At 67.7% G+C, this 226,183-nt stretch carries 200 protein-coding genes and 3 tRNA genes (2 of these 203 running past the window's edge); 81 read left to right on the top strand and 122 right to left on the bottom strand.

What is annotated here, in order from left to right:
* A protein-coding gene (locus tag AC0IZS_RS21755) for a mechanosensitive ion channel family protein (protein ID WP_471637530.1) crosses the window boundary here: on the bottom strand, positions 1-2,145 show its 5' portion. 432 nt of this gene lie to the left of the window's left edge; only the first 2,145 of its 2,577 coding nucleotides appear in the window; its start codon is at positions 2,143-2,145; the stop codon falls past the left edge of the window.
* A 226-nt stretch (positions 2,146-2,371) separates the two neighbouring features.
* Positions 2,372-3,010 carry a TetR/AcrR family transcriptional regulator gene (locus tag AC0IZS_RS21750; RefSeq protein WP_471637529.1) on the bottom strand — a complete coding sequence of 213 codons (639 nt, stop codon included), beginning with the start codon at positions 3,008-3,010 and terminating at the stop codon, positions 2,372-2,374.
* Positions 3,011-3,095: 85 nt separating this feature from the next.
* Between AC0IZS_RS21750 and AC0IZS_RS21745 the strand changes: the two genes are divergently transcribed.
* The gene (locus AC0IZS_RS21745) at positions 3,096-4,331 is read left to right on the top strand and encodes an MFS transporter (RefSeq protein WP_471637528.1); all 1,236 of its coding nucleotides are present in this window, start codon (positions 3,096-3,098) and stop codon (positions 4,329-4,331) included.
* Between the two features lie 549 nt (positions 4,332-4,880).
* Entirely contained in the window at positions 4,881-5,027 is a 147-nt protein-coding gene (locus AC0IZS_RS21740; RefSeq protein WP_471637527.1) for a hypothetical protein, read from the top strand.
* A 204-nt stretch (positions 5,028-5,231) separates the two neighbouring features.
* Here the strand turns inward: AC0IZS_RS21740 and AC0IZS_RS21735 are convergent, their stop codons facing one another.
* Genes AC0IZS_RS21735 through AC0IZS_RS21715 form a run of 5 tightly spaced genes read right to left on the bottom strand, consistent with a single transcriptional unit; the run spans position 5,232 to position 11,478 of the window.
* Positions 5,232-6,389 (bottom strand): acyl-CoA dehydrogenase family protein, encoded by a 1,158-nt coding sequence (locus tag AC0IZS_RS21735; protein ID WP_471637526.1) that lies wholly within the window; start codon positions 6,387-6,389, stop codon positions 5,232-5,234.
* Positions 6,389-7,546, bottom strand: coding sequence for an acyl-CoA dehydrogenase family protein (locus AC0IZS_RS21730; RefSeq protein ID WP_471637525.1), 1,158 nt, complete (start codon positions 7,544-7,546; stop codon positions 6,389-6,391). The genes AC0IZS_RS21735 and AC0IZS_RS21730 overlap by 1 nt, the downstream gene beginning before the upstream one ends.
* A gap of 4 nt (positions 7,547-7,550) precedes the next feature.
* Positions 7,551-8,531 carry a tripartite tricarboxylate transporter substrate binding protein gene (locus AC0IZS_RS21725; RefSeq protein WP_471637524.1) on the bottom strand — a complete coding sequence of 327 codons (981 nt, stop codon included), beginning with the start codon at positions 8,529-8,531 and terminating at the stop codon, positions 7,551-7,553.
* 29 nt (positions 8,532-8,560) lie between these two features.
* Positions 8,561-10,681, bottom strand: coding sequence for an acetate--CoA ligase family protein (locus tag AC0IZS_RS21720; protein ID WP_471637523.1), 2,121 nt, complete (start codon positions 10,679-10,681; stop codon positions 8,561-8,563).
* Positions 10,678-11,478, bottom strand: coding sequence for an enoyl-CoA hydratase (locus AC0IZS_RS21715; protein ID WP_471637522.1), 801 nt, complete (start codon positions 11,476-11,478; stop codon positions 10,678-10,680). Before AC0IZS_RS21715 ends, AC0IZS_RS21720 begins: the two co-directional genes overlap by 4 nt.
* Before the next feature lie 88 nt (positions 11,479-11,566).
* Here AC0IZS_RS21715 and AC0IZS_RS21710 point away from each other — a divergent pair, with 88 nt between their 5' ends.
* The 3 genes from AC0IZS_RS21710 to AC0IZS_RS21700 all read left to right on the top strand — a co-directional run bounded on the left by AC0IZS_RS21710 (position 11,567) and on the right by AC0IZS_RS21700 (position 13,782).
* On the top strand, positions 11,567-12,343 hold the full coding sequence (locus AC0IZS_RS21710) for an IclR family transcriptional regulator (protein ID WP_235514327.1): 777 nt from the start codon (positions 11,567-11,569) through the stop codon (positions 12,341-12,343).
* A 129-nt stretch (positions 12,344-12,472) separates the two neighbouring features.
* Positions 12,473-13,084, top strand: a complete 612-nt coding sequence (locus AC0IZS_RS21705; protein WP_471637521.1) for a hypothetical protein — start codon at positions 12,473-12,475, stop codon at positions 13,082-13,084.
* Between the two features lie 65 nt (positions 13,085-13,149).
* Positions 13,150-13,782 carry a hypothetical protein gene (locus AC0IZS_RS21700; protein WP_471637520.1) on the top strand — a complete coding sequence of 211 codons (633 nt, stop codon included), beginning with the start codon at positions 13,150-13,152 and terminating at the stop codon, positions 13,780-13,782.
* A gap of 25 nt (positions 13,783-13,807) precedes the next feature.
* Here AC0IZS_RS21700 and AC0IZS_RS21695 read toward each other — a convergent pair whose 3' ends face one another.
* Positions 13,808-14,245: a hypothetical protein gene (locus AC0IZS_RS21695; RefSeq protein ID WP_471637519.1), complete on the bottom strand. Its 438-nt coding sequence runs from the start codon at positions 14,243-14,245 to the stop codon at positions 13,808-13,810.
* Between the two features lie 528 nt (positions 14,246-14,773).
* On the opposite strand from AC0IZS_RS21695, the gene AC0IZS_RS21690 reads away from it, so the two are divergent.
* The 4 genes from AC0IZS_RS21690 (at position 14,774) to AC0IZS_RS21675 (ending at position 19,953) form a co-directional block, all read left to right on the top strand.
* Positions 14,774-15,163 (top strand): hypothetical protein, encoded by a 390-nt coding sequence (locus AC0IZS_RS21690; RefSeq protein WP_471637518.1) that lies wholly within the window; start codon positions 14,774-14,776, stop codon positions 15,161-15,163.
* The gene (locus tag AC0IZS_RS21685; protein WP_471637517.1) at positions 15,163-15,477 is read left to right on the top strand and encodes a hypothetical protein; all 315 of its coding nucleotides are present in this window, start codon (positions 15,163-15,165) and stop codon (positions 15,475-15,477) included. Before AC0IZS_RS21690 ends, AC0IZS_RS21685 begins: the two co-directional genes overlap by 1 nt.
* A 1,220-nt stretch (positions 15,478-16,697) precedes the next feature.
* Positions 16,698-18,128: an RCC1 domain-containing protein gene (locus AC0IZS_RS21680; protein WP_471637516.1), complete on the top strand. Its 1,431-nt coding sequence runs from the start codon at positions 16,698-16,700 to the stop codon at positions 18,126-18,128.
* Between the two features lie 346 nt (positions 18,129-18,474).
* Positions 18,475-19,953, top strand: coding sequence for an RCC1 domain-containing protein (locus AC0IZS_RS21675; RefSeq protein WP_471637515.1), 1,479 nt, complete (start codon positions 18,475-18,477; stop codon positions 19,951-19,953).
* Positions 19,954-21,070: 1,117 nt separating this feature from the next.
* Here AC0IZS_RS21675 and AC0IZS_RS21670 read toward each other — a convergent pair.
* The 6 genes from AC0IZS_RS21670 to AC0IZS_RS21645 form a co-directional block, all read right to left on the bottom strand.
* On the bottom strand, positions 21,071-22,147 hold the full coding sequence (locus AC0IZS_RS21670) for a metallophosphoesterase (RefSeq protein WP_471637514.1): 1,077 nt from the start codon (positions 22,145-22,147) through the stop codon (positions 21,071-21,073).
* Positions 22,148-22,266: 119 nt separating this feature from the next.
* A complete protein-coding gene (locus tag AC0IZS_RS21665) occupies positions 22,267-24,249 on the bottom strand; it encodes a J domain-containing protein (RefSeq protein ID WP_471637513.1) in 1,983 nt (660 codons plus the stop codon).
* Positions 24,249-25,949 carry an Hsp70 family protein gene (locus AC0IZS_RS21660; protein WP_471637512.1) on the bottom strand — a complete coding sequence of 567 codons (1,701 nt, stop codon included), beginning with the start codon at positions 25,947-25,949 and terminating at the stop codon, positions 24,249-24,251. The genes AC0IZS_RS21665 and AC0IZS_RS21660 overlap by 1 nt, the downstream gene beginning before the upstream one ends.
* A gap of 404 nt (positions 25,950-26,353) precedes the next feature.
* Complete coding sequence (locus tag AC0IZS_RS21655; RefSeq protein ID WP_471637511.1) at positions 26,354-27,352, bottom strand: PDR/VanB family oxidoreductase; 999 nt, start codon at positions 27,350-27,352, stop codon at positions 26,354-26,356.
* A complete protein-coding gene (locus tag AC0IZS_RS21650) occupies positions 27,333-28,556 on the bottom strand; it encodes a Rieske 2Fe-2S domain-containing protein (RefSeq protein WP_471637510.1) in 1,224 nt (407 codons plus the stop codon). The genes AC0IZS_RS21655 and AC0IZS_RS21650 overlap by 20 nt, the downstream gene beginning before the upstream one ends.
* A gap of 23 nt (positions 28,557-28,579) precedes the next feature.
* Positions 28,580-29,596: a Bug family tripartite tricarboxylate transporter substrate binding protein gene (locus AC0IZS_RS21645; protein ID WP_471637509.1), complete on the bottom strand. Its 1,017-nt coding sequence runs from the start codon at positions 29,594-29,596 to the stop codon at positions 28,580-28,582.
* 107 nt (positions 29,597-29,703) lie between these two features.
* Here AC0IZS_RS21645 and AC0IZS_RS21640 point away from each other — a divergent pair, with 107 nt between their 5' ends.
* On the top strand, positions 29,704-30,633 hold the full coding sequence (locus AC0IZS_RS21640; RefSeq protein WP_471637508.1) for a LysR family transcriptional regulator: 930 nt from the start codon (positions 29,704-29,706) through the stop codon (positions 30,631-30,633).
* Between the two features lie 50 nt (positions 30,634-30,683).
* Here the strand turns inward: AC0IZS_RS21640 and AC0IZS_RS21635 are convergent, their stop codons facing one another.
* Genes AC0IZS_RS21635 through AC0IZS_RS21625 form a run of 3 tightly spaced genes read right to left on the bottom strand, consistent with a single transcriptional unit; the run spans position 30,684 to position 33,791 of the window.
* On the bottom strand, positions 30,684-31,670 hold the full coding sequence (locus AC0IZS_RS21635; protein ID WP_471637507.1) for a Bug family tripartite tricarboxylate transporter substrate binding protein: 987 nt from the start codon (positions 31,668-31,670) through the stop codon (positions 30,684-30,686).
* A gap of 49 nt (positions 31,671-31,719) precedes the next feature.
* Positions 31,720-32,658 carry a dihydrodipicolinate synthase family protein gene (locus tag AC0IZS_RS21630; protein ID WP_471637506.1) on the bottom strand — a complete coding sequence of 313 codons (939 nt, stop codon included), beginning with the start codon at positions 32,656-32,658 and terminating at the stop codon, positions 31,720-31,722.
* Positions 32,655-33,791 carry a mandelate racemase/muconate lactonizing enzyme family protein gene (locus AC0IZS_RS21625; RefSeq protein WP_471637505.1) on the bottom strand — a complete coding sequence of 379 codons (1,137 nt, stop codon included), beginning with the start codon at positions 33,789-33,791 and terminating at the stop codon, positions 32,655-32,657. The genes AC0IZS_RS21630 and AC0IZS_RS21625 overlap by 4 nt, the downstream gene beginning before the upstream one ends.
* A 125-nt stretch (positions 33,792-33,916) precedes the next feature.
* Here AC0IZS_RS21625 and AC0IZS_RS21620 point away from each other — a divergent pair, with 125 nt between their 5' ends.
* A complete protein-coding gene (locus tag AC0IZS_RS21620) occupies positions 33,917-34,792 on the top strand; it encodes a LysR family transcriptional regulator (protein ID WP_471637504.1) in 876 nt (291 codons plus the stop codon).
* 1,003 nt (positions 34,793-35,795) lie between these two features.
* On the opposite strand, the gene AC0IZS_RS21615 is transcribed toward AC0IZS_RS21620, so the two are convergent.
* From AC0IZS_RS21615 to AC0IZS_RS21600, 4 genes are all read right to left on the bottom strand, one after another.
* Entirely contained in the window at positions 35,796-36,590 is a 795-nt protein-coding gene (locus AC0IZS_RS21615; RefSeq protein ID WP_471637503.1) for a hypothetical protein, read from the bottom strand.
* A gap of 426 nt (positions 36,591-37,016) precedes the next feature.
* A complete protein-coding gene (locus AC0IZS_RS21610) occupies positions 37,017-37,847 on the bottom strand; it encodes a hypothetical protein (protein WP_471637502.1) in 831 nt (276 codons plus the stop codon).
* A 95-nt stretch (positions 37,848-37,942) separates the two neighbouring features.
* The gene (locus tag AC0IZS_RS21605; RefSeq protein WP_471637501.1) at positions 37,943-39,475 is read right to left on the bottom strand and encodes an NYN domain-containing protein; all 1,533 of its coding nucleotides are present in this window, start codon (positions 39,473-39,475) and stop codon (positions 37,943-37,945) included.
* 110 nt (positions 39,476-39,585) lie between these two features.
* Complete coding sequence (locus tag AC0IZS_RS21600; protein WP_471637500.1) at positions 39,586-41,037, bottom strand: RCC1 domain-containing protein; 1,452 nt, start codon at positions 41,035-41,037, stop codon at positions 39,586-39,588.
* 418 nt (positions 41,038-41,455) lie between these two features.
* On the opposite strand from AC0IZS_RS21600, the gene AC0IZS_RS21595 reads away from it, so the two are divergent.
* The gene (locus tag AC0IZS_RS21595) at positions 41,456-42,388 is read left to right on the top strand and encodes a hypothetical protein (RefSeq protein WP_471637499.1); all 933 of its coding nucleotides are present in this window, start codon (positions 41,456-41,458) and stop codon (positions 42,386-42,388) included.
* Between the two features lie 51 nt (positions 42,389-42,439).
* Here AC0IZS_RS21595 and AC0IZS_RS21590 read toward each other — a convergent pair whose 3' ends face one another.
* The 4 genes from AC0IZS_RS21590 to AC0IZS_RS21575 all read right to left on the bottom strand — a co-directional run bounded on the left by AC0IZS_RS21590 (position 42,440) and on the right by AC0IZS_RS21575 (position 45,181).
* Positions 42,440-43,021: a YcxB family protein gene (locus AC0IZS_RS21590; protein WP_471637498.1), complete on the bottom strand. Its 582-nt coding sequence runs from the start codon at positions 43,019-43,021 to the stop codon at positions 42,440-42,442.
* Between the two features lie 363 nt (positions 43,022-43,384).
* Complete coding sequence (locus AC0IZS_RS21585; protein WP_471637497.1) at positions 43,385-43,975, bottom strand: hypothetical protein; 591 nt, start codon at positions 43,973-43,975, stop codon at positions 43,385-43,387.
* 140 nt (positions 43,976-44,115) lie between these two features.
* Positions 44,116-44,403 (bottom strand): hypothetical protein, encoded by a 288-nt coding sequence (locus AC0IZS_RS21580; RefSeq protein WP_471637496.1) that lies wholly within the window; start codon positions 44,401-44,403, stop codon positions 44,116-44,118.
* 16 nt (positions 44,404-44,419) lie between these two features.
* Entirely contained in the window at positions 44,420-45,181 is a 762-nt protein-coding gene (locus AC0IZS_RS21575; protein WP_471637495.1) for a hypothetical protein, read from the bottom strand.
* Positions 45,182-45,340: 159 nt separating this feature from the next.
* Between AC0IZS_RS21575 and AC0IZS_RS21570 the strand changes: the two genes are divergently transcribed.
* Entirely contained in the window at positions 45,341-46,843 is a 1,503-nt protein-coding gene (locus tag AC0IZS_RS21570) for an MATE family efflux transporter (RefSeq protein ID WP_471637494.1), read from the top strand.
* Positions 46,844-46,901: 58 nt separating this feature from the next.
* Here the strand turns inward: AC0IZS_RS21570 and AC0IZS_RS21565 are convergent, their stop codons facing one another.
* The 5 genes from AC0IZS_RS21565 to AC0IZS_RS21545 all read right to left on the bottom strand — a co-directional run bounded on the left by AC0IZS_RS21565 (position 46,902) and on the right by AC0IZS_RS21545 (position 50,172).
* The gene (locus AC0IZS_RS21565) at positions 46,902-47,450 is read right to left on the bottom strand and encodes a hypothetical protein (RefSeq protein WP_471637493.1); all 549 of its coding nucleotides are present in this window, start codon (positions 47,448-47,450) and stop codon (positions 46,902-46,904) included.
* Positions 47,451-47,454: 4 nt separating this feature from the next.
* A complete protein-coding gene (locus AC0IZS_RS21560) occupies positions 47,455-48,450 on the bottom strand; it encodes an aldo/keto reductase (protein WP_471637492.1) in 996 nt (331 codons plus the stop codon).
* A 101-nt stretch (positions 48,451-48,551) separates the two neighbouring features.
* Positions 48,552-49,169 (bottom strand): TetR/AcrR family transcriptional regulator, encoded by a 618-nt coding sequence (locus tag AC0IZS_RS21555; protein ID WP_471637491.1) that lies wholly within the window; start codon positions 49,167-49,169, stop codon positions 48,552-48,554.
* A gap of 14 nt (positions 49,170-49,183) precedes the next feature.
* Entirely contained in the window at positions 49,184-49,792 is a 609-nt protein-coding gene (locus AC0IZS_RS21550) for an NAD(P)H-dependent oxidoreductase (protein ID WP_471637490.1), read from the bottom strand.
* Between the two features lie 116 nt (positions 49,793-49,908).
* Positions 49,909-50,172, bottom strand: coding sequence for a DUF2024 family protein (locus AC0IZS_RS21545; RefSeq protein ID WP_471637489.1), 264 nt, complete (start codon positions 50,170-50,172; stop codon positions 49,909-49,911).
* Positions 50,173-50,382: 210 nt separating this feature from the next.
* Between AC0IZS_RS21545 and AC0IZS_RS21540 the strand changes: the two genes are divergently transcribed.
* A complete protein-coding gene (locus tag AC0IZS_RS21540; protein ID WP_471637488.1) occupies positions 50,383-50,739 on the top strand; it encodes a hypothetical protein in 357 nt (118 codons plus the stop codon).
* Between the two features lie 73 nt (positions 50,740-50,812).
* A complete protein-coding gene (locus AC0IZS_RS21535; protein WP_471637487.1) occupies positions 50,813-51,124 on the top strand; it encodes a hypothetical protein in 312 nt (103 codons plus the stop codon).
* A 9-nt stretch (positions 51,125-51,133) separates the two neighbouring features.
* On the opposite strand, the gene AC0IZS_RS21530 is transcribed toward AC0IZS_RS21535, so the two are convergent.
* From AC0IZS_RS21530 to uvrC, 8 genes are all read right to left on the bottom strand, one after another.
* Entirely contained in the window at positions 51,134-51,352 is a 219-nt protein-coding gene (locus tag AC0IZS_RS21530; protein ID WP_471637486.1) for a hypothetical protein, read from the bottom strand.
* A 249-nt stretch (positions 51,353-51,601) separates the two neighbouring features.
* Positions 51,602-51,958, bottom strand: a complete 357-nt coding sequence (locus AC0IZS_RS21525) for a hypothetical protein (protein WP_471637485.1) — start codon at positions 51,956-51,958, stop codon at positions 51,602-51,604.
* 158 nt (positions 51,959-52,116) lie between these two features.
* Positions 52,117-52,192: transfer RNA gene (locus AC0IZS_RS21520), tRNA-His, on the bottom strand.
* Positions 52,193-52,243: 51 nt separating this feature from the next.
* Positions 52,244-54,175: a SurA N-terminal domain-containing protein gene (locus tag AC0IZS_RS21515; RefSeq protein ID WP_471637484.1), complete on the bottom strand. Its 1,932-nt coding sequence runs from the start codon at positions 54,173-54,175 to the stop codon at positions 52,244-52,246.
* A 62-nt stretch (positions 54,176-54,237) separates the two neighbouring features.
* Positions 54,238-54,313 (bottom strand) — tRNA-Val (locus AC0IZS_RS21510).
* Between the two features lie 22 nt (positions 54,314-54,335).
* Positions 54,336-54,608: an HU family DNA-binding protein gene (locus tag AC0IZS_RS21505; protein WP_007858657.1), complete on the bottom strand. Its 273-nt coding sequence runs from the start codon at positions 54,606-54,608 to the stop codon at positions 54,336-54,338.
* A gap of 392 nt (positions 54,609-55,000) precedes the next feature.
* Positions 55,001-55,567, bottom strand: a complete 567-nt coding sequence (pgsA, locus tag AC0IZS_RS21500) for a CDP-diacylglycerol--glycerol-3-phosphate 3-phosphatidyltransferase (protein ID WP_471637483.1) — start codon at positions 55,565-55,567, stop codon at positions 55,001-55,003.
* Positions 55,568-55,649: 82 nt separating this feature from the next.
* Positions 55,650-57,686, bottom strand: coding sequence for an excinuclease ABC subunit UvrC (gene uvrC / locus AC0IZS_RS21495; protein ID WP_471637482.1), 2,037 nt, complete (start codon positions 57,684-57,686; stop codon positions 55,650-55,652).
* A 189-nt stretch (positions 57,687-57,875) separates the two neighbouring features.
* Between uvrC and AC0IZS_RS21490 the strand changes: the two genes are divergently transcribed.
* Positions 57,876-58,697, top strand: coding sequence for an NADPH-dependent oxidoreductase (locus tag AC0IZS_RS21490; RefSeq protein WP_471637481.1), 822 nt, complete (start codon positions 57,876-57,878; stop codon positions 58,695-58,697).
* 27 nt (positions 58,698-58,724) lie between these two features.
* Here the strand turns inward: AC0IZS_RS21490 and AC0IZS_RS21485 are convergent, their stop codons facing one another.
* Positions 58,725-59,690 (bottom strand): LysR family transcriptional regulator, encoded by a 966-nt coding sequence (locus AC0IZS_RS21485; RefSeq protein WP_471637480.1) that lies wholly within the window; start codon positions 59,688-59,690, stop codon positions 58,725-58,727.
* A gap of 125 nt (positions 59,691-59,815) precedes the next feature.
* On the opposite strand from AC0IZS_RS21485, the gene wrbA reads away from it, so the two are divergent.
* On the top strand, positions 59,816-60,442 hold the full coding sequence (wrbA, locus tag AC0IZS_RS21480; protein WP_471637479.1) for an NAD(P)H:quinone oxidoreductase: 627 nt from the start codon (positions 59,816-59,818) through the stop codon (positions 60,440-60,442).
* Positions 60,442-61,644, top strand: a complete 1,203-nt coding sequence (locus tag AC0IZS_RS21475) for an MFS transporter (RefSeq protein ID WP_471637478.1) — start codon at positions 60,442-60,444, stop codon at positions 61,642-61,644. Before wrbA ends, AC0IZS_RS21475 begins: the two co-directional genes overlap by 1 nt.
* 7 nt (positions 61,645-61,651) lie before the next feature.
* Here the strand turns inward: AC0IZS_RS21475 and AC0IZS_RS21470 are convergent, their stop codons facing one another.
* Positions 61,652-62,362 (bottom strand): alpha/beta hydrolase, encoded by a 711-nt coding sequence (locus AC0IZS_RS21470; RefSeq protein WP_471637477.1) that lies wholly within the window; start codon positions 62,360-62,362, stop codon positions 61,652-61,654.
* Between the two features lie 79 nt (positions 62,363-62,441).
* Between AC0IZS_RS21470 and AC0IZS_RS21465 the strand changes: the two genes are divergently transcribed.
* The 7 genes from AC0IZS_RS21465 to AC0IZS_RS21435 all read left to right on the top strand — a co-directional run bounded on the left by AC0IZS_RS21465 (position 62,442) and on the right by AC0IZS_RS21435 (position 69,456).
* Positions 62,442-62,888 carry a GNAT family N-acetyltransferase gene (locus AC0IZS_RS21465; RefSeq protein WP_471637476.1) on the top strand — a complete coding sequence of 149 codons (447 nt, stop codon included), beginning with the start codon at positions 62,442-62,444 and terminating at the stop codon, positions 62,886-62,888.
* 179 nt (positions 62,889-63,067) lie between these two features.
* Positions 63,068-63,943, top strand: a complete 876-nt coding sequence (locus tag AC0IZS_RS21460; protein ID WP_471637475.1) for an IclR family transcriptional regulator — start codon at positions 63,068-63,070, stop codon at positions 63,941-63,943.
* Positions 63,940-65,100, top strand: a complete 1,161-nt coding sequence (locus tag AC0IZS_RS21455) for a thiolase family protein (protein WP_471637474.1) — start codon at positions 63,940-63,942, stop codon at positions 65,098-65,100. Before AC0IZS_RS21460 ends, AC0IZS_RS21455 begins: the two co-directional genes overlap by 4 nt.
* 8 nt (positions 65,101-65,108) lie before the next feature.
* Positions 65,109-65,480, top strand: coding sequence for a Zn-ribbon domain-containing OB-fold protein (locus AC0IZS_RS21450; RefSeq protein ID WP_471637473.1), 372 nt, complete (start codon positions 65,109-65,111; stop codon positions 65,478-65,480).
* 67 nt (positions 65,481-65,547) lie between these two features.
* Entirely contained in the window at positions 65,548-66,549 is a 1,002-nt protein-coding gene (locus AC0IZS_RS21445) for a tripartite tricarboxylate transporter substrate binding protein (RefSeq protein ID WP_471637472.1), read from the top strand.
* 173 nt (positions 66,550-66,722) lie between these two features.
* Positions 66,723-68,855 (top strand): acetate--CoA ligase family protein, encoded by a 2,133-nt coding sequence (locus tag AC0IZS_RS21440; protein ID WP_471637471.1) that lies wholly within the window; start codon positions 66,723-66,725, stop codon positions 68,853-68,855.
* Between the two features lie 82 nt (positions 68,856-68,937).
* Positions 68,938-69,456 (top strand): tetratricopeptide repeat protein, encoded by a 519-nt coding sequence (locus tag AC0IZS_RS21435; protein ID WP_471637470.1) that lies wholly within the window; start codon positions 68,938-68,940, stop codon positions 69,454-69,456.
* A 69-nt stretch (positions 69,457-69,525) separates the two neighbouring features.
* Here the strand turns inward: AC0IZS_RS21435 and AC0IZS_RS21430 are convergent, their stop codons facing one another.
* The gene (locus tag AC0IZS_RS21430; protein WP_471637469.1) at positions 69,526-70,344 is read right to left on the bottom strand and encodes an RNA polymerase sigma factor; all 819 of its coding nucleotides are present in this window, start codon (positions 70,342-70,344) and stop codon (positions 69,526-69,528) included.
* Positions 70,345-70,478: 134 nt separating this feature from the next.
* Here AC0IZS_RS21430 and AC0IZS_RS21425 point away from each other — a divergent pair, with 134 nt between their 5' ends.
* From AC0IZS_RS21425 to AC0IZS_RS21415, 3 genes are all read left to right on the top strand, one after another.
* On the top strand, positions 70,479-71,084 hold the full coding sequence (locus AC0IZS_RS21425; protein WP_471637468.1) for an ATP-dependent Clp protease proteolytic subunit: 606 nt from the start codon (positions 70,479-70,481) through the stop codon (positions 71,082-71,084).
* A 92-nt stretch (positions 71,085-71,176) separates the two neighbouring features.
* Positions 71,177-72,715 (top strand): serine hydrolase domain-containing protein, encoded by a 1,539-nt coding sequence (locus AC0IZS_RS21420; RefSeq protein ID WP_471637467.1) that lies wholly within the window; start codon positions 71,177-71,179, stop codon positions 72,713-72,715.
* Positions 72,716-72,805: 90 nt separating this feature from the next.
* Positions 72,806-73,441, top strand: coding sequence for a hypothetical protein (locus AC0IZS_RS21415; RefSeq protein ID WP_471637466.1), 636 nt, complete (start codon positions 72,806-72,808; stop codon positions 73,439-73,441).
* A 121-nt stretch (positions 73,442-73,562) separates the two neighbouring features.
* On the opposite strand, the gene AC0IZS_RS21410 is transcribed toward AC0IZS_RS21415, so the two are convergent.
* Positions 73,563-73,973, bottom strand: coding sequence for a VOC family protein (locus AC0IZS_RS21410; RefSeq protein WP_471637465.1), 411 nt, complete (start codon positions 73,971-73,973; stop codon positions 73,563-73,565).
* A 739-nt stretch (positions 73,974-74,712) separates the two neighbouring features.
* On the opposite strand from AC0IZS_RS21410, the gene AC0IZS_RS21405 reads away from it, so the two are divergent.
* From AC0IZS_RS21405 to AC0IZS_RS21375, 7 genes are all read left to right on the top strand, one after another.
* Positions 74,713-75,375, top strand: a complete 663-nt coding sequence (locus tag AC0IZS_RS21405) for an NMCC_0638 family (lipo)protein (RefSeq protein ID WP_471637464.1) — start codon at positions 74,713-74,715, stop codon at positions 75,373-75,375.
* An 11-nt stretch (positions 75,376-75,386) separates the two neighbouring features.
* The gene (locus tag AC0IZS_RS21400) at positions 75,387-75,530 is read left to right on the top strand and encodes a hypothetical protein (RefSeq protein WP_471637463.1); all 144 of its coding nucleotides are present in this window, start codon (positions 75,387-75,389) and stop codon (positions 75,528-75,530) included.
* Positions 75,527-76,204 carry a hypothetical protein gene (locus tag AC0IZS_RS21395; RefSeq protein WP_471637462.1) on the top strand — a complete coding sequence of 226 codons (678 nt, stop codon included), beginning with the start codon at positions 75,527-75,529 and terminating at the stop codon, positions 76,202-76,204. Before AC0IZS_RS21400 ends, AC0IZS_RS21395 begins: the two co-directional genes overlap by 4 nt.
* A gap of 94 nt (positions 76,205-76,298) precedes the next feature.
* Positions 76,299-76,925 carry a hypothetical protein gene (locus tag AC0IZS_RS21390; protein ID WP_471637461.1) on the top strand — a complete coding sequence of 209 codons (627 nt, stop codon included), beginning with the start codon at positions 76,299-76,301 and terminating at the stop codon, positions 76,923-76,925.
* A 32-nt stretch (positions 76,926-76,957) separates the two neighbouring features.
* Complete coding sequence (locus AC0IZS_RS21385; RefSeq protein WP_471637460.1) at positions 76,958-77,845, top strand: DUF3626 domain-containing protein; 888 nt, start codon at positions 76,958-76,960, stop codon at positions 77,843-77,845.
* A gap of 214 nt (positions 77,846-78,059) precedes the next feature.
* The gene (locus AC0IZS_RS21380) at positions 78,060-78,380 is read left to right on the top strand and encodes a hypothetical protein (RefSeq protein ID WP_471637459.1); all 321 of its coding nucleotides are present in this window, start codon (positions 78,060-78,062) and stop codon (positions 78,378-78,380) included.
* Between the two features lie 38 nt (positions 78,381-78,418).
* Positions 78,419-79,045 (top strand): type VI secretion system-associated protein TagO, encoded by a 627-nt coding sequence (locus tag AC0IZS_RS21375; protein ID WP_471637458.1) that lies wholly within the window; start codon positions 78,419-78,421, stop codon positions 79,043-79,045.
* Positions 79,046-79,121: 76 nt separating this feature from the next.
* Here AC0IZS_RS21375 and AC0IZS_RS21370 read toward each other — a convergent pair whose 3' ends face one another.
* From AC0IZS_RS21370 to AC0IZS_RS21330, 9 genes are all read right to left on the bottom strand, one after another.
* Positions 79,122-79,427, bottom strand: a complete 306-nt coding sequence (locus tag AC0IZS_RS21370; RefSeq protein WP_471637457.1) for a DUF2845 domain-containing protein — start codon at positions 79,425-79,427, stop codon at positions 79,122-79,124.
* Positions 79,428-79,915: 488 nt separating this feature from the next.
* A complete protein-coding gene (locus AC0IZS_RS21365) occupies positions 79,916-84,028 on the bottom strand; it encodes an RCC1 domain-containing protein (protein WP_471637456.1) in 4,113 nt (1,370 codons plus the stop codon).
* A gap of 267 nt (positions 84,029-84,295) precedes the next feature.
* Positions 84,296-86,209 (bottom strand): sensor histidine kinase, encoded by a 1,914-nt coding sequence (locus AC0IZS_RS21360; protein ID WP_471637455.1) that lies wholly within the window; start codon positions 86,207-86,209, stop codon positions 84,296-84,298.
* Between the two features lie 23 nt (positions 86,210-86,232).
* A complete protein-coding gene (locus AC0IZS_RS21355) occupies positions 86,233-86,922 on the bottom strand; it encodes a response regulator (RefSeq protein WP_471637454.1) in 690 nt (229 codons plus the stop codon).
* A gap of 242 nt (positions 86,923-87,164) precedes the next feature.
* The gene (locus tag AC0IZS_RS21350) at positions 87,165-87,554 is read right to left on the bottom strand and encodes a DUF2845 domain-containing protein (RefSeq protein ID WP_471637453.1); all 390 of its coding nucleotides are present in this window, start codon (positions 87,552-87,554) and stop codon (positions 87,165-87,167) included.
* A 179-nt stretch (positions 87,555-87,733) separates the two neighbouring features.
* The gene (locus tag AC0IZS_RS21345; protein ID WP_471637452.1) at positions 87,734-88,720 is read right to left on the bottom strand and encodes a Bug family tripartite tricarboxylate transporter substrate binding protein; all 987 of its coding nucleotides are present in this window, start codon (positions 88,718-88,720) and stop codon (positions 87,734-87,736) included.
* A 56-nt stretch (positions 88,721-88,776) separates the two neighbouring features.
* Entirely contained in the window at positions 88,777-89,772 is a 996-nt protein-coding gene (locus AC0IZS_RS21340; protein WP_471637451.1) for a Bug family tripartite tricarboxylate transporter substrate binding protein, read from the bottom strand.
* 66 nt (positions 89,773-89,838) lie between these two features.
* Positions 89,839-90,852, bottom strand: a complete 1,014-nt coding sequence (locus tag AC0IZS_RS21335) for a hydroxymethylglutaryl-CoA lyase (protein ID WP_471637450.1) — start codon at positions 90,850-90,852, stop codon at positions 89,839-89,841.
* 8 nt (positions 90,853-90,860) lie between these two features.
* Positions 90,861-92,066, bottom strand: a complete 1,206-nt coding sequence (locus tag AC0IZS_RS21330) for a CaiB/BaiF CoA transferase family protein (protein WP_471637449.1) — start codon at positions 92,064-92,066, stop codon at positions 90,861-90,863.
* 141 nt (positions 92,067-92,207) lie between these two features.
* On the opposite strand from AC0IZS_RS21330, the gene AC0IZS_RS21325 reads away from it, so the two are divergent.
* The 6 genes from AC0IZS_RS21325 to AC0IZS_RS21300 all read left to right on the top strand — a co-directional run bounded on the left by AC0IZS_RS21325 (position 92,208) and on the right by AC0IZS_RS21300 (position 108,405).
* Positions 92,208-93,110: a LysR family transcriptional regulator gene (locus AC0IZS_RS21325; protein ID WP_471637448.1), complete on the top strand. Its 903-nt coding sequence runs from the start codon at positions 92,208-92,210 to the stop codon at positions 93,108-93,110.
* Entirely contained in the window at positions 93,107-94,207 is a 1,101-nt protein-coding gene (earP, locus tag AC0IZS_RS21320) for an elongation factor P maturation arginine rhamnosyltransferase EarP (protein ID WP_471637447.1), read from the top strand. Before AC0IZS_RS21325 ends, earP begins: the two co-directional genes overlap by 4 nt.
* 151 nt (positions 94,208-94,358) lie before the next feature.
* The gene (efp, locus tag AC0IZS_RS21315) at positions 94,359-94,913 is read left to right on the top strand and encodes an elongation factor P (RefSeq protein ID WP_057200931.1); all 555 of its coding nucleotides are present in this window, start codon (positions 94,359-94,361) and stop codon (positions 94,911-94,913) included.
* 135 nt (positions 94,914-95,048) lie between these two features.
* On the top strand, positions 95,049-95,495 hold the full coding sequence (locus AC0IZS_RS21310) for a hypothetical protein (RefSeq protein ID WP_471637446.1): 447 nt from the start codon (positions 95,049-95,051) through the stop codon (positions 95,493-95,495).
* Between the two features lie 342 nt (positions 95,496-95,837).
* On the top strand, positions 95,838-102,290 hold the full coding sequence (locus AC0IZS_RS21305; RefSeq protein ID WP_471637445.1) for a DUF4347 domain-containing protein: 6,453 nt from the start codon (positions 95,838-95,840) through the stop codon (positions 102,288-102,290).
* A gap of 457 nt (positions 102,291-102,747) precedes the next feature.
* Positions 102,748-108,405, top strand: a complete 5,658-nt coding sequence (locus AC0IZS_RS21300) for a DUF4347 domain-containing protein (protein WP_471637444.1) — start codon at positions 102,748-102,750, stop codon at positions 108,403-108,405.
* Between the two features lie 28 nt (positions 108,406-108,433).
* On the opposite strand, the gene AC0IZS_RS21295 is transcribed toward AC0IZS_RS21300, so the two are convergent.
* From AC0IZS_RS21295 to AC0IZS_RS21255, 9 genes are all read right to left on the bottom strand, one after another.
* Positions 108,434-108,925, bottom strand: a complete 492-nt coding sequence (locus AC0IZS_RS21295; protein ID WP_471637443.1) for a hypothetical protein — start codon at positions 108,923-108,925, stop codon at positions 108,434-108,436.
* A gap of 104 nt (positions 108,926-109,029) precedes the next feature.
* Positions 109,030-110,961, bottom strand: a complete 1,932-nt coding sequence (locus AC0IZS_RS21290) for a YhgE/Pip family protein (RefSeq protein ID WP_471637442.1) — start codon at positions 110,959-110,961, stop codon at positions 109,030-109,032.
* A 176-nt stretch (positions 110,962-111,137) separates the two neighbouring features.
* Positions 111,138-112,157 (bottom strand): MerR family transcriptional regulator, encoded by a 1,020-nt coding sequence (locus AC0IZS_RS21285; protein WP_471637441.1) that lies wholly within the window; start codon positions 112,155-112,157, stop codon positions 111,138-111,140.
* Positions 112,158-112,278: 121 nt separating this feature from the next.
* A complete protein-coding gene (locus AC0IZS_RS21280) occupies positions 112,279-112,680 on the bottom strand; it encodes a DUF5329 family protein (RefSeq protein WP_471637440.1) in 402 nt (133 codons plus the stop codon).
* A gap of 32 nt (positions 112,681-112,712) precedes the next feature.
* The gene (locus AC0IZS_RS21275) at positions 112,713-113,150 is read right to left on the bottom strand and encodes a hypothetical protein (RefSeq protein ID WP_471637439.1); all 438 of its coding nucleotides are present in this window, start codon (positions 113,148-113,150) and stop codon (positions 112,713-112,715) included.
* A 7-nt stretch (positions 113,151-113,157) separates the two neighbouring features.
* Complete coding sequence (gene rimO, locus AC0IZS_RS21270) at positions 113,158-114,549, bottom strand: 30S ribosomal protein S12 methylthiotransferase RimO (RefSeq protein ID WP_471637438.1); 1,392 nt, start codon at positions 114,547-114,549, stop codon at positions 113,158-113,160.
* Positions 114,550-114,667: 118 nt separating this feature from the next.
* Positions 114,668-115,126, bottom strand: a complete 459-nt coding sequence (locus AC0IZS_RS21265) for a hypothetical protein (protein WP_471637437.1) — start codon at positions 115,124-115,126, stop codon at positions 114,668-114,670.
* Between the two features lie 210 nt (positions 115,127-115,336).
* Positions 115,337-115,912 (bottom strand): polyhydroxyalkanoate synthesis repressor PhaR, encoded by a 576-nt coding sequence (gene phaR / locus AC0IZS_RS21260; protein ID WP_471637436.1) that lies wholly within the window; start codon positions 115,910-115,912, stop codon positions 115,337-115,339.
* Positions 115,913-116,145: 233 nt separating this feature from the next.
* Positions 116,146-116,784, bottom strand: a complete 639-nt coding sequence (locus AC0IZS_RS21255) for a hypothetical protein (protein WP_471637435.1) — start codon at positions 116,782-116,784, stop codon at positions 116,146-116,148.
* Between the two features lie 395 nt (positions 116,785-117,179).
* On the opposite strand from AC0IZS_RS21255, the gene AC0IZS_RS21250 reads away from it, so the two are divergent.
* Positions 117,180-117,332 (top strand): hypothetical protein, encoded by a 153-nt coding sequence (locus AC0IZS_RS21250; protein WP_322592450.1) that lies wholly within the window; start codon positions 117,180-117,182, stop codon positions 117,330-117,332.
* Positions 117,333-117,462: 130 nt separating this feature from the next.
* Here the strand turns inward: AC0IZS_RS21250 and AC0IZS_RS21245 are convergent, their stop codons facing one another.
* The gene (locus AC0IZS_RS21245; RefSeq protein ID WP_007858227.1) at positions 117,463-117,666 is read right to left on the bottom strand and encodes a hypothetical protein; all 204 of its coding nucleotides are present in this window, start codon (positions 117,664-117,666) and stop codon (positions 117,463-117,465) included.
* Between the two features lie 152 nt (positions 117,667-117,818).
* On the opposite strand from AC0IZS_RS21245, the gene AC0IZS_RS21240 reads away from it, so the two are divergent.
* Entirely contained in the window at positions 117,819-120,182 is a 2,364-nt protein-coding gene (locus AC0IZS_RS21240) for a sensor domain-containing diguanylate cyclase (protein ID WP_471637434.1), read from the top strand.
* Here AC0IZS_RS21240 and AC0IZS_RS21235 read toward each other — a convergent pair whose 3' ends face one another.
* Both AC0IZS_RS21235 and AC0IZS_RS21230 read right to left on the bottom strand, forming a co-directional pair.
* Positions 120,183-122,384: a response regulator gene (locus AC0IZS_RS21235; RefSeq protein ID WP_471637433.1), complete on the bottom strand. Its 2,202-nt coding sequence runs from the start codon at positions 122,382-122,384 to the stop codon at positions 120,183-120,185.
* A 160-nt stretch (positions 122,385-122,544) separates the two neighbouring features.
* Positions 122,545-122,928, bottom strand: coding sequence for a response regulator (locus tag AC0IZS_RS21230; RefSeq protein WP_471637432.1), 384 nt, complete (start codon positions 122,926-122,928; stop codon positions 122,545-122,547).
* A gap of 142 nt (positions 122,929-123,070) precedes the next feature.
* On the opposite strand from AC0IZS_RS21230, the gene AC0IZS_RS21225 reads away from it, so the two are divergent.
* Together AC0IZS_RS21225 and AC0IZS_RS21220 are read left to right on the top strand one after the other, a co-directional pair.
* Positions 123,071-123,379 carry a hypothetical protein gene (locus AC0IZS_RS21225; protein ID WP_471637431.1) on the top strand — a complete coding sequence of 103 codons (309 nt, stop codon included), beginning with the start codon at positions 123,071-123,073 and terminating at the stop codon, positions 123,377-123,379.
* Between the two features lie 89 nt (positions 123,380-123,468).
* Positions 123,469-123,681: a hypothetical protein gene (locus tag AC0IZS_RS21220; RefSeq protein WP_471637430.1), complete on the top strand. Its 213-nt coding sequence runs from the start codon at positions 123,469-123,471 to the stop codon at positions 123,679-123,681.
* 51 nt (positions 123,682-123,732) lie between these two features.
* Here AC0IZS_RS21220 and AC0IZS_RS21215 read toward each other — a convergent pair whose 3' ends face one another.
* From AC0IZS_RS21215 to AC0IZS_RS21185, 7 genes are all read right to left on the bottom strand, one after another.
* Positions 123,733-123,942 (bottom strand): hypothetical protein, encoded by a 210-nt coding sequence (locus tag AC0IZS_RS21215; protein ID WP_471637429.1) that lies wholly within the window; start codon positions 123,940-123,942, stop codon positions 123,733-123,735.
* Between the two features lie 133 nt (positions 123,943-124,075).
* Positions 124,076-124,336 (bottom strand): hypothetical protein, encoded by a 261-nt coding sequence (locus AC0IZS_RS21210; RefSeq protein ID WP_471637428.1) that lies wholly within the window; start codon positions 124,334-124,336, stop codon positions 124,076-124,078.
* 200 nt (positions 124,337-124,536) lie between these two features.
* Positions 124,537-125,121: a hypothetical protein gene (locus AC0IZS_RS21205; RefSeq protein WP_471637427.1), complete on the bottom strand. Its 585-nt coding sequence runs from the start codon at positions 125,119-125,121 to the stop codon at positions 124,537-124,539.
* A 144-nt stretch (positions 125,122-125,265) separates the two neighbouring features.
* Entirely contained in the window at positions 125,266-125,427 is a 162-nt protein-coding gene (locus AC0IZS_RS21200) for a hypothetical protein (RefSeq protein ID WP_471637426.1), read from the bottom strand.
* A 258-nt stretch (positions 125,428-125,685) separates the two neighbouring features.
* Positions 125,686-125,904, bottom strand: a complete 219-nt coding sequence (locus tag AC0IZS_RS21195; RefSeq protein WP_471637425.1) for a hypothetical protein — start codon at positions 125,902-125,904, stop codon at positions 125,686-125,688.
* 177 nt (positions 125,905-126,081) lie between these two features.
* Positions 126,082-126,297 carry a hypothetical protein gene (locus AC0IZS_RS21190; protein ID WP_471637424.1) on the bottom strand — a complete coding sequence of 72 codons (216 nt, stop codon included), beginning with the start codon at positions 126,295-126,297 and terminating at the stop codon, positions 126,082-126,084.
* 74 nt (positions 126,298-126,371) lie between these two features.
* A complete protein-coding gene (locus tag AC0IZS_RS21185) occupies positions 126,372-126,608 on the bottom strand; it encodes a hypothetical protein (protein ID WP_471637423.1) in 237 nt (78 codons plus the stop codon).
* A 319-nt stretch (positions 126,609-126,927) separates the two neighbouring features.
* Here AC0IZS_RS21185 and AC0IZS_RS21180 point away from each other — a divergent pair, with 319 nt between their 5' ends.
* On the top strand, positions 126,928-128,046 hold the full coding sequence (locus tag AC0IZS_RS21180; protein ID WP_471637422.1) for an IS110 family RNA-guided transposase: 1,119 nt from the start codon (positions 126,928-126,930) through the stop codon (positions 128,044-128,046).
* Positions 128,047-128,555: 509 nt separating this feature from the next.
* Here the strand turns inward: AC0IZS_RS21180 and AC0IZS_RS21175 are convergent.
* Positions 128,556-129,095: a hypothetical protein gene (locus AC0IZS_RS21175; RefSeq protein WP_471637421.1), complete on the bottom strand. Its 540-nt coding sequence runs from the start codon at positions 129,093-129,095 to the stop codon at positions 128,556-128,558.
* Positions 129,096-129,305: 210 nt separating this feature from the next.
* On the opposite strand from AC0IZS_RS21175, the gene AC0IZS_RS21170 reads away from it, so the two are divergent.
* Positions 129,306-129,647: a hypothetical protein gene (locus AC0IZS_RS21170; RefSeq protein ID WP_471637420.1), complete on the top strand. Its 342-nt coding sequence runs from the start codon at positions 129,306-129,308 to the stop codon at positions 129,645-129,647.
* Between the two features lie 23 nt (positions 129,648-129,670).
* Here the strand turns inward: AC0IZS_RS21170 and AC0IZS_RS21165 are convergent, their stop codons facing one another.
* Positions 129,671-129,916, bottom strand: coding sequence for a zinc-binding dehydrogenase (locus tag AC0IZS_RS21165; RefSeq protein ID WP_471637419.1), 246 nt, complete (start codon positions 129,914-129,916; stop codon positions 129,671-129,673).
* A gap of 194 nt (positions 129,917-130,110) precedes the next feature.
* Here AC0IZS_RS21165 and AC0IZS_RS21160 point away from each other — a divergent pair, with 194 nt between their 5' ends.
* Together AC0IZS_RS21160 and AC0IZS_RS21155 are read left to right on the top strand one after the other, a co-directional pair.
* The gene (locus AC0IZS_RS21160) at positions 130,111-130,443 is read left to right on the top strand and encodes a transcriptional regulator (protein ID WP_471637418.1); all 333 of its coding nucleotides are present in this window, start codon (positions 130,111-130,113) and stop codon (positions 130,441-130,443) included.
* Positions 130,415-130,714, top strand: a complete 300-nt coding sequence (locus tag AC0IZS_RS21155) for a BrnA antitoxin family protein (RefSeq protein ID WP_471637417.1) — start codon at positions 130,415-130,417, stop codon at positions 130,712-130,714. Before AC0IZS_RS21160 ends, AC0IZS_RS21155 begins: the two co-directional genes overlap by 29 nt.
* 39 nt (positions 130,715-130,753) lie before the next feature.
* Here AC0IZS_RS21155 and AC0IZS_RS21150 read toward each other — a convergent pair whose 3' ends face one another.
* Entirely contained in the window at positions 130,754-131,629 is an 876-nt protein-coding gene (locus AC0IZS_RS21150; RefSeq protein ID WP_471637416.1) for a LysR family transcriptional regulator, read from the bottom strand.
* Between the two features lie 104 nt (positions 131,630-131,733).
* Here AC0IZS_RS21150 and AC0IZS_RS21145 point away from each other — a divergent pair, with 104 nt between their 5' ends.
* A complete protein-coding gene (locus AC0IZS_RS21145) occupies positions 131,734-132,738 on the top strand; it encodes an NAD(P)H-quinone oxidoreductase (protein ID WP_471637415.1) in 1,005 nt (334 codons plus the stop codon).
* Positions 132,739-132,755: 17 nt separating this feature from the next.
* Here AC0IZS_RS21145 and AC0IZS_RS21140 read toward each other — a convergent pair whose 3' ends face one another.
* The 8 genes from AC0IZS_RS21140 to AC0IZS_RS21105 all read right to left on the bottom strand — a co-directional run bounded on the left by AC0IZS_RS21140 (position 132,756) and on the right by AC0IZS_RS21105 (position 139,497).
* Positions 132,756-133,244: a GNAT family N-acetyltransferase gene (locus tag AC0IZS_RS21140; protein WP_471637414.1), complete on the bottom strand. Its 489-nt coding sequence runs from the start codon at positions 133,242-133,244 to the stop codon at positions 132,756-132,758.
* The gene (locus AC0IZS_RS21135; protein ID WP_471637413.1) at positions 133,237-133,509 is read right to left on the bottom strand and encodes a type II toxin-antitoxin system TacA family antitoxin; all 273 of its coding nucleotides are present in this window, start codon (positions 133,507-133,509) and stop codon (positions 133,237-133,239) included. The genes AC0IZS_RS21140 and AC0IZS_RS21135 overlap by 8 nt, the downstream gene beginning before the upstream one ends.
* Positions 133,510-133,589: 80 nt before the next feature.
* The gene (locus AC0IZS_RS21130) at positions 133,590-134,357 is read right to left on the bottom strand and encodes an SDR family oxidoreductase (protein WP_471637412.1); all 768 of its coding nucleotides are present in this window, start codon (positions 134,355-134,357) and stop codon (positions 133,590-133,592) included.
* Between the two features lie 10 nt (positions 134,358-134,367).
* A complete protein-coding gene (locus AC0IZS_RS21125; protein WP_471637411.1) occupies positions 134,368-135,378 on the bottom strand; it encodes an ABC transporter substrate-binding protein in 1,011 nt (336 codons plus the stop codon).
* Between the two features lie 5 nt (positions 135,379-135,383).
* Positions 135,384-136,151 (bottom strand): ABC transporter permease, encoded by a 768-nt coding sequence (locus AC0IZS_RS21120; protein WP_471637410.1) that lies wholly within the window; start codon positions 136,149-136,151, stop codon positions 135,384-135,386.
* The gene (locus tag AC0IZS_RS21115; protein ID WP_471637409.1) at positions 136,148-136,894 is read right to left on the bottom strand and encodes an ABC transporter ATP-binding protein; all 747 of its coding nucleotides are present in this window, start codon (positions 136,892-136,894) and stop codon (positions 136,148-136,150) included. Before AC0IZS_RS21115 ends, AC0IZS_RS21120 begins: the two co-directional genes overlap by 4 nt.
* A 9-nt stretch (positions 136,895-136,903) precedes the next feature.
* Positions 136,904-138,412, bottom strand: coding sequence for an acyl-CoA reductase (locus AC0IZS_RS21110; RefSeq protein WP_471637408.1), 1,509 nt, complete (start codon positions 138,410-138,412; stop codon positions 136,904-136,906).
* On the bottom strand, positions 138,409-139,497 hold the full coding sequence (locus AC0IZS_RS21105; RefSeq protein ID WP_471637407.1) for a LuxE/PaaK family acyltransferase: 1,089 nt from the start codon (positions 139,495-139,497) through the stop codon (positions 138,409-138,411). The genes AC0IZS_RS21110 and AC0IZS_RS21105 overlap by 4 nt, the downstream gene beginning before the upstream one ends.
* A 425-nt stretch (positions 139,498-139,922) precedes the next feature.
* On the opposite strand from AC0IZS_RS21105, the gene AC0IZS_RS21100 reads away from it, so the two are divergent.
* From AC0IZS_RS21100 to AC0IZS_RS21090, 3 genes are all read left to right on the top strand, one after another.
* Positions 139,923-140,354 (top strand): hypothetical protein, encoded by a 432-nt coding sequence (locus tag AC0IZS_RS21100; RefSeq protein WP_471637406.1) that lies wholly within the window; start codon positions 139,923-139,925, stop codon positions 140,352-140,354.
* A 191-nt stretch (positions 140,355-140,545) separates the two neighbouring features.
* Complete coding sequence (locus AC0IZS_RS21095) at positions 140,546-140,920, top strand: YciI family protein (RefSeq protein WP_471637405.1); 375 nt, start codon at positions 140,546-140,548, stop codon at positions 140,918-140,920.
* A gap of 161 nt (positions 140,921-141,081) precedes the next feature.
* Positions 141,082-143,475 (top strand): putative bifunctional diguanylate cyclase/phosphodiesterase, encoded by a 2,394-nt coding sequence (locus AC0IZS_RS21090; protein WP_471637404.1) that lies wholly within the window; start codon positions 141,082-141,084, stop codon positions 143,473-143,475.
* 24 nt (positions 143,476-143,499) lie between these two features.
* Here AC0IZS_RS21090 and AC0IZS_RS21085 read toward each other — a convergent pair whose 3' ends face one another.
* The 6 genes from AC0IZS_RS21085 to AC0IZS_RS21060 all read right to left on the bottom strand — a co-directional run bounded on the left by AC0IZS_RS21085 (position 143,500) and on the right by AC0IZS_RS21060 (position 147,848).
* A complete protein-coding gene (locus AC0IZS_RS21085) occupies positions 143,500-144,696 on the bottom strand; it encodes a metallophosphoesterase (RefSeq protein WP_471637403.1) in 1,197 nt (398 codons plus the stop codon).
* A gap of 404 nt (positions 144,697-145,100) precedes the next feature.
* Positions 145,101-145,514, bottom strand: coding sequence for a hypothetical protein (locus AC0IZS_RS21080; protein WP_471637402.1), 414 nt, complete (start codon positions 145,512-145,514; stop codon positions 145,101-145,103).
* Positions 145,515-145,597: 83 nt separating this feature from the next.
* Entirely contained in the window at positions 145,598-145,741 is a 144-nt protein-coding gene (locus AC0IZS_RS21075; protein WP_471637401.1) for a hypothetical protein, read from the bottom strand.
* Between the two features lie 242 nt (positions 145,742-145,983).
* Positions 145,984-146,442 (bottom strand): DUF2442 domain-containing protein, encoded by a 459-nt coding sequence (locus AC0IZS_RS21070; RefSeq protein WP_471637400.1) that lies wholly within the window; start codon positions 146,440-146,442, stop codon positions 145,984-145,986.
* Positions 146,439-146,630, bottom strand: coding sequence for a DUF4160 domain-containing protein (locus tag AC0IZS_RS21065; RefSeq protein ID WP_471637399.1), 192 nt, complete (start codon positions 146,628-146,630; stop codon positions 146,439-146,441). The genes AC0IZS_RS21070 and AC0IZS_RS21065 overlap by 4 nt, the downstream gene beginning before the upstream one ends.
* A gap of 288 nt (positions 146,631-146,918) precedes the next feature.
* Complete coding sequence (locus tag AC0IZS_RS21060) at positions 146,919-147,848, bottom strand: LysR family transcriptional regulator (RefSeq protein WP_471637398.1); 930 nt, start codon at positions 147,846-147,848, stop codon at positions 146,919-146,921.
* A 102-nt stretch (positions 147,849-147,950) separates the two neighbouring features.
* On the opposite strand from AC0IZS_RS21060, the gene AC0IZS_RS21055 reads away from it, so the two are divergent.
* Positions 147,951-148,277, top strand: a complete 327-nt coding sequence (locus AC0IZS_RS21055) for a nuclear transport factor 2 family protein (protein ID WP_471637397.1) — start codon at positions 147,951-147,953, stop codon at positions 148,275-148,277.
* On the top strand, positions 148,274-149,056 hold the full coding sequence (locus AC0IZS_RS21050) for an SDR family oxidoreductase (RefSeq protein WP_471637396.1): 783 nt from the start codon (positions 148,274-148,276) through the stop codon (positions 149,054-149,056). Before AC0IZS_RS21055 ends, AC0IZS_RS21050 begins: the two co-directional genes overlap by 4 nt.
* Before the next feature lie 326 nt (positions 149,057-149,382).
* On the opposite strand, the gene AC0IZS_RS21045 is transcribed toward AC0IZS_RS21050, so the two are convergent.
* The 5 genes from AC0IZS_RS21045 to AC0IZS_RS21025 form a co-directional block, all read right to left on the bottom strand.
* Positions 149,383-149,961, bottom strand: a complete 579-nt coding sequence (locus AC0IZS_RS21045; protein WP_471637395.1) for a hypothetical protein — start codon at positions 149,959-149,961, stop codon at positions 149,383-149,385.
* A gap of 71 nt (positions 149,962-150,032) precedes the next feature.
* Positions 150,033-150,473, bottom strand: coding sequence for a hypothetical protein (locus AC0IZS_RS21040; RefSeq protein ID WP_471637394.1), 441 nt, complete (start codon positions 150,471-150,473; stop codon positions 150,033-150,035).
* Positions 150,474-150,974: 501 nt separating this feature from the next.
* Positions 150,975-151,051, bottom strand: a tRNA-Val gene (locus AC0IZS_RS21035).
* Positions 151,052-151,156: 105 nt separating this feature from the next.
* On the bottom strand, positions 151,157-153,385 hold the full coding sequence (locus AC0IZS_RS21030) for a RelA/SpoT family protein (protein ID WP_471637393.1): 2,229 nt from the start codon (positions 153,383-153,385) through the stop codon (positions 151,157-151,159).
* On the bottom strand, positions 153,382-154,356 hold the full coding sequence (locus AC0IZS_RS21025) for an alpha/beta fold hydrolase (protein WP_471637392.1): 975 nt from the start codon (positions 154,354-154,356) through the stop codon (positions 153,382-153,384). The genes AC0IZS_RS21030 and AC0IZS_RS21025 overlap by 4 nt, the downstream gene beginning before the upstream one ends.
* A 121-nt stretch (positions 154,357-154,477) precedes the next feature.
* Here AC0IZS_RS21025 and AC0IZS_RS21020 point away from each other — a divergent pair, with 121 nt between their 5' ends.
* Positions 154,478-155,260, top strand: a complete 783-nt coding sequence (locus AC0IZS_RS21020) for a 3-hydroxybutyrate dehydrogenase (RefSeq protein ID WP_471637391.1) — start codon at positions 154,478-154,480, stop codon at positions 155,258-155,260.
* 47 nt (positions 155,261-155,307) lie between these two features.
* Here the strand turns inward: AC0IZS_RS21020 and AC0IZS_RS21015 are convergent, their stop codons facing one another.
* Positions 155,308-155,820, bottom strand: a complete 513-nt coding sequence (locus AC0IZS_RS21015) for a hypothetical protein (RefSeq protein WP_471637390.1) — start codon at positions 155,818-155,820, stop codon at positions 155,308-155,310.
* 250 nt (positions 155,821-156,070) lie between these two features.
* Between AC0IZS_RS21015 and AC0IZS_RS21010 the strand changes: the two genes are divergently transcribed.
* Complete coding sequence (locus AC0IZS_RS21010; protein WP_471637389.1) at positions 156,071-159,265, top strand: WD40 repeat domain-containing protein; 3,195 nt, start codon at positions 156,071-156,073, stop codon at positions 159,263-159,265.
* 49 nt (positions 159,266-159,314) lie between these two features.
* Here the strand turns inward: AC0IZS_RS21010 and AC0IZS_RS21005 are convergent, their stop codons facing one another.
* The 3 genes from AC0IZS_RS21005 to AC0IZS_RS20995 all read right to left on the bottom strand — a co-directional run bounded on the left by AC0IZS_RS21005 (position 159,315) and on the right by AC0IZS_RS20995 (position 162,482).
* On the bottom strand, positions 159,315-159,695 hold the full coding sequence (locus AC0IZS_RS21005) for a response regulator (RefSeq protein WP_471637388.1): 381 nt from the start codon (positions 159,693-159,695) through the stop codon (positions 159,315-159,317).
* 155 nt (positions 159,696-159,850) lie between these two features.
* Entirely contained in the window at positions 159,851-160,681 is an 831-nt protein-coding gene (locus AC0IZS_RS21000) for a transglutaminase-like domain-containing protein (protein ID WP_471637387.1), read from the bottom strand.
* Positions 160,682-160,772: 91 nt separating this feature from the next.
* A complete protein-coding gene (locus AC0IZS_RS20995; protein WP_471637386.1) occupies positions 160,773-162,482 on the bottom strand; it encodes a RecQ family ATP-dependent DNA helicase in 1,710 nt (569 codons plus the stop codon).
* Positions 162,483-163,579: 1,097 nt separating this feature from the next.
* Between AC0IZS_RS20995 and AC0IZS_RS20990 the strand changes: the two genes are divergently transcribed.
* Positions 163,580-164,218: a LysE family translocator gene (locus AC0IZS_RS20990; protein WP_471637385.1), complete on the top strand. Its 639-nt coding sequence runs from the start codon at positions 163,580-163,582 to the stop codon at positions 164,216-164,218.
* An 18-nt stretch (positions 164,219-164,236) separates the two neighbouring features.
* On the opposite strand, the gene AC0IZS_RS20985 is transcribed toward AC0IZS_RS20990, so the two are convergent.
* From AC0IZS_RS20985 to AC0IZS_RS20975, 3 genes are all read right to left on the bottom strand, one after another.
* The gene (locus AC0IZS_RS20985) at positions 164,237-165,178 is read right to left on the bottom strand and encodes a sensor histidine kinase (RefSeq protein WP_471637384.1); all 942 of its coding nucleotides are present in this window, start codon (positions 165,176-165,178) and stop codon (positions 164,237-164,239) included.
* The gene (locus tag AC0IZS_RS20980) at positions 165,112-166,095 is read right to left on the bottom strand and encodes a hypothetical protein (RefSeq protein WP_471637383.1); all 984 of its coding nucleotides are present in this window, start codon (positions 166,093-166,095) and stop codon (positions 165,112-165,114) included. Before AC0IZS_RS20980 ends, AC0IZS_RS20985 begins: the two co-directional genes overlap by 67 nt.
* Before the next feature lie 76 nt (positions 166,096-166,171).
* Positions 166,172-166,864 carry a response regulator gene (locus AC0IZS_RS20975; protein ID WP_471637382.1) on the bottom strand — a complete coding sequence of 231 codons (693 nt, stop codon included), beginning with the start codon at positions 166,862-166,864 and terminating at the stop codon, positions 166,172-166,174.
* A gap of 344 nt (positions 166,865-167,208) precedes the next feature.
* Here AC0IZS_RS20975 and AC0IZS_RS20970 point away from each other — a divergent pair, with 344 nt between their 5' ends.
* Positions 167,209-167,637, top strand: coding sequence for a hypothetical protein (locus AC0IZS_RS20970; protein ID WP_145696349.1), 429 nt, complete (start codon positions 167,209-167,211; stop codon positions 167,635-167,637).
* A gap of 18 nt (positions 167,638-167,655) precedes the next feature.
* Entirely contained in the window at positions 167,656-168,276 is a 621-nt protein-coding gene (locus AC0IZS_RS20965; RefSeq protein ID WP_471637381.1) for a YdeI/OmpD-associated family protein, read from the top strand.
* A 260-nt stretch (positions 168,277-168,536) separates the two neighbouring features.
* Here the strand turns inward: AC0IZS_RS20965 and trxB are convergent, their stop codons facing one another.
* From trxB to AC0IZS_RS20950, 3 genes are all read right to left on the bottom strand, one after another.
* On the bottom strand, positions 168,537-169,547 hold the full coding sequence (trxB, locus tag AC0IZS_RS20960) for a thioredoxin-disulfide reductase (RefSeq protein ID WP_471637380.1): 1,011 nt from the start codon (positions 169,545-169,547) through the stop codon (positions 168,537-168,539).
* 229 nt (positions 169,548-169,776) lie between these two features.
* Positions 169,777-170,103, bottom strand: a complete 327-nt coding sequence (locus AC0IZS_RS20955; protein ID WP_145696346.1) for a thioredoxin family protein — start codon at positions 170,101-170,103, stop codon at positions 169,777-169,779.
* A 17-nt stretch (positions 170,104-170,120) separates the two neighbouring features.
* Positions 170,121-170,714, bottom strand: a complete 594-nt coding sequence (locus AC0IZS_RS20950; protein WP_145696345.1) for a carboxymuconolactone decarboxylase family protein — start codon at positions 170,712-170,714, stop codon at positions 170,121-170,123.
* 239 nt (positions 170,715-170,953) lie between these two features.
* Here AC0IZS_RS20950 and AC0IZS_RS20945 point away from each other — a divergent pair, with 239 nt between their 5' ends.
* Positions 170,954-171,538 carry a TetR/AcrR family transcriptional regulator gene (locus tag AC0IZS_RS20945; RefSeq protein WP_436218627.1) on the top strand — a complete coding sequence of 195 codons (585 nt, stop codon included), beginning with the start codon at positions 170,954-170,956 and terminating at the stop codon, positions 171,536-171,538.
* A 58-nt stretch (positions 171,539-171,596) separates the two neighbouring features.
* Here the strand turns inward: AC0IZS_RS20945 and AC0IZS_RS20940 are convergent, their stop codons facing one another.
* Positions 171,597-172,493, bottom strand: a complete 897-nt coding sequence (locus AC0IZS_RS20940) for an AraC family transcriptional regulator (RefSeq protein ID WP_471637379.1) — start codon at positions 172,491-172,493, stop codon at positions 171,597-171,599.
* A 133-nt stretch (positions 172,494-172,626) separates the two neighbouring features.
* On the opposite strand from AC0IZS_RS20940, the gene AC0IZS_RS20935 reads away from it, so the two are divergent.
* On the top strand, positions 172,627-173,403 hold the full coding sequence (locus AC0IZS_RS20935) for an SDR family oxidoreductase (protein WP_471637378.1): 777 nt from the start codon (positions 172,627-172,629) through the stop codon (positions 173,401-173,403).
* 12 nt (positions 173,404-173,415) lie between these two features.
* Here AC0IZS_RS20935 and AC0IZS_RS20930 read toward each other — a convergent pair whose 3' ends face one another.
* Positions 173,416-174,132 carry an SIMPL domain-containing protein gene (locus tag AC0IZS_RS20930; protein ID WP_471637377.1) on the bottom strand — a complete coding sequence of 239 codons (717 nt, stop codon included), beginning with the start codon at positions 174,130-174,132 and terminating at the stop codon, positions 173,416-173,418.
* A gap of 217 nt (positions 174,133-174,349) precedes the next feature.
* On the opposite strand from AC0IZS_RS20930, the gene ompR reads away from it, so the two are divergent.
* Both ompR and AC0IZS_RS20920 read left to right on the top strand, forming a co-directional pair.
* Positions 174,350-175,081, top strand: a complete 732-nt coding sequence (ompR, locus tag AC0IZS_RS20925) for an osmolarity response regulator transcription factor OmpR (RefSeq protein WP_007859588.1) — start codon at positions 174,350-174,352, stop codon at positions 175,079-175,081.
* A gap of 12 nt (positions 175,082-175,093) precedes the next feature.
* Complete coding sequence (locus AC0IZS_RS20920; protein WP_471637376.1) at positions 175,094-176,626, top strand: sensor histidine kinase; 1,533 nt, start codon at positions 175,094-175,096, stop codon at positions 176,624-176,626.
* 181 nt (positions 176,627-176,807) lie between these two features.
* Here the strand turns inward: AC0IZS_RS20920 and AC0IZS_RS20915 are convergent, their stop codons facing one another.
* The 4 genes from AC0IZS_RS20915 to AC0IZS_RS20900 are packed head-to-tail and all read right to left on the bottom strand — an operon-like array spanning position 176,808 to position 182,319.
* Positions 176,808-178,061 carry a GIY-YIG nuclease family protein gene (locus AC0IZS_RS20915; protein ID WP_471637375.1) on the bottom strand — a complete coding sequence of 418 codons (1,254 nt, stop codon included), beginning with the start codon at positions 178,059-178,061 and terminating at the stop codon, positions 176,808-176,810.
* Between the two features lie 20 nt (positions 178,062-178,081).
* On the bottom strand, positions 178,082-179,785 hold the full coding sequence (locus tag AC0IZS_RS20910) for an AMP-binding protein (protein WP_471637374.1): 1,704 nt from the start codon (positions 179,783-179,785) through the stop codon (positions 178,082-178,084).
* A gap of 39 nt (positions 179,786-179,824) precedes the next feature.
* Entirely contained in the window at positions 179,825-180,265 is a 441-nt protein-coding gene (locus tag AC0IZS_RS20905) for a nuclear transport factor 2 family protein (RefSeq protein WP_471637373.1), read from the bottom strand.
* Positions 180,266-180,294: 29 nt separating this feature from the next.
* Entirely contained in the window at positions 180,295-182,319 is a 2,025-nt protein-coding gene (locus tag AC0IZS_RS20900) for an oxidoreductase (RefSeq protein WP_471639560.1), read from the bottom strand.
* Between the two features lie 182 nt (positions 182,320-182,501).
* On the opposite strand from AC0IZS_RS20900, the gene AC0IZS_RS20895 reads away from it, so the two are divergent.
* A complete protein-coding gene (locus AC0IZS_RS20895; RefSeq protein ID WP_471637372.1) occupies positions 182,502-183,053 on the top strand; it encodes a PadR family transcriptional regulator in 552 nt (183 codons plus the stop codon).
* Positions 183,054-183,084: 31 nt separating this feature from the next.
* Here the strand turns inward: AC0IZS_RS20895 and AC0IZS_RS20890 are convergent, their stop codons facing one another.
* Genes AC0IZS_RS20890 through AC0IZS_RS20880 form a run of 3 tightly spaced genes read right to left on the bottom strand, consistent with a single transcriptional unit; the run spans position 183,085 to position 186,521 of the window.
* The gene (locus AC0IZS_RS20890) at positions 183,085-184,137 is read right to left on the bottom strand and encodes a LysR family transcriptional regulator (protein WP_471637371.1); all 1,053 of its coding nucleotides are present in this window, start codon (positions 184,135-184,137) and stop codon (positions 183,085-183,087) included.
* A gap of 28 nt (positions 184,138-184,165) precedes the next feature.
* Positions 184,166-184,996: an oxidoreductase gene (locus AC0IZS_RS20885; RefSeq protein WP_471637370.1), complete on the bottom strand. Its 831-nt coding sequence runs from the start codon at positions 184,994-184,996 to the stop codon at positions 184,166-184,168.
* A 58-nt stretch (positions 184,997-185,054) separates the two neighbouring features.
* Positions 185,055-186,521, bottom strand: coding sequence for an efflux transporter outer membrane subunit (locus AC0IZS_RS20880; protein ID WP_471637369.1), 1,467 nt, complete (start codon positions 186,519-186,521; stop codon positions 185,055-185,057).
* Positions 186,522-186,634: 113 nt separating this feature from the next.
* Here AC0IZS_RS20880 and AC0IZS_RS20875 point away from each other — a divergent pair, with 113 nt between their 5' ends.
* The 8 genes from AC0IZS_RS20875 (at position 186,635) to AC0IZS_RS20840 (ending at position 198,221) form a co-directional block, all read left to right on the top strand.
* The gene (locus AC0IZS_RS20875) at positions 186,635-187,252 is read left to right on the top strand and encodes a TetR/AcrR family transcriptional regulator (RefSeq protein ID WP_471637368.1); all 618 of its coding nucleotides are present in this window, start codon (positions 186,635-186,637) and stop codon (positions 187,250-187,252) included.
* Between the two features lie 87 nt (positions 187,253-187,339).
* Positions 187,340-188,455, top strand: coding sequence for an efflux RND transporter periplasmic adaptor subunit (locus AC0IZS_RS20870; RefSeq protein WP_471637367.1), 1,116 nt, complete (start codon positions 187,340-187,342; stop codon positions 188,453-188,455).
* Complete coding sequence (locus tag AC0IZS_RS20865) at positions 188,452-191,541, top strand: efflux RND transporter permease subunit (protein ID WP_471637366.1); 3,090 nt, start codon at positions 188,452-188,454, stop codon at positions 191,539-191,541. The genes AC0IZS_RS20870 and AC0IZS_RS20865 overlap by 4 nt, the downstream gene beginning before the upstream one ends.
* A gap of 243 nt (positions 191,542-191,784) precedes the next feature.
* Positions 191,785-193,338 carry a DUF4331 domain-containing protein gene (locus AC0IZS_RS20860; RefSeq protein ID WP_471637365.1) on the top strand — a complete coding sequence of 518 codons (1,554 nt, stop codon included), beginning with the start codon at positions 191,785-191,787 and terminating at the stop codon, positions 193,336-193,338.
* 17 nt (positions 193,339-193,355) lie between these two features.
* Positions 193,356-193,595 carry a hypothetical protein gene (locus AC0IZS_RS20855; protein WP_471637364.1) on the top strand — a complete coding sequence of 80 codons (240 nt, stop codon included), beginning with the start codon at positions 193,356-193,358 and terminating at the stop codon, positions 193,593-193,595.
* A gap of 164 nt (positions 193,596-193,759) precedes the next feature.
* Positions 193,760-194,836: a hypothetical protein gene (locus AC0IZS_RS20850; RefSeq protein WP_471637363.1), complete on the top strand. Its 1,077-nt coding sequence runs from the start codon at positions 193,760-193,762 to the stop codon at positions 194,834-194,836.
* The gene (locus tag AC0IZS_RS20845; protein ID WP_471637362.1) at positions 194,836-196,056 is read left to right on the top strand and encodes a HupE/UreJ family protein; all 1,221 of its coding nucleotides are present in this window, start codon (positions 194,836-194,838) and stop codon (positions 196,054-196,056) included. The genes AC0IZS_RS20850 and AC0IZS_RS20845 overlap by 1 nt, the downstream gene beginning before the upstream one ends.
* A 53-nt stretch (positions 196,057-196,109) precedes the next feature.
* Positions 196,110-198,221, top strand: coding sequence for a TonB-dependent receptor (locus AC0IZS_RS20840; RefSeq protein WP_471637361.1), 2,112 nt, complete (start codon positions 196,110-196,112; stop codon positions 198,219-198,221).
* A gap of 15 nt (positions 198,222-198,236) precedes the next feature.
* Here the strand turns inward: AC0IZS_RS20840 and AC0IZS_RS20835 are convergent, their stop codons facing one another.
* The 4 genes from AC0IZS_RS20835 to AC0IZS_RS20820 all read right to left on the bottom strand — a co-directional run bounded on the left by AC0IZS_RS20835 (position 198,237) and on the right by AC0IZS_RS20820 (position 207,844).
* A complete protein-coding gene (locus AC0IZS_RS20835; protein WP_471637360.1) occupies positions 198,237-199,844 on the bottom strand; it encodes an ATP-binding response regulator in 1,608 nt (535 codons plus the stop codon).
* Entirely contained in the window at positions 199,841-201,373 is a 1,533-nt protein-coding gene (locus tag AC0IZS_RS20830; RefSeq protein WP_471637359.1) for a GAF domain-containing protein, read from the bottom strand. Before AC0IZS_RS20830 ends, AC0IZS_RS20835 begins: the two co-directional genes overlap by 4 nt.
* A gap of 21 nt (positions 201,374-201,394) precedes the next feature.
* A complete protein-coding gene (locus AC0IZS_RS20825; RefSeq protein ID WP_471637358.1) occupies positions 201,395-206,581 on the bottom strand; it encodes a PAS domain S-box protein in 5,187 nt (1,728 codons plus the stop codon).
* Between the two features lie 90 nt (positions 206,582-206,671).
* The gene (locus tag AC0IZS_RS20820; protein ID WP_471637357.1) at positions 206,672-207,844 is read right to left on the bottom strand and encodes an HD-GYP domain-containing protein; all 1,173 of its coding nucleotides are present in this window, start codon (positions 207,842-207,844) and stop codon (positions 206,672-206,674) included.
* A 256-nt stretch (positions 207,845-208,100) separates the two neighbouring features.
* On the opposite strand from AC0IZS_RS20820, the gene AC0IZS_RS20815 reads away from it, so the two are divergent.
* Positions 208,101-208,895, top strand: coding sequence for a phosphodiesterase (locus AC0IZS_RS20815; protein WP_471637356.1), 795 nt, complete (start codon positions 208,101-208,103; stop codon positions 208,893-208,895).
* A 3-nt stretch (positions 208,896-208,898) separates the two neighbouring features.
* Here AC0IZS_RS20815 and gudD read toward each other — a convergent pair whose 3' ends face one another.
* The 4 genes from gudD to AC0IZS_RS20795 form a co-directional block, all read right to left on the bottom strand.
* Complete coding sequence (gudD, locus tag AC0IZS_RS20810; RefSeq protein WP_471637355.1) at positions 208,899-210,254, bottom strand: glucarate dehydratase; 1,356 nt, start codon at positions 210,252-210,254, stop codon at positions 208,899-208,901.
* 158 nt (positions 210,255-210,412) lie between these two features.
* Positions 210,413-211,384 (bottom strand): Bug family tripartite tricarboxylate transporter substrate binding protein, encoded by a 972-nt coding sequence (locus tag AC0IZS_RS20805; RefSeq protein WP_471637354.1) that lies wholly within the window; start codon positions 211,382-211,384, stop codon positions 210,413-210,415.
* An 85-nt stretch (positions 211,385-211,469) separates the two neighbouring features.
* Positions 211,470-212,381 carry a 5-dehydro-4-deoxyglucarate dehydratase gene (gene kdgD, locus AC0IZS_RS20800; protein WP_471637353.1) on the bottom strand — a complete coding sequence of 304 codons (912 nt, stop codon included), beginning with the start codon at positions 212,379-212,381 and terminating at the stop codon, positions 211,470-211,472.
* 330 nt (positions 212,382-212,711) lie between these two features.
* Positions 212,712-213,707: a molybdopterin-binding oxidoreductase gene (locus AC0IZS_RS20795; RefSeq protein WP_471637352.1), complete on the bottom strand. Its 996-nt coding sequence runs from the start codon at positions 213,705-213,707 to the stop codon at positions 212,712-212,714.
* A 191-nt stretch (positions 213,708-213,898) separates the two neighbouring features.
* Between AC0IZS_RS20795 and AC0IZS_RS20790 the strand changes: the two genes are divergently transcribed.
* Together AC0IZS_RS20790 and AC0IZS_RS20785 are read left to right on the top strand one after the other, a co-directional pair.
* Positions 213,899-215,296, top strand: a complete 1,398-nt coding sequence (locus tag AC0IZS_RS20790; protein ID WP_471637351.1) for a chloride channel protein — start codon at positions 213,899-213,901, stop codon at positions 215,294-215,296.
* Positions 215,297-215,460: 164 nt separating this feature from the next.
* The gene (locus AC0IZS_RS20785) at positions 215,461-216,147 is read left to right on the top strand and encodes a Crp/Fnr family transcriptional regulator (RefSeq protein WP_235516000.1); all 687 of its coding nucleotides are present in this window, start codon (positions 215,461-215,463) and stop codon (positions 216,145-216,147) included.
* A 4-nt stretch (positions 216,148-216,151) separates the two neighbouring features.
* On the opposite strand, the gene AC0IZS_RS20780 is transcribed toward AC0IZS_RS20785, so the two are convergent.
* The 3 genes from AC0IZS_RS20780 to AC0IZS_RS20770 all read right to left on the bottom strand — a co-directional run bounded on the left by AC0IZS_RS20780 (position 216,152) and on the right by AC0IZS_RS20770 (position 219,921).
* Positions 216,152-217,840, bottom strand: a complete 1,689-nt coding sequence (locus AC0IZS_RS20780) for an acyl-CoA synthetase (RefSeq protein WP_471637350.1) — start codon at positions 217,838-217,840, stop codon at positions 216,152-216,154.
* A gap of 25 nt (positions 217,841-217,865) precedes the next feature.
* Positions 217,866-218,639, bottom strand: a complete 774-nt coding sequence (locus tag AC0IZS_RS20775) for a nitroreductase (RefSeq protein ID WP_471637349.1) — start codon at positions 218,637-218,639, stop codon at positions 217,866-217,868.
* A 76-nt stretch (positions 218,640-218,715) separates the two neighbouring features.
* Entirely contained in the window at positions 218,716-219,921 is a 1,206-nt protein-coding gene (locus tag AC0IZS_RS20770; protein WP_471637348.1) for a calcium:cation antiporter, read from the bottom strand.
* Between the two features lie 269 nt (positions 219,922-220,190).
* Here AC0IZS_RS20770 and AC0IZS_RS20765 point away from each other — a divergent pair, with 269 nt between their 5' ends.
* From AC0IZS_RS20765 to AC0IZS_RS20745, 5 genes are all read left to right on the top strand, one after another.
* Positions 220,191-223,469, top strand: a complete 3,279-nt coding sequence (locus tag AC0IZS_RS20765) for a diguanylate cyclase domain-containing protein (RefSeq protein WP_471637347.1) — start codon at positions 220,191-220,193, stop codon at positions 223,467-223,469.
* Positions 223,470-223,508: 39 nt separating this feature from the next.
* On the top strand, positions 223,509-224,339 hold the full coding sequence (locus AC0IZS_RS20760) for a hypothetical protein (protein ID WP_471637346.1): 831 nt from the start codon (positions 223,509-223,511) through the stop codon (positions 224,337-224,339).
* A 36-nt stretch (positions 224,340-224,375) separates the two neighbouring features.
* Entirely contained in the window at positions 224,376-224,783 is a 408-nt protein-coding gene (locus AC0IZS_RS20755) for a hypothetical protein (RefSeq protein ID WP_471637345.1), read from the top strand.
* A gap of 34 nt (positions 224,784-224,817) precedes the next feature.
* Positions 224,818-225,459: a VOC family protein gene (locus tag AC0IZS_RS20750; protein WP_471637344.1), complete on the top strand. Its 642-nt coding sequence runs from the start codon at positions 224,818-224,820 to the stop codon at positions 225,457-225,459.
* Between the two features lie 352 nt (positions 225,460-225,811).
* Positions 225,812-226,183, top strand: partial view of a hypothetical protein gene (locus AC0IZS_RS20745; protein WP_471637343.1) — the 5' portion only. 39 nt of this gene lie beyond the right edge of the window; 372 of the gene's 411 nt are visible here — the first part of the coding sequence; the start codon lies at positions 225,812-225,814; the stop codon falls past the right edge of the window.

The following is a 226,183-nucleotide window of genomic DNA, read 5'->3' as shown; positions in this document are numbered from 1 at the left end:
GCGGATGATGGTGGCGCGCAGGCCGATCTCGCGCACGGTGCCCGAGCTGCCTGCAGCGTCCACCACGTCACCGGGCTGGATCGGCCGCTCGACCATCAGCACCAGGCCCGAGACGAAGTTGTTGACCACGTTCTGCAGCCCGAAACCGATGCCCACGCCCAGCGCGCCGAACACCAGCGCCAGCTGGCTGACCTTGAAGCCGGCGGCCGACAGCGCCACCAGCAGGCCGACCACCAGCACGCCGTAGTAGCTCAGCGAGGCGATGCTGTTGCCCACGCCGCGCGGCAGCCCGGCGTGGCCGGGCAGCTCCTCGCGCAGCAGGCGCCGCACGCCGCCGGCCACCCAGAACGCGAGCCACGCCGAGAACGCAAACACCAGCACGTCGCCCACCTGGATGGACACCTCCCCCACCTCGATGCCCACCCCCAGCACGGCCGCGCCCGCGCCGTGCAGCGGCCGCAGCACGCGAAAGCGGTCCATGCTGTAGAGCAGCCAGCCGGCGCACGCGCCCAGCACCATCAGGCGCGTGCCGGCCGTCCTGAGCAGCGGCGCATACTCGCGCACCACCCGGCGGCTGGCCAGTTCGGGCTGGCCCAGCAGGGCACGCAGCAGGCCGATGCCGGCCGACACGCCGGCGTACACCAGCAGGGCCATGCAGCCGCTGTCGATGACGCCGCTGGTCAGCGTCTCGGCCAACGACACATTGCCGCCCACGTTGGCGGCAACGGCCAGTGCCAGCAATGCCAGCACCGCCCAGGCAAAGCCACGCAGGGTGCGCTGCAGGCGCCGCACCCGTTGCAGCGCTAGCGAGGGCGGTGCCAGGCCGGCCGCAGGAGCCACCGCCGGCACCACCCCACCCGCCCGCCCCATGCGGCGCAGCAGCCAGACCGTGAGCCACAGTGCCAGCAGGCCCAGGGCCAGCAGAAACAGGCGGTAGCGGCCCGCATCGGCCAGCACCGCCAGCCCCAGGCGGTCCAGCGCATACAGCGCCACGGCCACATACGGCCACGCGCCCAGCGCGCCCAGGGTGCCGGCGGGCAGCAGGCGCAGCGCCGGCAGCAGGGCCACCAGCATCACGACCTCCTGCACCAGCAGGGGCGCGTCGGGCTCGAACACCAGCACCGCGAGCATGGACAGCAGCAGCCAGGCCGACACCGGGCGGCGCAGGGCCTGCGCGCCTTCCTGCGGTGCGGCGGCTTCGTCCCTGCGGTTGCGCGCAGAGCGCCGGCTGCGCAGCACCAGCCAGACGATAAGCGGCAGCAGCAGCACCTGCACCACGCGCAGCGCGCGCTGGTTGCCGGTCTCGTTGGTGCTGTAGTCGATGGCGAACTGCTGCTCGATGTCCAGCCCCCGGTCCATGGCGGCCAGCGTCGCCTGCGTGTTGTCACCGCCGCCCAGGCCCAGCCCCCGCCACAGGGGGGCTACGTCGACGCGCAGCAGCCTGCGGTCGATATCGTCGATGGCAGCCGCCACCTCGGCGCTGCCGGCCTGGATGCGGGCCTTGAGTTCGCTGGCGCGCTGCATCAACTCGAACTGCCGCGCCAGCGCCGTGCCCAGCGCGGTCTCGGCGCTGTCGATGCGGGTGAGCATGCCATCCACGCGCTCGGCCAGCGCCGGTGGCAGGCCGTCCAGCAAACCCTCGGCACGGGTGGCCGACCAGGCCGCGCGGCGCTGCGCCAACTGCAGGGCGCTGTCGCCATAGGGGGCCAGCGTGCGCCGGGCCTGGGCTTCCCAGCGCTCGTAGCGCCGCACGTCGAACTGCCAGTGCCGCTCCAGGCTTTCCAGCCGCATCACCGGCAGCTCGCGCAGGCCCCCGCCCGCCGTGGTGTGCAGCTTGGCGTCCACCGGGCCGGCAATGCCGTCGAGCGCGCGGCGCAGCGCATCGACCGGGTCCGCTGTCGCCAGCAGGCGCTGGGCCCGGTCCACACGCTGCAGGTCTTCCTCAGCGCGGGCGAGGATGTCCGGCACCGCAATCGGCCGGGCTGCCGTGGTGGCCATGGCAACCGTCGTGGCCGTCTGTGCCGCCGCTGGGGGCACCACAGGGGCAGGCTGCGCATGGCCAGCGCCCATGCACGCCAGCAAGAGGCAGGCAGCCACGGCAAAGCGCATGAGCACCCCATCGTATCGCCGCCCGGGGCCTGCCATGGCACGGGAGCTGGGGGGTGGCAAGACAGGCAGGCGAAAGGGTGACATCACAGTTTCGGGTTTCCATGCATCCCTTCCCGCAGCCGGGAAGAACAACGACCGCGAGGGACAGGGCGGCGCCACAGCGCAAGCACAGCGCAACTGCAGCGCAACTGCAGCGCAGTATGGCGCAAGCCATCGCCTGCCGGCACAGGCCACTCCATGGCCGTGCCCGCTGCGTCTCCTGCTACTCCATGAAAGAGGCCGGCCCTGCAGCACCTGCAGCACCGGCGAGCGCCAGGGCCGCATCGCTCGCACGGCTTGCGCCCCGCATGCACCCGCCCACCAGCTCCCGCACCAGCGCATGGCTGGCGCGGGCGGGCCCGAACAGGGTGCGGTAGATGATGGGGGCGACCACGCCGTCCATGATGGCGTCCACCGTGGGCACGGCCTCGCCGCGCTGCAGGCCGCGGGTGATGACGATCTCGATCTGGCTGGCCGTGTAGGCCGCGCACTGGCTGGGCACCGCCATGCTGCCCTGGATACGGCCGGCCAGCACGTCGCGCAGCATGGTCTGCCCGACCTCGGAACCCATCTCCTCGAAGAACTGCTCGGCCCAGGCCTGCAGGTCACCCTCCACGCTGCCGGTGTCAGCAGGCTCGGCATCCGCACGAAAGCGGTCCAGCGCCACGTCGGCCAGCAGCTCGGCCAGGTCGCCCCAGCGGCGGTAGATGGTGGAAGGCGTCACGCCCGCCTGCGCCGCGATCAGCGGCACGGTGAGCTGCGCGCGGCCGATCTGCTCGGCCAGCTCATGGGTGGCGCGGTGGACGGCGGCCTGCACGCGGGCGCTGCGTCCCCCGGGGCGGGGGGCTGGTCTGGGGTTCATGGCCCGATGCTAAAGCAAAAAGATTGCTTTAGTGGTTTAATACGCAAAAGCAAATTCTTTGCTTTTGTATTGCACTGGAGTTTCCATGGCCATGAACCCTGCCGCCACCGCCGCCACGCCGCACGCCGCCATGGCCCCACCCTCGGCCCCCGTCCGCAGGATGGGCCATGCCCAGGCCCTGTGGCTGCTGGCCTCCATCCTGGTGGGGTTTCTGGCTGCATCGAGCGCGCCCTCGCCGCTGTATGCGCTGTACCGCGACAGCTGGGGCTTTTCGGCGCTCACGCTGACCCTGGTGTTCGCCAGCTACGCCTTTGCGCTGCTGGGCACAGCGCTGCTGTTCGGCACCTTCTCGGACCACCGGGGCCGGCGCGAGGTGGTGCTGCTGGCGCTGGTGCTGGAGATCGCCTCCACCGTGCTCTTTTGGCAGGCCGATTCGGTGGCCTGGCTGTTTGCCGCGCGCATCGTGCAGGGCCTGGCCACGGGCATTGCCACCAGCGTGCTCAGCGCCGCGCTGATCGACCTGCACCCCGAGCGCGGCGCCCTGGTGAACACCGTGGCGCCCATGCTGGGCATGTCCATCGGGGCCCTGGGCACCAGTGCGCTGGTGCAGTTTGCGCCCACGCACACGGCGCTGGTGTTCGAGCTGCTGCTGGTGCTGTTCGTGCTGCAGACGCTGGCCGCCGTCTTTTTGCCCGAAACCGTGGTGCGCCGTCCGGGCGCCTGGCGCTCGCTGCGCCCGCGCATCGCCATACCGGCCAGCTCGCGCAGCACGCTGGTGCGCATCCTGCCGCTGAACACGGCGCTGTGGGCACTGGGCGGGTTTTACCTATCGCTCGGGCCCACGCTGGCGCGGGTCATCACCGGCAGCCATGCGCCGGTGGTGGGTGGCGCCCTCATCTGCGCACTGGTGCTCACCAGCGCCGTGGCGATTGTGTTCGTGCGCGCCCGGCCGCCGCGGCAGGTGCTGCTGCTGGGCACGGTGGCGCTGGTGCTGGGGCTGGCCATCACGCTGGCGGGCGTGGCCCTGCATTCGAGCGTGGCCTTCTTCGCGGGCACGGTGGTGGCAGGGGTGGGGTTTGGCTCGGGCTTCAACGGCTCGCTGCGCAGCCTGGTGGGCACCGCCACGGCGGCAGAGCGCGGCGGGCTGATGTCGGGCTTTTTCGTGCTGAGCTACCTGGCGTTCAGCCTGCCGGCCATCGTGGCCGGGCTGGCCGCCGGCATCTTCGGGCTGCATGCCACGGCGCTCGGGTTCGGGCTGGCGCTGCTGGCGCTGGGGCTCACGGCGCTGGGGCTGATGCTGCTGCGGCGTGAGGTCAACTGAACGGGGTTGGCTGGCCGGCCGCCCGACGAGATCCAGATCAGGAGTAGATGGCCAGGCTCAGCGACAGTGCGGCGACGATGGCGATGGCCTGGATGCCAAAGACGATTCCCAAGATAGGCATGTGGTCCTCCGTGAACAAGACGCCAGCTTAGAACGCACTGCAACATTTGCATGCAGTCTTTTGCAAACTCGGCGGGTCAGACAATTCCTACAGGCGTTCAGCGCCTTGCCACAGGAAGCCCGCCCGCCTGGCCAGGCAGGGCTTTCCGCTTTTGGACACATACCAATGGGGCGCCGTCCTACAAAAAAGGGGCGGCACCGTATTTAGTATTGCTTCTGTCGATACCGCATCGACACCCACCCCTCCCTTGCTGAACAGCAAGTTACAGCCCGCCCACCGCGGGCTGTTTTTTTGGTGGGCGTGTCGGCAGGGCCTTGCACGCGCCCTCGGCGGCGGCCGATGCCCTGCATCGAATCCGTCCGACAGCCACGGGGCGCAGTCAGCGCGCCAATGGAGGCACCAGACCACCCCACGAGGAGGTAGCCACCATGTCCCGCACCCACCGAACCCAGCCCGAGAAGCTCCGCCCCCGCGACATCAAGCGCCGCCGCCAGTGGGAGGCCATGCAGCGGCCGGCGCGCGAGGCGCTGCTGTACCCGGAGCCCGAAGCGCCGCAGTGGAAGCCATTGGGGTGAATGTGTGGGCTGGGTGTTTGGCCCGGCCAAAAGGTCTATCAGGTCAATCAATAGACAGCGGTGGTGAGCAAAAAGCACTTCAAGCAGCCGTCCTTGCCCTGCTTTGGCCTGATGCCCACCTGGTGGCGATGCAGGGCATTGCTCAGCGCGTAACGCTTGCCTCTGGCCCTCAACATCCCATTCCCTTCGCCAGCGACTTGGCAACTACAAAGCCCGTGCAATGAGCCCCAGCTGAATTTCCGCCGCGCCGCCAAAGATGGTGAAGGCCCGGCTGTTGCAGTACTCGGGCACCAGCGTGCTGCATTGGGGGCTTGTAGCACCGGCCAGCACAGACTCGCTGTGCCAGCGCAGGCCGCTGCGCCCCAGGGCCTGGGCGCCCAGGGCACCAATGGCCTGCTTGAGGCGGCTGGCGCGCAATTTCAGGATGGACGCCACTGGCCCGGGGCTGGCCCCCGGCGCCAGCGACGCCATGCTGCGCACCTCCAGCCACTCGAAGGCATCGAGGTCGGCATTGAGTTCGCCGAAGGCCTGGCACAGCGGGCCCTCTTCTTGTGCCGCCGGCAGCACGCTGGCCACGCGCTTGAGCTGAGCGCGCAGCCGGGGGCTGAAGATGCCCGCCCCACGTTCGAATTCGAGCAGGTACTTGGCGCATTCCCAGCCCGCGTTTTCCTCGCCCACGCGCTGGGCCACGGGCACGCGGACGCTGTCGAAGTGCACCTCGTTCACATCGTGGTCGCCGCCGATGGTGGCAATGGGCCGCACGCTGATGCCCGCAGCGGCCATGTCGATCAGCAGGAATGAAATGCCTTCCTGCCGCCGCCCCTCTCGGCTGGTGCGCACGAGCGCGAACATGCGGTTGGCATGGTGAGCGTGGGTGGTCCAAATCTTGGTGCCGTTAAGAACGTAGTCCTCGCCGTCGCGGTCCGCGCGCAGTTGCAGCGCAGCCAGGTCAGAGCCCGCGCCGGGCTCCGAGAAGCCCTGGCACCAGTAGTCCTGACCTGAGAGGATGCGCGGCAGGTGCTCGCGCTTTTGCGCCTCGGTGCCAAAGCGCAGCAGCACCGGACCCACCAGACGCACGCCCATGGGGTGCACCAGCGGGGCGCCGGCCAGCGCGCACTCGGTCTCGAAGATGAAGCGCTGCAGCGCCGACCAACCCGTTCCGCCCCATTCCACCGGCCACAGGGGCACCAGCCAACCGCGCGCCTGCAGCAGCTTCTGCCAGGGGCCGGAGATGTGCGGCTCGGGGTACATGGCCGTGGTACGCGCCTGCCCCAGGCGCAGTTCGGGCGTGAGGTGTGTGGCCAGAAAGTCGCGCACCTCCTGGCGGAATGCCCGGTCCAGTGGGTCCAGTGCCAAATCCATCAATGCTCTCCCAGTGTCTGGCTGTGGGTATGGCGCTGGGAATCCAGGGCGTGGCGACCCAGCCAGCGGGCGTGGGTGTCGGCGCTGCCGTCCTCGGCCTCGAAGGCGAGCAGGCAGCGGAAGCTGGCCGCAATCGGCAACTCCTCGCACACGCCCATGGCACCGTGCAGTTGCACGCACTCGCGCGCCACAAAGCCTGCCGCGCGCACCACCTTGCTGCGCACGGCGGCAGCCACGGCGTGCAGGGCCTCGCCGCGGGCCGATTCCAGGCGCATGGCGGCCAGCTCGCAAGCTGCCTGTGCCTCTGTGCAGAGCACCGCCATCTCGGCGATGCGGTGCTGCACCACCTGGAACTGCGCCAGCGCCTGGCCGAACTGCTGGCGATCGGCCGTGTAGCGCCGGGTCTGCGCCAGCGCCGCCTGCATGGTGCCCGTGGCCTGCCAGCAGGCTGCCACCATGCCGAACGCCAGCACCTCGTCGAGCGCGGCGCTGGCGCCCCGTTCACCGACCAGGCATTCTGTCGGCACCCATGCGGTATCGAAGTACAGGTCGGCCGCCAGCGCGCCGTCGCTGGTCTCATAGGCATCCACGCGCACACCGGGCAGACCGGCGGGCACGCGCAACAGCAGCGGCCCGCCATCACCGCCACTGGCGGACACAAGCCAGTGCGCGGCGCCACCGGCCCCGCGCACGGCCTGCTTCGTGCCGCGCAGCATCCAGCCCTCGCCTTGGCGCAGCGCAGTGCAGGCGCGCGGCGCAAACGGTGTGGCGTCGCCCGGCTCGGCATGGGCCCAGGCCAGGCGCTCATGCCCGGCCACCAGGGCCGGCAGCCAGGCAGCACGCTGCGCCGGTGTAGCGCAGCGGTCCAGCGCCCGCAGTGCCAGCGCCACCTGGGCCACGTAGGGCTCCACCACGAGGTGTGCGCCCAGGGCCTGGGCCAGCAGACCCACCGTGAGGGCTTCACCCTCCAGGCCGCCCACGTCCTCTGCCAGGGGCAGGGCCAGCCAGCCCAGCTCGGCAAAGGCCTGCCACGCCTGCGGGTGTCCCCCCTCGCGGTGCACGCCCGACGCGCGCTGGTGAAAGCCGTAGTTCTCGCGCAGCCAGTGCAGGGCACTGTCCTGCACCAGCTGCTGCTGTTCGGTGATCGCAAAGCGCATGGGATCAGTCCGCCTTGATGCTGGCTTTCTTGATCACGCGCGCCCACTGGTCCACATCGCGGCGGATGAAGCTGGCGAACTCGGCCGGCGTGTTGCCGATGATGTCCAGCCCCCAGCCCTTGAAGCGCTCGCGGACATCAGGCTCCTTGAGGATGGCGGCGATCTCGCGGTGCAGCCGGTCCACTACGGGCGCGGGCGTTCCGGCCGGCGCCACCAGGCCGAGCCAGGGCATGGCCTCGTAGCCCGGCAGGCCTGATTCGGCCACCGTGGGCAGCTCGGGGATGGATTCGGAGCGCTTGGCGGTGGTCACGGCCAGCACGCGCAGCTTGTCGGCCTTGATGAAGGGGCCGGAGGAACCCAGCGCGTCGAACATCACGTTCACCTCCCCGGCCACCAGGTCGGTCAGCGCCGGCCCGCTGCCTTTGTACGGGATGTGCACCATGTAGACATTGGCCATGCTCTTGAACAGCTCGCCCTCCAGGTGGGTGGAGGTGCCGGCCCCGGTGGAGCTGTAGTTGAGCTTGCCCGGGTGGGCGCGTGCGTACTCGACCAGGTCCTTGACCGACTTCACGGGCAGGGATGGGTTGACCACCAGCACATGCACCACCGATGCGACCTGGGTCACGGGCGTGAAGCTCTTGATCGCGTCGTAGTTGACCTTGCTGAAGATCAGCGGCGCTGTGCCCAGCGAGGACGCGGCCAGCAGCACGGTGTAGCCGTCGGCCGGCGCCTTGGCCACCAGATCGGACGCCAGCACCGTGCCCGCGCCCGGCTTGTTGTCCACGATCACCGGCTGCCCCAGGCGCGGCCCGAGCTTGTCGGCCAGCGCCCGCGCCAGCAGGTCGGTGACGCCTCCCGGCGGGAACGGCAGCACCATGCGGATGGGCTTGTTCGGGTAGCCGTCCTGCGCCAGGGCCGGGGCGGTCGCCGCAAGCGCGGCGGTTGCTGCCAGCGCGCAAGCGATCTTGGTGAAGAGGGATGCCATGCTTGTCTCCTTGTGAAATGCCTGTCCGGTCAGTCCTGGACGACGACCAGCGCGTCCAGCGCGAAAGCGCCCTGTCCCTGCGCGCGCACCTGCAGGGGGTTGATCTCGATCTCCCTCACCTGTGGGCCCAGGGCTGCCTGGGCGCGCGATAGCGCCGCAATGCCTTCGCATGCACCGGCCACATCGGCCAGGGGACGGCCACGAAAGCCGTCCAGCAGCGGCCAGGCGCGCAGCTCGCGCAGCATGGTTTGCACCATGGCAGCGTCCACGGGCAGCAGCCGATGGCTGGCGTCGCGGTACAGCTCGGTCAGCACGCCGCCCAGGCCGACAGTGAGCGCGGGGCCGAACACCGGGTCGTGCGTGATGCCTGCGATCAGCTCGGCCACGCCGCCACTGGCCATGGGCTGCACGAGGAAGCCGTCGATGCGCGCTGCGGGGCTGTGTCGCTGCACATTGGCGAGCATGTCCGCGCAGTGCCTGCGCAACGCCTGCGCGTCGGCCACGTTCAGGCGCACGCCGCCGACCTCGGTCTTGTGGGCGATGTCGGCGCTCAGGATCTTCAGGGCCACGGGGTAGCCCAGTTGCCCTGCCGCGTGCACCGCCTCGTCGGCATCCCGGGCCGGCAGGCCCTGCAGCGACGGCACACCGTAGCCCGCCAGCAGCAGCTTGGTGGCATGCTCGTTGAGCGCCGCGGGCAGCACCGGTGCCGTGCCCGACTCCACCGCCTGCGCCTGGCGCAGCGCCGCCCAGTGGGCCACCGCCTCATGGCGCGCCAGCCATTGGCAAAATGGTGCCAGCGCCTGCGTGGCGCGGCCGATGTCGTCGAAAACCGGCACGCCCGCCTGTGCGAGCTGGTCCCGGCATCTGGCGGCACCGGTGTCAATGGCCACGACGAGCTTGTTCCACTGGCCACAGACCTCCACCAGCGGCTCGGCCATGCGGTCGAGCAGGTAGCCCGGCGCATAGACCACGACGGTATCGACCTGATCCGACTGCGCCAGCGCCCCCAGGATGGTGCGCACGAACTGCGGCGAGTTGACCACGTTGCCCGTCACGTCCACCGGGTTGGAGACCATGCCGTAGTCCGGGATGCCCTCGCGCAGGGTACGCTGCAGGTCGTCGCTGAGCGTGGGCACCTCCAGCCCCGCACCGATGAACTTGTCGGCCAGGATGGCCCCGAGCGCCCCCGACATGGTGACGATGGCCACGCGCGGCCCGCCCTGGCGTGCGCGAAAGCCGCTGAGGTAGGCCAGGTCGGCCATCTGGGCGAAGTCCGTGCCGCGAATCACGTTGAGCTGTTCGAAGGCCGCCTTGTACAGCGCCAGATCGCCAGCCAGCGCGCTGGTGTGCGAGCGCACGGCCTCGGAGCCCTTGTCCGTCTCGCCCGCCTTGTACAGGATGAGCGGCTTGCGCTTGCGCGCGAAGGCCAGCGCGGCGTCGATGAAGCGAGGCCCGTTGCGCAACTGCTCCACATAGCCGACCACGCACTCGGTGGCCTCGTCCTGCGCCAGGTACTCCAGGTATTCGGAAAACTCCACGCAGGCCTCGTTGCCGGTGTTGATGAAGTGGCTGACCGGAACCCCCAGGCGGCGCGCCAGCGCGAACACGGCCGAGCAGACATTGCCGCTTTGCGTGACGATGCTGGCCCGCCCGGGCCCCGTCTGCAGCGGCACGTTCTTGAACACCGAGGCGAACGCCGTGTACGCATGCAGGTTCAGGTTGGCAAAGCCCATGCAGTTGGGGCCGGCCACCACCATGCCGCTGCGCTGCGCGAAGGCCTCCAGCGTGCGCTGCAGGTCCAGGCCCTCGCCGCCCGCCTCGGCAAAGCCGGCGGCGTAGACGATGGCAGCGGGTATGCCCCGGGCGTGGCAGCGCTCCAGCATGGCCGTGACCTCGGGGGCGGCGATGGCCAGCACCACCAGGTCGCAGGCCTCGGGCAGGGATTCGATGTCCGGGTAGCAGCGATAGCCGAACACCTCTTCATACTTGGGATTGACGGGGTAGACCGCACCCGCAAAGGCGAAGTGGCGCAGCAGATCGAGCGGCATGCCGCCTATGCGGCCCGGGTTGTCGCTGGCGCCGACCAGGGCGATGGAGCGCGGTGCCAGCAGGGGTTGCAGGCGATGTGGCAGGTGCGGGCCCGTCGTCATGCGCGGGCCCCCTTGGCGATGGCGCTGGCAAGGCCCGCCTCCTTGGTCTGGCGGTACTCTTCGCTCACATGGCTGAGCTGGTGCAGGTCAAAGTGGGCTGACAACGCCTCGCGCATGCCGCGCACGTCGACCGAGCGGTTGAGCGATTTCTTGAGCACGCGCAGTGCAAATGGCGGCGCCTGGGCGATACGCTGCGCCAGCGCCAGGGTCTGCGCCTCCAGCTCTGCCGTGGGCACCACGCGGTTCACAAAGCCCGCTTCGCGTGCCTGCTGCGCGCTCCAGCGCGCGCCGGTGAACAGAAATTCCTTGGCCTGGCGCAGCCCCATCACCCAAGGGTGGATCAGCACCTCGGTGGCCGCAGCGCCCATGGTGTGCGTGACGGGGTCGGAGAAGAAGGCGTCTTCGGCCGCCACCACCAGGTCGCACATGTTGGCAAGCATGAAGCCCGCCGCCACGCAGGCGCCCTGCACCTGCACCACCGTGGGCTTGGGAAAGTCCCAGATGCGCATGCAGTAGCCGTAGTAATGCTTTTCCTCGTAGGCCCAGCGCTGCTCCACGGTGAACTCGGCGCGTTCAGCCTGGGCCTGCTTGAGGTCATGACCAGCGGAGAAATGCGCTCCCCGGGCGGCCAGAACCACCACGCGGACGTCGGGGTCGTTCTCGGCCTGGGTGAAGGCCTGGTCCAGGGCCTCCAGCATCTGCTGGCTCTGCGCGTTTCGCGCCTCGGGCCGATTCAGCCAGATGCGGCGCACGGCGCCCAGGGTTTCGGTGGTGATGGGCTCGGGCGATGGGTTCATGGTGTGTGCGGGTGTGTCCTTGGCAATGAAGCAATGGTCCGGCAACAATGTCCACATGACAAACAGCAACCGAGAAAAATCCCACATCGTGAGCAAACCTGTGGAAACCCCGGGGGCGCAGAACATGCGCCGCGCCCTGCAGATCCTGCGGGTGCTGGGCGAGCACCACGAGCAAGGCATGGCAGTGAGCGAGGTGGTGGCGGCCACGGGGCTTGAGCGCTCCACCGCGCACCGCCTCATGACCTGCTTGGTAGAGGAGCACTTCGCCGACCGCAACCCACTCACGCGCCGCTACAGCCTGGGCCTGGAGGTGATGCGCCTGGGTTTTGCCTCGCTGAGCCGGGCGCCGCTGGTGGCCACCTACGGCGGCCTGATGCGCCGGCTGGCCCGCATTTCGGAAGACACCGTGTTCCTGCTGGTGCGCCAGGGCGACTACACGGTCTGCCTGCAGCGTGAGGATGGGGCTTTTCCGGTCAAGATCTTCAGCACGCGCGTGGGCGACATCCGGCCCCTGGGCATCGGCGTGGGCGGCATGGCCTTGTTGGCCAGCGCGGGTGCGCAAGACATCGCGCGCATCCGCAGCCAGCACGCTCCTGCTTTCGATGCGGCGGGTCTCACCTCGGAGCGCTTTGGCAAGGTGGTGGCCAAGACCCAGAAACAGGGCTATGCCGAGATGGTGGACACCGTGACGCAGGGAGTGGCAGGCGTGGGCGCCACCATCCCAGACCCGGGCGGCGTGCCGTTTGCGGCCATTTCCATCGCGGCCATCAAGCCGCGGATGACGCCTTCTCGTCGTAACGAACTGGGGCAGATGCTTGTCCAGATGTTGAACGAGACGGCCCAAATGGGTAACAAGGGACCATAAATGCGATCTCGCCGGTTGCGACTGCCGCAGCGCTGGCATGCATCGCCCCCCCGACGACAGCCCACCCACGAATGCGAGAATCCCCCAGCCCCCACCAAGCCCCCCGCTCCCGGCAAACCCCACATCCCCATGCACTCCCCCACCCTGCACCCGCCCACCAAAACCCTGCTGCGCGCCCTGACCCTGCTCCTGGCTGCCGCCCTGGCCTGGCTGGCCCTGCCCGCCCAGGCCGCGCCGCCCAAGTCCTACAGCAAGAACGGCATCAGCTTCCAGTACCCCACCACCTGGAAGGTGATGAGCGACGAGACCGAGAAAGACGGCGCCGGCATGCGCAGCATCGACCTCGAAGGCCCGGGTGATGCCATCATCAGCCTCATGTTCATCCCCTTCCTGTCGGGCCAGAACATCGAGACCCTGGCCACCCGCGCCGCCGAGCACCGCGCGCAGATGGACAAGGGCGCTGCTGCCAAGGAGGGCCCGGACAAGATCACCCCCACGGGCCTGGCCTCCAGCGCCATCACCCGGCGCGTGGGCGGCAAGGAAATCAAGGGCGTGCTGCAGCGCTTCGGCTACACCTCCGGGGGCGAAACCGTGCAGCTCGAAGCGCGCTTTTTCTCCATGGACTTCGGCGATGCCAGCAGCGCCAACCTCATGACCCAGTCCATGGCCGAAGATGCCAGGCAGGTGGACACAGCCCTGGGCCTGGTGATGGACACGCTGCGCTACCGCGCCAAGCGGTAGGTAGTTGGTATCAAGCCCGCCCCCGTCCCGACCTCCCCTCCTCTCCCTGACCCATGCACCGCACCATGTCCCTTTCCGCAACCCCGCTCCCCACCATCCGCGCAGCCACACGCCGCAGCGTCACCTCCGCAGCCCTCGGCCTCATGATGATGATGCTGCTGCTGGCCGGCTTGGCCCAGCCCGCCCTGGCCGCGCCCAACACCACCTACAGCAAGGACGGTGTGAGCTTCGAGCACCCCGCCGGGTGGAAGGTGACCGAGGACTCGGTCGCCCAGGACGAAACCCGCCTGCGCAGCATCGACCTCGAAGGGCCCGACGAGGCCGTCGTCACCTTCATGTTCAGCCCCTTCCTGAAGGACCAGAACATCGAGGCCTTCGCAGCCAACACGGCGAAGAACCGCGCCGAGTCCGCAAAAAATGCCAGCGCAGTCGCGCAGCAACTGCGCTTTGGCCCCGTGGCCTCGGCCCCCCTCACCCGCAAAGTGGCAGGCCAGGAGAACAAAGGCGTCTCGCAGCGCTTCGAGATCAGCCTGCTGGGCCAGAAACTGCCGCACGAGGCGCGCTTCTTCAAGGCCCACCTGGGCGAGACCACCGCCATCATCATGACCCAGGTGGCCGACGAATCCGCCAAGGCCGTGGAGCCCGGCTTCGCGCTGGCGCTCGATACGCTGCGCTACCGCAACACTGGCAAGCGCTGACCGCCCACTGCAGCCCTGCAGGTCGTCACGGTAGGCGCTCCACGAGCGTGATGCCATTGTCGGCCGCCCATTCGCGCAAGGCCTGCTCCGTGGCAGCGGCCTCGAAGTCGTACCAGGCCTGCAGCAGGCCATGGTCCTCCAGCAGGCCCTTGAACCGGCCATAGGCACCCGCCCGCTCAAAACAGCGGTACACCCGCTCGGCCAGTTGCGGCGCCTGCTCCTCGGCGAAGCGCCAGGCCAGGCGCCGTCCCAGCCCCAACTCTGCCGGGTCCGGCACGGCAAGGTACAGCGACCCATCCTCCAGGTCGTCGGGCACCGGGTCGTCCTCGTCCTCCCAGTCGCCGCCGACGCACCAGATCCTTCCGCTCTTGCGGTCGACAAATGCGGCATGCTCGAACGGCCCCGTGGCACTGGTCCACTGGAAGGCGTCGATGAGTTCAGAGAGCTGCACCAGGGTGGTCATGGCAATCTCCAAGGTGGTCACAGGCCAGGCGGCGCTCAGGCCCTGTCGTGCAAGCAGGTGCGCCCGGCAAAGGTCCGCTGCAGGGCTGGCGTTCCGTCCCGCAAACAGATGCCGAAATCGTCCTCCACGGCAGCAAATGCATCTGCGACAAAGCCTGCGGGCATGCGCACCCCTTCCATTGTTCAGCCCGACACCCCGGCGGCCACAGGGGGCCAGGCGCCAGATTTTTGCAGGCGCCCACTATAGCCGCCACCGCCCCTCCACCGCCAGCAGCAGGTGCGGCTTGCAGGCGAGCAGTCAAGAAATCTCTAAACACGAGTTTAATTTTATCTTGACAGTGTTTAGACAAAGCTAAACAATAGGACCCATGGCAGCCCCTGCGCACCGCGGCGCCAACCGATACCACCCATCCACCGTCCGCACGCGCCAGGGGTTGCCGCCCCCTTGCCCTTCCCCTTCCACCCCGCCTTCGCCATGCCGGCCTGTCGCTGACATGATGGGTGGGCCCCTTGCCAGGAGCACCGCACCATGCAAACCGCACCGTCCCCTGCCACTGCGACCGCCGCCACGTACCGCCCCCCTTTCGCCACCCTGGCACCCACCGGCATGGCCAGGGACAGGGCCCTGTTCTGCCGCAGCGCCAACGACCCGGTGCGCGACGCCGCCCACCACCACGCAGCGCGCGCTGCAGCGTCCGATGCGCAGTACGCCGCCGAAGACGCCGCCCACCGCGACACCCTGGCCCTGGCGCGCGGCGGCGACTATGCGCGCCTGCTGTCCGCCATGGACTACCGCGACAACGACACCCGCGCCATGCACGCCCTGGTCACTTGCGCCCAGCAAGGCCATGCGCTCGCGCGCGAGGCCGTCGAGGTGCTGGCCCGCACCTGGGCCGAAACGCATACCGAGGCGCTGTGATGGAAGGGCCGGAAATGCAAGGCGCCGGGCGCGCCGCCGTCACGCCTGCCAGCGCCGTTGTTCTCGTGCTCGGCGCACTGGCCATCGTGGGCACGTTGTTGTGGGCGATGCACGAGGACGCGCGGCACGAACAGCAGCGCGTGCGCATGGCGCAGCAGCAGCCACAGGCCAGCGCAGAGCAGCGCCGGCATGGGGCGGCGCAGTTCGTGTGCGGGCATGGGGTGGCTTACCAGCGGGTGAATGCGAATACGGTGGAGTGCTTGCGCGAAGTGCTTGCCGACAGGCCGGTTGCTGTCACCTCCAGCGGGCGCTGAAGGGTGGTGTGCTTGGGCGTTTAGAGAGCAGGGGTGGTGGTTGTGACTTGCCTTTGCTGAGGGCGGAGGCCGGGGTGTGCGCCCGGCGGCGCAGTAACTTTCTCTTGCGTCGCCAAGAGAAAGTCACCAAAGAGAAGGCGACCCCGCTGCCCGTGTCCCCACTCGCCTGGCGGCGAGTGGGGCAGCCTGCGATGCTCGGGCCTGGGGTGCACCGCGGAACTCGCTGCGTTCCCCCTTCGGGCGAACTCCGCTCGGACAGCCGCGGTGAGTCAGTTCACGAGGCGCGTGTCCTTCGGCACGCGCTCACCCCAGGCCCTGCGCTTCTCGGCACGGTCAGAAGGGGGTGGGAGCGGGCTCCATACGGGCCATTGCTTCGCTCGGCCCAAACTGCCTCGCTGCGCTTGGCTCGCCAGGGCGATCGCGCCCAACACGTCGGCAGCGCGCAGCGCGAACCGACCCCAGGCGCAGCTGCGAAGCAGCAGCCGTCTTTGTCCCCGCTCCCCACCCCTGCTGGCTGCGCCGAGAAGCGCAGGGGCTGGGGTGGGTGCGTGTGCCGCAGGACACACGCACTTCGTCATCTAGCTTGCCGATGCTGTTTGAGCGGAGTTCGAAGAACGCAGCGAGTTCATCGGCACCACCCCAGATCCGAGCATCGCAGGTTGCCCCCATCGCCCGACAGGGCGATGGGGGACGCAGACTGGGGGTCGCCTTCTCTTTGGTGACTTTCTCTTGGCGACGCAAGAGAAAGTTACTGCGCCGCCGGGCGCACATCCCGGCCTCCGCCCTCAAACAAAAAACAGAACCAACCACACGAACGCTGACGCGAGATGGCAACGCGGCATCATCGCAAGACATCGATCTCAGTGGCCTGGGTCTGGACTGCCAAGGCACGGATGCGGCTGAAACAAATGGCTTCCCTGAACTGATTTCGTAACGCTTTGTTTGGCTGACAAGGTGTGGTGATGCGAATCACCGCTTTTCGCAAGGCACCGCAACTACCATGGCACTTGAGAGGCACCCCTGCTGATCGTAAAAAAACATTCGCCAGATTTCAGGGAGGGGAGGCTGCACCGCGGCGCGTCCATCGTTCGCTCGTTCGTTGCGCACCGACTTTCTGAAGAGGCCAATGTGGGCTTCGGCAGGTTTCACCAATACTTCCAAAGATGGGTCTTCTGATGAGTTTCTATTCGAATTTTGCGAGCCACCGCTTGCGCTCCGCCGTGTCCCGTCACCTGGCACCCCTGGCACCCCTGGCATTCAAATTCTGGCTGATGCTCGCCCTGGTGACGGGCATGGGCAGCGTGCAGGCGGCCACGGTGGTGCACATGGCCACGGGCGTTGTCAACTCCGCAGCGGTACTCAGCGACGGCACGCTATGGACCTGGGGAGACAACCAGTATGGGCAATTGGGCAATGGCTCCACGGTCAGTGCGGACAGACCCGTGCAGATCGGCAGCGGCTTCGCGAAGGTTGCCGTGGGCGGTAGTTACATGGTGGGCCTCAAGACCGATGGCAGCTTGTGGATGTGGGGGGCGGTGCAGTTGAGAAACAAGATCCTGAACGAAGCCCGGCCGGTGCAGGTGGGCAGTGGCTTTGCGCAGCTGATGACCTCGGACACCGCCAGCAAGGCGGATGGCGCTGTCTGGTACTGGGGCCATATGAAAAGACTCATCAAAGCGAGTGTCGGTGGCGACGACATGCTGGACCGGCTGCCACCCGGTTACCTGCAGATGCTCAATAACCGCTACAACGTGTTGTTCGTGCTGGGAGACGGTGCCATACAGTTTCTTTTTGTGCCCTGGGACCCCTCGGCCATGATCGGCATGGGCAGCTGGATGAGCGGCTACGGCAGCGCCGGCCCGGTGGACCGTGGTTTTGTGCAGGTGGCCTTGGGCTCCTACTCGGCCGCAGGCGTGAAGGAGGATGGAACCCTCTGGCAATGGAGCGGGCTCGACGCCCCCGTGCTGGTGGGCGGCGGTTACCGCCAGGTCGCCAAAGGTTCCGGCCACACGCTGGCGCTGAAGGCCGATGGGACGGCCTGGGCCTGGGGCTCCAGCAACTACTGGGGCGAGTTGGGCAATGCCACCCGCACGGAGAGCGCAAGCCCGCAGTTCCTTGGAAGCGGGTACGCACAGGTGGCGGCATCCGCCGAGCACTCCCTGGCACTCACCACCGATGGCACGCTCCTGGCCTGGGGTCGCAACAACTATGGGCAATTGGGTGTTGGGCCGGTGGGACAGGATCAACTGTCGCCGCTCCCCGTGGTGTTCGAAGGCGCGGGTACACCGGGGCTGGGCACCATGGTGGCCACCGGGACCCTGACCCGCCTGACGCTGTCCGCGCACGTACAGATCAAACCCGAACACCTTGCCAGTGGCGCCAAGGGGCATCCCTACCTCGTGGCGATCACGCCCGACGGAACCATGTTCACCTACTCGGCGCCCGTTTTTGACCGCCTGAATCCGGCCAACCCGCTGGCCTGGGCCGACCGCCTGCAAAACACATCCTCCCTTCTGTTTGTGAACCAGGACATGAGCCACCTGTCTGGCACCGCCTTTTTCATCGGCTATGGACTGGGGGCGACCACCGCCGAGAGCCTCGGTGAAATGCTCAACAGCTATCGCTACCAACGGGTCTACGACATGCAATAGCCGGTATGTGCAGGTAGATCCCAAGGCAACGCCCGCCCTTACCGGTGGGCGTTTTCGTTGGCAGTCGTCTAGTGTGCTGAGAAAAAATGGATCCCCAGAACTGACTTCGTAACGCTTTGTTTGGCCGACCGTGTGTGGTGATGCGAGTCACCGTCTTTTTTGCGAGTCTCGGCAATACCATGGCACTCGAGAGGCACCCCTGCGGATCGTAAAAAAACATTCGCCAGATTTCAGGGAGGGGAGGCTGCACCGTGGCGCGTCCATCGTTCGCTCGTTCGTTCGTTGCGCACCGACTTTCTGAAGAGGCCAATGTGGGCTTCGGCAGGTTTCACCAATACTTCCAAAGATGGGTCTTCTGATGAGTTTCTATTCGAATTTTGCGAGCCATCGCCTGCGGTCCGCCGTGTCCCGTCACCTGGTGCATCTGGCCTTCAAATTCTGGCTGATGCTCGCCCTGGTGGCGGGCATGGGCAGCGTGCACGCCGCCACGGTGGTGCACATGGCCACGGGCTCAAATAACTCCGCAGCGGTGCTCAGCGACGGGACGCTGTGGACCTGGGGCGACAACCGGAACGGGCAGTTGGGCAATGGCTCCACGGTCAGTGCAGACAAGCCCGTGCAGATCGGCAGCGGTTTCGCCCAGGTTGCTGTGGGCAGTATTCACATGGTGGGCCTCAAGACCGATGGCACCTTGTGGATGTGGGGCAAAGTGGAGACGTCGAGAACCCAGGACCTGAACGAAACCCGGCCGGTGCAGGTGGGCAGTGGCTTTGCGCAGTTGATGACCTCGAACGCCGCCAGCAAGACAGATGGATCCATCTGGTACTGGGGCCATATGAAAAATCTCTTCAACGGGAATGCCGGTAGCGACGGCATGCTGGACCGGATGCCACCCGGCTACCGGCAAATGGTCAATGGCCGCAACAACGCGTTGTTCGTGCTGGGAGACGGCGCCATACGGTCTGTTTATTTGGACGTGTACCCCGGGGACCTGTTCATTAACCCGGGCTGGGAGGGCGGCTACGGCAGCGCCGGCCCGGTGGACCGTGGTTTCGTGCAGGTGGCCTTGGGCTCCTACTCAGCTGCAGGCGTGAAGGAGGATGGAACCCTCTGGCAATGGAGCGGGCGCGATGCCCCCGTGCTGGTGGGTGGCGGCTATCGCCAGGTCGCCAAAGGTTCCGACCACACGGTGGCGCTGAAAGCCGATGGCACGGCCTGGGCCTGGGGCTCCAGCTACTGGGGCCAGTTGGGCAATGCCACCCGCACGGATAGCGAAAGCCCGCAGCCCCTTGGAACCGGGTATGCACAGGTAGCGGCATCTGCCCAGCACTCCCTGGCACTCACCACCGATGGCACGCTCCTGGCCTGGGGTCGCAACAACTATGGGCAACTGGGTGTGGGGCCGGTGGGACACGATCAACTGTCGCCGCTGCCCGTGGTGTTCGACGGCGCGGGTACACCGGGGCTGGGCACCATGGTGGCCACCGGCACCCTGACCCGCCTGACCCTGTCCGCACACGTACAGATCCAACCCGAGCACCTCGCCAGTGGGGCCAAAGGCAATCCTTTCCTCATAGCGATCACTCCCGACGGAACCATGTTCACCTACTCGGCGCCCGTTTTCGACCGCCTGAATCCCCTCAATCCGCTGGCCTGGGCCGACCGCCTGCAAAACACATCCTCCCTTCTGTTTGTGAACCAGGACATGACCCACCTGTCTGGCACCGCCTTTTTCATCGGCTATGGACTGGGGGCGAGCACCACCGAGAGCCTGGGTGAAATGCTCAACAGCTATCGCTACAAGCGGGTCTACGACATTCAATAGCCGGTACATCCCAAGCAAGGCCAACGTGGGAGTGCTGTTCTGGGCGATGCATGGGGACGCCCGGCACGAGCAGCAGGGCGCGCGCATGGTGCAGCAGGCCCGGCTTGCTGTGGGGATTGGTTCTCCGTGGCAGCTCCATGCCTATGTTGAGGGCGGAGGCCGGGATGTGCGCCCGGCGGCGCAGTAACTTTCCGGGTCTCTGCCTGGCGGGCTGAGCGTGGTGGTGCTGCGGCTTGGTGGCTGTGGTTGCTTCTGTTCTTTTACCGAGGGCGGGGGCCGGGGTGTGCGCCCGGCAGCGCACCTACCTTCTTTTGCTTCGCCAAAAGAACGTAGGCCAAGAAAAGGCGACCCCGCTGCCCGTGTCCCCACTCGCCCGGTGGGCGAGTGGGGCAGCCTGCGATGCTCGGTCCTGGGGTGACGCCGAAGAACTCCCTGCGCTGCCTCTGCGAGGCAGCTCCGGTCAAACAGCTTCGGCGAGCCAGACAACGATGCGCGTGTCCTTCGGCACGCGCTCACCCCAGGCCCTGCGCTTCTCGGCACGGTCAGAAGGGGGTGGGAGCGGGCTCCACACGGGCCATTGCTTCGCTCGGCCCGGTGCGCCGTCGCTGCGCTCGGCCTGGGCACAGCGCTCGCGCCCAACATGTCGGCAGCGCGCACCGCGCGCGTCCCCGACCCCAGGCGCAGCTGCGCAGCAGCAGCCGTCTTTGTCCCCGCTCCCCACCCCTGCTGGCTGCGCCGAGAAGCGCAGGGGCTGGGGTGGGCGTGTGTGCCGCAGGACACACACGCTTCGTGAACTGACTTGCCGCAGCTGTTTGAACGGAGTTTGGCCAAAGGCCAAACGCAGTGAGTTCTGCGGCACCACCCCAGGCCCGAGCATCGCAGGTTGCCCCCGTTCGCCCGACAGGGCGAACGGGGGTCGCAGACTGGGGGTCGCCTTTTCTTGGCCCACCTTCTTTTGGCGACGCAAAAGAAGGTGGGTGCGCCGCCGGGCGCACATCCCGGCCTCCGCCCTCAGAAAAAGAACAGAAGCCACCACAACAACAGCCCCAAAGCGCCACCAGAGATCAGATATCCCGGCAAGAACGAACAACAAGCACTGTGCTGATCGGTCAGCCCATCAGCCCGCCCGCGATATCCCAAACCCCTGCGTCTCCTGCCCCGCCCCATCATCAAACTGCAACACCCGCTCCGGCCAGCGCAGCGCCGCCAGCTTGAAGTCGTGCCCCACCACCTTCCCGGCCTTGCGCTCCGTCCAGCGCCCGCCCACCGAAAAATCCACGCAGAACACATTGCCGCGCTGGCCGTGCCAAGCCAGCGGGTGGGTGTCGGCAAACAGGTCCGCATCGCCCTTGCCCACCACGCTGCGGTCGATGGGGCGCAGGCGGCGCCAGTAGTGGCCCACCACCACGGGCACGTCGTCGGCGTAGGCGTCCCACCAGGCCTGGCGCTCGGTAAAGCGCCAGCGCCCGCCCGCGAAGAAGGGCGAGCGCCCCGTGTTCTCCACGCCCGAGGTCAGCACCTTGAGGGGGTTGAGCATCTGCTTGTTGGCCTCGTTTTCGGCATGCGCATGCAGAAACGGCGGCTGGTGCAGGTTGTTCTCCAGGCCATGCAGCCAGTGCTCCATCTCCTGCGCCATACGCTGCTCCAGCGCGGTCTCGCGCGCCTGGCGGCTGGCGGCCTGCTCCCAGTGGTCGTACTCGCTGCGCACCGAGCCCAGGGGCAGCAGGCGCGCAGCCTCGATCTGTGGGTCCTGCCAGGCAGCGTGTACCACGCGCAGGTCATCGCGCTCCAGCGCAATCGGCAGCACCGACAAAAACTCCACGATGGAGCGCCGCTGCGCCGGCGTGGGCCGTGCCGTGGGGGCGTACTTGTCGTGGTCGCGCACCATGCGCGCGTCAAAGAACCAGCCCGAGCCGTCCTTGGCATCCTCGCGCAGCAGGTTGATCTCGTGGTTGCCCAGCACCGCCACCGCCCTGCCCGCCTGCACCAGGCGCTGCGCCAGCGCCAGCACCGCCGGGCTGTCCGGCCCCCGGTCGCAGAAGTCACCCACGAAGACCAGGGTGCGGCCGTCGGCATGCCGGCCCTCGGCGTCATAGCCCAGGTGGCCGAGCAACTGCACCAGCGCCTGGTACTCGCCGTGGATGTCGCCCACGATGTCGAGCGGGCCGGGGGGCAGGGGTTGGATCAGGCTCATGGACTTCTACAAAACAAGGGCGGAGCAGATTGCGCACCCGAAGACGGCGCGGGCCAAACCTGCAGCATAACCTCGCGCTAACGCAGCGCCGGCGGTACCAGCCGCCGTCGCCCAGGCGATCAGCCTGGTTTTACAGGCTCTGGCCAGATCTTGTCAGTCAGCTTGTTCACGAAAGCGAGCAGCCACCACGGCAGACAGACCATCAGCAGGAACTGGAGGATCCACAACCCCAACGTTGATCCCTCGCTTTCGCCGGTGTCCATCCAGGCCCCGTGGGTCAGGCATGCCAGTGCCCAGAGGATCCATGCGGTGAGAGTGACCAAACCCCGCCAGCCTCGCCAGGCACTGTGGCGTTGGTCCGGCACCAGCGCCAGGATGCCGTTTTTCAGGTACAGGCCGCACAGCCACTGCACGAGCAGCGCCATGAACCAGGTGAAGGGCGCTTGCCATGCCCGGTAGTCCGCGGGCAGCGCGACGACGGAAAGAAGCAATACGGCGGCGACAAACCGTGGCGACTGCTCGGCGGCCATTGCCATCAGCCGGTAGGGCATGGCCAGTGTGGCATCGAGAACGCCCAGCGATAGGAACAGCATGTTTCGGATGGTGGACGGACCATTGCGCTGCGCCAGCTGGCGACGTCTGTCCTGGAGCCACCGCCACGCGCTTTCGATGACATCGCCATAGACGGTGTGCGCCAGGCAACAGGCCATGAACCAGGTGGCCCCGGCACAAACCGCCGTGACGGACAACCCATCGAACCAGGGCAACGCCCTGGCAATCAGCACGCACAGCAGCAAGATGGCGGGAAACACCGCAGAGGCGGGCGTGGCGGGAAGCACCGGCAGGTAGGCTGCGATCAGCACCAGCCCATACACCGCAACCACCAGCACCTGCTCCGAAGCACCGCCGCTGAACACGACGGGCCAGTACTTCGTCTCGGCGGCGGCACACAACAAGGTAGCCGCCAGCATGCAGGCAAAGGCCAGCGCCGCCAGGGTGTGGGCGCGCGACCACGCAGCGCCCCTTGGCATGGGCTGGCCCGGAACTGGCCAGCGTGGCCCCCCCAGCGAATGGAGCATCTGCTTGAAGGAGAAGAACACCTGGTACACAAGGCGCAGCAGCGGCATGCCCAAGAACACGACGGCTCCAGCCAGTATCAGCCGCAGCGGCCAGACCAGTGTGGACGCTTTGCCACCAGAGACCAGAACCACCGCCAGCACGGTCACGACCAGGGAGCGCACGAACCAGCCCGCCTCCATCGCGCGGTCGGCCAGCGTGTGCAAGGGTGGCTTGGGCACGCCCAGCGCATAGCGCTGGCCCGGCTCCAGCTCGCTCCACAGGCGCGCGATGCGGCTCGGGGCCAGGATGGCGAACAGATACAGCCGCCACTTCGCCAGCACGCTCACCAGTTGCCCGTAGTACTCAATCTCGAAATAGTGCCTGCGCAAGGACTCTTCCACCGGGGGGGCCTGCCCCAGGTTCACGAGCTGATCGCGCAGGGCCTCGGCCCGCTGCGGGCCCATCCACTGGGCAGCCCGGAAATCGGTTTCCCACCCGAAGTAGCCGGACAAGGCCTTGGCGTACGCCAGGGGCATATCGGGCGTGTCGATCACCAGTTGTGCAAACCAGTTGCAGGCCTCGGCGCGTTCGGACAAGGGGAGCTTGTCGAGCTCGCCGCGCAGGATGGGCCAGCCGGCCATCAGCGCCTGGGGCCCCGCGGAGCGCAGATAGCGCAAGGTGGAATGGGCCAGCTCCCCCGGCGCAATGTGGTCGGGCGCCACCGCCACCTCCTGCGGACTGCCCTGTGGTGGCGGCACTTGGCGGTCTGACGCACCCAAGGGCTCGGCAGTTGCAGGCACAGCCAGCGGTGCATCCACCTCGGGCAGCGGCGCCTTGGCTTGCGGCGTTGGGGCCTGGGATGCAGGCTGCGGCACCGCAACCCGCCGCGCATGCTGCTGCGCCCACTCATAGGCATCGCGCAGCGCCTGGTAGGCGGCCGCATCGTCCTCCGGTCGGGTGCGCTTGAGCCGGGCCGCATACGCCTTCTTGATGGCCACCAGGTCCTCTGTGGGCGCGATGCCCAGCACCGTCCAGGCGCCCATCACAGAACAAACCCCTTGTCGATGCTGTCCAGGTAGTCGCGGAACTCGCTGCGCACCTGGCGGATGGTTCGCTCGTCCTGCCCGTCCAGGATGGCCTCGAAACGCACCAGCGCGTGGGCCACGTCCAGCCGCGCCTGGCCCAGGCGGTCCTCGTACAGGCGCTTGGCCCGGGCCACCAGGTAGGCGTTCTCCTGCTGCTCCCGGGGGTGGATCTTCAGGGCCCGCAGCCTGGCCAGCGCCGCCGCGATCTGCTCCGGGGTCATCACCTTGGAGTCGCGCTGGATCAGGGTGTCCACCGTCTTGCCGATGGCGGGCACGTCGGCCTGCACCTCCAGCAGGCCGTTCACGTCGTAGGTGAAGCGCACGTTGACGGAAATCTCGCCCCGCGCCCGCGGCGGCACCTCCACGCTCAGGCTGCCCAGGCGCAGGTTCTCGCTGGCAATGGGCGATTCGCCCTGGCACACGACGATGTCGATCTGCGTCTGCCCGTCCTGCGTGGTGCCGTAGCTCTGCACCCGCGACACCGGCACCGGCGTGTTGCGCTCGATGATGGGCGAGAAGCGGTCGGCGTAGCGGCGACCCCCGACCTCCTCCGACACCACGATGCCCAGCGAATACGGCATAACGTCGGTCAGCACCACCTCGTCGAGCGCGGCATCGCGCGCCTTCAGCGCCGCCTGCACCGCGGCGCCATGGGCAATGGTCTCGTCGGGGTTGATGGTGCGCAGCGGCAGCCGGCCGAACAGGCGCGTGACCATCTGCCGCACCATGGGCATGCGGCTGGCGCCGCCCACCAGCACCACCTCGCTCAGGCTGCCGGCGTCCAGCCGGGCATCCATCAGCGCCCGCTCCACCGGGCGGCGCAGGCGCTGCAGCAGATCGGCGCAGCGGCGTTCATACTCCGCACGCGTCACGTCCAGCACATGCAACGCGCCCTCCCGGTGAAAACTGATCTGGGCCGAATCGCCCTCGCTCAGGTCGCGCTTGGCCTGCTCGGCCGCGCGCCACAGCGCACCTTCGGAGACGATCACATCGCGGTGCAGGCTGCCCAGGGCCGGCGTCTTCTCCAGAAACCAGTCCACCAGCACCTGCACGAAGTCCTCGCCCCCCAGCCGCGTATCGCCCGCGCTGGCGCGCACCTCCACCACGCCCTCGAAGTATTCGAGCACCGACACATCGAAGGTGCCGCCGCCCAGGTCTAACACCAGAAAGGTCGAGTGGTCGGGCCGCTCCTGCAGGCCATAGGCCAGGCCCGCGGCGGTGGGCTCGTTGAGCAGCCGCTCCACCTTGATGCCGGCCAGCGTGCCCGCCGCCTGCGTGGCCTTGCGCTGCACATCGTTGAAGTAGGCCGGCACGGTGATCACCGCCTCGGTCACCGGCCCACCCAGGTAGGCCCGGGCGTCGGCCAGCAGTGCGCCGATCACCAGAGCGCTGAGCTCCTCGGCGCGCATGCGCCGGGTGCCCAGCGCAACGGCATGCTCCGTACCCATCCAGCGCTTGAAGGCCTGCGCCGTCTGGCGCGGGTGCGTGCTGGCACGCTCGCGCGCCGCCAGCCCCACCAGAAAGGCCCCGTCATCCCCCACGCTCACCGCCGACGGAGTGAGCACATGGCCCAGCGAATTCGGTATGAGTTCGGTCTTTCCGTTGCGAAACACGCTGATCAGACTGTTGGTCGTGCCCAGATCGATTCCTACGAGCATTGCGCTCCCTCCCAGATTTTTTTGTTGGGCAGCATTCTGTCGCATATGGATTGCAGTACCCAGCACAACGTTGCAGGCAGACAACCCGGCGCTCGTCGAATACGGGCTGCGCAGGGATGCGCGCAAGACCCTGTACTGATGGCGGCCCCGCCTCGCTGGCGAAGGCAGGGATAATCCCCGCCCATGCCCCTGGACCACTGGATCGACCAAGCCCTCCTCCTCGCCTACCGCTGGGCCGACTACGCGCTGCTGAACCTCATGGACGACCCCGCCCTGCTGGCGCTGGTGTTCTGCTGAGGGCGCCTGCAGCGCAGTGCAATAGTCGTCAGCTGTCCGGCGTGATCTTCGCCTCACGGACCGGCTTGGCCCAGCGCGCCTGCGGCAACGCCTTGCCCGCCAGGGGGCTACAGGTCCACTACCAGCTTTTCCGTCAGTGCGCGCGAGCAGCACGGCAGGAACTGGTCGTTGCGCTGCTGCTCCTGCGGCGAGAGGTACAGGTCCCGGTGGTCGGGCAGGCCCGACACCACGCCCACCAGGCAGGTGCCGCACACCCCCTGCCCGCACGAGCTGGGAACGGCCACGCCAGCCGCGGCCAGGGCCTCGGCGGCGCTGCAGTCTGCAGGCACATTCACCACGCGGCCCGAGCGCGCCAGCACCAGGTCGAACGCGGCGTCGCCATCGCTGCGCACCACCTGGGGCGCAGCGAACAGCTCCACATGCACGCGCTCGCCCGCCCAGCCCTGCGCGGTGGCGGCCGACTGCACGGCCTGCACGAAGCGCGCGGGCCCGCAGGCGTACACGTGGGTGCCCGGCGCGGCCTGCGCCAGCAGCCGGGCGATGTCCATGCGCGCCGGGCCGCTGTCGTCGCCACCGCCGCTGCTGCTGCAGTACAGCTGCACATGCTCTGCAATGCCGGGCGCGGCCAGACGATCGAGTAGCGCGGCCCGCTCGCGGTGCTGCACGGCGTAGTGCAGCGCAAAGCGGGCCCCTGCGCGCTGCAGTTGCTGTGCCATGCTCAGGATCGGCGTGATGCCGATGCCACCGGCCAGCAGCAGGTGGTGGCTGGCACCATCGGCCAGCGCAAACAGATTGCGCGGGCGGCCGATGCGCAGCACGTCGCCCTCCTGCACGGCATCGTGCAGTGCGCATGATCCGCCGCGCGAGGCCGGCTCGCGCAGCACGCACAGCACATAGTGCGAGCGCTCGTGCGGCGCGCTGCAGATCGAGTACGGCCGCACGATGGCGCCGGGCAGGTACACGTCCACATGCGCGCCCGCGCTGAACGGCGGCAGCGCCTCGCCCTCGGTATGCACCAGCTCGAAGCTGGCGATGCCCTGCGCCTCCTGCCGCCTGCGGGCAACCCGCACGGCAATGGTGTCCTCGTCAACAGCAGCCAGGCTCATGCGTCTTCGAGGTAGTTGCCGGCGTCGAAGACGACCGGGGGGCATCGGGGTCGAAACCGACGCCCGCCGGATCCTCGCCTCGCTGCACCTTGTCCACCTGCTGCTGCAGCAGGCGGCGCAGCATGACGACGCCACGGTCGCTGGTGGCCAGGTGCTCCTCGGAATGGTGGGCGATGGCGCCCTGGCTCACCATGGCCTCGAAGTCCCCAGGCATGGCGCGGTGCTCTTGCTCGGTCAGTTCCTCCCACAGCTTGCCGTTCATGCGCGAGCGCATGCGCGCCAGCTCGCCCACCTCGGCCACGCGGCCCACCACGTAGATGCGAAAGTGGTGGTCGTCGATGGGCAGCACCCAGCCCAGCGACTCCACGCGCCCGTAGCGCCCCAGCCGGGGGCTCGGTATCACGCGCAGCGTGGGCAGGCCGGCCTGGCTGATGCGCCTGAAGACCCGGCCGTCCGGCAGGGTGCGCAGCGAGGTGGTGCGCACGCCCAGGGGCACGGTGTCCCAGGTCACTCTGGGCATCTCGGCCATCTGCTCGACGAACTGCGTGCCGCTGAAGGTCGAGTGCAGCACCACCACGTGAAAGGGGTCCACCAGGTTTTCGTAGTGCTGCAGCCAGTTGCACGGCACGATGGCCGGGCCACCACCGCCGATGCTGGCGTCGTTGGCCTCCAGCAGCTCGCCCTCGTCAAGCCGCTCCAACGCCTCGTAGCGCGGCAGCACGGGCTTCTTGTCGGGCGGGCCCATGTAGGCCCAGACCAGGCCGTACTGCTCCTGCACGGGGTACCAGGGCTGGCGCACCTTGCCGCGCGCGCGGCCCATCTCGGGCTCGCAGGGCTGCTCCACGCAGTGTCCCTCCACGTCGAACAGCCAGCCGTGGTAGCAGCAGCGGATGCCGCGCTCCTCCACCTTGCCGTAGTACAGCGAGGTGCCCCGGTGCGCGCAATGCGGGTACACCAGGCCAGGCCGGCCGGTCTTGTCGCGAAACAGGATCAGGTCCTCGCCCAGCACGCGCACCTGGCGCGGCGTGTCGGTGGCGTCTGCCGCCAGGCCGATGGGGTGCCAGTAGCGGCGCAGCAGCTCGCCCATGGGCGTGCCCGCGCCCACCTGGGCCAGCGTGAGGTTGGAGGTCGGCGCAGGCAGGCCGTAGGCCGTGCCGGTGTCGACGGCAATGGGGATCACCTTGTGTGCGGTGCCGGTGTTCATGCAATAGGTCCTTGTCGTCTGAATCAATCGAGGGTCACGCCGGCCGCCTTGATCAGTTCGGCCACACGCGGGTAGTCGGCCGCATAGCTGGCCTTGAACTGCGCCGCCGTGTTGCCCAGGGGCTCGAAGCCGAAGCTCGCCAGCTTCTCGCGCACGTCGGGCATCTTCGTGATCTCGCGCAGCGCGTCGTTCCACTTCTGCAGCACGGCGGGCGGCGTCTTCGCGGGGGCGTACACGCCGATCCAGCTGTCCAGGTCAAAGCCTGCGAAACCCTGCTCCGCAAAGGTCTTCACATCGGGCAGCGACGACACGCGAGCGCTGGCCGCGATGCCCAGCACCTTCATGCGCCCGCCCTGCACCTGGGCGCGCGCTGTGGCCGGGTTGGCCCAGGCAAAGTCGAGCTGGCCGCCGAACAGGTCGTTGTGTGCGGCAGCTTCGGCCTTGTAAGGCACATGGATCAGCGCCACGCCCGTCTGGCGCTTGAGCAGCTCGCCCATCAGGTGCGCGGCCGAGCCATTGCCCCAGGTGCCGTAGGTCAGGTTCTTCTTCTGCTTCGCGAACGCCACGAACTCCGGCAGCGTGCTGTAGGGTGCATCGGCGCGCGCCACCAGCATGGGCCCGCCCAGTGCCAGCTGCGAGATGGGCTCGAAATCCTTCACCGGGTCGTACGGCAGCTTGGGCTGCAGGATGGCGTTGTTGATGTGCGTGAGCGGCAGCGTCAGCATCACCGTGTGCCCGTCGGGTGCGGCCTTGGCCACCGCATCGGCGGCGATGATGCCGCTGGCGCCCGGCTTGGCATCCACGATGATGCTCTGCCCCCAGCGCTGCTGCAGCTTGTCGGCATACACGCGCGCAATCGCATCGATGGGCCCGCCCGCCGTGCCGAAGGGCACGATTCGGACCACCCGCGCGGGGAAGGCGGCTGGCGCGGCCTGTGCCCATGCCGACCCGCCAGGCAGTGCCAGGGCCGCGCCCAGTGCCACCATGGTTCTTCTGCGCACGCGCAGTCCGTCCGCGCCGTTGCCAGCATGCTTGGTCATGTCTTGTCTCCGTTGTTCATCGTTGGTGCCAGATCCAGTCACACTGGCGTGCCGCTACGATAGGAGACAAGCTGATATGGATCAATTCAAACGTTTGGATAGCTGATATGGGCCAGTCTGATATCCGGGGCCTGGACCTGCCCATGCTGCGCACCTTCGATGCGCTGCTGCGCGAGGGCAGCGTGTCGCGCGCGGCCGCGCGCCTCTTCCTGAGCCAGCCGGCGGTGAGCGCATCGCTCAAGCGCCTGCGCGAGGTCTTCGATGACCCGCTGTTCACGCGCACCAGCCACGGCATCGTGCCCACGCCGCGCGCACTCGCGCTGGCGCCGCGCGTGGAGGCCGTGCTCAGCGAGATGCACAAGCTCATGACCCTGGAGCAGACGTTCGACCCCGCCACGTCGGACCGCATCCTGCGCATCACCGGCAGCGACCACACCTGCCGCGTGATGCTGCCGCTGTTGTGCGCCGAGCTCTCGCAGCGCGGCTCGCGCATGCGCCTGTCGTGGGAGCTGGCCGACTACAGCCGACTCACCGAACGCCTGCGCAAGGGCGACGTGGACGTGGGCCTGCACCCGCGCCTGTCGCCAGCCAGCGGCGTCGAATCGACCCTGCTCTACGAAGACAGCTACGTCGCCGTGGCGCGCCACGGCCACCCTGCCCTGGCCGCGCCGCTTTCGCTCGACGCCTTCTGCGCCGCACCGCACGTGGTGCTGGGCCAGACCCGCTCGGTGCTCGACGACACCGTGGACCAGTCCCTCTCGCGCAAGGGCCGCGCACGCCTGGTGCAGGCCGCCGTGGCCACCTTCAGCCAGATGGTGGACCTGATGTGCGGCGACGAACACAGCGCCCTCATTGCCGTGTTCCCGCAGCGCGTGGCCCGGCACTACGCCGCCCAGCTCGCCAGCGCCGCCCTGCCCGTCGAGCTGCCCGACTACCGCCTCTACGTCTGCTGGGCCGAGCGCGCAAGCGCCGACCCCGCCGTGCTCTGGCTCAAGGACGAGATCCTGCGCCACGGACGGGCCATGGGCGCGGCCTGACACACACCGGCGCTGCTGTGCCAGTGCGAGGCCGATACCGGCGACACGGGTCAACTGTCCGGCGTGATCTTCGCCTCGCGGATCAGCCGGGCCCAGCGCGCCTGCTCGGCCCGCATGAAGGACCCCAGGCGCTCGGGCGTGCCGCCACTGTCCTCGGCGCCAAACTCACTGAGCTTGGCCTGCAGGTCGGCCGACGCCAGGACCTGGTTCACGTCCGCATTCATGCGCTGCACCAGCGGTGCCGGCATGGCCACCGGCGCCGCCAGCGCAAACCAGATGCTCGCGTCATAGCCGGCAAAGCCCTTCTCGGCAACCGTGGGGATGTCCGGGAAGCCCTTGGCCCGGTGCAGTCGGGTGGTGGCCAGCCCTTGCAGGCGCCCCGATTTGAGGTAGGGCGTGGCCGTGGTCATGCCCTCGAAGCAGCCATCGATCTGCCCACCCAGCAGGTCCGTGATCATCGGGGCCGATCCCTTGTAGGGCACGTGCAGCACGTCGATGCCCGCGCGCCGGCGCAGCTCCTCCAGGGCCAGGTGCTGGGCCGAGCCCGTGCCGGCCGAGCCGAAGGTCACCCGCCCGGGCCGCTGGCGGCAGGCCTCGACCAGGGCCTCGAAGCTGCGCAGGCCCTTGTCGGGCCGGCACAGCACCACCATGGGCGTGGCACCGATCATGGTGATGGGCGCAAAGTCCTTTTCTGCGGAATAGCCGAGCTTGGGGAACAGCCCCGGCGCGATGCCATTGCTGCTGATGTGGGCCAGCAGCAAGGTGTTGCCATCGCCGGGCTGCTTGGCCACGTAGTCGGCGGCCAGGGTTCCGGACACGCCGGCGCGGTTTTCCACGATCACCGTGCGGCCCCACAGCACCTGCAGCCTCTGCGCCAGCAGCCGCGCCAGGATGTCGGTGCCGCCCCCCGGCGGAAAGCCCACCACCAGCTTGATGGGCCCGGACGGCAGTGCGGCCGAGGCGAAGGCCCCCGCTGCGGGGAGGGCCGCTGCGGCGACGGATGCCGCACGCAGCCATTGGCGACGGTTCCAGTTCATGTTGTTTGTCTCCATGGTTCTCTCTGTTCTTGTTGCGGACGGTGGCCGCCTAGGCGGCAGCCGCCAGTGTCTCGATCTGCGGCATGCGAAAGCCCAGCCGGTCGAGACTTTGCCTGAGCTCGCCCCCCTGCTCCCGGGTCAGCGCCACCAGGGGCGGGCGCACCTGCGCCCACTGCGCATCGCCAGTGTGCCAAGCCAGGGCCCATTTCATGGCGGCAATGATGGGAAACGCCTGGAAGGCAGCGCGCAGCGCGTTCAAGCGTTCCTGCTGCGCGTCGGCATCCGGCGCCTGCCAGTTGCGGTACAGCTGCGCAATGGCCGCAGGGTTGACGTTGCCCGTGGCCGTGATGCACCCCGCACCGCCCGCGCGCAGGGTGGACAAGAGCAGCGTCTCGTTGCCCGCGAACACGTCGAACCCCGCCGGCTGGAACTCGCGCAGCAGCAGCGCGGTGTTGTTGGCGTCGCCCGAACTGTCCTTGATGCCCGCCACCACGCCCGGATAGGCCTTGAGCAGGCGTTCGATCAGCGCCGGGCTGGTGCCCACCTGCGCCACCGGCGGTATGTGGTACAGGTACACGCGCAGCCGCGCATCGGCCACTTCGTCGATCACGCGGGCGAAGTAGGCAAACAGCCCCTCGTCGCCCATGCCCTTGTAGTAGAAGGGCGGCAGCATCAGCACCCCGGCGCAGCCCAGTTGCACAGCGTGGCGGCTCAGCTCCACGGTTTCGGGGATCGCGCAGGTGCCCGTGCCCGGCATCAGCCGGTGGGCCGGCACCCCACCCTCGGCCAGGTGGTCGAGCAGCTGGCGTTTTTCCACGAGCGACAGCGAATTGCCTTCCGAATTGGTGCCAAAGACCGCCAGGCCCACGTCCTGCGACAGCAGCCAGCGGCAGTGGCTCAGCAAGCGCTCGGGCGATGGTGCGCCGTCGGCCCCGAAGGGCGTGACCACGGGCGACAGCACGCCGTGCAGGCGCGGCGCGCCGCTCACAGCGCGCTCCCGTCAATGCGCGTCCAGCGGGCATGGCGCGCGATCTCCTGCTCGTCGAAATCGAAGCCCAGGCCCGGGCCGGTGTGCAGCGTGATCTGGCCGTTGCGCTGCCCGAGCTGGCGGTCGATCAGGCGGCGGAAGTTCAGCACCTGGTCGTCCCAGAAGAACTCGACATAGCGCGCATTGGGCGTGGCCGCCACCAGCGGCGCGTGCACGTCGTGGAACCAGTGCGGGCACATCACCACCCCATGGCTGGCGGCATTGGCTGCGATGCGGCGCCATTCGGTGATGCCACCGCAGACCACGGCGTCCGTCTGCAGGATGGCGGCGGCCTGCTTTTCCAGCAGCGCCTGGTGGTACCAGCGGCCATAGCCGATCTCCGCCGTCGCCACCGGCACGCGCGTGGCGCGCGCCAGGCGGGCATGGTTGTCGATGTCGTCGGGCGAGAACGGCTCCTCGATGAAGTACGGGCGGTATTGCTCGAAGCGCTGCATGTACTGCAGCGCCTGGGTCACATCGGTCCAGCCGTTGTTGCAGTCCATCATCAGCTCCACGTCCGGCCCCACGGCCTCGCGGGCCGCACGCAGGCGCGCCTCCTCCTCGGCCGGGGACAGCCGCCCGGTCTTCATCTTCACCGCCTGGAAGCCCATGGCCACATAGCTGGCCATTTCCTCGCCCAGGTGCTGCGGTGTCTTGCCATCGAGGTAATAGCCGCCGCTGGCATAGCCCGGCACGGTATCGAGCGCATTGGCCCCCAGGTAGCGGTGCAGGGGCAGGCCCACGCTGCGCGCGTTCAGGTCCCACAGCGCGGTGTCCAGGGCACTGATGGCGCGCATCACCGTGCCGGCGCGGCCGTGCAGCAGCGCCTCCTGGTACATCTGTGCCCACAGCGCCTCCACCTCGTGCGAGTCGCGGCCGATCAGCACCTTGGCCAGCAGGTCCTCCACGGCCACGGTGAACAGGCGGCCCGCAGCGCTGCCGACATAGCAAAAGCCGATGCCATACAGCCCCTCGTCGGAACGGACACGGACCAGGCCGTAGTGGCGCGCGCTCACGCTGCGGCGCGCAAAGGAGGTGACACGGTCCAGCGGCAGGGCCACGGCGCAGACTTCGATGGATTGGATACGGGGCATGGGAATGGAATGGATTGAAAGCCAAGGGAGTCTTCATTCTGGGCATCCAACACCATGGCTTCAAGTACGCTCAGGCATAATCAAAAGATGCAAAAAACATCTTCCCGATGTGCTTGCGAATCCCCATGGACACCCAGTTTCTGCATACCTTCAGCCGTGTCGTCGAACTGGGTTCGATGGCCGCCGCAGCGCGCGAACTGAACCTGACGCCCGCCACGGTGGCGCAACGCGTACACGCGCTGGAAACCGACCTGGGCAGCCGCCTCATCGGGCGCACCGGGCGCACCGTCAAGCCCACCGCCGCCGGCCTGCGCGTGATGGAGCGCGCGCCCGCCGTGCTGCGCGAGGTGCGCGACCTGCGCTCCGTGGCCTCGGCCACCCGCCTGCCTGCCGGTCCGCTCAAGCTGGGCACCACCCCCACCGGCATGACCGGCATGCTCCCGCCCATCCTGCGCACCTGGACGCAGCGCCACGAGGCCATCGAGATCTACATCGACCCGGCGCCAACCACGCAGCTGTACACCAGGGTGCTCAATGGCGAGCTCGACGTGGCACTGCTGGTACACCCCTTGTTCGAGCTGCCCAAGGTATGCGAGTGGCGCCGGCTGCGGCGCGAGCAGTTGGTGCTTGTGACCTCCCGCGACGTGAAGGTCAAGGACGTGCTGCAGACCCTGGCGGCCGAGCCCTTCATCCTGTACGACCGCAAGGTGGTGGGCGGGCGCCTGGCCGACGGCTACCTGCGCGCCCAGGGCATCCGACCGCGGGTGCGCTTCGAGCTCGACGGCATCGAGGCCATCGCCAAGCTGGTGGCCGAAGGCCTGGGCATCTCCGTGCTGCCGGACTGGGCGGTCATCGGGCCGGCCGACCCGCGCCTGCGGCGCTACCCGCTGCCCGGCCCGGCGCCACAGCGCGAGGTGGGCCTGCTGTGGCTGCGCGGGGCCGTGCGCGCAGCGCTGGCGCAGGAGTTCCATCGGATCGCGCAGGAGCACTTCACGGCCTGAGCGGGGCGAGGCATCCACCACCCGTTGCCAGCCACGCTACCTACCTACCCTACCTGCGCCCCGCACCCAGCCATGCGGCGCCTGCCCCAGGCATCGACATGCCGCATGCCAGTGGGCCGATCCCGCGCACCATGCAGGCCTATGGCCTTGCTCGTTGCTCGTTGCTGTCGTTTCGTGGTCGATGGGGGCTGCTGTTTTTGTGCTGAGGGCGGGGGCCGGGATGTGCGCCCGGCGGCGCAGTAACTTTCTCTTGGCCGCCAAGAGAAAGTCACCAAAGAGAAGGCGGCCCCCAGTCTGCGTCCCCCATCGCCCGGTGGGCGATGGGGGCAACCTGCGATGCTCGGGGCTGGGGTGGACGTCGCTGAACTCGCGCCGTTCCCCCTGCGGGTGAACTCTGCTCAAACAGCAGCGACGAGCCAGATGACGAAGTGCGTGTGTCCTTCGGCACACGCACCCACCCCAGCCCCTGCGCTTCTCGGCGCAGCCAGCAGGGGTGGGGAGCGGGGTCCACACGGCTGCTGCTGCGCAGCTGCGCCTGGGGTCGGTTCGCGCTGCGCGCTGCCAACATGTTGGGCGCGATTGCCCTGCCCAGGCCAAGCGCAGCGAGGCAGTTGGGGCCGAGCGAAGCAATGGCCCGTATGGAGCCCGCGCCCACCCCCTTCTGACCGTGCCGAGAAGCGCAGGGCCTGGGGTGAGCGCGTGCCGAAGGACACGCGCCTCGTCATCTGGCTCGCCGAAGCTGTTTGACCGGAGCTGTCTCGCAGAGGCAGCGCAGGGAGTTCTTCGGCGTCACCCCAGGACCGAGCATCGCAGGCTGCCCCCTCGCCCACCGGGCGAGGGGGACACGGGCAGCGGGGTCGCCTTCTCTTTGGTGACTTTCTCTTGGCGACTCAAGAGAAAGTTACTGCGCCGCCGGGCGCACATCCCGGCTCCCGCACCACACACTGGCACGCCATCACCAAAGCCCCAGCCCGTCGAATGGCCCTCGGCCGCCGGGCCGTCATCAACGAGGCGTAAGACACTGCCCCGCAACCATCGCAGCCCCCACAGCAGTCTCCAAGCTGGCCACATTCGGAAAGACCGACGGCACCGCCGTGTCCTCCAGCAGGCACAGGTAGTTGGCCTTGCGCACCAGCACCACGGGGGTAAAGACTGCGGGATTCAACAGGCCACCCGGAAAGGTCTGGCGTTGGCCCCAGAAGGCCGCCAGGCCCGCGCCGGTCTCGGTGCGTTGCTGCTCGAACCAGAACGTGCCGCTCAGCGGGCCCGCGACCGCGATGCCCACGCCATCGCATTGCGCGTTGCGGTAGTTGACCGAGCCCACGCCGACCGTCAACGGGCCGTTGGCCGGGGTCGTGAAGCTCCATTGCGTGCGCACGCCGCCATCGGCCGAGGGCCGGCACCGGTCCTGCTCCCACGCGCCGTCCGCCAAGGCGGCCAGCGGCGCACAGCGCACCGCCACCGTGTCCACCGCCGCCGCTGCCACGGTGCCGGCGCCATTGCGCACCACGCAGCCCGCGCCGGCGGGGGCCGTCTTCACCGCCACCGCGTACGCGCTGCCATCCGCCAGAGGCCTGGCGAACGTGAAGCCCCCATTGGCAGCCACGGCCACCTCTTCGCCGCCGCTGTGGGCCAGGACCACGGACTGGCCGCTGGCCAGGCCTCCCACGCTGCCACCCAGCGTGTAGCTGGCACGGTCGTCGCCGCCGCCGCCCCCGCAGGCCGCCAGGCCGGTGAGGGCCATCAAGGCCCCGAGGTGCTTGAGCCCTGGGGTTCTTCTTGTGATTGTCGAATGCATGCGATCTTCTCCTGGTGTATGTTGTATTTCGCAATAGGGTCGGGCCTCGGGACCCTCTGCATAAACCTCGCGGATCGGTGGCAGTGCGGATCGGGATGGGCCGCAAGGCGTCTTCTTGCAGCCAATAGCAGGGCTATTGGCAAGAGAAGCAACGCAGCGGACCGCCCGAGTCCGCGCTGCCAACGGCCGCAGGGATTTGTGCAGAGGGTCCCCAGTCAATGATGGCCCAAGGCCTGTTGGACAGGCGGGCCACAAGGCCGCAAAACAGCGGCCATTGACCTTTGCTTACGAAAAACCCAGCCACACCACGCCACGCCAGCGCCGCAGCCCCATCGCGTGCGGGGCAGCCTGGCGGGCGCTGCAGGGGGTGGTGGCGTGGCGGCCCCCACCACCGCCGGCTGCAGTGGCGGCTGCCGGGTGGCAGGTTCAGGACTTGGGGGTTGCCGCAGGCGCTGGCGCAGATGCAGGTGCGGCAGAGGTCTCGGGCACCGCATCGCACACCGGCCCTCCGTTGGCCTTGAATGCGTCCTCGATGGCGCCGATGAAGGCCAGGGCATTGCCGGCATCCTCGACGAACTGCTTCGTGAGCGATGGGTCCACCGTGACATGGCCCTTGTCCCCGGTGATGCGGATGATGCGGCTTTTGGCAGCGATGAAGGCCCTGATCGCGTCACGCTCAGCGGGCTTGGCAATGAAACTGGCCCGCTCGTGGATGAAATTCCCCCGGGCATCCCGCTCCACCTTGGCTCTGGAGAAATCGCGTTCCATCACGACCTCTCCATCGGCCATGAGCGCCACCTTCTGCATGAACAGCCATCCGCTGCGCCGGTTCACTGCCGGCGAGACCAGGAGCGAGGGCGCCTCACACTCCAGCGCAGCGACGTAGATGCCAAGGTAGTTCTGCCCAAGGAGCGTTTCGTTGAGGTGGGTGGATGCGGGCGTCAGGTGGTCGATCTTGCGGAAGGCATCCCGGGCACCAAAGGCAAAGTGGCCGCAGGTGCCACCAGGCCCCTTGTCCCTGCACGCCATGTACTCGGTAATGCCCTCGCTGTTGGTCTTTGCGTCCCGCTCTTCAAAAGCGGAGCGAAACGCCTCCTGCCACTGCACCTTGGTATAGGGCGGCTTGGGCGGTGGCGCGGGCTCCGGGGCCGGCGCGGCAGCAGCCGCTGCAGCCTTCTGCTCTGGGGGCTTTTCGCCACAACCGGCCAACGCCCAGGTGGACCCGATGATGCAGGCCATCACCAGCGCACGGTTCATTCCCCTCTCCATTCCTCTCTCCTTCTTGTGAATCGCCTGTGGCCGGCACCGGGAGCGAAAGACCGCCACCGCAGCGCCGACAGACTTGCTGCAGCCTACTCGGCAGCCTTGCCCGTGCCGCGCGGCTTGCGCGCGCGCGGGGCCGCCGCTTTGGTGGGTGCGGGTGCCGCAGCCTCAGGCTCTGCTGCGGCCGACTGGGCAGCGGGTGCGCCAGCGGCCTTGCGGCTGCTCGGGCTCTTCTTGCGCGGGGCTGCCGGGGCCGCACGGCGGCTGCGCGGCGCAGGGCTGGCGGCATCCACCCCATCGCCCTCCTCCACAGGCTCCGCCACGGTGGCTGGTGGGGCATCGGCGGGCTCTGCGTCGGCTTCAAAGGCAGGCAGCGCGGCCAGATCTTCCGGCTCATCGGGTTGGTAAGAGGGTGCAGGCGCAGGCGCCTGCTGGCGGAAGTAGCGGCTCACCACAGGCTCGGCCTGCGGCGGCGCATCGTCGTGCGCGTCGCCAGCGCCTGGCGCTGCATGGGCATCCGCCGAGAGAAGGTCCTGCTGGCCATCCACCGGCTGCGGCACCCCGCCGCGTGCCGACCCCTCCCCCCTGCCGCGCCCACGGCCGCGGCCACCCCGGCCACCACCGCCCTCGGGGGCATCCGGCAGCGCCGCCACGGCATGGAAATCATGGCGCTGGCTGGTGTTGTTGTTGCTGTTGCTGTTGTTGCTGTTGTTGCTGTTGTTGCTGCCCTGCCGCTCGGCGGGCGCCGCTTCGGCCGGCACCTGGCCACCGGTCGCAACGCCCAGGCCGCGGAACACATAGGCGCCCGAGCGCTCGTCGCGGCCAAACTCCAGCAGCCCCCGTGCCTGCGCCTCTTCGAGCAGGTTGCCGAAGGTGCGGAAGCCGAAATAGCTCTCGCTGAAATCGGGCCGGCGGCGCTTGATCGCCTCCTTGAGCACCGAGGCCCAGATCTTGCCGCTGTCGCCGCGCTCGGAGGTCAGGTCCTCGAAGGTCTCCACCGCCAGCTCCACGCCCTGGGTGCGGCGGGCGTCCTGCTTTTCCTTGCGCTGGCGCTCTTCCTCGGGGCTGCGGCGCGGTGCCGCCGGTGCGGCTGCCGAGCCGCCAGGGCCCGCGCCCTGGCGCCGGGCCAGCGTGCGCTGCTTCTCGCGCACCAGGTCGTCGTAGAAGATGAACTCGTCGCAGTTGGCGATGAGCAGGTCCGAGGTGGACTGCTTCACACCCACGCCGATCACTTGCTTGTTGTTCTCGCGCAGCTTGGAGACCAGGGGCGAAAAGTCCGAATCGCCGCTGATGATGACGAAGGTGTCCACGTGCGACTTGGTGTAGCACAGGTCCAGCGCATCCACCACCAGGCGGATGTCGGCCGAGTTCTTGCCCGACTGGCGCACGTGCGGAATCTCGATCAGCTCGAAGTTCGCCTCGTGCATCGCGGCCTTGAAGCCCTTGTAGCGCTCCCAGTCGCAATAGGCCTTCTTGACCACGATGGAGCCCTTGAGCAGCAGGCGCTCCAGCACCGGCTTGATGTCGAATTTTTCATACTGCGCATCGCGCACGCCCAGGGCGACGTTTTCAAAGTCGCAAAACAGGGCCATGCTGATGCTGTTGTCGGAAGGGGATGCCATGGAAGTGTGTCCGTTCTAGTGCAGGCGTGATCATCACATGGAACGAAGCCCGCCCCCAAAAAAGGCAAAGCCCGCGTGCGCGGGCCCTGCCTGCATCACAGCACCACCAGCTACGGGATCACATACCCCAGCTGGTAGCGCTTGCTCGTGAGCATTTCGCCCAGGGCTTCCGAAGGCGTCACGCCCAGCCCATAGCCGACGAAGAACGCGCTGCCGGCCAGGGCCGTGAGGTCCTGGTCGGTGGCCAGGGCCGTGGTCGTGTTCTGCAGGCTGCTGGTCCATGCGGCGGGAATGCTGAGCGCATTGGCGGCCACGAAGGTGGATCCGTTGTAGGCATAGATCGCACCGCTGGCGGTGATGGCCACGACAAAGGCATTGCCCTTGACGCCGTTGGCCAGGTGGTCGCTGGCGATCTGCACCTTGGCCGTGAGCGTCATGCGCGTGGTGGGCCCGCTGGCAGTCACCGTGCCGGGCTGCGGGGAGTAGCTGGCATCGAACACCACGGGGGCCGGCTTCTGCGACAGCGTCCCGGCCAGCCCCGAGCCCAGTTGCCCGGCGCTGTTGCTGCCCCAGGCCACCAGGGTGCCGTCGGACTTCAGGGCCAGGGTGTGCTGGCTCGCCGCCGCGATCTGGGTGTAGCCGTTGCCCAGGAGCTGGGGGCTGTCCACATCGGCCGGCGAATCCACGCCCAGCTGGCCGTTGGCATTGGAGCCCCAGACCCACACGGAGCCATCGGTCTTCAGCGCCAGCGTGTGGGCAATCCCCTTGGCCACCTGGCTGTAGCCGGTGCCGAGCGAGGCCGGCTGCTCCTCGCCTTTCCACTGCCAGAGCGTTCCATCCGTCTTCACGCCCACGGCGGTGGTGGCGTTCAACGCCACCTGCGCATAGCCGCTGCCCGCCGGGCCGGTGCTGCCGTAGGCGGTGCGCCAGGTGTTGAGGACATTGTTGTTCGACACGTAGCGCAGTGCGCCGCCGTCGAGCACGAACAGCGCGTTGTAGGGGCCTGTGGCCATCTGTTGGTAGCCGGCGGGCAACGCGTCCAGCGAGCCACTGCCCCCGGCGGGCGCGCTGTAGACGAGCTTGGACTCGCCCCAGAACCAGACACTGCCATCGGCCTTGGCGGCGGTGTCGGACGTGAGCAGCTTGTCAAAGCCGCTGCCGATCTGCACCGGCGCGGTTTCGTAGAACTCCCGGTCCTTGAGCACCGCATGGCCCCACATCCACAGGCTGCCATCGGCCTTGAGGGCCACCATGTAGCGGCTGCCCACCTGCACCTGGGTGAAGCCGGTGCCCACCCGGACCGGCTTCTCTGCACTGACGGAAGTGCCGTTGCCCAGTTGCCCGGCCATGTTGTTGCCCCAGGTCCACAGCGTGCCATCGCTCAGGATGGCGGCCGAATTCGATGCGCCGGTGGCGAACTTCACGACCGTTGCCGCGTGGGCCCCGGCCGCTGCCGCAACAAGGGTGCACGCGATACCGGCTTTCACCGCCAGGCCGCGAAGCGAGGCCAACGGCCTGGACGGCAAGCGGCGCTTGGTTGTCAACACTGCCAGGAAAGTCATGGGGATACGCCTTTCAAAAAATGAACAGATACAGCGGACCAAAGGAAAGAAAAAAAAAGAACTCCGTCGCGCAAACGGGCGCAGGCCCCGCGCACAGGGGCCTGAGGGGCCTGCGACGAAGTGGTGCAGCATGCCCCGCCCCGGGCTGCGCGTCCATCCCCCATTTTTCGCAGCGCGGCGCTGCACCTGTCACAAAAAGTTGCTGCGGCGGCCTGTGGGCAAGCACGCGGGGGGCATCCATGGACCATGGGCGATGCGGCGGGTGACCCTGCGAACCGAGGGGAAATTCCCCCTGGCTCTGCCCCCCAACCGACGCTGGCTCAGGTACGCTGCGCCGCTTCAACGCCCCGACGTTGCCTTTTGCAACGGGAACAGGGGCGGACAGCGTTTGCCGAGCGTCATTTCTGGAGTGTTTTCAATGAGGTCCCTGTTTCTGGTATTCCTGGCGGTGTTCAGCACGTTTGCACAGGCTGCAAACTTTTTATCGGTTCACCAGCTCCCCCACAAAATCGCGCGCCCGCCCGCAGCCGGCAGCGTCGCCTACCCGTTTGACACCAAAATCGGCTTCAAGGAGCAGTACGCCCCGACCGGCGTGGCGGGCTGCGCGATCGGTTTCGGCACGGGTGGCTGCGCCTTCCCGGGCGGCGGCTCCCTGTCGCTGCCCGAGTTCACGGGTTCCCAACTGCAAGAGCACAAGGAGTTCAAGATCTTCATTCCCGCAGGCACGCGCTCGCTCCTGCTCTCGGGGTATGCCCCCCTGGCAACCCAATCGGCCTTCGTGCTGCGCTACGGCAAGGAGCCGGTCCGCCTGGCCCCGCTGAGCGATGCCGAGTACCAGGCCGCCAGGACCGGCCAGCACGTCGAGGCCTTGTTCTCGCGCCTGGTCAAGGAAGGTGCCGAGCAGCTCGTCGTGCACGATGGCAGCGGCAGCCTGCGCTTCATGGGCGGCCAGCTCGATGCCAACCGCGGCAGCACCGACCAGGGCCAGTGGCTCTACGTGCGCCAGTTGAGCGGCGCCCCGCTCATGACCTACCAGGGCGCCATCGACGTCGACATGCCCAAGTACGCCGCCGGCTATGCCGCGATCACCTGGAACAGCCGCAGCGCCCCCGATCCCGTCGACCCCGTCAGCGGTGACGGCCCTGCCGCCCCGCCGCCGGTGGCAACGACCACAGCAACAACCACCACAACCCCCACCGCCACCGCAACCCGGGCCCCCACAGCCATCATGTCCGCCGCCGGCTTGCCCGTGCTGCTGGGCCACCACGATGCAGCGGCCTGCAGTGCAAGCCCGCAGGCGGGTGGCGGCGCGAATTCCTGCCAGGCGGCTGTTCTTCAGGCGGGCAACTAACTGGCCCGGGCCAAGAAACTGTTTGCGATTTCGCAGGGGATCGTCACCGGCCTAAGGCGCCGCAGGAGGGCTGGTTTCGCTGTTCTCTGGCGCCGCTTGTCCCGCGGCAGGCTTTGCGGGCACATGCCGGCGGATGAGCGCATGCGCCTCTGGCTGCAAGGCGGCCTTCGGCAGAAGCACGCACTGCCCCGGCTCGATGAACAGGTAGTGCATGGTGCTGCTCTCCTGCCGTGCCATGAACGCCGACCATTCCCACTGCATGCACCCTCCCTTGACCTGCTGCAGCACGCCGGCCTCCGACAACTCCACGCTCTGGGGAGAAAGAAACCAGCCACCATCGGCAATCGCACGCTGTGCCAGCAAAGGCGCACAAGCTGCCGCGAGCACAAAGGCCAGCACGGCGCCGAAGGCGCCACAGGCGATGTAACGCGGCACCAACGAGGGCGAGTCGAACACCTTGAACATGCTGAACAGCACGGTGGCAATCACCAGCCACACCAGCAGCCTGGCAGCCATCAGCCGCAGGCCCCCGAGCTTGCGCCCCCCTCGGACCGGCCCCTTTCCAAGGGCAGCGGCGCGCTGCTGCAACGCGGCAAAATCGGCGCGGGTCAGGGTGAAGGGTACAGGTGCCATGGGAATTCAACGAAAGGGCGATGCTGCAGAAATGTAGCGTGCCCCAGCCCATCCAAAAGCCCCACGCTTGTGCCAGGCGATCAGACACGCGATGGGGGCGGCGCTGGAAAAATTGGACAGCCCGCCAGGCAAGCTCCAGTGTCTCGGCGATGCGCGACGCCGGCAGACCCGCTGCGGGGACTGTTGCCTTTGACAAGTACCTGCGCAGCACGATGGACGAGGGGTATCCGGTGCCCAGACCCACCCTCTGCTTGCGCTTGCCATCGCGCTCCTCCCCCACCACACCGGGCCTGGTGCCATCCATCACACGGCCTCGGCATTGGTTTGAGGGCATTCCAGGTAGCCGCTCATGCCCGCATGGGGTCAGAACGCCCTGGCCAATTCCAGGCCGCTGAACTTCTGCGACGACATCGCCTTGGCCACCGGCGCTGCACAGAGAAACATGGGGCGCACTCCCAGGATCGACTCGGACCAGACTGCGGGCGAAAAAATGGCCCGTTCATCCGGCGGCTTCTCGATGCTCTCGCACAGGGGCCCGACCGTGGTCTCCCGCCACCTTGCGCACAGAACACAGCGCTCGCCATGGGTCACCATGCCCGCCGTCGGCTCGTCCACGCTTGCACGAGCGGTTGGCAGCACGACGAAGTAGCCCTGTGGCGAATCCAAAGGAAGATACATGAGACCGGTAATGCCCGCGGCCTCGAGCCCATCGATGAATCGCTGGTTGCACAGCTTGAAGTCGTCCGAAGTGGAGACGACATGCCTGCCCGAGCTGAACTTCATCTGCGGCACCCCGGCCTGCGCCAGCGCATGCAGCTCATCGACTTTTCCACACCTCGGACAGACGAATGGCCTGTACTGCTGGCGCACCACGCGCCTGCCACGAGGGTCGTCCTCGGAGAACAGGGCGCAGCTCAACTGAGGATCTCTGGCGATGAGTTCGTAATAGACCATTTGCGATTGTCTTCACAGGGAATGGACGGGGACTGTGCGGCGATCCCATCGGATTGCTGCATCGATCAACATGGCTGCAGGCACCAGGCGACCAGGCAGCGCAGCCCCCCTGTCGGAATGGCGGCAAGCTGTGGATTGCCTCACGTAGATGGAGGAGCCTCTTGAGCCCACTTGCTTGCCTCGAGCCGATGGCTTGCACCATCCGCGATGACGAACCGGGCCAGGCAGGATTTGCAGCGATGGATGCTGAAGGCTTCCTCCGCATGCAGACGGCCGTAGCGAAGGAACTGCGACCTCCGGCTGTGACAGACAGGGCAGCGCTTGAACTGGAAGCCGGACCAGAAAGTGATCGCGATGGTGGCACAGAAGCCCAGCGCGAGCAGAGCGGCTGCAGCCAGTGTCCAGAGGAGCCATTGCATGGAAAGCATCGCAAACCACTGCGCACTAGGTGCGGCGTACCTGGACATCAACGGCCCCGGCCCTGGCACGGGCGATCGCATCTCGTCTGGCTTCGCCCAGCATGCGCCGGATCGCCTTGGCTGCTTCGGCTGCCGGCCGTGCGACCTGGCCATGGCCGTCCTCGGCCAGGCGGCTGGCCAGGGCTTCGTATGCAGGACGGGCGTGGCGCCTGAGGAACAGGGCCGCGTACTCGCGGATGTAGAAATCGGTGTCCGAGGCGAGCGCTTGCAGCACAGGCAGGTTGTCAGGATTGAGCTGGGGCAGCAGCAGCTCCACCGTGGCGGCTGCGTCGGCGTACGCCTCCTGGTCCGCGCGGGGCGCCATTGCGCCCAGCAGGCGCGCCACGACTTCGGCCTGCCGCGCCGAAGGCGCAATGGTGGCCGGCGCCAGGTCTTCGATGTGCGTGCCGTCTGCCAATGCCGCCCGCAGGGCCGATGCAAAGGCGGCAAGGCTCGGGTAGCGCAGTGACTGCCCGTCCACGCGATTGAACTGCAGCACCATGCCGGCCGCAGGGCCGCGCACCACGTAGCAGTGCGGCATGGAGTTGTTGGCGTCGTCCAACGCGACCAGGCCCAGGGCTTCGCCCCACGCCGTGCCGCGCACGGCCCGCGAGTATTCACGGCAGGCGTCGCGGCCCAGCACCGCAATGCCCAGCGGTTGGGACTGCAGGCTGGCCGCCTGGTCCAGAAACGCCAACAGCTCCGCTGGCGCATCGGCCAGCGGGTCATCCAGGTTCGTTGGGGCCATGGGCTGCATCTCCTCCTCCTGGGCGCAATCTACCTCAGCCCGCGCGCGCCACCAAGATGCCCCTGGGGCAGAAGCTGGCCTGGGAGCCATGGCGGCGCCGTCCTACCCACGGCGGCGCGCCAGCACGTAGACTGCCCGAACGCCACACCACGCCCCGCCATGAACACCCCACCTCCCCGCCGAGCCCCGCAACGCGACCTGACCCAGGGCCCCATCGCCCGCACGCTGATCGCCTTTGCGCTGCCGGTGCTGGGCTCCAACGTGCTGCAGTCGCTCAACGGCTCGGTCAACGCGATCTGGATCGGCAACCTGCTGGGGGAGGAGGCGCTCACGGCCACCTCCAACGCCAACCTGGTGCTCTTTTTGCTGCTGGGTGCGGTGTTCGGCGTGTCCATGGCGGCCACCATCCTCATCGGGCAGGCCTATGGCGCGCGCGACATCGAGCGCGCCAAGTGCGTGGTGGGCACGGGCGCCACGTTCTTCCTGGCCGTATCGGCGCTGATCGCGGCGGCGGGTTGGGTCTGGACGCCCGAGATCCTGGGCCTGCTCAAGACGCCCGAGGCCGCCCTGCCTTCGGCGGTCGCCTACCTGCGCGTGATCTTCGTGGCCGTGCCGATCATGAACTCGTTCGCCTTCGCCATGGCCGTGCTGCGCGGCTCGGGCGACTCGCGCACGCCGTTCTGGTTCATGGCCCTGTCGGTAGCGATCGACGTGGCGCTCAACCCGCTGCTGATCCGCGGCGCGGGGCCGCTGCCGGCCATGGGCATCGCGGGCTCGGCCCTGGCCACGCTGCTGGCGCAGGGCATCAGCTTTGCCGGCCTGCTGGTGCTGCTGGCGCGGCGCCAGCACCCGCTGCTGCCGGGCCGGCACGAGCTTGCGCACTTTCGGCCCCGGCCGCAGCTGTTGCGCACCATCGTGGTCAAGGGCGTGCCCATGGGGCTGCAGATGATCGTGATCTCGTCGGCGGCCCTCGTCATGATGGGCCTGGTCAACGGCTACGGCGTGCACACCGCGGCGGCCTATGGCGTGGCCGCGCAGCTGTGGACCTATGTGCAGATGCCGGCCCTGGCCACAGGGGCGGCCGTGTCATCCATGGCCGCGCAGAACGTGGGCGCGGGCCGCTGGGACCGGGTGGAGCAGATCGCGCGCGTGGGCGTGCTGTTCAACCTGCTGCTCACGGGTGCGCTGGTGCTGGCGCTCTACGCGGCCGACCGCGCCGCGCTGGGCCTGTTCCTGCCGGGCGACAGCGGCGCCGTGGCCGTGGCGGTGCACATCAACAATGTGGCGGCCTGGTCCTTCGTGCTGTTCGGCGTGACCATCGTGCTCTTCGGCGTGGTGCGGGCCACGGGCGCGGTGCTGCCGCCGCTCATCATCTTGTTCATCTCCATGCTGCTGGTGCGTGTGCCGTTCGCCAGCGCACTGCAGGGCACCTGGGGCGCCGAGGCGATCTGGTGGAGCTTTCCGCTGGGCTCCATCACCTCGGTGCTGCTGGCGGTGCTGTACTACCGCTACGGCGGCTGGCGCAAGGCCTCGCTGGCAGCGCGCAAGGAGCCACCGGAAGAACCCGCCACCGGCACCGCGGCCGACACCGGCGTGGCCGTGCCGGCCATGGACCGTGAGGCGAACTACGACGGGCCGGCCGCTGTGGCCACCAAACCCTAGAGCTCAGAACCTGTTCAAGATCTTTTTGCAGCCGCTACAAAAGATTTTGAACAGGTTCTCAGAGCCCGCCCAGGCAGGCCTTCAGCGCCTGCGCATGCTCTGCCTTGCCCTCGGCGGGCGTCCTGTCCACCACCGGCAGGCCGGGGCGGTCGTGTTCGCCCGTGACCAGCACGGCAGACACCCCGCGGAACACCCAGCGCCGGCCCTGCCAGGCAAAGTCCAACGTCTCGACGATGCGCGTGCCGAACTCGGCCTCATCGGCCTGCGCCTGCGCATCCGCAGGCGGCTCCTTGAGCACCAGGGCGTAGCGCAAACTCACCCGGCCCACGTAGGGCCGCACCGGGTGCGAGGTCATCAGCAGGTCGTGCGCCATGCCCGCCAGCGCGTAGGTGGCGGGCTTGTCGTCCCCCTCCAGCAGCATCACCCGCCGCAGCGGCCGCAAGGGCTGTGTGTAGATGAACCGGCAGCGCGCCACGATGCGCTCGAACCCGGCGTTCACCACGGGGTCGATCCAGGGCCGCAACGGCTCGGCCGGCACGCCCCCGTCGGCAGCGTACGCGCCGCCGGTCACCATGGCCAGCGCCAGCAGGACGGCATGGCTGCGCACGGCATCAGCCTTCGATGCCGACAAAGCCGGCATCCGGGTAGCGCGCGCCGGCCACCTTGGCGGGGTAGAACAAGCGGTCCAGCTCGGCCACCTCGTCGGGGCTGAGTGCCACCTCGGCCGCATGGGCATTGCTCTCCAGCCAGGTGATGCGCCGCGTGCCCGGAATCGGCAGCACATGCGGCTGCCTGGCCAGCAGCCACGCCAGCGCCACCTGCGAGCTGGCCAGCCCGCGCGCGGCGGCAAACGCATCGAGCGACTGCACCAGCTGCCGGTTGGCGGCCTCGGCATCGCCCACAAAGCGCGGGTTGTTCTTGCGAAAATCGTTGTCCGCCAACGCCTTCACATCCACCGTGCCGGTGAGGAAGGCGCGGCCCAGCGGGCTGTAGGCCACGAATGCGGTCCCCAGTTCCGCGCACAGCGCCAGCATGCCGTCCTCGGGCCCGCGGCTCCACAGCGAATACTCGCTCTGCAGGGCTGCAATGGGGTGCACGGCATGGGCGCGGCGCAGGCTGTCGGCCGATACTTCCGACAGGCCGATGGCGGCCACCTTGCCGGCCGCGACCAGCCCGGCCATGGCGCCCACCACATCCTCGATGGGCACATCGGGGTTGCGCCGGTGGCAGTAGTACAGGTCGATGCGTTCCACGCCCAAGCGCTTGAGCGATGCCTCGCACGCGGCGCGGATGTAGGCCGGCGAGTTGTCGATGCGCCGCTCGTACTGCCCGGCCTGGCGCACGATGCCGAACTTGGTCGCAATCTGCATGCGCTGGCGCGCAGCAGGCCCCGCACCGGCGATGAAGCGGCCCAGCAGCAATTCGTTGTGCCCCAGGCCATAGGTGTCAGCGGTGTCGAAGTGCGTCACGCCGATCTCCAGCGCCCGCGCCAGGGTGCGCAGCGAGCTGTCGTCGTCGCTCGCGCCGTAGAACTCGCTCATGCCCATGCAGCCCAGGCCGATGGCAGAGGTCAGGGGCCCATGGGCTCCCAGTTGGCGTTGTTGCATTGGAATGGCTCCCCTTGGTGTGGATGCCGCAGCCCCGGGCCCCAGCGGCAACGCATGGTAGCGGGCCGCGCAGATTCGTGCAGCGCGCCACCTGCGCGCCCTTACCGGTTGCGCCGGACCATCGCCACGATGGTCTCGAACAGCTCGGCCTGCGCCGCCTCTGCGCTGATGTCACCGCCCACCGCGGCGTCCGACAGCGCATCGGCCGCGCCCAGCACGGCCCACATGCCGGCGCGGGCAACGCCCTTGTCCCCCGCGAACGGGGCCAGGATGGCCAGGCACTTGGCGATGAAGACCTCCTGGTACTGGCGCTTGACGGCCGCCATCTCGGGCGAGCCCTGCAGCGCGGCCAGCACCTGCGGTATCTCGCGCCCCTGGGTCAGCACGCACTGCACATAGGCCGCGGCAATGGCGCCAGCCTTGTCCTTGAGCGTGGGGCGTGCGGCGGCGATGGCGGCGTCCACCACCGCCGTCTGGCGCACATCGAAATCCTGGTACAGCGCGGCCAGCAGCCCCTCGCGCGTGCCGAAGTGGTCGTACACCACGGGCTTGGTCACGCCCGCCTCCTCGGCCAGGCGCCCGAGCGTGAGGGCATCGGCGCCCTCGGCGCGCAGCAGCGTCCACCCCACATCGAGCAACTGGCGCGCGCGCTCGTGCCGCGCCATGCGGCGGCGGGGCGCGGGCTGTGGTGGCGGGGCGGCAAGTAGCGTGCGGGGCATGGCCTTGGAAGTGTCTACGGCGAGGACGGGGCAAACAGGCTGCGGCCCAGCGCGCGTGCAGCGCCGAGATGCGACGCCACGACGTCCTGCGTGGACGACTGTAGCAGCAGCCTGGAGCTAGCCACCTGCGCACCGCAGTAGCCGAAGATGCCGTGGTCGATCTGCGTCTTCATGGCGCCCAGGTAGCCATGCCGCTCGTAGGTGCCGCCATCGGCCCCGCCCATGCCCAGCAGGTGTACCTGCAGGTGGCCGAGCTTCTTCGCCAGCTTGCCGTCGGCCCCTTCTTCGTAGGCATAGCCCTGGGTGAACACCCGGTCGATCCAGCCCTTGAGCAAGGCCGGGAAGGACCACCAGTACACGGGGTACACCAGCACCAGGGCATTGGCCCGGTCCAGCCGCGCATGCTCGGCCGCCACGTCGGCGGGCGCCGGGGCCTGCTTGAGGTGCAGCGCCAGGTCGGCCCCGGTGAAGCGCGGATCGAACCCCTCGGCCGCCAGGTCGGCGATCTCCGTGGTGTGCAGGCCCGCCAGGCCGGCCTGGGCTGCGCCCTGCGCCACCTGGGCGGCCACGGCATGGGTCAGGGAATCGCGGTCAGGGTGCGCAACGACGATGAGTGCGTGCATGGGAAAAACTCCACTGTGAATGCTATATACCCATGGTAACTTACCATTGGTATATCAAAAATCCAGCGGAATTTCGCCCCAGCGCCGCCTGGGGTATCGCAAGGGGCGGCAGCAGATCAGCCGCAGTGCTCCAGCTCCAGGATCGCAAAGCCGATGGATGCGATTTCCTGCTCGACAGCAGGGCTGGCAGATTGCATATGGCAAAAGCTGCACTTCTCGGCCTTGAGGTCGCTGGCCGCCAAGCCTTTTGCCGCCAGGTAGCGCCGTCCGTACTGCAGCACCTGCTCATGGTCGCCGACGGTGGCGGGAACGAGGATGTCGAAATGCATGCGCAGCCCGTCGGGGCGCTGTACATAGGTGTCGTAAACGGAGATCTGCATGGTGCGATGGTGTGCGTGTTCAGAGAACGCCAGTGTCTCCAGCCAGCCGCCACCCGGGTGCGCAAACCGTCCACAACAGATGCCCAATCGTCCACCGCAGCGATGCCGGGCAAGATGTGTAACCGACGTGTCCGTTCGCCACAAACGCCGCCCGAACGGCCGTTTGCGCCCGCACCGCTGCTACATTGCGCCGAGGAGACCCCCCCATCCATGCGCAGCAAGCCCGCAGCCGCCACCCAGGCCATCGCCAGCCCCCATGCCCCCGCCCCCACCGTCGTGACCAGCTACCTGCGCCACCCCGCCGTGCAGATCGCCTGCCTCATGGTCTTCGCCCTGGCGCACCCAGCCATCTTCGACGACCGCCAGCCGGTGCTGGCCTGGGTGTCGGCCTGGGCCCTCCCCATGGCGTTTGCGCTGTCCGCCTGCGCGCTGCACGCCGCCCTGCGGCAAGGGCGCTCGCCCGCCGCGTGGCCCGGGCGCTTCGCCGCCGTGGCCTGGGTGATGATGGTGCTGTCCATGGCCGCGCCGTGGACGCAGCAGTGGGGGCAGCGGCTGCAGGGCGCGTAGCCTTTGAAGCCGCCCCGCTGCCTGCCATAAGCTCGGCCTGAACCGCCCCGTCGGGCGGCACAGACATGCAGCGATGACAAGCCCCAGGCACACCGTGGTGGACCGCGAACTGTTCACCCAGGCCCTGCGCCACATGGGCGAAGAAGACCTGCTCTACCTCAACCGCATGGTGATCGAACGCCTGAACCTGCTGGCCCAGGCCAAGAGCACCGTGGCGCTGGCCCAGTTTGCCGAAGGTGACCGGGTCCAGTTCACCACCACCGATGGCAGCACCAGGCAGGGCATCGTGCAGCGCCTGAACAAGAAGACCGCCAGCGTGCGCACCGACGAAGGCCAGGGCTGGAAGGTTTCGCCGGGCTTGCTGCGCAAGGTGGGGGCTGGGTGAGCCTCTTGGTCAGGCGGTTATAGACGTGCGGGCGCTGGCGCACCTGCCCATGGTGATCGCCACCGCCCCCTGGTCTTGGTCGGCGTGGTGCCGCTTGATGCGCAGCCCAGTTGTCTTCGGTCGCCCCGCGCAGTCCGCCATGTTCATGACATCGACATGTATTCTGAATGTGTCGATTTTCTGTTCAAAAATCGACACATCCACTCCACGCGTCGATTCGTTCGTCATTTCGCTCTCTCCGCACAATTCGCGCCCCAGGGATCAGGCGCGCCCCCTTTGGGCGGACCCCCGCGCGAAACTGGCATGCGCATAGAAAATCGCGCTTTCTATGCATGTGAAGCGCCACCTGCATCGAAACAGGCGTTTTGTATGCAAGAGCAGAGAATCACCAGAGAGCAGTGGCCCACAGGTGCCGCGACCGGAGAGGCGATCAAGGAGCTGTCGGCACCAGTCCTGGGGGGGTGGGTGCGGGCCGCCCTACAACCCAATCTTCGCCTCATTGAAGCACTGCACCTCGCCGCGCTCATGCTGGCGGCCCACGGCGCTGGCCATGTCTTGCGGCAGTTCACAGCCTGCGCCCTGCCCCAGCTTCTGGCAGTGCTCGGCCCGGGCGGCCCGGGTGCCTGAGCCCACGGCGCCCAGGCAGCGCGCGTAGTTGACGGTGCGGTCCACATCCCGGGCGTGGACCTCGGCGAGCTGGTGGGCTTCCAGGGCCTGCTGGTCGGCCTGCTCGCCCGGGAGGACCACGGCATGGCGGTAGAGCGCGCCGCCCCCGGCCGCCAACAACAGGCAGCCCAGCGCCAGTGCTGTGCCGACGATGATCATCCGGTTCACGTCCATCACCCCCTGGGGAGGTTCACCCTCCCCTTGTGAAATGAACTCTAGCACCCGGCCCGCACCAGCGCCATGACCCGAAAAGGTGGCTGCAGGGGCCCGCAAAAGACAAAACCCGCCAGCGCTTCACAGCACTGGCGGGTTTGTTTTTTTTAATCTGGGGTGGCTGATGGGGCTCGAACCCACGACAACAGGAATCACAATCCTGGACTCTACCAACTGAGCTACAGCCACCGTTTGAGATTCAAATTATAACCCGGGTTTTTACCCCGGGTGCCAAATTCTTCAATTTTCTGTCTGGGTGATGGTGAACTCCGAGGGACGGGGCACCTTCATCTCGACCTTGAAGCGCTCCTTGAGCATTTCGTAATAGGCCACGCCCTCGGCCGTGCTCCACCACTGCATGAGCTGCATGCGCTCCTGCTGGGCGCGCTGCGCCTCGGGCTTGTCACGCGGCACGATGCGGTTGACCTTGACCACCGCAAAGCCCTGGCCTGCGCCCAGGTCCACGCTGGTCCAGGCGGGCAGCTTCTCGGCGTTGGCGCGCAGGGCGGCGTCGATCAGGGGGCGCGGGTAGTTCATGGGCGTGTCGCGGGCGATCACGGCGGGGGCTGTCAGGCCGCTGGCCGTGTCAGGCTTGGCGGTGTACTCGGCCAGCTTGGCCTCGCCTTCCTTGCGGGCCAACTCGGCGGCCTTCTCGGCCACGTACAGCGTGCGCACCTTGTCGCGCACCTTGTCCAGCGGCAGGGTCTCGGCCGGGGTGTACGAGGTAATGCGGCCCGATGCCATCTGGCTGGGGCCCACTTCCACGGCTTCGGTGTTGCGCTTGTTCTGCACCGAATCCGACGAGAACAATGCTTCGAGGAACTTGGCGTTGGCAAACGCGCCGGTGGCGCCGGGCACGGGGGTGCGGGTCACGCCATTGGCGGTCTGCACCTTGAGCTTGAGCTTCTCGGCCACGGGGGCCAGGCTGTCGGCCTGCTCGTACACGCCGTTGGCGAACGATTCGGCGACTTCGGCGTACTTGCGCTGGGCCTGTTGGGCCTTGAGGTCCTTTTCGATGGCGGGGCGCATTTCTTCGAACGGCGGCACGCGCGAGGGCTTGATGTCGGTGACCTGGATGACGTGGTAGCCGAAGTCGGACTCGACCACATCGCTGATCTCACCCTTCTTGAGGCCGAACGCCGCATCTTCGAAGGGCTTGACCATGGCACCGCGGCCAAAGAAGTTCAGGTCGCCGCCCAGCGCTGCCGAGCCCGTGTCCTGCGAGTTCTTCTTGGCCACGTCGGCAAACGTGGCGGGTGCCTTGCGCACCTGGGCCAGCAGTTCGGTGGCACGCTCCCTGGCCTTCTCACGCTCGGCGGCGGGCATGTCCTTGCCACCCTTGATCAGGATGTGGCTGGCGCGGCGCTCTTCCTTGGTGCCCAGGGTCGCGGCGTTTTCCTTGTAGTAGGTGCGCAGGTCGTCTTCGTTCAGCGTGATGCTGTCGCGCACGGTGTCCAGGCTCAGCACCAGATACTCGACGTTGGCCGATTCGAGCTGCTTGAATTGGTTGGGGTGGGCCTTGTAATAGGCTTCCAGATCCGCATCGGTGGGTGTGACCTTGGCAGCGAAGTCGGCGGCGTTAAAGCGGGCGACCTGGATCTCGCGGCGCTGGTAGAGCGCGTCGAGCGACTGGCCAACCTGTGCATCGGTCACGAAGGCCGAGCCGACCACACCGCCCAGGATCTGGTTGACCGACAGGTCGTTGCGCACGCGTGCCTCGAAACCGGCGGGCGTGAGGCCCTGGCTGGCGACGAGGGTGCGGTAGCCTTCGGTGTCCATGGTGCCGTCGGGGCGCTTGAGCGCGGCGATCTGCGGGATCTCGGCCAGGCTGCGCGCCAGGCGGGCATCGCTGGTGATCATGTGCATCTTCTGGGCGGCAGCGGCCAGCACGCGCTCGCGCACCATGCGCTCGAGCGTGGCATAGCGGGCGCCGGCCGAATCGAGCATCTTCGGGTCCATGGTGGGCTGCTGCGCGCGGATGCGGTCGCTCTCGGCGCGGTGCGCGTTGTCCCATTCGGTTTGCGTGATCTTGTTGCCATCCACACGGGCAACCACGGTGCTCTTTTCAGAGAAGTAGTTGCTGTCGATGCCTACCAGCACAAACGAGGGAATGACCAGCAAGAACAACAAGAGCATCATGATCTTGGAGTGCTTGCGGATGGATTCAAACATGATCGAACTTTCAGTGACAAAAAACAAAAAGGCGAACTTGCGTTCGCCTTCGTGTTCGGTGGTGGTGGGTCCTGACGGTCTCGAACCGCCGACCTACTCCGTGTAAAGGAGCCGCTCTACCAACTGAGCTAAGGACCCCGCCTCAACAACAAACGTGTCTTCAGTTCAAGGCGTCTTTCAGAGCCTTGCCTGGACGAAACTTCGGCACTTTAGCAGCTTTGATCTTGATCGTATCGCCCGTACGGGGATTACGGCCCGTGCGCGCTGCACGCTTGCCCACGGCAAAGGTGCCAAAACCGACGAGCGAAACGGTACCACCCTTTTTCAGGGTCTTCTTGACGGCCTCGATCGTGGATTCCAGGGCACGCGCTGCAGCGGCCTTGGAGATGTCGGCGTTGTTAGCGATGTGCTCGATCAGTTCGGTTTTGTTCACAAGAAGCCTCTCGGGAAAAGCGTTGATGAATGAAGTGTGTCTTGGGTCTATCTGGTCTTCACACGTCAGAAGGCTCAACCGAGAGAGGCTGGATGTCTGCAGACGGGGGAATGACTGGCGTACACAGCAGGGGCTGCTGCATCAGATTAAAGCCATCGACTTTCAAGGTGTCAATACAACACGCCGTATTGCAACAGCGTTGGGATGAATTCTAGTCGTATTTCACACCCTGCCCGGGCTTGCGGCGCGCTTTTGTCTCAAACGCGCCGTATGCGCGCGATTCCCGATTGACAGCCGCGGCCCCTGTGATCAGGGCCCGATCTGTGCCCCGAAAAGGGGCATGCACCACACGCGCAGGCATGCCGATTTGCGATTTCGGATAGACGAAAAACTCACTTCACACGGGCTCGGATTTCGGGCAATGCCTTTTGCAGGTAGTACACCATGGACCACACGGTGAGCACCGCCGAGGCCCAGATCAGCCAGGTGCCCCACACGCCCGTATCGATCACCCCGAGGATGCGCCCGTCGTACAGCAGGAAGGGGATGGCCACCATCTGCACCGTGGTCTTGACCTTGCCGATCATGTGCACGGCCACGCTCTTGCTGGCCCCGATCTGGGCCATCCACTCGCGCAGGGCCGAGATCGCGATCTCGCGCCCGATGATGATCAGCGCCACGAACACGTCGGCGCGCTGCAGGTGCACCAGCACCAGAAGCGACGCGCACACCAGGAACTTGTCGGCCACCGGGTCGAGGAAGGCGCCGAAGGACGAGGTCTGGTTGAGCTTGCGCGCCAGGTAGCCGTCGAGCCAGTCGGTGGCGGCGAACACCACGAACATCACCGTGGCGATCAGGTTGCGCATGGCCGGGTCGAGCGGCGCATAGAACACCCCCACGATCAAAGGTATCGCGACAATGCGCGTCCACGTCATCAGGGTGGGGATGGTCCAGAACATATGAGCGCGATTGTGCATCACTGGTGATATCCCCCCGCCCCGAAATGATGCGCGCGCGAAAAGCCGCCCGGCACCCGCGCCTTCAGCGCAGCGCGCGGTAGATCTCTTCCGCCAGCTCGTGCGAGATGCCGTCCACCGTCGCCAGGTCTTCCACGCTCGCGCTGGCCACGCCGCGCACGCCGCCAAAGCGCTGCAGCAGGCGGGCGCGCTTCTTGGGGCCCACGCCGGGGATCTCTTCGAGCTGGCCACCGCCCACGCGCACCTTGGCGCGCGCGGCGCGCATGCCGGTGATGGCGAAGCGGTGGGCCTCGTCGCGGATCTGCGCCACCAGCATCAGCGCGGCCGAGTCCTTGCCCAGGTAGACCTTCTCGCGGCCATCGGCAAACACCAGTTCCTCAAGACCGACCTTGCGGCCCTCGCCCTTTTCCACGCCGACGATGCGGGTCAGATCCAGCCCCAGCGCGGTGAACACCTCGCGCGCCACGCCCACCTGGCCCTTGCCGCCGTCGATGAGCACCAGGTCGGGCAGGCGCGCCACGCCTTTGGGCTTGACCGCCCCCTCGGCGTTGCCGGTATCCGGCGGCGGCGCGGCCGCAAAGTCGATGCCACCGGCCTCGCGCGCGGCCTCCACCACCTTGCTGTAGCGGCGCGTGAGCACCTGGCGCATGGCGGCGTAGTCGTCGCCGCCGGTGATGCCCTCGATCTTGTAGCGGCGGTACTCGCTGCTCTGCATCTTGTGGTGGTGGAACACCACGCACGAGGCCTGGGTCGATTCGCCCGCCGTGTGCGAGATGTCGAAGCACTCGATGGTCAACTGGTCCAGGTCTTCGGGCGGCAGGTCCAGCGCCTCGGCCAGCGCGCGGGTGCGCGCCTGCTGCGAGCCCTCTTCGGCCAGCAGGCGGGCCAACTGCAGGTCGGCGTTCTTTTGCGCCATGTCCAGCCAGGCACGGCGCTGCTCGCGCGGCTGGTGGATGGCATTCACGCGCACGCCGGTCTGCTCCGACAGGGCCTCCATCAGCGCCTTGTCCACCGGTTCGCTGCACACCAGCACCGGCGGCACGGGCACCCCGATGTAGTGCTGGGCGATGAAGGCTTCGAGCACCAGCGCCTCGACGCGGCGCGTGCGTACAGCAGGGGCAATGCCGCCCTCGCCGGCCCCGGCGTCTTCTTCCTCCGCATGGATGGCCGCGGCGTCCTCCACATGCACCGGAAAGTACGGCCGGTCGCCCAGGTGCCGCCCGCCGCGCACCATGGCCAGGTTCACGCAGGCACGCCCGCCCTGCACGCGCACGGCCAGAATGTCCACGTCCTTGTCGTCCGTGGTCTCGATGGACTGCTGGTGCAACACGCGCGACAGCGCCTGCATCTGGTTGCGCACGTCGGCCGCCTGCTCGAACTCGAGCTTGTCCGAGTGCGCCATCATGCGCACCTCCATGGCGCGCAGCACCTCCTGCGTCTCGCCGCGCAGCAGCGCCTCGGCATGCTGCACGTCGGCCGCATAGGCCTCGGGCGAGACCAGGTCCACGCAGGGGCCCGAGCAGCGCTTGATCTGGAACAGCAGGCAGGGCCGCGTGCGGTTGGCAAACACCGTGTCCTCGCAGGTGCGCAGGCGAAACACTTTTTGCAGCAGCTGGATCGACTCCTTCACCGCCCAGGCGCTCGGGTACGGCCCGAAGTAGCGGTGCTTCTTGTCCACCGACCCCCGGTAATAGGCCATGCGCGGAAACACCTGCGAGGGCGAGCCCTGCCCCACCGCCGTGCCCGGCGCCCCGGTGATCTTGAGGTAGGGGTAGCTCTTGTCGTCGCGGAACAGGATGTTGAACTTGGGGTTCTGCGTCTTGATCAGGTTGTTTTCAAGCAGCAGCGCCTCGGCCTCGGAGCGCACCACCGTGGTCTCCATGCGCGCGATCTTGCTGACCATGTGGCCGATGCGCGTGCCGCCATGGTTCTTGGTGAAATAGCTCGACACCCGGCGCTTGAGGTGCCGCGCCTTGCCCACGTAGAGCAGCGCGCCCTGCGCGTCAAAATAGCGGTACACGCCCGGCAGCGGCGGCAGCGCGGCCACCTGGGCCAGCAGTTCTTCGGAATGGACTCGCAGTGCTTCTTCGTCTTCGGACATGGGGGCTATTGTCATGGCAATGCGGAGCACTTGCCCGGCACAGCGCATCGCCACGTCGGGTGCCCCGGCACGGGGGGGCCCGGGCCGCCCCCGCCGCCCTGCGCATAGCCATATGCGGTTTTCATGCTTGGCGGCAGGCCGCGCGGTGCTACCTTGGCGGCCAGTTTCCACACGAACGCCCGCGCGCCCATGACCTACACCCCCACCTACCTGCACGCCCGCTACGGCGCCCAGGCGGCCGCCTGGCCCGTGCCCCGCCACCCCGTGGTCGAGCACATCCTGTCGCACCGCTCGGTGCGCAACTTCCTGCCCGACGCGCTGCCGCCCGACACCGTGCAGACGCTGGTCGCAGCCGCCCAGTCCGCCCCCAGCTCATCGAACCTGCAGACCTGGAGCGTGGTCGCCGTGCACAGCCAGGACAGCCGCAACCGCCTGGCCGAGCTGGCGGGCAACCAGGGCCACATCCGCACCGCGCCGCTCATCCTGGTGTGGCTGGCCGACCTGTCTCGCATCGCCCGCATCGCGCAGTACAAGGACCAGCCCGCCGACGGCCTGCCCTACCTCGATACCTACCTCATGGCCGTGATCGACGCCGCCCTGGCCGCGCAGAACGCCGTGGTCGCTGCCGAGGCCCTGGGCCTGGGTACCGTCTACATCGGCGCCCTGCGCAACCAGCCCGAGGCCGTGGCCCAAGTGGTGGGCACGCCCGCAGGCGTGTTCCCCGTGTTCGGCCTGGTGGTGGGCCACCCCGACCCGGCCCGCCCCGCCGCCATCAAGCCCCGCCTGCCCCAAGCCAGCGTGCTGCACCACGAGCGCTACACCGCCCCCGCCAGCCTGGCCGCAGAGATCGGCGACTACGACGCCCAGTTGCGCGACTTCCAGGCCAGCGAAGGTCTGCCCGAAATCAATTGGAGCGACCTGGTGCTGCAGCGCCTGGCCAATGCCGACTCGCTCAAGGGCCGGCACCGGCTGGTGGAGGCGCTCAAGGGCGCGGGGTTTGCGCTGCGTTGAAGCATCGCGCGTTGGCCCGCGCCGCAATCACGCTGCCTTGCGCCTGACCTTGGTAGCCCGGCCATCGGCCTGTCCTTGCGAAGCAGCCCCCGCCAGCCGATGCAGCACACCGCGCAGCGCCAGCGCCGCCACGCCCAGGGCCCGGTCCGTGCGCCAGGCCAGGTAGGTCGGCATCTGCGCCACGCCCAGCGGGCCCAGGGCGGTGGCGGGCAGGGGTAGCAGCTGCCCTTCGGCCAGCTCGCGCTCCACCGCCCATTGCGGCAGGCGGCCCCAGCCCACGCCGGCGAGGATCAGGGCGCGCTTGGCGTCCTGGGTGCCAACGCGCAGCGTCTGGGGCGATAGCACGCCGAAGTCGCGCCCTTGGGACAGCTCGCTCGGGTCCTCCAGCACGATCTGCAGGTGGTCGGCCAGGTCCGCACCTGCCAGAGCCAACCTGCCGCCCCGCCGCTGGGCCAGCGGGTGGGCGCGTGCAGCCACGGCCACGATGGGCACGGCCTGCAGCGCCTCGGTCTCGATGCGCGGGTCGCGGAAATCCTCGCCCGCCATGATGGCCAGGTCGCAGGCCTCGTCGCGCAGCGCCTGCAGCGTGCCGCCCAGCGGCGCGGTGGCCAGGCGCAGCCGCACCGACGGCAGTGCTGCGCGCAGCTCGCCCAGCGCTGCGGCCGCCAGGGGCAGCGGGTAGAGCGTGTCCACCATCAGCGCCAGCTCGGTCTCCACACCCTCGCCGAGGCCGCGGGCACGCGCGCGCAGAAAGTCCACCTTGAGCAGCACGGCGCGCGCGTCCTCCAGCAGGGCGGCGCCCGCCGCCGTGAGCGTGGGGCGGTGGCCACTGCGGTCGAACACGGCCACGCCCAGCTGGTTCTCGAGGTTGGCGATGGCATGGCTCACGGCCGATTGCGCACGCAGCAGCCGCGCAGCCCCGGCGCGAAAGCTGCCGGCCTCGGCCACGGTGACGAACATGCGGATCTGGTCGAGGGTGAGGGCGTCGAGCATGGAGGGCCTTGTTGTTGATCTGTTTCATCGATCAAGATGGCCTGAATTTTATGGCTTCCGTAGATCAACCCATGTGCCGATACTTGGCTCCATCCCGACCCCAGAAGAAAGACGTTGGCGCCACCATGACCCAGGTTCTCGTTCTCTACTATTCCTCCTACGGCCACATCGCATCCATGGCCGCCGCCGTGGCCGAGGGCGCGCGCAGCCTGGGCAGCGGCGTCGATGCAGTCGTCAAGCGCGTCCCTGAACTGGTGCCCGAGCATGTGGCGGCCAAGGCCGGCTACCAGACAGCGCCGGATGTGCCCATTGCCACCGTGACGGAGTTGGCCGACTACGACGCCATCGTGCTGGGCACGCCCACCCGCTTTGGCAGCATGGCGGCGCAGATGAAAAACTTCCTCGACCAGGCCGGCGGCCTGTGGGCGCGCGATGCATTGGTCGGCAAGGTGGGCAGCGTGTTCACGTCCACCGGCAGCCAGCATGGCGGGCAGGAGTCGACCATCCTCTCCACGCACACCGTGTTGCTGCACCTGGGCATGGTGATCGTGGGCCTGCCCTACAGCTTCAAGGGCCAGTTGCGCATGGACGAGGTCACCGGCGGCTCGCCCTATGGCGCCAGCACCCTGGCCGACGATGGCCACGGCGGCGACCGCCAGCCCAGCGCCAACGAGCTCGACGCCGCCCGCTACCAGGGCATGCACGTGGCGCGCATCGCCAGGGCGCTGGGGTTTGCGCAGGGGGTGGCGTGATGCGGGGGAGTACACCGCCACCCGCCTCACCATCCGCCTCAACGCCCACCGACTGGCGCGCCGTGGCGGTGGTGGTGGCCGCCGGCGTGGCCGCCTCCTTCCACCTGGGCAAGGTGGCCATTGCGGCACCGCAGCTGCAGGCCGGCCTGGGGCTCAGCCTGTCCATGCTGGGCGCCCTGGGCGGCACCTTTGCCATGCTGGGTGCCATCGGCGGCGTGCTCGCAGGGTCGGTGGTGGCACGTGCAGGAGCACGCCGCATGCTCGTGCTGGGCCTGGCGGCCACGGTGCTGGGCACCCTGCTCGCCGTGCTGTCCGCCAGCTATACGGTGCTGCTCGCCTCGCGCGTGGTCGAGGGGCTGGGCTTTGTGCTCATCACCGTGGCCGGGCCCACCGTGCTCGCGCGCCAAGTGCAGGCCGCCGACCGCAGCCGCGCCATGGCGCTGTGGAGCTGCTTCATGCCCACCGGCATCGCACTGGCCATGCTCACCGGGCCGTGGTTCGGCGGTTGGCGCAGCCTGTGGATGGCGGCGGCGCTGGCCTCGGGCCTCATCGCGGCGCTGGTGCTCTGGGCCGTGCCGCGCGATACACCCGCCCACCACGAGGCCCACGGCACCGCACCATCCGCACGCCTGGCCCAGGTGTGGAGCGGCCCCGCACTGGCGCTGGCCACCAGCTTCCTGCTCTACAGCCTGATGTTCTTTGCCCTGTTCAGCTTTCTGCCCGTGCTGCTGCAGCAGCGCATGCAGGTCGGCGCCACGGCGGTCGGCCTGCTCGCGGCGCTGGCCAGCGCGGCCAACATCGCGGGCAACCTGGCTGCCGGCGCGCTGCTGCCCCGGCTGGGCCGCACGGTGCTGGGCACGGCCGGGGCAGCAGCGATGGGGCTGTGCGCCCTGGGCATCTTCGTGCCGGTGCTGCCCCCGTGGGCCGCCTTTGCGCTGTGCCTGGTGTTCTCGGCCATGGGCGGGCTGGTGCCGGCCAGCCTGCTGTCGTCGGTGCCGCAGGTCACCTCGACCCCCGCCCAGGGAGCGCTGGCCGTGGGCCTGCTCATGCAGGGCAGCAACCTGGGTCAGGCCCTGGGCCCGCTGCTGGTGGGCAACGCGGTGGACCGCCATGGCTGGCCGGCGGCGGCGGTGTGCGTGGTGGTGGCGGCGCTGGCGATGGGATGCACCGTGCGGTGGCGGGCCGGCGCCGGGGCCTCATAGGCGCCCATCAGCCCGTCCCTTCCAGGGTGGCCAGCACCCGCTGCGCCACGCGGGCAAACTCCACCGGCCGGTCCTTGAGCCAGGCATGCAGATGGTGGCCCGCACCTTCGAGCCGAATCACCTCCACATGGCTGGCCTTGCAGGCGCGCCGGGTGTACTGGTCCTCCACCTGCGCGGGGATCACCGCATCCTCGGCGCCCAGCACCAGCAGCAAGCGCCCCTCGAAGCGTTCGAGCGCATCGAAGGCAGGTGAGGCCGCAAAGTCGCTCGTCGCGCGGATCACCTGCTGGAACGCCGGCCCGAAGGGCACCTCCAGTGCCGCAGCCTCATACGCGGCCGGGCAGTAAAGCACCAGTGCGGGCGGAGCCAGGGCCTCGATCAAGGAGCAGGCAATGTGCCCGCCCATGCTCGACGCAATCAGCGACACGGGCCGGGGCATCTGGAGGAAGTCCACCACCGCCAGGGCCTGCTGCGCCCGGTCGCGCAGGCCCGAATCGGCCATGCTGCCCGTGCTCTCGCCCTGCCCCATGAAGTCGAAGGCCACACCGGAATGGCCCTGCCCGGCCAGGAAGTCGAGCAAGGGCTGGTACCCCCGGCGCGACGAGGCGCCGCCGCCGTGCAGGGCCAGGATGCGCGGCGTGCTGGGGGACGGGCTTTGGGTGGTGGTTCCGTGCAGTTGCACGTTGCGGAACGGGAGCTGGAAATGGGAGTGCGCCATGGCTTGATTTCTGGGGACGCTGGGATGATGGCACGCCCCAGCCGCTAGGTCGGGCAGCCAGCCCCACAGGAGACCCACGATGATCGCCCGCCGCGCTGTCGCATCCGACATGGACGCCGTGCTCGCCCTGTACCGCGAGCTGCGACCGCACGACCCGCCGCTGGCCCCTGACCGCGCCACGGCGCTGTGGAACAGCGTTCACGGCAGTCCCAACTCCCTCATCGCCGTGTGCGAGCACGAAGGCGTGGTGGCCGCCACCTGCATGCTGGCCCTGGTCGCCAACCTGGCCAGCGATGGCCGCCCCATCGGCTTCATCGAGCACGTGGTCACCGCATCGGCCGCGCGGCGCCTGGGCCTGGCCGAGGCTTGCCTGGCGTTTGCCGTGGACGAAGCCTGGCGGCTGGGCTGCTGCAAGGTGGTGCTGCTCTCGGGTGCGCAGCGTCCGCAAGCCCACCGCCTCTACGAGAAGCTGGGCTTCAACGGGGATACGGAGCGCGGCTTTGTCATCAAGCGGCCGGCGGCGTGATGCATCCATGCCCTGAAAGCCGCACTCCCGGCCCCACACCACCGGGTTAACCCGCGATCGCGCACGCAAAAGTTTCGCCCACCAAAACTTCGACAGAAGGCTTTGACGGGAGTAACCGCAATCCCTAGATTGCAGGCAGTCCAGTGGTTTCACCCCAAGAAACACCGAGAAGAAATGCCATGCCCCCTGCCGCCCTGCGCCCCAGATCCGTCGTCACCCGCACCCAGGACGGCGCCAGCACCTCCTCGGTGGAGCGCGCCATGCGCGTGCTGCGCGTCATGTCCGAGGGTGGCAGCACGCGGCTGACCGACATTGCCGCCGCAGCCGGCCTGGACAAGGCCACCGCGCTGCGCCTGCTCGACGTGATGGTGCGCGACGGCTTTGTCGCCCGCGACGCGCAGAGCAAGCAGTTCTCGCTCGGCCCCGAGCTCATGGTGCTGGGCGCGGCTGCGCTGCGCCGCTTCGACCCGCGCCTGTTGGCCCAGCCCAGCCTGCTGCGGCTGACCGGCATGTTCGAGGACAGCGCGGTGCTCTCCATCCCCAGCGGCGTGGAGTCGCTGTGCATTGCGGTGGAAGAAGGCACCTACCCCATCCGCGCCAACTACCTGCGCGTAGGCAGCCGCCGCCCGCTGGGGGCCGGCGCGGGCAGTCTGGCGCTGCTGGCCTTCATGCCCGATGCCGAGCGCGAGGCGGCGCTGGAGATACTGGCCACGCAGTTGCCCGCACGCTACCCGCGCATCAGCATGGCCCTGCTGCACGAGCGCATTGCCGCGGCGCGCGAATGCGGCTACGTGGTGCTGCTCGATATGGTGGTGGAGCGCATGGGCGGCATTGCAACCCCCATCCTCGACCCCGACGGGCGGCCCGTGGCGGCACTGAGCATCGCCGCGCTGAGCGACCGCATCCTGGCGCGCGAAGCCGCCCTGGCCCAGGCCCTGCGCCACGAATCCACGGTGTGCCAGGTGCGCTGGGCCGAGGCCACGCGGCCCGACCGCGCGCCACAGGCACTCGTGGCGGCAAGCACCACCCGCCGCACCAAGGCCGCTGCAGCATGACCACGCCACACACCACAACCGCCTACATCCGCGCCGTGGGCAACACGCCCTTTGGCCGGCACGAGGGCCAGAGCGCCCTGGACCTGATGGCCCGCGCCGCCACCCAGGCGCTCGATGGCGCGCAACTGCGCCGCAGCGACATCGACGGCGTGCTCTGCGGCTATGCCACCACCGTGCCGCACCTGATGCTCTCCACCCTGTTCTGCGAGCGCTTTGCCCTGCAGCCCCGGTACGCGCACAGTCTGCAGCTGGGCGGCGCATCGGGCGCGGCCATGCTGGTGCTGGCACGCGAGCTGGTGCGCGCGGGCCGCTGCCGCCACGTGCTGGTGGTGGCGGGCGAGAACCGGCTCAGCGGCCAGTCGCGCGACAGCGCCATCCAGACCCTGGCCCAGGTGGGCGATGCGGACTACGAGGTGCCCAACGGCGCATCGGTGCCCGCCTACTACGGCCTGCTGGCATCGGAATACATGCACCGCACCGCCACCACGCAGGCCGACCTGGCCGAGCTGGCCGTGCTGATGCGCGCCAACGCCGCGCGCCACCCCGACGCCCACCTGCGCGCCCCCATCACCGTGGGGGATGTACTGGCCGCCAAACCCATTGCCGCGCCGCTGGGCCTGCTGGACTGCTGCCCCATCTCCGACGGTGCCATGGCCGTGGTGGTGTCGGCAGAGCCGGGCGAGCATGCCCGCATTGCCATCACCGGCGGCGGCCAGGCGCACCGCCACCAGCACCTGACGGCCATGTCCGACGTGATGCAGTGCGGCGCGAGCCAGGCCGCGCAACAAGCGTTCGCCGAGGCCGGCCTGGCGCTGGCCGACGTGGACTACCTGGGAATCTACGACTCGTTCACCATCACCCTGGCCATGCTGCTCGAAGAGATCGGCTTTGCCCCGCGCGGCGGCGCGGCGGCGCGGGCGCGCGCGGGCGACTTCGCACCCACCGGCGTGCTGCCACTCAACACGCATGGTGGGCTGCTCTCGTTCGGCCACTGCGGCGTGGCCGGCGGCATGGCCCATGTGGCCGAGGCCTGGCGCCAGATGGCGGGCCAGGCCGGCGCGCGGCAACTGGCCCCGCCGCGCCACGCCTTCGTGCATGCCGACGGGGGCGTGATGTCCTCGCACGTCAGCCTGGTCCTGTCGCGGGAGGCCGCATGAGCGACACCATGACCACCCACCACGGGCTCGCAGCCCCCTTCACCGAGGGACTGGCCCAGGGCCTCATCCGCTACCAGCGCTGCAACGCCTGCAGCAGCGCGCAGACCCTGGCGCGCTACGCCTGCCAGCACTGCGGCCATGACACGCTGCAATGGCACGACGCTGCGGGCACGGGCACGGTGCGCGCCGCCACGGTGGTGGCGCGCGCCCCGTCCGACGAGTTCCGCCCGCTGGCGCCCTACACCCTGGTGCTGGTGCAGCTCGACGAAGGCCCGCGCCTCATGGCGCATGCAGCGCCCGGCGTGTGCATCGGCGATGCGGTGCGCGCGGGCTTCTTTCAGCACAACGAACGCACGCTGGTGCGTTTTGCACCGCCCTGAATCCCCCCTCCCCCTCTCGCGCTTCCCGTTCTCGCATTGCCAAGCAAACACCATAAGGAGACAAGCAATGAAAGCAGCGACCACCACCGCCACCCGGCGCCGCCACTGGGCCGGCCTGGCCCTTGCCCTGCTGTGCAGCGCCAGCGCACCGGCAGCCTGGGCCCAGGCATCGCCCTACCCCGACAAGCCCGTCAAGCTCGTCGTGCCTTACCCGCCCGGCGGCCCCACCGACATCGTGGCCCGCGTGGTGGCGCAAAAGCTGCAGGACGCGCTGGGCCAGCCCTTCGTGGTCGAGAACCGCCCCGGCGCGGGCGGCAACCCAGGGGCCGAGGCCGTGGCCCGCAGCACGCCCGACGGCTACACCCTGGTGGTGGCCACCACCGCGCATGCCATCAACCCCTCGCTGTTCAGCAAGCTCAACTACCAGCTGATGAAGGACTTCGCGCCCATCTCGCAGCTCACCGCCGGCCCCCTGGTCATCGTGGTCCCCCCAGCGCTGCCGGCCAGCAACGTCAAGGAGCTGATCGCGCTGGCCAAGTCCAAAAGCGGCGGGCTCAACTACGGCTCGTCGGGCAACGGCCAGTCCACCCACCTGTCGGCCGAGCTGTTCAGCGCCATGGCGGGCGTAAAGATGTCGCACGTGCCCTACAAGGGCAGCGCCCCCGCGCTCACCGACGTGATGGCCGGGCAGACGGACCTGATGTTCGACACCATGCTCTCGGCCCTGCCGCATGTGAAGGCCGGCAAGCTCAAGGCCCTGGCCGTCACCAGCGCCCAGCGCTCGCCCGTGGCGCCCGATGTACCCACCGTCGTGGAAAGCGGCCTGCCCGGCTACGAGGCCATCGCCTGGAACGGCCTGCTCGCCCCCGCCGGCACGCCGGCACCCGTGGTCGCCAGGCTCAATGCCGAGCTGAAAAAAGTGCTGGAGAGCCCCGAGGTGAAGCAGCGCTTCGAAGCCCAGGGCTTCACCCCCATGTGGAACACCCCCACCGACTACCGCGCCTTCATGCAGGCCGAGGTGGACAAGTGGGCCAAGGTCGTCAAAACCTCAGGCGCGACAGTGGACTAGTTAGCGACTCACAAAGCTCTTCTGGCGTCGTTGCTGCGTCTTGTCGTACTGCTCGTATTGCCTGCGCCGCAGCGCCTGGCCAGAACCGCTGCGCTGAGCTTTGTGAGCCGCTCTGGACCGGCGTTGCAAAGCCAGGCCCATTCCCCCTCCGATTACTCGTCATCCAGCACGCCATGTCTCCATCCCTGCTCTCCTGCGCCCTCAACCCCCAATCCGTGGCCATCATCGGTGCCTCCGACAACATCCACAAGATCGGCGGGCGGCCCATCCACTACATGCAGCGCCATGGCTTCCAAGGGCGCATCTACCCCATCAACCCGCAGCGCGAGACCATCCAGGGCCTGGCCAGCTACAGCAGCCTCGCGGCACTGCCCGAGGTGCCCGATCTGGCTCTGGTGGTGGTGGCCGGCGACACGGCCGTGGCCGCGGTAGCGGAATGCGCGGCGCGCGGCGTGAAGGCCGCCGTGGTCATCGCCTCGGGCTTTGGCGAGACGGGGCCCGAGGGCGCGGCCGTGCAGCAGCAGATGGTGGCCACGGCGCGTGCGGCGGGCATGCGGCTGTTTGGCCCCAACACGCAGGGGCTGGCCAACTTCGGCACCGGGGCCATCGCGGGCTTTTCCACCATGTTCATCGAGGTGCCGCCGCTGGACGGCCCCGTGGGCATCGTCAGCCAGAGTGGCGGCATGAGCGCCATGGCCTACGGCCTGCTGCGCGGGCGCGGCCTGGGTGTGCGCCACGTACATGCCACCGGCAACGAGGCCGACGTCACCGTGGGCGAGCTGGCCTGGGCCGTGGCCCACGACCCCAACGTGCGCCTGCTGCTGCTGTACCTGGAGAACATCGCCCAGCCCGAACTGCTGGCCGCCACCGCCGCCTACGCCCGCGAGCGCGACCTGCCCATCATCGCCGTGAAGGCCGGCCGCACGGCAGGCGGGCAAAAGGCCGCGTCCTCGCACACCGGCTCGCTCGCCAACGAGGACCGCACGGTGGACGCCTTCTTCAGGCACCACGGCATCTGGCGCGTGCGCGACCCGCATGCCCAGGCCCTGGCGGCCGAGGCGTACCTCAAGGGCTGGCGACCCACCGGGCGGCGCCTGGTGGTCATCAGCAACTCCGGCGCCAGCTGCGTCATGGGGGCCGACACCGCCGACGATGCAGGCCTGCCCCTGGCACAGCTTGCGCCCGCCACCCAGGCCGCCGTGGCCGCAAAGTTGCCCGGCTTTGCCACCACCACCAACCCCATCGACATCACGGCCGCGCTGCTCAGCAACAGCGGCCTCTTCGGCGACGTGCTGCCCGCCGTGGCGCAGGACCCTGCGGCCGACCTGTTCTTCATCAACATTCCGGTGGCGGGCGCGGGCTACGACGTAGAGGCCTTCGCGCGCGACACCGCCGCCTTCGAGGCCGCCACCGGCAAGCCCGTGGCCGTGGCCGCCTGGCAGGACAGCGTGGCCGCGCCGTTTCGCGCCCGGGGCATCGCCACCTATGCCAACGAGGCGCAGGCCTTGGGCGTGCTGGCCCAGCTGGCCGACCACACGGCGCTGATGCGCAAGCCCCCCGCGCCCGCGCTGCCGCCCCTGCAGGTGCAGCTGCCCGCAGGCCCCGTCGGCTTTCTCAACGAGGTGGACAGCCTGGCCCTGCTGGCACGCCACGGCGTGCCCACCGGGCCGCTGCGGCTGGTGACCACGGCGCAGCAGGCGCGCGAGGCGTTCGAGGCCATCGGCGCCCCCGTGGTCGCCAAGGCCTGCTCGCCCGACGTGCCGCACAAGTCCGAGCACGGCCTGGTGGCACTGAACCTGGCCAGCGCCGACGAGGCCGCCGCCGTGTTCGAGCGCTTCTGGCAGAAGATGGCCACCATGGGCGTGGCAAGCGACGGCGTCATCATCGCCGCCATGCGCCGCGGCCGGCACGAGTTCATGGTCGGCGCAAGGCACGACCCCGTCTTCGGCCCCGTGGTGGTGGTCGGCGACGGCGGCAAGAACGTCGAGGCCCTGCAGGACTGCGCCGTGCTGCTGCCCCCTTTCAGCACACAGGACGTACACGACGCCCTGCGCACCCTGCGCATGGCCCCCTTGCTGGCCGGCGTGCGCGGTGACCCGCCGCTGGACGTGGCCGCACTGGCCGAGGTGGCGGTGGCCGTGGGCACGGTGATGGCGAATGCGAACGGACGCATCGCCTCGATGGACCTCAACCCCGTGCTGGTGGGCGCCGTGGGCGAAGGGGCGGTGGTGGTGGATGCGCTGGTGGAGCGGGGCGAACAAGCCGACGCGGATCGCACCCCGCCAGCACCGGCACATCCGGCCTGACAGGGGCGGGCAAGACCCGCCGTGCGGGCGCGCACTGGTAGCATGGCGGCACCTTCCCCCGTGCAGACCCTGGAGCGCCGCGATGATCGATCAAGCACGTGCATCACGCCTCGCAAGCGAGGCGTTCGACCTATGGCAGTCCGGCAAGGGAGCAGAGGCCGTCCCACTCTACGAGCAGAGCCTCGCCCTGGCAGACCCCAGCCACTACCGTTTGCCGGACTACCACGGTGAGCTTGCGTCCGTGCTGTCGGAGCTGGGCCGCTTCCCGCAAGCCCGCAGTCAGTTGGAGCAGTCTTTGCGCGTTACGCAGGACCAGGGTGCCGCAGAGGGCAGCATCGGTGTGGTCATCGCGCGGTATTTCCTGGCCGATCACCTGCTGGGCCAGCAGCAGCCGCAAGAGGCGCTGCAAGTGATCGAACCCTCCCTGGTCGAGGGGATGAAGTCCGAATGGCTGCTGCGCCTTGCCAAGGCGACAGCGCTGCATGCACTGGGTCGCATCGATGAAGCCCGCCCGGAAGCAGCCATTGCACTGGAGACCACTCCGTCCAGCCAGAAACGGGAAGAACTCGCCAAGTTGCTGGCCACTCTCCAGTTGCCGTAGTTGCGGCAACGGCGGCCGCCTGCCCAACGTCTTCGAGAGGACAGGTGATCGACGTCTCTGCCGGGGCGGCTACACCGCCACGGATTCCAGATCCAACTCGCCCACCGAGCGCACACCCAACGGCAACACACACAGCCTGACCCCGTCGAGCGTGAGCACCAGGCCCAGTTGCCCGCCCACCTGCACGACACCACAGGTGGTGGTGGCCGCAGCAGTGGCCGCATGCGCCACAGCCGGGGCCACGCCCGATGCCGACAGGGCCCGCACCACCGCACGCACCGGCGGCTGGCCCAGCATGGCCCACAGCGCCTGCGGGTCGCGCAGTTGCAGCGACTGCAGGTAGACGCGGAAAGTGGCCTCCTCGCGCTCGCCCGGCTCCGGCTGGGACAAGGGCCCGGCAGTGCCATCGGCTTTGGCCTGCCGCAGCCGCAGCAGCGCGCGCCGCAGCTGCTGGCGGCTGCCGGCCTCGGTCCTGCCGCCGGCCTGGGCCAGCTCCGCATGGCTGGCCTCGAACACCTCGTACAGCAGCACCGCTGCCCCATCGGCGGGCGCCAGCCGGGCTGCCAGCAGTCGCAGGGCGCGCTCGGCCTGCTGCGCCATTGCCACATCCTCTTCGGCCGAGGGGGACGCGCGCACCGTGTCGCTGGCGCCCATGCCGGCCAGCCACTGCTGCATCCACTGCCGGCGCCGAAGCCGGTCGATGGCCAGGTTGCGCACCACGGTGTGCAGCCAGGCCTGCGCGGCATCGCGTTCGTACAAAGTGGCCGTGTGGGCCTCCAGCACGCGCACATAGGCATCCTGCACGGCATCCTCGGCCTCGGCCGGGCCCAGCAGGCGCGCGGCGGCACGCACCAGGCTGCGGCGGTAGGATGGGTCTGTCAGGGGCATGTGGTGGCGGTCATCGAGCATCCACAAATCTTGCCATAGCACCGCGCACTCTGCTGGCGCGGTCACACGGGCCATGTCACGAAACCGCAGGCTCGTTCGTCAAGGCAGTTCATCTCCACCGAAAGACCCATTCCATGTACAACGCCGCAGACGACACCCCTCCCCCACCCTCCAGCGCCACCGAGCCGCGCACCTCCTACCTGGAGGAAAAGGCCTTCAAGGCGCGCACCCTGCTGATCTTCGGCACCGTGACCGACGTGACCGCCGCCGACGTCACGCGCCGCCTCATCGCGCTGGATGCCGAAGGCCCCGAGCCCATCGACATCATCGTCAGCTCGCCCGGCGGCCACCTCGAATCGGGCGACGCCATCCACGACATCGTGCGCTTCATCGCCGCGCCGGTGAACATGATCGGCACCGGCTGGGTCGGCAGCGCCGCCACCCACCTGTACCTGGCGGCCCCGCGCGAGCGGCGCTACTGTCTGCCCAACACGCGCTTTCTGATCCACCAACCGAGCGGCGGCGCCGGCGGCCAGGCCACCGACATCGCCGTGCAGGCGCGCGAGATCGTCAAGGCCCGCGAGCGCATCGCCCGCACCATCGCCCGCGAGACCGGCAAGCCCATCGAAGTGGTGCTGGCCGACATCGAGCGCGACCACTGGCTCTCGGCCGAGGAAGCCGTGGAGTACGGCCTGGTGTCGCGGGTCATTGAGCGCAAGACCGAGCTGCGGAGGGTCTGAATTTCAGTCGCTGTCCTCGTAAGCGAATGAAACGGCGCCACCGTGAATCGCACGGTTCAGGGACACTGGCATCCACCATCCAAGGACCGCCCATGAAGAGCTTGCCCCCGGTTTCCCTTCTGACAACAGCCGCTGCACTGGCCCTCACGGGCCTGTTGACGGCCTGCGGTGGAGGGGGCGGGGGCAGCGACACCGGCGCAGGCACCGGCGGCGCAGAGCTGCCGGCGCGCGAGGCCCTGATCGCCCGCGCCAAGGCGCTGGAGCTCAATACGCCTTACGTGCCGCCACCGGGCGACGTGCTGGAGCACCAGACGGCTGGCTATGCCAAAACCATGTGCTCCGCCGTGTTCATCACCGGGCTCGACCCCGATGTGGCGGCCGAAAGCGTGGGCTACTTCACCGGCCCGTACGAGCAGCGCAAGCGCGTGGCCAAGCCGGTGGTGGACCGCGAGCGCAAGGAAGTACGCATTGCCATCCCGGGCGGCCCCACAGTGACCGCGCGCCAGTTTGGATCGCAGGGCTGCGTGGCGCTGCCGCCAGGGCAGGACAACGTATTCTTCACCCCCAGGGCCGTGCGCAGCACGCTGCCCGACGCAGCCACCCTGCCCTGGCCCATGGGCGACCTGCTGCCCACCGATGCGCCATCCGGCTACGACACGGGCCGCGCAGCCCAGGCGGTGGAGGCGGCCTTCTCGCTGCCCGATGCGTACACCACGGCCTTCGTGGTGACCTACAAGGGCCGCATCATCGGCGAACGCTACATGCCCGGCGTCACACGCACCACGCCGCTCGAATCCTGGTCCATGGGCAAGAGCGTGGTCGCCACGCTGATGGGCGTGCTGGTGCGCCAGGGCGAGTACAGGCTCGATCAACCGGCGCCCATCCCCGAATGGCAGGCCGCGGGCGACCCGCGCCAGCAGATCAAGATCGCCGACATCCTGCACATGTCCAGCGGGCTGCGCATCAAAGCTCCGGACGACCCGGACTTCGACCCCGCTGGCACCTACCCCGACCACACCTACCTGTACACCGGGCGCGTCAACTCGTTCAACTACGCCGCCACCCGGCCGCAGCAGTGGCCGCCCAACACGGTGGGGCGCTACCGCAACACCGACCCGGTGCTGGCCAGCTACCTGGTGCGGCTGGCCGTCGAAAAGCGTGGCGAGGATTACCTTGCCTTCCCGCAGCGGCATCTGTTCGACAAGATCGGCATCCGCTCCATGGTGATGGAGACCGACCCCTACGGCAACTTCCTCACCCAGGGCTACGAGTTCATGGCGGCGCGCGACTGGGCACGCCTGGCCAACCTGTACCTGCAGGACGGCGTCTGGGCCGGCGAGCGCATCCTGCCCGAGGGCTACGTGAACTTCGTGAGCACGGTGGCGCCGGCCTGGGCCGCCGACAAGCGCCCCATCTACGGTGGCTTCTTCTGGCTCAACGGCACTGGCACCTTCCCCGTGCCCACCTCGGCGTACTACATGCTGGGGGCCGGCGGGCAGCTCGTGCTCATCGTGCCTTCGCACGACCTGGTCGTCGTGCGCATGGGCTTCGACAAGGGCGAGCGCCTGGCCGGCGCGGGTTTGCAGCGGGCCCTTGCCCTGCTCATGGAAGGGCTGCCGCGCACGCGGTGAACAGGGTCGGCCCACGGGCCCGCAGGGGCGCCTGCGGCATAAGCGGTATGCTTGCTGCGTCCACCCCCCCAACCTTCCATCCAGGCCCGCATGTCAACAGCGCTTATTGTGGTTCTCCTGATCTTCGCGACCATCGCGGCCTGCAGCGCACTCGCCTGGAAGCTGTACGAGCTCAACGAGGCGTCGGCCTTCACGCGGCTGCGCTACGAACAGCATGTGAAGCAACTGAGCGCCGCGCTGCAGGCCTCCGAGGCCAAGCTGGCCCAGTTGCGTGAGGTTTTCGAAGCCCCCACGGGGGTCGCCGCCCGGGTGGGCGCCCAGCGCGAGCTGGCGACGGCCATCCAGACCTACGCGCCGCACCTGCCCAACAGGTACCGGCACACCCTGAGCACCCTGCAGGCGAACGAGAAATTCTTTCTCAGCATCCACAAGGCGCTGCCCGATTTCTTTTCTGACGCGATCAAAACGCGCCTGGCCAAGCACAAGCCCATCAGCGACAGCTTTTTTGCAGTGGACAAGAGTGATCTGATTGCCGAGGCCGGTGTGCTGCTGCTGCGCGCGAGGGATGTTCTCAACTCCACGGACGCGCCCCCCAGCCTGGACCTGGGGGCCAAGCACATCGTGGCAGCGATCACGCAAGGCATCCAGATCGGCGCCAAGCGCAGCCCCAAGCTGGCAGAAATCGTGGACGCCTGGAACGTGCCGCTCGAAGCCGACGCGGCCTGACCGGATCCGGCACAGGGATGGTGGTGGGCTGTTTTCGACGTGGAGTGAGCTTGCCCTGGGCCCCGGGTGGCCAGCGGACGCAGGGGCCTTGCCGTGTGACCGTGGCCTGCATGGCGCAGAACTAGCCCTGAACCGCTTCATTGCAGAAAAGCGCAATCTTGTTCCCCACCGGATCCCGGACATAGGCGACAAAGAAATTCGTGCTGTACGCGGCGCGAAAGCCGGGCGGGCCTTCATCGGTGCCGCCAGCGGCAATCGCCGCTGCGTGGACCTGCCGCACGCTGTCGTGCGAGCCGGCGCGAAACGCCGCCATCGATCCGTTGCCCACCGTTGCGGGCTGGCCATCGAACGGCGGCTTGACATAGACCACGCAGGGACCGCCACCGCCGGCCTGGCCGGCCACGCCCGGCAGCGCGAACGTCAGGCCCTCGCTATCGACCTGTTTGCGGTAGCCGAGCGGCGAAAGCAGGGCCGTGTAAAAGCGCTCGGACGCATGCATGTCGTTGGCGCCCAGGGTGATGTAGCTCAGCATGGCGGCAGGGATCCAAAGTGTGTCAAGGTGATCGGTCGGGTGTACAGGCCGCGGACGCGCGCATTGTCGGTTCAGCAGAAACGAAACCGCTCGCGCCAGGACGCCTGCAGCCGCGCCCATTGTCCACCCTGCGCACCACGGGCGCCATGCGCGGGGCCCCTGGTAGCAGCGATCTCGCCAGGGGCCGAAGCGGCACGCCATGGCGACACACAGGTCCAGCACCGAGGGTTGGTCGCCCAGCAGGCTGAGCGCAGCCTCGACCCTGATCGAGCCGCGCCATACAGGATTCAAAACGGTTTCGGTGATGCCATGGCGGATTCATGGCACAAAGCACACATCACCCATTTGGGGGCTCTTCGGCAGCGCGCCACACTCCTAGAATCGTAAGCAAAAGAAAGAGCGGGAAACCTGGGAGAAGAAGCGCAGGCGTCCACGGGCTGGCAGGCAACTGCCGGCCCGTTGGCCGCAGTAACGTGACAGCAATGGCACGGCACCGGGCGCAGCAACAAAAAAACACATCCAATCCATCGGCAGCAATGCCGGTGGATTTTTTGTTGGGGATGCGGCCACCAGCCTCCTCGTCCCATCGTGCGGTAGTGGGGGTGCCACCTGCCCCCGCCGGCAGGGCCGGCCTGCGTGCTTTGGCACAATGGCGGGTTCTGAGCCGGCCCTGCGGCAACCCGCCGCCGCGCTCCTGCTGTCCCCTCCCCTGCACGCAAGATCCCGGATCCAGCCACCCATGATGAAAAAGCACGCCGTCTTCCCAGCGTTCCCAGCCTTCCCAGCCCGCCCCCTGCTTGCGGCAACTGCCGCTGTGCTCGCGCTGTCTGCCCAGGCCTACGCGCAGAGCCCGGCCAAGCCCGCTGCGCCAACCATCCCCACCGCCAACGCCGCAGGCAGCGCACCCACCGCAGGCGCCAGCACGCCGGCCCAGCAGGCCGAAGCGTTTGCCAACATCTTCGCCACCACCTGCGCGAAGTACGCATCCAACCTGGGTGCGCTGCGCACCAAGCTGGGGCCGCTGCCCACCATGCCGGCCGACAAGGCCGCGTACTTCCTGCAGGGCCAGCCCGGCAAGGTCTGGCCGGTGCCGGACCCGCATGGCAGCTTCGTGGTCGCCATCCCCGATGGCCAGAACCTGTGCGCCGTGTATGCGCGTCGGGTGGGCGTGCCACAGACCCTGGCCTGGTTCAAGAAGCTGGCGACCGAGGCCCCTGTGCCCATGGTGGCCCGCCAGGTACAGGACTCGAAATCCGCCAGCCCCCAGAACGGCACGGCCCACACCATCGCCTATGAATGGGCGGCGCCCGATGCCACCAAACGCGTGCTGTACAGCCTGACCACCTCAGACTCGCCCACGGCCGACCTGCAGGGCTTGGCCAGCGTGACCTTCGCACCCTGATGCCTGCCGCCATGCAAGGACGGCCACCCGCAGGGACCGACGACCTGGAACACCACCGGGCCGCCGCCGTGCACAGTGCCGCCGTGCGCCACTGGCTGACCCCCTGCGCCGACACCCTGGGCACCCTCTACCGGGCAGCGCAGGCCAGCGCATGACGACACCCTGCCCGCACTGCGGCGCCACGACCATCGCCTTCACCCCGGCCGAGGCCCAGTTCGAAGCCGTGGTGCGCGCGCTTGCCAATGGATCCAAAACCCTGGCCGCAGGCGAGTACCAATGGTTTGCGCAATGCACCGACGCCGAGGCCACGGCCTGGGTGGCGCACCTGCTGCACTGCGCCCACGCCTGGCCCCAGGCCCAGGCAGATGAAGCCGTTCTTGCGCTGGTGGAAGCCGCCTTTGCCGGCGTGGACAAGCCCGAGCACTTCACCGACCGCAGCCACTGCGACGAGTGCCGCGAGCACGACGACACGCTGCGTGCCCGCACGCGCGACACTTTACGCCGCAGTGATCTGGGCAACGCGGGCTGGGATCCGATCACGTTTTCCAGCGCTGATGGAATCGGCTACTTCTTCCCTGCCCTGGCGCGTTTTGCGTTGCTGCCCGATGTGTGGCCGGACCACAGCTGGTATGCGGACCAGTTGGTATTGCACCTGGCCTGGGACGGCAGCGACAACCGCTTGCTGGCCTGGTGCAACCCGGCGCAGCGCAGTGCCGTGCATGTGCTGCTGGCGCACCTGGCGGGCACGCGTGGGCAGGCGGCGGTACATCACCAGTTCAACGAGGAACTGCAGGCCGCGTTGGCGGCGTGGCAGCCGCCCTTGGCATGACGCCCGGCAGGCTTGCTGCACCGGCGATAGGGTTGCGGCGGAGAACCCGGGCGGGCGGACACAATATGCTTTCCATTGTTGACAAGGATTTCCGATGACTGGTGTGGTGCTGGGCAAACCGAACTTCGAGGCCATGGGTGCGGCCGAATTCACGAAGCTGCTGAACGCGCTGATCAGCGCCGGCTACGTGTCACTCGACACCCTGCGCCCCGAAATCGATGCCTTCTTCAAGAGCGACCTGACAAACAGCCCTCGCACCCCCGAAGAAGATGCCCAGGTGGACCCCGACATCGTCGGCGACCACTTCTACGACCTGTTCCAGACCATCACCTTCCGCACGGTGGACGAGGTCGTCACGCACTACCAGACTTACCAGAACCGCTCATTGCCTTTTTCGACGAGTCTGTACGACTGGTCCACCATCGAAGGCGACTACGGCTACAAGCTGGCCCTGCCCGCGGAGCACCCCGTGCGCAACCTGATGGAGCTGGTCATCGACGCGGCCCGCGAAGGCAATGCCCTGCTGAAATGGGAGAACGCGCCCATGCCCGAGGTGTCGTTCATGTGCCTGTGCCAGTTCGGCATCTTCATCAACCTGCGGCCCTGCCCGCCGCGGATGGTGGAACTCATTCCCCGGCTGCCCCGCTATGCGCAGGTGCGCGAGCTGCTGGCGGGCGTATTCGGCGTGGCGCCGCAGATCTATGCGCAGGATGAGCAGTGAGACGCCTGCTTTGATGCCACGGTAGGTACGTTGTGCCGATCTCCCCGCCGCATGGTGCGATAGACCCTGGATCGCGGCAGGACCTCGCCCTGCGGCATGTCGGTGCACACAGCAGCAACAGCGACGGTCAGCCGCTCGATGACGCCGCACGCATCACCCTGCAGTTCCACCCCGACCGCTGGCACCAGGGCCGGCCATTGCTCCAGGCCCTGCGCGAGGACGGCTGCTACAAATCCCAGTTCGAAACCCGCAGCAGCAACGGCGGACTGACCGCGCACGAAGGCGGCGACCGGTGGCAGTGGGAGAGCCGCATCTTCGGCGGTGCCTACGATGGTGCGGCACCGGCAGAGCGCCCCAAGTACGGTGCGCTCGACTTGCGCGCGCGGCCCACAGGCGCGGCGCCGCGGTTCGGTTCGTCGTACCTGCGGCTTCAGCCTCACGTGCTGCAGCGCGCCACCTTCTGCTACCCCGACAGTGTGTTCGAGCCGCAGCATTTCGGCACGGCAGCCCAGGCCGCGCAACTCCTTGCACTGGCCGAAGCAGACAGCCAACCCGATCCGCTCGACCACTACATCGAAGCCCATGTCCACGGCCCCGTGCTGCTGGCGCGTGATGTGGAGGCCCTGGTGCTGGACCCGTGCTTTCGCGGCAGTCCTCTAGAGGAGTTGGCGCACCAACTGCCCTGCCCCATTGAATGGCATGCAGGGTTTCGGCTGGATGTGGAGACCTTGCTGCGGCACCCGGACTACCGGGGCGCCGCCATTGCCACGCTGGGCGTGCAGATCGCGCGGAACGGCGTGCTGACGCCGGCCACCATCGGCGATGCAGTGGCGTCAGGGCGGCACGATCCGCAGGCGCTCAAGAAGGTGTGGCACTGCGTGGCGTGTTTCGGGGATCGGTCCCCCGCTACCGTCCCTTGAGGGGTTGGGCGGATCCGGCCATCGACGCCCATCCCCCATTTGGGTGCATACAAGCATCCACTCGAATTTTACAATTAGCAACACAAGGACGCACAGGGGAAGGCCCGCCTGAGCCCATGTGATGGGTGCCAACCATGCGTGCCACTGCCACGGTGCTCCCATCGCCCTGTGCGCCCCCGGCGCAGCATGCCGACCTGAAAGAAATGGACCGACCATGAAGACCAAACACACCGTCGCCCTGCTGGTCGCTGCGGCCATTTTCCTGGTGGTGGCCTGGACGCAGATCACCATCTTCGTGATTCCACCCATCGGCGCGCTTCCCGAGGGTAAAACGGTCATCATCACCCGACTGAACAAAACCCACTTCGTGGACAGCCCCGATGCGATGTGCGAGCGGCTCCAGGGCGGCGTCAGCCTGCTTTGCCGCGGCATGGCCATGGGTGCGGTCATCGAGAAGTCCACGATCCTGCTGCGCCTGCCCTACAGCGACTGGCTCTACAGCATCTCTACCGGTGGCAAGCGGTACGACCGTTGAGCCTGCGACGCAAGACACCGCCAACCGCCAACCAACCCATGAAACAACTTCCTCCTCTGCTTCTGGCCATGGCCTTCGGCGCTAGCGGCGCCCTGGCTCAGGATGTCGCGCCGGCCCTTGCTGCGTGCGCCAAGGACAAGAGCCCGGCCACGCGGCTTGCATGCTTTGACGCACTGGCAGCAAAGCACGCGGCCCCGGTGGCCAGCACGGTGACAGCAGCCGGCTCCAAGTGGAAGGTATCGACCGAGACCTCGCCCATAGACGACTCCAAGACCGTGACCCTGCAGGTGTCGGCCGACAACTCCATCAATGGGTGGCCGCGCAAGACCTACACCCCGGAGCTGATCATCCGATGCAAGGAGCGCAAGACGGAGGTTTACGTCACGACCGGAATGCCCCCGACCGTGGAATACGGCAACAGCAACGGTGCCACCGTGACCTTGCGAGTAGACAAAGCCCCGGCCTACAAACTCAACGCCACCAAGTCCACCGATGGTGAAGCACTGTTTCTCCCGTCGAGCGTGGCCCAGATCAAGAAGCTCCTGGAGGGCTCGTCGCTCCTGTTCGAGTTCGTGCCCTTCAATGCATCGCCGCAGATGACCACCTTCCAGATCACAGGCTTGGCCGGGGCCATCAAGCCTTTGCGTGAAGCTTGCAAGTGGTAGCTGTCAAGCGCAGCGTTCTCGTCGCGGCTGTTTGAAAAAACACTCCTGGGACCTGGGCCACTTCAGGTGCGCCGCCTCAAGGCACCCGATCCCCATCCCGTATCTGCGCCACCACCCCGTTCTGCAGCCGCACCACCGACATGAAGTTGCCCGGGCCGCGGTGGTAGGTCCACTCGTCCACATACTCGCATGTCTCCGTCACGTACTGTCGCGGCGCCTCGCGCGGGTGCAGGGGCACGGACCACACCACGCGCGGGATGCGGATGCATACCGTGTCGGTGGCAAACGGCTGGCCGCACTTCATTACCAGGCTGGCGCGCGAATCGCCCACGCCCACCAGCAGGCCGCCGCAGCCAAGGCCCTGGGCGCGGACGTATGCCACCGGGACAAAAGTACCAGCAATCGCAATGGCCGCCAGAGCGAGGAGTCCAGCCGCGCGAGCCAGAAGGCGCCGCGGAGAGGCATTGGCATGACCTACGGGTGATGACATGGATTGCTGCATGGTCGTTTTGGATGCAGAACAGAGTGGAAATCGGGCCACACCCATAGCAAAGGCCCGCACACAGCGGGCCCTTCTGGCGCTTGCGGCCTGCATGCTCAACGGCTGAGCGCGCAGGCCGGTTGACCCTTCAGAGGCTGGGAGTTTTTTGGCCGTGTCCGAATGGCGCGTCAAAACGCGCTGGATCCAGGCGCAAAGCGCAGCCATAGCCCGGCTATGGCGAGCATTTGCTTTCGACGAGCCGGGGTGTTTTGGCGTGCAAGGCGGGCATGGACGAAAGATTCTCAGCCTCTCAGTTCACCAACCTGCAAGCCGGCTCATGAGGGCACGAAGCGCGGCGATTTCCAGGCCGTTCACCCCGCGCATGCACTTCAATCCACAATGCTCACGCCCTGCACCTGGTTGCCCAGTTTGAAGTACAGCACGCCATCGGCGCCCAGCGTCCAGGGCGCCGTCTGCCTCGCGGCACCGCCTTCGGGCAGCACCCACTGCGGCACCAGGCGCCAATGGGCGCCGCCAAATGCCAGCGCCATCGCGCCATCACGCGCCCCGGGCTGCACGGCCAGCACGGCGCCCGGCAGGGCGCTGGCCAGGATTGCCTGGGCCTGCATTGGGCTCAGCAGCGCCGGCAGCAGCAACTGCCGCGCGCCCTGCCCTGTCTGCAGGTAGATGCGGCCCTGTTCGTCCAACCCGATCTGCGGGGTGCCGGTGGCCGTGCCTGTGCCCATCCAGTCGGGCCGCAGCACATAGGTCTGCCCTCCGGCACGCAGCTGCAGCACGCCTTCGGCGCCAAGCCGGGTGCGTGCATCGGGCAGCACGGCGGTCACGGCGTTGGCCAGGCCCGCCAGGTCGGCCACGGCCGGCGCAAACTGCACCACCACCCCGCCGCGCACCCAGCGCAGCAGGCCCAGCGGGGTGAAGGCGACGCCATCGGGCAGGCGGGCATCGATGGTGATGGGTTGCACGGGCAGCAGTTGGATGGTCTGTGTGCCATCACGCACCAGCACCACGCCCGACGGGGTGATCTCCAGGCCCACGGCAAGGTTCGCGCCCGAGAGGCGGGTGACCGGGCCAGCCAGGCGCGCATAGGCCGCGCCGTCCACGGTGATGCTGGCGGGCAGGTTGGCAAACGCCATGGCATCGCCCACCTGCAGTGCATCGCCCTTGAGCGAGCCGAGCGCAATGGACACCAGCTTGCCCTGTGCGTCCACCTGCAGGCGCTCGCCCGCCAGCAGGCCCTGGCTGCCCACCTGCGGCAGGCTGCCTTGCGGAGGCACCAGCGAACCGCTGACCACGGCCACCGTCAATGGCTGCGCCTCGATGCGCGTGCCTGCAGCCCCCGAACTGAGCAGCACCTCACCCGCCAGCGCCATGGGCTGGCCGGGGGCGCTGCTGGTCATGCTTGCCCAGCCCTGCAGCACCACCAGCACCAGCACGGTCTGGCCATTGACCTGGGCCACCTGCAGTTGGGTGCCGGGCAGGGCCTGCACCATGAGCGGCTGGCCGTTGACCGTGACCTGCAGCGTGACCGGCGTGGTGCCCGTGCCGGGCAGAACGATGGTGCCGCCGACTGCCCCTGGGCCCACGATGATCGGCAGGCTGGGGTCGGTGATGGTGGTGACGCCCGTGCTGTTGACGCTGACCGTGGTGGGTGCGCCACCGCCGGCGGGCGAGGCCGTCGTGACCGGGGCGCTGGCGGCCGATGCCACGCTGTCGCCCGCGCCATTGGTCGCCTTGACCGTGAAGGTGTAGGCCGTGCCACTGGCAAGCCCCGTCACCGTGCAGGTGGTGGGCAGCGGGCTGCCGGTGGTGACCGTGCAGGTCTTGGTGGGGTCGGCCACTGCTGCCGCGGTGTAAGCGGTGATGGCGCTGCCACCATTGCTGGCGGGGGCCGTCCACGCCACGGTTGCCTGGGCAGTGCCGGCCGTGGCGGTCACTGCGGTGGGGGCGCCAGGGACATCGGGCACCAGCATCAGGCGAGAGCGCGTGGGTGCCGCAGCAAAGTAGGCGGCATCGGCGCCCGTGCCGCCGGCTTGGAGGGCCAGCACGCCGCACAGGTACCCGGTCTTGCCGGGCAGCACGGTCAGCGTGGTGCCGGCAACGGTGCAGACATCGGGGGTGAAGGTGTCGAATGCCACGGCCAGGCCGCTGCTGGCGGTGGCCAACAGGGTGGTCGAGGTGCCCGAGGCAGGCGAGCCAGCCGCCACAGGAAAGTCGATGGCCTGCGCTGCGGCGATGCGCGTTGGCAGGTTGCGGTTGGCCGTGCCCCCGTTGCCCAGTTGGCCGGTGCCGTTGTTCCCCCAGCACTGCACAGCCCCGGAGGTGGTCAGCGTGCAGGTGTGATCGCTCCCTACCGCAACAGACGCCACCCCGCTGGCCAGGCCCGTGACGGTTTGGGGCGTGGTTTTGTTGGTGGTGCTGCCATCGCCGTTGTTCCCCCAGCACTGCACGGCCCCGGCCGTGGTCAGCGCGCAGGTGTGCGCGCTCCCTGCCGCAATGGCCGCCATCCCGCTGGTCAAGCCCGTGACGGGGTGGGGTGTAGTTTTGCCGGTGAAGCTGCCATCGCCCAGTTGGCCAACGGCGTTGCTCCCCCAGCACTGCACGGCCCCGGCCGTGGTCAGCGCGCAGGTGTGGGAGCCCGCTGCCGCAATGGCCGCCACTCCGCTGGCCAGGCCCGTGACGGGCTGGGGCGCGCTCTGGTTGGTGGTGCTGCCATCGCCCAGTTGGCGACTACTGTTCCAGCCCCAGCACTGCACGGCCCCGGCAGTGGTCAGCGCGCAGGTGTGGTAATCCCCTGCCGCAATAGACGCCACCCCGCTGGCCAGGCCCGAGACGGGCTGGGGCGTGGTTTTGCTGGTGGTGCTGCCATCGCCCAGTTGGCCGAAAACGTTATGGCCCCAGCACTGCACGGCCCCGGTCGTGGTCAGCGCGCAGGTGTGAAACTGCCCTGCTGCAATGGTAGCCACCCCGCTGGCCAGGCCTGTAACCGGCTGGGGCGTGCTCCTGTTGGTGGCGCTGCCATCGCCCAACTGGCCGAGGTTGTTTTGGCCCCAGCAGTGCACAGCCCCGGCCGTGGTCACGGCGCAGGTGTGGGCAACTCCTGCCGCAATGGCCGCCACTCCGCTGGCCAGGCCTGTGACGGGCTGGGGCGTGGTTTTGTTGGTGGTGCTGCCATCGCCCAGTTGGCCGTCTGAGTTGTAGCCCCAGCACTGCACGGCCCCGGCCGTGGTCAGCGCGCAGGTGTAGAACTGCCCTGCCGCAATGGCCGCCACCCCGCTGGCCAGGATCGTGACGGACTGGGGCGTATTCTTGTTCGTGGTGCTGCCATCGCCCAGTTCACCGTCATCGTTGTAGCCCCAGCACTGCAGGGCCCCGGCCGTGGTCAGCGCGCAGGTGTGCGCGCTCCCTGCCGCCATGGCCGCCACCCCGCTGGCCAGGCCCGGCACAAGCTGGGGCGTGGTTTTGTCGGTGGCGCTGCCATCGCCCAGTTGGCCGTATGCATTATTGCCCCAGCACTGCGCGGCCCCGGCCGTGGTCAGCGCGCAGGTGTGGTCATCCCCTGGCGCGATGGCCGCCACCCCGCTGGCCAGGCCCGTGACGGGCTGGGGCGTGCTTTGGTTGGTGGTGCTGCCATCGCCCAGCTGGCCGAAAGCGTTCTTGCCCCAGCACTGCATGGCGCCGGCCGTGGTCAGCGCGCAGGTGTGGTTGAATCCCGCGGCAATGGCCGCCACCCCGCTGGCCAGGCCTGTGACGGGCTGGGGCGTGCCTTTGTCGGCAGTGCTGCCATCGCCCAATTGGCCAGAAGCGTTGTAGCCCCAGCATTGCACGGCCCCGGCACTGGTCAGCGCGCAGGTGTGGTTGCCTCCCGCCGAAATGGCCACCACCCCGCTGGCCAGGCCCGGCACGGGCTGGGGCGTGGTTTTGTCGGTGGTGCTGCCCTCGCCCAACTGGCCGTATGCGTTTTTGCCCCAGCACTGCACGGCCCCCGCCGTGGTCAGCGCGCAGGTGTGGCTGTATCCCACCGCAATGGCCGCCACTCCGCTGCCCAGGCCGGTGACGGACTGGGGCGCGGTTTTGGCGGTGGTGCCGCCATCGCCCAGTTGGCCGTAAGAGTTAAAGCCCCAGCACTGCACGGCCCCGGCCGTGGTCAACGCGCAGGTGTGCTCCAATCCCCCAGCAACGGCCGCCACCCCGCTGGCCAGGCCGGTGACGGGCTGGGGCGTGCTCTTGTTGGCGCCGCTGCCATCGCCCAGTTGGCCTTGGCCGTTGTAGCCCCAGCACTGCACGCCCCCGGCCGTGGTCAGCGCGCAGGTGTGGATGGTGCCCGCAGCCACCTGCTGCACAGGCTGGCCCAGCACCGATGCTGGTACGGCCCCTTGGGCCCGCGCGGGCGTGGCGCCGCACAACAGCAGCCAGGCCATCAGCAGCCACAGCAGCCATGCCAGCGGGGTGGCGGCAAGCCGCCGGGCCAGGGGCCCATCCATGGCGGGTGTGCTTGAGAGGGGGTTCGGGCGGGTTGGCATGGGGGCTGCTTTCGTGGTGGAAACGCCGGTGCAGGCAGCGCACAGGCGATAGCCCTGCAATCTATCGGCTTGCCGCCGACTTGTATGTCCCTAGAACTAGCTACAAGCGAGGCGGCGCCACCACGGCGCAGCGGCAAGGCGCCACCAGTTGGGAGGACTGCCCCCGAGTACATTGGGCAGGCATGCAGCGCGGGAAGGGAGTGCTGGCTGGGGCGGCAGGGCCGGCTACTACGCAGGTGGGTGGCCGGGCGCCTGCAGCGGCAGCCACAGCACGCAGCGCGTGCCGGCCGCCGTGCTGGCCCAGGACACGCTGGCGCCGATGGCGTCGGCCCGGCGCAGCTGGTTCTTCAGGCCGCGCCCGCGCGCCTGCAGTGCGGCGTCGACATCGAAGCCGTGGCCGTCGTCCAGCACGCGCACCTCGATGCCGCCGGCGCTTTCCTCGCACTCGACGCGGATGCAGGAGGCCTGCGCGTGCTTGACCACGTTGGCAAAGCATTCCTGCAGGATGCGCAGCAGGTTCAGCGCGCTGCCGGCATCAAGCCACGCCAGGGGCGGCACGTCCTGCACCTCCCAGCGCAGCTCCATGCCCATGCCCTCCAGGCGCGGTGCGAGCCGAAAGCGCAAGGTCGCCAGCAGCAGCAGCAAGTCCGCGTCCACGGGCTCCATGGAGTCGATGGCGAGCTTGAGGTCGTCCATGCACTCGGCCAGCACCTGGGCCAGCTCTTCGCTGCCGGCCTTGCCGTGGCGCACCAGGTGCAGCGCGCTGGTGAGGGAGGAGCCCAGGCCGTCGTGCATGTCCTGCATCAGGCGCTGGCGCTCTTGCGCCAGGGTGGCCCGGTGCTCGGTCTCGCGCAGGCGCTCGTAGCTCAGGGCCAGCTCGCCTTCGCGCTCGCGCAGGCGGTGTTCCAGGTTGGCGTTCACGCGCTCCATGCCGTCCAGCGCCGCCAGGTAGCGGCGCAGCATGATGTACGAGAAGATGAAGAACACGCCGATGTTGCTGTAGGGCCCCAGGTAGATGCCTTCCACGCTGACCAGCAGGTTGCTCTGCAGCAGCCAGTCGTAGCCGCCCGACATCAGGCTGATGAGCCCCCAGCCGCCGAGCAGGCCGGCCTCTTTGGAGCCGACGCGCCAGGCATCGCGGCAGGCGACGCCCAGCAGCGTGGTGCCCAGCACCAGCAGCAGCGCGTACAGCAGTGGCGAAATGATCGCCGCGTTGGGCGGCGCCGGTAGCAGTGGCAGCGTCAGCATGCTCACCAGCGCCGTGACCACGCAGGCCGTGATGGTGAGCCGGCGGTGGTGCACCCCATGCAAGTAGCTCAAAAACAGGTACGAGATCAGCACCTGCCAAAACAGCGCGCTCACGGTAAGCCCGCTGAACCATGCGTCGCTGATCGGCAGCCGCTGGCGGCTCACGAAGTAGTGCAGTGTCCTCACAAATGCCACCACGGACGTGGCGAAGAACAGCAGGTACAGCGGCTCGTGCCGCCGCAGCAGCCACACGCCCAGCGCGAAGATGCCTGCGGCCACGAAGGCGGCGCTGCTCATGGCCGGAAAGTCGGACTGCAGCCAGTGGCGCGCCTGGTAGCGCCAGCCGATGGCCGCACTGGGCCCAACCCAGGCGCTGGAGATGGCAGCACCGGTGTGCCGCAGGCGCTGGCCGCGGATCTGCACCTCGCGCACGGCGGGCGCGCCGGCCGTGCCCTGCAGGGGAATCCACAAGGGCAGGTTCACCGCGTTCCACAAAAATTTTGCATCCGTCTGGTAGAGCAGCCGCCCATCGGCGTACACGGCGATCTGGCCGTCCGACTTCCAGCGCGGCAGGTACAGGTACAGGGGGCCGGCCTCAGGCGCCAGCGCGGGCACCGCCAGGCGGTACCAGACCTCGGTGGTCAGCGGCTGGCCCTGCTGCTGCTGCTGAGGCACCTTGACCTGCGGCGACTGGGCAAACGGCAGCGCCACTGCCTCCCACCCGCCGCGCGGCATGTCGTCCCCTTGCAGCACGTACGGCGGGGGTGTAAAGCCCACGCTGGGGCGCTCCAGCCGCTGCGCCTGCACGATGTGCGCCGCACCCTGATCGACAGGCGATGGCCCGGGGTCAGCCGCCTGCAGCGCGCCGCTGCACAGCAGGCACCATGCCAGCACAAAGGCGCGCGCCAGAGCGGTCTTCAGATCAGCCCCCGCGCACGTGCCTCGTAGATCGCCTCGGCCTTGGAGCGCACCTTGAGCTTGGCGTAGGTGCGCCGCACGAAGGTGAGCACGGTGTGGTGCGATACATCCAGCGCCCGCGCAATCTCTTCTGCCGTGAAACCCTTGGTGATGTACTGCAGCACCTCGCGCTCGCGGGCGGACAGGGTGGCGGGGGCATCGGCTTGCGCGGCCGCCTCTGGCGCCGGCACGCCGGCCTGCTTGAAGCGCATCAGCACCTGCCTGGCGATCAGCGGGCTGATCGGGCTGCCGCCCGCGTGCAGGCTGCGGATCTCGCCCACGATGCGCTCGGGCATGCTGTCCTTGAGCAGGTAGCCGCTGGCTCCCGCCTCGATGGACTGCAGCACATGCGCCTCGTCGCCAAAGGCCGTGCTCACCATCACCGCGCAGCCAGGCCACCGCCGCGCAGCCGCCGCGATGGCTTCGATGCCCGAGCCATCGGGCAGGCCCAGGTCCACCAACAGCACATCGGCAGCAGGGCCGCCACCGTTCAGTGCGCGCAGCGCCTGCGCCAGCGTGTCGGCCACCCACAGCAGCTGCATGTCATCCGTCTGGCGGATCGCCGAAGCCACGGCCGCCTGGAAACGAGGGTCGTCCTCCACGAGTGCGATCTGGATGCTTGCGGGGCTGTTGGCAATGGCTGGCGGCATGGTGATGGGGCGTGGGCTCTCTGCGCTCGTGGCGGTTTCTGCAGTGTCCCACAGCAGCAACTCGGGCGCTGTCCCCAGTTCTAGTGACAGACATGGGTGAGCCGGCGATCACCAGGCGCGCGGCGTGGACACCAGGGCACGCCAGACAACCTCTACACCACCGCCAGGCCGCTTGCAGAACAGGGCAGACGCGTTGCGTCGATAGCGTCATGTCGTTGAGATGACGCAGGAGGGGATGCGCCTTACGGCACCCGGTTCCCATCCCGTATCTGCGACACCACCCCATTCTGCAGCCGCACCACCGACATGAAGTTGCCCGGGCCACGGTGGTAGGTCCACTCATCGACGTACTCGCATGTCTCCGTCACATACTGGCGCGGCGCTTCGCGTGGGTGCAGGGGCACGGACCACACCACGCGCGGGATGCGGATGCACACGGTATCCGTGGCAAAGGGTTGCCCGCATTTCATGACCAGGCTGGCGCGCGAGTCGCCCACACCCACCAGAAGGCCGCCGCAGCCCAGGCCCTGGGCACGGGCCTCCTTCACAGGAGCAACAGCGCAGGCCACGGCAGTGGCCACCAGGGCAAGGAGCCCGGCGCCACGCGCCAGAAGACGCGATGGAAACGCCATGGCATGGCCTGTCGATGGTGCTGAGGATAGCTGCATGGTCGTTTGGATGCGAAACAGGTTCGGAAGTTTTACGCGGACAGACCACGCCAATGACAAAGGCCCGCACGCGGCGGGCCCTTCTGGCGCTTGCGGCCTGCCTGCTCAACGGGTGAGCCTGCGGGCGCGTTGACCAAGCCTTCTTACTCGGCCTCGATCTTCGAAGTCTTCACCACCGTCGCCCAGTTCGCCAGCTCCACCTTGGCCTTCTCACCCAGCTGCTGGGGCGTCTGGTAGTCGGCGGTGGCGCCCTGCTCCTGGGCCTTCTGCTTGAAGGCGGGGCTCTGCACCACGGTGCGGATGTCGGCGGCGAGCTTGTCGATCACGGGCTTGGGCACGGCAGCGGGGGCGAACACGGCGAACCAGGAGGTGGCGTCCACCTTGGGGTAGCCGGCCTCGGCCGTGGTGGGCGCATCGGGCAGGCTGGGCAGGCGCTCCTTGCCGGTCACGGCCAGCACGCGCAGCTTGCCGGCGGCGATGTGGGGCATGAAGGGTGGTGCGGTGCCGAAGGTCAGGTCCACCTGGCCGCCCAGCAGGTCCTGCAGCGCGGGGCCGGTGCCCTTGTAGGGCACGTGCACCATCTTCACGCCGCCCTGCTGCTCCAGCATGGCGCCGGTCACGTGCTGCAAGGATCCATTGCCCGACGAGGCGTAGTTGAGCTTGCCGGGGTTGGCCTTGGCGTAGGCAATCAGCTCGGCCAGGGTCTTCACCGGCAGGTCGTTGCGCACCACGATGATCTGGGGGGCCGAGATCACGTTGGCCACGGGCTGGAAGTCGCTCTGCTCCCACTGCTTTTGCTTGGTGAGGTGGGGCGAGATGACGTGGTAGCCCGAGTACTGCATGAGCAGGGTGTAGCCATCGGGCTCGGCGCGCTTGACGGCGCTGGCTGCGATGGCGCCGTTGCCGCCGCCCTTGTTGTCCGCCACCACCGACTGGCCCAGCACCGGGCCCAGCGCTTGCGCCAGCATGCGCGCCGACAGGTCGGTGGTGCCGCCTGCGGCCGTGGGCACGACCAGGGTGACGGGCTTGGCGGGGTAGGCGCTGCCGCCCTGGGCAAAGGCGCTGCCGCCCAGGCTGGCGGCCAGTGCGGCCACGGCCAGAAGGGTGAATTGTTTGCGGGTCGTTGTCATGAAGGATGTGTCTCCGTTGTTGTCAATGAATCTCGAATCTCGATCACGGGTGGGTGTCAATCCACCTTTGCGCCTGTGTCCTGAACTACTTTGTGCCAGCGCGCCAGGTCGTCCTTGACCAGCGTGCCCAGTTGCGCCGATGTACCCTTGAAGGGCTCGCAGCCCACGGCCGCCAGCTTGTCGACCACGGCCTTGCTGTCCAGCGCCTTGGCCACTTCGGCCTGCAGCAGGGCGACCACGGCGGGTGGGGTGCCGGCGGGCGCGAACATGCCGTACCACGGCGTTTGCCCAAAGCCCTTGAGCGTTTCGCCCATGGTGGGCGCATCGGGCAGCGCGGCCACGCGCTTTTCGTTGACAACGCCCAGCACCTTGAGCTTGCCGGCCTGGATGAAGGCGATGGACGACGGCAGGCTCTGCACCGACAGCGGCACCTGCCCGCCCACCACGTCGGTGGCGGCTGCCGCCGAGCCCTTGTAGGGAATGTGCTGCAGCTCGATGCCAGCGGCCTTTTGCAGCATCTCGCCGATCAGGTGGTTGAGCGTGCCGTTGCCGGCCGAGGCGATCGAATACTTGCCCGGGCTGGCCTTGGCCACGGCGATCAGCTCGGCCATGTTCTTGGCGGGGAAGGACGGGTGCGCCACCAGCACGTAGCCCGCCGTGGCCAGGGGCGCCACGGGCTCGAAGTCCTTCACCGGGTCGAACCCGGTGCTCTTGTACAGCCAGGGGTTGATGACCTGGGCGCTGTCGGCCGTCACCAGCAGGGTGTAGCCGTCGGCCTTGGTTTTGGCGGTGTAGGCCGTGCCCACATTGCCGCCCGCGCCGGGACGGTTCTCCACCACCACGGGCTGGCCGAGTTGCTCGCTGAGCTTTTGCGCCAGCACGCGCGCAATCGCATCGTTGGCGCCGCCCGCGGCCTGGGGCACGACCACGGTGATGGGCTTGCCGGGGAACTTGCCCGCATCCTGCGCGGTGGCGGTGAATGCCGCCCCGCACAGCAGCGCGGCGAGCACCAGCCTGCGCGGCGTGCGGAAATGGGGTCTCGAATCGCTCATGGTCTTGTCTCCTGTCTATCGTCTTCTTGGAATGGATGAACCAGGCAATGGGGGGAAGTGGCGCAACTATGCGGCGGCACGCCCTCCCCCGGCCAGTTCGCGCTCACGCAACAGGGCCCGCTCGCGTATCGCCTCGAAATCCCCCGGCACCGGGTGCAGCGCCAGGCGCGGCCCGGCCTTGGCGATCTGGCTGGGGATGTCGTGGCCGATCAGCGCGGGCAGGCGCTGCGCGGCGGCCAGCAGGCGCGGCAAATCCACGCCGGTGGCGTAGCCCATGCATTCGAGCGCGTGCACGATCTCTTCGCTGCACACATTGCCGCTGGCGCCGGGCGCATAGGGGCAGCCGCCCAGGCCGCCCAGCGATGCGTCGAAGCGGTCGGCCCCGGCGCCGATGCCCGCCAGCACATTGGCCAGGCCCATGCCGCGCGTGTTGTGAAAGTGCAAAGTGAATTCCACACCCGGCCAGCGCGCGCGCGCCGCCGCAGTGAGGGCCGCCACCTGCGTGGGGTAGGCCATGCCCGTGGTGTCGCACAGCGTGACGCCGCCCACGCCCAGGTCGACGAAGCGCTGCACCCAGCCGAACACGGCCTCGGGGGCGACCTCGCCCTCCATGGGGCAGCCAAACACGCACGACAGCGACACGTTGACCGCCACGCGCGCGGCCTGCGCCGTGGCCACCACCTGGGCCAGCGCGGCGAACGAGTGCTCTTGCGTCATGCGCAGGTTGGCGATGTTGTGCGTGGCGCTGGCCGACATGACCAGGTTGAGCTCGTCGGCCCGCGACTCGATGGCCCGCTCGGCCCCGCGCACATTGGGCACCAGGGCCGTGTACACGGTGCCGGGGCGGCGCGTGATCTCGCGCATCACCACCTCGGCATCGCGCAGCGCAGGGATGGCCGTGGGCGAGGTGAACGAGGTCACCTCGATCTTGGAGAGGCCCGCATCCGACAGCGCATTGGCCAGCGCAATCTTGTCCTCGGTGGGCACAAAGGCGGCCTCCATCTGCAGGCCGTCGCGCAGGCCCACCTCCTGCATGTGGATGCGCCGGCCCGCGCCGGCCCACACGCTGGCTTCTTGCATTGCGGCACTCATTGGATCACCCCCTTGCTGCGCAACAGCGCAATCTGCTCGGCGGTCAGGCCCGCCTCGGCCAGCACCGCATCGGTGTCGTCGCCCAGGTGCGGCGCGCTGCTGCGTATGCTGCCCGGCGTGGCCGAGAGCTTGGGCACGATGCCCGGCACCTGCACGCTGTAGCCGTCGCGTGTCTGCTGCGTGAGCAGCATGTCGCGGGCGCGGTAGTGCGGGTCTTCGGCGATGTCGCGCGCGGTGTAGACCTTGCCGGCCGGCACGCGGGCCGTGCCCAGGGCATCGAGCACCTGCTGCACGGTGAGCGGTGCGCTCCAGGCGCCGATGGCGGCGTCGATCTCGTCCACGCGGGCCACGCGGCCGGCGTTGTCGGCCAGGTCGGGCGCGGCGCCCAGGTCGGGCCGGCCGATGGCCTGCATCAGCCGCTTGAAAATGCTGTCGCCATTGCCCGCCACCAGCACCCAGCCGTCGGTGCAGGGGTAGGCGTTGGAAGGCGCAATGCCCGGCAGCGCGCTGCCCGCCGCCTCGCGCACCGCGCCAAAGGCGCTGTACTCGGGGATCAGGCTTTCCATCACGTTGAACACGGCCTCGTGCAGCGCCACGTCGATCACCTGGCCCTGGCCGCCGTTGACCTTGCGGTGGTACAGCGCCGTGAGCACGCCGATGGCGCCGTGCAGCGCGGCCAGCGTGTCGCCAATCGACACGCCCACACGCACCGGCACCCGGCCCGGCTCGCCCGTCAGGTGGCGCAGCCCGCCCATGGCCTCGCCAATGGCGCCAAAACCCGGCAGATCGCGGTAGGGCCCGGTCTGCCCGTAGCCCGAGATGCGCAGCATCACCAGCCCGGGGTTGATGCGGTGCAGTTCTTCGGGCGACATGCCCCAGCCCTCCAGCGTGCCGGGGCGAAAGTTCTCGATCAGCACGTCGGCCTCGGCAATCAGTTGGCGGGCGATGTCCTGGCCCTCCTTCTGGCGCAGGTCCAGCGCCACCGAGCGCTTGTTGCGCGACTGCACCTGCCACCAGACGGAGGTGCCCTCCTTGATCAGGCGCCAGTTGCGCAGCGGGTCGCCCGATTCTGGCGCTTCGATCTTGATGACCTCGGCGCCGAAGTCGCCCAGCGTCTTGCCGCAGAAGGGGCCGGCTATGAGCTGGCCCATCTCGATCACGCGCACGCCCTGCAGGGCGGCAGCGGTAGGTGTTGCACCCATCGTGTTCTTGTCTCCAATGTCGCAGCCTGCGGATCAGGCCTGCCTGTGTTGCCCCGCATGATGCGCAAAGAAGCCCTGTGGGCAAAACGCTCTTATGACAGCCCACCATCGCAATCCAGCATGGCAGGTAATATCAAACCCATGAAGCTCGACCCCGTCTCCCTGCGCCTGTTCGTTGCCGTGATGGAAGAGAGCACCATCGCCGCCGCCGCCGCGCGCGAGCACCTGGCCGCGTCGGCCGTGAGCCGGCGCCTGGCCGACCTGGAAGATGCCCTGCACGTGGTGCTGTTCACCCGCAGCAACAAGGGCACCGAGCCCACGGCTGCGGCCTATGCGTTGTTGAACCTGGCGCGCGGCGTGCTCAACGACCTCGATGGCATCGCCACGCAGATGCGCGACTACGGCGCCGGCCTGCGCGGCCATGTGCGCGTGGTGGCCAACATCTCGGCCATCAGCCAGTTCTTGCCGGCGCAGTTGCAAAGCTTCATGGCCCTGCACCCGCAGGTGGACGTGCGGCTGCAGGAGCAGATCAGCACCGCCATCGCCCAGTCGGTGGCCGAGAACGCGGCCGACATCGGCATCCTCAACCACGGCCACTATGGCGACCGCGTGGTGCAACTGCCCTACCGCACCGACGAGCTGGCCCTGGTGGTGCCGCGCGACCACGCCCTGGCACGGCGCAAGTCCGTGCGCCTGGTGGATGCCCTGCCCTACGACTTCGTGGGCGCCCACCCCGGCAGCGCCATCAACAACCAGCTCACCAAGGCCGCTGCCGAAACCGGGCTGCCGCTGCGCCTGCGCATGCAGGTCACCAGCTACGACGCACTGTGCCTCATGGTCGCGGCCGGCCTGGGCGTGGGCGTCATGCCGCGGGGCAGTGCTGCGCTGTACAAGGGCAGCCAGCCCATCCGCGTGGTCACCTTGAACGAGCCCTGGGCGCACCGCCAGCTGGTGCTGTGCGTGCGCTCGGAAGAGTCGCTATCGAGCGTGGCGCGCCTGCTGGTGGACCACCTGCGCGCCCCCGCCGAAGGGCCCGCCGCATGACGGCGCCGGCGCTGCCCCCGCTGCAGTGGGATGTGTTCTGCCAGGTCATCGACAACTACGGCGACATCGGCGTGTGCTGGCGCCTGGCCAGCCAGTTGGCCGCGCGCGGCCAGCGCGTGCGCCTGTGGGTGGACGATGCCTCGGCCCTGGCCTGGATGGCGCCTGCGGGATGCCCCGGCGTGGAGCTGCGCCCTTGGGGCGGCGAGCTGCCCGCCGCGCACGAGGCCGCGCCCGATGTGGTGGTCGAGGCCTTTGGCTGCGAAATCCCCGAGCCCTTCCTGGCCTGGGCCGTGCAGCGTGCGCCGGCGCGGCAACCCGCGTGGATCAACCTCGAATACCTCTCGGCCGAGGGCTATGTGGAGCGCAACCACCGCCTGCCCTCGCTCATCATGTCGGGCCCGGCAGCGGGCTGGACGCGCTGGTTCTTCTACCCCGGCTTCACCCCCGCCACGGGCGGCCTGCTGCGCGAACCCGGCCTGCTGGACCAGCGCCCGCCCGGCTTTGCCGCCGCCTGGCGCGCGGGCCAGCCTGCGGCCACCATCACGCCACAGCGCTGGATGTCGCTGTTCTGCTACGAGCCCGCTGCCCTGCCCGCCCTGCTGGCCCAGGCCATGCAGCCATGTGCCGTGCCAACACGCCTGCTGGTCACGCCAGGGCGCGCCACGCTGGCGGTGCAGGCCGCGCTCGCCACCTTGCCGGCGGACCACGGCCCGCTGCAACTGCAGTTTCTGGCCCCCACCGACCAGCCCGGTTTCGACGACCTGCTCTGGGCCAGCGACTTCAACGCCGTGCGCGGCGAAGACTCGCTGGTGCGCGCACTGTGGGCCGGCCGCCCCCTGGTCTGGCACATCTACCCGCAGGACGACGGCGCCCACCATGCCAAGCTGGCCGCGTTTCTCGACTGGCTGCAGGCCCCGGCCTCGCTGCGTGGCTTTCACGCGGCGTGGAACGGCATCCCCGGCCACGGCGCGCTGACCATTCCGGATGATGAAACCCTGGCCGAGTGGACCGCCTGCATGCAGGCGGCGCGCGCACGGCTGGCGCAACAAACCGACCTGGTGGGCCAGTTGGTAGGATTTATCCAGGAAAAAAGGTAAAATCCGAGGCTTTGCGCAAATTGAGGCGCGGCACCATGGTGCCCGTACCCCGCGCAATCCCGCCGCGGAACATGCGCCGGCCAGTTGCACAGCCCACCGGGGCTTGCGGCCAGCGCGTTGAGCGGCCCCCAACCCAAGCAACCAAACTGCTATGAAAATCGCTCAAGAAATCCGCGCCGGCAACGTCATCATGCACGGCAAGGACCCCATGGTCGTCCTCAAGACCGAATACGCCCGTGGCGGCCGCGGTGCAGCCACCGTGCGCATGAAGCTCAAGAGCCTGATCGGCAACTTCGGCACCGAAAACGTGTTCAAGGCCGACGACAAGATCGACAACGTGATCCTGGACAAGAAGGACTGCACGTACTCCTACTTCGCTGACCCCATGTATGTCTGCATGGACACCGACTACAACCAGTACGAAGTCGAAGCCGAAAACATGGGCGACGCACTGAACTACCTGGAAGACGGCATGACGCTGGAAGTGGTGTTCTACGACGGCAAGGCCATCTCGGTCGAACTGCCCACCAGCGTCGAGCGCGAAATCACCTGGACGGAACCCGCCGTCAAGGGCGACACCTCCGGCAAGGTCCTGAAGCCCGCCAAGATCGCCACCGGCTTCGAAGTGCCCGTGCCCCTGTTCGTCTCGCAAGGCGACAAGATCGAAATCGACACCCGCACCGGCGAATACCGCAAGCGCGTTTAAGGTTCTGCAGGCCCACCTGCAAGACCTCCGAAAAAGGCTTCCCTCGGGAAGCCTTTTTCGTTGGCGCAGACCGCGCATGCTCCTGTCCACAGCGATTTCTTGCGAGCGTCACAGGCCTCGCGCACAATCATTGCCATGGACCCCACCGCCGACCTCGCCACCGACCTCACCGCACTCCTCCCCCGCTGGCGCATCGATGGGGTCGACATGCTGCCGCCCGGCGATCCTGCGCAGGTCCAGGCGCTGTTTGCCCAACTGGGCCAGCCCGCCACCCCCGAAGTGCTCACCCTGTACACCACCCTGGGCGGCATGGCCACCATGGACGGCGAGTTCTGGCGCATGTGGTCGCTGGACGAAGTCAGCCGCGCCAACCAGGGCCCGCCCTCCGAATGGGGCGTGCAGTTCGCAGACTTCCTGACCCACAGCCAGGTATTTCGCCTGCGCACTGCGGCGGACGGCCGCTCGGAAGTCCTCGCCGGGCCCCTCAGCGCCGACAGCCCACCCGTGCGGGTAGCGGCCTCGCTCAACGAATTCTTTGCGCTGTACCGCAGCAACCCGGACCAGGTGCTGCAGCCGCGCTGAGCCGGCGCCAGGCGCGACGGAGTCGGCGCATCGGGGTATCTACCAGCACGGGCACCCAACGCAGAGTATTCGTTTGTAAATGACTTGCTTTCTGGTAAAAACCGGTTTCACAGCGAGCAACCCGCAGCGGAGAGGCCCAGCCTAAAGGCGGGCAGGTGCCTCTCATCCCCACGCCCAGATACCCGCTGTGACCGCCCATGGTCCGCGAGGCCGGGCACCATGCGGCGGCGCCGCCACAGGCCCTGCAAGGCCTGTGCCGTGCGCGCCCCCGTCAATCCAGAACACATGGCGACCGCCCCCCTCCGGCGGGCAGCAGGTCCGCCACATCCCCGAGGAAACGCCATGACCGGCCACCACCATACCGACCACCCCATGCCCCTGGGCGCGCGCGACCCCGTTGAGCTGGTCTTCGTGTTCGATGACCTGCACGACTGGCAGACCCTGGCCGCCGCCGCCCCCGAAGGTGCCGAGGTGGTGGTGCTCGACGGCTGGAGCAACGGCCTGGCGCAGATGGCCGCGCACCTGCAGGGGCGCAGCGGCATCGCGGCCTTGCACATCCTGAGCCACGGCACACCGGGCTGCCTGCTGCTGGGCAGCCTGCCATTGACCACCGCCCTGGTGGCCGAACATGCGCAAGTACTGGCCGACATTGGTTTGGCACTGGCCGAAGATGGCGATATTTTGGTCTATGGTTGCCGCGCTGGCGCAGGCAATGTGGGCGGCGACTTTGTGCAGGCCCTGGCCCTGGCCACGGGTGCCCATGTGGCAGCGGCCACCGGCCTGGTGGGCGCTGCGCACCTGGGCGGCAATTGGCGGTTGGACCGGAAGCACGGCACCGTGGGCACCGCACCGCTCTCCGGACTGGCGCACTACCAAGAGGTCCTGGCGCCGCCTGTGGATCAGGACTTTGCTGTCACGGCCGGACAGATTGGCGGCGTCACCTCGACGCTGGACTACAACGGGGTCAGGTACACGCTCACCGGAGGATCGGGGTACGAACACATGGTTCAGAACCCAGGTGCCTTTTCACCGACGGGCAGCACCTACCTGATGCTGGATACGGCCGGAATCGGGGCTGCCACCGTCACTGTCAGCGCAACCGATGGCAGCGCCTTCCGCCTGAAGGGACTGAGTTTCCTTGTCGAGGAAAACGTTACGTCGGGGGCGCCTTTTGTTGCCTACACCCTTACTCCGCAGGGTGGCACCGCGCTGCCATTCACCACCGATACCAAGTACCCGCTGTACGACTTCTCCAGCAATACCGACTTCTACAACATCACGAGCTTCACCTTCACTGCCACGGCTCCAGGCTACCCCCAGATCTTCGTCTCGCTCGACGACATCGACTTCGACACGCCCATCATCCTGCCCACCCTCACCAGCGCCACCTACGATGCCGCCACCGGCATCCTGTCCGTTACCGGTGTCAACCTCACCAACGGCGGTGCCGTCGTCGTGGGCAACCTCACCCTGACCGGCCAAAGCGGCGCCACCTACACGCTGACCACCGGCAACACCACGGCCAGCAGCACCACCGGCTTTTCGGTCACGCTCAACACCACCGACAAGCTCAACGTCAACGGTCTGCTCAACAACAACGGCTCCACCGCCGCAGGGGGCACCACCTTCAACCTGGCTGCGGCCGCAGGCTGGCAGTCGGGTGCGGCCGCCGACCTCACCGGCAACGGCGTGACAGTCTCCAACGTCACCGCCCCGACCATCACCTCGGCCAGCTACGACGCTGCCACCGGGATACTGACTGTCACCGGCGCCGGTCTGGTCAAGGTCGTTGGCGCGACCAATGACATCACCGTGAGCGCACTGCGGATCGTCGGCGAGGGCGGCACGGGCCGCACCCTGGTCTTGTCGAGCAATGTCGAAGTGACGGATGCCACCAGTTTTTCGGTGCTCCTGACTGGCAACGACAGGAGCATTGTCAACAGCCTGATCAACAAGGATGGCACGGCATCCACCAGTGGCTCAACCTACAACCTGGTCGCATTCGACAACTGGAACAGCCCGATCACGGGCGGCGACATCGCCGACGCCACCAACCCGCTGACTGCCGTGAATGTGCCCGCGCCAACGATCGTGTCGGCCACCTACGATGCGTCGTCCGGGACGCTGGATTTCATTGGCACCGGCCTCACGCAGCTGGCGGGCGCCACCAATGACATCGTGGCCAACAAGTTCACCCTGCGCGGCGAGGGCAACAACAGCTACACCCTGACCGACACCTCCGATGTCGAGATCACCTCCGGCACCTCGTTCACACTGACCCTGAGCGCCACCGACCGGGCCGCCGCCAGCCTGGTCATCAACAAGGACGGCACCACCTCCACCGGCGGCACCACCTACAACGTGGATGCCGCCGAGGACTGGGCGGCCGGTGCCGCTGCCGCCGCCACGGTGGCCGACAGCACCAACGGCATCATGGTGAGCAGTGTGCCGGCGCCCGCCATCACCAGCGCCACCTACGACGCCGCCACCGGCGCCCTGGTGGTCACGGGCACCGGGTTTCTCAAGCGCGACTCCGCCAGCGACATCGTCGCCAACAAGTTCACCTTCACCGGCCAGGGCGGCACCTACATGCTGACCGATACCGCCGGTGTGGAGATCAGCTCGGGCACCAGCTTCACCCTGAACCTCTCGGCCACCGACCAGAGCGGCCTGCGCACCCTGCTCACGGCCAACGGCACGCAATCGTCGGGCGGCACCATCTACAACCTGGGCGCTGCCGAGGACTGGGCCAGTGGCGCCGATGCCGCCGTGGTGGTTGCGGACACCACGGGCAACGGCATCACCGTCGCCAACGTGGTCTCGCCCACCCTCGCCTCCGCCACCTACGATGCCGCCACCGGCACCCTGTCCGTCACCGCCACCGGCATGGAGGCAGGCGACACCATCGACGCCACCAAGCTGTCCCTCACGGGTCAGGCAGGCAGCTACACGCTGACCGCCGCCACCGCCAACCCCAGCGCCAGCAGTGCCACGGCCTTCACGGTCACGCTCGGCGCCGCAGACAAGCTGGCCATCAACGGCATCCTGAACAACGACGGCACGGCGGCGGTGGACACCACCCCCTTCAACCTGGCAGGGGCCACGGGCTGGAACTCCACCGTCGGCGCAGCGGCAGACCTCACCGGCAACGCCGTCACCGCCAGCAACGTCACCACCCCCACCATCACCAGCGCCACGTATGACGGCACCACCAACACCCTGGTGGTCACCGGCACCGGCCTGGTCCAGACCATCGGTGCCACCAACGACATCACCGTCAGCGCCCTGACCATCACCGGCGAGGGCGGCACCACGCGCACCCTGACCACCACCGGCAATGTCGAAGTCACCTCGGACACCAGCTTCACGCTCATGCTGGCCGGCGCCGACGCGGCGGCCGTGGCCTCGCTGCTCAACAAGAACGGTACTTCCTCGGCCAGCAGCGCCACCACTTACAACATCGCCGCTGCCGAAGACTGGAACAGCGTGGTCACGGGCGGAAATATCGCCGACCTCACGGGCAACGGCATCACCGTCAGCAACGCCGCGCCCAGCATCCTCTCGGCCACCTACGATGCCGCCACTGGCGTGCTCACCGCCACCGGTGTCAACATGGCCAGCGGCGGCAATGTCGTCGTCGGCAACCTCACCCTCACCGGCCAGGGCGGCGCCACCTACACCCTGACCACGGGCAACGTCACCGCCAGCAGCACCACCGACTTCTCGGTCACGCTCAACGCCGCCGACCATCTCAGCGTCAACGGCCTGCTCAACAACAACGGGATCTCCTCGGCCACGGGACCCACCCCGTTCAACCTGGCAGCCGCCGCCAACTGGCAGGCAGGAGCAGGCGCCGACCTCACCGGCAACGGCGTCACGGTCAGCAACGTCACCGCTCCCACCATCACCAGCGCCACCTACGACGTCACCACCCACATCCTCACCGTGACCGGCACCAACCTGGTCAAGACGCTGGGGGCGACCAACGACGTCACGGTCTCGGCCCTGTCCATCAGCGGCGAAGGCGGCGTTGCCCGCACCCTGTCCACCACGGGCAATGTGGAGGTCACCTCGGACACCAGCTTTGCCGTGACCCTGGCCGGTGCCGATGTCGCTGCCGTCGAGGCCCTGTTCAACAAGAACGGCACCACCTCCACCGGTGGCACCGCCTACAACCTGGCCGCCGCCGACGACTGGAACAGCGTGGTCACCGGGGGCAGCATCGCCGACACCACGTCGGCCATCACGGTCTCGAACGTACCCGTGCCCGCCATCACCAGTGCCACCTACGACGCGGCCGCCGGCGCATTGGTGGTCACGGGCACCGGGTTCTCGGGGGCATCCGGGGCCACCAATGACATCGTGGCCAACAAGTTCAGCCTGCAGGGCGAAGGCGGCGCCAGCCACACGCTGACCACCACCGGCAATGTGGAGATCACCAGCACCACGTCGTTCACGCTGACCCTGAGCGCTGCGGACAAGGCCGCCGTCAATGTCCTGGCCAACAAGAACGGCAGCACCTCCACCGGCGGCACCACCTACAACCTGGCTGCCGCCGAGGACTGGGCCGACGGGGCGGATGCCGCCGTGGTGCTGGCCGACCTCACCGGCAACGGGATCACGGTGGCCAATGTGGCCGCACCCACCGTCACCAGCGCCACCTACAACGTGGGCACCGGCGTGCTGGTGGTCACCGGCACCGGGCTGCTGGGAGCCAATGACGCTGCCAACGACGTCGTCGCCAACCGGCTGACCTTTACCGGCAAGGCGGCTGGCACCTACACGCTGACCGATACCGCCAATGCAGATGTCACCAGCGCCACGACCTTCACCCTCACCCTGAGCGCCACCGACAAGGCCGGTGTGAACCTGCTGCTGGACAAGGCCGGCACCAATTCGGTGGACAACACCACCTACAACATCGCCCTGGCCGAGGACTGGAACGCCGGGGCCGACGCGGCCGTGGTGATCGCCGATCTCACGGGCAATGCGGTCACCGCTGCGGGCTTTCCTTCGGACGGCGACGGCGGTACCCCCACCCCACCCACCGGCACCCCCATCGACGGCGTGCCCGTCATTACCGAACCCGGCCCCGGCGGCTCGACCATCATCACCATCCCGGTGGTCGTGCCCACCCGGCCCGATACCCCCGGCACGCCTTCTCCGCTGGCGGATATCCCCCTGGTCACCTCGCCCAGCGGTACGCCCATCGTCTCGGTGGGTGTGCCCACCGGGGTTGGCTTACAGGCCGAGGGGCTGACCACCACAACCACGGGCTCTGCCGCCCTGGCCGAACTGGGCTTCCGCATCGAGCGCATTGCCGGCGACAGCCCCGAGCTGACCAATGCCGGACAGGTGTTCTATGCCACGCTGGCGCCCAATGAACCGCTGTCGGTGCAGATCATCAAGCCCACGGCAGGCGCGGGGTTCAACCCCAACGTGCCGTTGGTCATCACCGGCAGTTCCAACCCTGCCGATGGCAAGCAGGCGGTGATCGTGGATGCCCGAAGCCTGCCTTCGGGCACGGTGATCCAGGTGGACGGCATCGAGTTCCTGGCGGTCGTAGGGGCCGTGCGCATCATCGGTGGCTCGGGCCAGAATGCGGCCAGCGGAGACAGCGCAAACCAGTGGATCGTGCTGGGCCCGGACGACGACATCATTCACGGCGGTGGTGGCAACGACGCCGTGGGCAGCGAAGGCGGCGACGACCAGGTGTTCGGCGATGCCGGCGATGACATCGTGTTTGGTGGGGCGGGCAATGACCTGCTCTCGGGCGGCACGGGCAGCGACAAACTCAATGGCGGCACGGGATTTGACGTGGCGATCCAGGAAGGCCAGAAGACGGACTACACCGTGACTCTGGAAGGGGCCGGCATCAAGCTGACCCATACCGCCAGTGGCGTCTCCGACTGGCTGGTCGATGTGGAGCAGGTGCGCTTTGCGACGGGCCCGAGCCTCACAGTGGCGCACAGTGCAGCCGAAGAAGCCGGGGCCTACCTGTTCCAGAAGTGGATTGGCCGCGATCTGAACCAGGGCGAGGGAGCGATCATCCAGACGCTCACAGGCAAGACCGCGCTAGAGGTGGCGACCTTGTTCGCCCAGGTGTTCCCCGAGCAGAGTGCGGGCAGGACACCTGCGCAACTGCTGGAGGGCATGGCCGCAGCGGGAGCCATTCGCGTGGATGCCGTGCGCGACGTAACCGTGACCGGCGATGCCGGCAACAACACCATCAGCCCGACCTTGGGTCTGGCGCGGTATGTGGATGGCGGGGCGGGCACCGACACGGTGGTGATCCCCGCGACCTTGGGCCAGACCCATGTGCAGGCCAACGGCAATGGCAACTTCACGCTGCAGCGCCTGACCGATGGGGCGATGCTGGACACCACCCGGGTGGAGCGGGTCACCTTCAGCGACACCAAGCTGGCACTGGACCTCGATGGCAATGCCGGCCAGGCGGCCAAGCTGCTCGGTGCCCTGGGCGGCCCGGCGCTGCTGGGCAACAAGGGCGTGGTTGGCGAGGTGATCCGCCTCCTGGATGCCGGGGTCACCAGCCAGACCATCGCGGGCCTGGGGCTGCAGTTGCTGGGGGCGAGCACGCCCACGCAGATCGCGCAGACGCTGTGGACCAACGTGGTGGGCCGTGCGGGCACGGATGGTGAGCTCAAGCTGCTCACCGACCTGATGGCCGGTGGTGTCTCGGCCTCCGATCTGGTGGTGATGGCGGGCAACCTGGAGGCCACGGCCGTTCGCATTGACCTGGTGGGGCTGACGGCCAAGGGCATCGAGTTCGCGTGATCTCCCATGCGCCCTGAAAGGCTTCCCTCGGGAAGCCTTTCTTGTTTTTGGTGACCCCCTGCGTTTTTCATCAGCCTGCGACGATATGGATTTTTCCGCCGGCCTCGCCACACCTGATCCCCCACATGGGTCCATTTCTCCCCTGCCCGGCCGATGGAAACACTGCTGCACGCACTGCATTGCATACAGCCAACAGCACCGACAAGAAAAAGTAGTAAGCCCACATACTTTCTGTTAGAACCGGTGCTCCGGCCGTTGGCGCACCCAGCGAGTGTCATCAGTTCTGGGGACAGACACGGCAGGCGCAACCGCCTACCCTCATCCTTTGCATTGGCATTTGCCGAACGCATCAGTCCCCTTGGCGCCGTAGCCACACGCGCGACTCCCGCGCTCCTTGCAACTTGCCCGCTGCATCGCGCTACGGCGCCAGCGGCCCCCATCATCGGTAACGACATCCATGATCAGCAGCATTCCTACCGCCAATCCATCCAGCACGTCCGCAACCCGTGAAGTGGTTTTTCTCGATAGCCGTGTCGAAGACGTCGGCAGCCTGCTCGACCACCTGGGCCCTGGCGTAGAAGTCGTGCGCATTGATCCCACGCAGGACGGCCTCGCGCAAATGGCCGCAGCACTGGGCGAAAGCGGCGACGTGGCCTCCGTCCACGTGCTGGCCCATGGCAGCGCGGGGTCGCTGTTGCTGGGCAATACGGTGCTGGACAGCAATCTGGCTGCGCACAGCGCGCCGCTGGCTGCCATTGGCCGCGCCATGGCGCCCGATGGCGACCTGTTGGTATATGCCTGCGAACTGGGTGCAGGTGAGGTGGGCGCGCAGTTCGTCTCGACCCTGGCTCGGTTGACGGGTGCCGACGTGGCCGCCTCGACCGACCTGACGGGCGCTGCCTCCCAGGGCGGCAACTGGACTCTGGAGATGAGCACCGGCGGCATCGAGACCTACCCGCTCGCGCTGACGACCTACCACGGTGTGCTGACGGTAGTGCCCTTTATCTATCGCAGTGACGGCGACGATTTCACGCCGGTCACCACCATCAGCAAGACCGTGTCGGGCCAACCCATCCTGTTCACCGGTGCGGAGATGTACATCTACAGCAACGGGTTGCCAGACGATGGCCTGTACTCCTATGCGTCCGACGGCAGCAACGGCGTGAGCCTGACCATCAAGAACGTCACTGGCTACAGCTTTGACATCAGCTCGTTCGGCGTGCAAAGCTCCTCGGGCACCATCAGCTTCAGCATCACCTGGGCCAATGGGTCCACTTCCAGCTTCGTCCAGGGGGGCATCAACGACAGTGGCGTCGTCTCCACGGTATCCACCTTCAACACACCGCTCAACGACGTCAAGAGCGTCACCATCACAGCGACCGACTACACCACGTTCCAGAACTTCGACATCACCGACGTCAAGCCGCCGCCCGCCTATGTCAACACTGCGTCGCTGTCTGCCGACACGGGCACCAGCGGCAGTGATTTCATCACCAATACCGCCGCCCAGACCATCAGCGGCACACTGTCCGCCAATCTGGCAGCGGACGAACGGGTGGAGGTGTCTTACGACAGTGGCGCCAACTGGGCCGACGCCACCACCTTCACGGTCGGCAGCAATACCTGGAGTACCAGCACGGTCTTGGCGGGCAGCAATACCTTCCAGGTGCGCGTGACGAACAGCGTGGGCACCAGCGGCCCCCTTTATACGCACACCTACAAGCTGGACACCGTGGCGCCCACCACCAGCTTCACCGGCATCGCGCTATCGGCCGACACCGGCGCGAGCAGCACCGACCTCATCACCAAGACCGCCGCCCAGACCATCTCCGCCACATTGAGCGGCGCACCGACCGTCGGCGACGTGGTCTATGGCTCGGTCGATGGCGGCGGCAGCTGGACCAACATCACCAGCAAGGTCTCCGGCACCACGCTGAGCTGGAACGGTGCGACGCTGGCCGGCAGCAGCTCCATCATGCTCAAGGTCGCGGATGCGGCAGGCAATGAAAGCACCCTCAGCTTCCAGAACTACACGCTCGACACCACCGCGCCCGCCACCACCATTGCAAGCTTCAGCTTCTCCAACGACAGCGGCACATCCAGCAGCGACTTCATCACCAACATGGCGTCGCAGACCGTCAGCGGCACTCTGTCGAGCAACCTGGCTTCTGGCGAAACCGTCTACGTATCGCTCGACAACGGCGCCAGCTGGTCAGCCGCCACCGCCGCCGTCGGACAGAACACCTGGTCGCTGAGTGGCCGCACGCTCAGCGCCAGCAACACGCTCAAGGTCAAGGTCAGCGACACGGCCGGCAACGATGGCACCGAGCTGTCGAAGGCCTACGTCTACGACACGACTGCGCCAACCACCACCTTCAGCGGGCTGACGCTGTCGGCGGATACGGGCGCCAGCGCCACCGACTTCGTCACCAAAACCGCAGCCCAGACCATCGGCGCGACACTGAGCGGTGCGCTGGCCGGGGGCGATATCCTCTACGGATCGCTGGACAGCGGCGGCAGCTGGACCGACATCACCAGCAAGGTATCAGGCACCACGCTGAGCTGGAATGGTGTCACGCTGACCGGTACCGACACGTTGCAGTTGAAGGTGGTCGATGCCGCCGGCAACCAGGGCGGCGTTCACACCAAAGCCTATGTGCTCGACACCATTGCCCCATCCACGCCCGCAACACCGGTGCTGGCGCCAGCCAGCGACACCGGGGCATCCAACTCGGACGGCATTACGGCAGACAGCACGCCAACGCTGAGTGGCAGTGCGGAAAACGGCAGCACCGTCACGCTCTACGACGGCGTTACGCTGCTGGGCACTGTTGTCGCCGGTGCCGGTGGCTGGAGCTACACCACCGGCGCGCTGGGTGACAGCAGCCATACCTTCACGGTAGTGTCCGTCGACACCGCCGGCAATGTCTCGGCCGCCTCCACTGCGCTGACCGTTACCGTGGACACCACCGCGCCCACCGTCACATCAGTGGCTGTGCCGGCCAACGCCACCTACTACACCGGCGGTGCGCTGGATTTCACGGTCAATTTCGACGAAGCGGTCACGGTCGACACGACCGGCGGCGTGCCGCGCATCGCCCTGACGGTAGGCGCCACCGCCCGCCATGCAGACTACGTTTCGGGCTCGGGTACCAGCGCGCTGTTGTTCCGCTACACCGTGCCAAACGGCGACGCCGACGCCAATGGCATCGCCGTTGGTGTGATGTCCTTGAATGGCGGCAGCGCCAAGGACACGGCCGGCAACAATGCGTCGCTGACCCTCAACAGCGTTGGCAGCACTGCAAGCGTCAACGTCGATGGCTCACAGCCCAGCATTACCGGCGTTGGTGCCAGCACCGCCAACGGCGCCTACGGCGCCGGCCAGACCGTCACCATCACCGTCGATTTTTCGGGCGCTGTCAATGTCGATACCACGGGTGGCACTCCCACGCTGGCGCTTGCCGGCGGCGGCAGCGCCACCTACACCGGTGGCTCGGGCAGCAGCACACTGACCTTCAGCTACCTCGTCGCCGCCGGCCAGAACAGCGCCGACCTGGACTACAGCTCCACCTCTGCGCTGGCCCTCAACGGCGCCACCATCATCGAGGCCGGTGGAGCGCACCAGAACGCATCGCTCACGCTGGCCACTCCGGGCACGGCTGGATCGCTCGGCGCCAGCAAGGACATCGTCATCGACACCGCCGCACCGACGAACACGGTGGCCGGCGCCGCCTTCTCGACCGACACCGGAGCGTCCGGCAGCGACTTCATCACCAAAACCGCAGCGCAGACTGTCAGCGGCACGCTGACATCCAACCTGGCGGCAGGAGAGAATGTTTATGTCTCGCTCAACAATGGCGGCACCTGGGCCCTGGCCGCAAGTGCAGCCGGCACCAGCACCTGGTCGCTGGTGAGCCAGACGCTGACCGGCAGCAGCACGCTGAGGGTACTCGTCGCGGACGACGCAGGCAACAATGGCACGGCCTACTCGCAGACCTATGTGCTGGACGCCACGGCCCCAGCTCCCAACGGGCCAGCGGGAAGCCCGACGGACAACTCCACCACGGCCCCGACCAGCGGCGCCATCGTGCTGCCCTTCCTGGAGGCACTGGATGCAAGCAGCGACCTCAGCAAGGTCTACCTCAGGAAGGTGGGCACGCCCGGCAACATCGCAGCCACCGTCACCCTCAACGGCAGCGGCCATCTGGTCATCACGCCTGCGGCGGCCCTGGCCGAGGGCACAGCCTACTGCGTGAACTGGGATGCCGGTGCGCTCAAGGATGCCGCAGGCAACCTGGCATCGGCTGTCACCGACGGCACCACCTACAACTTCACCACGGCATCTGCCGCCGATCCCGTGACACCACCGCCCACCAACGTGGACGGCGTGCCCGTCGTCACCGAACCCGGCCCCGGTGGCTCGACCATCATCACCATCCCGGTGGTGGTGCCCACCCGGCCCGATACCCCCGGCACGCCTTCTCCGCTGGCGGATATCCCCCTGGTCACTTCGCCCAGCGGCACCCCCATCGTCTCGGTGGGTGTGCCCACCGGGGTTGGCTTGCAGGCCGAGGGCCTGACCACCACGACCACGGGCTCTGCTGCACTAGCGGAACTCGGGTTCCGCATCGAGCGCATTGCCGGCGACAGCCCCGAGCTGACCAATGCGGGCCAGGTGTTCTATGCCACGCTGGCGCCCAATGAGCCCTTGAGCGTGCAGATCTTGAAGCCCACCATCGGTGCCGGCTATGACGGATCGCAGCCCCTGGTCATCACGGGCAGCAACAACCCGGCCGACGGCAAGCAGGCGGTGATCGTGGATGCCCGAAGCCTGCCTTCGGGCACGGTGATCCAGGTGGACGACATCGAGTTCCTGGCGGTCGTGGGGGCCGTGCGCATCATTGGTGGCGCGGGCCAGAATGCGGCCAGCGGCGACAGCGCCGGCCAGTGGATCGTGCTCGGGCCGGACGATGACATCATCCATGGGGGTGGTGGTAACGATGTCGTGGGCAGCGAGGGGGGAGACGACCAGGTCTATGGCGATGCGGGCGATGACATCGTCTTTGGTGGTGCAGGCAATGACCTGCTCTCGGGTGGCACGGGCAGCGACAAACTCAATGGCGGTACCGGCTTTGACGTCGCCATCCAGGAAGGTACACGCAGCGACTACACCGTGACTCTGGAAGGCGCAGGCATCAAGCTCACGCACACCGCTTCGGGTGTCTCCGACTGGCTGGTCGATGTGGAGCAGGTGCGCTTTGCGACCGGGCCGAGCCTGACGGTGGCGCACAGTGCCGCCGAAGAAGCCGGGGCCTACCTGTTCCAGAAGTGGCTGGGCCGCGATCTGAACCAGGGCGAGGGGGCGATCATCCAGACGCTGACGGGCAAGACGGCCTTGGAAGCGGCGACCTTGTTCGCCCAGGTGTTCCCCGAGCAGAGTGCAGGCAAGACACCTTCCCAGTTGCTGGAAGGCATGGCCAGCGCGGGAGCCGTGCGCGTGGATGCGGTTCGGGATGTGACCGTGACCGGCGATGCCGGCAACAACACCATCAGCCCGACCTTGGGCCTGGCCCGGTATGTGGATGGGGGTGCAGGCATCGACACGGTGGTGATCTCCGCGACCTTGGGCCAGACCCATGTGCAGGCCAACGGCAATGGCAACTTCACGCTGCAGCGCCTGACCGATGGGGCGATGCTGGACACCACCCGGGTCGAGCGGGTCACCTTCAATGACACCAAGCTAGCGCTGGACCTCAACGGCCATGCGGGCGACGCAGCCAAGCTGCTGGGGGCCCTGGGTGGCCCGGCCCTGCTGGCCAACAAGGGCGTGGTGGGCGAGGTGATCCGCCTGCTCGATGCCGGGGCCACGAGCCAGACCATCGCGGGCCTGGGGCTGCAGCTCTTGGGGGCGAGCACGCCCACGCAGATCGCGCAGACGCTGTGGACCAACGTGGTGGGCCGTGCGGGCACGGAGGGCGAGCTCAAGCTGCTCACCGACATCATGGCGGGTGGAGTCTCGGCCGCAGATCTGGTGGTGATGGCGGCGAACCTGGAGCTGAATGCCACGCGGATTGACCTGGTGGGGCTGACGGCCAAGGGGATCGAGTTCGCGTGAGGGTGGGGGTGCGGGCATGCCCGCGCCCTCATACCGTACCGGCGGTGGTGAGCAACTGGCGCACCAGGCCCGGTTTCAGGCTGCACTCCCCCCGCCCGAACCAGGGTCCCCAGCCCTGCAGTATCTTGCGCGAGAACCAGCCTCCTTCGGTGCTGTAGGCCTTGATCGATGCGGCCACCGCACCCGTCCTGCGGTCCAGGTAGTCCGTCTGCTGCACGCCGATGGGGATCAGCCGGCCCGCCACCGTGCCGTGCCCCTTGTGAACCTCGCGCAGGTCGCGCGGATGGTTCACCTTGAAGTGGACCTGGACGGCGTTCTCTGGCCGGCACAGCGCCTCGAACTGCCGCGCCCCCGCGATCTCGTCGGCCATGGGCACCACGAAAAGCAGTGGCGCAACCACCAGCCCGAGCGCCACCCTGGCGGCCACGGCGATGGGAATCCGCCTGACCAGCTTGAACGCCAGTGCCGACACAACGGCCGCCCAGAACAGGACGACCAGCAGAAACAGGATGGCGGACATGGGCGCTTGCGGCAAGGAAATGGGGGGCTGGACGAATCTACCACCCGCCACCAGGGCCCCACCGCCCTTCTGTCACCCCACCCGGCCCGGCCGGCAGTGCCGGCTCAGATATCCATCGCCGGCCGGTGCTCTTCCGGCGGCACAAACTTCCACTGCCCCACCAGCAGCGAGAACACGAAGGCCCCGACCGCAAACAGCCCCAGCACGGCCAGCGCCATGCCCCACTCGCCGCCCAGCGCCCCGAAGGCGCTGGCACGCACCGCCTTGATGGACCAGGTGAAGGGCAGCCAGGGGCTGATGTCGCGGTAGAAGGCGCTGGTCAGCTCCACCGGCAGCACGCCGCCGGCCGATGACAGCTGCAGCACCATGAGGATCAGCGCGATGGCCTTGCCCACGTCGCCAAAGGCACGCACCAGCGCCAGGATGACGAGCATGAAGGTCAGCGACGTGACCGCCATGGTGAGCGCCAGGCCCAGCGTGTTGACGGCCTGTATGCCCAACATGAACCAGACCATGAGCAGCACGCAGGCGGCCTGCAGCAGGTTCACGCTCCACAGCACCGCGAGCTTGCCCAGCAGCAGCGACACGCGCGAGTAGCCTGCGGCCTCGTCGGGCAGGCGGCGCAGGTGGAAGATGAAGGCCGTCATCACCGCGCCCAGCCACAGCGCGATGGGAATGAAGTTGGGCGCCAGGCCCATGCCGTTGTTCTTGACCGGCGCATCGATCTCGATCTGCGGCTGGACCGAGATCGCCAGGCCGCTGGCCGTGCCCTCCATGCCCGGGCCGCCCGAGGGCAGCGAGGCTTCGAGCGTGTCGAGCCCCAGCACCAGCTGCGAAGACCCATCCTTGACCTTCACCAGGCCTGCGCGCAGCTCGCTGGCGGCGCCTGCCAGCGCCTTGCTGCCGTCCACCAGCTGGTCCACCTTGGCGTCGGCCGGCACCTTGGCAGCCAGCGTGGATGCACCGGCCGAATAGGCGGCAAAGCCGTCAGCCATCTGGGCCACGCCTTGCGACAGGGCCTGCGCGCCCTCGGCCAGTTGGGCCTCACCCTGGCCGGCCTGCTGCAGGCCGCCACGCAATTGGGTGGCGCCGTCGGCCAGTTGCCCGGCCGCGCCAGACACCTTGTCGCCGCCGAACAGCAATGATTTGGACTCGTCGCGCAACTGCCCTGCCCCATCGGCCAGGCGCTGCGCACCGTCTTCGAGCTGCGGCAGGGCCTGCTTGAGCTCGCCGTGCCCGCTGGCCAGTTGCGCGGCACCGGTCTTGAGGGTCTGCAGGTCGGCAGGCTCGGGCTTCTTCGCATCGAGCGTGCGCGCGCCCGCGCCCAGTTGCTTCATGCCATCGCCCAACTGCGCCACGCCGGTGGAGAGGTCGGTGGCGCCCTTGGCCAGTTGCAGCGATCCCCCCTCGGCCTTGCCCATGCCAGTGTGCAGCGCCGCCGCCCCTTCGCGCAGGCGGGCCACGCCCTCGTGCAGGCGCTGCAGGCTGTCGGCCGCCGAAGAGCTGGCGCCCAGCACCACCTCCCAGCGCTTTTCGTTGAGCGATTCGTTGACCTGGTGCCCCAGTTCTTCGGCAAAGCGCTTGGCAAAGCCCGCGCCCGCATAGTTGTTGCCCTCCGAGGCAAACACCACCAGCTTGCCCGCCCCCGGTGAGCCCGCCGCCATGGCCCCGGCGCTGAAGTCGGCCGGTATGACCAGCGCAAACAGGCTCTTGCCCTGGCGCACGGCACGCCGGGCCGCATCGGCGTCGCCCTCTTCGTAGAAGCCGAACTGCTGCTTGTCCTTGAGCGTCTGCGCCAGGTCCATGCCCAGATTCACCGCCTGGCCATTGGCCATGGCGCCGCGGTCGAGGTTGACGATGGCGGCCGGCAGGTTGCCGGTGTGGCTGACGGGGTCCCACACCGACTCCAGGTAGATGAAGGCATAGAACGCCGGTATCACCACCACGCCCAGCAGTGACCAGCGCAGCTTGGGAAAGCTGCGCAGCAGCCGCGCCTCGAGCATCGAGACGCGCAATGCGTTGCTAAACAGGCGCATGGGCAGCGGGTCGGCTTTGGTGGTGTTGTGTTTGGCACGGAAAGGCGAAACAGGCCTTTGCGGCGTTGCGCTGCAGGCGTCTGGCGTACCTTGCCGTTATGCCCCGGAGTGTGCCTTGAACTGCGCGGATTCGCAGATGCTGCGCCGTAGGTGCTACAGCGCAAATGTGTAAAGATTTATGTAGCGAGCGGCCCTGCGGCCAGGCGCGCCCGCGCAGCCGGCGTGGCCAGGCAACTGGCCAGGGCTTCGTACCCGGCTGCACCACCGTAGGGCGCGACCACCTGGGGCACGGTGTGGTTGGCCGGGCACAGCACGATGGTCTCGTGCGGCCCCACCAGCGCCAAGTCGAGGATGGCCGAGGAGCGCGTCATGATGAACACCGGCGCGCCCTCCCCCAGCGCGCCCTGGGGCCTCGCACGCCGGCGCAGCCAGTGCATCAGGGCCTCCTGCGTGGCATGGTCGAGCCCGTTCTCGGGCATCTCCACCACCAGTGGCGCGTGCGCTCCATCGGCCGCCACGGCCTGCACCAGCGCCCGCAGGGCCGGCGAGTCCGTGGCGCCCTCCTCGCGCAGCCAGGCCAGTTCGGCGCCAACGATGCCATCGGGTGCATCGCGCGGCGCTTCGCACCCCTGCCGGTCTTCACCCAAGTAGACGCAGCCCGGCAGCGCCGCTGCAATGCAGCGCATCAGCCGCGTCTTGCCGCTGCCCAGCGGCCCCACGACGAAATTGAGCCGCCGCACCTCGGCCAGCTCGAACCACTCGCCGTTCCACGGCCAGGGCAGTGCGAACGCCAGCGGGGGCGCCAGGGGCGGTTGCAGGGCATCGGCCCAGTTCCCGGTGGGCAGCGGCTGGGCGGCAGCCATGCCCGCACGCAAGGTCTTCAATTGGTCAATGGAGCGGCGGGTCTGCTCGAACAACCCCTCCAGCTCGGCCTGCCTGGCCGCCAGGGCCAGTTCCATGGCATGGGCATCGCCCCGCAGCGCCGCAGCCACCTGGACCAGCGGGAGGCCCAGCGCGCGCAGTCGCACCACCGTGCGCGCACGCTCCAGATCGGCTTCGGCGTAGAGGCGGTAACCGGCCTCGGACCGCTCTGGCCGCAGCAGGCCATGGTCTTCATAAATGCGCAGCGCCTTGGCCGAGACACCCAGCACCCGGCTGGCCTGCGCGGCGCCCCAGCGCCTGTGAGAAGTCGACATGCCCGTCATCCTTTGTTCCATTGTCAAGGATGCCCATGCTCGGGCCGGCCCCTGGGGCAGGGTCAAGGCCTGGAGGCTGTAAGACCCTGGCGGCCCCTGCGTGCCCGCGGGCCCGGTGCACTCACCTGGTGCTGGATGGGGCGCCCGCACCACCGGGGGCACGGATCTTTTGCAGCTGCTTGCCAAACCACTGGGCGCTGGGCTGAACGGCGCCGTTGCAACGCACCTCGTAGGCCCGGCCCGAGGCGCTGCTCGACGAGGCGGCCATCTCGATGAATTTTTCTGCGCTGGGCAACGTGCTTCGCTTTTCGATGTATTCCAGCTTGCGCAGCAGGTGGGTCTTGGCCTCCGCGGCACCGTGCCAGGAACCGTTGCGCTGGAACTCGCAGCCCGAGGACTGGAGCGCGGCCAGCAGGGCGTCGATCTCGCCGCGCACCGACGCGGCTGCGGGCGCCGCGCCCGAAATGCCCGTAACCAGACAGAACCAAAGAATGATGAAAGTGCGCAGCATAGGTTTCGCCATGGTCGAAGAGGATACCTTGGGGCGCCAGCGCCTCAGCACTCGTAGGGCTCGATCCTGAACACCCGCGGCGTGCCTGGCTGGCTGCAGCCCTTGACACACTGGTACACCGGCCAGCGGGGGTCGCCACAGACCTTCTTGGTACCAGGCACCCGGCGGTAGGTGGCGCCGGCCAGCACCGTGCTGCCGTCGGCGCGGCAGGCAAAGCTGGAGACGAGGTCCGGGGCCAGCTGGCACTGGCTGTCGAAGGCAATCATGCCCGGCGCCGAGGCCTGGGCTGCGCCAGGCGGCAGCTTCGCGGGCTTGCGGCTGTTCACCCCGATCATCAGCTTGCCGTATTCACAATCCCCATCGGAGACGGTAACTTCGTGGGTGCTGGAGCGCCCGGACCAGACTTCGGAGCAGGCGGCATGCCCTGCCCCGCTCAGCAGCAAGGCAGCCGACAGGGCCAGGTATGCGCGCAGTGCCCGCATGGGCCGATCAGATCGGCTGCGCGATCAAATCGTGCCCGCGCACGCCCACGATGCGGGCGCGCGTGAACTCGCCCACCTTCATGGTTTTGCTGATCTTTTCGGGCGGCAGCAGTTGCACCGTGCCGTCGATCTCGGGCGCATCGGCATAGGTGCGGCCCACACCGCCCTTGCGGCCCAGGCCGGGAGCGGAGTCGACCAGCACCTGCATGGTGGCGCCCACGCGGCGCTGCAGGCGGGCAATAGAGACCTCCTCGGCCACGGCCATGAAGCGGGCGCGGCGTTCTTCGCGCACTTCCATGGGCAGCATGCCGGGCAGCTCGTTGGCGGCGGCGCCGTTCACGTCGCTGTAGGCAAAGCAACCGGCACGGTCGATCTGCGCCTCGCGCACAAAGTCCAGCAGGTGGGCAAATTCTTCTTCGGTCTCGCCCGGGAACCCGGCGATGAAGGTACTGCGGATCACCAGCTCGGGGCAGACCTCGCGCCAGCGCTGGATGCGCTCCAGGTTGCGCTCGCCGCTGGCGGGGCGCTTCATGCGCTTGAGCACATCGGGGTGGCTGTGCTGCAGCGGCACGTCCAGGTAGGGCAGCACGCGGCCCGTGGCCATGAGGGGCAGCACGTCGTCCACGCTCGGGTAAGGGTACACGTAGTGCAGGCGCACCCAGGCGCCGTAGGGCTCGGCAATCTCGCCCAGGGTCTGCACCAGTTCGAGCATGCGCGTCTTGACGGGCTTGCCGTCCCAGAAGCCGGTGCGGTACTTCACGTCCACGCCATAGGCAGACGTGTCCTGGCTGATCACCAGCAGCTCCTTCACGCCGCCTTCGAACAAGGCCTTGGCCTCGCTCAGCACGTCGCCGATGGGGCGCGACACCAGGTCGCCGCGCATCGAGGGGATGATGCAGAAGGTGCAGCGGTGGTTGCAGCCCTCGCTGATCTTGAGGTAGGCGTAGTGCTTGGGCGTGAGCTTGATGCCCGCGACGCCGAAGTTGCCCGGCACCAGGTCGATGAAGGGGTCGTGCGGCTTGGGCAGGTTCAGGTGGACGGCATCCATCACCTCCTGCGTGGCATGCGGGCCGGTCACGGCCAGCACGCTGGGGTGCATCTGGCGCACCATGTTGCCGCCGTCCGCGCCTTCGCGTGCGCCCAGGCAGCCGGTGACGATGACCCGACCGTTCTCGGCCAGCGCCTCGCCAATCGTGTCCAGGCTTTCCTTGACGGCATCGTCGATGAAGCCGCAGGTGTTGACGATGACAAGGTCGGCCCCGTGGAAGGTCTTGGAGGTCTCGTAACCCTCGGCGCTTAGCTGCGTCAGGATCAGCTCGGAATCGGTCAAGGCCTTGGGGCAGCCCAGGCTGACAAATCCGACTTTGGGTGTTTTCGTGGGGGACAGTGCTTCGCTCATATCCCCGTATTGTCCCAGTTCCGGGGGGAAAGGGGTATGGAGGGGGCTCTCCAGGGGCTGTTAAACACCTTTCTACAGAGGCCAAGGGGCTGCCAGCTTGACCAAAAGGCCAGCACCGCTACCCGCTCACCTCCACCCGCACCACATGCCCCCGCTCGATATAGCAGGTGAAATGGCGCCGCGCCGCCACACCCTCCAGGCACTCGAACGACAGGTCCCAGGGCTTGTGTTCATCGCCATCGGCCGGAATCGACAGAGCCACCCAGGCGAACACCTCCCGCCAGTCGGTTGGAAACGGCTTGCGCAGCCACTGTTCATACTCGCCGATCAGCAGGTCCTCCCCTTTGTGGAAGGCCAGGTCGGGGTCCTGTGTGTAGCGCTCGAAAAACGCCACCTGCCCCGGCACGGGCTCGGCCTCGCCCGGGGCCTCGATCGCCAGGGTGAGGGGGCGGCCTGCCAGCTGGGTCTCGCCCTCCCAGTAGGCACCGTGTTTGGCGCGGATGAGCAGCAGGCCGCCGAAGACGGGGTGGTCGAGCCTGCGGCCCCCTCCCCCCAAAAGGCGTTGCAGAAAGCCCATGGCGACCTCCGGTTGTTTCAGATCAGCTATCCAACAGCGCTGCGCTCCACCCACATCGTACAAAACGGGCGCGGCCAAGGCCAGCGCCGCCGTGCAAGGGCCGCCAAGCCGCGGATGCGGCGCTTCGCTTGCGTGCGCTGGCGGTGTCCCCCTTCCCGAATTGCAACGCAATTCGAGAGAAGGGGGAAGGCGCGAAGCGACTCAGGGGGATCACCTTTTCAAGCCGAAGGCCCCCAGCATCTGCTCCGTCTGCTTTTGCATCTGCTCCTGCATCTGCGTGAGCATGGATTGGGACTGCTCGACGTAGTTGCCCATCATGCCCTTGAGCATGGGCGACTGCAGGTTCATGAACTGGGCCCACATCTCGGGCGTGACGCTCTGGCTCTGCTCGGCCAGCTGGGCCTGCACGTCGGTGAAGGCCTGCACGTTCTTTTCGAGGTAGGCGCCCATGAAGCCCTGCATGGCATGGCCGTAGAAGCGGATGATGTTGGCCAGCACGGCCTCGGTGAACATGGGGGCGCCGCCGGCCTCTTCTTCCAGGATGATCTGCAAGAGGATGCTGCGTGTGAGGTCTTCACCCGTCTTGGCGTCGCGCACCACCACGGTGTGGTGCGCCATTACCAGCTCGCGCACCTCGGACAGCGTGATGTAGGTGGAGGTGTCGGTGTCGTACAGGCGGCGATTGGGGTACTTCTTGATCACGCGCTGTGCAGACTTGCCGCCAGCGGCGGGGGCTGCAGTTGCGGTTGCGGCTCCAGCGGGGGCGCTGCTCTTCTTGTCGGGCACTACGAACTCCTCGGGCGCTCGGGCCCATGTGTGACAGGTCTATTGCTATTGCAGTGCAACAGATTCTAGGCAGTGCCAGCCCCCGCCGCGGCAAAGGAATACCCTGATTTGGCGGAGTCGCGCATTTGACAGCAGGGCCCTGACGGTAGCGTGCCACAAACGCCCCAGAAACGCCAAAGGGGCGCGCACTGCCATGTGCCGCCCCTTTGGGTGCTGAATGCGCAATGCGCCGGTCAGTGGTAGACGTAGGTCGCGCTGTAGGGTATGCCTGCGCCAGCGACGCTCAGCGTCATCTTGATGGTGCCCGTGCCCGCGATGACATCGAAGGTGCAGACATTGAGCGTCCAGTTGTTGGCCAGCGCGCTTTGCTGGCTCTGGGTGATAGGCAGGCGCAGCGATGCGTCGCTGCAGAACGCCTGCTGGCTCATGGGGCGCGCGACATTGACCAGGGTGATGGGAGTCTGCGCCGTGGCGAACGCGGTCACGCTCACGTCCAGCAGGTGGCCGGCGGAGCCGGTGAAGGGCGGATTCGTCACCACGCCGCCATAGCTCACCAGGGTGAAGACAGGATTGCCCAGGCTGACCTGGGTGAAGATGTCTTTGCCCAGGGCCAGCTTGGGCAGGTGCAGCAGGTTGCCGGTGCTGATGAATTGGTTGTCCTCACCAACCACGGCCGGATCGCCGGCCTTGAGCAAGCCGGTATCCAGCAGCTTGATCACCACATTGAAGTATTTGGCGTTGTCGATCTGCAGCATGGGCATGCTCAGCGTACCGGTGGTGCCATTGAACACCGCCGGATCGGCTGCCTGGGCCCCTGCCATGGCGCTCACGAGAAACGCCGCAACCGCGAGGTTTTTGGGGTTCGGTTTCACGTCTGATCTCTCCTGGAAGGCCCTTGCCGGACCTGTAACCGTTAACGTACATCGTAACCAACCGAGTCGGCCAACTATCTGTGGTACCTGGCTGGGGGCGTAGCGCATGCACCACACCTCAATGGGTGTATTGTCCGCCACGGTGTCCCTGCCTGCTGGTGACCAAGGACACATCCGCATGCAGAACGCGCCTCATTTTTCAGCAACAACGGCCACCATTCGCATCACAGAAAAGGACAATGAGCGCCAGCAAGGGACATAAGGCACTACGCCATTGTCAATAACGTGCAGACCGGTGGCCCAACCCGCCCCAGGTATAGGCATTGGCTGGCATACGTGGCCCGGCGATGGAGGTACGGTGGTTTCCAGACCAACAACCCTCCAAAGGAGCTGCCATGCCCGCACCCGCCCCCCAACCCTTGCCGCCCATCGACACCCCGCCGCTCGAACAGCCGCCCCAGCCTGCCTGGGCGCCCGAGCCGCCCCAGGGCGACCCCCCGCCCGGTCCGGCCGAGTCGCCGGTGCAGGACCCGCCGCCCCATTTTTGAGCCAATGCAGGAGGGCGCAGCTCCCCAGCGCCGTCTACGCAGACGCGCTGGCGCCCGCCCGCCCGACCGTGCGGTGGGCCTGGCGCAAGGGCCGGTGAAGGGCCGGGATACCGTGGGTTGTTTTGGCCCCTTACCGATTGGGCTGCGGCACGGCTGCGTAGTTGGAAGCGATGGCCTGTAGCACGGCACCGATCAGCGCGGCATCCCCCGCTTGGGTGGGAAGCACATCCTTGACAATCTGCACCGCGTATTGGAGCTGCTCCTTGGCCAGCGCCGCAGACATGGCGTTGCCGCGCTTTTCATTCGGGGCAGCATCGCGGATGGTGAGGGACATGGAGCGCTTTCGCAGAGGGAAAGCGCTGAGTATGGACTCCCCCCAATAGCCCTATCGGTCGTATATTGCGCAGGTGATGCGTCCCCCGTGAACCCGCGCCGCCGCTGCTGCCCAGACAGCCGGTGCGCGGGCCCCTTGTTCAACAGGGATGGATGAAAGGCAAGGCCCGGCAGGTGTTTTCCACGCGAACCAACTCCCCCGGGTCTGCCCAGGACCGCTCCGCGCTGCGGCTCGAACCGTGGCGGGTGTTCTTGTTCGTGTTCGCCCTGACCGGGGTGGCCATCGCCTTGCAGCTGTTCACGGTGCGCCATGCCATCCGCGAGGTCGAGGTGGCCCGCCTGCAGGACGTGAGCCACTATGTGTCGGAAAACCTCACGCGCCAGCTCAAGGGCCTGAACGAGGCGCTCACGCGCATCAGCCGCGACTACCGCGCCTCGGCGCTCGCAGCGTCGAGCGCCGACTCCTCGCGGCAGCTGCACCTGCTCACCGACGTGATCCAGGCCGTGCGCGGCCTGGCGGTGTACGACGCCAACGGCATAGCCGTGGCGTCCGACCGGGCCATCGACGTGGGCCGCGATTTCTTTGCCAAGGAGTTCTTTCGCACCGTGCGGGGCCGGCCAGACCCGCATGTGCTCTACCTCTCGCGCCCCTCAGCCTCTGACGACGAGGGCGTGGCACTGCACCTGTCGCGCGCGGTGTTCGACGCCGCCGGGCAGTTCACGGGCGTGGTCACCGCCACGCTGGACGACGAGTTCTTTGCCTTCACCCTGCGCGCGGCGCTGTTTGCGCCCGACATGCGGGCCACCATGGCGCATGCCGACGGCGAGGTTTTCGTGACCGTGCCCAGCACGGGCACCGAGCGCATGGCCAACCTCTCGAGGCCGGGCTCCGCGTTCGAGGCCCATGTCCAGAGCCAGCGGCAGAACACGGTGTTCGAAGGCATGGTGCCGGCCACCGGCCGCGAGCGGCTGGTGGCGCTGGCCAGCGTGAAGCCACAGGGCCTGGGGCTGGACAACACCGTGGTGCTGGCCGTGAGCCGCGAGCGCTCGGAGGTCTACGCGCCCTGGTACGCCCAGGTGCGCCTGTATGCCACGCTGTATGCCACCGTGCTGGTGCTGGCCACGGGCCTGCGCCTGTTCGAGCGCCGGCGCCTGCGCCGGCTCATGGCGCAGGAAGAGGCCTCGCAGGCCGCGCTGCAGCTGACGGCGACCCGCCTGGAACGCGCCCTGGACGGCGCGCAGCTGGGCCTTTGGGAGCTGCAGGTGGATGCGCGCCAGCTGCGCATCGACGCCCGGGGCGCGCGCATGCTGGGCTACGGCGATGCCGAGGTGGTCCGCTCGGTCGATGAATGGACCGCCACGCTGCACCCGGCCGACCGGGAGGGCAACGCCACCGCCTTCGCCAGCCACCTGCGCGGGGCGAGCCCCGCCTACGAAAACGAGTTCCGCGTGGGCGTGGGCGGCGGCGGGCAGTTCGTGTGGCTGTTCAGCCGCGGCAAGGTGACCGAGCGTGCCGAGGGCGGCGCCCCCCTGCGCATGATCGGCACCTTCATGGACATCACCGCGCGCAAGGCCAACGAGGCGGCCCTGGCGGATGCCGTGCTGCTGCAAAAGAAGTCCGGCGAGATCGCCCGGATCGGCGGCTGGACGCGGGACCTGACCACCGGCCTGTCGCAATGGACCGACGAGGTCTGGCGCATCCACGACCTCGAGCCCGGCGATGCGCCCGACCAGCGGCATACGCTGGACTTCTACACCCCGACATCGCGGCCCCTGATCGAGGCTGCGGTGGAAAAGTGCATCCAGGACGGCACGCCCTGGGACCTGGAACTGCAGATCGTCTCCGCCAAAGGGCGCCTGCTGTGGGTGCGAACGCAGGGCGAGGCCATCCGCCGCGACGGGGCCATCGTGCGCCTGGCGGGGGCTTTCCAGGACATCACGGCGCGCAAGCAGGCCGCGCTGGAGCTCGAGCGCCTGAACGCCACCCTGTCCGAGCTGTCCTACCAGGACGCACTCACCAGCCTGGGCAACCGCCGCCTGTTCGACGACACGCTGCAGGCCGAGTGGGCGCGCAACGCGCGCCAGGGCTCGGCGCTGTCGCTGCTGATGGTGGATGTGGACTACTTCAAGCGCTTCAACGACCTGCACGGCCACCAGGGCGGCGACGAATGCCTCAAGCGCGTGGCCAGCGTGCTGCGCGAGGCGCTGTGGCGCTCGCACGAGCGCGCCATGCGCTACGGCGGCGAGGAGTTCGCCATCCTGCTGCCCGAGACCACGATGGAGGGCGCGCGCCTGGTGGCGCAGCGGCTGCTGGACGCGATGGCCGCCGCCCGCATCGCGCACGGGGCCTCGCCCCTGGGGCCCTGGGTCACGCTGAGCATTGGCGTGGCCTCTATTGCGCCCGCGGCAGACGGCAGGCCCGCCACCCTCACACGGCGTGCGGACATGGCCCTCTACCAGGCCAAGGGCCAGGGCCGCGCGGGCTTTGCCATCGACGAAACGCCGGCCACCGCGTGACTACCCGCTCGCGCCACCGTCCAGCAGGGCACGCACCCGGCGCGTCATGTCGTCCACCTCGAAGGGCTTGGTGAGGATCTCCATGCCGGGCGAGGCAAAGGGCTGCGAGGCCGAGACCTTCTCGGCATAGCCCGTCATGAACAGGATCTTGAGGTCCGGCCGCTCGGCGCTGGCCGCCTCGGCCACCTGGCGGCCGTTGAGCCCCGGCAGGCCGACGTCGGTGATGAGCAGGTCGATGCGGCGGTGGGGCACCCGCAGCTGGTCCAGCCCCGAGAGGCCGTCGTGCGCCTCCAGCACCTGGTAGCCCAGGTCGCGCAGGACCTCGGCCACCATCTCGCGCACCAGCGCCTCGTCCTCCACCACCAGGATCACCTCGCCCCGGGCCGCCGCCGTGGCGGCAGCGGGCGCTGGCAGCGCGTGCGCCTGGCCATCCTCGGCGTTGAAATGGGCCGGCAGGTAGATACGCACCGTAGTGCCCTGCCCATACTCGCTGAAGATGCGCGCGTGGCCTTCGGACTGGCGGGTGAAGCCGTAGATCATCGACAGCCCCAGGCCCGAGCCCTCGCCCACCGCCTTGGTGGTGAAGAAGGGCTCGAAGGCATGGGCCAGGGTCTCGGCCGTCATGCCCGTGCCCGTGTCGGTCACGCTGATGCACACGTACGGGCCCGGCTGCACGCCGTGCAGTGCCGCGGCATAGGCCGGGTCGAGTTCGACGTTCTGGGTTTCGATGACGAGCCGGCCACCGCCCGGCATGGCATCGCGGGCGTTGATGGCCAGGTTGAGGATGGCGCTTTCGAGCTGGTTCTCGTCGCACAGCGTGGTCCACAGCCCGGGCGCGAGCTGCAGCGACAGCTCCACTTTTTCGCCGATGGTCTGGCGCAGCAGGTCCTGCATGGACAGCACCAGCGGATTGGCCCGCACGGCCTTGGGGCTGAGCGGCTGGCGCCGCGAGAACGCCAGCAGCCGGTGGGTGAGCCCCGCCGCGCGCGAGGTGGAGGCCAGGGCCCGCGTGACGTAGGTGTCCAGGTCGGCTGCCGTGCCCTGCACACCCTGCCCGATGCGCTTGCGCAGCAGTTGCAGGTTGCCCATGATGCCCTGCAGCAGGTTGTTGAAGTCGTGCGCGATGCCGCCGGTGAGCTGGCCCACCGCTTCCATCTTCTGCGCCTGGCGCAGCGCTTCCTCGTGCAGGCGCAGCTGCTCGGTGCGCTCGGCCACCTGCGACTCCAGCGTGGCATTGAGCGTCTGCAGCGCGGCCTCGGCCTTGCGGCGCTCTTCGATCTCGCGCTGGGCCGCCTCGAACAGGCGCGCATTGTCGATGGCAATCGCCGCCTCGGCCGCCAGCAGGGCCACCGAGCGCTCCGAGCGTTCGGTGAAGACCCCTGCCTGCGCGTGGCCGAAGAACAGGCCGCCAATCACATGGCGGGCCCGGTCGACCACCGGCACCGCCAGGTAGCTGGTCACGGCCAGGTGGCCCTGGGGCATGCCGTGATACGGGGCGCTCTGGCCGTAGCGCGGGTCCTGCGTGATGTCGTCCGAGCGCACGATGCCCTCGCCCGCAAAGGTGGGGCCGAAGATGGCCGTGTTGCGCGGCATGGGAAAGTTCTCGAACGCCGCGCGCGGCGCGCCGGACAGGGTGTACAGCGTGTAGCTCTCGCCAGCCTCGTTCACCAGGTTGTAGAAGAAGGCACCGAACTGCGCGCCAGTGACCTCCACGCCCGCGTCGGTCACGGCCTGCACCACCTGGGCCAGGTCGTTCTCGCGCGCCAGCGTCGCGCCCACGCGGTTGAGGATCTCGAGCGTGCGCTTTTCCTCACGCAGCGCATCCTCGGACACCTTCCACTGCGTGCGGTCGCGCAGCACCTTGACGAAGGCCACGGGCGCAGCGGCAGGGTCCGTCACCGGCGTGAGCTCGCCCACGGCCCAGAAGCGCGAGCCATCGGCGCGCATGCGCCAGCCCTCGTGGCCGCCGCGCCCCTTGGCCAGGGCATCGGCCATTTCCTCGCTCACGCGTGCCTGGGGGTTGGTCTCTTCGGGAAAGATGCGCAGCAGGGTCTGGCCGCGCATCTCCTCCTCGAACCAGCCCAGCAGCCGCACGGCACCGGGGTTCCAGGTGAGCACGGCGCCACGGCTGTCCAGCGCGATGATGGCCGTGTCGGTGGCGCTGTTGATGACGGTGGATAACGCGGCTGCGCTCAGTTGCATGGGCTGTGGCTTGTTGAACACGTTCTGGTGGGCAGATGGCTCCCGGCCACCGGCCCGGGCCCGCAAAGATCGGGGGGCGCGCGGCATCGGGAATGGCCACTTTACCTTTTCACACCGGTTTGAACCACCGGGTGTTCATGGGGGCGGCGGCCCCGCATTCTTAGCCAGGCTCGGCATCGGGCAGGCCCATGCAGTGCTCGAAGAAGGCATCGAGCTCGGTGGACTTGTCGAACACGCCATCGGCGCCCAGCGCCTGGCAGCGGCGGCGCATGTCGGGCGTGGCGTAGTTGGACAGCACAAAGACATGCTGGCCCGGGCTGCGCTCGCGCACGGCCTGCAGCACCTCCAGGCCAGAGCCTGCGGCAAGAAACAGGTCCACCACCATCAGCTGCCACTGGCCGCGCCAGCGCTCCATCGCCTGCCGGGCGCCGGTGGCAGTGGCGGCAATGGCAACAACGCGTGCATTGGCCAGCTCCTCCAATGCCGGGACCAGGGTCTCACTGATCATTTTGTTGTCTTCGACAAGGATGGTGATGAAAGGCATCGTGGACCGTGCCGGTTACACCGGGTTATGGGGAAGCTGCCTACAATCTAAGCGCGCAGCCAAACCCCGCGTGTAGGCATTTGCCCCGCATGTAGGGCGTGCTACACGATTGTGTGATTTTTTCCACCACAGAGCCTGAAATATGTCCCGCGACACGAAAACGCCCCAGGCAGCTGAAATCGCCGATGTGCTGAACCAGAACGTCGAGGCGGCCGAGCAGATCAAGGCCACGGCCAGCGAACTGAACGTGGTGCATGCCGTGCTGTCCACGCAAATTCCGCCCAAGGCGCTGGAGGGCGACCTGCAGGCCGCCGTGGAACGCACGGACGAGCTGGAGCAGCAGCTCAGCGAGACCGCCGAGGCGCTCGAAAAATCCAACGACCTGCTGCGCGAGATCGATGCCCAGCAAACCGCTGCAGCTGCTGCAGCCGCCGCTGCTGCAAAAAAATAGCCGGATTGCCACCCCATGGGACGGCGGCATCGTCCTACAGCCGTGCCGCCACCTGGTGCGCACACTGGGCTTTTTGCAGCGGAGGCCCCATGGCCACACAGCCCCCATCACCCGACGGCAAGCCCCGCAAGGACCCCGACCGCCCTACCCCGGCCTTCACGGAAACCGATGGCTCGTCCGGCCAGCGCAAACCTGCGGACACGGCGCCCGAACGCGGGGATACGACCCCCACGGCCCCGGCACCCCACCCGCCCGAGTCGGATGTGAACCCGGAAACCCCGGCAAGCATCAATTCGCCATGACGGGGAACTTGGCCCCTGCCCCGGGCAGGCAGACGCCCCAGCGACGGGAACTCACAGCGGCGTCAGCGCCTCGGGCAGGCACGACTCCTCATGCCCCACGAGGCGGATCCACATGCCGGTTTTGCGGATGATGATGTAGTCGACAGTGACGACGCGGCCTTTGTAGAGGAATTGGGAGCCGGGTTTGTAAAGGACCATGGAGCAAGGCGAAGAAGGCAGATTGCAGACAAAAAAGGCGTCTGCAAGAAACAGGCCTTGCATGGTGCCTGCAGCGGTGCCCTTCGGTTGTGACCGCCGCAAAAAACCCGGTGCTGCGGTGGGCTGTTACTTGACGCCTTGCGGCCCGCAACCCCGTGGGTGCCGGCGGGCGCAAGAAGTGCCAGGCCCTGGCCTGTCAGTGCTCGCCAATGGCCAGGCCATGTGCGGACGTGTCCGCCCGCGGTGAGGGGGCCGATGCCGATTGCGCCGACATGGATTGGGCGGCCACGGGCAGGTGGCTCAGCACGGTGGCCTTGATCTCAGGACCGGCCATCTTGAAGGCCACCACGGCCGTGACCAGGAGCACTGCGATGGTGGCGGCCACGCCGAACACCCGCGAATCCCCCGCACCGTCAGCGCCCTGCAGCATGCCGTAGTGGCCCGATGTGTTGCTCATGCTTTTCATGTGGTTGCTCCTGGCTTGTGTGGTGCAGTGAAGTTAACGGCCAGCGGGCAACCGGGCTGTCGGACAAATGCCATTCCTGGCAGCGGAAAACCCGCAATCCCCCACGCCCCCTCCGCCAGCCTGTCGGCACCACGAAAAAGCCGCCCTGGAAGGCGGCTTGGCAGCATGCAAGTGGCAGAAAAAAGAGGCTGTTACATGCGATTCCACGGCCATTCGCCACACTTGGACCGCGATACCGTCACGTTCGCCAGGCGGCGCATGGCCGTGTCGTCGTAGATGTAGCTCAGTCGCACACCCGCCTGCAGGTCGGGCACCACATGCGGGTCGCGGCACAGCGTGCCCATCAGCTCGCGCTCCACCACGGCCTCGAAATCCGGCCGCACACCGGCTGGGCTGACGAGGAACTTCACCGTCACGTGCCGGCCCGCATGCGTGGCCGAGGTGGACAGAATGCGCTCGTCGCGCCGTTCGCGCGCGTCGGAGTTGTACTCCTCGGCCAGGCGCTTGGCCCGGGCCTCGGCGCTCAGGCGCGGCATGCGCTCTGCGGGCACGCGGGCCATGAGGAAGTTCTCGTCGCACACGCGCAGCGCGATCTGGATGCCGGTGGGCGTGGGCTTGTTGGTGGCGTTGTCCACGCAGCGGTCGTACTGCGCGCGCGCCCTGGGTCCCAGGTCATCGCGCGAGCGCAGGGGATAGTCCTGCGCCATAGCGGCGCAGGAAAACAGCAGCGCAGCGCCAAGAGCGGCGCCGCGTGCCAGTGGATGCATGGTCCTCATGGTGGATTTCCCCCGGGTTCTTGTTGGTTGGTGTGTTCGTGCCGGGTGCGTTCGTTCACCTCGGCGAGCCTGCAGTGTGCTCGCGCACCGCCCCTGCGACAAGCTGTGTTGCCTGCGGTAACCCGCCCGGGCTGCGCCCTGCCTTCACCCTGCGGCAAACGTCACCACGGCCACCAGCAGCAGCACCGCTGCGGCCGCCAGCCACATCACGCGGGGGCTGTACTGGCCAAACTCCAGTTCAGCGTCGTCCGCCAGGCCGGCATCGGCAAAGGACATCTGGCGCTGGAATGGTTTGCTGGTGTTCATGGTGCTCTCCCGGTGTAGATGTATGCAAAGGTAGCTGGCCAGCCCAGCCGTCCGTGTCAGACAAGTTCCCATCCTCGCAGCAGACGGGGCCGGTGGCGTTTTTGAAATGGGTGCGGATGTGACATACCGCACGAAGAGCGCACGAAAAGGGAAGGCCCCGGACAGGAACCCATAGAGCGCGCACGCGCGCCCGCGCGCCCGCCCCGACCGGCCGACGGCACGGGCCAACAGGGAAAGAGCCGGGCCTGACGCTGCCGGCTACTCGAACACCTTGCCGCTGTGCCCGCACACCCAGCTTCGGGCATGGGCCAGGGCGTCGTCCTCGGTATCGAACGTGTCCTCGGAAGCCACGTTGAGCACCTCACCCCCCGTCAGCTCCACCGACACGACCGACCACTTCTCACCCCGCACCAGGGTCACCCAGCAGCTGTCCGCATCGCTGCACCGCAAACGGTGCTCCGTTGTCACCATGGCCATCGGCATGTCCTTTGTCCACGCTGGCAGCACAGGAGGGATCCGGGGTTCCATGGTCAGCCACCTGCGCGCCAGCACATCGATGGACCACTGTACGGCGGGTGCGCCACCGCCCACGTCAGCCAACGCCTACAAAACCACTGTGCCGGGGCTTTGCGCTGGCGCAGGGCAGCCTGGATGCTACGGACGCACCCGCTTCCACTCGCGGTGCATTTCCTGCAGCAGCAACCGCGCCAGAAAGTCCGGGTTGTCCTGGACCAGCGCGCTCTTGGGCGCCAGTCCCATGGTGAGGCAGGTGACGGTGAGGGTTCCGTCCTTCACCTTCCAGGTGCCGACATGCCCCTTATGCTCCAGCTGCCCGCTGTCAACAGACCCGTTCTGAGCGCTATCGTTCATGGTGTCACCTTGGCGTGAAAGAGGGAGGAAACCAGGCCCCGGGCGCACCGGGGCGCACCGGCATGCACCAGAGGCTACGCCGATGAAGTGACAGCGTGGCTGCGAATGATGTCTGCCACCTTCGCGAATTCGTCCAGTGCGCGCGGAACGAAGTCGATCACGGGGTTGCTCGCGTTCCAGGCAATCCGGTTGAAGGTCTGCGCGGTCTTGCTGGCAATGCGCTCCGCCGCTTCCGCAGCCTCTTCGCGGATCTCTACCGCCAGCGCACGCACCTGTGCCGTGGCCAGCAGGCGCTGTTCAAAATCATTCATGTCGGTTCACTTTCGCAGGGAAACAAAGGCCAGCCCTGCGGAAGTCGCACAGGTCCAGGCCATTGTGCGCCACAAGCCCCGGGCACCGGGGCACTAGCTGCCCTTTCGGCGTGGCGGGTCTTGGCGCCCGATGTTCGCGCGGCCCTCGCGTGAAGGACGTGGCTTTAGAGCGGATAACACAACTCAGCGAAGCGGTTCTGGCTAGACATCATGGTCGCCGCCCCCTGGATAGGCGGCCGGTCTCCGACATCGTAGATTGCGTCCAAGGACGTAGCGCTACATGCTGTGACTTGCGTCGTCAGCAACAAGGAGACCGACCATGCAAGAGAGTAGCAAGATTCACGTGGGCCTGGACGTCCACAAAGACAGCATCAGCATCGCAGCGGCCGAGCCTGGCCGAGTGCCCGGGCGCCTGATAGGCAAGGTCACGCACGATGTGAGCAAGCTGCTCAAGGTGCTGGCCAAGGTCGGCAACGCCGATCAGCTGCACATCGTGTACGAGGCCGGCCCCACCGGCTTTGGCCTTCAGCGTGCTCTGCACAGCAGGGGCTACCTGTGCGAGATCATTGCCCCCTCGCAGATCCCGCGCCGCCCTGGAGATCGGATCAAGACCGACGGGCGCGACTGCGTTCAACTGGCCGAATGCTCTCGCGCTGGCCAGTTGACTGCCGTGTGGATCCCCGACCCAGAGGACGACGCGATCCGTGACCTGTCACGGGCACGCGAAGATGCAGTCAACAGTCGCGTGCAGGCCCGCCACCAACTCAAGGGATTCTTGCTGCGTCACGACGTGCGATACACCGGCAAGACCTCATGGTGTGGGGCCTACTACCGCTGGCTGGGGACACTGAACTTCGGGGTGGGGGCCGCACAGACAGCGTTCACCGAATACTGGCAAGCCGTGACGGCTGCAGATGATCGCGTTGACCGGCTGACGAAGGCGCTGCAGGCTTCGATCACTGGCTGGCGCTTTGAGGCGGTGGTTGGTGCGCTGCAGGCACTGCGTGGTGTCGCCGCGATCACGGCGATTGGCTTGGCAGCGGAGATTGGAGATCTGGGACGCTTTGCCCATCCACGCAAACTCATGGGCTACCTCGGTCTGGTGCCCTCGGAGCACTCCAGTGGTCAGCGCACGAGCCGGGGCAGCATCACCAAGACCGGCAACGCGCACGCCCGGCGGCTGCTGACTGAAGCCGCCTGGAACTACCGCTTCAAGGCGCGCATCGGCAAACAAGCGCAGATCCGACAACAGGATCTGTCCGAGCCGATACGAAGGATGGCATGGACAGCGCAGTTGCGGCTGACACAGCGCTTCGCGGCGTTGAGTGCACGTGGCTTGCAGGCCAACAAAGCCTGCATCGCCGTCGCAAGGGAGCTGGCAGGCTTCGTCTGGGCCATCGGCATGCAGGCGCAGCGCGAGCAGGGCCAGCCAAACTGAAAGGGCATAACACGCAACAGGATCGATCTGGCGATGCGATACGAGCAACGATAGGGCAACCCTCGACGCTCCTACCAGGGCACCGCAAGGCAGATCCCCGATCCTAGAGCGAGGCAGGCCCGCGACGAATCGATGAAGTGCTGGTAACCAATCCGCGGATATGAGTCTGATTCATCGTCGCTGCAAACGCTCGTGTCGCATCACCCGATCGATCCTAAGAGAACGCACACCAAATGAGGCACTGACAGTATTGACAATGGCGACCATATGAGGAGCGTGCGCGGCAGAAGGCATCGAAGCGAAACGCTCGAAAACCGAGGATCGTTGGGTAGTACCGACAAGCCCAGGGTGGCCCCTGGGCGCCAGAGGTGATACCCGGCGAGACCGGTTTATCGGGCGTTGCAGCCGATGCTCCTTCTGCCGCGCACGCTCCTAGGCGCTGCGTCGCAGGCAGTACGTTAGTACGACAAGACGCGGCAACGACGCCAGAAGAGTTTTGTTAGCCGCTCTTAGCGCCGCACCTTGCACAGCGATTCCCACAGCGCGGTGGCCGCGGTCGGCTGCGCACCGCACTCGAAGGCCAGTTTCAGGAATTCCTCGGCAGACAGCGCGATTTCCTGCGGCAGTGCCCTCACCACCTGCATGGCGCCGGGCTTGAGCCGTTCGATCTCCCAGCTGGAGAGCCGGCCATCCGACAGCGCGGCCTGCCGGAACGCGGCGACGATATCGGCCGGCAGGTTGGGCCCATGCAGGTAGTACTCGAGCCTGGGCAGAAAGCTGGCTTCCAGGTGCGCCCCACCGACGGGGCTGCCATTGGCCTCGTACCACGCCTCGCGCGAGCGCCCTTGCCCTCCAGGGTAGCGGTCCGCCAGCGTGTAGTAGCGGATGCGCTCTGCAGGGATGCCCCCGCGCGCCAGCAGCGACTGGTACAGCGCCGCCATGGGCTCCAGCGAACGCACCGTGGCGTCGTCGTGCCTGCGGCTGAAATCGATCTGGCCCAGCCATGCGTGTTCCTGATCGGTAAGGTCAATGTCCGGGGTGCGTGTCATGTACCCCATTCTGCCCTCAGGCACGGCCCGGGCGCCAAGATAAAAGTTTGGCTTGTCGGAATCCCGATACTCGAAAACCATGGCAAACCTGCTACACCCTGCCCGGGCGCTGGGGCGCCGCGCCCAGTGACAGTCCGCCAGGCAATTTTCCGTTGGAGGCACACACGCATCGGGCCCACAATGCGACGCCAGCTCCTCCCCCCTTCCCAAGTGCCCAACTTCTACGTTCTCTTTGGCGTCATCGCAGTGGCCGCCGCGATCATCTGGGCCTCTCGCCAAGGCAAGGAGCCCGCTGCGCCCGCCAATGCCGCCGAAGAGAAGCCGCCCCATCCGATGGCCTGGCTCGGCTTTTCCCTGCTTGGCATCGGTCTCCTCGCTGCAGGGATGGTGATGTGTTTCCACCCCGGAGAGCCGTCCATGGATGCCAAATGGATCTCCGTAGCAATGTACATCGCCTACTGGCTGATGGGTGACTACGGCCCGGCCATTGCCTTCATGGGCCTGGGGGTGGTGTGCCTGTACAAGGCCTATCCCCTTGTGCGGGACGCCTGAGCTGTGGCCCGCTGACCGTTGCCTCAGCGCACCGTGAGCACGATCTTTCCGCGAATGTGCCCACGTGCCGCCCGCTCGTGTGCGCTGCGCGCATCGGCCAGCGCAAACCTGCTGTCGATGGCCACGCGCACCGTGCCCGCGCCGAGCAAGCCCGCCAGTTGCGCGAGCTGGGCGCCGCTGGAGCGCACCTGCGTCGCGGCCCACAAGCCGACCATCACCGCAGTCTGGCCCGAAAGCCGGCGCGCGAGCCCCAGCGTCAAAGCGTTCATAGCGTTTTTTCTGGAGGAGCTGTTTCCGTCGCCCGCGCCGTGGGATGCGGTGATCGCACAGAGCGCCTTGTTGCACAGCCACGTTTCGCCGACGCGCAAACGGCCAGCAGCGCAACAGCACCAAGTGTGATCACAAAGCTGGTTCGAACTACTTTGGTGCCTGCGGTTATTTAATTGGCACTACAATTAAAACGATGTTCACAGTCATCGAGACACCTGAATTCATCGGTTGGGCGGCCAAAGTCTGGACCGATGCGGAGCGTGCGGACTTCATCAGCTGGATCTCTGTGAACACCGAAGCCGGCGATGTGATCCCCGGATCGGGCGGCCTGCGCAAGGTGCGCTGGAGCCGTTCCGGCATGGGCACGCGCGGGGGAGCCCGGGTGATCTATTTCACCCGCAACGAAAAGGGCGATGTGGTGCTGATTCTGGTGTACGCCAAGGCCAAGTTCGACAACATCAGCACCCAGGTGCTCAAGGCCATCAAGGAGAAGTTCGATGCCCAGTCCCAAAAAAATGGATCCTGAAATCGCCGAGTTCGAAGCCGCACTTCTGCGCAGCGTGGACCAGGCCCTGGCTGGCGAGGTGGGGGCCGCGCACACCGCCGAACAGATTGCGGCGCGCAAGCGGGGCCGGCCTGCAGGCACGACGAAAGCAGACTCCAAGCAGCGTGTGACCCTGCGGGTGGACCCTGACGTGCTTGAAGCCATCAAGGCGACAGGCACGGGCTGGCAGACGCGCATCAATGACCTGCTGCGGGCTGACATTCAAGCGGGACGGCATCTGTCCAAGGCGTGAGCAGGCTCTACCCGAGCCACTGCGCAGCCGCCCGCCATCTCATACCGGAGCGGCCCCCAGCGCCTCTGACAAAAACTCCGCCGTCGCCCGCACCCGCGCCGTGCGCTGCAGGTCGGGGTGCATCACCAGCCAGACCTCATGGTCGCTGGCGCGCCGCCGCCCGGGCCAGATGCGCACCAGCCCCTCCCGTTCACCCAGATGCACCGGCATCTCGCCCAGGCCGATGCCGGCCGCCACCGCCTTGCGCACCAGCAGGCCGGAGTTGACCGCCATGGCGATGCGGGCCTGGCGCGCCGGCACCTGGGCCGCCGTGGGGAACGGCCGCTGCTCCAGGGTGGGGCCGTAGGCCACCAGGTGGTGGCCGCGCAGTTCGTCGTCAGGCACGGGCATGCCAAAGCGGTCCAGATACGCCGCGCTGGCAAACAGCCCCACCGGCCACGAGGCCACGCGCCGCACCACCAGCTCGGGCGCATCGGGCCGCACGTTGCGAAAAGCGATGTCGGCCTGCCGGCGGCTGAGGCTGAGCACCTGGGTGGACACCTCCAGGTCCACGCGAATGCCGGGCCAGTGCTGCTGCAGCCGCTCGATGGCGGGCAGCAAGAAGTCCATGGCAATCGAATCCGAACTCGTGACGCGCACCAGGCCGGCATGGCTCTCGTCCTGCCCCTCGATGCGGGTGCGCAGGTCCAGCGCCGCCGCCTCCATGCGCCGCGCAGCGCCCAGCGCCGCCTCGCCCGCTGCGGTGAGAAGGTAGCCGCCCTTGGCGCGCAGAAAGAGCGTGGCGCCCAGTTCGGCCTCCAGCGCCTGCAGGCGACGGCCCACCGTGGCCTGATCCACGCCCAGGCTGCGCGCCGCAGCACGCAGCGAGGGTGCGCGGGTCAGGGCGAGAAAGATGCGCGTGTCGTCCCAGTTCATGCGATGCAATTTTGCATCACTAGACAGCAAAAACGCTGCATTTCACAAGCACCTTTCCGGCCTAAGCTGTGCGCCATCACTGAACCGATAGAAGGAAACCCTCCATGCAAGCCATCGTCTTCGACGAATTCGGCGGCCCCGAAGTCCTCGTGGCCCGCGAAGTTGCCCGCCCCGAAGTGCGCCCGCACGACCTGCTGGTGCACAACGCCGCCATCGGCGTGAACCGCGCCGACCTCTCGCACCGCAAGGGCGCCTACGGCCGCGCGTACTTCGGCGACTCGGACCTGATGGGCCTGGAGGTCGCCGGCACCGTGGCCGAGGTGGGCCCCGAGGTGCAGGGCTTTGCCGTGGGCGACCGCGTGATGGGCATCGTGGGCGGAGGAGCCTATGCCGAGTATTCGCGCATCGACCACCGCATGGCCATGCATGTGCCGCAGAACCTGTCGCTGCTCCAGGCCGGTGCCGTGGCCGAAGTGTTCGTCACCGCGCACGAAGCCATGTTCCATCTGGCGCGGCTGCAGGCCGGCGAGGCGGTGCTGATCCACGCGGCGGCGGGCGGCGTGGGCTCGGCCGCCGTGCAACTGGCCCATGCTGCCGGGGCGCGCGTGTTCGCCACCGCCAGCGCCGACAAGCGCGACGCCGTGCGGGGCTTCGGCGCCGATGTGTTCATCGACTACCGCAGCGAAGACTTCCAGGCCGTGGTGGCCGACAAGACCGAAGGCAAGGGCGTGGACGTGGTGATCGACTTCATCGGCGGCCCCTACCTGGAACGCAACGTGCGCTCGCTCGCCGTGGGCGGGCGCATGGCGGTGGTGGGGCTGCTGGGCGGCGCCACAGAGGGCGCACAGCTGCCCATCGACGTGCTGCTCTACCGCCACCTGCAGATCTACGGCACGGTGATGAAATCACGCCCGCCCGAGGTCAAGCAGGCCATGACGCAGCGCTTTGCCCAGCGCTGGCTGGGCGCGCTGGCCGACGGCACGCTGCGCCCGGTGATCGACAGCACGTATCCGCTGGCGGATGCGGCCGGGGCGCACCGGCGCATGGAGACGGGGCTGAGTGTGGGGAAAATTCTGCTGGTGCCAGAGCAGGCTGCGCAAGGAGCGTGAACCGGGTTGCGTTCACGTCACACGCGCCCCAAAGGCAGATACAGCGTGAGCGGTTGCCCGGCAAAGGCCGTGAACCCATAGTGTTCGTAGAAGCTCCTGGCCTGCGCATCTTTGGCATCCACGATCAGCGCGTAGGCGGCAACCTGCTCGCGCACCTTCAGGCAACGGTCCACGGCACACCCCATCAGCAGCCGCCCGATGCCCTGCCTGCGGCGGTCGGTGGCCGTTGCCATGCGCCCCATGCGAAAACAGGGCACCGGGTAGCGCGGCAGGCGTTTGCGATCGGCATCGCCCAAATCCGCGACATCCACTTCGGCAGCACTCAGGGTGTAGTAACCCAGGATCTTCGCAGGCTCCTCGGAGTCGACGAGCACAAACACCGAGGTGATGCCGCGCCGCCGGTGCTGATCGGCAAAGCGCTGCAAGTAGCCATTGAGTGCGGGAACACCGCAGTCGAATCCGGCCCGGTCATGAACGATCGGGTCCAGCGCAGCCTCTTCAAGCACGCCTCACCTTGCCCCTGGCCTGCGCAACAGCGTCTTGCAACGCAACGTTGGGCGTGAACGCGCCTTCCAGCGCATTGGCAAATGCCGCGAAGTCCTGCCGAGACAGGGTGATGCGCGACTCGCGCTCGAGCAGTTGCTGGGCCTTTTCCTTGGCCGCAGCGCGCACGAAGCCGGCCATGGTCGTGCCCATCAAGGCGGCCGCCTTGGCGATGACATCCTTCTCATCGGCGTCCATCTTGAGATCGAAACGGGCGGCAGTGGTCATGGCAGCGCTCTCCAAAAATACGGTATTTTACCGTATCTACTGGAGTTCTGGGAATGCAAGCGCACCCCGCCCCCCAGTGCCTACCGCATCACCAACCCGCCATCCACAAACAGCACCTGCCCCGTCATGAACCCGCTCCAGTCCGACGCCAGAAAGAGCACGGGCCCTGCCACGTCTTCGGGCCGGGCGATGCGCCGCAGCGGCGTGGCCGCCATCAGCGATTCGCGAAACGACTCCTGGGTGGACTGGCTGGCCTGCGTGGGGTAGACCAGCCCGGGAGCCACGCAGTTCACGCGGATGCCCAGGGGCCCGAGCTCGGTGGCCAGGTTGCGACTGAAGGCCACCAGCGATGCCTTGGCCGTGGTGTAGTCGTGGTAGGGCACGACAGGGTGCTCCACCAGGTTGCTGGCGATGTTCACGATGGCGCCCTGCGCCCGCTGCTTGAACAGCGGCAGCACCGCACGGCACACGTTGAAGGCGCCACCCACCGCACCGTCGAACTGCGCCTGGTAGTCGCTCCAGAGCAGGTCGTCGAACAGCGTGCGGCGCTGGGGGTCGAAGGCGTAGGGCCGAAAGGCGTTGTTCACCACGATGTCGATGGGGCCGAGCTCGCGCACCACCGCATCGACCATGGCCTGCACCGCAGGCGCTGACCCCACATCGGCCTTCACCGCCCAGGCTTCGCCGCCGCCGGCCTGGCATGCCGCCACGGTGTCGGCGGCAGCGGCGTGGTTGGAGAGGTGGTTGATGGCCACCGTCGCCCCCTCCTGCGCAAACGCCGTTGCGATCGCGGCGCCGATGCCCCGGCTGGCCCCGGTGACCAGCACCACCTTGCCCTGGAACTTCATGGGCAAGCCCTCACGCCGTTGGGAGCAGGCTGGTGTCCACCACGTCCGTTACCTTGATCTGGCGCTGCACCAGGCCCAGCGCGCGGTAGGCGTCGGCGCCCTTCTGCAGGGAGTCGAGGTTGAAGGCGCCCAGCTTGGCGCCGGCTGCGGACGGCAGCGACGAGGCATTGCGCAGGCGGATCACCTCCAGGTTGATGTCGCGCTGGGTGCCGTCGATGGCGTACTTGACGGCCAGGGTCGCGGCCTCCTCGGGGTTGGCGATCATCCAGGCGGCACTGTCGCGGTAGCCCTTGAGGAAGGCGCGCAGCAGCTCCTTCTTTTGCGGCAGGGTCTCGTCGCGCACCACGAAGAGGTCGCTCGATACGTTCAGGTAGTCACGCACCTGCATCACGTTGACCTCGCCGATGCCTTTGCGCTGCCCCACCACCAGGCCGGTGTCGGTGGCGGCCGTGGCATCCACCTGGCCCTGCAGCAGCGGCGCGAAGTTGAGCAGGCCGGTGACGACGATGGTCACGTCCGACTCCTTGAGCCCCGCCTGGTGCAGCATCACCAGCAGGTTCTGGCGCGTGCCGCTGGCCAGGCTGTACACGCCGATCTTCTTGCCCTTGAGGTCTGCCGGCTTGTGGATGTTGGCGGACTTGAGCGAGACCACGTTGAACACGTTCTGCGGATAGATGTCGTAGATGGCGGTGAGCTTTTCGCCCTTGTCCAGCGCCGTGAAGAAGGAGCCGGGGTCGGTGAACGCCACATCGGCCTGGCCGCTGAGCATGTTGCGGATGGCATCGCCACCGCCGGCCCCGGGCGCGTAGCCCAGCTCGACGCCCTGGGCCTTGAAGAAGCCCTTTTCGGGCTCGGCAAGCAGGTTGGTGATTTCGCTGATGGGCTTGCTCCAGCCGCCGACGGTGATCTTGCCCTTGGACTGCGCGGTGGCCAAGCCCGCGAATGGCAAGGCGGCAAAGCCCGCGGATGCGCCCAGCAGGGTGCGGCGGGAAATGGGCAGGGAGTAGGTGGAGGTGTTCATGGCAATCAAGGGTTGTCGAGGTAAGGGGTCAAAAGCCGGCGCTCCAGCAGCAGCGTGGCCTGGTAGAGCACCAGCCCGATGAGGGCGATGAGAAAGAGCGCGGCGAACATCAGGGCGGTGTCCATCATTCCCTGCGAGGCGATGACCACGGCGCCCAGCCCCTGGCTGGCGCCGATGAATTCGCCCACGACAGCGCCGACCAGCGCCAGCACCACGGCCATGCGCAGGCCGGCCAGGATGGAGGGCAGCCCTACGGGCAGCTTGAGGCGCAGCAGCGTCTGCCAGCGCGTGGCGCCCAGCATGCGAAAGAGTTGCAGCCGCTGCGGGTCCACGTGCTTCAGGCCCGTCAGCGTGTTCTCCATCAGCGGAAAAAAGCAGATCAGTCCCGTGATCAGCGCCGTGGGCGCGATGCCAAAGCCGAACCACAGCACGAACAAGGGCGCCAGCGCCAGCTTGGGCACCACCTGGCTGACCACCACGTAGGGCCTGAACACGCGTTCGAGCAGGGTCGATTCGGCCAGGGCCATGCCCATCAGCAGGCCGGCCACACCGCCACCCACCAGCCCCAGCACAAGCGCCGACACCGTGGCCCGGATGTGGGGCCAGAAGTAACCGGTGGCCACCCCGTTCCATAGCGCGGCGCCCACGGACGAAGGCGCGGGCAGCACCAGCGCCGACAGGCCGGAACGGCGCACAGCCAACTCCCACGCTGCCAGCAGCACCAGCAGCAGCGCAGCGGAGAGGAGCCGGGCTTGCAAGGTGCTCAGCTTCATGCGGCCACCCTATCCATGCTTTTGCGCACCTGCGCGCAGTAGCCGTTGAACGGTGCCTCGTCGCGCATGGCCTGCACATGCGGGCCCGGCAGGTCGATGCGGATGTCGTCCACGATGCGGCCGGCATGCATCACGGCGATGCGGTCGCCCAGGTACACCGCCTCGTTGATGTCGTGCGTGACGAACAGCACCGTGGTGCCGCGCTGGCGGCAGGTGTGCAGCAGGTCGTCCTGCAGCTCGGCACGGGTGATGGCGTCGAGCGCGGCAAAGGGCTCGTCGAGCAGCAGCAGCGCGGGCTCCAGCACCAGCGCACGCGCCAGCGCCACGCGGCTTTGCTGCCCGCCGGACAAATGCCGCGGGTAGTGCTGCGCATGCGCGGCCAGGCCCAGCTGGTCCAGCAGCGCCTTGGCGCGCTCCACATCGCCCGCCCCCGGGCCGCGCTGCAGGGACACGGGCAGCAGCACGTTGTCGATGGCGCTTTTCCAGTCGAGCAGGGTTGGCGCCTGGAACATGAAGCCCAGCTGCGGCCCGGGCGCCAGCAGTTCCTGCCCCTGCAGCAACACGCGGCCCGCCTGCGGCCGCAGCAGGCCCGCAGCCAGTTGCAGCAGCGTGGTCTTGCCGCAGCCACTGCGCCCCACCAGGCAGTGGATCTCACCGGCCTGCATGCGCCAGTCGATGCCATCCACCACCGGCGGCCGGCCGGGGTAGGTGAAGACCAGCTGCTCCATCGCAAGAAAGCTCATGACCGGACTTCAGTCTGCATAGGGCGCAAACGGCTCGGCCGCCAATTCGGCGGATTGCTCGATCTCGGTCATGCGCACCAGGTCGAGCAGGTTGAAGCGGCCATCGTGGTGCCAGCCAGCCTCGGGCGCGCTCATCGAGCCAATGGCGCTGATGCGCGTGACTCCCACCGCGCCCAGCAGCCCGGCCAGCCGGTACAGCTCGGCCGGCGCAGCGGCGATGCCGGCGGTCTGCAGAAAGCGGCTGTGCGGCGCCACCAGGGGCACCACATCGTCGAGCGCATCCACGCCCACCACCTGGATGGTGCGCTGCGTCGCGGTGGGCGCCAGGGGCTGCAGCGTGTCGCTGTAGGCCACGCTCCAGGCGGCAGAAGAGGCACCGATCAGTTGGTCTGCGGGCCCTTCGGCGCTGGCAGACAGTGCCTTCCATTCCACGCCCTGCTGCCATCTGGCCACGGCGGCTAAATCCTCCACCTCCAGCGGCCGGCGTGGAAAGCGCCGGTGCAGATTGGCCAGCTCGCCCGCCAGGTAGCCGGCAAAGGCGCGTGGTGACACCGCCCCGCCGCGCTGCACATAGAAGACATGCGGCGAATAGCAGCCCTGCTGGTCGTAGCGCATCACGTCCCACGCAGCCAGCCGCGCGATGGCTGGCGCCTTGAGCGTATCGAGCGCCGTGGCGCTGATCACGCCAAAGCCAAGCTTGTGCCCATGGGGCAAAAACCGCGTGGTCACCGGCAGGCGCCGGCGGATCGCGTCCAGCGCCTCATTGCCGCCATAGGCCAGCACCGTGTCGGCCTGGGCATAGAGGGCCGAGGCGCCGCCCGATGCACCGTCCTCCCCCGCGCCGCGCCACCAGACGACGGCAAAGCAATCGGCAATGGGCGGATGCACCTCGGCCAGCAGGCGCGCGAACCAGCCCGCGAACAAGGGCTCGGCACTGGGCAGCTTGCCGATGTTGCCGGCCTTGACCAGCAGGCCGCAGACCATGCTCCACAGCGCCAGCGCGGGCACGTTGCCGGCCCAGTTGTGTACCAGCAGGTCGGGGCCGAAGGCGCGCACCGCGCCGCCCTTGGGCGTGGGCTGAAACCCGTCGAGCACCTTGGGGTTGGCAAAGTCCTCTGCCACAAAGCGGTGCAGCTGCGCTGCGCGAAAGGTCTTGAAGAAGCCCGTGAGCCCCAGGCGCACCATGTCGCTGTCATAGCCGCTGACCACGGGCAGATACGCCTCGGCCTGCCGGCGGTAGGGGTCGCTGCGGTCCAGCAGGCGGGCGATGGCCTGGTCGATGACGGCAATGATCTCCGACACCGCCATGGTCTTGAGGCGCCGGGCGCTGGCCTGGCGCACGCGCGCTGCCAGCGCATCCATCTGCGCGGCGGACAGCACCGGCACTGACACCTCCAGCACGTGCCGCCCCTCCTGCCCCTCCCCGCCCTGCGCAAACGACAGCACCTGCCAATCGACCTCGGCAGCATCGAGCCCCGGCAGGTAGCCCGCATGGATGCGGTGGGGCTGCACAGTCATGCCGCCATGGCCCCCACGAACTCCTCGACCGCCAGCGAGCAGCCCTTGGCCTCGACGCCCTCGGCCCGGCCCAGCAGCAAAAAGCCGCCCTCGGCCTCCAGGCCCACGTCTTCCGTGAGGATGGTGGTGACCGAATTGAAGTTGGCCAGGTCGCAGTGCACCAGGATGCCGCGCTCGCCCGCAGGCACCGTGCGCCCCGTGACCGGATCGACCAGGCGCGAACGGATCCAGTGCGGCCCCGACTTGACCGACGGCACCGATGCATTGCCATCGTCATAGAACTGCGTGCTCAGCTCCGTCATGCCATACATGTTGGTGCAGTGCGTGCGCGGCACGCCCAGCGCCTGCGACAGCTCGTCATAGAAAGCATCCAGCGGCAGCTCGCGCGACTGCCCCTTGTAGCCGCCGGTGTCCAGGATGCGGCTGCCCGGCGGCAGCTGGAAGGCCCGGCCCTGCTGGCGCAGGGCGTCGATCACATGCACAAAGCTGAAGCTCGCGCCCAGCAGCGCATACGGCTCGCCGCTGCGCTCGGCCGCCGCCAGTGCAGCCCACAACCCGTCGAGGTCCATGCCCTGCGGCGTGACGAAGGTCTGGCTGGCGCTGCTGGCGCCAAAGGCCGACTTGGCCAGGTCCAGGTAGTGCGCCAGCGACGAGTTGGGCATGGCCACCTCGTCGGGGAACAGGATGCCCATGGGCATGCGATCCACACCGCGCATGAAGCGCTGCGCGAAGTTGCGGGTCATCGACAGGTCGTACACATCGAGCAGCGGGTGGAAGTGCTGCCCGCGCGTACTGCCGCCGCGCGTGGTGCCGCTGGTCATGAAGATGCGGTCGCCTGCGGCCGGTGGCTCGCAGCGCAGCGGCAGGGCCTTGAAGGCATCGATGGGCACGGCAGGAATGTCCGCCCACGACTTCACGCTGCGCAGGTTGACGCCGCGCAGCCGGCAAAAGCTCTGGAACGGCTGGTTGGCCGCGTACTGGTGCGCGAACAGGCGCAGGGCCATCTGGTCGAACTGCCCGTCCGTGCAGCCATCCATCGCGATGAATTCGAGGAGGTCTGCCACCAGCGGAGTGACCTTGTGCATGAGCGAGCGTCCTTGTGTTGTCTTTGACAGGATGCTCCGAGGTCACCCTGCGCATCGACGGCACAGCGCAGCAAAATGCGCCCGCATCGGGAGGGGTGAAGCTCTTCTTCCGCCGGAATTACCCGGTTCAAGTTCTCGGGTGTGGATCTCAGCACTTGCGTGCACCCCGGAGCGAAGGCGCGATTTTAACCTGCCGCCGGGAAAGAGCCCCCTTCCGCGCCAAAGCCAACCGGATACCATCGCGCAGACGCCGGAAGGGCACAACGATCCGGCAGACAATGAACCTGTATGGAGCACAACGCACACTTGAGCAAGAAGGCGGCGGAACGCGACAAGGCGCTGCGGGAATCTGCTTCCAAAAGGTCATCGGCCGACACACTGTGGGCCCATCATGAACCATTGAGACCAGCAAGGAGAGAGGAAATATGAGAGGAACGCTGCTGCTTTTCCTGGTGGCCATGGCTGCGGTTCTGCCCGTACGGGCGGAAACGGCCAAGGAGATGGCCGATGACTATGGGCTGGTGCGCATCAACGCAAAGATTTGCCGCGCAAAGTACGAGGTGGGCGCATTGAATACCCAGACCGGCGCCACGAGTGGCCAAGAGGCCTACGGCGAATTCCTCACCTGCAAGACAGGGGTGATCAAGCAGGCCAAGGCCATCTACACCAGGCTGCTGCCGAGGCTCAAGACGGCAGATGCCAAGCGCGACCTCAAGGACTTCCAGGTAGCCCTCATGACCTCCATCGAAACCGGTGAACCCAGGGACGGTGAGCTGAAAATCCATTACCAGCAGCGCCATTCCGCCATGGACGCCAGGATCGAGGACGCCTGGCAGCGCCTTCAGCTGAACTTCTGACGCGCACACACCTGTCGCAGGGAGCCCTGGCACGGCTCTCCAAGCGTGCGCACCTGCGGCTGCAAGGCAGCGGCATCGCCAAAAAACAGCGCATCTTTCAAAAAAGCGCAAGGTTTTCTGCGAATCCTGTCGATTCCCCGTCGCCCGCTTCGTCGTGAAGGCATCAGCCACCATCACCCAAGGATTGATCCATGAAATACCTCGGCCTCGCCTACTTCGCCCCCGAAAAATTCGCCGCCATGGCGCCCGCCGAGGTGCAGGCCCTGGTGAGCCAGTGCCCCGCCCTGGACGAGAAGATGCGCGCCACGGGCAAGGTGCTGGTGTCCGCCTCGCTGGGCGACGTCGAGCACTGGGTCACGCTGCGCCCGCGCGCTGGCAAGGCGCAGATCAGCGACGGCCCCTTCACCGAGTCCAAGGAGATGGTGGGCGGCCTGTTCATCATCGAGGCGGACAGCCGTGAAGAGGCGGTGCAACTTGCCTCCATGCACCCGGCGGCCACGCTGGGCGAGGCGGGCGGCTGGGGCGTCGAGCTGATTCCCATGGATTTCTTCCTGGCCGCCGCTTGAGCCTGCCCCGGGGTGGGCCGGCGCATGCCCTGCGCCCCACCCCAGCGCCCGCATGCCGGGTACGGCCCCTCGGCCCCCGCCTTGGTGCGGGGGCTGCGAGATAACGCCCCATCCGAGCCATCTTTGCCTATGATGTCTGGACAACCGCTCCAGAGGGCGCCATGAACATCGACACAACGTCTTTGATTCAGGACATGGGAATCAATGCCGGGCTGCTGTCGTTTCTGGCGGCGCTGTACAGCATTGTCATCAGCGGCCAGCGCCACCCCGACCCGGCCGTGGTGCACCAGCGGCGCAGATGGCTGCCCTGGGTCACGGGGCTCATGTTCGGCGTGACCGGCATCCTGACCATGCTCGTGCCCCTGCGCCTGGCCGAGGGCGTGATCGTCGACACCCGCTTGGTGATGACCGGCCTTGCCGGGGCCTACCTGTCGCCCTTGAGCGCCTTGCTGTGCGCGGCGGTGCTGGGCGCCTACCGGCTCAGCCTGGGCGGCATCGGCAGTGGCCCCGCCATGGTCGGCATTGCGCTGACCACCGCCATCGGCTGGTTCTGGCAGCGCCACCGACCGTTCTTCTCCACCCTGCGCCTTGGCGGCACCCTGGCCGACGGGCTCTGGCTGGTGGGGCTTGGCTTCAGCCTGGCGGCAGGCGGCATGCTGGCCATACAGACCTTGCCGCCAGACATTGCACGGGCGGTCACCGCACGGTCGTGGCTGGCCGTGCTGGTGGTCTACCCCATCGGCACCGTCCTGCTGGGTTTTCTGCTGGACAACACCCAGAAGCTGAGCCAGCGCGAAGAGGCCCTGGCCCAGACCGCCGAGACCTTGAAAAACATGCTCGCCGAAGCGCGCCAGGCCGCCAGCGTGTTCGTCAACAGCAAGGACACCATCGCCATCGTGCAGCCGGACGGCACCGTACTCGATGTCAACCCGACATACAGCAACGTGCTGGGCTATTCGCGCGAAGAGCTGATCGGCAAATCATCGGCCGTTCTGCGCATCGACGAGGGCGGTGAAGCCACTTTTCTGCGCCGGGTCGCACAGGCCATCGAGCGCGGCGGCCGATGGCACGGCGAGCTGATCCGGCGCCGCAAGAATGGCGAGGCCTTTGTCTCCGAAGTCACCATCGAAGGCATCAAGGACCCCGACGGTGTGGTGCGCAAGTGGGTCTCGGTCGGCAAGGATGTGACCGAGCAACGGCACCTGGAGCAGGTGCTGCAGCAGTTTGGCAACTACGACGCCCTGACCGGCCTTTCCAGCCGGCGCCTGTTCACCAAAGAGTTCAATGCCAGCCTGCAGCATGGCGCGCAGACCGACAGCATCCTGGCCCTGTGCCTGCTGGACATCGACCAGTTCAAGGACCTCAACGACCAGTGGGGCCAGCCCATGGCGGACCGGTTTCTTCGGGTGTTTGCCCAACGCCTCAGAAAAGAGGCGGGGACCGAGAGCCTCATTGGGCGCACCGGAGGCGACGAATTCGCCGTCGTGCTGAAGAACTGCCAACACACCGATGCCGCACTGCAGCAGCTGGAAAGCCTGCGCCTGGCACTCGCGCAGACCGCAACGCTGGATGGCGTCGCGCTGCGCCTGACCTGCAGCGCAGGGGTCACCTTCTACCCCGACGACATGGCCGACGCCGACGGCCTGCTGCGCCACGCGGACCTGGCCCTGTACGCCGCCAAGGAACAGGGCAAAGACCGCATCGTGGTGTTCGACGTTCAGCAAGGCCAGAGGGTGCAGGCGCGCAGGCACACCGCCAAGCTGGTCGAAGACGCGCTGCTGCAAGGCGAAATGGAGCTGTTCTTTCAGCCCAAGGTCCGCATCTCCGACGGCCAGGTCATCGGTGCCGAGTGCCTGATCCGGTGGAACCATCCTGAACGGGGGCTGTTGGCGCCGGGCGCGTTTCTGGAGGACATCGTGGGCACCCCGGTGGCCAACAAGCTGGACTACTGGGTGCTGGACGCCGCCTTCCAGGCCGGGCACACCCTGGCATCCCAGGGCAACCCGCTGCCGCTGAGCATCAACATCACCGTATCCACGCTCATCGACAGCCGCTTTCAGCTGCAAGCCGCCCAACTGCTCAGACAGTACCCCGCCCTGCCCCCGCAGTTTCTGGAGGTCGAGCTGCTGGAAACCGAAACCTTCAACGACCTGTCTGCCGTGGCCTATGTCATGCAGGGCCTGAGCGAGCTGGGCATCCGGTGCTCCATCGATGATTTCGGCACCGGCTACTCCTCGCTCACCTACCTGCAGCGCCTGCCCGCCCACACCGTGAAGATCGACCAGTCCTTCGTGCGGGACATGCTGGACAACGAGCGCGACCGCACCCTGGTGCGCGGCATCGTCAGCCTGGCCCACGCCTTCAACCGGAGCGTCATCGCCGAAGGCGTGGAAACCCTGGCGCACGCCCAGGCCCTGCGCGACCTGGGGTGCGATGGCCTGCAGGGCTATGGCATTGCCAGGCCCATGCCGCTGCAGGATCTGATGGTGTGGATGCGGGCGTGGGACCCGCCGCCCGAGTGCGTGGCCTTGGCAGCCGCTCGCGCGGATGGCTAGCCCGGATAAAGCAGGCGCTTGCCCTCAGGCCGCCACCAGCCTGATCAAGGTGATTTCAGAAGGCGCCCCCAGCCGCATCGGCGGCCCCCAATAGCCCGTGCCGCGGCTCACATAGACCCACATCGTCTGCAACCGGTGCAGCCCGGCAACGAAGGGGTTCTGCAGCGGCACGAACAGATTCCACGGCCAGAACTGCCCGCCATGCGTATGGCCCGACAACTGCAGCAGGAACCCCGCTTGCGCCGCAGCCGGCGCACTGCGCGGCTGGTGCGCCAGCAGCACGCGGGTCAGGGCCTCGGGCGGCGCCCCCAGCAGTGCGCGTTGCGGATCACTGGCATGGCTGGCATCGAAGTGCCCGGCCGTGAAGTCGGTCACGCCGCCCAGCACCAACGCATCCCCATCGCCTTGCCCCGCTGCCGGCCGCAGCACCGCATGCTCGTTGAGCAGCACGCGCAGGCCCAGCCGGCGCAGCTCTGCAATCCACGGGAGCGCGCCGGCGTAGTACTCGTGGTTGCCCGTCACCACAAAGCTGCCGTGGCGCGCCTGCAGGTCGGCCAGCGGCGCAATGTGCTCGCGCAGCTCTGCCACGCTGCCGTCCACCAGGTCGCCCGTGATGGCAATGGCATCGGCCTTGAGTTCATTCACGCGGCTCACGATGCGCGCGATGTAGCCGCGCCGGATGGTGGGCCCCACATGCAGGTCGCTGAGCTGCACGATGGTGAACCCATGCAGCGCCGCAGGCAGCCCGGCCAACGGCACATCCACGCGCCGCACACCGGCGGTGCGGCGCGCGTTCCAGAACCCCAGCAGGGATGCCAGCGTGGCCACGACCACCACCGCTGCCGCACTGTCGGCCCGTGCCGAACCGCCCTCCTGCAGCCAGCCACCGGCCCACGCCCCGGCCAGCACCAGGTCACGCAGCAGCGTCAGCAAAAAGAGCGACGAGAACCAGCCCATGGCCAGCAAGCCCAGCCAGGTCCATGCGGGGCTGGCTGCGCCACGGCGGCCGGAGCGGTGCTGGAATGGCATCGGCAGTGCGATGGCCGAGACCAGCAAAGCCACCGCGAGTGCGGGCCCGGCACCCGGCCATGCAGACAGTGCCCCCACCAGGCGCAGGCCGATGTACAGGTGCAAAAGGGTTGTCAGGATGGTCAGGGGGCGCAGCGGCATGGCGGGCAGGGGTGGCGCGGCAGGGCCGCAGAAGTCGGTAGATGCGGGCATACCACTGGATATCCAGCCCGGTGGCGATGGAGGTGCGTTTGCTGCGGTCAACGTTCGGCAAGTGCAGCAGGCATTGACGGCACTGAGTCCTTGCGAAGGCAAGCCGCAGGCCTGGAGCGCATTGCCCTGGCTGCTGAGGCTGACTCAGAGGCTGAGAATTTTTTGACCGTGCCCGAAAGGCGCGCCACAACGCCCTGGATCTAGGCGCAAAGCGCAGCCATAGCTCGGGCTATGGCGAGCATTTGCAACGACGAGCCGGGGTGTTTTGGCGTGCAAGGTGGGCATGGACGAAATATTCTCAGCCTCTCAGCCCAAGCGCTACTTGGCCTGCGCGAACCTTTGGCGGAACTGCAGGCCTGGGAGGCATCTTGTCTCAGAGGATCGCAAGGGAGAGCGAGCAACTTTCAGCGCTTGAAATGCCCGGGCAGCGCCACGACCCGCTGGCGGGACAGAAGCCACCAAGCGGTATTGATGGCCGGAATTGCCCCCGCCATGGCGGCAAATCCTGCAGCCGACTGCCACGGCGCAGCCTTTGCCAGTTCCCACGCTGCCAAGCCCAACGCACCGACAAGCACAAGTACGTTGGCCGCACCGGCCAGAGTGAGTAGCCGACCCGGAACGCCGCCAAGCGCCGCAGCGCACAGTGCCAGCGCAAAAGCCGCAGGAGCCAGCTGACTCAACAGCATCGCTGGGCTATGCCATGGGCTCCGTAGCAGTGTGATGGCCCCTAAGCAAAAGAAGAAGCCTAAAAGATTGATGAGAAAGAGCACAACGCAAGTCGCTGGGCTCGGCTTGGCGATGTGCAGGGATGACAGCATGGCGCAATTGTGCAGGAGCGAAGAAACAGCCCGCACTGAGCAGGCCGAAGCGGAAGGGTGCTGAGAGTGCGCCAGCGTACGACTCAGGGCGCAGTGTCTGGCGCGCTCGGGTCCACCGGCTCATTCGGCCGGGCTGGCTGTTCGGTGCTGGGCGGCAGGTCGCCCGGCGGCCGGGGCAGGTTGTCCGGCACTTGATGCAGCGGGTGGTCTTTGGGGTCTGTGGCCATGGTGTGCTCCTGTTGAAAGAAACATTGGGCGCCCTGTCGAGGCGCTGGGCCGTAGGAGGTGGGCGTGAAAAAGCCCTGGCGCTGCAGCAATGCCAGTCAGTAACCCTGACTGGATTTTTTGTTGGGAGCGCGATTTTTGACACCCCTGGGGAAGCTGCGTTCGGTGCGACGCGGTGGCAGCACGAAGTGACGGAACCGCTCCAGCAAGGCTGCCAACTGCCTGGGCAAGGTGCCGGCTGAACTCAGACGGCCAGGACGAACCGTTCATCCTCTACCGCATGCACCCACCCGATGCAGGCCAGGGCCACCACGCGAGGAACAGGCTTTTCCCCGCTCAGGTAGTAGCCCAGCATGCGCCGCGACAGGCCCAGGGCGTCGGCGGCCTGCTGCTGGGTCATGCCGTGCCGGTGCATCCATACCACGATGCCTTCATGCGAGTAACCGCCCGCCTGCTCCACGGCGCGCGCACGCAGGTTGTCGGCCGCCAGTTCGAGGTCGTCGGTCCCCCAGGTGACGGTGCGGCCCCAATCGCCCAGCTTGGCCCGCTTGAAGGTGGCGGGATCAGCCAGGGCGGCCAGGGTCGGGTGCCGCTGGATGACCTTGTTCAGGTTCACATCAAAAGTCGCTTCGTCGGCGAAGACCAAATGCAGAATGCCGCCTGCCTTGGCCTTCACCGCGGTGAGGGTGAAAGCTTTGCTCATGGGTTCAGTACCTTCCATTGTTGAGACAGATACACGCCGTTGGCTGCTGCCCAGGTCAGTGCGTCGATCAGTTCGCGTGCGGGAACCGAACCACGCATGACGGCCAGCGTTGAGATTTCCACCAAGGCTTCGCGACCGTCGTTCATCAGCACATGGAAGTGGGGAGGAAGATGGTCACCAGCGTACATGGTGATCTTGCTTTGGGGGAATCGGGCAAGTGTCGGCACGGGATGAATTTTATGCGCAATGGTTGCACAGTGCAATGATTGCACAGCAATACATGCAAAACTCTCAACGGGGGGCGAGCGCGGTGGCTATGGCATGGTGGCGATTCGCCGGGGCCGATGGCCACTCCTGGGGCCTGTGCGTGCACTGTGCTTGAGGTCTCGCCAAACCAATTTTCGCTGCCCCACCCGCCGCACCGCATGATCATCTCGGCGCGATGATGGATGTTTTAGCAAAGCCCAACAGCCTCATCAGGCGATCTGCGGCCTGCGGGGGGCCGCTTCCAAGTCCTTGTCCAGCAGGCAGTCGATGAAAGCACTGAGAAGGGCGGGTCGATGTTGCCTGTTCGGGTAATACAGGAACAGCCCGGGGCGCGAGATCGACCAGTCCGCCAGCACCTGGACCAGGCGGCCCTGGGCCAGAAGCTCACCCACGCCATCCCGCTCGAAGTGGTAGGCAATGCCGAGCCCATTGAGCGCAGCAGCAACGCCAATGTCGGCATGGTTGGTGACGACGGGGCCGTCCACCGCTACATCGAGCCGTTGCCCCTTTTTCTCGAACTCCCAGTGGTAGTGCCTGCCGTCCATCTGCAGCCGCCAGTTGATGCAGGCGTGGCGGTGCAGATCGGCGGGTGTTCTGGGTGTGCCCCGGGCCGCAAGGTAGCCGGGGGACGCCACGGCAACCATGTCCAGGTCGGGTGTAAGGCGCACGGCAATCATGTCCTTCTCAACCCGCCCACCCACGCGGATGCCCGCGTCGAAGCGGCCCACGACGATATCGGCCAGCGCGTCGTCGACCACGATGTCGAGCACCACGTCAGGGTACGCCTGGTGAAAGCGTGACAGCCTGGGCGCAATGATGGTTCTGGCGGCAATCCCCAGCGTGTTGATGCGAAGCGTGCCCGTGGTCTGCCCTGCGGCTTCACTGGCTTCGGCCACTGCAGCATCCATTTCGCGAAACAGCGGGGCGATGCGCCCATAGAGCTGCTCGCCACTGGCCGACGGCGCGACGCTGCGTGTCGTGCGATTGAGAAGGCGCGTGCCGATGCGGGCTTCGAGCTGCCGAATGGTCTGGCTGAGCGCAGAAGGCGACAGGCCCAGATGCTCTGCCGCCCGGGCAAAGCTCTTGCGTTCGACCACGGCAGCGAAGGCTTTCAGCTCAGCGAATTCGAACCCGCGCATTATGTATTCCTTTCTACACAGCCCATGCGGATTCTAGGATATTCCCTAAATGGACCCCGGCGCGCATCCTCAGGTCTTCATCAACCCCATGGAGCCATCGACATGAACACCTTGACCCTTCCCGAACCCATCGCCGCGTACTTTGCGGCCGAACACAAGCCCGAGGCCCTGGCGCGTTGCTTCACTGCGCAAGCCGTCATGAAGGACGATGGCCACACGTACACAGGCGTCGATGCCATCAAGGCTTTCATGGCCGAGGCATCTGCCAAGTACAGCGCTACCACCGTTCCGTTCGCGTTGGAGCGTGAGGACGGTTGTCAGATCGTCAAGGCCAAGGTGACGGGCAACTTTCCAGGCAGCCCCATCGACCTGTCCTACCGCTTTCGCCTTGAACGCGGCCTGATCGCAGCGCTGGAGATCAAGGCATGAGCTTCGACCTCCAACTTCAAGGCAAGCGTGCCGTCGTCACGGGCGGCACCAAGGGTTTGGGCGCGGCCCTCGTCCAGAGCCTGCAGGATGCGGGCGTGCAGGTGATGACCACTGCGCGCTCTGCGCCTGACAAGCCGCTGGAAGGTGTGGCGTATGTCCAGACCGACTTGACCACTGCAGAGGGCGTGGCACAGCTTGCGCGCGCAGTCACCGAACGCTGGGGCGGCGTGGACATCGTGATCAATTCCCTCGGCGGCTCCAACGCGCCAGCGGGTGGCTTCGCAGCCCTCGATGACGCCATGTGGTTCAGTGAGCTGAACCTGAACCTCATGTCTGCGGTTCGTCTTGACCGGGCACTGCTGCCCGCCATGCTGGCACAGGGCGCAGGCGTCATCCTGCACGTGACCTCGATCCAGCACGTGCTTCCGCTGCCGGAGTCGACCACCGCCTACGCCGCGGCCAAGGGGGCCCTTTCGACCTACAGCAAATCCTTGTCGAAGGAGGTCACGCCCAAGGGTGTTCGGGTTCTGCGCGTCTCGCCAGGCTGGATCGAGACCGAGGCTTCGGTGGTGTTCGCCGAGCGAATGGCAGCCCAGGCGGGCACCGACTACGAGGGCGGCAAGAAGATGGTGATGGACTGGCTCGGCGGAATCCCCGTCGGCAGGCCCGCCAGGCCGCAGGAGGTCGCAGACCTGATCACCTTCCTGGTGTCGCCGCGCGCGGCATCGGTGGCGGGTTCAGAGCATGTGATCGATGGCGGGACGGTTCCTACGGTTTAGTTTGGAACCCTCAGCTTGGTCGGTCGGCAAAGTCTTTCAAAAGGGGGCCCAGTCGGGACTGATTGGGGCTTTCCGCTTGGCCGGCCTGTGGAACACATGGACCGACCGGGCCACGGGCGAGGTGCACGGGAGCTACACCATGTCGACCATCGACGCGGACGCGCACCCGCTCATCACCCGCATGCACAAGCCCGACCCCAAGGTGGTCAGCACATTGGTGGCATCTTTAAGGTTGGCCTGCACCGCAGCCCCCCAATGAGGCCGATCGTCAAAAACAAAGCCTTCTTCATCCATCTCTCCTTGTTCTGGCCACCCTGAGTTGGCGGTCACATCTTCGTCGCCGACTCTTTCAGCGACTTCTCGCGCTCGGTCGCCTTCTTGTTGAGATGGGACTGGCTGGTGAAGAAAACTGACGTCTGATCAACTGTGTCGGAGCGCTCGCGGAGTTTCAGGGTTACAGACTTACCCTCCCAGTCCAAAGCTTCTGAGGAGAAGGTGGCTCCCATCTTGTTCTGCAGCTTCTCGGTCCATGTTCGTGTGGGCTTGCCATACCGCTCCATCAGCAACGCCTTGATGTCCCGGTAGTTGGAGTGCTTCCCATGGAGGATGACTGAGGTCACCACCCCATCGTCCCGGTCGATGTACCCGCCGTCGAACACTGGCACAGGGAAGCCTGCAATGATGATTCCGCCATAGCCAGGCCGTTCCATTGCGCAGACGGCAACCGGGTTCTTCTCCGCATCGGCCTTGACGCCGCCACACTGGCCAATTCGGTCGTTTTCAAGCTTCTCCCCGATGGGCACGCCAAACACGGCAGTGGGTTCGTTCGGCCAGCCTGCGGGCTTCTTCTGGGCCAGGGCGGAAAAGACGACCAGGCAGGCCGCTGCGATTGCAATTTTCTTCATCCCTCTCTCCTCGTTCTAGCCACTCTGGGTTGGTGCGCATGGATCCTGAGCCGCCACATGGCATGAAACCTTCAGAATGCCTTCGGAAGTGTCAGCACAGGCGTCGAGGTCAGCGCCGCGCAGTTGATCCCGCTTTGCCTGCCGACGGCGGATTGAATGGAACCGGCAATGCGAACGATGGCTGCGCCCGGTACGAAATCGATGTCATAGGTGACATCGCAGGCGCCGTAGAGATTGGTGCCGAGAAGGATGGCATTGTTGCCTGAGATGCCTCCGGTGGCCACCTCCCACGTCGCGACTGAATTCACCCGTACGACGCCGAGCGCGGTTGTGAACTGAAGGTTGCTGGCCGGCACCGCCGACAGGCCCACTGCAACCATCGAGGTTCCGTTGGTATGGACGGAAAAATAGGAGCTGCTGCTTGGATTGAAGTAAATGCCGTCATATGGCCCTGCTGCTTGTGCTGCGCCCGCTACGAGCATGGCCGCGAGGGCCGCTATTTTCTTGAGCATCGAGTTCTCCTCCTGCGCAGTCGGGGCGCTGCGCGTCGCCTGATTTCGGCTCGGCCTCAATTGCAGTGCCGAGTGCCCCACTTGCGACGGCACGAATCGCGGGTTTCCGCCGGAAATAGTACACCGCACTGTTTCAATTTGTATCCACCTCTACGGGTGATAGACAACGCCACAGCGCGGCGGGCAGTTGCACATCATGTCCCTCGGGCCGGTCGATCCCAGCCAGGGCGGCACGCAGAAGCACCCACGGGCGAGCCTATGCGGGGCAGAAGTCGGCATGGGGGAGCCCGGTGAGGGACACAAGAACGCCAAGATGCTGTTCCAGGAGTACGGCGGAGTGAGCTGACGGCGCTCGCTATAACCGCGAGCGCGCCAAGCTGGAGCCGTGGGCAAACAAAAAAGCCACCCGAAGGTGGCTGTTTGCTTTTTCCAAGACTGCTTGCTTGCAGTCTTCTTCAAGATCCCGTTGATTTCTGAAGCTGGTCTCTTCAGAAGGAACCTTGGTAGGCGCGATTGGACTCGAACCAACGACCCCCACCATGTCAAGGTGGTGCTCTAACCAGCTGAGCTACGCGCCTGTGTTGTTCTGTTCAAGACCACGATTATAGCCACAAAAAATGGACGTCCTGGAAAGTCTCAGCAAAAAATTGCTAACCACCCTCTGGGCGCCCATCACTACGGCCTCACCTGCGCCGGGCCGACCGCACCCCCTGCACCCCCGCCACGATCCCCAGCACCTTGTTCAGCCGCCCCGAATCCGCCACCTCCACCGTGAAAGTCATCCACGCCGTGCCCTTGACGGACTGGGTCTGCACGCCGATGACATTGGTCTTCTCGCGCGCAAACACCTCGGAGATATCGCGCAGCAGGCCCTGGCGGTCGGCGGCTTCCACGGCCACGTCCACAGGGTAGACGGCGGGCTTGTCCGAGGCAGAGGCCTTGGGCAGGCCCCAATCGACGTCGATCACGCGCTCGCCGCTCTTGGCGGCCATCTCGCGGAAGTTGCTGCAGTCCGAGCGGTGTACGCTCACGCCCTTGCCGCGCGTGACAAAGCCGCGGATGTCGTCCGGCGGCGCGGGCTTGCAGCATTTGGCCAGCTGGGTCATGAGCGAGTCGATGCCCACCACCAGCACGCCGCCCTTGGGGCTCGATGATTCATTGCCGCGCGGCTTTTTCAGCAGCAGGTAGTCGTCGCTGTTGGGCGGCGGCTCGGCCGGGCGCAGCACGGTCTCGATGTTGCGCAGCGAGAACTCGTCCTTGCCCACCACCTCGAACAAGGCCTCGGCCGACTTGAAGCCCAACTGCACGGCCAGGTCGTCGAGCTTCACGGCGGTCTTGCCCTCGCGCTGCAGCAGGCGCTCCACGGCCTCGCGGCCGCGGGCCACGGTCTCGTGCGTGGCCTGGGCGTTGAACCAGGCGCGCACCTTGGCCTTGGCGCGGTTGCTGGTGAGGTAGCCCAGCTCGGCGTTGAGCCAGTCGCGCGAGGGGCGGCCCTCCTTCACGGTGACGATCTCCACCGTCTGGCCGTTCTGCAGCGCGGTGTTCAGCGGCACCATCACGCCATCGACCTTGGCGCCGCGGCAGCGGTGGCCCAGGCTGGTGTGTACGCTGTAGGCAAAGTCCACCGGGGTGGCGCCCTGCGGCAGATCGACCACCGCGGCCTCGGGGGTCAGCACGTAGATGCGGTCTTCGAACAGGCCATTGCTCTTTTGCGCATGGCCCGCCAGGTCGCGCTCCCACGCCAGCAGCTGGCGCAGCACGGCGATCTTGGCGTCGTACTCGCCCGTGGCGGACACGCCCACATAGCCCTTGGCCCCCGCCTCCTTGTAGGCCCAGTGCGCGGCCACGCCGTGCTCGGCATGCTCGTGCATGGCCTGGGTGCGGATCTGGATTTCGATGGGCTTGCCGTTGAGGTCGTCGCGCACGATGGTGTGCAGCGACTGATAGCCGTTGGCCTTGGGCTTGGCGATGTAGTCGTCGAACTCTTCGACGATGGGCGCAAAGCGCTGGTGCACCCAGCTGAGCGCGGCGTAGCAGTCCTTCACCGTGGGCACCACCACGCGCAGCGCGCGGATGTCGTACACCTGGTCGAAGTTGAGCGACTTGCCGCGCATCTTCTTGACGATGCTGTAGATGTGCTTGGGCCGGCCCTGCACGCTGGCGCTGATGCTGCGCGCACGCAGGTCCGATTCGAGCCGCGCGCGCAATTGCTCCATGTAGACCTCACGCTCGCCGCGCTTCTCATCGAGCAGGCGCGCCACCTCCTTGTAGGTGTCGGGCTCCAGAAAGCGGAAGGACAAATCCTCCAGCTCCCACTTCACCTGCCAGATGCCCAGGCGGTTGGCCAGCTGCGCAAACACCTGCAGCGACTCGCGCGCCAGGCTGGGCGACATGGGCAGTTTGGTCGCCGCATGAAAGCGCAGCGTCTGCAGCCGCGAGGCCAGGCGCAGCATGACCACGCGCAGGTCGCGCGAGAAGGCCAGCAGCATCTTGCGCACGTTCTCGGTCTGCAGGGCCGGGTCGTCCAGCGCCTGGGCGCCGCGCGCCTGCTGCTGCACGCGCACGAGCTTGGTGGTCTCCACCGCCAGCGCGGCGAAGTTGGCGCCAAAGGCCTTGGTGATCACTTCCTCGGGCTTGTTCAGGTGTACGCACGAGTACACCAGGTAGCTGGCGGCCTGCATGGCTTCGGAGCCGCCGATGCTTTTGAGGATGGCCGCCACCGCGTCGGCATGGGCCAGGGTGTTCTCGCCAGAGTCGAGTGCCTCGCTGGCGATCAGCGGCTCGGCAAAGGCGCGGGCACGCACCAGTGCATTCACCTGTTCGGGCAAGGTGTGGGCAGTGGCCGCGATCAGTTGGGGGACGGCCTCGGCCGTGTTCAGCGGCGGGCCGGGGGGCGGGGCAAGCGTCTTCATGCGGCGGCAGCACCTTCCTCCGCCAGCAGAAACCCACGCACCGCCGCCACCTGGTCGGCCGCGACCAGGGTGGGCGCATGGCCCACGCCCGCAAACTCCACCAGCTGCGCACGCGGGCCGCGCTCGGCCATGGCCAGCGCGGTCTCGTGCGACAGCAGGTCCGAATCCGCACCGCGCAGCAGCAGCGTGCGCGCCGTGATCTGCTCGTACAGCTGCCACAAAAAGGCCTCGCCCGCGGCGGCGGCCTCTTGCGTCATGGCCCGAAACGGCACGGCGATGGCGGGGTCATAGTGCAGCGTAAGCCCTCCCTCGGGAAGACTGCGCACCATGGCGCGCGACAGCTCCAGCCACTGGGCCGGCGTGTGCGGGCCAAAGCTGGTGGACACGGCCCAGGTGGCATCGGCCGCCTGCTGCAGGGATTCAAACCGGGTGGGAAACCCGAGGTACTGGCCGATGCGCTGGATCGCCAGCCACTGGATCACCGGGCCCACGTCGTTGAGCACCAGGCGGCGCACCGGCACAGGCAGCGGCAAGTCGGGCTGGCCGGTGATGCCCATGCCGATCAGCCCGCCCATGCTGGTGCCCACCCAATCGAGGGTGGTGATGGGCGCCTGCTGGTGCAATTGCGCCAGCAGGGTCACCATGTCGGCGCCGTACTGGGGGATCTGGTAGCCCATGGGGTCGGCCAGCCAGTCGCTCTGGCCACGGCCCACCACGTCGGGGCAGATGACGCGGGCGTGGCGGCTCAGTTCACGCGCCAGCACGTCGAAATCGCGCCCCTGGCGCGACAGGCCATGCACGCACACGATGACGTGGGGGTGGGCCGGGTTGCCCGTGGCATTCCACTCCCAATACGCCATGCGGTGCTGCGGGCCTGTGACAGGCCTGGCGGCAGCAGGGTCTTGGCCGGCGGGCACCGCAGCGGCCCCGGGGCCAGGGCACAGTACGTAGTTCAGCGTAGGTTCTATCATGGGTGCGAAATCCGGTAGCGGCACTTGATAATGCCTGCGTTCAATCGGCGCCGGCCAGGGGCCCTGGCAAGGCGTTGCCTTCATCGTAATTCATATTCATCTTTCATTCGGAGTGACACACATGCTCAAAGGCAAAACGGCCCTCGTCACTGGCTCCACCAGCGGCATCGGCCTCGGTATCGCCAAAGCCCTCGCCCGACAGGGCGCCAACGTGGTGCTCAACGGTTTCGGCGATGTGGACACGCCGCGCGCCGAAGTGCTGGCCGCAGGCAAAGAGGCCGGCGCCCAGGTGGCCTACCACGGAGCCGACATGAGCCGCGTGGCCGACATCGAAGACATGATGAAGTACGCCGCCAGCCAGTTCGGCCGGGTGGACATTCTGGTCAACAACGCCGGCATCCAGCACGTGGCCAACGTGGAGGACTTCCCCGTCGAGAAGTGGGACGCCATCATCGCCATCAACCTGTCCAGCGCCTTCCACGCATCGCGCCTGGCCCTGCCCGCCATGAAGGCCGCCAACTGGGGCCGCATCATCAACCTGGCGTCCGTCCACGGCCTGGTCGGCTCGGCCCAGAAGGCCGCCTACGTCGCCGCCAAGCACGGCATCGTCGGCCTGACCAAGGTGACCGCGCTGGAGAACGCCACCACCGGCGTCACCTGCAACGCGATTTGCCCCGGCTGGGTGCTGACCCCCCTGGTGCAAAAACAGGTGGACGCCAAGGCCGCCGAGCACGGCCTGTCGAACGAAGACGCCAAGAAGCTGCTGCTGGGCGAAAAAGAGCCGTCGATGCAGTTCACCACGCCTGAAGAACTGGGCGAGCTGGCGGTGTTCTTCTGCTCTGCCGCCGCCAACAATGTGCGCGGCGTGGCGTGGAACATGGATGGGGGTTGGGCGGCGCAGTAAGGGGGCCTGCCCACAGTGAGCGCCGGCCACAAAAGGCAGCGCTCGCTTCAGAAGGTGATATAGATTCCGCGCCCCGCGCCGACGGCTTGCTGCAAGCCGCGCTTGAAGGCGCCCAGCGCACCGTCGTCCGCGTGCTCCATCACCTGCAGGGACATGGCGGCACGCTGCCGATCCTGGAAATAGCTGCCCATGCGCCCTGGATCGAAAGTCTGGCCGCCCTCTTGCAGCGCAGCCCCGAGCAATGCCTGCCGCTCCGCCTCGGGCAGTTCCAGGTCCAGGCCGCCCCACTCTTCGCCGATCCCGAAGTCCGCCTTCGGGTCGTAGTAGTGGGTGAGCGCAAAGTCGGCGAGCTCCTGCACATCGCCGGCTTCGAGCTGCGAGCGCCAGTCGGGCGACAGCGGCTCCCCTTCGTACGGGTCCTTGAGCGACGCCCTGTGGGTGTCGATGAAAGCCTCCAGGGCCGAGGTGCCGCCCTGGGCCAGCGCCTGGCGCAGCGTTGGCGCCAACTGGACTTCGAATGCGTACACATCGAACGCAAACGCCTTGTGGGAAAAACTCACAGCGACAACTCCTGACGTGAACAGAACGGACGGCTGCCATCTTGGATGGCGCCAATCCGGAACAAATCGACAGATGGGCACTTCATTGTGACGAAAGGCCGCTGGCAGCTGCCATTGGCGCCTACATTGGCGGGGCTGCGGGCGTGAACCGCACACCCGTGCCATGCCCACTGTGGGCTGCTGCCAGCGCCAGGCTCCGCCGCACCATCCATTTCTACAACGACCCTCGGGCACCGAGCCCGTCTCGCCCATGCCCACCCTGCGTTTCGTACCCCTGGCCGACGTGGCCCACCTGCTCCCCGCCGACGGCCCGATGGCCGAGCAATTGCAGTCCGAGCCCGACACCCTGGCCGACGCCACCGTGGCCTGGATCAGCGGTGACCTGCAGTTGCCCACGCTGGACCTGGACGCGCCCCTGCAGCCCGGCAGCGCACTGCGCGCCCTGGCCCAGGCCACCTCGGGCCTGCCGGGGCCGCCGCCCGGGCATCTGGTGCTGGTGCTCATCGAAGGCAATCTGCAGATCGACGGGGCACTGAGCGGTGGCGACGCCTACGGCAGCAGCCACCTCACCGTGCTGGGCAATGCGCAGCTGCAGCACGCCGTGGTGCAAGGGCTGCAGCTGCATGTGCAGGGCACGCTGCGGGTCGATGGCCTGCTGTGGGGCCACGGCGAGCCGGGAGAGCTGCATGTGGGCGGCGACCTGGTGGCGCGCGTGGCGATGTTCACCGAAGACTACGCCGTGCACATTGACGGCGATGAAGAAGTGGAGTTTCTGCTGGACGAGGTGCGCGGCGTACCGAACCTGGTGGAGTTCTCGAACGAGGCCGCAGGGCTGGTGTTTGCCCCGGGCTTTTATAACGGCATCGACGATGGCGAAGGCGGCCTGGCCGACCTGCTGGACCGCGACCGTGTGGTGACCGCCGTGCGCGCGGGCCAGAGCCCGGTGCGCAGCAGCAGCGACATCCACGCCGACCTGCCCCTGGCCGACGACCTGTTTGCAGACGAGGCCATCAGCGCGGCAAATATCCAGGCCCTGGTGAACTCGGCCGTGCTGGAGGACGACCAGCAGACCGCCGATGGCTGGTTCGCGCAGACCCATTTCTCGCTGTGCCGCCGCCATGTGGATGCCGAAGGGACGCAGCACGACGACCGGATGTTCATCACGGTGTGGAAGACCTGGGAATTTTATCTGGCCGCATCGCCTGCAGCCCCAGCCCGGCCCACCCGGCGCCAGCCCAACCCTGCGAGCGCCAAGCTTTCGGTGCTGTACCGCGAGTACACCGATGGCGAACCCGGCGATTGGGCCACGCTGGACAAGCACGCCGACGAGGAGGTGCACGAGGCCTGCGAAGCCGCATGGCGCGGCGTGCTCGACTATGTGCGCCGCGCCGTGGGCCAGGCGCGCGCGGGCTACCCGCTGCACCAGCGCTTGAAGGCAGAGCTCACCGCCGAGCGCATCGAACGGTTGACCCTGCTGCCCGTGTTCACCGAGGAGTACAACGACTGGTGGGACGCCAACAAGCGCGGCACCTGGTTCGACGATGTGTGGCTGGGCGCACGCCAGCCCGCGATGCGCGATGGCGAGTTCTGGTGCCGCGCGCTCGATGTGAGCTGGGAGAACGGTGAGGACGGCCCGGGCGACGCGGAGCACGACGCCCACGGCAACTACCAGATCGACATCGACCGCCCAGGCGAAGGCCGGGAGCCGGTGGAGTTCACCTACAGCCAGCGGCAAAGCGAACACCGCCCGCCCCTGCCGCGTGGCGCGGCCGACCATTGTGCGCGGCTGCTGCGCCTGGTAGGCATGGCGGAAGCGTCGTTGCTGGAGGCGCACGACCAGCAGTTGGCCGAGCGGGCCCAGCAGCAGGCCCAGGAGGCCGAGGCCCGGCGCATCGAAGCCACGGTGCGCCTGCTGGCCGTGCCGCCACGGGCCCATGGCTTGCCGGACGCCACCGTGTTCCCGCCCGGACTGCTGCAGCTGTCCGGGGAATGGCAGGCCGGCGGCCAGGCCTACGTGGCGGCCGTGCGCGCCCACCAGCACGCGGCGCAGGCCGCCGCCGCTGCCGCCGAAGCGGCCGGCTACCAGCCACCACGGTGGGACGACGATGCCGGCGCCGGGCAGCAAGACCCGAACGGCACGCTGCCCGACGACCCGCGCGAGGCCAGCGCCCCCACGGTGCTGCAACTGGCCCGGGTGGTGAACCGCCATGCGGACGAGGCGCTCACCGAGCGGTTTCGCCAGCGCTTTGCGTTTGCGCCCGATGCCTATGCGGTCCTGGCGTCGGAAAAGGGCCAGGCCATCGGCCCGGTTTTCCAATTGGCGGACGGTGCCGGCCTGGTGGCACGCATCGGCGCCGACTACAGCCCCGACGTGCACTGGGTGCAGCTGCAGGGCCCGGCGCTCACGCCGCTGCCTGCGCTCAAGGGCCTGGGGCGCTCGCACGACGGGCGCTGTTATGCGCAGAGCGACGGCACACACATCACCACGCACCAGGGCTTTGGCGGGCCACGGATCGCGCAACTGCCGCTGCCGCAGGGCAACGAGGGGCTGCCCGCAGTGCTGGGCCTGGCCGCAGGCGCGCTGGGCCAGCGCTGCGACGAGATCATCCCCTTCAACGATGGCCAGCGCGCGCTGCTGCGCAACCCCACGGGCGTGTACCTGCTCACACCCGGCGGTGTGCAGCGCATCCACCCGCAGGAGTTCGAGGACGACGGCCCCTACAGCTGGCCCAAGAACCAGGTGCAGGAGGGGATGGAGAACGGTGCCGACGCCAACGACGAGGACGAAGACGAGGACCGGGATGGCGAAGATGGCGAGCACGAGAACACCGCCCCCCGCCAGCTGGCGCTGGAGATGCTGCACATGGCGCTGTCGCCCGACGAGCGACACATTGCGCTGGGCGACCAGGACAGCATGCACATCCTGCTCGACGCGCAGGGCCGGGTGCTGCGCACGCTGGTGACCGAGTCCTACCCGCACCACACCCGCTTCTCGCACGATGGCGCGCTGCTGTGGGCCAACTCCTGCCATTTCTACAACGGCAGCACCGTGGCCAGCCGCGTGGCCGATGCACAGGACAGCGAGGGCACGCTGATCGATACCGAATGCCGCGTCTACGCATCGGCCACGCTGCCGGGCATGGTGGTCCTGGGCGACGCCTATGGCTACCTGCACGCGCGGGACGACAGCGGCCAGTTGCTGTGGCGCCACCACATCGGCGGCACCGTCAGCGCGCTGGAGGCATCGAGCGACGGCCGCCTGCTGCTGGCCGGCACCTGCAGCGGCTACCTGGTGCTGCTGCAGCGCGCGGACCTGGCCGCAAAAGTGGGTGCGAAGGCGGACGCTGGCGTGGGCGCAGACCCCTACGCCATCGGCACGTCGCCCTATGTGGAGCTGCGCCGCTGGATCTTCTGGAGCAGCGAGGCCGCGCCGCTGCGCTGGTGAGCCCAATGCACGGTGGGGTTTGGCAAGCCACCTTGCGAACCCAGGACCATCAGACCACTACTTCGGGCAGCTGCGTGCAGTGCTCGAAGAAGGCCTGCAGCTCGGTCACCTTGTCGAACACCGCGTCCGCCCCCAGGGCCAGGCAGCGTGCGCGCATCTCGGGCGTGGCATGGTTGGTCAGCACCAGCACATGCTGGTCCGACGAGCGCGGCCCCACGGCCTGCAGCACGTCGAGGCCCGAGCCCTGGCCCAGGTGCAGGTCCACCACCAGCAGGTGCCACTTGCCGCGCCAGCGCGCCAGCGCCTGCCCGGCCCCCTTCGATGTCTTGGCAATGGCAACCACCTGGGCGTTGGCCGTTTCTTCCAGCGCCGGGACCAGGGTGTCGCAGATGGGTTTGTTGTCTTCTACAAGAAGGGTGATGAGGGACATCTTCAATGGGGATGCAGCGCCGGCAGAGGCGCTGCATGGACTTCATGGTTGGGTAGGGGCGCAACGGCCTGTGTCGGAATGCGGTGCGTGCATGCACGAGGCCGCACCGATGGTGCTGTCGCTGCAGTGCCGGCGGGCCTGTGTGGGTACCCGGATCAGGCGCTGATCGGAAAGGTCAGCGGAGCCTCCATCGCAATCTCTTCGACGCGCACGTTCATCAGCGTGATTTCGAGCGGTCCGTAGTACGACAGAAATGCGACATCTGCCGCATCCCGTCCGTAGGCTACCACGATGCGCCCGCCCCTTGCATGGGCCTGGGTACCGTCGAACGCATACCACCGGTCCCCCACGAAGGCCTCGAACCAGGCGTGCATGTCCATGGGGTCGAGCGCGTGCAGGTAGCCCACGACGTAGCGCGCCGGGATATCGAGGGCCCGGCACAGGCCGATGGCCACGTGCGAGAAATCCCGGCACACACCCGCGCCATCGTTCAGGGTGTCCAGCGCATCGGTAGTGCCGCTGCTGACGTTGTAGCGGTACTCCAGGTTGTGGTGTACCCAGCTGCGGATGGCCTCGACCTGGCCATAGCCCGGCGAGGCATCACCCACGATCTCGCGCGCCTTGTCCTGCATCTTGTCGGAGGGGCAGTAGCGGCTTTGCAGCAGGTACTTGAGCGCCTCGAACGGCAGGTCCTCCACCGGCACCGCCTTGGCGCTCGCATCCACCGCAATGTGCGTGTCGGTGATCATGATCATGTCCACCTCAATGCGCATCTGGCCCTGCGGAATCTTGAGCCGCTGGCACAGGTTGCCATGGTCGTCCACATACTCCGTCATCGGCACGACGGGCGTCAGCTCGTAGCGCTCCTGCACCATCCACTGCGCATCGCCGCTTCTTGGGCGAAGCACCGCCACCACGGCACAGTCCGCGTCGGCGGACAGGGTCATGTGGCAGGTGGCGTGCAGCTTGACGAAGGTTTGGTTCATGGGGGGAGTCTAGGGGCTGGCAGCTTGCGCAGCGGCCAGCAATGCCCCTGCAACACGCTCGATCCGCCACCGCGCCGCCTGGCCTGCCGTTTCACGCCGCCAGAGCCACCGGGGCAGAGCGCCGCGCCGCGCGCACGAACTCCGGCAAAAAGGTGCGCCGTGCCCCGTTCGGGAACTCCACCGTCACCGAATGCGCGTTGGCCTCGACCACCTGGCCTGCGCCATAGCGCCTGGCGCGCACGGCGTCGCCGCCGTTGAACACCGGCCGGGCGCTCGCCGGCTGCGGGCGCACCTCGATCGGCTGCTCGGGCGTGGCCACAGCGGGCGCCAGGCGCGACAGCGCGGCAATGCGCAGGCAGTTGTCGCAGCGGCCACAGCCATCGGCGACCGCAGCGTCGTCACCCAGCGCCGACAGCACCCCCTGCCAGCGGCAGCGGCCGCTCTGGGCGTAGGCGACCATGGCCTCCAGCGTCGCGCTGTCCTGCTCGCGGCGGCTGCGGTAGCTGGCCAGCAGGGGTTCCAGCGCCGCGTCGTCCAGTTCGCGGGCCAGGGTGAAGCGGCCGGCCCGGTCGCGCCGCACCACCTTGTGGCTGCGCAGCAGGCTCAGCGCCACCAGGGCCTTGGCCCGGGGGCGCGCCACAACGTCGACAATGGCGTCGGCCGTCCAGCCGCCTTGGGGTGCCGGGTGCAGCAGCGTGGCATGCACGGCCTGCACATCGTCCAGCGTGGGGTAGCGGCCCGAGGCGAAGAACTGCTGCAGCGCCCGGTCCTGGCGCACGTAGAGCAGCGTGCACTGCGAGTCCTTGCCGTCGCGCCCTGCGCGCCCGGCCTCCTGGTAGTAGGCGTCCACGCTGGCAGGCATCTGGTAGTGCAGCACAAAGCGGATGTCCGGCTTGTCGATGCCCAGGCCGAAGGCGTTGGTGGCCACCATCACGCGCACCCGGCCGTCCATGAAGTCGTCCTGCGCCTGCGCGCGCTGCGCAGCCAGCAGGCGCCCGTGGTACAGGCCCACGCTTTCGCCGGCGGCGGCCAGCTTGGCTTGCAGCTCCTGGGCGCTCTTCACGGTGGCGGTGTAGACGATGGCCGGCCCCTGGCTGGCCGCCACCAGCTGCAGCGCACGCGGCAACCGGTCGGCAGCGCGGCCCAGTTGCTCCACCGCCAGCTGCAGGTTGGGCCGGTAGGCGCCGGTCTGCACCACGTTGGCGGCGGCAATGCCGAACTGGGCCACGATTTCCTTCATCACCGCCGGCTTGGCCGTGGCCGTGAGCGCCAGCACGGTGGGCCGCCCCAGCGCACGCACGGCCGGCGCGATCTCCAGAAAGGCGGGCCGAAAGTCATGGCCCCACTGGGCAATGCAGTGCGCCTCGTCCACCACCAGCAGGCTCACCGTGTGCCGTGCCAGCGCCGCGGTCAGCGCCGGGTCGGCCATCTGCTCGGGCGTGGTCAGCACGATGCGCGCACTGCCGCTCTCGATGGCCTGGCGCGCTGCGGCCAGCTCGTCGCTGCCGATCGCGCTGTTGACCTGCACCACGGCCACGCCGAGTTCGCGCAGGGCATCGCACTGGTCCTTCATCAGCGCGACCAGGGGCGACACCACGACGGTGGTGCCCGGCAGCAGCAGTGCCGGCAACTGGTAGCACAGCGACTTGCCCGCGCCGGTGGGCATCACGGCCAGGGTGCTGGCGCCCTGCAGCACGCGCTGCACCACGTCCAGCTGGCCGGGCCGCAGGCGCTTAAGGCCGAAGACGTTGCTCAGGGTTTTCTGGATGGTGTCGGGGGTGGCGATGGTGGTGGTGCTCATGTCGGGCCCGTGCCGGGTGGCGGCGGTGCTGTGCTGGATGAGGCCGATTGTGGGAAGGCACGACCTGCGGCCCGCGCGGGAATGCCGCGCACGAGTGTGTAAGACAGGAGGCGCTGTTCGGGCGTTGCGGATGCAGTGCGGTTGGTGGGTGGTGGTTGCTGCGTGCTTGTGTCGAGGGCGGAGGCCGGGTCTCGGCCCGGCGGCCGAGGTACCTTTCTTTGCGTCGCCAAAGAAACGTACCCCAAAGAAAGGCGACCCCGCTGCCCGTGTCCCCCTCGCCGGTGGCGAGGGGGCAGCCTGCGATGCTCGGTCCTGGGGTGACGCCGAAGAACTCCCTGCGCTGCCTCTGCGAGGCAGCTCCGGTCAGACAGCTTCGGCGAGCCAGATAACGATGCGCGTGTCCTTCGGCACGCGCTCACCCCAGGCCCTGCGCTTCTCGGCACGGTCAGAAGGGGATGGGAGCCCCACACGGGCCATTGCTTCGCTCGGCCCGTTGCGCCGTCGCTGCGCTCGGCCTGGGCAGGGCCATTGCGCCACTTGCGTCGGCAGCGCGCACCGCGCGCGTCCCCGACCCCAGGCGTAGCTGCGAAGCAGCAGCCGGGTGGACCCCGCTCCCCACCCCTGCTGGCTGCGCCGAGAAGCGCAGGGGCTGGGGTGGGTGCGTGTGCCGAAGGACACACGCACTTCGTGATCTGGCTCGTCGCGGATGTTTGAGCGGAGTTCGAAGAACGCAGCGAGTTCCGCGACGCCACCCCAGGCACGAGCATCGCAGGTTGCCCCCATCGCCCGACAGGGCGATGGGGGACGCAGACTGGGGGCCGCCTTCTCTTTGGTGACTTTCTCTTGGCGGCCAAGAGAAAGTTACTGCGCCGCCGGGCGCACATCCCGGCCTCCGCCCCTAAAACAGGCATGCAGCAACCATCACCCCAAACCATCACCACGGTACGCCCCAGAGCGAAGCACCTCCCCCACCCACAGTGACAAGATCCCCCACTGCAGAGGCCCATCAAAACCCCACGCCAACGCGCAAGCGCCAGCTCACCGAAAATACCCCTCGCTGTCAGCACCGACCGACGAACGACAAAAGCCCCCTGACCATGACCCTCACCCACTGGCTCCTCTTCTGCGGCGTCTCCCTCCTGATGTGCTTCACCCCCGGCCCCGCCGTGCTGCTGGCCGTGTCCAACTCGATGGACGTCGGCGCCCGGCGCACGGCCTTCAGCTCGGTGGGCAGCTCGGCCGGCATCTACGTGGTCTCGGGCCTGGCGATGATCGGTATGGGCGCCATTCTCAGCATGTCGGCCAACGCCTTCCTGGTGATGAAAGTGGTGGGCGCGATGTACCTGGTCTGGTTGGGCGTCAAGCGCTGGCGCAGCAAGGATGCGCTGATCAGCAGCGATGCCGGCCAGGCCCCCACGGACCGGCGCGAGCGCAAGAACTGGCAGCTGGTGGCGCAGGGCATGGGCGTGTCGCTCACCAACCCCAAAGCCATTCTGTTCTTCTCGGCCCTGTTCCCGCAGTTCATCGTGCCGGGCCAGCCGCTGTTCACGCAGTACCTGCTGCTGACCACGACCTTCGCCATCTGCGCGCTGATCTCGCACGCCTTCTACGTGGCGCTGATCTCGCTGGTCAAGCGCCATGTGGCGGCCCACGCCCGGCTGTTCAACCGCGTCGTGGGGGGTACCTTCATCGCGCTGGGGCTGGGCCTGCTGAACACGCGGCACAAGCTGGGCTGAAGACGACTGGGGCCAGGGTCACGGCGCCGCCTTCGGCCCGGGCGCTGAAACTGCCGATTCCAGCGGCAGCCAGAGCACGCAGCGCGTCCCCTCCGCCGCGCTGCTGACCCAGGACAGGCGCGCGCCAATCGCCTCGGCCCGGCGCAGCTGGTTCTTGAGCCCGCGCCCGCGCGCCTGGAGCGCGGCATCCACATCGAAGCCACGGCCGTCGTCCAGCACACGCACCTCGATCCCGCCGCCCTGCACCTCGCATTCCACCCGGATGCACGCGGCCTGGGCGTGCTTGACCACGTTGGCAAAGCACTCCTGCAGGATTCTGAGCAGGTGCAGCGCACTGCCGGCGTCGAGCCAGGGCACCAGGGGCACGTCCTGCTGCACCTCCCAGCGCAACTCGATCCCCAGGCCCTCCAGGCGAGGCGCGAGGCGAAAACGCAGGGTCGCCAGCAGCAACAGCAGGTCGGCGTCCACAGGCTCCATGGAGTCGATGGCCAGCTTGAGGTCGTCCATGCACTCGGCCAGCACCTGGGACAGTTCTTCGCTGCCGGCCTTGCCGTGGCGCACCAAGTGCAGGGCACTGGTCAGCGAGGAGCCCAGGCCGTCGTGCATGTCCTGCATCAGGCGCTGGCGCTCTTGCGCCAGGGTCTCGCGGTGCTCCACGTCGCGCAGGCGTGCGTAGCTTTGCGCCAGCTCGCCCTCGCGCTCGCGCAGGCGCTGCTCCAGGTGGGTGTTCACGCGCTCCATGCCGTCGATGGCGGCCAGGTAGCGGTGCAGTATCACGTACGAAAAAATGAAGAACACGCCGATGTTGCTGTAGGCGCCCAGGTACATGCCCTCCACGTTGACCAGCAGGTTGCTTTGCAGCAGCCAGTCGTAGCAGCCGGCAAGCAGACTGATCAGGCCCCAGCCACCCAGCAGCCCGGCCTCCTTCGAGCGGGCACGCCAGGCATCGCGGCAGGCCACGGCAAACAGGTGGTGCCCAGCACCAGCAGCAGCACGTACAGCAGGGGGGAAACCACCGCAGCGGCGGGCAGGACCTCCCGCATCGGCAGCGTCACGGCGCTCACCACTGCAGTGATCACGCAGGCCGTTGCGGTGAGCCCGCGGTGGCGCACGCCATGCAGGTGGCGCAGGAAGAAATGCGCGGTCAGCACCAGCCAGAACAGGGCGCTCACGGTGATCCAGCCAAACCATTCGTCGCTGAGGGGAACGCGCTGGCGGCTCACGAAGTAGTGCATCGTGCGCACACAGGCCACCGCGGACATCACGAAGAACAGCAGGTACAGTGCCTCCCGCCGGCGCAGCCACACGCCCAGGGCGAAGATGCCTGCGGCCAGGAAGGCGGCGCTGCTCATGGCCGGAAAGTCGGACTGCAGCCAGTAGCGCACCTGGTAACGCCAGCCGATGGCCGCGCTGGAGCCGACCCAGGCGGTGGACAGGGCGGCACCGGTGTGGCGCAGGCGCTGGCCACGGATCTGCACCTCGCGCACGGTGGGCGCCCCGGCCGTGCCCTGCAGGGGAATCCACAAGGGCAGATTCACGGCGTTCCACAGAAACCTTGCATCCGTCTGGTAGAGCAGCCGGCCGTCGCCGTAGATGGCGACCTGGCCATCCGACTTCCAGCGCGGCAGGTACAGGTACAGGGGGCCGGCCTCAGGCGCCAGCGCGGGCACCGCCAGGCGGTACCAGACCTCGGTGGTCAGCGGCGGGTCCTGCGGTGGCCGCATCTGCACCTGCGGGGGCTCGGCATGGGGCAGGTCAACCGCCTTCCATGCGCCGTCGGGCCCATCGGCGCCCAGCACATAGGGCGGCGGCGTGAACCCCAGGCTGGGGCGGCTGAACATCTGCGCCTGCCCGATATGCACCGCCTGCGGGTCCACGGGCTGCGCCTGCAGCGCGCCGCTCCACAGCAGGCACCAGGCTAGAAAAGCGCAATGCAGGACAGCGGCGACGGCGTCAGATGAGGCCCCGCGCACGCGCCTCGTAGATCGCCTCGGCCTTGGACCGCACCTTGAGCTTGGCGTAGGTGCGCCGCACGAAGGTAAGCACGGTATGGTGCGAGACATCCAGCACCCGTGCGATCTCGTCGGCCGTGAAGCCCTTGGTGATGTACTGCAGCACCTCGCGCTCGCGGGCGGACAGCGTGACCACGTTGTCGGTGCCGGCGTCGGCATTGGCCTCCGGCGCCGGCGCACTGGCCTGCTTGAAGCGCATGAGCACCTGCCGCGCGATCAGCGGGCTGATGGGGCTGCCCCCTGCGTGCAGGCTGCGGATCTCGCCCACGATGCGTTCGGGCATGCTGTCCTTGAGCAGGTAGCCGCTGGCACCGGCTTCGATGGATTGCAGCACATGCGCCTCGTCGCCAAAGGCCGTGCTGACCATCACCGCGCAGGCGGGCCATCGCCGCGCCGCCGCCGCGATGGCCTCGATGCCCGAGCCATCGGGCAGGCCCAGGTCCACCAGCAGCACGTCCGCCGCAGGCCCCTCCTGGTTCAGCGCGCGCAGCGCCTGCGCCAGCGTGTCGGCCACCCACAGCAGGCGCATGTCATCCGTCTGGCGGATCGCCGAGGTGACGGCCGCCTGGAACTGCGGGTCGTCCTCCACCAGCGCGATCTGGATCGTGGCGGGGCTTGCAATGGCTGGGCGCATGGGATGGGCGGGGGCTCTCTCGGGGCGTCAGGAGCTGCGGAGTGTCCCACAGCGCTTGCATCTGCGCTGTCCCTAGTTCTAGGGACAGGGCCCCCCTGAGAACCTGTTCCAGGCGCCCGCCAGCGCCACGCATCCGCACCTGTGGGGGGAGGCTGCAGCTCGGTCAGCACCTTCGGCGTGGCCTTCAGCAGCATGACCGCACAGGCCTGCCACGAACTGCCGTGCCATGCTCGCATTCCCTGAGGTGCGGGCCTGGGGCGGATCCTAAAATGGGCTTGCCTGCCAGGCAGCCTTTCCCTACCATCGGGCAGACAGCACCATCCCCACCGCAGGGAGGAAACCCGATGTCCGCATCCCTCTTCGCCGCCATGTTCTTCACGGTGGCCCTGCTGGTCACCACGGCCTACTTCATCATGGGTTCGATCCCGCTGCTGGTGCTCAAGCACGATACGCCGCTCGACGCGCGCTTTGTGCGCGGTTTCTTCAACCTCTACTACCGGGCCGCGTTCATCACTGCCGTGGCGACGGCCATCAGCTTTGCGGCCGCCGGGCGCCCGGGCATTGCGGCAGGAGCCGCTGCGCTGGCGGGGCTGGCGATCGTGCTGCGCAGCCAGGTGATTCCCAAGATGGACGCCCTGGGCGCGCAGATCCAGTCGTCCGCCGACTACGTCACGGCCATACCGGGGTTCCGCAAGACGCATCTCACGGCGATCATGATCAATCTGGCGCAGTTGGTGGTGATCGTGTGGACGCTGATTGCTTTCAGCAAATAGAGCGAGTCAACCCATCCAATGGCAGCCGTCATCGTCGACCCCAACAAGGTGCATGAATTCGCCGATGCCCAGGCGTTCCACACCTGGCTAAGCCGCCACCATGACCAGGAAACCGAGGTCTGGATCAAGATCCACAAGCTCGCCTCGGGTCTGCCCTCCATCACGCCCAAAGAAGCCATCGACGTGGTGCTGTGCTGGGGCTGGATCGACGCCATCCGCAAGGCACTGGACGACACCAGCTACCTGCAGCGCTACACCGTGCGCGGCAAGAAGAGCGTGTGGAGCAAGATCAATGTCGACAACGTGGCCCGGCTGGTGAAGGAAAAGCGCATGACGCCGCACGGCCTGGCGCATGTCGAAGCGGCCAAGGCGGACGGCCGATGGGACCGGGCCTACGGCAGCGGCAGGGAGTTGAAGATCCCCGACGACCTGCAGGCTGGCATTGACGCCAACCCGAAGGCCCGCGAGATGCTGGGGACGCTGACCGCGCAGAACCGCTTTGCACTGGCGTTTCGGGTGCACAACCTCAAAACCGAGGCGGGTCGCAGGAAGAAGATCGAGACCTTTGTCGAGATGCTGGCGCGCGGGGAGACGATCTATCCACAGCGCGCCAAAAAGCAGGCAACAGACCCAGCCTGAGGCCGGGGCAGCCCCTGGGGGCCTGCACACAGATGGCGCCCCCCCCCCGCACGCAGAGCGTCTGTGGAGGTTGGGGCGGCATAGCCCGTCCCGAGGCGCTCGCAGAAGATGCGCCAGCCGTTCATGGGGCGCCATCCTTCCACGAGCAGGTTGGCCGCCACGCCTGCAGCGCAGGTCAGCAGGCTCCCCACCAGGCCTGCAACCACGGTGCGCAGACCGGAAAATCGAACCTGGGGCAGGCCGGCACGCAGCAGCTGCAACTACAACGAGCCGACCGCCTCGCCAGCATCCTCAGCGTCCGTCCGGGTGTCGCACCCCACCGCCATGGTGCGGGTGCCTGCCAGAAACCTCTCCGCGTCCAGCGCAGCCATGCATCCGGTTGCCGACGATGTGATGGCCTGGCGGTACACCTTGTCCGCCACGTCACCGGCGGCAAAGACGCCCGGGACACTGGTTTGTGTCGCCCATCCAGAAGTCCCCCCGTTCACTTCGAGGTAGCCGTCCTGCATGGCCAGATGGCCCGCGAACACCTCCGTATTGGGATGGTGGCCAATGGCGATGAAGACCCCATGCACGCAGACATCCCGTTGCGCTCCCGTCCGGGCATCGGCAATGCGCAGGCCCGTCACGCCATGCTGGTCGCCAAGCACCTCGTCGACCACGGCATTCCACGCCATCTCGACCTTGCCCTGGGCCACCAGTTCCGAAAGCGTGTCCTGCAGCACCTTCTCCCCCCTCAGCACGCCACGCCTGTGCACGAGGGTCACCTTGCGCGCGATCTTCGACAGGTAGATCGCCTCCTGGACTGCCGTGTTCCCACCGCCCACCACCGCAACGTCCTTGTCCTTGTAGAAAAATCCATCGCAGGTTGCGCACGCCGAAACGCCCCTCCCGCGGAAGGCATCTTCACTGGGCAGCCCCAGGTACCTGGCCGTCGCACCGGTGGCGATGATCAACGCGTCGCACGAGTAATTGCCTTCTTCTCCACGGAGCACAAAAGGCCGCTCCTGCAGTTCCACGCCCACGATGCGGTCCTGCGCAAACCGGACGTCAAACCTCTCGCAGTGCCGCTTCATCCTCGCCATCAAGTCCGGGCCCTGCAAGCCGTGGGGGTCGCCAGGCCAGTTGTCCACTTCCGTCGTGGTCATCAATTGACCGCCCTCCTCGGATCCATTGACGACCAGCGGCGAAAGATTGGCCCGGGCCGCATACAGCGCAGCGGTGTAGCCCGCCGGCCCCGAGCCGAGCACGATAAGAGAGTGGTGTTTCATTGATCAGTCCATGATGATGGAGGTGCCCTGGTCTGCGGCAATCGGGCCCGCCGGTGCGCACCATGCCGACGACAACCTCCGGTGAATTCGACGGGGTCGGATGCGCGGTCCAATGCCCACGGCATTGCGCGCACCCCGACCCATTGCACTGAAGGGCGCACGATTCGTGCGCCCGCCACTGGCCGGTCGGTCAATCGGCCGGCCGTGGACGAGAACCCTCACATGGGTGTCACTGCGCAGCCTTGCCGACGGCACGGCGGATCATCTCGTACTGGACTTTGCCGGTGAGTTGATCCACCTTGCGCGAGTCGCTGTAGAGCTGCAGGGTCGGGAGGCTGCGGACCCCGTAGGTGTCCAGAACCTCCTTGTGGGTCTCCGCGTCGATCTTGACGACACGCACGCCAGGAAACTCGCCCACCAGCCGGTCCAGCATCGGTGCAACCACGCGGCAGGGTGCGCACCATGCTGCCCAGAAGTCGACAAGGACGAGTCCATTGCCCTGCAGTTGCGACTTCAAGCCCTGGGGGTCGGCCGCGATGATTCGATCGTTTGCCATGAAGTACCCCTTCCCGCTCAGGCAGCGATGGCCGTGGACGCACGGATGTCCGCACCGGGGTACACCATCCCCTTCGCATACCGGCTGTCATCACTGGAGTCGATCTGCATGGTGATGTTGAACTTGTTGCCCCAGTTGAAGATGCCGCAGGCGAAGACCAGTTCGATGATCTCCTCTTCGGAGTACACGCCGCGCATGCGCTCGAAGAAGCCATCGGGGATGTAGTTGGGGTCGCCCGCGATGTACTCCGCCAGTTGCACTGCCAGCGCCTCATTCAGCGGAAGGCGCTCGAAGTCCACTTCGCCAAACAGTGCCGCCTCCTTGTCGGCGATGGCTTCGCGGGTGGCTTCGCAGCGCACCGCCTTGCAGTAGGTGCAGTCATTCATTTCACCCGTCTTGAGCCGCATCATCTCCAGCACATGCGGGGGGATCCGGCCTCCGCCGAAGAATGCCTCGAACACGGGAACGATGGTCTTGAGCAGGCTGGGAACCCGGCCGATGGTGCCGAACATGGACGTGTCCTGCCACCATCCGTTGCGGGCGCCGGCGAGCAGCTCGTTGACGTCGTTGTCGGCGGATTGGCCAGGCTTGATTGCTTTGAAGCGACCCATGATGTATCTCCTGAAGTGTGGTGGTTGAGGTCATTGCGAGTTTGGAAACGCGCATTTCCAAATTTACAGAATGGGGCTTTTTGGCGCAATCGGGCACTAACCCTTATCCGCGTGAATGGTGCTGAAAACAGGGCGAATTTCCGCTCACCGCTAGCACTACAATCCGCAGGGAATCGTGAACGATCGTTCACGATAGGTGGATTTCAGGCAAGCCTCACCGGCGGGCCGGAGAAGGATGCATGGCCAGACCAAGAGAATTCGACCAGGATGAAGCGGTTCGCAAAGCGAGCAAGGCTTTCTGGACCCTGGGCTACCAGGCCACGTCGGTGCGCGACCTGGAGGAGGCGACAGGCCTGGCCGCGGGCAGCATCTACAAGGCGTTCGGCAGCAAGCGGGAGCTGTTCCTGCTCTGCCTTGAGCAATACATGAAAGAGGAGTCCTACCTCGCGCTGCTGCTCAAGCTTTTCGACAAGCCTCTCGACGAGGCGCTCAGACGCATCTTTGACACCATCATCGACAGCTCGTCGCAAGGCAGCCGCCGCCCTGCAGGCTGCCTGGCAACCAATCTCGTTGCCGAGTTGCTGAACGTGGAGCCAGAGCTTGGATCCGAAGCCACGGCCGGCTTGAACGAGATGCACAAGGCGCTGCGGGTCCGGATCAAGTGGGCGCTGGAAAACGGCGACCTGTCTCCAGGCCAGGACGTCTCCGCCCTGGCGTCGTACTTCATGGTCGTGATACAGGGCATGCTGGTGATGTCCACATCCACCAAGGACGTTCAAGCCATGCAGTCGGCCAGGGATGTTGCGCTCAAGGCGCTGCATTGAACCCTGAGCCGGGCCCACGGCAGCGGCCTGCTGCCGAACGCGCCGACGCCACGGGGAATCACGCCGCCTCCCGCGCCCTGCCCCGCGCTGCCTGCGTGTCCCGCACCGGCGGCAGGCCGAACAACCGCCCGTACTCGCGCGTAAACTGGGGCACGCTCTCGTAGCCCACGGCAAAGGCCGCGCTGCTGGCGCTGGCGCCTTCGGACAGCATGAGCCGGCGCGCCTCGATCAGGCGCAGCTGCTTTTGGAACTGCAGGGGCGAGAGGGACGTGACGGCCCTGAAGTGCTGGTGGAAGGACGAGGGGCTCATGTCCGCCAGCGCGGCCAGGCTTTCCACCGGCAGGGGCTGGGCAAAATCGGTGCGCAGCACGGCCACGGCGCGGGCCACGCGCTGGGCGTGGCTGCCGGGCCAGCCCAGGCGGCGGATGGCGGCGCCGTGGCGGCCGGCCAGCAGCCAGTAGTGCAACTCGCGCACCAGCGGGGCGTGCAGCAGGGGCACGGCCTCGGGCCGCTCCAAGAGGCGCATGAGGCGCAGGGTCACGTCGGCCACCTCGTCGTCGGTGGGATCCACGCGCACCGGGGCGTGGTCGCCCAGGGGCGCTGCGCCCATCTGCGCCGACAGGTCGGCAATCACCGGCAGGCTCAGCTCCAGCGCGATCGACAGGTAGGGCGCGGCCGCGCTGGCGCGCGTGATCTGGCTCACCGTGGGCACGTCGGCCGTGATCAGCAGCGATTCGCCCACCGTGAACTCGAAGGTCTGCGGCCCCATGCTCACCTGCTTGCTGCCCTGCAGCACCAGGCAGATGAGCGGGTGGGAGATGGCATGCAGCAGCCCGCTGGGCTCGGTGGCGCGCACCAGGGTCAGGCCCGGGATGGGGGTGGGCAGCACGCCGGGCTGGCGCGCATGGGCATCGGCGTAGCGGCCCACGGCCTCGAAGAGCAAAGGTGACGTCATGCTGCCAAGCGTAACGCTTTGTAGGAGCTTTGGCATTGGTTTTGGAGAATCAGGCAAGGATTGAAGGGGTTTCGGCAACACCGGCAGGGGCTCACGCCAGACACTGGAATCCGTCACACACAGGAGCCACCCCATGACATCCACCACCACCGCAACCCCTACCATCACCCTCGTCACCGGCGCCAGCCGGGGCCTGGGCCGCAACACCGCGCTGAGCATCGCCCGCACCGGCGGCGACGTGGTCGTCACCTACCACAGCAAGGCCGACCAAGCCCAGGCCGTGGTTGCCGACATCACCGCCCTGGGCCGCAAGGCCGTGGCCCTGCAGCTGGACACGGGCGACGTGAGCGGCTTCGCCGCCTTCACCGAGCGCCTGCGCGCCGCGCTGCAGGCCACTTGGCAGCGCAGCCACATCGACCACCTGGTGAACAACGCCGGCCATGGCGACTACGCCGCGTTTGCCGAGACGAGCGAGGCCCAGTTCGACCGCCTGGTCGATGTGCATTTCAAGGGCGTGTTCTTCCTCACGCAGGCGCTGCTGCCGCTCGTCGCCGACGGCGGGCGCATCGTGAACTTCTCCACCGGGCTCACGCGGCTGACCCTGCCGGGCTATGCCGCCTACGCGGCCGCCAAGGGCGCCGTGGAAGTGCTCACGCGCTACCTGGCCAAGGAGCTGGGCGCGCGCGGCATCACGGTGAACACGGTGGCGCCCGGCGCCATCGAGACCGACTTTGGCGGCGGCGTGGTGCGCGACAACCCGGCGCTGAACCAGCAACTGGCCCAGCTCACGGCCCTGGGCCGCGTGGGCCTGCCCGATGACATCGGCCCCATGGTGGCCGGGCTGCTGGCACCCGGCAACCGCTGGGTCACCGCCCAACGCATAGAGGTCTCCGGCGGCCAGGCGCTCTGACCACCGGCTGCCTCAACGCATCTGAACGGAGCCCGAGACGGTGACCACGACCTGCGCCTTGCCTGCCTCGACCGGCACGGCGGAGTCGGAGAACGACGATCCCTTGGCCTCCATGGCCATCATGCGCGGGCGCGGGCCGGGGGACATCTCGTTGCTGTTCACGGCCACTTCGCGCAGGCTGTAGTTGGCAAAGCCGAAGCCCTTGGCCAGCTCGGCCGCGCGCGACTTGAACTGCTCGATGGCCTGGGTCTGGGCCTCGCCCTCGACCTTGGCACGGGCCTCGCGCGACAGGGCAAACGCCACCTGGCTGATGGCCATGGTCTGCACCTTGCCGGCCGTGGTGGTGATGCGCGAGAAGTCGCGCCCCTCCAGCACCAGCTCGGCCCGGCCTTGCCAGCCGTTGATCTTGCCGTCCTTGGCATAGCGTGGGTACAGGCCGAAGGGGCCGGTACGCACATCGAGCTGGCCCGGCTGGGCATTGCGCTTGGCTTCGGCCAGGGCGGCATCGAGCGCCTGCTTGAGCTGGGCCTGCACGGCACTGGCGTCGGTGCCTTCCTTGCTGGTGGCCAGGGTGACCACCAGCAGGTCCTGCTGCGCCTCTACGGTGCCCGTGGCCGACAGCTGCACCACGTTGCGCAGCTCCTGCGGCGCCGTGGCCTGGGCCATGGCGGTGCCAGCACAGGCCAGCAAGGCGGCGGTGGTGATCAGGCGGATGGCGATTTTTTTCATGGGTAAACCTTCGTCAATGAAAGGGGCGCGGCCGGCAACCGGGCCACGCAGGCCGCCACCATAACCGCTGTGGCAGCACCCCCGGTGAACGGGGGGTGGCAAGTGTGCGAAGCTCCGCAAAACTTGTAACAGTTGGTCAAAGATGACCCCAAAAACCGAACTTTGGCGTTCCAAGTAGTCAGAATCGGCTCTGTTACAAATTGGACTTGGGATCAACATGGCCACAACAACCAACCGCACCGACAAGATTCTCGTCGTGGACGACGACGCACGCATCCGTGACTTGCTGCGCCGCTACCTCACGCAGGAAGGCTTCGAGGTGATGGTCGCCGAAGACGGCAAGGCCCTCAACCGCCTGCTGCTGCGCGAAACGGTGGACCTCATCGTGCTCGATTTGATGATGCCCGGCGAAGACGGCCTGTCCATCTGCCGGCGCCTGCGCGCCGCCAACGACCGCACGCCCATCATCATGCTCACCGCCAAGGGCGAGGACGTGGACCGCATCGTGGGCCTGGAAGTCGGCGCCGACGACTACCTGGGCAAGCCCTTCAACCCCCGTGAGCTGCTGGCCCGCGTACACGCCGTGCTGCGCCGCCGCCCCGCGCAGGAAGCGCCTGGCGCCCCCTCGGGCGACAACGAGGTGGTCAACTTCGGCCCCTTCACGTTCGACCTGGGCACCCGTGCCCTGCAGCGCAGCGGTGAAGAGCTGCCCCTGACCACCGGCGAGTTCGCCATGCTCAAGGCCCTGGTGCGCCACCCGCGCCAGCCGCTGTCGCGCGAAAAGCTGGCCCTGCTGGCCCGCGGCCGCGAGTTCGAGCCCTTTGACCGCAGCCTGGATGTGCAGGTCTCGCGCCTGCGCAAGCTGGTCGAGGTGGACGCCGCCGCGCCGCGCTACATCCAGACCGTGTGGGGTGTGGGCTACGTGTTCGTGCCGGACGGCACGAGCTGATAATCGAGGGATATGTCGATTTCCGGCGCCAAGGGGCGGTCTGCACCGCACCCTTCTCCCTCCGTGACCGCGCCGACCGATGCCACCAGCCCGGCCCCGCTCGAAGCGGTGCGCCTGGCGCGCGAGCAAAAGGCGCGCGTGGGGCTCAACCTCTTCTGGCGCACCTTCTTCCTGCTGGCCTTGCTGCTGGTGGGCAGCATCCTGGCGTGGCTGCAGACGCTGCGCGCGCTCGAATTCGAGCCGCGCACGCTGCACACCGCGCAGCAGATCGCATCCCTGGTCAACCTGAGCCGCGCCGCGCTGGTGCATTCGGACGCCATCGCGCGCGTCTCGCTCATCAAGACCATGGCCGACCAGGAGGGTGTGCGCATCCTGCCGCGCGAACCCAAGGACCAGTTCGCCCTGCTCGACGGCACGGCGCTGGGCAACCGCCTCACGGATGAACTCACCCAGCGCCTGGGGCCCGACACCATCGTGGCCCAGAGCGTCAATGGCGAGCCCGGGCTGTGGGTCGGCTTCAACATCAACGGCGACCCCAACTGGCTGCTGATGGACCGCTCGCGCTTCAGCCCTGCGGGTGGGCGCACCTGGCTCATCTGGCTCATCACTGCGGGCGCGCTGTCGCTGGCAGGGGCGGCGGCCATTGCACGGCTGATCAACCGGCCGCTCAAGCAGCTGTCGTACGCCGCCAACCGCGTGCGCGACGGCGACTTTGCCGCCAGCCACCTGGATGAAGAAGTGGTGACCAGCGAGATCCGCGAGGTGAACATCGGCTTCAACCGCATGGCGCAGAAACTCGCCAAGCTGGAGCAGGACCGCGCGGTGATGCTGGCCGGCATTTCGCACGATTTGCGCACGCCGCTGGCGCGCCTGCGGCTTGAAACCGAGATGAGCGTAAACGACGATGTGGCGCGCGAGCACATGGTGGCCGACATCGTGCAGCTCGATGCCACCATCGACAAGTTCCTCGACTACGCGCGGCCCGACCACGTGACCCTCACGCCCGTCAACCTGCATGCCGTGGTGTCGTCGTGCGTGTACGCCGTGCAGGACCACCGCGAGCTGCAGATCGCCATGAGCATCCCCGAGGACCTGAACGTGCTGGCCGATGAGGTGGAGCTGGCCCGCGTGATCTCCAACCTGCTGGAGAACGCGCGCCGCTACGGCAAGGGCGACGACACCGGCGTGGCCAACGTCGACATCGTCGCCAAGGGCCGCGAGAACTGGGTGCTGGTCAAGATCCGCGACCACGGCCTGGGCGTGCCGCCCGAGCAACTGTCCAACCTGACCAAGCCCTTCTTCCGCGGCGACTCGGCCCGCACCGCCGCCGCCGGCGCGGGGCTGGGCCTGTCCATCGTGGACAAGACGGTGCAGCGCATGGGCGGCATCTTCGCGCTGGCCAACAGCAGCACCGGCGGCCTGGTGGCCCACATCCAGCTGCAGCGCGCCAGCGAGCTGCCCGATGGGGTGGACCCCAAGCAGCGCCTGCAGCGCCCCGCCGTCAAGCGCCAGTTGCCGCGCCGGCGGGCGGAGGACAAGGTGTAGAACGCTTGTTCCCGCCACGAAAAGGAGGACCGCGCCTGCCTGGCCCGGTCCTCTTTTTTTCGCACTTCTTTCCGCGCCAACTCAAAGAACTCCGACACACAAACATCCAGAGAAGTTAGCCGAAAGCGTCAACCATGTCCTCGCACAGGTGGCCGCCACATGCCCATCCCATCTACCCTACCTAAGAAGGCTCTATGCCATTCCGGGTTCGGGCAGGCCTTCCGGTGAGTCGTCCAGTCGCCTTCATGTAGGCCGCATTGATCTTGCTGGCCTCACTCTTGGACATCCAGCGACAGTTCGGCGGCACAAATCCCTTTGACTTGTCCACCCTGGCGAAACACAACTCAGGCCCAGGAGAGTGGCCAACGTCCAAAAGGAAAGAATCAAACATTCGCCAAGCCTCGTGAAGCTCAACGTTCGGTTGGTAGTCTTTCGAACGCGGGTTCATCGCTCCATGGATGATGGCACTCCACGCCTTGTAGACTTTGCTCTTAACCAAACTGGTGCCGGGCTTCGCGGGTTTGCGCACCGCGACACGCCCAACGAGCAGTCGTTTCTTCGCCGCGTGTTCGGAGATGCCGTATTTTTCAGCGATGTACGCCCCAGCAAGGCCAGTACTCGCAAAGCGGATTCCATCCACCGTCTGCGGCTTCGCACTTGAACCACCGCTGACTCCGCCAGGGTCAAGGTTGAAGCCGCCCGGAGCAATTGTGCCAAGTACCACAATCCAATGTCGCTCCTTGGCCTCCAGCCCGTTCTTCGTCGTGCCCGCATCTATCTGCTGGATGTCGAATGCTACCGCGCCGTATTTCCGTATTGCAGCATGAAGTGACGCATCTCCTTTGATATACCCTGCCGCCGCCTGCTCAACGTGGTACTTCCACCGCCGCTTCAATGACTGGACTGTTAGTCCAACATACTTGCGGCCGCTAGCGAGATGCGTGATGCAGTAGATGATCCCGTTGCGATAGCCAGGGTTCGGGACACGCGCAAAAGCATCTTCAGGAGTGGCGCCACTCTTGATCCAGCGCTCAATCGTTGTGCCGCTTGCCGGCGGTCGAAGCTCGTCACAGGCGGCCTTGATGCTTGGGTAGAACACCCCGTGCACGGTGACCGCTGTATTCGTCACCTTCTGACTGCGCACCGACTCAGGTGCAAAGATTTTTTCCTCCGGCATGCCCGCCTCACGCCGTTTAAGAGCTCGCCAGTAGTTGATCCCCAGCTCTTTGCAACGCTGCTTGAACGAACCCTCATGCAATCCCATCAGGCCCTCCATGAAAAATTCCATGGTAGCGGATGGTCTGCCAAGAGACGTGGAGATCAGTACCACCAATACTTCTTGGCCACACCCTTCCCTGCCTTCCGTACCATGCCACATCATGCGGAGGTCATCACGATTTTCCATGACGATCTCCTCAACCAGGATCGAAATCACTATGGTTGGCCGCGCCAACGTTATTCCCCCTTAAAAGCACCTCTCACCGCCTCGCGCAGCAACGCCCTCAGGATCTTGCCCACCGGCGACTTGGGCAGTTGATCGCGAAAAATGATCTGCCGCGGCACCTTGTAGGCGGTGAGCTGGGTGCGGCAGTGGCGCTCCACGTCCTCGGCGGTCAGCGCCGGGTTGCGCGGCACGACGAAGGCGCGCACGGCCTCGCCGGTGCCGGCATCCGGCACGCCGATGACGGCGGCCTCGGCGATGTCGGGGTGGGCAGCGAGCACATCCTCCACCTCGTTGGGGTAGACGTTGAAGCCCGAGACGAGAATCATGTCCTTCTTGCGGTCCACGATGCGGATGAAACCGCCCTCCTCCAGCTGCGCGATGTCGCCGGTGTGCAGCCAGCCGCCCACCAGCGCACTGGCACTGTCCTCGGGCGCATGCAGGTAGCCGCCCACCACCTGCGGCCCCTGCACCAGCAGCTCGCCGCGCTCGCCCTGGGGCAGGTCGCGCCCCTGGTCATCGACCACGCGCACGCGGCAGCCCGGCATGGGCACGCCCACGGTGCCCAGGCGCGGTGTTGCCGAGGGCGGGTTGCACGAGACGATGCACGAGGTTTCGGTCATGCCATAGCCCTCCAGGATGGGGCAGACCACGGCCTGCCAAGCCTGTGCCGTGGAGCTGCGCAGGGCCGTGCCGCCCGAGAAGGCGTAGCGCAGCTTCGGTGGCCTGGCCTGGAACCAGGGCTCGGCCAGCAGGCCGGCAAACAGCGTGTCCACGCCGGCGGTCCACTGCACCTCGAACTGCTCGAAGGTCTTCTGCAGGTTGGATAGAGGGCGCGGGCTGGGCACCAGCAGGTTGCGCGCGCCGACCTGAAAGAACACCAGAAAATTCACCATGAAGGCGAACACGTGGTACATGGGCAGCACGGTGAGCATCGTCTCGCCGCGCTTCGGCCCATCGTAGGCGTCTAGAAAATCGCGCGTGATGCGCAAGGTGGCCACGATGTTGCCGTGCGTGATCACCGCGCCCTTGCTGCGCCCGGTGGTGCCGCCCGTGTACTGGTACAGCGCCACGGGGTGGCTGCGCCGGTCGATGGGTGCCAGTGCCTGCCCGCGCACCAGCGCATCGGCCATGCGCGGCAGCGGCGTGGCGGCTGGGTCGGCAGGCCCGGCCATCTTGGCGCGGATGGCCGATGCCACGGGTTCTTCGAAAAAGTCCCACAGGCTGGCGGTGAGCACCGGCACCCCCAGCGCCTCGGCCACGGGCCGCGCCACCGGCAGGAACAGGTCGCACACCAGCAGCAGCTTGGCACCGCTGTCTTCAAGCTGCAGGCGCAGCTCGCGCCCGGTGTACAGCGGGTTCACGTTGGTCACGATGAGCCCGGCCTTCCACGCGCCGAACACGGCAATCGGGTAGTGCAGGCAGTTGGGCATCTGCAGCGCGATCACTTCGCCCGCCTGCAGCCCCTGCCCGCGCACCAGCCAGGCGGCAAACGCGTCGGACAGGGCATCGACCTCACTGAAGCTGCGCACCACGTTGGCCCCCGTGGGCAGCACGAAGGTGAATGCCGGCTGCCCCCCATGGTCGGCAGCGGCCTGCGCGGCCAGCTGCGCGGCATTGGCGGGCAGCGCCGCCAGGTCGAGCTGGTAGTTGCGCAGGGCCTCGGGGTAGGAGCCCTCCCAGGGCATGGACGGCGGCGGCGCGGTAGTGGCGGTCATGGGCGTTGTCTCCTGTCTTTTCTCTTTTTTATGAACGCGTCAGGTCTTGGCCTTGAACGCCGGCAACTTGTCACCCAGCCGCGCCCCCATTTCGGCCCCCAGCGCCTGCAGGCCACTCAACGGCCGCACCATGACCTCGAATTCCGTGATCTGCCCTGCTTCATTGAAGCGCACCAGATCGATCCCCTTGAGCTGCTTGTCGCCCACGCGCGCGCTGAATTCCAGCACGATGTTCAGGCCGTCGTCGGTGGCCAGTTGGCGGTGGTAGGTGAAGTCCTCGAACACCTGGATCACCGTGGACAGGGCCAGCATCAGCGCCGGGGCCGAGGTGTAGGCCGTGTTGGCCATGGGCGAGCGGAACACCGCATCGGGGTGCACGATGGACAGCAGGTTCGACAGGTCGCGGCTGGCCACCATGTGGTGCCAGGTGTCGAGCGATCGGGCGACGGCGGGGTGGATGTTCTTCAAGGCTTCGGTCATGGAATGTCTCCTGGGGTGAGTGTGTTGAATCAGATGGAGGCGGCTAGCGTGGTGCCCTGCAGGATGGCGCGCTTGGCATCGAGCTCGGCGGCCACGTCGGCGCCGCCGATGAGGTGCGTGCTCTGGCCCGCGGCCAGCAGCGCGTCGTACAGTTCGCGCAGGGGCTCCTGGCCGGCGCAGACGACGATGTGGTCGACGTCGAGCACGCGCGGCTGGCCGTCGATGCGGATGTGCAGGCCGGCGTCGTCCACGCGGTCGTAGGCCACACCCGAGCTCATGCCCACGTTGCGCGCCTTCAGCGAGGTGCGGTGGATCCAGCCCGTGGTCTTGCCCAGCTGGTCGCCCACCTTGCTGGCCTTGCGCTGCAGCAGGTGCACCTGGCGCGCGGGCGGCTCCACCTGCGCGGCGCGCAGGCCGCCAGCCTGGGCATAGCCGGTGTCGATGCCCCATTCGTCGTTGAACTTGGCGGGCGCCAGGGCCCCGCTCTCGCCTTCATGCGTGAGGTACTCCCCCACGTCAAAGCCGATGCCGCCCGCGCCGATCACGGCCACGCGCTGGCCCACGGGCTTCTTGTCGCGCAGCACATCGAGGTAGCTCAGCACCTTGGGGTGGGCGATGCCTTCGATGTCGGGCGTGCGCGGGCGGATGCCTGTGGCCACCACCACCTCGTCATAGCCCTGGCCCGCCAGCTCCTGCGCGGCCACGCGGGTATTGAGGCGCACATCAACGCGATGCAGCTCCAGCTGGCGGCGGTAGTAGCGCAGGGTCTCGTAGAACTCTTCCTTGCCCGGCACCTGCTTGGCGATGTTGAGCTGGCCGCCGATCTCGCTGCCCGCATCGAACAGCACCACCGCGTGGCCGCGCTGCGCGGCGGTGACGGCAAAGCTCAGCCCCGCCGGGCCGGCGCCGACCACGGCGATGCGCTTCTTGGCAACGGCGGGGGCAATGACCAGCTCGGTCTCGTGGCAGGCGCGGGGGTTGACCAGGCAGCTCGTGATCTTGCCGCCAAAGGTGTGGTCCAGGCAGGCCTGGTTGCAGGCGATGCAGGTGTTGATCTCGTCGGCCCGGCCCTGGCGCGCCTTGCGCACGAAGTCGGCATCGGCCAGCAGCGGGCGTGCCATCGAGACCATGTCGGCGCAGCCCTCGGCCAGCAGGCGCTCGGCCACCTCGGGCGTGTTGATGCGGTTGGAGGTGATCAGCGGTATTCCCACCTGCCCCATCACCTGCTTGGTCACCCAGGCATAGGCCGCGCGCGGCACCTTGGTGGCTATTGTTGGTATGCGCGCCTCGTGCCAGCCGATGCCGGTGTTGAGGATGGTGGCGCCCGCCGCCTCGATGGCCTGGGCCAATTGAATCACCTCGGCCAGCGTGGAGCCGCCCTCCACCAGGTCGAGCATGGACAGGCGGTAGATGATGATGAAGTTGGGGCCCACCCGCTCGCGCGTGCGCCGCACGATCTCTACGGGAAAGCGCATGCGGTTGGCGTAGCTGCCGCCCCATACGTCGTCGCGCTGGTTGCTGCGCGCGGCGATGAACTCGTTGATCAGATAACCCTCGGAGCCCATGACCTCCACCCCGTCATACCCCGCATGCTGGGCCAGCGCGGCGCAGCGCACGAAGTCCTCGATGGTCTGCTCCACCTCGTCGGCCGTGAGCGCATGCGGCACATGGGGGTTGATGGGTGCGCGCAGCGCGCTCGGGGCCACCAGGTCGCGGTGGTAGGCATAGCGGCCGAAGTGCAGGATCTGCATCGCGATCTTGCCGCCCTCGGCATGCACGGCGGCAGTCACCTTGCGGTGCTGCTCGGCCTCGTGCTCGTTGACCAGCATGGCCCCGCCCTGCATGGGCCGCCCGCGCTCGTTGGGCGCAATGCCACCGGTCACGATGAGCCCCACCTCCCCGCGCGCCCGCTCGGCGTAGAAGGCGGCCATGCGCTCGAAGCCGTTGGCCACCTCTTCCAGCCCCACATGCATGGAGCCCATGAGCACACGGTTCTTCAGCGTGGTGAAGCCCAGGTCCAGCGGGGCGTGCAGGTGGGGATAGGGGGAAGCCATGGACGGCTCCCGGGTCGGTGCGAGGACGGCGTTCATCGTGGGTCTCCTTTTGTTTATGCAACCAGTTGCACAAATATAGCCTTGACGCACTGTTTATGCAACTGGTTGCAGAAACAAATGAAGCCCTCCGCGATTCAGGCAAGATCGGGGATTCCGAATTCCTGGCCGCCTCCTTCCGCCCGATGTCCCTGCCCCATGCCCTCCTCACCGCCCTGGTCGAGCACCCCTGCTCGGGCTCGGAGCTTGCCGAGCGCTTCGACAAGTCCATCGGCTACTTCTGGCACGCCACGCACCAGCAGATCTACCGCGAGCTGGCGCGGCTTGAAGAGGCGCTGTGGATCGAGGCCCTGCCGGCCGAGACGGGCCGCGGCCGCAAGCGCCAGTTCCGCCTGCTGCCCGCAGGCCGCAAGGAGCTGCGCCGCTGGATCGCCGAGCAGCACGACCCCACGCCCCTGCGCGACGAACTCATGGTGCGCCTGCGCGCCGAGGCCGCCATCGGCCCCACCGGGCTGGACAAGGAAATCGCCCGCCTCATGGCACTGCACCAGGAGAAGCTGGCCGTCTACCAGCGCATCGAGCAGCGCGACTTTGTGGGCAAGGAGCTGAGCCGCGAGCGCCGCCTGCAGCACCTGGTGCTCAAGGCCGGCATCCTGCAGGAGGAGCTGTCGCTGGCGATATCGAAGGAGGCACTGGAGATACTGGGCGGGCCGCCGTCCTCATCTTCGGATGCCTAAGGGGGCCCTAGACTATGGTTTTGAGAGCCCTTCAAAGCCCATTCCCATGCGAATGTGTTGCTCGCGTCGCGGCCAACCAGGGATCGGTGGTTCCGCCGCCTCCATTGAAGGTCTCCACCAGAAAGTCGAGGAAGACGCGCGTGCGCGCTGGTATGTGCATGCGGGTCGGCATGGCCGCGTAGATGGCAATGGAGAACAGGCGCCAGTCGGTCAGGACGCGCTCGAGTGCCTTGTTTTTCAGCGCATCCGCGACGACGAACGAAGGAAGCCCCGCAATCCCCAGGCCCGCCAGTGCCGCAGCGTACATGGTGTCGATGTGCGAGGTGCTCAAGACGGGCTGGAGCATCGCTACCTTCACCCGCTCGGATTTCGCCGCATCGGCACCGTTGCCCTGCATGAAATAAAGCTCGTTGCCGATGGGCGGAATGATCGCGTCATGCGCGGACAGGTCGCTGGGCATGCGCGGCCTGCCCCGCTGCTCGAGGTAGCCGGGCGCAGCGCAAAGTATCACCTCGCTCAGGGCCAGGGGGCGGGCGATGAAATCACCGCTCAAGGGCGAGGTGCGGGCAATGATGGTGACGTCGAACGACTCGTCCACCGTTTCCACCGGGCCGGGCGCTGCCAGCTCGATGCCGACCTGGGGATATCGGCGCCGAAACTCGGGCAGATGCTTGGCAAGCTGGTGCGCTGCAAATGCGGGCGGCAACAGCACCCGAATCTTGCCGCGCGGCTCTGACGTGGCGGCGTTGGCCTGCGACTCTGCCTCCAGCACCTCTGCAAGTATCTGGCGCACCCGATCCAGGTAACGCTCGCCCTGGTCGGTCAGCGCAATGCGCCGCGTGGTGCGGTTGATCAGGCGCGCGCCCAGGTGCTCCTCGAGTTCGGCCACGGCACGGGTCATCTGTTGCGGCGACACGTTGTGCCTGCGCGCCGCCCCGGCAAAGCTGCCCTCCTCCACGACGTGCACAAAATACTCCATCGCGTTCAGTCGATTCATGCCGCCAGCTCTTTCTTTCGCATGTTCAAGGACGCTTGCCACCTGGCAGCGGTCCGAGCCAGCCCAGAGGTCATCCAGGCGGGCCAAGACGCGCAGATTGTGCCGCGCTGCGAATTCACCCGGGCAGGCCCATCTGTTTGCGAAAGCTCGCGGCAAAGGCCTTTTCGGGCACAAAGCGGCGCATGAGGCGCAGCTTGCCTGCGGTCTTCCCCGGCATATAGTGGCTTTTGGGCGCGTCATCGGTGGCGGCCTGCACCACGGCGGCGGCCACGTCCTCCACAGAGTCGCCGGCCGCAATGCCGTTGCGCCAGGTGGTGTTCATGGCGGCGCGCCCATCCTCGTAAGCCTCAAGGGGCTGGTCCGGCTGCATCCCCCGCTCCTCCAGATGGGTGCGAGTGAAGGCTGGAGCGACCAAGGCGACGCGGATGCCAAAGGCGCGAAGTTCGTGGTCCAGCGATTCGGAATACCCTTCCACCGCATGCTTGGATGCGTTGTACAAGGCCGTGAACGGCCCCGGCAGGAACCCGGCCACTGAACTGATGTTGACGATGCGGCCCCGGCCCTGCCTGCGCAGGATGGGCAGGACTTCGTTGACCACGCGGACCATCCCGAAGAAGTTGACGTCGAACAGATCTCGCGCCTGCTTTGGCGAAGACTCCTGCGCACCGGCGATCAGGCTCTGGCCGACGTTGTTGACCACCAGATCGATCCGCCCAGCCTGGAGCATGATCTCGTTGACCATCCGTCTGACCGAATCGCCATCGGTCACGTCGCAGACGAGCATCGTGGTGCCAAGGGGCGGGGTTTCGGTTGGCTTGCGACTCGTTCCGAAGACCAGGTAACCGGCACGCGCGAGGGTTTGCGCAGTTGCGCGGCCAATTCCGGTCGATGCGCCAACGACCAGCGCGACACCGGGCTGTTTCTTTTTCATCATGATTTCTTTCATGGGTTGGTTTGCTACATGGGGTACCACGGTGCGCTGCGGACCATGGTTTGACGGGGTTCTACCTGGTGGCCACGGCACCAAGGTCCGTCGATTGCCAGCCGCCGCCAAGCGCCTTGAAGGCCGCGACGGCTGCGCGCGCAGCATCCGTTTGCGCCTGGGCCAGCGCATCAGAGGCACCCAGCACGCGCTGGTCGGCCTGGAGGACTTCGACCAGGCTGACGACCCCCTTGCGGTACGCCGCAACCGATGCGTCACGCGCGCGACCGAGCGAATCAACGCCCTGGTCGAGCACGCCCGCCTGCTCTTCGCGCTTGACCAGCGCAGAGAAGGCGGTTTCCACATCCTCGCAGGCCTGCAAAACGGCCAACCGGTAGGCGGCCAGCATTTCAGCCTCCTGGCCATTGGCCTGGGCGATCTGCGCTTCTATACGGCCAAAGTCGAACAGGCGCCAGCGCAGGCCGAGCACACCGGCCGCCTGGCTCGCGCCGCTGGTGAACAAATTGCTCCCGGACACCGATGTCGCGCTGCCCACCAGACCACCCAGCGACAGCTTGGGGTAGTACTCGGCCACGGCGACACCGATGCGCGCGCTGGATGCCGCCAGGCGCCGCTCGGCCACGATCAGGTCTGGCCGCCGCCTGAGCAGGTCCGCCGGGGAGCCGGTGGCCCCGATCCGTGGCGCCACCGGGATCGCACCCGCCTGTGCCAACTCTGCCCGGTAGGTGCCGGGCGGCGAGCCCAGCATCACATCCAGCGCGTTGGCGGCGGCGTCCAGCGCTGCCTCCAGCGCGGGAACCGACGCTCTGGCCTGCGCCAGAGCCCCTTGCGCCTGCATCACCTGCAGCTCGGCCGCCAGGCCCTTGCCATACAACTGGTAGACGATGGCGAGCAACTCCTGCTGCTTTTGCACCTGCCGTTGCGCGACGCCGAGCCGGGTCTGCAGCCCACGGATGCTGATGTAAAGGTCCGCCGTCTTGGCTGCGACGGTCAGGCGCGCGGCCACCGCGCCCGCCTCGGTGGCGCGGTAGTCCGCCAGCGCAGCCTCGCGCCCACGGCGCAGGCCGCCGAACACGTCCAGCTCCCAGCTGGCACCGGCATCGATCTGGTAGGCGCTGCCCTCGCGCTCGAAGCCGGGGGATGAGTTGAGGACACGGCCCAGCGGCGTTTCGACGGACTGGTAGGCCCGGGCCGCCTGGCCGGTGACATTGCCCGAAGGCAGCAACGCGGCATGCGCGGCGCCGAACCCCGCCCGCGTCTGTGCCACGCGCGCCGAGGCCTGCGCCATGTCCAGGTTCTGGTCCAGGGCAAGCGACACCAGCCGGGTCAGTTGCGGGTCACCAAAGCCCGTCCACCAGGTGGCCAGCTCCGCACTGGCGGCCGCATGCCGCCGATCCATCGCGGCCTGGCCCATGAACTGATCGGGCACGGGGGCCGCGGGCCGGGCGTAATCGGGACCGACGGCGCAGCCCGACAGCAGACCGAGGCTGGCGAGAGTGAGGATGGCGAGGGTATTTTTGGGCGGCATAGGGTTCTTCCAAAGCAGGGCAAAAGCAACTCAGGTGGCAAAGCACGATAGTGACCATAATACCAAATGGTCACAAGTTGTCCAATCTTTTGCGGTGTCGTAAGCTCCACCCCATGAAGAAAGCGAGCAACCCCTCCATTTCCGCCCGCGGTCCGGCCGACCACGAGGTGCGCGATCAAATCGTCGTCGCCGCCACCGAGCATTTCAGCCGCTACGGCTATGAGAAGACCACCGTCTCCGACCTCGCCAAGGCGATCGAATTCTCCAAGGCCTACATCTACAAGTTTTTCGAGTCCAAGCAGGCCATTGGCGAAATGATCTGCGCCAACTGCCTGCACCAGATCGAAGCCGAGGTCAGCGCCGCGGTGGCGCAGACCGACCAGCCACCCGAGAAGCTCAGGCGCATGTTCAAGGTCATCATCGAGGCCAGCCTTCGCCTGTTCTCGCAAGACCGCAAGCTCTACGAGATCGCGGCATCGGCCGCCACGGAAAACTGGCAATCGGTCGTTGCCTATGAAGAGCGCATCCAGAAACTGCTCCAGGAGGTCCTGCAGGCAGGCCGGCAAAGCGGCGATTTCGAGCGCAAGACACCCCTCGACGAGACCACCAAGGCGATCTACCTCGTCATGCACCCCTACATCAACCCCCTGCTTCTGCAGCACAGCCTGCAGTACACGGACGAGGCGCCCGTGCAACTCTCCAGCCTGGTGCTGCGCAGCCTCTCACCTTGATTCCTTGCAAACACAGTCGTGACTATTGACTAAATTAGTCACTAGTTTCAAAATGAAAGTCCTGATCACTTCGTCAATGGGACTTTCATGCTCCGGCGCACCCTAGCTACCTCCACCGTTCTCTGTGTACTGCCTTTCGTGCTGGCCGCATGCGGCAAGACAGCGCCGCCAGATCCCCGCACGCAGACGCCGCTGGTACGGGTAGCCACGGTCCAGGGGGCTGCACCCGCATCGCGCTCGTTCACCGGAACCGTGGCCGCCAGGGTGCAGAGCGATCTGGGTTTCCGGGTGCCGGGCAAGGTGCTGGAGCGGCTGGTGGATGCGGGGCAGACCGTCAAGCGCGGCCAGCCCCTGATGCGCATCGACCCCATCGACCTGGCGCTTGCGGCCACTGCGCAGCAGGGGGCGGTGGCTGCAGCCCGGGCGCGGGCAACGCAGGCAGCGGACGAAGAGGCCCGCTACCGCGACCTGCGCGGTACGGGGGCGATCTCGGCGTCGGCCTACGACCAGGCCAAGGCGGCGGCCGATGCGGCGCAGGCCCAGCTCAGCGCGGCCGAGGCCCAGGCGGACGTTGCCCGCAACGCGAGCCGCTATGCGCTACTGGCGGCCGATGGCGACGGCGTGGTGATGGAAACGCTGGCCGAGCCGGGCCAGGTCGTCAGCGCCGCACAGGTGGTGGTGCGCCTGGCCCACTCGGGCCGCCGCGAAGCCATCATCCATCTGCCCGAAACGCTTCGCCCTGCGATCGGCTCCGCAGCGCAGGCCAGGCTGTTCGGCAGCGACGGCGTGGTGGTCGCTGCCCGGCTGCGGCAACTGTCGGATACGGCAGACCGGCAGACCCGCACCTTCGAGGCGCGGTATGTGCTGGAGGGCGCGCTGTCCAGCGCGCCACTGGGCAGCACGGTCACCCTTCAGATGCCAGATGCGCAGCGCCCTGAGCCAGGCGGTGTGCAGGTGCCCATGGGCGCGCTGTTCGATGCGGGCAAGGGTCCGGGCGTGTGGCTCATCGGCGGCACACCGGAAAAAGTCTCCTGGCGCCCCGTGGCCATACAGCACCTGGGCGATGACAGCGCACGCATCGCGGGTGAGGTCAAGCCCGGCGATCGGATCGTCGCGCTCGGCGCCCACCTGCTGAGCGAAGGCGCCCAGGTCCGGGTGGCAGGCCCGGCGCCTGCCACCGGCAGCGAAGGAGCGCGCCCGTGAGTGCAAGCCGCTTCAACCTGTCGGCGCTCGCAGTGCGCGAGCGCTCGGTCTCCCTGTTCCTGATCGGCCTGATTTCGCTGGCCGGACTGGTGGCCTTCTTTCAGCTCGGGCGCGCGGAAGACCCGGCCTTCACCGTGAAGGTGATGACGATCATCTCCGCCTGGCCCGGTGCCACCGCGCAGGAGATGCAGGACCAGGTGGCCGAGAAGATCGAAAAGCGCCTGCAGGAGCTGCGCTGGTACGACCGCACCGAGACCTACACCCGGCCTGGGCTGGCCTTCACGACCCTGACCTTGCTGGACAACACCCCCGCGTCGCAAGTGCAGGAGCAGTTCTACCAGGCCCGCAAGAAGGTCGGCGACGAGGCAGGCAACCTCCCGCCGGGCGTGATCGGGCCGATGATCAACGACGAATATGCCGACGTCACCTTCGCGCTGTTCGCACTCAAGGCCCAGGGCATGCCGCAGCGCTTGCTGGTGCGCGACGCGGAAACCCTGCGCCAGCGGCTGCTCAGGGTGCCAGGGGTCAAGAAAGTCAACATCGTCGGCGAGCAGTCCGAGCGCATCTTTGTCGAGTTCTCGCACGAGCGCCTGGCCACGCTGGGCGTGAGCCCGCAGGACCTGTTCGCCGCACTCCATGGCCAGAATGCACTGACACCGGCGGGCTCGGTGGACACCCAGGGGCCGCAGGTGTTCATCCGCCTCGATGGCGCCTTCGACGAACTGCAGAAGATCCGCGACACGCCGGTGGCGGCGCAAGGCCGCACCCTGAAACTGTCGGACATCGCCACGGTCACGCGCGGCAGTGAAGACCCGGCGACGTTCATGGTCCGCAACGCAGGCGAGCCCGCACTGCTGCTGGGCGTCATCATGCGCGATGGCTGGAACGGGCTCGACCTGGGCAAGGCGCTGGACAGCGAGGTGGCGGCCATCAGCGCCGATCTGCCCCTGGGAGTGAGCCTCACCAAGGTCACGGACCAGTCGGTCAACATCAGTTCTGCCGTGGACGAATTCATGGTCAAGTTCTTCGTGGCACTGCTGGTGGTGATGGTGGTGTGCTTCGTGAGCATGGGCTGGCGCGTGGGCATCGTGGTGGCAGCCGCTGTGCCGCTGACACTGGCCATGGTCTTCGTGGTGATGGCCGCGAGCGGCAAGAACTTCGACCGCATCACCCTGGGCTCGCTGATCCTGGCGCTGGGCCTGCTGGTGGACGACGCCATCATTGCCATCGAAATGATGGTGGTGAAGATGGAGGAAGGCTACAGCCGCATCGAGGCATCCGCCTATGCCTGGAGCCACACCGCAGCGCCCATGCTGTCGGGCACGCTGGTCACGGCCGTCGGCTTCATGCCCAACGGCTTCGCCCAGTCCACGGCGGGCGAATACACCAGCAACATGTTCTGGATCGTCGGCATCGCGCTGATCGCCTCCTGGCTAGTCGCGGTGGCGTTCACGCCCTACCTGGGCGTCAAGCTGCTGCCCGACTTCAAGCAGGTGGCCGGGGGCCACGGCGCCCTGTACGACACGCCGCGCTACAACCGCTTGCGCCGCGTGCTGGAGCGCACCATTGCGCGCAAATGGCTGGTGGCCGGCTCGGTGGCGGGGCTCTTTGTCGCCGCAGTGCTGGGCATGGGGCTGGTCAAGAAGCAGTTCTTTCCGATCTCGGACCGGCCCGAGGTGCTGGTGGAGGTGCAGATGCCCTATGGCACGTCGATTGCGCAGACCAGCGCCGCCACGGGCAAGGTCGAGGCCTGGCTGGCGACGCAGGCGGAGTCCAGAATCGTCACGGCCTACATCGGCCAGGGCGCGCCCCGGTTTTACTTTGCGATGGGGCCGGAGCTGCCCGATCCCTCCTTTGCCAAGATCGTGGTGCGCACCGATGGCCAGGATGAACGCGACGCGCTGAAACAGCGGCTGCGCCAGGCGATTGCCGACGGCCTTGCACCCGAGGCACGCGTGCGCGTCACCCAACTCGTCTTTGGCCCTTACTCGCCGTTTCCTGTGGCGTACCGGGTCATCGGCCCAGAGCCGGACACGCTGCGCGGCATTGCCGAACAGGTGCAGCAGGTCATGCAGGCCAGCCCGCTGATGCGCACGGTGAATACCGACTGGGGCACACGCACGCCCACGCTGCATCTCAGCTTGCAGCAAGACCGCCTGCAGGCGCTGGGCCTGACCTCCAGCGCCGTGGCGCAGCAGCTGCAGTTCCTGCTGAGCGGCGTGCCGGTCACCACCGTGCGCGAGGACATCCGCACCGTGCAGGTGGTGGCCCGCTCGGCCGGGGACACCCGGCTTGACCCGGCCAGGATCGCCGATTTCACGCTGGCCGGTGCCAACGGGCAGCGCATTGCGCTGTCGCAGGTCGGCCAGGTCGAGGTGCGCATGGAAGAGCCTGTCATGCGCCGCCGCGACCGCATGCCCACCATCACCGTCCATGGCGACATTGCCGATGGCCTGCAGCCGCCGGACGTGTCGGCAGCGATCACCGAGCAGCTGCAGACCATCATCGACCAACTGCCCAGCGGCTATCGCATTGCCGAAGCAGGCTCGGTAGAGGAGTCAGGCAAGGCGACGGATGCCATGCTGCCGCTGTTCCCCATCATGCTGGCCATCACCCTGCTGATCATCATCCTGCAGGTGCGCTCCATGTCTGCGATGGTCATGGTCTTCCTGACCAGCCCGCTGGGGCTGATCGGGGTGGTCCCGACCCTGCTGCTCTTTCAGCAACCGTTCGGCATCAATGCGCTGGTCGGCCTGATTGCGCTGTCGGGCATCCTCATGCGCAACACCCTGATCCTGATCGGCCAGATCCACCACAACGAAAAGGAGGGGCTGGATCCGTTCCACGCCGTGGTGGAAGCCACCGTGCAGCGTGCGCGACCGGTGATCCTCACGGCCCTTGCCGCCATACTGGCCTTCATCCCGCTGACCCATTCGGTGTTCTGGGGCACCCTGGCCTACACCTTGATCGGCGGCACCTTGGCCGGGACGGTTCTGACCCTGGTGTTTCTGCCGGCGATGTACTCCATCTGGTTCCGTATCAGGCCGGGCAACGCCACGCACAAAGCGGCGGCGTCACTGGCGTGACCTTGGGGCCCCTACAGACCCGGAGGGCGGGTGCGCAGACCGCCCTGATTCACCGCACCACGGCTTCACGCGCGCAAGCCGTTGACCTTGCGGGCTGCTACGGTGAGCGCACCTGGCGCCGCGTGGCGCAATACTTAGGGGTTAACCCTTGCATACGCAGATAGGTGCATCCACCCGAAGGTCCCGGGCGTATCAGCAGGCGAGCTATTGCGCTCACGGCCGAACACCCACGAGGAGATCTTCATGCACATCAGGAAAATCAGTCTGGTAGCGCTTGCGGCGCTTGCCGCCTGCACTGCCGGCGTCAGCCTGGCATCCAGCCACCGAGAGGCGCCCTTCATCACGACCCAGCCCAAGGTCGATGGTGCGGACTTTTATCTCTTCAACAGCTATGAGGCGGGGCGTGGCGGCTTCGTCACCATGATCGCCAACTACCTGCCGCTGCAGGACCCCTATGGCGGGCCCAACTACTTCAGCCTGGACCCGAATGCGCTGTACGAGATCCACATCGACAACAACGGCGATGCGGCAGAAGACATCACCCTGCAGTTCCGCTTCAAGAACACGCTGAACAACGGCGGGGCCGGCATCACGCTGGACATCGGCCCGGACGGCGCCCGCAAGAAGGTGGCCATACCGCTGCGCAATGCGGGCGGGATCACGGGCGCGGCGGCAGACCCGGTGTCGTACCGTGAAGAGTACGAGATGTTCATCGTGCGGGGCGACCGGCGCACCGGCAAGCGCGAGCAGATCACCATGGCCGGTGGCGGTGCCACCTTCACCAAGCCCATCGACTACATCGGCGAGAAGTCGCTGGGCAACGCTGCCGCCTACGACGCCTATGCCGGCAAGTATGTGTATGGCATCAACGTGCCCGGCTGCTCCACGCCGGGCAAGGTGTTCGTGGGCCAGCGGCAGGACCCCTTCCCGGTGTCGCTGGGCACCATCTTCGACCTGGTGAACGCCCCTGCCGTCGTGATCACCAGCGAATCGAACGCGGCGGCCTTCGGCGCGGGCCAGATCGCCAACAAGAACGTCACCTCACTCGCCGTCGAGATGCCCACCGCTTGCCTGACCGCCGCATCGGGCGAGAAGGTCATCGGCGGCTGGACCACGGCCAGCCTGCGCCAGGCCCGTGTGCTCAACGGCAAGCCCGACTCCGGCCTGCAGGCCAGCGAAAAGGCTGGCGGCGCCTGGACCCAGGTGTCGCGCCTGGGCATGCCCCTGGTGAATGAAGTCGTCATCGGCCTCAAGGACAAGGACAAGTTCAATGCGTCCAAGCCCAAGGACGATGCCGCCAACTTCGCGGACTACGTGACCCACCCCACGCTGCCAGCCCTGGTCCAGGTGCTGTTCGGCGCGCAGGCGCCCACCAACTTCCCGCGCACCGACCTGATGACGGCCTTCCTCACGGGCCTGCCCACCGTCAACCGCCCGGGCAACATCACGGCACTGGGCACCGGCGGGCCGCTGGCAGAAATGCTGCGCCTGAACACCGGCATTGCAGCCACCCCAGCCAGCGCGCAAAACTCGCTGGGCGTGGTGGCGGGCGATGCCGCCGGCTTCCCCAACGGGCGCCGCCTGGGTGATGACGTGGTCGACGTCTCGCTGCGCGTGGCCATGGGTGCGCTGTGCACCTTGACGGGTGCGAGCGATGCGCTCAAGGTGGGTTGCAAGCCCGCCGATGCGCCTGCCGGCGCGGTCGAGTTCGTGGATGGCGCGCGCACCAAGGCGACCGACTACCGCACCGCCTTCCCCTACGTGAACACGCCGCTGCCTGGCGCCAAGAACTTCTGATGCGAAGGATGCACACCATGCCCAACATCACGATGCAAAAGGCCGCCCTGGTGGCCATGGGAGCGCTGGCGCTGACCGCCTGCGGCGGCGGCGGCGGTAGCGACAACGCCGGGCCCGATGGCGGCGCCGGCGCGGTGAATGCCTTTGCCTACACCCAGCCGATTGCGGCCAGCGTGCAGGACACGGCGGAACCCGTGGCCGTGGAACAGCTGGTGCTGTCCACCAGCGACACCGACGAGCCAGACACCCGTCTGTGATCCCTGCCCCCCGGGGGCCTGGCCGTGCGGATGGATTGCCTCCTCTCCGCGCGGCCAGCGCCCATGCGGGCCATGGCCCGCCATCCCCTCACCTCCCGCCCCCTATGAACCACCCTGCCCGCCTGCTTTGGGGAATCTGCCTTGCCTGTGGCCTGGGAACGGCAATGGCCGCCGTGCAGGAGCTGCGCCCCGCTTCCGACACCGAGGTGATCGAGGTGCTGCCCGAGCGGGTCAGCCTTGCCCCCGCCACGCCGCAGGCCGCCGCAGCCGCCGCGCGCCGCTGGATCACGCTGGCGCGCGAGACCGCCGACCCCCGCTACCTGGGCCGCGCCCAGGCCGTGCTGGCCCTGTGGTGGGGAAAGCCCGATGCGCCTGCCGAACTGGCGGTGCTGCAGGCCACGGTGGAGCAAGGCCGCCATGAGTTCGACGCTGCGCGCGCCACCCTGAAGCGCGCCCTGCAGGCCGACCCTGCGCAAGTGCAGGGCTGGCTGACCCTGGCCACGCTGGAGCGGGTGGCCGCCCGCTACGCCGAATCCGAAACCGCCTGCCGCAACGTGGCGCGCCATGGGGCGGCGCTGCACGCCACGGCCTGCCTGCTCGAAAGCCGCTCGCTGCAGGGCCAGAGCGACGCGGCACGCAGCGGCTTGACCGCCCTCATCGGGCAGGCGGCAGACCCGACAGGCCGGGCCTGGCTGCTGTCGCTGCTGGCCGAGAGCGAGGAACGCGCCGGGCGCGACGACGCGGCCGATGCTGCCTACCGCAGCAGCCTGGCTGCGGCGCCCGACGGCTACACCGCCCTGGCCCATGCCGACCTGCTGCTGCGCCTGGGCCGCCCGGCCGCCGCCGTGGATGTGCTCAAGGCCCAGCCCGCAAGCGACGCCGTGCTGCTGCGCCGCGCCCAGGCCCTGCGGCTCATGGGCAAGACCGTGCAGTCGCAGGCCCTGGCCACCGAACTGCAGGCCCGGTTCGCAGCCCTTGCGGCGCGCGGCGAGGCCCTCGATGCCCATGCCCGCGAGCGCTCGCTGCTGGCGCTGTGGCTGCAGGGCCAGCCCCGGGAGGCCTGGCAGGCCGCACAGGCCAACCTGGCCTTGCAGAAAGAGCCGCTGGACTGGTGGCTTGCGCTGCAGACGTCCGAGCAGTCCGGTGACGCCGCCGCCCACCGCGCGGTGGTGCAGAGCTTTCAGCGCTCGGGCCTGCAGGACGCACGCCTGGCGCGCTGGCAAGCACGGGGAGACAAGTGATGCAGCCGTCGCTTTTTCAACGAACGGCCAGTGCGCTGCGGTGGCTGGCGATGGCCGGGGCCCTGGCCGCCGCCTGCGCCGCAGCGCCCAGCGCCTGGGCGCACAAGGCCAGCGACGCCTACCTGCGCGTGGCCGCCGCCGGTGAGGCCGACCCCGCCCGCGCCGACGCCGTGGCGCTGCAGCTTTCGCTGGCGCTCAAGGACGTGGATGCCGCGCTGGACCTGCTCGATGCCGACGGCGACCGCCAGCTCACCTGGGGCGAGATCCAGCAGGCCACGCCTGCGGTGGCCGCCTGGGTGGGCCAAGGCATCCGCTGGCAGTGCGGCGATGCCGTGCTGGCCCCGGCCTGGCGCTTCGAGGCGCTGGAGCAGCGCACGGACGGGCGCTATATCCGCATGGCGGCGGCACTCGACTGCGCAGCCACGCAAGCGCTGGCGCTGGACTACCGCCTGATGCAGGGCATCGACCCCACGCACCGCCTGCTGGTCAGCGGGCAACTGGGCGGCCAGCCGCTGGCCGCCGTGCTGGCGCCCGACGGTCGCTCGCGCACCGACCTGCGTGCGGTGGGCGGCAGCACCGCCGCACCCGAGGCGGCAACGGCCCGCAGCGGCCCGGCCACGCTGGCGCACTTCGTCTCGGAGGGTGTGCACCACATCCTCGAAGGCTACGACCATCTGGCCTTTCTGCTGGCCCTGCTGCTGCCGATCACGCTGCTGCGCCGCCAGGGCGCAGCGCAGGCCCTGCCGGCGGCTGGGCCGTGGGGCGGCGTCAAGGCACTGCTGCTCACCGTGACCAGCTTCACCGTGGGCCATTCGGTCACGCTGGTGCTGGCGGGCCTGGGCTGGGTCACCGTCTCGGGCAACTGGGTCGAGCCGGCGATTGCCATCAGCATCGGCGTCTCGGCGCTGCTCAACCTGTTCCCGGTGAAGGGACTGCGCAGCGACCTGCTGGCGCTGTGCTTTGGCCTGGTGCATGGGCTGGGTTTCTCGGGCGCGCTGGTCGAGGCCGGCGTTTCGGGCGGCCTGCTGGTCTGGGCGCTGGCGGGGTTCAACCTGGGGGTGGAGGCCGGCCAGCTCATGGTGGTTGCCGTGTGGTGCGCCGTCTCCCTGCTGCTGGCCCGCTGGGCGGGCTACCGCACCGTGGTGGTCAAGGGCGGCTCGGTGGCACTGATCGTGCTGTCGCTGTACTGGACGGTGCAGCGCCTAGCGTTCTCTGGCTGAGGGTGGGCCGGGAGCCTGCGCGGCAAGACTTCTGGACAATGAAAAAGGCAGACATGAAGAAGAAAAAGCTCTCTCGCACCGCGGCGCCGCGCCCCCTGGCGCTCGGCATTCTGGTGGCAGGCATGGCCACCACCGCGGCCTGGGCACAGCAGGCCACGCACCTGCCCGAGGTCGATGTGCGCGGCCCCAGGGACGTGACCATCGGCCTGGCCGACAGCGCCAGCGAGGGTGCGGTGGAGCGCGAGTCGTTCCAGGCGCGCCCCAAGCTGCGCCCCGGCGACATCGTCGAAGCCGTGCCAGGGGTCGTGGCCACTCAGCACTCGGGGGATGGCAAGGCCAACCAGTACTTTCTGCGCGGCTTCAACCTGGACCATGGCACCGACTTCTCGGTCACGGTGGACGGCATGCCGGTCAACATGCCGACGCACGGCCACGGCCAGGGCTTTGCCGATCTGAACTTTCTGATCCCCGACCTGGTCTCGGGCGTGCGCTACCGCAAGGGCCCTTACTTCGCCGACAGCGGAGACTTCTCTGCAGCGGGCAGCGCCTCGCTCGACTACGTGAGCGCACTCGATGCACCATTCGCCGAGGTGACCCTGGGCCCCCATCAGCTGCGCCGCCTGCTGGCGGCCGGCTCGCGCACCCGGGACGACCAGACCTGGCTGGGCGCCATCGAGCTCGAAGGCAACGACGGCCCCTGGGACGTGCCCGAGCGCCTGCGCAAGATCAACGCCGTGGTGCGCTATGCGCAGGGCTCGCCCAGCCGGGGTTTCAGCGTGACGGGCATGGCCTACCGCAACCGCTGGAATTCCACCGACCAGATCCCCGAGCGCCTGATCGACAGCGGCGAGTTGCCGCGCTTTGGCTCGCTCAACCCCAGCGACGGCGGCAGCACCCGGCGTTTGAGCCTGTCAGGCAAATGGTTCGACAAGGGCCCCGAGGGCCAGACCCAGATCAGCGCCTATGCCATCGACTACCGGTTCGACCTGTTCTCCGACTTCACCTACTTCCTGCGCGATCCGGTCAACGGTGACCAGTTCGAGCAGTCGGACCGGCGCCGCGTGTTCGGCGCCCAGGCCTCGCACAGCCTGCCCAACCGGATCGCCGGGCTGGACGGTGTGCTCAGCGTGGGCGCACAGTGGCGCGGCGACCGCATCGCCGAGGTGGGCCTGTACAACACGGCGGCCCGCCAGCGCCTGTCCACCGTGCGCAACGACCAGGTGTCGCAGGACATGCTGTCGGTGCATGCGCAGCAGTTCGTGAGCTTCACCGAGCGCCTGCGCGGCTACGCGGGCTTGCGCGGCGACCTGCTGCGTTACGACGTGCAAGGCCGCGAGGCCGTCTACGGCGCAGCCAACAGCGGCAGTGGCCACGATGCGCTGGTGAGCCCCAAGGCCGGGCTGGCCTGGGCCATCACCCCCGTGCATGAGCTGTACCTGAACACGGGCGTGGGCTCGCACAGCAACGACGTGCGCGGCGCCTCCATCCAGACCGACCCGCAAAGCGGCCTGCCCGCAGACCGCGTGCCCGCACTGGTCAAGGGCCTGGGCGGCGAGATCGGCTGGCGCTACCAGCCTGGCGACGACCTGAGCATCACCACGGCGCTGTGGCAGCTCAAGCTCGATTCCGAGCTGGTGTATGTGGGCGACGCCGGCAGCACCGAGCCGGGCCGCGCCAGCTACCGGCGCGGCATCGAGACCACCGTGCGCTGGAAACCCCACGCCCGCTGGCGCCTGGAAGCCGATGCCGCCGTGTCGCGCGCGCGCTTTCGCGGGCAGGCACCCGAGGGCGAAGGCAACTTCGTGGACAACGCGGTGGAGCGCGTGCTGGCCCTGGGCGCGGTCTACACCCAGGGCCCGCTGACCGCCTCGCTGCGCCTGCGCTACCTGGGCCCGCGCGCGCTGGACACACTCAACTCCGTGCGCTCGCGTGCCAACACTGTACTCAATGCCGGCGTGCGCTATGCGGCAAGCAAGCAGCTCACGCTGGGCCTGGACGTGTTCAACCTGGCCGGCAAGAAGGGCAACGACATCGAGTACCTCTACGCATCGTGCACGGCGGGCGAAAGCGCCCGCGGAGACTGCGGGGGCGGTGGCATCGAGGGCCGCCATGTACACCCCATGGAGCCGCGCAGCGCGCGGCTCAGTGCGCGCTGGGCGTTCTGACCGTGCAGCGCACGCTCAATCGGCAGCCCGCGGCAGCACCACGGTGATCCGCGTCGTGTTGGTCTCGTCCGACACGTCGAGTTCGATGCTGCCGTTCTGGGCCTGCACCAGCAGCCGCGCGGAGTAGGTGCCCAGGCCCGTGCCATCGGCCTTGCCCGAGGTCACGAACTTGTCGAAGAAGCGGCTGCGGATGGCCGCCGGCACCGCGCCGGTGTTGCTGATGGCGATGCGCAGGGGGTCCTGGTCCTGCAGCTGCACGGAGACGCGGGAGTCGGCCGGCGCGGCTTCGCAGGCGTTCTTCAGCAGGTTCTGGAAGACCGAGTAGCACAGCGTGGCATCGGCCAGCGCCAGGGGCGGCTCCGCCCCCACCGCCACGTCCGTGTCCACCGCGATGGACAGCCCCTTCTCCGCAAAGGTCACGCGGTTCATCTCGGCAATGCGGCGCAGCAGCTCGCCGATGCGCACGGGCTGCGCATGCAGCACGAAGCGGCCGGATTCAATCTTGTACAGCTCGGACGACAGGTTGATCATGTTGAGCACCTGCATCACGCTCTCTTCCATCAGGCGCAGTTGCTCGACCTGGCGGCGCCCGACCGAGTCGTCCTCGATCAGCGCCTGCACCAGGCCCAGCGCCCCGGCCAGCGGCGCCTTGATGTCGTGCCGGGTGATGCGCTCGACATCCTCGCGCAGCTGGGCGGTCTCGACCATGCCATCGAACTCGGCCTGCAGGTCCTTGCGCAACTGCACGTAGCGCATGAAATTGCGCACGCGCGGCTTGAGCGTTTCGGGATCGATGGGCTTGGTGATGAAGTCCACGGCCCCCAGGTCCAGCCCCCGCAGGCGCGCGTCGGCCGAGGCCATGGCGGTGACGAAAATGATGGGAATGGTCTCGGACGTGGGGTGCTCGCGCATCAGCCGGGCCACCTCGAAGCCATCCATGCCGGGCATCATGATGTCCAGCAGCACCAGGTCGGGCGGGTCGTTGGAGGTCAGCACCTCCATCGCCTTGGCGCCCGTCTGCGCCAGCCGCACCCGGTACTCGCCCTTGAACAGCTGGGACAGCAGCAGCAGGTTGTCGGGGGTGTCGTCCACGATCAGTATCGTCGGGCGGGGTGCCTCCTGCGGCTCGGCCGAAGGCGCGGCGGCACTGCCCTGTGTCGGCAAGGCCTGCGCGGGCAGTTCCTCCCCCGTGAAGTTGCCAGGGCCGCGCGGCTTCCACTGCAAGGCCTTCTCCAGGCGCTGCGCCAGCTGCTTGGGCGAGTAGGGCTTGAGCAGCATGGAGGTGACCCCGAGCGCGATGGCCTCCTCCACGCGCTTGCGCTCCGCCTCGGCGGTGATCAGCACGAAGGGGACCGCAAACAGCTTTTCGTCCGCGCGCATGGCCTGCAGCAGCTCCACGCCGGTCATCACGGGCATGTTCCAGTCCGACAGCACCACGTCGAAATGCTGGCCCTTGAGCAGGCGCAGGGCCTCGGCCCCGTTGCGCGCCGACTCGATGCGCTCCACCCCCAACTGCCGCAGCTGGTTGATGGTGACCTTGCGCATGGCCTCGAAATCGTCCACCACCAGGCAGCGCGCGCCCTGGCCGATGGGGGAAGCGCTGGAAGTCGGAAAAATGCTCATGGTGCCTGCACCTCCTGGATGGTTCGGGCGGGGCCGGCGCCAGCAGCCCCTGCGGTTTCTTCACCCGCGAAACGCTGGATGCCCACGGCCACGATGGGCTCCATGTCCATCAGCAACAGGCGGTGCTCCTGGCTGAACGGCGCGGTCAGGGCCAGCTCGATGATGGCCGAGACGCGCCCTGCGTGCTTGATGGGCAGCAGGTAGATTGCGGCGGGAGCGCAGTGCCCCAGGCCCGACTGGATGCGCAGGTAGTCCGCCCCCGGCGCGTCGATGAGCACGGGCTCGCCCGTAGCGGCGCAGCGCTCGACCATGCCGGCCGTCGTCGGCCATTCCGACAGGGTCTGCTGCGCCGTCGCCCCCGATCCCGCATAGTGGGCCAGCGCCCGCACGCAGCGGTCTTCGTCCACCAGCACCATCAGCGCCTGGCCCATGGGCAGTTGCCGCGCCAGTTCCCGCAGCACGATGCGCGCAAAGGCCGGCAGCGTGTCCACCTGCTGCAGCGCCAGCAGCAGGTCCGACACGGCATGCCGTCGGTTGGCCTCGCGGGTCACCTGGTCGTGGCTTTGCTGCAGGGCCTGGAGCGTCACCTGGTGCCTGCCCGCTTCGCGCCGCAGCCGCGTGGCCCAGAACAGCATGGCCAGCAGCACCCCGGCCAGGGCAGCGCCGCCGGGGATGCCCCAGGCCAGCCAGACCCGGTGCCACTTCCCGCTGTTGTCGAAAGGGGCGGAGAAGAGCTGGTACTCCATCAGCGACACGCCGTACCTGCGGCGCCACGAGACATCCAGGTTCGACCCTACGCGCCGGCTGTCATCGAAATAGCGCTGCAGCGCCCGCTCCAGGTCGGTGGCGGCGAAGGCAATGCCCCAACCCGCCGCAGTGGCCTCGCCCACCGCAAACAGCACGTCCAGGTTGTCGAGGTCGTTGCGCACCCAGTGGAAGGCCGATTCGGCCGCGATCACGGTGAAGTCCGCCCGGCGCTGCGCCACCGCCCGCATGGACTGATCGGTGGGAGCCGTCTCGATGACAACGGGCGCGCTTTCCCCCAGGCCCGCGTTGAATCCCTGCAGCCACCCTTCATAGGCCGTCCCGGCCTGGACCGATGCCTTGCGCCCGGCAAGATCGGCCTCGCTGCGCAGAACGGAGCGCATCTCGGGCCGTGCCACGACGACATTGCGCGTGGCGAAGTACGGCACCAGGGTCATCTTGGTCTTGCGCCAGTCGGTGATGTGCAGGTCGTTGGGGTACAGGTCGCACTGGCCGGTGGCCAGCAGTGCGGCTTCGTAGCGTTCGCCCTGCACGGTCACTCCCTGTGCGTTGTGAAACTGCTGGTCCCACCGCGCAAGCGTCACCGTGCGGGCCTCAACGCCCAGGTAGCGGGCAAAATCTTCGCCGTCCACCCGGTAGTTGTCGGCGCTGGAGCCTGCCACGCAAATGCGCAGCTCGCCGCTGCGCTCGATCTCCTGCAGCGTGCGGCCCAAGGCGCTGCCCGCTGCCAGTGTGAAGGCCAGAAGGCAGGCAAGGGATCGCATGCGCGCTTCCACTGCCCCGCCTCAGCCGGGGTGCGCAGGGGCCAAGGCCCCCAGCGCCTCCAGAGCACGATCGAAATCGATGCGCTCGATGGCACGGTTCACCACGGACAAAGACTGGGCAAGCGGGTCGCCATCCGCAGCCAGCCGTGCCACCAGGGCCTCCAACACGTCGCCCGCATCCGCGTCGCTGTCCCCCAGCAGCTTGCGCAGGCGCGCCAGCAGGGCCTCGGCCTCGGCGGAGCGTGCCACGGCGGCGGCCGGTGCCGGCACGGCCCGCGCGGTGCCTGCGCCGGTGTCCAGGGCAGCGCCCTGCAGCGCCTCGATCAGCGGGCGCAGCAGTACACCCAGCTCGGCCAGCAGCCCCAGGGCCTGCGGCGCACGGGCCTCGTGGGCGCCTTCTGCCTCCAGCGCCCCTGCGGCCGATGCGAGTTGCCGGGCACCGATGGTGCCTGCCGCGCCCTTGAGGGTGTGGGCCAGCCGCGTGGCCAGCGGCCAGTCGCCTTGCTGCACGGCGTCGGCAACGGCCTGCTCGAAGCCCGTGTACTCTTCGAGGAACATGCCCAGCAGGCGCCGGTAGAGCCGCCGGTCGTTCTGGACGGTGCGCAGGCCTACGGCCTGGTCCACTCCGGGCAACTGCGGCAGGTCCGGGTCAGCCGCCTTGACGCCCTGGCCATGCACCGCAATGGCAGAAGCCGCAGCGGCCGGCACAGCCGGCTTGATCCAGCGCGCCATGCAGGCAAACATCTCCTCCACGCGCAGGGGCTTGGGGATGTGGTCCACCATGCCGGCCTCGATCACCTTCTCCCGGTCACCGGCCATGGCGTTGGCCGTCATGGCGATGATGGGCAGGCCGGCAAACTGCGGCAGCGAGCGCAGGTGGCGGGTGGCCGTGTAGCCGTCCATCACGGGCATCTGGCAGTCCATGAGCACACCGTCGAACTTGGGGTCCGCAGCGAGCAGGTCCAACGCCTCCTGGCCGTTGTTGGCCAGCACCACCTCCATGCCCGCCTGACGCAGCAGCTCCATGGCCAGCTCCTGGTTCAGTGCATTGTCTTCGACCAGCAGCACACGCGCGCCCTTGAGCTGCTGCAGGTGCTCGGTCTGGCCCTGGGCACGGGTCGCCACCCGGTCGGACACCACGCGGCCGCGGCCCAGTGCCTCGCCCACGGCCTCCAGCAGGGTCGAGGCCGTGACCGGCTTGGTGAGCACCGCGTTCACCCGGGCGCCACGGCTGTGCACCGCGTTCATGGCCTCTTCGCGGCCGAAGGCGGTCACCATGATCACCGCCGGGGCGGCACCCCCCTTGAGCGCCTGCATCCGGCGCACGGTCTCGGCGCCGTCCATGCGCGGCATCTTCCAGTCCATCAGCACCAGGTCGTAGGCCAGCGAGCGGCTGTCGGCGCCCTCCACCATGCGCAGCCCTTCCTCGCCATCGCGGGCCATGTCCACCTCCAGGCCAAAACGGCGCGCCATGGTCGACAGGATCTCCCGGGCCGCGGCGTTGTCATCCACCACCAGGACGCGCAGGCCCAGCAGTTCATTGGCATCGAACATGCGCCGGGGCATGGGCTGCGCCTGCAGGCCGAACTGCACGTGGAAGTGGAAGGTCGAGCCCTGCCCCTCCGTGCTCTCCACCCAGATGCGCCCCTTCATCAACTCCACCAGGGTCTTGGAGATCGCCAGGCCCAGGCCCGTGCCCCCATAGCGGCGGGTAGTGGAGCTGTCGGCCTGGCTGAACGACTGGAACAGCCGGGCGCACTGCTCGGGCGTCATGCCAATGCCCGAGTCCTTGACCCAGAAGTGCAGCTCGACGTCACCACCTGGCTCGCCCTGCTGGCCGGCCAGCTCGATCCCCAGCACGATCTCCCCCTGCTCCGCAAACTTCACGGCATTGCTGCCCAGGTTGGCCAGGATCTGGCCCAGGCGCAGCGGATCGCCGACCAGCGCGGTGGGCACGTCGTCCGCGGTGCTGAACAGCAGCTCCAGCCCCTTGTCCTCGGCCTTCATGCCGATCAGGTTGGCCACGTGGTCCAGCACATCCTCCAGGCGGAAGTCGACCTGCTCCATGGACATCTTGCCGGCTTCGATCTTCGAGAAATCGAGGATGTCGTTGATGATGCCCAGCAGGCTCTCGGCCGCCCGGTTGACCTTCTCGATGTAGTTGCGCTGCTTGTTGTCCAGCGCCGTCTGCAGGGCCAGGTGCGACATGCCGATGATGGCGTTCATCGGCGTGCGGATCTCGTGGCTCATGTTGGCCAGGAACTCGCTCTTGGCCCGGGTTGCGTCCTCCGCCATCTCCTTGGCCCGCCGGATGTCCTCTTCCGACTTCTTGCGGTCCGTCACGTCGAAGGCAATGCTGCACAGGCCCGAGATCTCGTCGCCCTGGCGCATCGGCACCTTGGTGACCTGGAAGTGGCGCTCTTCGCCCTCCTGGCCCGCCACTTCCTCGGTGACCAGCAGTTGCCCTGCCTCCAGCGCCTGCAGGTCCAGCGCATGGTAGGCCTGGCCGCGCCCCGAAGGGTGTACGTCGATGGCCGAGTGCCCCAGCACCTGCGCCCGCGCGAGGCCGGTCGCACGCTCCCAGTCGGAGTTCACGTAGGTGTAGGCGCCCTGCACATCCTTGACGTAGATGGCGGAGTTGATGTTTTCGAGCACGGCTTCCATGAACTGCCGGCTGCGCTGCACTTCCTGCTCGGCCTCCTTGCGCCCGGTCACGTCCAGCAGCATCCACACCGTGCCCTTGCCCAGGTCGCCCGGGTCGATGGCCGCGCCGCTGAGCTGGCACCAGAAGCGCGTGCCATCGGCCCGCACCAGTTCCTCCTCGCGGTGGTGCTTTTCGCCGCGCGACAGCTGCTCGTAGATTTCGCTGAGTCCCTGGTTGAAGGCTTCGTCGGACGCATACCAGGCACGGGGCGACTGGCCCAGCTGTGCGGTGCCAAACAGGGCGTCGAGCTGGCTGTTGCCGCGCACGACCACGCGGTCCCTGATGAAGGCGATGCCCAGCGTGGTGGCCTCGAACATGGCGGTCTGCTCGGCATTGGCCAGGCGCATGGCCTCCTGGGACTTCTTGTGCTCGGTGATGTCGGTGGCGATGCCGCAGATGCCATAGATCTCCCCGGCCTCGTTGATCAGCGGTGTCTTGGTGGTCATGAACGAGCGCTGCTCCGAACCATCGGCCGTGGGAATGATCTCCTCGTAGGTGATGGCCTCGCCCCCGTTCAGCACCCGATTCTCCACCGCGACGATCTTGTCCGCCATCTCTTGGGGCCACAGGTCGTGCGCGCTCTTTCCCAGGACCTCCTGCTCACTGACACCCACGTACTTCGCGTAGGTGGCGTTCAGCAGCTGGTAGCGGCCTTCGCGGTCCTTGAGGGTGATGATGGAGCCGATGCCGTCCACCAGGGTGCGGATCTGGCGCTGGCTGTTACGCACTTCCTGCTCCACCCGGTTGCGATCGGTCACGTCGCGCACCGAGGCGCATACGCAGACACCATGCCCGCCAATGGCCGGCAGGCGCGACAGGCCGACCTCCACCGGGAACTCGCTGCCATCCTTGCGCACGCCTTTCAGGCTGGAATTGGTGCCCCCCATGTTGCGCGGCAGCCCGACCGCCAGGAAGCCCTGGCGCAGGCCCGGGTGCCGGCCGCGAATGGCGTGTGGCACCAGGATTTCCATGGGCTGACCCACCAGCTCGTGCTCGGCATAGCCGAACAGGTCGAGCATGCGCGGGTTGACCATGATCACCGTGCCGTGCTCGTCGGTGACCATCAGGCCATCGGGGGCGGATTCGATGATGCCGTGGTACCAGGCCTCGGTGGCGGCGATGGAATCCTTTTGCGCGGCCAGTTCCTGGGCCTGCTGCTCCAGGGTCTTCGCCTGGGCCTGGGTTTCCTCCAGCAGCCGGTGCGTGGCCACGTTGCGCTCCAGGATCTCCAGGTTGGCGGCCAGCGCGGGCATCAGCGCGTCCAGCAGGGCCTGGCGCGCAGGCGTCAGGTCCTCGAAGCTGGCAATCTCCAGCACCCCCAGCAGCTCCTCGCCGCGCTGGATGGGCAGCACGCAGATGCACTTGGGTGCGGCATCCCCAAGCGCGGAGCCGATGCGCACGTAGTCGGCAGGCGGCTCCCTGAGCGTGATGGCGCTGCGCTCCAGCGCGCACTGTCCCACCAGGCCCTGGCCCAATTGGATGTACTGCTCCAGCGACTTGCGCTCGCGGTGGGCAAAGCCGGTCAGGAGGCGCAGGCGGCGCTGGTTCTTCTCGTAGATGTAGAGCACCCCGTGCCCCACGTTCAGCAAGGGTGCGGACAGGGCAAAAAAGCGCTGCGCCAGTTCCACGAAGGAGCGGGTCGATTGCAGCTCGACCGAGACGGAGGCGGTGTGGGTCTTCACCCAGCGCTGCATCTCCAGCTCGCGCGCCCCCTGCTGCAGCACGGCCACGGCGCGCGCCAGGGCGCCCAGATCGTTGAGGTACGAGGTATGGGGCACCTCCTGCTGCAGGTCCCCTCCGGCAATGCGCTCCACCGCCGTGCGCAGCTCGAAGGCCGGCACACGGATGGACCGGGCGATCAGCCACGCAAAAAGCACGCTGAACAGCGCCCCCGCGGCCAGCAGCAGGCCGCCATGCATCCGGGTCTGCTGTGCCAGCTCCTGCACCGACCTGAGTGTGGAGCGGGCTCCGTCCTCCTTGGTGGCCGCCACAGCTTCCATCGCCTGCGCCACGGTGTCGCCCACCACCCCGAACTCGCGGCTCGCAGCCTGCCTTCGCGCCTCTTCCAGTTGCCCTTGCCTGGCCAGGTCCAGCAACTGCTCGACGTTCTTGCGGTACACCGCATAGTTCTGCTCGAAGGTCAGCAGGTTGCGCGTGTTGTCTTCGCGGATGATGCGCCCGCGCAATTGGCCGAGCTCGCGCACGATGTCCTGGTGCGACTGGTCCAGCTTCTCCAGGGCCTGCGCCCTGTCGGCGGCCTCGGTGGTGAGCAGGAAGTTGCGCATGTGCCGCCCCATGCTGGCATAGTGGAACTGGATCGCGCGGGCGTTGGAGATGCCCTGCAGGTCCTTTTCATACATGGCCTGGATGTCGTCATTGACGCGGCCCACCGTCTGCATGCCCTGCACGCTGAGCACGGCGGCCATGACAAGGACGACGAAGAAGGCAAACGCCAGCTTCGCGGTGATTGAAGACCGGTGGTAGTGCTGCACAAGCGCATTCATGAAACGCATTCCTCTCTGCACCGGGACGCAGCCCGGCCTGCCGACCGGCCGCCGGCGGCTGTCATGGATGGCGCATGGACCAGGCCATGCTCAAGGGGCAGGCGGGCCGGCCGGCGTCGTCGCCAGCTCCAGGTGCCGGGCCTTCTCGGCCATGTCCGCATCGCTGTCGGCAAACTTCTGCGCGATGCGCTGGAACTCGTCGAGCATGCCGAGGAAGGCGTCCAGGATGTCCGGGTCGAAATGCGAACCCCGGCCCTCGCGCATGATGTCCACCGCCTTTGCGTGCGGCATGCCTTCCTTGTAGACACGGCGGCTGATCAGCGCGTCGTAGACGTCGGCCACGGCCATGATGCGCGCCGACAGCGGAATCGCCTCGCCCGCCAGGCCCTGCGGGTAGCCGCTGCCGTCCCACTTCTCCTGGTGGCCGTAGGCGATCTCCTTGGCGTACTGCAAAAACTCCACCGGCATGCCCAACTGGTCCTCGGCGTGCTGAATGGCGTCCCGGCCCAGGGTGGTGTGGGTCTTCATCACCTCGAATTCGTGCGGCTCGAAGCGCCCGGGCTTGAGCAGGATCCGGTCCGGAATGCCGACCTTGCCGATGTCGTGCAGGGGCGCCGACTTGTACAGCATGTCGATCACATGCTCGCTCAGCGCCGCACTGAAGCGCGGGTGGTCTTTCAGCGCCGTGGCCAGCGCCCGCACGTAGTGCTGCGTGCGGCGGATGTGGTTGCCGGTTTCGTTGTCGCGGGTTTCGGCCAGGGAAGCCATGGCCAGGATGGTCACGTCCTGGATGGCAGCCAGTTCGCGCGTGCGTTTTTGCACCTCGGTCTGCAAGAACTGGTTCTGGTCGCGCAGGAAGTCGGCGCCCGCCTTGGCCTGCAACTGCGTGGCCACGCGCGCCAGCACGATGGGCGGATTGATGGGCTTGGTGATGAAATCGGCCGCGCCCAGCGCCAGCCCAATCTTCTCGTCCTCCGTCCCCGTCATGGCGGTCAGGAAGATGATGGGGATGTGCCGCGTGGCGGGCTCCGCCTTGAGCTGGCGGCACACCTCGTGGCCCGACATGCCGGGCATCATCACGTCCAGCAGGATCAGGTCGGGTGGGGGCGTGCTGCGCGCGATCTGCAAGGCCTTTTCGCCCGAGCCTGCCAGCTTCACGCGGTACAGATCCTTGAGCAGGCCGGACAGTACCCACAGATTATCGGAAGAGTCATCGACGGCAAGTATCAATGGACGCAATGCGTCTTCCGATGTTTCTGGCATCACCCGCTCCCTTTATTTATAGGCACTTCACTGACACCACTATCTCTTACCCGTGCCGGTTTGACAAGCATCTCTTGTCCATCCGCGCGGTATGCGTTGCACCACCGTGCACACCGACGGTGTCGCCATGTTGCGTACGCCTTAGGCCGTATTCAGCAGCGCGCGCCCGTTCCCCATACTCCGCAATACGGACACACGGCACATGGGCACAGCGCCAGCCGTTCCAGCGCACCCGCACTACCCAACGAACTCCCCCATGCTCATCGCCCAGCTTTCAGACCCCCATGTGCGCGAAGCCGGCGTGCTCTACCAGGGCGTGGTGGACTCCAACCGCAGTTTTGCCCAGGCCCTGGCGCACCTCACCACGCTGGACCGCCGGCCCGACCTGATCGTGCTGACCGGCGACCTGGTGGACCACGGCCGGCCTGCGGAGTACCAGGAAGTGCGGCGCCTGCTGGCCGCCACCACCATCCCCTGGCTGGCGATGGCCGGCAACCACGACGAGCGAGAGGCATTCCGAGCGGCCTTCCACGACCAGGCGTACCTGCCCCGCGCAGGCGCGCTGCATTTCTGCGTGGACGACTACCCTGTGCGCATCATCGCGGTGGACTCGTGCATCCCCGGGCTGCACCATGGCCGGGTGGACGCGGCGGCACTGGCATGGCTCGACGCCACCCTGTCAGAAGCACGCGACAAGCCCACCTTGCTGATGCTGCACCACCCGCCCTTCATGAGCGGCATTCCGTACATGGACGACTACCGCTGCACCGAGGCCGAAGGACTCGAAGCCGTGGTGCGCGCCCACCCGCAAGTGGAGCGCGTGCTGTGCGGCCACGTGCACCGCAGCATGCTGCGGCGCTGGGCCGGCACGGTGGTGTGCACCGCGCCCAGCACCACCACCGAGATCTGCCTGCAGCTGCGCCCGGATGCGGCACCTGCCTCGGTCGTCGGCCTAGCGGGCTGCCTGCTGCACCTGTGGGACCCGGTGCATGGCATGGTCACCCACCTCAGCCACATCGGGCGGTTCCAGGGGCCGTATCCGTTTGCCTGATGCTCAACGCACCATGCACGGCGCCTTGTTGTTGAACTTCCACCCCGGGATCAGGTACTGCATGGCGATCGCGTCGTCGCGGGCGCCCAGGCCGTGCTCCAGGTACAGGCGGTGGGCACGCTCCACTTCGTCCATGTCCAGCTCCACGCCCAGGCCGGGCTTTTGGGGCAGCGCTATGAATCCGTCCTTGATCTGGAACGGCTCCTTGGTCAGGCGCTCGCCGTCCTGCCAGATCCAGTGCGTGTCGATCGCGGTGACGCGGCCTGGGGCGGCGGCGCCCACGTGGGTGAACATGGCCAGCGAGACGTCGAAGTGGTTGTTCGAATGCGAGCCCCAGGTCAGGCCGAAGGCCTGGCACATCTGCGCCACGCGCACCGATCCGGCCATGGTCCAGAAGTGCGGGTCGGCCAGCGGGATGTCCACCGACTGCAGGGCCAGGCTGTGGGCCATTTCGCGCCAGTCGGTCGCGACCATGTTGGTGGCGGTAGGCAGGCCCGTGGCGCGGCGGAACTCGGCCATCACCTCGCGGCCCGAGAACACGCCCTCGGCGCCGCAGGGGTCTTCGGCATAGGCCATCACGCCGTGCAGGTCGCGCGTGATGCGGATGGCGTCTTTCAGCAGCCAGCCGCCGTTGGGATCGAGCGTGACACGCGCTTCGGGAAAGCGCTCGTGCAGCGCGCGGATGGCCTCGACTTCTTCCTCGCCGCGCAGCACGCCGCCCTTGAGCTTGAAGTCGGCAAAGCCATAGCGCTCGTAAGCGGCCTCGGCCAGGCGCACGATGCCATCGGCGGTCATGGCCTTCTCGTTGCGCAGGCGAAACCAGTCGTTGTCGGCACCGGGCTCGGTGCGGTAGGCCAGGTCGGTCTTGGCGCGGTCGCCCACGTAGAACAGGTAGCCCAGCATCTGCACCGCATCGCGCTGCACGCCGTCGCCCAGCAGCGCGGCCACGGGCACGTCCAGGTGCTGGCCCAGCAGGTCGAGGAAGGCCGACTCCACCGCCGTCACGGCGTGGATGGTGATGCGCAGATCGAAGGTCTGCAGGCCGCGCCCGCCCGCATCGCGGTCGGCGAACTGGGCGCGCATGGCGTTGAGCACGGCGTTGTGGTGGCCGATGGGCCGGCCCACGATCAGCGGCCGCGCGTCCTCGATGGTCTGGCGGATCTTCTCGCCGCCGGGCACCTCGCCCACCCCGGTGTTGCCCGCGCTGTCGCGCAGGATGATCAGATTGCGCGTGAAGAAGGGGCCGTGCGCGCCGCTCAGGTTCATGAGCATGCTGTCATGGCCGGCAACCGGCACCACGCGCAGTTCGGTGACGACGGGGGTGCTGGTGGCGGCAGAAGGGATGGAAGAGGTGGTCATGGTGGTCTGGAATATGGGGGCGCGCGCACCCCGGTCTTTCGTGTCAACGCGGCTCACAAACCTCAGCGAAGCGGTTCTGGCCAGGCGCTACGTCGCAGGCAGTGCGAGTAGCACGACAAGACGGAGCAACAACGCCAGAAGAGGTTTTTGAGTCGCGCTCAGTCGGCAGTGATCTTGCGGGTTTCGATCACGGTCTTCCAGCGGGCGAACTCGCGCGCCTGGTAGGCGGTGAAGGCTTCGGGCGTGCTGGCCACGATCTCCAGGCCCTGGTCGAGCATGCGCTTCTTCACCGCAGGGTCGTTCATGGCGGCGATGGCGGCGTCCGAGAGCTTCTTCTTCACGGCGGCGGGCAGGCCCTTGGGCGCGGCCATGCCCTGCCACGAATAGACCTCGGCACCGGCCACGCCGGCCTCGGCCAGGGTGGGCACGTCGGGCAGCACGGGGCTGCGCTTGTCACCCGTGACGGCAATGGCATGCAGCTTGCCGGCGCGGATGTGCTGCAGCACGGCGTTCACGTTCTGGAACGAGAACTCCACCTGCCCGCCCAGCAGGTCGTTGATGGCCGGGGCGCCGCCCTTGTAGGGGATGTGCAGCCCTTCGGTTCCGCTTTGCTGCCAGAACACTTCGGCCGAGAGGTGGTCCGACGAGCCGTTGCCCGAGCTCGCAAAGCTCACCTTGCCGGGGTTGGCCTTGAGCTGGGCGATCACCTCCTTGACGGTGCGCGCCTTCTGGTTGGGCGCGGCCACCAGCACGTTGGGCGCCTGCACGGGCACGGTGATGTAGTCGAAATCCTTGAGTGCGTCATACGGCACGCTCTTGAGCAGGTGCGGCGCCACGACGAAGGCGCCCAGGGACGACACCAGCAGCGTGTAGCCGTCGGGCGCGGCGCGCTTGACCGCACCGGCACCCAGCGTGCCCGTGGCACCGGGGCGGTTGTCCACCACGAAGTTCTGGCCCAGCTTGTCCCCCATGTGCTGCGCCATGGCGCGGGCCACCATGTCGGTGGAGCCACCGGCCGGGAAGGGCACGACGATGGTGACGGGCTTTTCGGGCCAGGGCGTGGTCTGTGCCGTTGCGGCAAAAGCCAGGGTGCAGGCGCTGGCAAGCAGCAGCAGTTTTTTGACGAACATGGTGGATGTCTCCGGAGGTGGTGGTGGTGTCGTTGCGGCAGCCCTCTGCGGGGCCTTCGGGGTTTGCGTGGGGCGGAGGCTGCGCTTACTGCGGGCCGAGCTTGTCGATCAGCGCTTTCAGCTGCTCCATCTCGGCGGGCTTCAAGTCCGTCAGCGGCGCACGCACAGGCCCTGCGTCGTGTCCCACCAGCTTGGCGCCGGCCTTGATGATGCTCACGCCATAGCCTTCCACCTTGTTGCGGATGTCCAGGTAAGGCATGAAGAAGTCCTTGAGCAGCCGGTGCTGCGTGGCCATGTCGTCGGCCGCCACGGCCTTGTAGAAATCCATCGCCGTCTTGGGGATGAAGTTGAACACCGCCGACGAGTACACCGGAGTGCCCAGCGCCTTGTACGCTGCCGCATACACCTCGGCCGTGGGCAAGCCGCCCAGGTAGGAGAAACGGTCACCCATCTTCATGAAGATCGAGGACATGGTCTCGATGTTGCCCACGCCGTCCTTGAAGCCGATCAGGTTGGGGCAGCGCTCGGCCAGGATGGCCAGCGAGTTGGCCGTGAGCTTGGTGCGGTCGCGGTTGTAGACGATGACGCCGAACTTCACGCTGTTGCAGACCGCCGCCACATGCTCGATCAAACCCTCCTGGCCGGCTTCGGTCAGGTAGTGGGGCAAGAGCAGGATGCCGTGGGCACCCAGGCGCTCGGCCTCCTGGGCATGGGCGATGGCGGTGCGGGTGGGGCCACCGGCACCGGCAATGATGGGCACCTTGCCGCGGCAGGTGTCCACGGCGGTCTTGACGACCTCGCTGTACTCGGGGCCCGACAGCGAGAAGTACTCACCCGTGCCGCCAGCGGCGAACAGGGCGGTGGCGCCATAGGGGGCCAGCCATTCGAGGCGCGCGGCATAGCCCTTGGGATTGAAGTCGCCCGCAGCGTCGAAGTCCGTGACGGGGAACGAGAGCAGGCCGGAGCCCATGATGGATTTGAGGTCTTGCGGGTTCATGGTGGTAGCGGGGCTGGTGGGTGTCAGGGCGTTTCAACAGGTCGTACAAGTGGCTTGCAGCGCCCTGTTTCACGGGATTCAGGCAAGTCCAAACGAACTTGCAGACCGGCTTGGGGAGAGCAGAATCTCGCTTCAAATTACGCCAAAGGGCTGCAATGGATGAATGTTAACGTTAACATTTTCGCAAACCATAGGGAAAACCCTTTGTCATGCGATAACTTCTCATTTTTTGTGGATTGGCATCCAAGCGATGCCTGCCTGCCCGCCAAGGAGCCCAAAGGCCAGACGCAGCAAAGCGCCGCCCGCGCGGGTGCCCCCTGCCCTGCCTGCCTACGGCGCCGCAGGCGCTGCCGCGAACACCTCGATGGCTTCAAGCGCCGACACCGAGCGGCCGGCCTTGCCATCGCCCGCCACCACCAGCCGCGCCAGGCCGCGCGCCAGCGGCTGCTCGTCCAGCCGGTAGGCGATCAGCACGCGCTGGTTGCCCAGCTCGGGGCTGATCTCGGCCAGCGACACCAGTGCCTGGTAGCCATCGGCCCCGGTGGCCACCAGGTACATGCCCTGCACGTTGGCACCGCTTGCGCTGTCGGCCTCGATGCCGGCCACGGCGCTGAGCAGCGCCCACAGGTCCACGCCGGTGTAGCTGCGGCCGCCCACCACCTGCGTGACCGCCGGCAGCGCGCGCAGGGCCGCTTCATCCAGGCGCAGGGTGTTCTTCACCGCGCCCAGCACCTGCACGGCCTGCGACTGCGCCGCACCGCTGCCAGCGCCCACCGAGCCGGACGAACGCACCTCCAGCCGCGTGAGGCCGGCCACATAGCGGCTGCCCTGCACATCGCCTGGGGCGGTGATGCGCAGCGATGGTGCTGCCCCAGGGGCATCGGCATCGCCGGCCCCCGCCTCTGCATAGGCCACGATGCTGCCTTTGTTGCCGAAGTCCGGGTGCAGCTCGCCCACCGAGAACACGGCACTGTAGGCCTCTGCCCCGCTGGCCAGCACATAGCGGCCCAGCGCCGCAGCGCGCTGCCCATGGAGGTCCGTGGCCGCATCCGACTGCAGCGCGCAGGCCTGCAGCAGCGGCCACAGCGCCGCGCCGGTGTAGCTGCGCGCCTGCGGGCCGGTGTCGTCCTTGAAGTCCACCTTCTGCTGCACCGCGCCCTGCTGGCGCAGATCCACCACCGACTCGGTGGCCGTGGCGTCCACCGCGCACACCACCTGCACGCGGGCGCGGCCGTCTGCCCGGGTGGCACATCCCTGCACCAGCCCAAGGGCGGCTATGCAGAGCGCGGCCTGGAGGGTGATCGGCAAACTGCGCTGGCTGTGCATGGGACTCCGTCCATATTTTGGTGATGGGCCCATTCTGGCACTGCCAGCGGCGCAAAACGCATGGCCAGGGCCTGCAGGCCCTGATAACTTGTTTCCGAAACACGCACCGGTCCGCTTGGTAGGCTTCTTGCATGCGGCCACGGCCATGGCCGCCCTGCCGCTTCGCACACCACACGCACTGCACGCCCCGCATGAACCATGAGCCCAATTTCTTCGACAACCTGCGCCAGGAGCTGAGGGACGGCCGGCGCTGGCTGGACCGCTCCATCGTGCTCGCCTACGCCTGCGCCGCCGGCTTGTGCGTGGTGGCCTTCACGCTGCTGGCCGATGCCGCCTTCGAGCTGTTCCTGCACATCTACCGCTGGCAGGGTGGCTGGGCCGTGCTGCTGTGGATGCCGGCCGTCACCGCGGCCGTGGTCTGGGCCACACGGCGCTGGGCGCCCGGTGCGGCGGGCTCGGGCATACCGCAGGTGATCTCGGCGCTGGATTCCAGCCTGGAGACAGGACGGCGCGGGCGCTTCGTCTCGCTGTGGCTGTCGTTCGCCAAGATCGTGCTGGCCAGCGCAGGCTTCCTCGCGGGGCTGTCCATCGGGCGCGAAGGCCCCTCGGTGCAGGTGGCTGCCGGCGTCATGCACCATGCGCGCCGCTGGTTCGACCACCGCTCGGGCATCACCGCCCATGCCCTGCTGGTGGCTGGCGGCGCGGCGGGCATCGCGGCGGCCTTCAATGCGCCGCTGGCCGGCGTGGTCTTCGCCATCGAGGAGCTGTCGCGCAAGATGGAGTCGCGCAGCAGCGGCGTCATCATCGCCGCCATCGTGCTGGCGGGGCTGATGGGCGTGTCGGTGTTCGGCAACCTGAGCTACTTCGGCCGCATCCAGGTGCCCCACCTGGGCTGGGACGCCCTGCTGCCCGGCCTGTGCGTGGCGCTGGCCTGCGGCGTGCTGGGCGGCCTGTTCGCCAAGCTGCTGGCCGCGTCGCTCACCGGCACATCGGAGCGCGCCTGCCGGTTGCGCGCGCGCTTTCCCATCCGCTTCGCGGCCATCGGCGCACTGGTGGTGGCGGTGATCGGCCTGGCCACCGGCGGCGCGACCTTCGGCGCGGGCTCCGAAGCGGTCAAGCACATGCTGGCCGGCGAGGCGGACATGCCCGCGTTCTACGTCACGCTCAAGTTCGTCGCCACCTGGCTGTCGGCCTGGTTGGGCGTGCCCGGCGGCATCTTCGCGCCCTCGCTGTCCATTGGCGCGGGCGTGGGGCACAACGTGTCGCTGCTGCTGGGCACCGACATCGCGCCGGCCCTCATCGCCATGGGCATGGCGGCCTTCCTGGCCGCCGTCACGCAGGCGCCGCTCACGGCCTTCATCATCGTCATGGAGATGGTCGACGGCCACGCCATGGTGCTCAGCCTCATGGCCGCCGCCATGCTCGCCAGCCTGGTCTCGCGCATGCTGGCGCGGCCGCTGTACGAAACCCTGGCGCTGGCCATGCTGCAGTCCATGGCGCCACCGCCGGCGCCTGCGCCGACCCCTTCGCCCGCACCCTTGCCTGCACCTGCGCCCATCGCTGTTGCACCTCCCGCACCGCCGCCGTGACCTCGGCCCGCAGCGGCCCCTGAGAAGAATCGCCACGCTGCGCAACAGCATGCATGCGCGCATGGCCGCGACCATGGTAGATGTCGCCCACAGGCTTTGCCCTATTGGAGCCGAGCAGGATCGCCGCCACAATCCAGGCGCCCTCCTTCGATGCCATGGACGCCATGACCGCAGACCCCCTCGACCTCTTCCTTGCCCAGTCGCCCTGGGTGTCCAGTCTGACTGCCGAGGAGGCCGCGCGCGTGCGCAAGGCGATCACGGTGCGCAGCTACCCTGCGGGCGGCGCGGTGTTTGCGCGCGGCACGCCCACGGCGCACTGGGCGGGGGTGATGGAGGGCATGCTCAAGCTGGACAACATCACCGCCGAAGGCCGCACCAGCACCTTTGCGGGCGTGCCCTCGGGCGCCTGGTTCGGCGAGGGCTCGGTGCTCAAGGACGAACCCCGGCCTTATGCCGTGACGGCGCTGACCGACAGCGTGGTGGCGCTGCTGCCGCGCAGCGAGTTTTTGCGGCTGCTGCACGAGAGCCATCCGTTTGCGCTGTGGCTGATCGGCCAGCTCAATGCGCGCCTGGCCCACTACGTGGCGCAGGTGCAGACCGACCGGCTGGGCGACACCACGGCGCAGGTGGCCTACAGCCTGTCGGGGCTGTTCAACGATGCGCTGTTCCCCAACACCGCGCGGCGCATCACGCTGTCGCAGGAAGAACTGGGGCGCCTGTCGGGCGTGTCGCGCCAGGTGGCCAACCGGGCGCTGCAGGAGCTGCAGGACCGGGGCGCGATCCGCCTGGGTTATGGGTCCATCGAGGTGATCGACCTGAAGGTGCTGCAGGCCATCGCGCGGGAAGGCTGAACCCTCAGCCTGCGGGCTCGGTCTGCACCTGCGCCAGCCGCGTGATCGCCTCGCGGCTGCCCGCGATCTCGCGCAGGCGGAACTTCTGGATCTTGCCGGTGGCCGTCTTGGGCAATGCCTCGAAGACGACCTGGCGCGGGCATTTGAAGCGCGCCAGGTGGCTGCGGCAAAAGTCGATCAATTCGTCGGCGCTCACGCTGCCCACGGCATCGGGCTTGAGCTCTACGAAGGCGCAGGGCACCTCGCCCCAGCGCTCGTCGGGCTGGGCCACCACGGCGGCCAGCAGCACGGCGGGGTGGCGGTGCAGCACGTCTTCCACCTCCACCGACGAGATGTTCTCGCCGCCCGAGATGATCACGTCCTTGGAGCGGTCGGTGATCTGCACATAGCCATCGGGGTGCAGCACCGCGATGTCGCCGGTGTGGAACCAGCCGCCCGCAAAGGCCTGGGCCGTGGCGCCAGGGTTCTTGAGGTAGCCCTTCATCACCGTGTTGCCGCGCAGCATGATCTCGCCGGCGGTCACTCCGTCCGCCGGCACGGGCTGCAGCGTGTCGGGGTTGAGCACGCGCAGGTGCTCCAGCGCGGCGGCGCGCACGCCCTGGCGCGCCTGCAGCTGAGCGCGCCCCGCCTCGGGCAAGGTGGCCCAGCCGGGCTGGCGCACACAGCTCACGGGCGTGCCCGAGACCTCGGTGATGCCGTACACATGGTCCACGTCGAAGCCCATGGCGGCAATCGCCTGCAGGATGGCGGCGGGCGGCGGCGAGCCCGCCGTGAGCACGCGCACCGGGCGCGGTAGCGCGATGCGCTCGTGCGCCGGCGCATTCGCCAGCATGGCCAGCACCGTGGGCGCGGCGCAGAAATGGTCCACGCCGTGCTCGGCAATCGCGTCGAAGATGGCCTTGGCCGTGACCTTGCGCAGGCACACATGCGTGCCCGCCGCCGCCGTGATGGCCCAGGTGAAGCACCAGCCATTGGCATGGAACATGGGCAGCGTCCACAGGTACACCGGCTTGCGCGGCATGGCCCAGTCGCTCAGCTGCAGCAGGCTCATGAGGTAGGCGCCCCGGTGGCTGGGCACCACGCCCTTGGGGTCGCCCGTGGTGCCCGAGGTGTAGTTGAGCGCAATGGGGTCCCACTCGTCCTCGGGCCACAGGCCTTCGAAGGCTGGGTCGCCCTCGGCCAGCAAGGCCTCGTAGTCGAAAGCGCCGAAGGCCGGCTGCCGGGGCATGCCTGCGTCGTGGATGGCCACAACCAGCGGCGGGTGGGCCAGGCCCGCGACGGCCTTGGCTGCCAGCGCCGCGAATTCGCTGTCCACCAGCAGCACGCGCGCCTCGCCGTGTTGCAGGATGAAGGCGATGCCCTCGGCATCGAGCCGGCAGTTGATGGCGTTGATGACCGCGCCGCACAGGGGGATGCCCAGGTGCGCCTCCAGCATCGCGGGCGTGTTGGGCGCGAGGATGGCCACGGTGTCGCCGCGCTGCACGCCGCGTTGTGCCAGGGCACTGGCCAGGCGGTAGGCGCGCTCGCGGGTCTGGGCCCAGGTCTGCGTGGTGCCGGCATGCACCACGGCAATACCTTCGGGATGCACCTGCGCGCTGCGGTCCAGAAAGCCCAGCGGCGTGAGCGGCAGGTGGTTGGCGGGGGTGCGCTCCAGGCCGTGCTGGTAAGGGCTGCGGTGGGGGGTGTGGCTCATGCTTGTCTCCATTTTTTTGCTGCGCTCATGCGTGGTAGATGGTGAACGAGTCGACGCTCTCGCGCTCCGTCACCAGCGTGTTCTCGATGCCCGCCGGGTCGGCGTAGCCCAGGCTCATGCCGCAGACCACCATCTCGGTATCGGGAATGCCCAGCTCGGCGGCGATGACCCGGTGGAACTTCGTGAACGCCACCTGCGGGCAGGTATCGAGCGCGCGCGCGCGGGCCGCCACCATCACGCTCTGCAAAAACATGCCGTAGTCCATCAGGCTGCCGGCCTGCATCACCCGGTTCACCGTGAAGATCAGCCCCACGGGCGCATCGAAGAAGCGGTAGTTGCGGCCGTGCTGCGCGTGCATGCGCGCCTTGTCGCCCTTGGCAATGCCGAGCAGGCCATACAGGTCCCAGCCCACCTTGCGGCGCCGGTCCACGTAGGGCGAGACCCAGTCGAGCGGGTAGTAGTGGTAGGGCTCGGTGAGGGCTGCTGAGGCCTCGTCATCGTTGTCCACGGCGGTGATGGCGGCGCTCAGCCGCGCCTTGGCGGCGCCCGTGAGCACGTGCACACGCCAGGGCTGGGTGTTCATGCCCGAGGCCGCATGGCGCGCCACGTCGAGGATGGCATGCACCTCGCCCTGCCCCACCGGCGTGGGCAAAAAGGCGCGGATGCTGCGCCGCGAGACGATGGCCCAGTCCACCGCCTGGCGCAGCGGCTGGGCCGCGATGGGGGCCGCGTGGGGCGACCGATCAGGGTGCGCGATGGAAGGGTCGAGTGCGGCCGTGGGCAGGGGTGAACAGGTCATGCCGGCATGCTAGGCATGGCCGCCGTTCGTGACTGTCGATGCGATGACATTCCGGGAAATCCCGGCCCCTGCTGTCTCAGGGAAGAAAAAGCACCAGCCCGAACACGGCGAACAGCGTGAGGTGCATCAGCCCCTGGATCGGCGAGGTGCGCTGCCCATTGAAGCTGAGCATCGAGAGTACGACCGTCAGCACCAGCAGCACCACCTCCGTGCCCGACAGGCCCATGGCCATGCGCTGGCCCGTGGCCACGCCGATGAGCAGCACGGCCGGCACCGTGAGGCCCACGGTGGAGACAAAGGCGCCCAGGCAGAGGTTGATGGCGCGCTGCATCTCGTTGCCCATGGCGGCGCGCACGGCGGTGATGGATTCGGGCGTGAAGACGATGATGGCGATGAGCACCCCGCCCACGGCGGCAGGCGCCCCGGCGGCGGCGATGCCGTAGTCCGTCACGATGGCCAGGTAGTGCGCCAGGAGCACGATGGGCAGGACCAGCGCCAGCAGAACGGCCGAGCGCACGGCCATGGCCCGCCGCCCTGCCGGGCCAGGCATCGCTGCGGTCTGGCCGCCCCTGGTCCGTTGCGCCGATGGCGGCACCGCCATGCTGCCGGCCGCTGGCTGAATGAAGTAGCGCCGGTGGCTGCGCATCTGCAGCCACAGAAACGCCGCGTACAGGCAGGCCGTGAGGGCCGCCATGCCCACAGCCTGGGGTGTGGAAAACGCGCCCGCCCCGCCCAGGTGGTTGGGCAGCACCAGCGCCGTGCCGGTGAGCAGCGCGATCATGCCCAGGTAGGCCGTGGCGCCCTGGGCGTTGTACTCCTGGTCGCCGTGGCGGGCCGACCCGGCCACCAGGCAGATGCCGATCACCAGGTTCATGATGATCATCATCACCGCGAAGATGGAGTCGCGGCCGATGGCCGATGAATCGCCCGGGCCGAGCAGCACCGACGCGATCAGGATCACCTCGATGGAGACGATGGACAGCGTGAGCACCAGCGTGCCATAGGGCTCCCCGAGCTGCTGCGCGAGGTGGTCGGCCTCATGCACCACCCCGAAGGATGCCGCGAGGATGGTGGCGAACAGCAGCCCGAAGGCGCCGGCCGCGACGCCCGTGGTCAGCGGGGCCGCCAGCCAGGTGCTGCCAAAGGCGATGAACAGCCCGGCCACCAGCCACGCGCCGGCCAGCAGGGCCCAGGTGGCAGGCGCCACCAGGCGCGACCGGCCGGGGTGAGCGGGATGCGCTGCAGCGCTGTGAGGAGTTTTGCGAAGGTTCGGCTTGGGCATGTCGTCCCACTGTAGGAAAACAAGGGCCGTCCCCCGGGTGTCGGTACACGGCCGAAGTCGTCCACGGCCCGGCTGGCGCAGAGCGCGCAAGCCCCACCATGCTACCACCGAGCAGCGCAGGATGCGGGCCGCAAGCCCTGGCGCATGCACCGCTGGCAGCCCGCGCCAAACACACCTTCGGGGGTTTATCCGGTATGGCGCAATCGCCACCCCGGGCGTAACATGTTGTCACAAGAACACGAGGGCAACCAAGACGCGAGGGCAATCCAATGGCCCACATGGTGCGCGACCGGCATGCAACCACCTCCCTGGCACTGGGGGCGCTGGGAACCGCTTTTGCCTTCGTTCTGGTGCTGCGCTCGGCCTTCCCGCACCTGGCGCTGGGCAAGGGCCTCGCCGACGCGATGGAGCCCGGCATCCATGCCGCGCTGATCCTGCTGCTCCTGGGTGCCGCACTGTGCCTGCGCGCTTTTCCCGACACCCACCGGCCGGCCCAGGCGGCGGCCTCGCTGCTGGCGCTGGCGGCCGGCCTGTACAGCGTGCTGGCCCTGTGGCGCGCGCTGGCGGGGCACGATGCGGCGGCCGACCTGCCCGGCTTCATCACCGGCAGCAGCTTGCGGGCCCCGGGGGCCCACAGCCTCTCACCCAATGGGGGCGTGGCCTTCATCGCGGGTGCAGCCGCCCTGTGGTGCGCGGCCCCCCTGCGCCGCGCCCGGCAGCGGCGCGCCGGCCTGCTGGCGCTGGCGCTGCTGGCCGCAGTGGCCACGCTGGGCCTGGCCGGCCACCTGATGGGGCTGGAGCTGCTGTACCGCGTGGCCTCGCACAACCAGGTGCGCCTGACCACGGCGGTGGCACTGTTGGTGCTGGCTGCGGGCATCTGGCAGCTGCGCGACACGGTTCCCGTCGACCGGACACGCGACCCGCAGTGGCTGGAGCGGCGCATCACCTACCGCGCCATCACCGCGCTCACGCTGGTTGCAGTGGGCGGGGGCATCGCCGGCTTTGTCGCCATGCGCGAGACCTTCGAGAAATCGGTGCTGCAGGCCATGGAGCAGTCGGCCCGCACCTATGCGCTGGCGCTGGACGATGCGCTGCGCAGCAGCCTGGCGCTGTCGGTCGCCGTCGGCGACGCCCCGGCGCTGGCCCTGGCCATGGAGCGCCTGAACACCGCGCCCCGCGACGCCCCGGCCAGCGAGCAACTGGACCAGCTGGCGGCCGGATTCCTCGTGGGCGGCGTGGACGGGGTGCGCTTTCTCGATGCGCGCGGGCACCTGCTGCGCACGGCCGGCCTGTTTCTGGGCGACAGCGCACGCTCCATCGAGCCACTGGACCTGGACGGACCGCAGCAGGCCGAGCTGCGCTGGAATGCCGGCTACCTGCTGCGCACGCTGGTGCCGGTGCGCCAGGGCGGCGCGCTGGTGGGCCACGTGGTGATGGAGCAAAAGCTTCGGCTGTTCGACCGCCTGATGGACCAGATGCGCCGCTCCACCGAATCGGCCGACGCCGTGATCTGCCGCCGCCGCGCCGAGGTTGCCGCCTGCGCCCCGAGCCGGCTGTACCCCACGCCCTTCACCGTGCCGCTGTGGACGGCTGCGGGCAAGCCCAACCTGCCCATCAGCCTGGCACTGCTGGGCCAGAGCGGCGTGAACTATGCCCGCGACCTGCGCGGCGTGCCGGTGGTGGCCGGCTACGGCCCCATCGGCAGCTATGGCCTGGGCCTGGTGCTCAAGACCGACGTCACCACGCTGTACGCGCCCCTGCGCGGACAGTTGCACCTGATCGTGCTGTCGGTGCTGGCCCTGGTGGCTGCCGGCACCTGGGCGCTGCGCGGTCGCGTGCGGCCGCTGCTGGCCACGCTGGTGCAGGAGCAGCGGCGCACCGCCGACATCCTGAACACCGCGGGCGATGCCTTCATCGCCGTCGGTGCCGACGGCCGCGTGACCGACTGGAACCCCGAGGCCGCGCGCATGTTCGGCTGGAGCGCAGGCGAGGCCATCGGCCGGGACATGCTGGCGCTGGTGGTGCCGCGCATCCCCCCGCATGCGCCATTGACGGACCATGCCCAGCTGGTGGACCTGGGCCGCAGCCAGGCTGCGGGCCGCCCCACCGAACTGGTGGGCCGCCACCGCGATGGCAGCGAGGTGCCGGTGGAGATGATGATGGCGGTGCAGCCCGGCGCCAGCGGCCCGATTGCCAACGCCTTCCTGCGCGACATCCGTGCGCGCCGCGAGGCCGAGCAGCGCCTGGCCCGCAGCGAGCAGCGCCTGCGCGACGTGCTGTGCAACCTGCCGGCCGTGGTCTGCCATTTCGACGCCCGCCAGCGCTGCCTGTTCGCCAACGACTACGCGCTGCAATCGCGCGGGCTGATCGCCCACCCGCAGGTCGGCCTGTATGCCCAGGAACTGCTGGGCGACGTGCAGTATGCGCTGCACCTGCCCTACCTGCTGGAGGCGCTGGCCGGCAGGCGCACGCAGCTGGAGGGCTGCGTGGACCACGAGGGCACGCCCCGGCACCTGCAGAGCCACCTGATCCCCGAGTTCGATACCAGCGCTGGGCATGGCGAGGGCGATGCCCAGCCGGCGGTGGTGGGTTTTTACCTGATGTCGTTCGACGTCACCGCCGTGAAGGAGCTGCAGCTGCGCCACGAGCGCACCGAGCGGCGGCTGCGCGCCATTGCCGACAACCTGCCGGTGATGATCACCTACATCGACCGCGCCCACCGGCTGCAGTTCTTGAACCACACCTTCGAGGAGTGGACCGGCCTTCCCATCGAGCATGCCCTGGGCAAGCCCTTGCCCGAGGTGATCGGCCCGGCCCTCTACGCCCAGCGCGCAGAGCCCCTGCGCCGGGCCCTGTCGGGCCAGCGCGTGCAGTTCGAGGTCGAATCCGAGGCCCTGGGCATCCGCCGCATCCTCCAGACCGACTACATCCCCGACATGCTGGCCGTGGGCGAGGTGCTGGGCATCTACACGCTGACCACCGACGTGACCGCCATCCGCCAGTCCGAGCGCCGCATGAAAGAGCTGGCCATGACCGACACGCTGACCGGCCTGGCCAACCGGCGCCAGTTCGACATCCACCTGGCCGCGGCCCTGCAGGCCAGCCAGGTCTCGGGCACCGGCATGGCGCTGATGTTCCTGGACATCGACCACTTCAAGGCCATCAACGACACCTGGGGCCACGCCGCCGGGGACGCGGCCCTGATCGCCATGGCCGAGCGGCTGCAGGAGGCCGTGCGCAGCACGGACTTCCCGGCGCGCATCGCCGGCGACGAATTCGCCGTGGTGCTGCCCCACCTGTCGTCGTGCGACGAGGCGCAGACCGTGGCCGACAAGGTGCTGCGCGCCATCCGCGAACCCCTGCCGCTGCAGCAGCACATGCCCCGGCAGATGACCACCAGCGTGGGCGTGGCCTACCTCGCCCCCGGCGACCAGCCCGTGCGCCCCACCGACCTGCTGCTGGCCGCCGACCGCGCCCTCTACGCAGCCAAGCACGGCGGGCGCAATGCCTGCGCGGTGCATCTGGTGGACCTGCGGGAGGTGGGGTGAGGGTCGCGCATTGCGATAATGGGCATCTGCCCCACCGAGATGACCCGCAATCCAGAAACCATGCGCCCTGGCTGGAACCCCATTCGAAGAAACCGGAACATCGGCACGCCTGCCCAGGGCCACGGGGAGGACAACCGCCTGACGATCCCGGAGTCGTGGCACGAGCGCAGCGTCTTCTACGAGCGCCTGGGTGCGTGCGCCACCTTCACGCAGCGGGTCAACGACCACTACCTCCGGTTCTTTGTGGAGCCCACCCGGGCCGGCTGGTTCCACCCCTGCTCGGTGGAGGATGCGCTGGAGATCCTTTCCCAGGTCCCCGCAGAAGACCTCGCGATCCTTGACTTCATCGTGATGCGCCAGCCCACGCGCAAGCAACGCATTCTGCGACCCGTGTGGGGGCGCGCGGTGTTCCAGTTCGAACTGGCACCCCATGCCGGCAGCGCCATCGTGCTCGAAGCGCAGCCCCTCGCACCCACCCTCTGGCGCAATTCACTAACGCCCGAAGACCGGCGCGAACTTGATCGACTGCAGGCCGATGGCCACCAGGTCCGCAAGACCCGGCGCACGATAGAGATCCGGCCCACGCCCGCCGCCCTGCGCAACACGGTGCTTTACCGCACGCTGCTGCACGAGCTGGGCCACCATGTGGACTACCGGCGCTTTTCCGCGGACGGGTGGGACAGTCGCCCATCCCCGGAAAAGGAAAACTATGCGCACCGCTATGCAAGCGAGCACTGTGCAAGGCTCCGGCAGGAGGGTGCGGTTCCGTTCGATCCGCAGTCAGACGCCGAGCTGCGGCAGGCGCATGGGTTGAGGGATGAGTGGTTCTGCGCCTTGACGGACGCGACGAATATCCAAGGATTGCAGTGAACGGCCCCTCCAGCTACGACGCCGACAGCCAGCCCCATGCGCTGCAGTGGCGCGCACTGGACGGCGCAGAACGTACGCGCCGTGGTGCATTTTCACGTGCAACGCGGCATCGCAGTGCCACACCTCAAGTGGCACGCGCTGATGCATGTCAACATCGAGAACATGCTCCTGCCTGCGCGCAGCCCAATGTCCCGCGCCCTGCAACGGCTGCAAGACCAAGGTGTTGGCCGGCACGACGCCATCCACACGTTTGCGGCGGTCACGCTCGCCCATCCGGTAGACGACCTCACGGGGGACCCTCGGCTGTCTCCACGCGAACGGCAGCTGGCGTTCAACAGCGCCATCGATGCGCTCACACGTGCGCAATGCCACAGCTATGTGGACAAGGCCCGGAAAATGTTCAATCTTGGCTTGTCATTCGATCGGGCCCGTGCGGACGCCTGACGCGCTCCATCGGCCACACCAGCCGACAAAGCCCATGCTCACCCTCGACCACCTGACCCTCATCGCGCCCTCGCTCGAAGAAGGTGTGGCCCACGTGCGCAAATGCCTGGGCATCGACATGCCATTTGGCCGCCAGCACCCCGACATGGGCACCCACAACCACCTGCTCAAGCTGGGGGAGGATGTGTACCTGGAGGTCATCGCCATCGATCCCGTTTCACCGCCCCCGGCGCATGCCCGCTGGTTCGGACTGGATGACCGGCATGCCGTGCAGACGGCCTGGGATGCCGGCCTGCGCCTGCGCGGCTGGGTGGCGCGCACGCAGCAGATGGATGCGGTGCTGGCGCAGCACGGGCACCTGCTGGGCCGCAAGACCCAGCTGTCGGCCGGGGCCGCGCCGCCCTACTTCTTTGCGATCCCCCCTGGTGGCGCGTTGCCGCTCGCCGGCCTGGCGCCTTCTGTGATCGACAGGGGTCAGCGACCACCGCCGATCGCGTCGATGCCGGACCTGGGAGCGCGGCTTGTCCGCTTCACCATCGAGCACCCGGACCCCGGCAGAGTCGAAGCGCTGTTCGAATCGCTCGGCATACAGCACGCGCCGCAGGTGCAAAAGGGAGATGCCTTGCGCTACCGGGCAGACATACAGACGCCTGGCGGAATGAAGACGCTGTGCTGACCGGTGACCGATCCCGATCCCGATCCCGATCCCGATCCGCAATCGTCCTGCAGTTTCAATAGTTGGAGGTCCTGAACATGGCCCAAAGAGAGTTGCGACTGGCCTCTGGGCAGCCCTGCAAGCCTGCGCGTCATTTGCTGACCGGCGCAAGCAGCTTGCCCCGTCCTACGTCCTAGACGATGTGGTCGAGCAGATAGCATCGAAGTACAAGCTAGGAGCGTGCGCGGCAGAAGACATCGAAGCGAAACGTCCGAAAACCGAGGATCGCTGGGTAGTACCGACAAGCCCAGGGTGGCCCCCTGGGCGCCGGAGGTGATACCCGGCGAGACCGGTTTGTCGGGCGTTGCAGCCGATGCTCCTTCTGCCGCGCACGCTCCTAGGCGTCATTGACGTGCTAAACGAGAACCCCGGCACATTCTGGAGCGTGTTGATCGAGTCGAGAAGCCAGCTTGGCGTGCTCTATCTCTGGCTAATCTATCCAGTGGTGGAAAGCAGTGTTACCGACGACGCTCTAGAAGCGCAGGTGGGCGATGAATTGATGGACTACATCGTGGTCGCCCTGAGCAAATTTCCAAACGCGCACACCGTCTTCGGGATCGCTATGCCCAATGCAAAGGATTCGCGAACATCAAGGGTCTACCGCTTGTACAAGCGAAATAGCTGGACTCGTGAAATGCAAACCGAAGCGGAGAATTTGGGCCGGGCCAAGAATATCTTGAACAAT

The organism is Acidovorax sp. AC410 (assembly GCF_979253235.1).
Note: the sequence above shows the minus strand (reverse complement) of the source record. Positions and strands in the feature narration are given on the sequence as shown.

Excerpts from the sequence above, each read along its gene's own strand:
- AC0IZS_RS21750 (WP_471637529.1), bottom strand. The coding sequence starts at position 3,010 with ATGAACCCCAGACCAGCCCCCCGCCCCGGGGGACGCAGCGCCCGCGTG.
- AC0IZS_RS21745 (WP_471637528.1), top strand. The coding sequence starts at position 3,096 with ATGGCCATGAACCCTGCCGCCACCGCCGCCACGCCGCACGCCGCCATG.
- AC0IZS_RS21740 (WP_471637527.1), top strand. The coding sequence starts at position 4,881 with ATGTCCCGCACCCACCGAACCCAGCCCGAGAAGCTCCGCCCCCGCGAC.
- AC0IZS_RS21735 (WP_471637526.1), bottom strand. The coding sequence starts at position 6,389 with ATGGATTTGGCACTGGACCCACTGGACCGGGCATTCCGCCAGGAGGTG.
- AC0IZS_RS21730 (WP_471637525.1), bottom strand. The coding sequence starts at position 7,546 with ATGCGCTTTGCGATCACCGAACAGCAGCAGCTGGTGCAGGACAGTGCC.
- AC0IZS_RS21725 (WP_471637524.1), bottom strand. The coding sequence starts at position 8,531 with ATGGCATCCCTCTTCACCAAGATCGCTTGCGCGCTGGCAGCAACCGCC.
- AC0IZS_RS21720 (WP_471637523.1), bottom strand. The coding sequence starts at position 10,681 with ATGACGACGGGCCCGCACCTGCCACATCGCCTGCAACCCCTGCTGGCA.
- AC0IZS_RS21715 (WP_471637522.1), bottom strand. The coding sequence starts at position 11,478 with ATGAACCCATCGCCCGAGCCCATCACCACCGAAACCCTGGGCGCCGTG.
- AC0IZS_RS21705 (WP_471637521.1), top strand. The coding sequence starts at position 12,473 with ATGCACTCCCCCACCCTGCACCCGCCCACCAAAACCCTGCTGCGCGCC.
- AC0IZS_RS21700 (WP_471637520.1), top strand. The coding sequence starts at position 13,150 with ATGTCCCTTTCCGCAACCCCGCTCCCCACCATCCGCGCAGCCACACGC.
- AC0IZS_RS21695 (WP_471637519.1), bottom strand. The coding sequence starts at position 14,245 with ATGACCACCCTGGTGCAGCTCTCTGAACTCATCGACGCCTTCCAGTGG.
- AC0IZS_RS21690 (WP_471637518.1), top strand. The coding sequence starts at position 14,774 with ATGCAAACCGCACCGTCCCCTGCCACTGCGACCGCCGCCACGTACCGC.
- AC0IZS_RS21685 (WP_471637517.1), top strand. The coding sequence starts at position 15,163 with ATGGAAGGGCCGGAAATGCAAGGCGCCGGGCGCGCCGCCGTCACGCCT.
- AC0IZS_RS21675 (WP_471637515.1), top strand. The coding sequence starts at position 18,475 with ATGGGTCTTCTGATGAGTTTCTATTCGAATTTTGCGAGCCATCGCCTG.
- AC0IZS_RS21670 (WP_471637514.1), bottom strand. The coding sequence starts at position 22,147 with ATGAGCCTGATCCAACCCCTGCCCCCCGGCCCGCTCGACATCGTGGGC.
- AC0IZS_RS21665 (WP_471637513.1), bottom strand. The coding sequence starts at position 24,249 with ATGGGCGCCTGGACGGTGCTGGGCATCGCGCCCACAGAGGACCTGGTG.
- AC0IZS_RS21660 (WP_471637512.1), bottom strand. The coding sequence starts at position 25,949 with ATGCTCGTAGGAATCGATCTGGGCACGACCAACAGTCTGATCAGCGTG.
- AC0IZS_RS21655 (WP_471637511.1), bottom strand. The coding sequence starts at position 27,352 with ATGAGCCTGGCTGCTGTTGACGAGGACACCATTGCCGTGCGGGTTGCC.
- AC0IZS_RS21650 (WP_471637510.1), bottom strand. The coding sequence starts at position 28,556 with ATGAACACCGGCACCGCACACAAGGTGATCCCCATTGCCGTCGACACC.
- AC0IZS_RS21645 (WP_471637509.1), bottom strand. The coding sequence starts at position 29,596 with ATGACCAAGCATGCTGGCAACGGCGCGGACGGACTGCGCGTGCGCAGA.
- AC0IZS_RS21640 (WP_471637508.1), top strand. The coding sequence starts at position 29,704 with ATGGGCCAGTCTGATATCCGGGGCCTGGACCTGCCCATGCTGCGCACC.
- AC0IZS_RS21635 (WP_471637507.1), bottom strand. The coding sequence starts at position 31,670 with ATGAACTGGAACCGTCGCCAATGGCTGCGTGCGGCATCCGTCGCCGCA.
- AC0IZS_RS21625 (WP_471637505.1), bottom strand. The coding sequence starts at position 33,791 with ATGCCCCGTATCCAATCCATCGAAGTCTGCGCCGTGGCCCTGCCGCTG.
- AC0IZS_RS21620 (WP_471637504.1), top strand. The coding sequence starts at position 33,917 with ATGGACACCCAGTTTCTGCATACCTTCAGCCGTGTCGTCGAACTGGGT.
- AC0IZS_RS21615 (WP_471637503.1), bottom strand. The coding sequence starts at position 36,590 with ATGCATTCGACAATCACAAGAAGAACCCCAGGGCTCAAGCACCTCGGG.
- AC0IZS_RS21610 (WP_471637502.1), bottom strand. The coding sequence starts at position 37,847 with ATGAACCGTGCGCTGGTGATGGCCTGCATCATCGGGTCCACCTGGGCG.
- AC0IZS_RS21605 (WP_471637501.1), bottom strand. The coding sequence starts at position 39,475 with ATGGCATCCCCTTCCGACAACAGCATCAGCATGGCCCTGTTTTGCGAC.
- AC0IZS_RS21600 (WP_471637500.1), bottom strand. The coding sequence starts at position 41,037 with ATGACTTTCCTGGCAGTGTTGACAACCAAGCGCCGCTTGCCGTCCAGG.
- AC0IZS_RS21595 (WP_471637499.1), top strand. The coding sequence starts at position 41,456 with ATGAGGTCCCTGTTTCTGGTATTCCTGGCGGTGTTCAGCACGTTTGCA.
- AC0IZS_RS21590 (WP_471637498.1), bottom strand. The coding sequence starts at position 43,021 with ATGGCACCTGTACCCTTCACCCTGACCCGCGCCGATTTTGCCGCGTTG.
- AC0IZS_RS21585 (WP_471637497.1), bottom strand. The coding sequence starts at position 43,975 with ATGGTCTATTACGAACTCATCGCCAGAGATCCTCAGTTGAGCTGCGCC.
- AC0IZS_RS21580 (WP_471637496.1), bottom strand. The coding sequence starts at position 44,403 with ATGCTTTCCATGCAATGGCTCCTCTGGACACTGGCTGCAGCCGCTCTG.
- AC0IZS_RS21575 (WP_471637495.1), bottom strand. The coding sequence starts at position 45,181 with ATGGCCCCAACGAACCTGGATGACCCGCTGGCCGATGCGCCAGCGGAG.
- AC0IZS_RS21570 (WP_471637494.1), top strand. The coding sequence starts at position 45,341 with ATGAACACCCCACCTCCCCGCCGAGCCCCGCAACGCGACCTGACCCAG.
- AC0IZS_RS21560 (WP_471637492.1), bottom strand. The coding sequence starts at position 48,450 with ATGCAACAACGCCAACTGGGAGCCCATGGGCCCCTGACCTCTGCCATC.
- AC0IZS_RS21555 (WP_471637491.1), bottom strand. The coding sequence starts at position 49,169 with ATGCCCCGCACGCTACTTGCCGCCCCGCCACCACAGCCCGCGCCCCGC.
- AC0IZS_RS21550 (WP_471637490.1), bottom strand. The coding sequence starts at position 49,792 with ATGCACGCACTCATCGTCGTTGCGCACCCTGACCGCGATTCCCTGACC.
- AC0IZS_RS21545 (WP_471637489.1), bottom strand. The coding sequence starts at position 50,172 with ATGCAGATCTCCGTTTACGACACCTATGTACAGCGCCCCGACGGGCTG.
- AC0IZS_RS21540 (WP_471637488.1), top strand. The coding sequence starts at position 50,383 with ATGCGCAGCAAGCCCGCAGCCGCCACCCAGGCCATCGCCAGCCCCCAT.
- AC0IZS_RS21535 (WP_471637487.1), top strand. The coding sequence starts at position 50,813 with ATGACAAGCCCCAGGCACACCGTGGTGGACCGCGAACTGTTCACCCAG.
- AC0IZS_RS21530 (WP_471637486.1), bottom strand. The coding sequence starts at position 51,352 with ATGACGAACGAATCGACGCGTGGAGTGGATGTGTCGATTTTTGAACAG.
- AC0IZS_RS21515 (WP_471637484.1), bottom strand. The coding sequence starts at position 54,175 with ATGTTTGAATCCATCCGCAAGCACTCCAAGATCATGATGCTCTTGTTG.
- pgsA (WP_471637483.1), bottom strand. The coding sequence starts at position 55,567 with ATGTTCTGGACCATCCCCACCCTGATGACGTGGACGCGCATTGTCGCG.
- uvrC (WP_471637482.1), bottom strand. The coding sequence starts at position 57,686 with ATGTCCGAAGACGAAGAAGCACTGCGAGTCCATTCCGAAGAACTGCTG.
- AC0IZS_RS21490 (WP_471637481.1), top strand. The coding sequence starts at position 57,876 with ATGACCTACACCCCCACCTACCTGCACGCCCGCTACGGCGCCCAGGCG.
- AC0IZS_RS21485 (WP_471637480.1), bottom strand. The coding sequence starts at position 59,690 with ATGCTCGACGCCCTCACCCTCGACCAGATCCGCATGTTCGTCACCGTG.
- wrbA (WP_471637479.1), top strand. The coding sequence starts at position 59,816 with ATGACCCAGGTTCTCGTTCTCTACTATTCCTCCTACGGCCACATCGCA.
- AC0IZS_RS21475 (WP_471637478.1), top strand. The coding sequence starts at position 60,442 with ATGCGGGGGAGTACACCGCCACCCGCCTCACCATCCGCCTCAACGCCC.
- AC0IZS_RS21470 (WP_471637477.1), bottom strand. The coding sequence starts at position 62,362 with ATGGCGCACTCCCATTTCCAGCTCCCGTTCCGCAACGTGCAACTGCAC.
- AC0IZS_RS21465 (WP_471637476.1), top strand. The coding sequence starts at position 62,442 with ATGATCGCCCGCCGCGCTGTCGCATCCGACATGGACGCCGTGCTCGCC.
- AC0IZS_RS21460 (WP_471637475.1), top strand. The coding sequence starts at position 63,068 with ATGCCCCCTGCCGCCCTGCGCCCCAGATCCGTCGTCACCCGCACCCAG.
- AC0IZS_RS21455 (WP_471637474.1), top strand. The coding sequence starts at position 63,940 with ATGACCACGCCACACACCACAACCGCCTACATCCGCGCCGTGGGCAAC.
- AC0IZS_RS21450 (WP_471637473.1), top strand. The coding sequence starts at position 65,109 with ATGACCACCCACCACGGGCTCGCAGCCCCCTTCACCGAGGGACTGGCC.
- AC0IZS_RS21445 (WP_471637472.1), top strand. The coding sequence starts at position 65,548 with ATGAAAGCAGCGACCACCACCGCCACCCGGCGCCGCCACTGGGCCGGC.
- AC0IZS_RS21440 (WP_471637471.1), top strand. The coding sequence starts at position 66,723 with ATGTCTCCATCCCTGCTCTCCTGCGCCCTCAACCCCCAATCCGTGGCC.
- AC0IZS_RS21435 (WP_471637470.1), top strand. The coding sequence starts at position 68,938 with ATGATCGATCAAGCACGTGCATCACGCCTCGCAAGCGAGGCGTTCGAC.
- AC0IZS_RS21430 (WP_471637469.1), bottom strand. The coding sequence starts at position 70,344 with ATGCCCCTGACAGACCCATCCTACCGCCGCAGCCTGGTGCGTGCCGCC.
- AC0IZS_RS21425 (WP_471637468.1), top strand. The coding sequence starts at position 70,479 with ATGTACAACGCCGCAGACGACACCCCTCCCCCACCCTCCAGCGCCACC.
- AC0IZS_RS21420 (WP_471637467.1), top strand. The coding sequence starts at position 71,177 with ATGAAGAGCTTGCCCCCGGTTTCCCTTCTGACAACAGCCGCTGCACTG.
- AC0IZS_RS21415 (WP_471637466.1), top strand. The coding sequence starts at position 72,806 with ATGTCAACAGCGCTTATTGTGGTTCTCCTGATCTTCGCGACCATCGCG.
- AC0IZS_RS21410 (WP_471637465.1), bottom strand. The coding sequence starts at position 73,973 with ATGCTGAGCTACATCACCCTGGGCGCCAACGACATGCATGCGTCCGAG.
- AC0IZS_RS21405 (WP_471637464.1), top strand. The coding sequence starts at position 74,713 with ATGATGAAAAAGCACGCCGTCTTCCCAGCGTTCCCAGCCTTCCCAGCC.
- AC0IZS_RS21400 (WP_471637463.1), top strand. The coding sequence starts at position 75,387 with ATGCAAGGACGGCCACCCGCAGGGACCGACGACCTGGAACACCACCGG.
- AC0IZS_RS21395 (WP_471637462.1), top strand. The coding sequence starts at position 75,527 with ATGACGACACCCTGCCCGCACTGCGGCGCCACGACCATCGCCTTCACC.
- AC0IZS_RS21390 (WP_471637461.1), top strand. The coding sequence starts at position 76,299 with ATGACTGGTGTGGTGCTGGGCAAACCGAACTTCGAGGCCATGGGTGCG.
- AC0IZS_RS21380 (WP_471637459.1), top strand. The coding sequence starts at position 78,060 with ATGAAGACCAAACACACCGTCGCCCTGCTGGTCGCTGCGGCCATTTTC.
- AC0IZS_RS21375 (WP_471637458.1), top strand. The coding sequence starts at position 78,419 with ATGAAACAACTTCCTCCTCTGCTTCTGGCCATGGCCTTCGGCGCTAGC.
- AC0IZS_RS21365 (WP_471637456.1), bottom strand. The coding sequence starts at position 84,028 with ATGGATGGGCCCCTGGCCCGGCGGCTTGCCGCCACCCCGCTGGCATGG.
- AC0IZS_RS21355 (WP_471637454.1), bottom strand. The coding sequence starts at position 86,922 with ATGCCGCCAGCCATTGCCAACAGCCCCGCAAGCATCCAGATCGCACTC.
- AC0IZS_RS21350 (WP_471637453.1), bottom strand. The coding sequence starts at position 87,554 with ATGGCGTTTCCATCGCGTCTTCTGGCGCGTGGCGCCGGGCTCCTTGCC.
- AC0IZS_RS21345 (WP_471637452.1), bottom strand. The coding sequence starts at position 88,720 with ATGACAACGACCCGCAAACAATTCACCCTTCTGGCCGTGGCCGCACTG.
- AC0IZS_RS21340 (WP_471637451.1), bottom strand. The coding sequence starts at position 89,772 with ATGAGCGATTCGAGACCCCATTTCCGCACGCCGCGCAGGCTGGTGCTC.
- AC0IZS_RS21335 (WP_471637450.1), bottom strand. The coding sequence starts at position 90,852 with ATGCAAGAAGCCAGCGTGTGGGCCGGCGCGGGCCGGCGCATCCACATG.
- AC0IZS_RS21330 (WP_471637449.1), bottom strand. The coding sequence starts at position 92,066 with ATGGGTGCAACACCTACCGCTGCCGCCCTGCAGGGCGTGCGCGTGATC.
- AC0IZS_RS21325 (WP_471637448.1), top strand. The coding sequence starts at position 92,208 with ATGAAGCTCGACCCCGTCTCCCTGCGCCTGTTCGTTGCCGTGATGGAA.
- earP (WP_471637447.1), top strand. The coding sequence starts at position 93,107 with ATGACGGCGCCGGCGCTGCCCCCGCTGCAGTGGGATGTGTTCTGCCAG.
- efp (WP_057200931.1), top strand. The coding sequence starts at position 94,359 with ATGAAAATCGCTCAAGAAATCCGCGCCGGCAACGTCATCATGCACGGC.
- AC0IZS_RS21310 (WP_471637446.1), top strand. The coding sequence starts at position 95,049 with ATGGACCCCACCGCCGACCTCGCCACCGACCTCACCGCACTCCTCCCC.
- AC0IZS_RS21305 (WP_471637445.1), top strand. The coding sequence starts at position 95,838 with ATGACCGGCCACCACCATACCGACCACCCCATGCCCCTGGGCGCGCGC.
- AC0IZS_RS21300 (WP_471637444.1), top strand. The coding sequence starts at position 102,748 with ATGATCAGCAGCATTCCTACCGCCAATCCATCCAGCACGTCCGCAACC.
- AC0IZS_RS21295 (WP_471637443.1), bottom strand. The coding sequence starts at position 108,925 with ATGTCCGCCATCCTGTTTCTGCTGGTCGTCCTGTTCTGGGCGGCCGTT.
- AC0IZS_RS21290 (WP_471637442.1), bottom strand. The coding sequence starts at position 110,961 with ATGCGCCTGTTTAGCAACGCATTGCGCGTCTCGATGCTCGAGGCGCGG.
- AC0IZS_RS21285 (WP_471637441.1), bottom strand. The coding sequence starts at position 112,157 with ATGTCGACTTCTCACAGGCGCTGGGGCGCCGCGCAGGCCAGCCGGGTG.
- AC0IZS_RS21280 (WP_471637440.1), bottom strand. The coding sequence starts at position 112,680 with ATGGCGAAACCTATGCTGCGCACTTTCATCATTCTTTGGTTCTGTCTG.
- AC0IZS_RS21275 (WP_471637439.1), bottom strand. The coding sequence starts at position 113,150 with ATGCGGGCACTGCGCGCATACCTGGCCCTGTCGGCTGCCTTGCTGCTG.
- rimO (WP_471637438.1), bottom strand. The coding sequence starts at position 114,549 with ATGAGCGAAGCACTGTCCCCCACGAAAACACCCAAAGTCGGATTTGTC.
- AC0IZS_RS21265 (WP_471637437.1), bottom strand. The coding sequence starts at position 115,126 with ATGGGCTTTCTGCAACGCCTTTTGGGGGGAGGGGGCCGCAGGCTCGAC.
- AC0IZS_RS21250 (WP_322592450.1), top strand. The coding sequence starts at position 117,180 with ATGCCCGCACCCGCCCCCCAACCCTTGCCGCCCATCGACACCCCGCCG.
- AC0IZS_RS21245 (WP_007858227.1), bottom strand. The coding sequence starts at position 117,666 with ATGTCCCTCACCATCCGCGATGCTGCCCCGAATGAAAAGCGCGGCAAC.
- AC0IZS_RS21240 (WP_471637434.1), top strand. The coding sequence starts at position 117,819 with ATGAAAGGCAAGGCCCGGCAGGTGTTTTCCACGCGAACCAACTCCCCC.
- AC0IZS_RS21235 (WP_471637433.1), bottom strand. The coding sequence starts at position 122,384 with ATGCAACTGAGCGCAGCCGCGTTATCCACCGTCATCAACAGCGCCACC.
- AC0IZS_RS21230 (WP_471637432.1), bottom strand. The coding sequence starts at position 122,928 with ATGCCTTTCATCACCATCCTTGTCGAAGACAACAAAATGATCAGTGAG.
- AC0IZS_RS21225 (WP_471637431.1), top strand. The coding sequence starts at position 123,071 with ATGTCCCGCGACACGAAAACGCCCCAGGCAGCTGAAATCGCCGATGTG.
- AC0IZS_RS21220 (WP_471637430.1), top strand. The coding sequence starts at position 123,469 with ATGGCCACACAGCCCCCATCACCCGACGGCAAGCCCCGCAAGGACCCC.
- AC0IZS_RS21215 (WP_471637429.1), bottom strand. The coding sequence starts at position 123,942 with ATGCAAGGCCTGTTTCTTGCAGACGCCTTTTTTGTCTGCAATCTGCCT.
- AC0IZS_RS21210 (WP_471637428.1), bottom strand. The coding sequence starts at position 124,336 with ATGAGCAACACATCGGGCCACTACGGCATGCTGCAGGGCGCTGACGGT.
- AC0IZS_RS21205 (WP_471637427.1), bottom strand. The coding sequence starts at position 125,121 with ATGAGGACCATGCATCCACTGGCACGCGGCGCCGCTCTTGGCGCTGCG.
- AC0IZS_RS21200 (WP_471637426.1), bottom strand. The coding sequence starts at position 125,427 with ATGAACACCAGCAAACCATTCCAGCGCCAGATGTCCTTTGCCGATGCC.
- AC0IZS_RS21195 (WP_471637425.1), bottom strand. The coding sequence starts at position 125,904 with ATGGCCATGGTGACAACGGAGCACCGTTTGCGGTGCAGCGATGCGGAC.
- AC0IZS_RS21190 (WP_471637424.1), bottom strand. The coding sequence starts at position 126,297 with ATGAACGATAGCGCTCAGAACGGGTCTGTTGACAGCGGGCAGCTGGAG.
- AC0IZS_RS21185 (WP_471637423.1), bottom strand. The coding sequence starts at position 126,608 with ATGAATGATTTTGAACAGCGCCTGCTGGCCACGGCACAGGTGCGTGCG.
- AC0IZS_RS21180 (WP_471637422.1), top strand. The coding sequence starts at position 126,928 with ATGCAAGAGAGTAGCAAGATTCACGTGGGCCTGGACGTCCACAAAGAC.
- AC0IZS_RS21175 (WP_471637421.1), bottom strand. The coding sequence starts at position 129,095 with ATGACACGCACCCCGGACATTGACCTTACCGATCAGGAACACGCATGG.
- AC0IZS_RS21165 (WP_471637419.1), bottom strand. The coding sequence starts at position 129,916 with ATGAACGCTTTGACGCTGGGGCTCGCGCGCCGGCTTTCGGGCCAGACT.
- AC0IZS_RS21160 (WP_471637418.1), top strand. The coding sequence starts at position 130,111 with ATGTTCACAGTCATCGAGACACCTGAATTCATCGGTTGGGCGGCCAAA.
- AC0IZS_RS21155 (WP_471637417.1), top strand. The coding sequence starts at position 130,415 with ATGCCCAGTCCCAAAAAAATGGATCCTGAAATCGCCGAGTTCGAAGCC.
- AC0IZS_RS21150 (WP_471637416.1), bottom strand. The coding sequence starts at position 131,629 with ATGAACTGGGACGACACGCGCATCTTTCTCGCCCTGACCCGCGCACCC.
- AC0IZS_RS21145 (WP_471637415.1), top strand. The coding sequence starts at position 131,734 with ATGCAAGCCATCGTCTTCGACGAATTCGGCGGCCCCGAAGTCCTCGTG.
- AC0IZS_RS21135 (WP_471637413.1), bottom strand. The coding sequence starts at position 133,509 with ATGACCACTGCCGCCCGTTTCGATCTCAAGATGGACGCCGATGAGAAG.
- AC0IZS_RS21130 (WP_471637412.1), bottom strand. The coding sequence starts at position 134,357 with ATGAAGTTCCAGGGCAAGGTGGTGCTGGTCACCGGGGCCAGCCGGGGC.
- AC0IZS_RS21125 (WP_471637411.1), bottom strand. The coding sequence starts at position 135,378 with ATGAACACCTCCACCTACTCCCTGCCCATTTCCCGCCGCACCCTGCTG.
- AC0IZS_RS21120 (WP_471637410.1), bottom strand. The coding sequence starts at position 136,151 with ATGAAGCTGAGCACCTTGCAAGCCCGGCTCCTCTCCGCTGCGCTGCTG.
- AC0IZS_RS21115 (WP_471637409.1), bottom strand. The coding sequence starts at position 136,894 with ATGAGCTTTCTTGCGATGGAGCAGCTGGTCTTCACCTACCCCGGCCGG.
- AC0IZS_RS21110 (WP_471637408.1), bottom strand. The coding sequence starts at position 138,412 with ATGACTGTGCAGCCCCACCGCATCCATGCGGGCTACCTGCCGGGGCTC.
- AC0IZS_RS21105 (WP_471637407.1), bottom strand. The coding sequence starts at position 139,497 with ATGCACAAGGTCACTCCGCTGGTGGCAGACCTCCTCGAATTCATCGCG.
- AC0IZS_RS21100 (WP_471637406.1), top strand. The coding sequence starts at position 139,923 with ATGAGAGGAACGCTGCTGCTTTTCCTGGTGGCCATGGCTGCGGTTCTG.
- AC0IZS_RS21095 (WP_471637405.1), top strand. The coding sequence starts at position 140,546 with ATGAAATACCTCGGCCTCGCCTACTTCGCCCCCGAAAAATTCGCCGCC.
- AC0IZS_RS21090 (WP_471637404.1), top strand. The coding sequence starts at position 141,082 with ATGAACATCGACACAACGTCTTTGATTCAGGACATGGGAATCAATGCC.
- AC0IZS_RS21085 (WP_471637403.1), bottom strand. The coding sequence starts at position 144,696 with ATGCCCGCATCTACCGACTTCTGCGGCCCTGCCGCGCCACCCCTGCCC.
- AC0IZS_RS21080 (WP_471637402.1), bottom strand. The coding sequence starts at position 145,514 with ATGCTGTCATCCCTGCACATCGCCAAGCCGAGCCCAGCGACTTGCGTT.
- AC0IZS_RS21075 (WP_471637401.1), bottom strand. The coding sequence starts at position 145,741 with ATGGCCACAGACCCCAAAGACCACCCGCTGCATCAAGTGCCGGACAAC.
- AC0IZS_RS21070 (WP_471637400.1), bottom strand. The coding sequence starts at position 146,442 with ATGAGCAAAGCTTTCACCCTCACCGCGGTGAAGGCCAAGGCAGGCGGC.
- AC0IZS_RS21065 (WP_471637399.1), bottom strand. The coding sequence starts at position 146,630 with ATGTACGCTGGTGACCATCTTCCTCCCCACTTCCATGTGCTGATGAAC.
- AC0IZS_RS21060 (WP_471637398.1), bottom strand. The coding sequence starts at position 147,848 with ATGCGCGGGTTCGAATTCGCTGAGCTGAAAGCCTTCGCTGCCGTGGTC.
- AC0IZS_RS21055 (WP_471637397.1), top strand. The coding sequence starts at position 147,951 with ATGAACACCTTGACCCTTCCCGAACCCATCGCCGCGTACTTTGCGGCC.
- AC0IZS_RS21050 (WP_471637396.1), top strand. The coding sequence starts at position 148,274 with ATGAGCTTCGACCTCCAACTTCAAGGCAAGCGTGCCGTCGTCACGGGC.
- AC0IZS_RS21045 (WP_471637395.1), bottom strand. The coding sequence starts at position 149,961 with ATGAAGAAAATTGCAATCGCAGCGGCCTGCCTGGTCGTCTTTTCCGCC.
- AC0IZS_RS21040 (WP_471637394.1), bottom strand. The coding sequence starts at position 150,473 with ATGCTCAAGAAAATAGCGGCCCTCGCGGCCATGCTCGTAGCGGGCGCA.
- AC0IZS_RS21030 (WP_471637393.1), bottom strand. The coding sequence starts at position 153,385 with ATGAAGACGCTTGCCCCGCCCCCCGGCCCGCCGCTGAACACGGCCGAG.
- AC0IZS_RS21025 (WP_471637392.1), bottom strand. The coding sequence starts at position 154,356 with ATGATAGAACCTACGCTGAACTACGTACTGTGCCCTGGCCCCGGGGCC.
- AC0IZS_RS21020 (WP_471637391.1), top strand. The coding sequence starts at position 154,478 with ATGCTCAAAGGCAAAACGGCCCTCGTCACTGGCTCCACCAGCGGCATC.
- AC0IZS_RS21010 (WP_471637389.1), top strand. The coding sequence starts at position 156,071 with ATGCCCACCCTGCGTTTCGTACCCCTGGCCGACGTGGCCCACCTGCTC.
- AC0IZS_RS21005 (WP_471637388.1), bottom strand. The coding sequence starts at position 159,695 with ATGTCCCTCATCACCCTTCTTGTAGAAGACAACAAACCCATCTGCGAC.
- AC0IZS_RS21000 (WP_471637387.1), bottom strand. The coding sequence starts at position 160,681 with ATGAACCAAACCTTCGTCAAGCTGCACGCCACCTGCCACATGACCCTG.
- AC0IZS_RS20995 (WP_471637386.1), bottom strand. The coding sequence starts at position 162,482 with ATGAGCACCACCACCATCGCCACCCCCGACACCATCCAGAAAACCCTG.
- AC0IZS_RS20990 (WP_471637385.1), top strand. The coding sequence starts at position 163,580 with ATGACCCTCACCCACTGGCTCCTCTTCTGCGGCGTCTCCCTCCTGATG.
- AC0IZS_RS20975 (WP_471637382.1), bottom strand. The coding sequence starts at position 166,864 with ATGCGCCCAGCCATTGCAAGCCCCGCCACGATCCAGATCGCGCTGGTG.
- AC0IZS_RS20970 (WP_145696349.1), top strand. The coding sequence starts at position 167,209 with ATGTCCGCATCCCTCTTCGCCGCCATGTTCTTCACGGTGGCCCTGCTG.
- AC0IZS_RS20965 (WP_471637381.1), top strand. The coding sequence starts at position 167,656 with ATGGCAGCCGTCATCGTCGACCCCAACAAGGTGCATGAATTCGCCGAT.
- trxB (WP_471637380.1), bottom strand. The coding sequence starts at position 169,547 with ATGAAACACCACTCTCTTATCGTGCTCGGCTCGGGGCCGGCGGGCTAC.
- AC0IZS_RS20955 (WP_145696346.1), bottom strand. The coding sequence starts at position 170,103 with ATGGCAAACGATCGAATCATCGCGGCCGACCCCCAGGGCTTGAAGTCG.
- AC0IZS_RS20950 (WP_145696345.1), bottom strand. The coding sequence starts at position 170,714 with ATGGGTCGCTTCAAAGCAATCAAGCCTGGCCAATCCGCCGACAACGAC.
- AC0IZS_RS20945 (WP_436218627.1), top strand. The coding sequence starts at position 170,954 with ATGGCCAGACCAAGAGAATTCGACCAGGATGAAGCGGTTCGCAAAGCG.
- AC0IZS_RS20940 (WP_471637379.1), bottom strand. The coding sequence starts at position 172,493 with ATGACGTCACCTTTGCTCTTCGAGGCCGTGGGCCGCTACGCCGATGCC.
- AC0IZS_RS20935 (WP_471637378.1), top strand. The coding sequence starts at position 172,627 with ATGACATCCACCACCACCGCAACCCCTACCATCACCCTCGTCACCGGC.
- AC0IZS_RS20930 (WP_471637377.1), bottom strand. The coding sequence starts at position 174,132 with ATGAAAAAAATCGCCATCCGCCTGATCACCACCGCCGCCTTGCTGGCC.
- ompR (WP_007859588.1), top strand. The coding sequence starts at position 174,350 with ATGGCCACAACAACCAACCGCACCGACAAGATTCTCGTCGTGGACGAC.
- AC0IZS_RS20920 (WP_471637376.1), top strand. The coding sequence starts at position 175,094 with ATGTCGATTTCCGGCGCCAAGGGGCGGTCTGCACCGCACCCTTCTCCC.
- AC0IZS_RS20910 (WP_471637374.1), bottom strand. The coding sequence starts at position 179,785 with ATGACCGCCACTACCGCGCCGCCGCCGTCCATGCCCTGGGAGGGCTCC.
- AC0IZS_RS20905 (WP_471637373.1), bottom strand. The coding sequence starts at position 180,265 with ATGACCGAAGCCTTGAAGAACATCCACCCCGCCGTCGCCCGATCGCTC.
- AC0IZS_RS20900 (WP_471639560.1), bottom strand. The coding sequence starts at position 182,319 with ATGGCTTCCCCCTATCCCCACCTGCACGCCCCGCTGGACCTGGGCTTC.
- AC0IZS_RS20895 (WP_471637372.1), top strand. The coding sequence starts at position 182,502 with ATGTCCCTGCCCCATGCCCTCCTCACCGCCCTGGTCGAGCACCCCTGC.
- AC0IZS_RS20885 (WP_471637370.1), bottom strand. The coding sequence starts at position 184,996 with ATGAAAGAAATCATGATGAAAAAGAAACAGCCCGGTGTCGCGCTGGTC.
- AC0IZS_RS20880 (WP_471637369.1), bottom strand. The coding sequence starts at position 186,521 with ATGCCGCCCAAAAATACCCTCGCCATCCTCACTCTCGCCAGCCTCGGT.
- AC0IZS_RS20875 (WP_471637368.1), top strand. The coding sequence starts at position 186,635 with ATGAAGAAAGCGAGCAACCCCTCCATTTCCGCCCGCGGTCCGGCCGAC.
- AC0IZS_RS20870 (WP_471637367.1), top strand. The coding sequence starts at position 187,340 with ATGCTCCGGCGCACCCTAGCTACCTCCACCGTTCTCTGTGTACTGCCT.
- AC0IZS_RS20860 (WP_471637365.1), top strand. The coding sequence starts at position 191,785 with ATGCACATCAGGAAAATCAGTCTGGTAGCGCTTGCGGCGCTTGCCGCC.
- AC0IZS_RS20855 (WP_471637364.1), top strand. The coding sequence starts at position 193,356 with ATGCCCAACATCACGATGCAAAAGGCCGCCCTGGTGGCCATGGGAGCG.
- AC0IZS_RS20850 (WP_471637363.1), top strand. The coding sequence starts at position 193,760 with ATGGCCGCCGTGCAGGAGCTGCGCCCCGCTTCCGACACCGAGGTGATC.
- AC0IZS_RS20845 (WP_471637362.1), top strand. The coding sequence starts at position 194,836 with ATGCAGCCGTCGCTTTTTCAACGAACGGCCAGTGCGCTGCGGTGGCTG.
- AC0IZS_RS20840 (WP_471637361.1), top strand. The coding sequence starts at position 196,110 with ATGAAGAAGAAAAAGCTCTCTCGCACCGCGGCGCCGCGCCCCCTGGCG.
- AC0IZS_RS20835 (WP_471637360.1), bottom strand. The coding sequence starts at position 199,844 with ATGAGCATTTTTCCGACTTCCAGCGCTTCCCCCATCGGCCAGGGCGCG.
- AC0IZS_RS20830 (WP_471637359.1), bottom strand. The coding sequence starts at position 201,373 with ATGCGATCCCTTGCCTGCCTTCTGGCCTTCACACTGGCAGCGGGCAGC.
- AC0IZS_RS20825 (WP_471637358.1), bottom strand. The coding sequence starts at position 206,581 with ATGAATGCGCTTGTGCAGCACTACCACCGGTCTTCAATCACCGCGAAG.
- AC0IZS_RS20820 (WP_471637357.1), bottom strand. The coding sequence starts at position 207,844 with ATGCCAGAAACATCGGAAGACGCATTGCGTCCATTGATACTTGCCGTC.
- AC0IZS_RS20815 (WP_471637356.1), top strand. The coding sequence starts at position 208,101 with ATGCTCATCGCCCAGCTTTCAGACCCCCATGTGCGCGAAGCCGGCGTG.
- gudD (WP_471637355.1), bottom strand. The coding sequence starts at position 210,254 with ATGACCACCTCTTCCATCCCTTCTGCCGCCACCAGCACCCCCGTCGTC.
- AC0IZS_RS20805 (WP_471637354.1), bottom strand. The coding sequence starts at position 211,384 with ATGTTCGTCAAAAAACTGCTGCTGCTTGCCAGCGCCTGCACCCTGGCT.
- kdgD (WP_471637353.1), bottom strand. The coding sequence starts at position 212,381 with ATGAACCCGCAAGACCTCAAATCCATCATGGGCTCCGGCCTGCTCTCG.
- AC0IZS_RS20795 (WP_471637352.1), bottom strand. The coding sequence starts at position 213,707 with ATGCACAGCCAGCGCAGTTTGCCGATCACCCTCCAGGCCGCGCTCTGC.
- AC0IZS_RS20790 (WP_471637351.1), top strand. The coding sequence starts at position 213,899 with ATGAACCATGAGCCCAATTTCTTCGACAACCTGCGCCAGGAGCTGAGG.
- AC0IZS_RS20785 (WP_235516000.1), top strand. The coding sequence starts at position 215,461 with ATGACCGCAGACCCCCTCGACCTCTTCCTTGCCCAGTCGCCCTGGGTG.
- AC0IZS_RS20780 (WP_471637350.1), bottom strand. The coding sequence starts at position 217,840 with ATGAGCCACACCCCCCACCGCAGCCCTTACCAGCACGGCCTGGAGCGC.
- AC0IZS_RS20775 (WP_471637349.1), bottom strand. The coding sequence starts at position 218,639 with ATGACCTGTTCACCCCTGCCCACGGCCGCACTCGACCCTTCCATCGCG.
- AC0IZS_RS20770 (WP_471637348.1), bottom strand. The coding sequence starts at position 219,921 with ATGCCCAAGCCGAACCTTCGCAAAACTCCTCACAGCGCTGCAGCGCAT.
- AC0IZS_RS20765 (WP_471637347.1), top strand. The coding sequence starts at position 220,191 with ATGGCCCACATGGTGCGCGACCGGCATGCAACCACCTCCCTGGCACTG.
- AC0IZS_RS20760 (WP_471637346.1), top strand. The coding sequence starts at position 223,509 with ATGACCCGCAATCCAGAAACCATGCGCCCTGGCTGGAACCCCATTCGA.
- AC0IZS_RS20755 (WP_471637345.1), top strand. The coding sequence starts at position 224,376 with ATGCGCTGCAGTGGCGCGCACTGGACGGCGCAGAACGTACGCGCCGTG.
- AC0IZS_RS20750 (WP_471637344.1), top strand. The coding sequence starts at position 224,818 with ATGCTCACCCTCGACCACCTGACCCTCATCGCGCCCTCGCTCGAAGAA.